The following is a 230,686-nucleotide window of genomic DNA, read 5'->3' as shown; positions in this document are numbered from 1 at the left end:
TGGTTTCTAAGAATTCATCGTAAATAATTTGCCAAAATTCACCAAATTCAGGGTCCTTACGCATGTAGGCTGTTAATGGGAAAAATGATTTTGCCAAGGACATCATACTATTTTCTAATAAGGTTTTGAAAAATAACGAATGATTGTACAAATCCTGAACTTTATGCCATTGTCCATTATCTTCAAAATGCTTCAAAGCAGAACCTACACCAAAGAATCCAGGCACATTTTGCTTCAATTGACTCCAAGAACCCACAAAAGGAATAGCTCTCAAATCATTAAAATCTAATTTCTCCGACTTACTTCTTTTAGAAGGTCGGCTTCCTATATTGGTTTTAGCGTAGTATTTCAACGTACTCATTTGCTCTAAATAAGGAATAAATTTTGGATGATTTTTGAAATCTAAATATTTCTCATATCCAATTTGAGCCAGTTGATCTAAAATAGAAGATTCCTCAACAGTTAATTCATTTCTTCCTTTATTGAACACTTGATTAGTTACCCCAGCACTCAATAAATTCTCTAAATTGTATCGACACGAATCCAAAGTTCCAAAATTAGAACTGATGGTTTGTCCTTGTACCGTAACTTGTATTTCACTGTTCTCAATATTTGGACCTAGAGAAGCGTAAAACTTATGTGTCTTTCCACCTCCACGTGCTGGTGGCCCTCCTCTTCCATCAAAAAATATGGCTTTGATTCCATATTTTCTAGAAATCGCTGTCAGTTGTTCTTTGGCTTTATAAATACTCCAATTTGCCATTAAATAACCACCATCTTTTGTTCCGTCAGAAAAGCCAAGCATAATGGTTTGTTTATTGTTTCTTTTAGCCAAATGTTGAGCATAAGTAGGATTGGTATATAATTTCTCCATTTCCTCATGCGCATTATGCAAATCGTCCACAGATTCAAAAAGCGGAACAATGTCAACCGTTGGGCTTTCCCAACCACTCAAACGGAATAAGGCGAAAGTTTCCATTACGTTGAGTGCACTTTCATTGTTGCTAATAATGTAACGATTAGAACCAAATTCGCCATTTCTCTCTTGAATATTTTTTATAGCATAAATGGACTCAATGGTTGATTTCGTCATTTCGTTTTCAAAATCATTAGGGTTTAAATTACCCTTACTTTTTGAGAGCACATCAAACTTTTCAGATTCAGATAAATCAAAATAATTTTCAGGAAAGTTATTAGAATTTAACTTCACATAATAATCTTTAATATCATGAAATACAGAATTATGTATTTTACTATTTTGACGAATATCTAATGTTGCAAAATGAAATCCAAACAGGTTTACTTTGATAAGAAGTGCTTCTAATTCGTCGATATAAAGAGACTGATGCTGCTCAATTATAATGGTTTTTATCTTATTCAGTTGCGTTATAAATTCCTCTAAAGTGATGTAGATTTCACCTCTAGAATAAAACACCGAGCGGTATAACTTTTGCTCTAATTCGGTAACTAAAACATCCACATTATCGAATGTTAACTTTCGTTTTAGATTTCTGATTTCAAAATAATAGCATTTTAAAATAGATGTTCTTAGACGTTCGGCAACTTTTAATGTTATTTCAGTAGTCACAAAAGGATTTCCATCTCGGTCTCCTCCTGGCCAAAATCCTAGCTGTATGAGTTGATTTTTTATTGGAACTCCATCAAAAATATTTTTCTCTAAATAATGAACAATATCTCCAGCTGTAGGATAAAAAACATTTTCCAAATACCACACCAAACTCACCGCTTCATCATAAGGATTTGGCTTAACGGTTTGAATGAATGGCGTTTTTCCTAACTGAGCCAATAACTGCTTGATTTCTAATAAATTATTTTTTCGAATTGCTTCTGTCAAGTCATTGATAATTCCTAAAACAGCGCCGGGATAAAACTGAGTAGGATGGGCAGTTAAAACTGTTCTGATGTTAAAATTTTCAAGAAAATCAATCAATTCAGCTTCCATATGTTTCGCTTCTGACTTCTCGTTTATATCTCTCAAAGTTCCTCTACCTTCCATATTATTAACAATAGGGAAAGCCGCATCTTCAATAGCATCAAACAGTACGATTTGACGTTCGATATACTGAATAAAACGAAACATCAAATCTATATTTTCGTTTTCAGAAGTGTTTTGTAAGTATTTTTGAGAAAAGAAATTGACAATTTCTTTTGGCGTTTCTTGCTTCTTAAATCCAGTATCACAAACATCTGTAAATAACGGCAATAAAACCCCTGTACTATCTATAGAATCGAAAGGCAGGGTAATAAAAACACTGTTGTATATGTGATATTTCGAAAGAACTTCTTGATTAAAGCGTTCGTTTTTAGGTAACGTGTACATAATTTAGTTGTTGTGTGAGTAGTTGCTTTTATGAAAAAACCTCAAGAATTACCTTGAGGTTATATCTAAAATAAATATAGCTTTCAAGAGAAATATTACATGTTCTTGAATATAGTATGCATCAATCGTTTTTTGTCATTGATACTTTCCTCAAGCGAAATCATTGTTTCGGTTCTGTAAACTCCATCAATGTCATCAATCATGAAAATAACTTCTTTAGCATGCTTAGTATCTTTTGCTCTTATTTTGCAGAAAATATTGAACTTACCAGTCGTTACAGAAGCTACGGTAATGAAAGGAATTTCATTAATACGCTCCAAAACAAATTTAGTTTGAGACGTATTGTTAAGAAAAACCCCTATGTATGCGATGAACGAATATCCTAACTTATCATAATCAAGTACTAGTGAAGACCCCATGATAATTCCTGCATCTTCCATTTTTTTTACCCTAACATGAACCGTACCAGCAGATATTAATAATTTTTTAGCGATATCGGTAAAAGGCACTCTGGTGTTATCAATCAGCATGTCTAAAATCTGATGGTCTACTTCGTCTAATCTGAACTTACTCATAAAAATAGTATTTAGTTGTTGTGTTTGTTTACAATATCATTACAATTGAAGAAATGTCATTTAAACTATCATTCCGTTGCTGATTTTTATAGTATCCAAATAAAAATCGGCTTTTTGATCCAGTTTCGGAGTTGTTCCTTCTGCATCAGAATAAGCTGCCTCAGCAGCATCATATACGAAATGTCCAAAATAACCCTCTAAATCTCCAATTTTTGCAATAAAAGCGTTAAAATTTACTTTATTATCTAATAACACTTCTTTAAATTGAATTGCAATATTCGTGATAATTTTATTACTATCATAATTTATTTTGACATTTTTATAAACAAAATCATAAAAAGAGACTTTATTTTGAGGAATATTCAGATAATCTTCGATTTTGTTATTAACTACATCGTTTTCGGAAAATTTAACAAATCCTGTTAATAAAGTAATAAAAATGTATTTTCTTGTTTGCTCTCTTTCGTAATCGTTTTGATAATGTCCCGCCTCGATGAGTATCGTAGGTACATTTAGCGATTGAAAAGTATCGCCAATACAATTAATATTGAATGAATCGTCAAAACGCCCCACTTGATTAGGTATATACTGTTGTAAAGTTTCATTCATAGCAACAATAAGCTGGATTGCTTTAGTTCTCACTTCATTAATTTCTCTCTCTTGGTTGTATGCTGGCGCTAAAAAAGAAACTGTTGCCGGTTTTCCCGTATCGTCAACCCCAAAGATAGTGCGTTGATCATGCAAATTATAGCAGTAGTCAGGTTGAAATGAATTAAAACATTGTCTCAAAACAACACTCTCTGGTTGTGTCAAATTTTGGGAATCTCTATTCAAATCTACTTTATTGGCATTCTCTCTAGTGTAATAGTAGGCTCCATCGGGATTAACCATAGGCAAACAATAAAAAGTAAAACTATCCAATAGTTGATGGGTGAGCTCGGATTCTTTTTGCAACAAACTTAAAAAATCAAAAAGCGCTTTTGTGGTAGTACTTTCGTTTCCATGCATTTGAGACCATAGAAATATCTTCGTCTTTCCAGTTCCAATTTGATACGAATAAATAGGTCTTTCCTCTACAGAATATCCTACGATATTTAATTGATTATCGGTATTCCATTTTTTTAAAATTGGTTCAATATCTTGCAAAGTGATATACCTACCGTGAAGAGATTTTACACTATTGTCCTGATGAAGCATTTCGAAGTCCATAGCTATTTTTTTTAATTTCACAAAAGTAAACATCTTTAAAATAACAATTGTAAACTCAAAAAACATCAGGTTTGTTTATTCTTGTAAACCAATTTCAATTGATTAATCCTCACTAAACCCTTCTTTTTTGAAAACAGATTATTAAATTTTATTTTACATATTTAAATAATTTAAAATCAGTTTTTTAAATTAATTTAATTCAACTAAAAAATTCAATATTTAAAGCGGTTTTTAAATTAAATTTCATACTAATAGGTTGCTTACTCAATTTTATTTACATTTGTAATACTTATTTTAACAGTTGATTATTTACAATGGTAAACTCGGAAGATTTCATCAAAAGATTAGAATTTATTCTTGATTATTACTCACTATCTGCCTCTGGATTTGCCGATAAAGTTGGCGTGCAACGCTCCAGTTTATCTCATCTCTTATCAGGAAGAAATAAACCAAGTCTTGATTTTATTTTAAAAATAGTTGAGTTTTTTCCTGAAATAGATTTGTATTGGATTTTGAATGGGCAGAACAGTTTTCTTAAAAATAAAACAGAAAAAAGCCTACCATCTCCTACTCCAAATGAAGAAGAAAAAATGGTAGAAAACACTCTTTCTATCGCTACTACTTTTGAAAAAAACACGAATCAAGAAGCAAAAAAAAGAATTCATTCAGAAGTTAATTCGATAGAATCTAATCATGACCGAATTGAAAAAATTGTGATTTTTTATACAAACGGAAAATTCAAAGAGTACAACCCTTAATACTTTTATCGTTTTACCTCAAAACTGTACTCTGATTTTTTACCTTTCACATCTATAAAATGAGTTAATAGAATTTCCATGTCGGTATTTATATTTCCAGTTGGGTAAAATGGTTTTCCTATATTTATCTCTTTTTTACCAAAATTAAAAGCAACTGGAATGATGGGCACATTTGCCTTTAGAGCTATATAATAAAATCCCGTTTTTAATTCTGTCACTTTTTTGCGAGTGCCTTCGGGAGCAATTGCCATTCTAAAAACAGTTCTCTGATTGAATATAGCAGCGATAGTATCTACCTTGTTTAGTCCACCTGTTCTATCTAGTGGCGTTCCTCCCATCCAACGAAAATACCAATGAAATGGAAATGCAAACAATTCCTTTTTGCCCACCCAATTCATCTCTAGCCCAATAATTCCTCTAGCAAAAATTCCAAGGTAAAAATCATGCCAACTGGTATGAGGAAGAACAATCATTATACATTTTTTAACCTCGTCATCTATAGTTCCAATGATTTTCCAGCACATTACTCGGAAGAAAAGTATTTTGTAGATATATTTTTTCATTAGAAACTATTTTACAGTAAATTTACTATTAATCTCCTATTTTTGATACAAAAAAATTATAATGCTGAAAAAACTCTTTAGCTACATTATTCCGATTACCGTTTTAAAACAAAAATCAGCTGTAAGTCAATCTATTGAGGTGACCTGGGCAAATGGAGAATTGGTTTTGGACAGTAAGAATACCAATTATTCTTACGGAAGTCTACAGCGAATTTTGAAAAAAGGGTTGCAAAAGATTGGTTTTGAAAGAATAAAATCAATGAATCATATTCTAGTTCTTGGAGTTGCTGGCGGTAGTGTGATAAAAACATTAGTAAATGAAGTTAAATTTAACGGTAAAATTACTGGTGTTGAAATTGATGCTGAGATAATTGCAATTGCTAAAAACTACTTTCAACTGAATGAAATTCAGAATCTAGAAATCATCATCGATGATGCATTTGAATTTGTATTGAAAACCAAAGAAAAATACGATTTGATTATCATAGATATCTTTCAGGATACAGTGATGCCTAATTTCTTATTTGAAGATTTTTTTACCGATCGTTTAAATGCGATTCTTGCACCAAATGGAGTTGTTCTTTTCAATACCATGATAACGCATCATACACACAATGAGCGAAATTTGAAATACATAGCAAAATTTGATTCCAAAAAATTCAAAGTAAAGTCAATTCCAAGAGTTGAAGAACACAATGAGTTGATTATTTTGGAGAAATTATCTTAAGCTATATTTTTTATAAAAATGATTTAGCTTATTAATTGATTAATTATCATAGATTTGCCTTTCGATTTTTTATTTTTATTACAAAATTAAATTCATGAAACTAAGACTGCTTTCAATAGTATTTCTACCGCTTTTTACATCATTTATTCCCATAAAAGAGGATAAAACTGTAAAGGCGGGTATGAAAATGCAAGATTTTGTAATTACTATCTCCAAGTATGCAAAAAGTTATGACCCTAATTTTGCCATAATTCCTCAAAATGGTTTGGATTTGGTCTACAATAAAATTGACCCAAGTGAAGGATTTTATGATAAATATCTTGATGCTATTGATGGGATTGGTGTAGAAGATTTGTTTTTTGATAAAACACTAAAAACCGATTCCTACAGGTATGCCATACTTAAAAACATAAAAGAAAAAAAGAAAATCATTGTTTCTGATTATATCACTAATGATTCTGATATCCCTACAGTTATTTCTAAAAATAAAGAAGAAGGTTTCATTTGCTTTCCCAGAGTGCACAATAATGATTCGTACAAAACCATTCCAAGTGACATTATCAACGAAAACAACAACGACATAAGGCTGTTCAATGAAGCACAGAATTTTTTATATCTCATCAATAGTATAGAATTCAAAACAAAATCAGATTACATAAAAGCCATTGCTGCAACTAATTATGATGTGGTCGCTATAGATCTCTTTTTTGAAGATACCCCTTTGACAAAAGCTGATGTTGAGCAATTAAAAACTAAATCAAATGGTGGTAAACGATTAGTAATTGCCTATATCAATATAGGTGCTGCTGAAAACTGGAGGTATTATTGGTATGGAAACTGGATACTAAATGATCCTGTTTGGATTAAAAAACAATATCCAGGATATGAAAATGAATTTTATGTGCAGTTTTGGCACGAAGACTGGCAAACTATAATTTTTGGGAATGATAATTCATATATGAAAAAAATCATTAATGCAGGATTTAACGGAGCTTATTTAGACAACACTGAAGCTTATTATTTTTTGTACAACAAATAAAAACATAAAAAGAATTTGCAAAAAAACAACCTAGCTCGGTGCAAAGCCCCAAAGGTATTCGAGAAACACACATTTCACAAATTTGAACAGAAAAATCTGTGTTAATTTGTGAAATCTGTGTCAAAAAATCGAAGCAAAGCCTCGAAGAATTAAACCTTAAGAGATTAAAATAATTTCCTTGCTTTCTCTAAATCTGAAGGTGTATCAATTCCAATTCCTATATGATTTGTTTCGACCAATTTAATACGTTTTCCGTATTCTAGGTAGCGTAATTGCTCCAATTTTTCTGAGGCTTCTAATGATTTCATAGGCAAACTAGAAAAGTCTAATAAGGCTTGCTTGCGGAAGGCATAAATTCCGATATGTTGAAAATAACGAACTCCAACATTTTTCTCACGCGGATACGGAATTACGGAACGTGAAAAATACAAAGCAAAACCGTTTTGGTCCACTACTACTTTGACATTATTCGGATTATTGATTTCAGATTCGTCTTTGATTTCACGCATTAAGGAAGCTAAATCGACTTGTCTGGCTGTATCGTTTCTAAAAACTTCAATTACCTTTGCTAAAGGTTCTGCATCTATAAAAGGTTCGTCTCCTTGCACGTTAATAACAATATCCACATCCAAATTTTGAACTGCTTCTGCAATTCTATCGCTACCACTTTCATGTTCTTTGATACTCATAATGGCTTTACCTCCATTAGACCGAATTTCATCGAAAATCAAATGGGAGTCGGTCACCACAAAAACATCATCAAATAATTTTGTTTGTAGAGCAGCTTCATACGTTCTTAAAATGACGGTTTTTCCTCCTAAATCCTGCATTAACTTTGCAGGAAATCGTGTAGAGGCATATCTCGCTGGAATTACTGCTATTATTTTCATTTAACTTTTACAAATATTAATTATCAAACAAAATTCTCATCCTTAAATCCTATCAAATACAACTTGTCTTTGGCTCTGGTAATTGCTGTGTACAACCAACGAATATAATCTCTATTGATTCCATCGGGTAAATACGGTTGCTCAATAAAAACGGTATTCCACTGCCCTCCTTGCGATTTGTGGCAGGTAATTGCATAGGAAAACTTGACTTGTAAGGCATTAAAATAGTCATTTTCTTTTACTTTTTGAAACTTCTTGTATTTAGTGGTTTCATTTTCATAATCTTTCATCACTTCTTCATACAATCGATTCGATTCTTCATAAGTCAACGATGGCGATTCGCTAGTCAAAGTGTTTAACAACAATACTGTTTCAAAAGGCTTTTGATTAGGATAATCTACCATTCTGATTTTCACATTGGCAAATTTAAATCCGTACAACTCTTTGATGTTGAATAGTTCCAAAACTTCAACAATATCGCCATTGGCTATAAAACCCGCTTCATCCGATTCTTTCAACCAAAAGTAATTATTTTTTACGACCATCAAATAGTCGCCAGTAGAAAGTTCGCTTTCTTTATCCAAAATTTTTGCGCGTATTTGCTGGTTATACTGATTGGCTCTTTTGTTAGAACGTACAATAAAAGCCGTATCTTCTATACTATAGTTATTGTAAGCCGAATTAATAGCATCTTGAATATCATAACCATCCGTAAGACGTACAATATCTCTAAATCCTTTTAAGTTGAACTGAAAACTATCTAAAAAATCCTCTTTCAGTAATTCACGCAATTCAGTGGCGTTGAATAAAATCCCTGAATTTTCTTCCTGACGCATGACTTCGTCTAACTCAATATGCTTGACATCTTTATCATAATTCATAGCTAAACTGTCAATATTCAAAGCTGGTGAAATATCTAAATTTACGGGTGGCAACTGAGCGGTATCTCCCAACAAAATCATCTTGCAATTGGTTCCTGAATAAATATAGGAAATCAAATCGTCTAAAACAGACCCATTTTCATAGAGTTTGCTTTCCGAGTTCACATCAGAAATCATCGAGGCCTCATCGACAATGAAAAAGGTATTTTTATGTTTGTTTTGTTGCAGGGTAAAACTCACACCTCCGCCCGAATTTTTCTTAGGAAAATAAATCTTCTTGTGAATGGTAAATGCAGGTTTGTGCGAATAATTGACAATTACTTTGGCAGCTCTACCTGTTGGCGCCAACAGAACATATTTCTTATTGATTTCAGCCAGATTATTGACAATAGTAGAGATAACCGTTGTTTTTCCGGTTCCAGCATAACCTTTTAGGACAAAAATTTCGTTGTTATTTGTATTCGTAATAAAATCTGCAATTTGCTGAAAGAATATATCCTGTTTTATCGTAGGCTGAAACGGAAAATTTCGAGATAAAATACTATAAAACAGACTGGAACTCATTTAGGATTTCATTTTGTGCAAAGTACGAGAAAATAGCAATGAGAATTTCAATAGCAATGAGAAATTATTAAATGTATTTTGACCTATATAAATTTATAGTCAATTAAAAAATTTGTAAGTTTGTCGGGTTCGCTATTTTTAGATTTTTGAATCCAAAGAAACCTTATGCTTGTCAATAACGCCAACATTACCGAAAAGAAATACAGAAAGCTTTCCATTCAAGTTTCCTTGACAGGATTTTCTTTTTGTTGTTTTGACACTCTAAACAATACTATTCTCTCTTTTAAAGATATTGTTTTTGATACTACTAATAAGTCGGCTACCATTGAATCGCTGTTTGTCAAAGCCCGAGATGAAAATCAAGAATTAAGTGACACCTATGACGAGATTACGGTTTTACATGACAACAATCTTTCTATATTTGTTCCAACGCCACTTTTTGACGACCAATTTTTAGGAAGCTATTTACAATACAACACCAAAGTATTTGAGACTGATTTCTTTGCTTTTGATGAGATGATTTCGTATCAAATGAACACGGTGTACATTCCTTATGTTAATATCAACAACTATTTTGTGGATGAATTTGGGTTCTTTACTTACAAACATGCCAATACCATTTTAGTTACCAAACTTTTAGATATTTCAAAAAATGTCGATGCAAAAAAGATGTTTGTACACATGGGTTCGGAGCATTTTCAAATCATCATTGTACAAAACCAACATTTACTTCTTTTCAATTCTTTTGAATACAAAACTCCAGAAGATTTAATTTACTATTTGCTATTCACTGCCGAACAGTTGAATATGAATCCCGAGAGTTTCAATTTGGAATTTCTTGGAGCAATTACTGAAGAGGATGCCTATTTTAAAATTGCTTATAAATACATTCGCAACGTTTCCTTGTTTGATGTTTCTGATTTACAGAAAAACAATTCCTTCTCTAAAGCAGAAAATTTAAAGCATTTTACCCTTTTTCAATCGTGAGAATCATATCTGGAAAATTCAAAGGCAGACGCATTTCTCCACCCAAAAATCTCCCTGTTCGCCCCACAACTGATATGAGTAAAGAAGCATTATTTAATGTTTTGAACAATCATTTCAATTTTGAAGAACTAAAAGTGTTGGACTTATTTGCTGGAACTGGGAATATCAGTTATGAATTTGCCTCCCGAGGAAGCAACAACATTACTTCCGTTGATGGTGATTTTAGTTGCGTGAAATTCATCAAACAAACTACCTCTGAGTTTGATTTTAACATTGCTGCTATCAAAAGTGATGTTTTGAAATTTATTGAAAAAAGTAATAGTACATACGATATTATCTTTGCTGACCCTCCTTATGCTTTTGACCAAAAAACTTTCGATGCTATCGTATTATCCGTATTTGCTAATAACTTGTTAGAGCAAGACGGCATGATGATTATAGAACACTCTAAATATACCAAACTCGATCATCTCACTCATTTTTCGTTTAAGAAAAGTTATGGAGGTTCTATCTTTAGTTTTTTTGAGATGAATACTGATAAATTAGATGATGTTGAAGAAGAAGATGATTCGGAAGAAGAATAAAAAATAGTATTAAAAACCCGTCACTTAGAGTATTTCAAAATTTATAATTTTGAAATGTATCAAGAGGTTATCTAATTCTCCCAGAATTTTCGTCAATACTTTTCTCCTTATATTCTTGATTTTTTATTTTCCCGAAGGAATATTTTATGGAGAAGGAAATCATATTCGAATCGGTATAATACACTTCTTTTGCCGAAACCTTATTGATGGTAAAATTTTCATAGTATTTTACTCGTCTGAAAATATCATTGTAACTTATGGTGCAATCAAAATGTTTTAAAAAAGTTTTGGATATGGCCAAATCTACTGTAAAAAAACCATTTCTTTCAAAAATGCCTTCTTCCCTATTGGTTAAACCCCAGCCTGTGAGCGATAATTCTATTTCTTTTGGAAGTTTAAAAATATGATTGGAATAATAATACAAATACGGTTTGGATGCATTTACTACTGATTGCTTATCTTCAATTTTATTTAAAATACAGCTTAAGGTATTTGTTGTCGTCCAAAATTTATGCTGAAACGGAAGTACCAATTCTACATTATAACCCGATTCTTTTTCAAAATTTGCGGTTTGAAAAGTGAGCAAATGTTGCGCTTCATCATAAGACGTTGCGTAATACACAGGATTTTTAATAGTAGTATAATTCAATGTAACTGATTTGTCTTTGTATTGGTATCCTAATGAAACAGCATCGGTAATGGTTGGGTTTAAATTGATATTATTTGACCAAACAAAATACGGATTGATATAAGCTGAAACCTGACTTGTAGCCGAAAAATTAGGTCTCGAAATACTTTTAGCATAATTAAAAGTAACAATGTTGGTGCTATCTATTGAAATTTCTATTTCCGTTTTAGGGAAAAGATTGATGTAATTTTTGTTGATTAGCAAACTACTATCTGATGAGTTTTTGCCTTTAGCAATAGTGTTTTCTGCTCTTAACCCAAAGGAATAATTTACTTTTTTGAAACTTCCCGAAAGATTGGAGTACCCCGCAATATTGGTTTCCTTATAGTTGTAATCTGAAAGTGTTATCGCACTCGGGTTTATAGTTTCTATATTAAAATCGGTTTTAGAATTCGCTTGAAGATAAAGTACTCCAAGTTCGAACTTCATTTTATTTTTAAATTCTTTTTCAAAATCGGCGCGCCCTGAATACACTTCGATGTCAATTTTCTGATTTCTATTTTGAGACCATTCAAAACTCGTGTCATTATAATTGTTAGAAATTACGCTCGCAATTTGTTGATTAAAGTTGGAATACTGAAAACCAGAAAACAGCTGTCCATCAATGCTTTTTATTTTATGATTGTAATTTAAAAATCCGTTAGTAAAATTTCTGTTTTCATCATTTGCATTCAAGGTGTTAATGAAATTACTGTCAGACTGTTCCTCATTATAAGTATCGGTCACAATATCAAAAATATCTTTTTGTACTCTTCGACTACAATTCACCGAGAAATAATCGTCTTCATTTATTTTGTAAAAAAGTCCGCCGCCAAAGACAAACTGTGGTCTTTTGGTAACAGCCGTGACCAGATAATTTGAAATAATAGCATAGTCGGGAATCGTGAAATTATTGCCATTGCTTTCCCAAACCTTAATTTGATTGTAATTGAAATTAGCTTTAAACTCCAGCTTATTCTTTTTTACACTAGAATTGATTCCGAAGTAATTATTAAAGTAGGTCTTGAACGAAGCATTTTCGGTAACATCCACTTTAAAACCTTCTTTCTTGCTTAACTTTCTGGTGATTAAAATTACAACTCGACCTTCAGCCTCATATTTAGAGGAAGGATTGTTGATAATTTCAATGGTTTTGATATCATCAACCGCTAGAGAATTCAAATCATTGATTTCCACTTTTTGATTGTCTATATAAAGTAACGGATTTCCTTTTCCGATGACCGTAATCGTTTCTTTGTCTGGACTCACTTGAATTTTCGGGAGTTTGGCGAGTAAATCCATCGTATTAGGAACTGAATTATAAATAGAATTAGAAACATCCACTTTAATGTTACCATTTTTAATAGTAAACGTTTTTGTTTCTTTTACAATTTTAACCTCGTCTAAGGTTTCTTGTTTTTCTTGAGCGAGCATTAATTGGCTAATGAAAAATACAATACAGAAAATCCCTTTTTGCATAAAATTAATTTTGGAACAAAAGTGACTTATTTTATGCTTACCGAAAGTTAATTGGAGGTTAATGCAAGGTTAAAAACAGCATTTACCAATAAATACCTTAATTTTGACAGACTGAAATCACATTGATGAAACAAAAAATTAATCTTTTAATCGGGTTTTCTACCTTAGTGTTGATAGGGCTTTCTGCCATACAATACTATTTGGTCAAAACCACTTACGATTATAAGGTAGAACAATTTCATGCTGAAGTAAAAGAAAAAATAGCCAAAATAACTAACGATTTCACTACTATTGATTCAACGATTTTCAATAAAAAAGACATCCTCTACAAGCGTTTGGCTCAAAATTACATTGATAACCGAAAGTTTAAATCTCGTTTCAAAAGAGAATTATTAGCAAATGAATACCGAGGAATCCTAACCGAGCAATTGCGAAAACAAATGGAACGTGAGTTTCAAAAAAATGAAATTGATTTTGCTGTTATCCTAAATAAGTTCATTATTTATGATAGCTCTCAAAAAACCGATACCCTATTCTCTGAAAAACCAGTTATCGAAAATGCTGTGTACGGAAACTTAACTTCCTTAGACCATGCTTTTTCTGTTAGAAATTATGTTGGAACTACTACAGGATTTAAAGATTCGAATTACAAATTACTGACCGAAGACACTTTATTTGTTTCTGTAAAAAATTGGGAAAAAATTATTTTAAAACGCATGGCGACCATCTTTATTCTAGCCGTTCTTTCGATGCTGATTTTAATTTCTCTTTTTGTCATTGCCATCAAAGCCTTGATTCAACAAAAGAAAGTGAGCGATGTCAAAACCGATTTTATCAATAATATTACTCACGAACTAAAAACACCGCTTACCACTTTATCGGTTACCACAAAAATATTAGAACGCAAAGAAGTCAAAGAAAATGATACCGTTTTTAACTCGCTCATAGAAACTATAAGGCGTCAAAATAGTCGTTTACAAAATATCATCGATCAGGTCATGACCAATTCATTGGGCTTTGAAGAAATTGAACTTCAAAAAGAAACCGTTAAAATCAAGTTGTTATTGCAAACTATTATTTCCGATTTCCATATTGCTTTCCCAAATGTGGTCATTGAATCCAATTACAACACTCAAGAAACGACTTTGTCATTAGACAAATTTCATTTAACGACCGCTTTGAATAATGTTTTAGAAAATGCTGTGAAATACGGTTGCCAAAATATAACTATTATTACTTCGGTTGAAAATGGTGTTTTTACTATTAGCATTAAAGACGATGGAATTGGAATTCCAAAAAACAAACAATCCCTACTTTTTGAAAAATTCTACCGGGTAGAACAGGGCAATTTGCACAATACCAAAGGGCTTGGACTTGGACTGTACTATGTAGACCAAATTATAAAAGCGCACCAAGGAACGATACAAGTCGTAAGCGATTTAGGAAAAGGAGCTTCGTTTACCATTAGGATTCCTTCAGCCTAATCGCTATGAAAAAAATTCTATTAGCCGAAGACGATTTTGATTTTGCCAATGTGCTAAAACAGTATTTAGAATTGCATCAGTATGCCGTAACTTGGGCAAAAGATGGTGAAGAAGCCCTGATGTTGTTCCAACAAACTCCCTTTCATATTTGTATGCTTGATGTCATGATGCCCAAAATGGACGGGTTTACCCTAGCCGAAAAAATCGTAACTATCAATCCTGAAATTCCCTTTGTTTTTCTCACCGCCCGAAAATTAAAAGACGACAAAATAAAAGGCTTGCAACTGGGTGCCGACGATTATATTGTAAAACCATTCGAGGCTGACGAACTCGTTTTGCGACTGAACAATATCCTAAAAAGAAGCGAACAAAAAACAACAACATCTTTTGCAAAAGAAAATCTCCAAATAGGCAATTATATTTTAGACCAGAGTCGGTTTCAGTTGCTTCACGAGAATAACATTCGCCAACTGACAGAAAAAGAAGTAGCCCTAATCCTGTTTTTACTCCAACATAAAAACCAAATCCTAAAACGCACCGACATCTTGCACGCAGTTTGGGGCAATGACGATTTCTTTTCCGGGCGAAGCATGGATGTTTTCATCAGCCGATTGCGAAAATATTTCAAAGACGATTCACAAATTACTATAGAAAGCATTCGCAATATTGGATTAGAATTTAAAATTTCCAACTAAACCTAACTCTGTTTTAAAAAAGGAATCTTTATATTTATGAAAATACACCAAGTTGCTCCTAGCATAGCTGTTTCATGAATAGGCTTGATTTTCTTGACTTATACTCTATTTTCACAATAATTTTTATCTTAGTAATCTGTTCGCAATTTGCTACATCATATCGATAGCAACAATTTTTTAGGTTAATAGCAACTTCAAATGAAAAGCATAGTTATGAAACAAAAAAAATTAATCCTTCTCTTTTTACTTCTTACAAGCTTATCCTTTGGTCAAAAATCAGAATGGATCCATTTTGATTGGCATGGAGAAACTATATTTGGCAAGTATTATGATAAAGTAGCCATAAGTCTGCCATTAAAAATAGAAAATCTGCCCTATCCTTTTTGTGGTCAATTTGATTTAGGCGCCACCCGAACCGTTTTATACGGAAATTCCTTGAAAAACTATTCAATCAACGCTATCCATCAAAAATTGGATAGTTTAGGGGAACCTTACTATCTCAACGGACACAAAGGAAACTTTATTAGGAATATCAATTTAAAAATCGACCAAAAAGATTTTCCAAAAACGGATGTCGCTTACATTTATGACTATGGAGATGAAATACCTAAAGATTCTATTCATTCTTTATCGCAACAGCTTATTGGAACTATTGCTCCCGATTTTTTTCAAAACAAATATTTAGTAATTGATTTCCCTAACCAAAAAATGCGAATTTATGACGAACTCCCAAATCAGTATAAAAAAGCTGACTTTGTAGACGTTTTAATGCGGAAAGGAAGAATAAAAATTCCTCTAACAATGGGTAATAAAACAGAATATGTGATTTTCGATACAGGAAATTGCTTGGGTGATTTATTATTAGATAAAGAAACTATTAATTCATTTACAAACCCAAATGAATCCGCAATTGAGTTGTTATCAGGAAAATCTTGGGGTCAGAATTACATCATTTATCAAAAAAACTTAGTAGCACCTATTTTCATTAAGAACAAAAAAATGTCAATTACTACCGCACAATTCACCAACTCGGACGATGATGTGCAATTCAATAAAGAAGAAAAAATTATTGGACTTATTGGACCTTTATTTTTTATTAATCAAACTGTAATTATTGATTATAAAAATCTAAAATTTGGAACACTAAAATAAAAAAATGACCGCTACTACCCATCTCAAAACACAATAAACATGAGAAAAGTAATTGCAGCAATTAATATGACACTCGATGGAGTTTGTGACCATACAGCTGGCATACCCGACCAAGATTTGCATCAACATTACACCGAACTATTGGACAGCGCTGGAGTCATACTATATGGACGAATAACCTACCAACTTATGCAATTCTGGCAAACACTGCTAAAAAATCCATCAGGAGAAAAATCAATGGACGACTTTGCAATAGCTATCGACAAAATACCCAAAACTGTTTTCTCTAAAACTCTCAAAAACACAGGATGGGATAGCGCCCAACTAGTAACAAATGATATTGAAAACGAAATTTTAGAACTCAAACAACAATCGGGCAAGGATATTTTAATTGGTAGTCGAAGTTTAATTATCCAACTACTAAATCATAACTTGATTGATGAGTTTCAACTTTGTATTCACCCAATGATAGAAGGAAAAGGTCTAAAGTTATTTGACAAAATAAACGACAGAATAATTTTTAGACTGTTAAAAACAAAAAACTTTAATTCAGGGGCAATCGTTCTTTACTATCAGCCAACACAAAAGTAAAAACAAACCGCTAACTATTTGCAATCCGTGTCCATAATCTTTAACCTAATAGCTCGTACTAGAGCAAGATTTTCTTAATTTCAAGTTCTATTAGAAATTTTTATCTTAGCAATTAATACGCTATTTGATCAGTGCCTAATTTAGAACTAGTAAGCCACTCGTTGCAAGTTAAACTAAAAAAACACTATGAAACAACTAATCCTATTTTTCGCTATTACAATTTGCTTGTCTTGCAAGAAAACCGAAACTGAAAATAATTCTGAATCAAATAAAACTCAATTTGATTGGCTCGTAGGAAAATGGAATAGAAAAAACGACAAGGATTCTAAGAAAACTTTTGAAAATTGGACTAAGAAAAGCAACACCGAATATCTGGGAGTAAGCTATACCTTACTAAACAGGGATACTGTTTGGAAAGAAACTGTTACCCTAACCAAAACAAAAAACACATGGCTGTTTGCTGTTAAAGAAAAAGAAGATCAACAACCTACACTATTCAAATTAGCTAAAGCTGATAATAGTTCATTTGTCTTTGAAAACAAAAACCACGAATTTCCAAAAGTTATTCAATACAAAAATAATGGCGATACCTTTAGCGCAATTGTTTCTGGAGGTGATATGACAATTCCTTTTGAATTTGAAAAACAAGAATAACATACAAATAGTTAGTGCCTATTAATTTGTGGCTTTCAGTTGCTTCCACTTTTTTTTCAGAAACATTTTTTATCTTAGTCGAGACAAAAAAGTAAAGCAACATTAAATCACACACATATTAATCTCTAAAAAACATAACGCTATGAACAGAATACTTGTTTTAATCACACTTTCAGACAGCGGAATAGAAACAATTAAGAGCACTCCAGAATTACCCATAAAGGAAATGGAGTTTGTTAATCGATGGAAACAAGAAAACATTTTAGAAAGCTTTTTCATTTCTGTTTCAAGAAAAGATGCTGTTTTACTGTTTCAAAATGTTGACGAAACTAAAACCAAGGAACTCATAGCAACTTTACCTTACTTTCCGTACATGTCAAAAATTGAATATCACAACCTGAACAAACAATTTTAGACAGTAATCAATGCTAAAAATTCACTACCGATTGTAATGTCTATCGTATAACCAACTAACAATCGAATGAAGATTTTTATTGATAAAAAAACTTTCTAGTAACTTTCCATAAAGAGACAATTAGTATATTTGCGCCATAAAAATTTATTCATACAATGCGTATCTCCTATAACTGGTTAAAACAATTTATTAAAATCGATTGGAAATCTGATGAAACGGCAGCCTTGCTTACCGATTTAGGTCTTGAGGTAGAAATAGTTGAAAAATACCAATCCGTAAAAGGCGGATTAGAAGGTATTGTTGTAGGCCATGTGCTAACCTGCGAACAGCATCCTAATGCGGACCGATTGAAAGTAACCACAGTCGATTTAGGTGATGGTACTCCCGTACAAATTGTGTGTGGTGCAAGCAATGTTGCCGCTGGACAAAAAGTTCCTGTAGCCACTATTGGAACGACTTTGTATGATAAAAATGGAACTCCTTTTCAAATAAAAAAAGGAAAAATTCGCGATCAAGAAAGCCACGGAATGATTTGCGCCGAAGACGAACTCGGTCTGGGAACCAGCCACGAGGGAATTATGGTTCTAGACAATTCTTTAAAACCAGGCACATCTGTAGCCAAAGTTTTTAAAATAGAAAACGACGAGATATTCGAAATTGGATTAACACCCAATCGTGCTGATGCCATGAGTCATTTGGGTACAGCAAGAGATTTAAGAGCTGGATTGATTCAAAGTGGTGTAAACGTAGAATTAATCACGCCATCAGTAAGTAATTTTAGAGTAGACAAAAGAACACTAAAAATTGATGTTAAAATTGACAATTCCAAGTTAGCGCCAAGATACTGTGGTGTAACCATTTCAGGAGTAAAAGTAAAACCTTCTCCAGACTGGCTTCAAAACCGATTAAAATCTATTGGTCTCACGCCTAAAAATAACATCGTTGACGTTACTAACTACGTTTTACATGAATTAGGACAACCTCTTCATGCTTTTGATGCTTCTACAATTAATGGAAAAATTTCAGTTAAAACATTACCCGCAGGAACTAATTTTACCACTTTAGATGATATTGAACGTAGCTTACACGAGGAAGATTTAATGATATGTGATGACAAAGGGCCTATGTGTATTGCAGGGGTTTTTGGAGGAAAAAATTCAGGAGTAACAGATAATACAATAAACCTCTTTTTAGAAAGTGCTTATTTTAATCCTGTTAGCATCCGAAAAACAGCAAAAAGACATGGTTTGAGCACCGATGCTTCCTTCCGATTTGAAAGAGGTGTCGACCCAACTATTACCGAATATGCATTAAAACGTGCCGCCTTATTAATTCAAGAAGTTGCTGGTGGAGAAATTACTTCTGATATTATTGATATTTATCCGAAACGAATTGAGGATTTCCCAGTTTTCCTAAACTATGCTAAGACTACAAAACTCATAGGTCAAGAATTACCAAAAGAGATTATTAAAAAAATATTAGCCTCACTTGATATTAAGGTAAATAGCTCTACTGATGCCGGTCTAGGACTTATTGTTCCTGCCTACAGAGTGGATGTGCAGCGAGAAATTGACGTTATTGAAGAGATACTTCGTGTGTATGGATACAACAATATCAATTTTACAAAAAAACTAAATGCGACGGTTTGTAATTCGCCCAGAACTGAAGATTATAAAATACAAAATATCATTGCCAATCAATTGAACGCTCTTGGGTTTCATGAAATGATGTCCAATTCATTGACCTCACCAGACTACATTGAATTATCTGAGAAACTGTTGAAGGAACACAATGTAATGATGCTGAATCCTTTGAGTAGTGATTTATCGGCGATGAGACAATCACTGTTATTCTCAGGATTAGAAACAGTTTCTTACAATAGTAACAGGAAAAACTCTGATTTAAAATTATTTGAATTCGGAAAATCCTACCATCATTTTTCTTCTGGTTATAATGAGCAAAAACACCTGAGTCTTATTGTTTCTGGAAATCGCGTTGCTGAAAGTTGGACAAACCCAGAAAAACCTAGTGATTTCTTCTTGTTCAAGGGATATGTTGAAGCTATTTTTTCTCGTTTAGGCATCAGTAAGGGTAGCTCAAAACCTGTTGAATCTGACGTTTTTGCTGAGGGAATAGCAATAGGAATTGGCGAAGAAACCCTAGTCGAATTTGGAACAATTAAAAAATCAATCCTCAAATACTTTGATATCAAACAAGAAGTATTGTATGCCGATTTTAATTGGGCATTGGTTTTAAAACTAATTTCAAACAAAATAAAGTTTGCCGATATTCCAAAGTATCCTGAAGTGAGAAGGGATTTGGCCTTGTTAATTGACGAAAATGTAACCTTTGATTCTATATATAAAATCGCACGACAAACAGAAAAATCTTTACTAAAAGACATCAATCTTTTTGATGTATATCAAGGTAAAAACTTACCCGAAGGCAAAAAATCCTATGCGGTAAGCTTTACTATTCAAGACAGTTCAAAAACATTGACTGATGAACAAATCGACAAAGTGATGTCTAAATTGCAGAAAAACTTAGCTACTGAACTAGGAGCAAGTTTGCGATAAATAAATTTTGATTTATTTACTGATTTTTTAATCTATTGTATTATTTTTATGTACATTTTTTAAAGAATCAGTAAACTTCATCAAAATGAACACAAAAGCGATATCATTACTACTGTTTGTTCTATGTATCAATACTATAACAGCACAATCTATTTTTGAAAAATGGCCAGAAATGAACGTTTTTCATAATGTCATGTCTCTAACATTTCATCCAACAGAAGAAAATAATTTGGAGCCATTGAAAACACGCTCTGAAGAGCTGATGAAAAAAGCAGAGAATTTGCTCAACTCAAATATTCCTGAAGAATACCGTACAAAGTCGATATTAAATGCTTTAGAAATCTTGCAAAGTAAAAGCGAAGCATTGAATAAATTAGTAGTTGCTAAAGCATCCGATGATGAATTGAAACAATCTATTGCCGACCTCCATACTCTTTTTCATGAGATTGTAGGTCTATGCAATGAAGAAAAGAAATAATTGCCTTCTAATTATAAAACAATCATAAAATTAAAACAACTTTGAAAAGTTTTGAAATGCTTTAATTACTTTTGATTTTCAAAGTATAAAAAATGAATTTCACTTTCCCTATTAAAGATAACATTCAATTTAGTACCTACCGAAAATTAATTATTGCTTCACTTTTAATTGGATTTTTAGCAACATTTTTAGCCATTTCGCTAAAACGAATGACGGAATATTACGAGAATATTTTCTTTGATGTGGCAAATAAACATCTTATTTATTTCCTTCTTTTTCCCTTTGTCGGATTATCCGTAATTTATTTTCTCCGACTTTACCTTTTTAACAACAATGAAAACAAGGGCATTAAAGAAATATTTGAATGTAGCAATTCAAAATCAAAAAATTTGCCATCCTATAAAATTCCTTCCCATTTTATTAATGGATTTCTAACCGTTATTTTTGGAGGTTCAACTGGTATTGAAGTGTCTACAGTTGTTGCATCAGCCACCATAGGTTCTGTGTGTCAACAAAAGGAAAACATATTCAAAAAATATAAAGTAGAATTGATATCCGCAGGAGTTGCAAGTGGAATTGCGGCATTATTTTGCAGTCCAATCGCTGGAATTTTATTTGCTGCAGAAGTCATCTCAAAAAAAGTAACCCAATCTTTTTTTATCATAACAATTCCTGCTATCACTATTTCTTCAGGATTACTATTTCTTTTAAACGAACAGCCTCTTTTTGCTTTAAAAATTTCTATTTGGAATAGTTATGCTATTCCGTATTTCTTACTTTTAGGAATTTTAGCAGGAATTCATTCTGTTTATCTTACCAAATGTGTTTTGTTTTTTAAAAGCCTATTTTTAAAAGTAAAAACTCAGTACACTAAAATTATTATTGGCACAGCCATACTGAGTATTTTTTTGTTCTTATTCCCAGAATTATATGGTGATGGTTACCACGCTATTCATTCTATTATCTTTTCCTCAAAAGAACATCTATTGACAATACCCTTTGCTTTAACGCTAATTGGGATTTTATTTTTAAAACCTATAGTAACCTCAGTGACTCTTTCTGCTGGAGGTGACGGAGGCGTATTTGCTCCTAGTTTATTTATGGGGGCTTTTTTAGGTTTACTAGTTGCAATGGTTTTGAATACTTTTTTTAACACCCATCTGATACTTGTAAATTTTATAATTATTGGCATGGCCGCCACGCTAAGTGCTAGTATTCACGCTCCATTTACAGCACTGTTCTTGGTCTGCGGAATTATTAATGATTACACTTTATTTTTGCCAATGCTTGCTATTTGTCTTATCTCCAAATACACAGCAAAGTTGATTTATCCTTTTACTGTATATTCATTTAGTCCAACCATACCAAAACTATAGATTCAATTGTTATGCCTATTAAGAAAATAAAACGAGGATATCGAAAAACCAGATACGTTCTATACAAAGAAACTTTGATAGATTATAAAGAACATTTTTGGGCATTTTTGGGCGCCTTTTTTGGAATAGGAATTATTGCTTATATGCAGTCCAAAACGTTTTTGCATAATGATGTTGTATTTTTAATTGGCTCATTCGGAGCTTCAAGCGTCTTGGTATATGGTATCATTCAAAGCCCTTTTTCGCAACCTAGAAATCTAATTGGAGGCCATTTAATTTCTGCTTTTATTGGGGTTACAGTTGCCAAATTTGTCCCTGATATTTTATGGATAACAGCCCCTTTATCAGTATCCGTCTCTATAGTTTTAATGCAAATTACAAAAACCTTACACCCACCTGGTGGAGCTACTGCTTTGATTGCTATAATAGGCTCTCCAAAAATTAAAGCATTGGGTTATTGGTACGTACTGTATCCTGTTTTGGTCGGCGCACTTATACTCTTTGTTGTGGCCTTAATTTTTAACAATAGTACAAAAAACCGACACTATCCGAATCGTAAAAGAAGCCATAAACTTAAAGGTTGAATACAAATCAGAGTAAAAAATAATTAGATTATTTTTTCATTTTGTTAATTACTTTTTTATCCAAAAACGGAATATAAATTTTACCTTTGGGCTTTTAAAACAAAACGATTATGGTTTATAAATTCAGGGTAATTCTCGATTCAGAAGACGATGTTTTTCGAGATATTGCTATACTTGAAGAGGATACTTTAGAAGATTTACACAATGCAATTGTAAATGCTTTTGGTTTTGACGGCTTAGAAATTGCTTCCTTCTACACCTGTGATAATCAATGGAATCAAGAGGATGAAATATCACTTTTTGACACAGGAGATGTTCCTGGTGAACAAAAAATAATGAGCGACTATCAGCTATCCGAAATTTTAAATAAAGAAAACACTAAGATTATCTATGTATATGATTTCTTAAACATGTGGACTTTCTTGGTAGAACTTGCCGCTATTGAAGACATTGTTGCTGGTGAAACCTATCCTGAAACTATCTTTTCTCATGGAGAAATGCCGATGGATGCTCCCGAAAAAGATTTTGAAGCCGATATGAAAGATGATATTTATGGTGATTTTGAAGATGATTTTGATGAAGAAGACTTAGACATGCTTGACGGAGGAGAAAACTTTGAAGACTACGGTTTTGAAGAAAATTGGAATTAGATTTTGAGTTTAATATTGTTTAAAAGTTTAAATAGTTTAAGATGTTTACTTGATGGCTACAATAAAAAGATTTGAGGATTTAGAAATTTGGCAAGAAGCTAGAAGACTATCAAAAGAAATTATTTTGATATCCAAAACCACCGAACTAAATAGGGATTTTAAACTTAAAGAACAAATTAAAGGCTCTTCAGGTTCAGTTATGGATAACATTGCCGAAGGATTTGAGAGAAACGGTAATAGTGAATTCAAACAATTTTTATCTATATCAAAGGGGTCTGCAGGAGAAACTCGTTCGCAACTGTACAGAATTTTCGATAATGAATACATCAATGAAACGCAATTAAATATCTTGATTGCAGAATATGAAAAATTAAGTATCAAAATCCATAATTTCATCACATATCTAAATAAAAAAGATTACAAAGGAACCAAGTTTACTCATTCCTAAACAAACTTAAACTATTAAACAACCTTAAACTTTAAACAATAGTAAGCTCTCAAACAAAATAACATTTTATACTACATAATGATAAACCTCTATAATACCCACATTGAAACACTTTCTATTCATCGTGTTGGGAACAAAAGTCGTAACGAAGCTATTTTTTTGTCTGAGCAACCCTATGCTCTAAATGATGAAATTACACCTCTACTAAAAGAATATTTCTTCAAGCCATTTCGTGAAAAAGAAGAAAATTATTTCCAATTTGCTCATGAAGTAGATTTAGAATATAACGATATGTACAAATTGGCTTCGGAACTATTTGAAAACCCAAGCAGTTTGCACGATGTTTCTAAAAAAATCACCAAACATCTATTTGAACAATCCAATCATCCGCACATTAAAAATGGGGAAGTATATATAGCCTATCTCACAAATCTTAACATTGATAATAATGTGGTGGATGCTATTGGTATTTTTAAAAGTGAATTACAATCTGATTTTCTTCAGTTTGAAGAAAAAGGAAAAAATCTAGAAATGATTCTGCAACACGGAATCAACCTCAACAAATTAGATAAAGGCTGTTTGATTTTTAATTTTAAAAAAGAAGAAGGCTATAAAATTCTCACAGTAGATAGTAATCGCTATGATGCACGATATTGGTTGGAACATTTCCTTTCTGTAGATGCCTTTGAGGATGAAAATTTTATCACCAAAAAATACTTGAAATTCTGTCAAGGATTTGCTAAAGATGTTGTTTTTCCAGCCGAAGATAAAAAAGAGGAAGTCATGTTCATGAATCGCTCTGTGAATTATTTTGCCAAAAACGATCAGTTTGAAGAAAGTAACTTTCTAAACGAAGTTTTAGATAACCCTGATTTGATTCCGGAATTTAAAAATTACAAAGTTGATAAAGGCGAAAAATACAGCATTGAAGATGTTACCACATTTCCCATAGCTAATGCTGCTGTCTCAGATGCTAGAAAGTCAATAAAAAACGTGATTAATTTAGATACACATATTCAAATAAAAATGGATTTTATCAATCCTGAAAGTGCCGAAAAGTATGTTGAAAAAGGCTGGGATGAGGAAAAACAGATGTACTATTATTTGGTGTATTTCAACAAAGAACAGAAAAGTTAATATGACAATAAAGCAAGCGTTTAGAAAATACTAAACGCTTTTTTTATCCTTTAAAAAAAGTCATAGTTATTTATTGACAAGAAACCACTATTTCCTAAATCATTGTAAAACAATCTTTTACAAAATTATTTATTTTGTAAGTATTTTAATATGATTATGTAAAAAACACGTACTTAATCGATTTAATTTGCTGTTTATCAATATATTGAATAGGTTTACCACTCAATATAAGCTTTCTAAGTATGTCTGATTCTAAAAACAAACACGTCACTTTTGGTGGAAAACTTTGGTGTTCCGTTTTTGGACATCGTTTCATCACTAGCAGAACTATTACCAATCATTTTAAAGAATATAAATGTTCTAAATGCAATTTGGAATTAACCAATGATGAAAAAGGGCATAAAATTTATCTAACTCCCGAATTAAAGGATATCACAACGAGACTTTGGTTCGTTTTTATCAAAAAAGACATCATTTGGTTTAAAATATATTTTTTATTTTTTAGGTAACAATTCCTTACCTTGTTCGTCCTATTTAAAATTAAAAAACGAACAGGTTGGAAACCATACTCTCAATACAAAATCTCAACAAACGCTTTGGAGCACTTCAAGCACTAAAAAACGTTTCGCTCGACATACACAAGGGTAATGTGTATGGTATTTTAGGTCCTAATGGAAGTGGGAAGTCAACTACACTTGGCATTGTCTTGAATGTGGTCAATAAAACTTCTGGAGAATACAGCTGGTTTGGTGGTTCTCTACCCACACATGAAGCACTTAAAAAAGTGGGAGCCATAATAGAACGACCCAACTTTTATCCTTACATGACTGCGAAAGAAAACTTAGAATTAGTCTGTAAAATAAAAGACATCAACTCAAGTAAGGTCGCTGAAAAATTAGAATTAGTAGGCTTATTAGACAGAATGAACAGCAAGTTCAGTACATTTTCACTTGGCATGAAACAACGATTGGCTATTGCCTCAGCCCTACTGAACGACCCTGAAATCTTAATCCTTGACGAACCTACAAATGGATTAGACCCTCAAGGAATTCATCAAATTAGAGATATTATTAAACTTATCGCTTCAAAAGGGACGACTATCCTACTTGCCTCCCATTTACTGGATGAAGTGGAAAAAGTGTGTACCCATGTTCTCGTTTTGCGTAAAGGGGAAATATTATATTCTGGTCGTGTGGATGAAATGACTGCTAATCAAGGCTTTTTTGAATTGCAATGCGATGATAATTCTTTGCTGAAAACCATTTTAAATAGCCATCCAGCAGTTGAAAAAGTAAATGAAGAGAATGGAAAAATAATTGTTCGTCTCAAATCATCTTTAGAAGCCGCTGATTTAAACCGTTATTTGTTTGAAAAAAGAATAGTCTTACATCATTTAGTTAAAAGAAAAAATAGCCTAGAAGAACAGTTTCTTGAACTGACTAAAAACAAATAATATTCATTGTTACATATACCGAAAATTCTAAAATAATGAAACGATTACTTTCAATAGAATTACAAAAAATATGGAAAAACAAAGCCAGTCGTGTACTGACTTTATCCTATTTCATTATACTTTCTTTTATTGCTTTGATAGCCTCTATCAAGTTTGATTTGGGCATTTTCAAATTTCATTTAGCCGAAATGGGTATTTTTAATTTCCCATTCATTTGGCATTTTAACACCTATATTGCTGCAATTTTAAAACTATTTTTAGCTATTGTCATCGTCTCAATGATGGCAAACGAATACAGTTATGGAACGTTAAAACAAAATCTCATCGATGGAATGAGCAAAAAAGAGTTCCTCCTTTCAAAATTTTTGACTGTAGTTCTTTTTGCAACTGCATCAACCGTTTTTGTATTTGTGATGTCATTAATTTTGGGATTGAGTTTTTCTTCCTACACAGAACTGCGCATTATTTTTTCTAATTTGGAATATTTAGTAGCTTATTTTGTAAAGCTTGTGGGCTTTTTCTCTTTTTGTTTATTTTTAGGGGTTTTAGTAAAACGTTCAGCATTTGCTCTAGGATTTCTTATGGTGTGGAATATTATTGAAGGAATTGCAAAAGGCGTTCTCACCTTTAAAATATTTCCTAATAGTACAATTTCTGATTCTATTTGTCAATTTTTTCCTTTAGAATCAATGTCTAATCTAATTGTAGAACCCTTCACAAGATTATCGGTCATACAAAGCATTGGAACACAAATGGGAGTAGAACATTTTAAAGATTATGGCGTTCATTGGTACAGCATTTTAATAGTTATTGCTTGGACTGTTATTTTTATGTTAATGTCACTTAAATTACTTGAAAAAAGAGATTTATAGTATCTTTGCGAATACTATGGCATTTTTCAAAAACATCTATATTATATTTATTTTTAGTTGCATTTCAACTAATTCTATTGCACAATATATAACCGTAACGGACAACTTTACCGCTAAAGAGCTTATTGAAAATGTATTAATCAATAGTCCTTGTGCCAGTGTTTCTAACTTTTCTGCAACGGGAGGAGATTTTGGTGGCCAAGAAAGTTTCGGCTATTTTTCTAATACGAACAACGACTTTCCATTTGCAAATGGAATCATTTTGAGTACAGGCAAAGCAGTTTCAGCCACTGGTCCTAATACCTCTATTCTGAGTGAAGGCGACACTTCATGGGCGGGAGATAATGATTTGCAACAAGCACTTGGAGTGAATAATACGATAAATGCCACCATTTTAGAATTTGATTTTGTTCCGCTAACCAATAAAATAAGTTTCGATTATATTTTTGCTTCAGAACAATACCTTTCTAATCCAAGCAGCAACCAATGTAATTATACAGATGGATTTGCTTTTTTGCTGAAAGACCTCACAAATTCAAGTGAGTATGAGAATTTGGCCGTAATCCCAAATACAAATATTCCTGTAAAAGTGAATACAGTTCGAGGTTCGGGTACCGTATGTCCTGCTGCTAACGAAAACTTTTTTGGTGGCTTTAATGGTACTGAGCATCCCACAAATTACAATGGACAGACAGCCGTAATGAAAGCGCAAGCTACTGTTATCCCTGGTAATCGCTATCACATAAAATTAGTCGTAGCCGATCAAGGAAATAATTTATACGACTCAGCAATTTTCTTGGGTGGAGGTAGTTTTAAATTTGAAAAGGATTTAGGGCCTAATCGACTGCTTGCAACCAACAACCCCATCTGTGAGGGAAACAATTATACTCTTGATGCTACAGAATCTGGAACAAACTCTTACAAATGGTTCAAAGATGATGTAGATACAGGAATAACTAGCCCTACATTTTTAGTTACTGAACCAGGAAAATATAAAACTGAAATCACCATAGGCACAACAACCTGTAAGGCAATTGGAGAAGTCACCATAGAATATGCAATGCTACCAACTCTTACCAACACGACAAGTGTACAATGTGATGAAGATAAAGACGGTTATGGTTTGTTTAATTTGTCTAAACTGGATAACATTATTAAAGGCAATAGCACTCCTGCTAATGTACTTTATTACGAAGATGTATCTGATGCCGAAAATCAAAATACTGCAAAAGCCATTACATCTTTCAACAACTACCTGAGCAAACCTAAAACCATCTATGCCAGCGTGAGTAATGCCTATGGATGTAATGCGGTTGCAAACGTACTTTTACAAATTTCAAACAACAAGGTTTCGAGTTTTCATGATTTAGAAAGTTGTGATTTAGATGACAAGATCGATGGTTTTTATACTTTTGATTTAAGTAAAGCAGACCCTAAAGTTCTGTCAGGATTGCCTTCAGGACTTATTGTAGAGTATTATGAAACCCTGAACGATGCCCTTTTGCAAAATAACATCCTCTCAAATAACTATAGAAACACCACTCGTTTTGAAATGACCATATATGCCAAAATTCTGAATGGTTCCGATTGCTATGGCATTATTCCTTTGCGATTGTTTGTGAACTCCAACTCTCCTAAAAATTTTGGTGATGAAACCGTGCAATTGTGTGAAGGAGGTTCCAAAAAATTGCAAGTCTCAACCAATTTTATAAATTATGATTGGAGCAATGGGGATAAAAATTATTACACTGAAATTAAAGAACCCGGAAATTACTCCGTTACAGTCGCTGATAGCAATACTTGTTTAGCAACAAAAAACTTTACAGTAGTACCTTCTGGCAAAGCTGTAATTACGGAAGTAGAAATCAATGATTTTAAAGAAAGTCAAAATTCAGTAGCGATATATTACACTGGAACAGGAGATTACGAATTTTCAATCGATGGTGCTTATTTTCAAGATAGTCCGTTTTTTAATGATGTTCCTGTTGGAGAATATACCGTTAGAGTAAGAGATAAAAATGGTTGTGGTGAAACCTCCAAGAAAATATATGTTCTAAATTATCCTAAATTTTTTACTCCAAATGGAGACAGTTACAATGATGTTTGGACTATTAAAAACATAGACCTTTACCCAAAATCTTTGATTAGTATTTTTGATAGATACGGAAAACTTATCTACCAATTTAAAGGAAATAAAAGAGGATGGGACGGAAAATTAAATTCAAAAGACTTACCCTCAACCGATTATTGGTTTGTTATCACTCTGGAAAATGACAAAATAGTAAAAGGACATTTTACACTTTTGAGATAGTGATTTCCCATTAATTTATTATTTTTATCGAATGAAAAAGAATCTACTAATTTGTTTTTTACTGTTCTCAATATCGTGTTTGGCTCAATTCAGCAAAACACATTACTTACCGCCTTTGTCTGGCTCTGAAAATATTTCCTCTAGTGCACAGGAACAATTTTTATACATTTCAACTCCTAATGCCAATCCAGTAAATTTCAAAATTATACAATTAGGAAGCACTACTATTCGTGGCACAGTTTCCAAAAGCAATCCCTATGTTATGGACATTGGTTATGGTGTAAATACACAACTAATGGTTAGAGAAAATCAAGTAAGTAAAATACTTTCAAACAAAGGTTTTATAATAGAGGCCGAAGATTTAATATACGTTTCTGTAAGAGTTATTGCTGGTAGCGGTAATCAATCTGGCGAAATCGTCTCAAAAGGATTAGCTGCTCTTGGAACTGAATTCAGAGTTGGTTCATTACTCAATACTAATGCAATACCATTTACAGATAATCATTTTACTTTCATTTCCATTTTAGCTACTGAGAACAACACTACTATTAGCTTCAAGGACATTAAACCCGGAGCATCGTTACTTAACAACGCACCGGCTTCAAATACACCAGCTCCAATAAGCTTAAATAGAGGAGAAAGCTATATCATGGCGGTACAAGGTCCATTAGATGCTAATCGCGATGCGTTGATTGGAGCTTTAGTATCGTCGGATAAACCAATTGTTGTGAATTGCGGTTCTTTTACTGGTTCCAATGCTAATCAAAATCTTGACCTCGGTTTTGACCAAATTGTGTCCTCTGAAAGAACAGGAAAAGAATATATTTTTATAAAAAGTACGGGAAGAGATGATGCCGAGGTAGTACTGCTGGTTGCCAACGAAAACAACACGGAAATATATCTAAATGGAAATCCATCTCCAGATTACACCATAAATGCTGGTGAATATGTTGCATTAAAAGGAAATAGCTATACCTCCAAAGGAAATCTTTACGTTAGAACCTCTAAAAATGTCTTTGCTTATCAAACTGTTGGATACCTGAATAATGACCCTGACAGATTGTATGCCAATCAAGAACTATTTTTTGTTCCACCTTTGAGTTGTGAAACACCTCATGTTATTGATAATATTCCCTTTGTTGAAAGAATTGGAACACGAATTTATGAAGGTCGTGTGACTTTAATAACGCAAGCGGGATCGAGTTTGACTTTTGAAATTAATGGAAACTCCTACACCACAACCACTCTAAATGCATTGCCTAATGTTAACGTCGTTGGTCCTACAGCCGTAACTGGAAATACTAATTATACTACCTACACCATAACGGGTTTAAAAGGAGATGTGGGAGTATTCTCGTCTGGGCAACTCTACTTAGCTGCCTATGGAACAGATGATGCTGCAACCTTTGGTGGCTTTTACTCCGGTTTTACATTCAAACCTGAAATTAGTTTTAGTTTGTTGGACATCACAAAATCTAATTGTATCCCAAATTCTAAACTATCAGTAAACTCATTAAGTCCATTTGATATTTTTCAATGGTATTACAACGATAATCCAATTGCAGGAGCCACTAAGGGAAGTTATACCCCTACCCAACCCGGATATTATTATGTCAAAGCAACTATTGGAGACTGTGGTACCGAGCTATTATCCGATAAAATTCCCGTGAGTTCATGCCCTACAGATTTTGACAATGACCTTGTTAATGATAACATCGATATTGATTATGATGGAGATGGCATTATAAATTGTTTTGAATCTCTAGGAAATAGGAATATCGACCTGAGTGACACAAGTGGAATTAGTATTACAACAAATGGAACGGCTTCTCCAACACCATTCATAGGGACAGCAACTGGAGATTTTGTAACCGAAACTGCTGTAAAAGAAGGAAGTAGTGTTACAGTTAAAAAAGTTTTTACAAATCCTACAAATGTCTCTGTAGAATATGTTACTACTGCAAATCCAAGTGATTTGTTAAACGACTCTGGTGAGTTCATTCTAAACTGCGATACAAACAAAACCATAACCATACTCAATCCAAACGATCAATTGCTGATTGATACCAATTATGATGGTATTTATGAGAGTGGTGTGAGTAACTTTTCCTCATTTGAAGTTCGATTTCGATTAAATAGTTCAGTACCTCTTGTTGCAGGTTCAGGATCATTCAAGTTCAAATGTTTTGGCACTTCAACGATTACTTTTACTCATAAAAATCTATCCGAAACTTCTGCTAATAAAGCAACTTTTAAAATAATTGAAACCTGTGCTCCTAAGGATTCTGATGGCGATGGAACTCCAGATTATTTGGATTTAGATACTGACAATGACGGAATTTTTGATAATATCGAAGCTCAAGGAAATAATTTTATTGCCAAATCAAATACCGATGTAGACCAAGATGGTTTAGATGATAGCTATGGAATCGGTTTAACTCTAATCGACTCAGATAAAGATGGCGTAGCTGACTATTTTGATTTAGATAGTGACAATGATGGAATTTATGACCTTGTAGAATCTGGATGTACAGCTATCGATGCAAATCTTGACGGAATCATCGATGGAATTCCTTCCGATTTTGGACAAAATGGTGTTTTAGATTCCATTGAAACCTTCAGAGATTCAGGAATTCTCAGCTACACTCTAACCGATACTGATAGCGATGGCAAAAAAAATTATTTAGAATTAGATAATGACAACGACGGTTGCTTTGATACTTTTGAAGCGGGTTTCCTTGACGGAAATAATGACGGATTGTTGGGAGACTCTACTCCTACTACCAATACTAATGGGCTTGTAACCAATGCGGTGGGCTATACATTGCCCAATCCAAATTACAACACCTATGCTACAATAACAATCATCAATCAACCTGTAATTGCTCCAACCTGCGAATTACAAAATGCTAAAGCTATTATTGAAACATCTCCCGTAAACTTCTACCAATGGCAGGTTTTTAGTGGTGGGACATGGAATGATATTGTTGATAATGCAGACTATTCAGGAAGTGCGACCAATATCTTGCAAATAAATGCTATCAAAGCTTCTATGAAAGGTAATCGCTACAGAGTAAGAATGCTCACCAATGGAAACTCTTGTGAGGTGTTATCAAATGAAGCTATTTTAACTATCTACGATTTACCAGTTTTAGCTCCAGTAACTTCATTGGTACAATGTGATGACGACACCATATCTGACGGATACACCGACATCAATTTGAGACAGAAAGAAAATGAAATTTCCACCAACTATCTTAATGAGACTTTCTCGTATTACAATTCAAAATTTGGTGCTCAAAATGCGGATATAAATTACAAGATTCTAAATCCTTTGCAGTACAACAACACTAATTCTACTATTTGGGTAAGAGTCGAAAACAAAAACTCTTGTTTTCAGGTTGCACAGCTCAACGTTACTGTTAGTGCTACGCAAATCCCAATAACATTTCAAAATAATTTTTATGAATGCGACGATTTTCTAGATGCAAACGGAAATAATACTGCCAATAATGATGACACTGATGGTATTGCTACCTTTGATTTTAGTAGCGTTACTGCCAAAATAATCAATTTACTTCCTACAACATCCACCTATTCTATCAAGTATTACAAAAATGTTACCGATGCATCAGCAGAGACAGATGCGCAAGGAAATTCTTTAGAAATATCTCAAAATCCTTTCAGTATCAATAGCATTTACAATTATAGAAACATAGGCTATCCCAATCAACAAGAAATTTGGGTAAGAGTAGAGAGTGATGCAGATAATGCTTGTTACGGATTAGGACCTTATATTAAATTAAACGTCGAAAAATTACCCGTACTACATCCCATAAATGGAACAAATATTGTCAAAAAATGTGATGACAATCAAGACGGGATTTTGGGATTTGATACCTCAAAATTTACTGCTACAATTTTAAACGATCAAACCAATATCACTTTAAAATATTTTGACGAAGACGGAACGCCATTATCGAGCCCTCTACCCAATCCGTTTACGGTAAAAAACACCAAAACAATTACGGTACAAGCAACAAATAATTCAACACTCACTGACGAAGGACCGTGCTCTCGTGAAGGCAAAATTCAATTTATCGTGGATACACTTCCACTTGCTTTCCCTATTCCTAGCAGTCAACTCAATATTTGTGACGATGAAGTAGACCCTAAAAATCAAAACGGGATTGTAGGATTTGATACCTCAGCATTTGAAAGCACCATTCTTAACGGACAAACAGGAATGAACGTTAGCTTTTTTGACGGAAAAGGAAATCCTTTGAGTAATCAATTGCCTAATCCTTATGTGACTGCTTCACAAAGTATTAAAGTAAAAATTGAAAACCCAATTAACCCAAGTTGTTTTGCCGAAAGAGTTTTACCACTCAAAGTTATTCCATTACCCAACATCGATTTGAATGAAGATGGTTCCTACAGCGAATTGGTGTGTACCAACATTCTTGGATATACCGTTACCTTAAATGCGGGAGTATTGGGTGGTTCCGCCTCAGCCTACAGTTACAAATGGTATCTTGATGGAGTTGAAATTCCTAACGAAACCAAATCAACTATTGTAGTAGGTAATCCTGGAGTGTACACTGTTGATGTTAGCAATAGCAATAACTGTTACAGAACACGAACCATTACCGTTACAACATCAGTAATAGCGACTATTGAAGACATTAAAATTTCCGATTTAATAGACAACAACACCGTTGAAGTTATAGTTAGCGGCAATGGAGACTATGTGTATAGCCTTGATCCAAAAAAAGGTTTTCAAAGTTCAAACATTTTTAACGATGTTCCTGGTGGAGTTCAAAAAGTATATGTAAAAGACCTAAATGGTTGCGGAACGGTTGGCCCCGTGGAAATTGCAGTTTTAGGAATTCCTGATTTTTTCACACCTAATGGAGACGGCTTCAATGATACCTGGAGTATTAAAGGAGTGAATGCTAATTTCAATACCAATACCCGCATAGAAATTTATGACCGATACGGAAAATTAATAAAACAAATTAACCCCATGGACAAAGGTTGGGATGGAACCTATAACGGCTACCAATTACCTTCAGACGATTATTGGTACACCGTTACCTTCCAAAATAATAAGGTGGTGAAAGGACATTTTAGTTTAAGACGTTAAGTATGAAAACACAAAAGTTAGTTTTCTTTTTTATTCTCATCAGTATGTTCACCAACGCACAATCCCATCGTCCCTTTGGAAAGATTCGGCATATTGAAAATTTCAAATCGAAGTATGTTGATGCCAGAAACATCGACATTTGGTTACCTGATGGATATTCTGATTCCGAAAAATATGCTGTGCTCTACATGCACGACGGACAAATGCTATTCGATCCAGAAACTACTTGGAACAAACAAGCTTGGGAAATAGATACGATAGCCAACCAGTTAATTGCCGAAAACAAAATTAGAAAATGCATTATAGTAGGCATTTGGAACAACGGACAAAAACGCCACCCAGAATATTTTCCGCAAAAGCCGTATTCTGAATTTTCAAATTCACAAAAAGAATTCATTTCTAATGATTTACTAAAAAAAGGAAAAATCAACAGCGTTTTTAGCCCAATATCAGACAACTATCTGAAATTTTTAGTAACCGAATTAAAGCCCTATATCGATGCAACCTTTTCTACCAAAAAAGACCAAGCCAATACCTTTATTGCGGGTTCGAGCATGGGCGGATTGATTTCGATGTATGCCATTTGTGAATACCCAAAAGTGTTTGGAGGAGCTGCCTGCCTATCGACACACTGGACTGGGATATACCAACTCCTAGACAATCCTATACCCGATGCACTTTTATCCTATTTCAAGAAGAACCTACCCAACCCCAAAAACCATAAATTGTACTTTGATTGTGGAGATAAAACACTCGACTCCTTGTATCCTACCCTACAAAAAAGAGCCGACATCATCTTGACGGAACAAGGCTATACGCCAAGCCATTGGAGCACGCAATACTTCCCTGGAAAAGACCATTCTGAAAAAGCGTGGCAAGAACGAGTACAGATACCTCTAGAATTTTTACTAAAAGAGTAAAACATAAGTTTGTACTGAATTATTTCTTTACATTTGAAAAGAGAAACGAAATAAACCTTTGCCAATCTACCCAAAAATGGGTGTATATACGAAGGTTTGTTTCGGGTATAAACGAGTTGTGAGCAATTCTGCAAAAAACCGCGAATTCAGTAACTTAACGAAAGAAATGAAAAGAATAATTAAATATTTAAATAGACACGGAATATTTGTAATCTTCCCATTCCTTATGTATTTGTTTTTTAGAGAATTCTTAATGAATGAAAGTACTGATTTAGAAAAAAATACTTTTAGATTTTTTTATTTCTTTTTTCTCATTTTTAGTAACTTTTATTTTGTTGTTTATCACACAGAAAAAATATATGAGCATAGAGAAAATAGTGAAGGACGATTTAGATTTTTAGCGCATACTTTAGGTATCATATTTTTTCTATCTTTAACTTTTGCGTCGTATTATTGGTGCTTGTTTGACTATAATAAATCAAATTTTACAAATGTTGCAGAAGATAATATATATTTAGATTTCTTGTATTACAGTTTTGGTGTTTTTCTAATGAATAATACAAGTGAAATTCAAACTAATAGTTTCTATGCTAAACTTTTTGTTGGAACTGAAATGTTAACAGCATTTATAACTTTAATTATGATACTGGCTAATTATAAAGATTTGAAGTCCAAAACAGAGTAAAAAAGAACTGCTCACAACCGCAGCCACGCGATCATCGCTGGTTTTTCCTGGCTTCACGCTTGGTTTTCACGATGAACTTTCTATCTTAGTGGAAAAAACTCGGTTCGCTTTTCCGCAACGCCGCGTGGCAGCAAACCGTTAGCGGTTATCTTAAAAACACTAAACCGAATAAAATAATGAATGAAATTAAATACTTTCCTAAAAGCACAAATTCAAGATATAGTTATCTGAAAGTTTTTGGTATTGTAATTATCATGCTTCAAATATTTCATGTTTTTGGTTTTGTAAAAAAACATAATCACTCAAGATGGAAAATTGAAGTAGCAATAGGATTAATTGTAATGATATATTTGAGCTTCGAAAGTATTACAACTAAAGTCATATTTAATTTTGAGAAAAAGCAATTGGAAGTTTTTTACGTAACATTATTCAAAAATTATAAAATAGAAATTCCTTTCAATAAACTTAGTATTGAGTTTAACAAAAGACGACATAGTTTATCTAGTTATTACGTGGCTTCACATATTTATGAAGATCAAAAAATATGAAGATCAAAAAATAAAATATAAAATCAAAGATGGATTGATGGATAATTTTTCGGAAGAAACACTTCGGCAGCTTTCTGCTCAAACTTTCCCGAAATAAAGACAACCGCTAACCGCACATGAAGCGCCATTGCTGGATTTTGTTGGCTTTATGCTTGGTTTTCACGTAAAAACTTTATCTTAGCGGAGCTTACGCTGTTCGCTATACCGCAACGCGCACCTAGCAAGAGAACGTTAACAAAATTTTATTCACGCACTGTGTAAAAACACTTCCGCAGGAATTCTAAAAAAGTCTTTTAGTTTCTGCGCCATCTTTAAAGTAATTTCTCTTTTGCCGGATAAAACAGCAGATACATGCCCTTTGCTACCAATAATTGGTTCCAAATCTTTTGCCTTCACTCCCATTTCTTCCATTTTATATTTTATTACTTCTAATGCATTTAATTCTGGAAGACGATACTGTTTTTCATCATAATCTTTTATTAACACAATAAGCAAATCTAATTCATCACTCTCAGGAGTATTGGGCTCTGCGTTGAATATTTCCATCATTCGTATTGAAGCTTTGTTATAATCATCTTCTGTTTTTAATACTTTCCAGTTCATAGTTAACTATTTTTGTTTGTTAAAATTGTTGTGTCAAAAGCGATAGTTTCGACATTTACTTTGTCATATTCTTTATGTGTACCAAACCAAATCACATAACAAGCCGATTGCAAAAAATTTACTGAAACAATCAATCTGAAATCGTTTCCTTTTATATTGAAAATAACGCGATTATTATTCACAATGCTTGCGTTACCATAAACATTTTTAAGTTCATTAAAATTAGAAAACTCATGCTTAGAAAATTCATTATACCAAATCAGTAACTGCGTTTGAGCTGTTGGATATTTTTTTATATAGTATAAAATCGTCTTCTTTACTAGAATCTTCATGCGACAAAGATAACGAAAGTTTTCATTTTGCAAACTATTTTTTCTATTTTAAACACTTTCGCTAACAACCGTTTAAAAAACAAAACCCTAAAAAAAAACCACCAATTCACATTGGTGGTTTTCTATATTTATATCTCTACAACTTAGATTTTAAATCGCTTTCTATCATTTTCATTCAAGTAAATTTTACGCAAACGCAACGACTTAGGCGTTACCTCTACATACTCGTCTTTTTGAATGTATTCTAGAGCTTCTTCTAGTGAGAACTTGATAGCAGGAATAATTCTCGCTTTATCATCCGCTCCAGAAGAACGCACGTTAGACAGTTTCTTTGTCTTGGTAACATTCACAGTCATATCATCGCTACGCGTGTTTTCACCAATAACCTGACCTTCATAGATATCCTCATTCGGGTCTACGAAGAATTTACCTCTATCTTGCAATTTGTCAATAGAATACGGTATCGCTTTTCCATTTTCCATAGAAATCAACGAACCATTATTTCTACCTGGAATTTCGCCTTTGTACGGCTCATATCCAATGAAACGGTGCGCCATGATAGCTTCTCCAGCAGTAGCAGTCAACAATTGATTACGCAATCCAATGATTCCACGTGATGGAATATTGAATTTGATAATCATACGCTCTCCTTTGCCTTCCATACTCAACATTTCACCTTTACGAATCGTTACAAATTCAACAGCTCTTCCTGACAAATGCTCCGGTAAGTCGATGGTTAATTCCTCAACAGGTTCGCATTTTACACCATCAACTTCTTTGATAATTACTTGCGGTTGACCAATTTGCAATTCGTATCCTTCTCTTCTCATGGTTTCAATCAAAACCGACAAGTGAAGTACACCACGACCAAAAACCATAAACTTATCCGCAGAATCAGTATCCCCTACTTTCAATGCTAGGTTTTTCTCCAATTCTTTTGCTAATCTATCTTTAATATGACGCGAGGTCACAAACTTTCCTTCTTTTCCAAAGAACGGTGAATCATTAATCGTGAACAACATACTCATTGTTGGCTCATCAATAGCAATGGTTTGCAAAGCCTCTGGATTTTCAAAATCAGCAATAGTATCACCAATTTCAAAACCTTCCACTCCAACAATGGCACAAATATCTCCAGCCACCACTTCTTGTACTTTTTTACGACCTAAGCCTTCAAAAGTATGAAGCTCTTTAATACGTGATTTGATAATTTTACCGTCTCTTTTTACTAAAGAAATTGGCATTCCTTCTTTTAAAACACCTCTTTCTAAACGACCTATAGCAATTCGTCCAGTAAATGAAGAGAAATCCAAAGAGGTAATCAACATTTGTGGTGTACCTTCAGAAACCTTTGGAGCAGGAACATTATTGATAACCATGTCTAATAGTGGTTCAATATTTTCCGTTTGATTTTTCCAATCATCAGACATCCAATTGTTTTTAGCCGAACCATAAACAGTTGGGAAATCCAATTGCCATTCTTCAGCACCCAATTCAAACATCAAGTCAAAAACTTTCTCATGAACTTCTTCAGGAGTACAGTTTTCTTTATCAACTTTGTTGATAACAACGCATGGTTTTAGACCTAAGTCAAGTGCTTTTTGCAATACAAAACGCGTTTGTGGCATAGGGCCTTCAAAGGCATCTACCAAAAGACAAACACCATCGGCCATGTTCAAAACACGTTCTACCTCTCCACCAAAATCCGCGTGACCTGGAGTATCGATAATATTGATTTTTGTACCTTTATATACTACAGAAACATTTTTTGAAGTTATTGTAATCCCTCTTTCACGCTCTAAATCGTTGTTGTCAAGAATTAAGTCACCTGTATTTTCATTTTCACGAAAAAGTTGACAATGGTACATAATTTTGTCAACCAAAGTAGTCTTACCGTGGTCAACGTGGGCAATAATTGCAATGTTTCTAATAGATTCCATCTGTAAATTTTAATGGGTGCAAAGGTACACTTTATTTCGATATAAAAAACCTTTGGGTTTATTAGTTGCAGTTTAGTAACTTATGCTGAAGATTTTGTTAATTAATTCAATAAGTTTAAACGTATCGTTTTAAAATGTACAATATTTTTTTATATTTGAGTAATGAAAAATAAATCGACCAAAATAACATTACTTTTTGTACTTTTTTACGCATCTCTTGCTATCGCAAGCTATTTACTTTTAAGCAAAGTCTTCCCTTCACAACCCGATTTAGTTTTTTACAGTTTCATGAAAGATATTGGTTTTATCTTTTTGGCTGGAATTATTTTTAAATATGTTCTCACAAAAAATGACCGTCACAACAACAAGATATTTGAATCACTCCAAAAAAGTAATGATGAAATTAGAGAATCTAACGAGCGTTATGATATAGTTGCAAAAGCTACGAGTGACACTATATGGGACTGGAAAATTCAAGAAGATGATTTTGTTTGGAATAAAGGAATTCAGGATGTTTTTGGCTACAATAGAGAAGATGTAGGAAAAACATCTAAATGGTGGTTCGATAGAATTCATCCAGAGGACAGTATCAAAATGTCGATAAAATTATATTCTTTTATCGAGCAAAAAACAGAAAAATGGCAGGATGAATACCGTTTTAAATGTGCAGACGGAACCTACAAATATGTTTTTGATAGAGGATTTTTAGTTAAAGACGAAAGCGGAAATGTCATTCGAATGATTGGAACCATTCAGGACGTTACCAAACAAAAAGAGGAAGAACAAAGACTTAAACTTCTTGAAACCGTTATTACACAAACTAAGGATGCTGTAATTATTACCGAATCTGAAAAATCACACCGAACAGTACCTAAAATAGTTTTCGTCAATCCCGCTTTTACCACGATGACGGGCTACAAATCGAGTGAAGTTATCGGTAAAACACCTACCGTTTTCATGGGTAGAAAATCGGTTGAAAATCAATTAAGTAATTTATCAAAGGCGCTCAAAGGAAAAGAAGAATTTAAATTTGAAACGCTAAATCATACTAAAAACGGTAAGGAATATTGGGTCAATTTTTCTATGATTCCAATTACCAACAAGGAAGGAGAACATTCGCATTGGATTTCCATACAAAGAGACATCACTGAAGAGAAAAAAAGAGAAAAAGAAAAAGAGCAACTCATTCGAGAGTTGACACAAAACAACAAGGATTTAAAACAGTTCTCCTACATAACTTCTCATAATTTAAGAGCTCCATTGTCTAATTTGACGGGATTATTAAACTTAATTGAAGAAATCCCTGTAGACAATCCAGAACTCAAAGAAATTTTGAATGGATTTTCTAAGTCAACCCATTTGTTGAATGAAACCATCAACGATTTAGTGAAAGTGGTTATTATAAAAGACAATCCATCCATTCAAAAAGAGGAAGTACTTATAAAAGATGTTTTTGAAAATGTATTCAACCAATTGAGCTTTTTAATTAGCTTGCACAAACCCATTTTAAAAATTGAGCTCGAAAAAGTAACCATATTAAACATTAACAAGGCATATCTTGAAAGTATTTTATTAAATTTGTTTACCAATGCTATAAAATACAGATCTCCTAAAAGAACGCTTCGTGTATTTGTTTCTTCAAAAGAGGTTGGCGAAAACATCGTCTTAGTATTCAAGGATAATGGTATTGGTATTGATTTAGAAAGAAATGGCGATAAAATTTTTGGACTTTATCAAAGATTTCATAACTATCCCGACAGTAAAGGCTTAGGTTTGTATTTGGTAAAATCGCAAGTAGAATCTATGGGAGGAACAATAAATGTAGAGAGCGAAGTAGATAAAGGAACCACCTTTACTATAACATTTAAAAAATAATAAAAATGCTGGACTTAATTTTATGTGTTGATGATGACCCAATTACTCTGATGCTTTGCAAAATGGTAATTGCTAAATCTTCTTTTGCTACTGAAATAATCACAGCTCAAAACGGAGAAGAGGCTTTAAATTATTTTGACGATTTAAAACTAAATAATTTAGGTGCCGAAATTAAAAAATATCCTTCGTTAGTATTCCTAGACTTGAATATGCCAGTCATGGATGGTTGGGAATTTTTAGATCATTTTTCAAAAGAAGAATATACCACCGCCTTCAAAAACACAAAGATTATAGTACTCTCATCAACTATTGATCCTAACGATATTCAAAAATCTAAAACATACCCTATGGTGCTTGATTTTCTTTCAAAACCCATTACAAAAGAAATAATAGAACATTTAAAAGAAAGGCTTTAAAACAAAAAACTCTCCGAATTGGAGAGTTTTTTAAGTATATAACTGATTGTAAAATTACAATTTAGCAACGTGTTTTGTTAATTTAGATTTCAAGTTAGAAGCTTTATTATCATGGATAATATTTTTCTTAGCTAATTTATCAATCATAGAAATTACGCTTGATAATTTGCTTGAAGCATCTGATTTGTCAGTAGCTAATCGTAACGCTTTAATTGCATTACGAGTAGTTTTATGTTGATAACGATTTAACACTCTTTTTTTCTCGTTACTTCTAATTCTCTTTAATGCCGACTTATGATTTGCCATTTTATTTTTTTTCTTATTTTATAATTTGTAGTCCGTAGGGGAATCGAACCCCTGTTACCAGGATGAAAACCTGGCGTCCTAACCCCTAGACGAACGGACCATTATTCTTCTAGTTGTTATAAAACTCAATATATATTGAGTTGTTGTAGCCCGTAGGGGAATCGAACCCCTCTTACCAGGATGAAAACCTGGCGTCCTAACCGATAGACGAACGGGCCATACTTCTGTAATGCGGATGCAAAAATACAACTATTTTTTATTCGTACAATAGTAGAAGTTATTTTTTTTATTTTTTTTTAATAGGCCTTTGCAAACAGCACTCTACCAGTAGATTTCGCTCCAGAAAAAACGCATTTTCCTTCTTCTTCTACCCTATTCAAAGGAATACAACGTATAGTTGCCTTGGTGAGTTCTTTAATTTTTTCTTCTGTTTCTGGAGTACCATCCCAATGCGCTGCAATAAATCCTGTTTTGTTTTCTAAAACATCTTTAAATTCATCAAAACTGTTTACTTCGGTAATATGAGCATCTCTATACTGGAGTGCTCGATTGAACAAATCGTTTTGAATTGTTTCCAATAAATCATTGATATAATTTACAATACCCTCTTTAGAAACAACTTCTTTTGACAATGTATCTCTTCGAGCCACTTCAAAAGTTCCGTTTTCTAAATCTTTTGGACCAACAGCTATTCTAACAGGAACTCCTTTTAATTCCCATTCAGCAAATTTGAATCCTGGTTTTTGAGTCGTTCTGTTATCAAACTTAACCGAGATTTTCAGTTTTTTAAATTGAAGCATCAAATCTTCTACTACTTTAGTAATTGTAGCTAGTTCATCTTCACTCTTGTATATAGGTACAATGACAACCTGTATTGGTGCTAAATTTGGAGGTAAAACTAAACCGTTATCATCTGAGTGAGTCATTACTAATGCTCCCATCAAACGGGTAGAAACTCCCCAAGAAGTTCCCCAAACGTGTTCTTGCTTTCCTTCTTGATTAGCAAATTTTACGTCAAATGCTTTAGCAAAATTCTGTCCTAAAAAATGCGAAGTTCCTGCCTGCAAAGCCTTCCCATCTTGCATCAAAGCTTCTATACAATAGGTTTCTTCTGCACCTGCAAAACGTTCTGTTTCTGTTTTCAAACCTTTGATAACTGGGATTGCCATAAAATTTTCGACAAAGTCAGCATATACATTCATCATCTTTTCAGACTCTTCTATAGCTTCGAGCTTGGAGGCATGAGCAGTATGTCCTTCTTGCCATAAAAATTCTGCCGTTCGAAGAAACAAACGAGTTCTCATTTCCCATCTAACAACATTTGCCCACTGATTAATTAGCAGAGGCAAATCTCTGTAGGATTGAACCCAACCTCTATAGGTACTCCATATAATAGCTTCACTTGTTGGCCTAACGATGAGTTCCTCTTCCAATTTGGCATTAGGATCAACCATTAATTTACCTGGCCTATCAGCATCGTTTTTCAATCTATAGTGAGTGACAATTGCACATTCTTTAGCAAAACCTTCTGCATTTTTTTCCTCTGCCTCAAACATACTTTTGGGAACAAAAAGTGGAAAATAAGCATTGCTGTGCCCAGTTTCTTTGAACATTCTATCTAACTCTGCTTGCATTTTTTCCCATATGGCATACCCGTATGGCTTAATCACCATACAGCCTCTAACACCAGAGTTTTCAGCAAGATCTGCTTTGACAACTAGCTCGTTATACCACTTTGAATAATCTTCTGATCTTGTAGTAAGGTTCTTACTCATATTATTAGTTTGGCACAAAAATTGTTTAACTTATTTTAACTAAATAGTTTGGCAAAACTAACTAATTTTGTAATGTCCGACAATAAAAATACCCTAGATATGAAAACTTATTATTTTTCTTTGAAAAAAAATTCCATATACTCATTATTGGGTTTTATGGCTATTGTTGCTAGTTCTTGTGGTTCCTATCAAAACAGTTCCTACTATGACAGAGATGGCGTATATGGTGACATCGATAAACCACAAAATGACAATCAAAATTCACAAACAAGCCCACAAAACAATCAGTATAAAGATTATTTTAGTTCTCTTCAAAACAATGACGAAACCATTGAAACATTTACAGATGTTGAAAGCTACAAATCAAATTATGACAATACGCAACAAAATAACAATTCAGAATATTCTGGGGGCTATTCAAGCTGGGGTAATAATTCTAGCAATGTAAACATCAATGTTTACGATGCCAATTGGGGATATAATTATTGGAACAACTACTGGAATTGGAATATTGGTTGGGGCTGGAATTCTTGGTATGGCCCTAGTTGGGGATGGGGTTGGAATTCTTGGTATGGTCCTAACTGGGGATGGGGTTGGAATAATTGGTACGGACCTAACTGGGGATGGAATGGTTGGTACGGAAATAATTGGAACAACTATTATCGTGCAAACGGAAGAAGAGACGGATTGTATGGAAGATACTCAAATGGTAGTTATTATTATAACTCTGGTAGAAATAATAGGAATACAAACTATAACATTGGCAACAGAAACTCCAACGGAAGTTACAACAGAAGTAGCAATTTTAACACTGTAAGAAATAGTAGCCGAGGCACAAACAGCAATGATGGTAGAATGAATAATTATGATAATTCTAGAAATCAAAATTCTCCTACTCGAACTACGACACCAAGTTATACACCAAACTCAACAAATAATCCTAGTAGAAATAATACTTACACTCCAAGAACTGAAAGCAATACCAATAGAAATTACAATAATTCACCTTCAAGGTCATACACCCCAAGTACCTCAGGTAGCGGTGGTGGATATAATGGCGGTGGTGGCGGACGTTCATCGGGTGGTGGTAGAAGGTAATCAATAACCGAATAAAAAAATACAAAATGAAAAAAATCATTGTTTTATTTTTAGCTGTGCTTTCTATTAGTTCAATTCGTTCTCAAGGCATTTCTGATGCGTTGCGTTTCTCACATAACGATTTAAATGGAACAGCTCGTTTTAGCGCTTTAAGTGGTGCTTTTGGAGCCCTTGGAGGAGATTTTTCTGCAATAAATGTTAACCCTGCTGGTTCGGTTATCTTTTCAAATAATCAGGTAGGCTTTACCTTAAACAATTTTTCTATCAGAAATAAATCTGATTATTTTGGAATAAAAAATGATGCTACGAATTCTAATTTCAATATTAGTCAAGCAGGAGGAGTATTAGTCTTTAATGATGCTAATCCAAAAAATGATTGGAAAAAAATTGCTTTTGGAGTGAATTATGAAAGCATCAATAATTTCGAAAATTCACTATATACTTCAGGATTTAATCCAACTAACTCTATCGACAAATATTTCTTGAGTTATGCAAATGCAAATCCGAGTATAGATCAAGGAGGCATTTATTTAAAAACTTTACAGAATTCGTATTACGAAAATCTAAATTATTCAGACCAACAAGCCTTTTTAGGATACAACGGTTATATCATCAATCCAGTTGATGCATCAAATCCAAATAACGACATGTATGTTACAAACGTACCCAATGGCGGAAATTATTATCAAGAAAATTACCTTGAATCAACAGGATATAATGGCAAATTGAATTTTAATTTTGCCGCTCAATACAAAGACCAACTGTACATTGGTGTGAACTTAAATTCACATTTTACCGATTACAGACACTCTACAAGTTTTTATGAATCCAACAATAATAGTTCCGACACTGGAGTTAGAAGCCTTAGATTTAACAATGATTTGCACACTTACGGAGACGGATTTTCTTTTCAACTTGGTACAATAGCGAAAATAACCAAAGAATTTAGATTGGGGCTAACCTACGATTCTCCAACTTGGTACAGATTGAATGATGAATTGAGACAAACGCTCTCAAGCAAAGGCTTTAATTATGGTAATCCTTCAAATCCCAACTTAACTACCACAACTGTCGATTCTGATTTTGTCATCATTTATGACCCTTATAACCTTCGCACTCCTGGGAAGTGGACGGGAAGTTTAGCGTATATTTTTGGAAAGTCTGGATTAATTAGCGTTGATTATGCATTGAAAGATTACAGCAATACTAAATTTACTCCTAGGAATGAATTTAAAAACACAAATTCAGATTTATCAAATCTACTGACAACAGCAGGTGAACTAAGAGTTGGTGCCGAGTATAGAATAAAACAATGGAGTTTAAGAGGGGGGTTCCGCAATGAACAAAGCCCTTACAAAAATGAAAAAACGATTGGTGATTTAACTAGTATGTCTGGAGGTATTGGATATAATTTTGGCAATACAAAACTTGATTTATCCTATTCAGCATCTAATAGAAATTCTCAAAATAGATTTTTCTCACAAGGGTTTACCGACAGTGCTTCAGTGAAAACAAAAAATAGTAACGTTAGTGTGACATTATTATTTGAACTATAAATACATAAAAAAATGAATTTAAAAGCCATTGACTTAATATCAATGGCTTTTTTATTTCAAAAATTAGTTCAGAGTCACTATTTGCAAATAATAATATTCTTAAACCATGATGTTTCTAAATAATAAAAAGCGTAATTTTGCACTCCAATTTTTAAGTCTATGAGAACCAAATCATTGAAGAAAAACAAAATCAATGTAATTACCCTGGGTTGTTCCAAAAACGTATATGACAGTGAAGTCCTAATGGGACAATTGAGAGCCAATGGAAAAGATGTTGAACACGAGGCTCCAGCTGAAAAAGAAGGAAATATTATAGTGATAAATACTTGTGGATTTATTGACAATGCCAAAGCCGAATCGGTAAACATGATTTTAGAGTATGCCGATAAAAAAGAACGTGGATTAGTCGACAAAGTATTCGTTACTGGCTGTTTATCAGAACGTTATAGACCCGATTTAGAAAAAGAAATTCCTAATGTCGATCAGTATTTTGGCACAACCGAATTACCTCAACTCCTAAAAGCATTAGGTGCCGATTACAAACATGAATTATTGGGCGAACGCTTGACAACAACACCTAAAAACTATGCTTATCTAAAAATAGCCGAGGGTTGCGACAGACCTTGTAGTTTTTGTGCTATACCTCTTATGCGTGGAAAACACGTATCACAACCTATCGAAAAATTAGTTAAAGAAGCTCAAGGATTAGCCAAAAATGGAGTAAAAGAACTTATTCTCATCGCTCAAGATTTAACCTATTATGGATTAGATATTTACAAAAAGAGAAATCTTGGAGAACTATTAGAAGCTCTAGTTAAGGTGGAAGGCATTGAATGGATTCGATTACATTATGCATTCCCTACAGGTTTCCCAATGGATGTTTTAGAAATCATGAAGCGTGAACCTAAGATTTGTAATTATATTGATATTCCTCTACAACACATCTCCGATTCTATTTTGAAATCGATGCGTCGAGGAACTACTCAAGAAAAAACAACTAAATTATTAAAAGACTTCCGCGAGGCTGTACCTGGCATGGCAATTCGAACCACTTTAATCGTTGGCTACCCTGGAGAAACTGAAGAAGATTTTGAAATTTTGAAAGATTTTGTTCAAGAAATGAAATTTGACAGAATGGGATGCTTTGCTTATTCACATGAAGAAAACACTCATGCCTACTTACTTGAAGATGATGTTCCTGAAGAGGTAAAACAAGCTCGAGCCAATGAAATTATGGAATTGCAATCTCAAATTTCTTGGGATTTAAATCAAGAGAAAATAGGAAAAACATTCAAATGTATTATTGATAGAAAAGAAGGTGGACATTTTGTAGGAAGAACTGAATTTGATAGCCCTGATGTTGACAATGAAGTATTAATCGATGCTTCAAAATATTATTTAAAAACAGGCGAATTTGCATCTATAAAAATTATTGAAGCCACTGAGTTTGACTTGTATGGTGAGCCATTGTAAAATTATTTTAAACAGAAAGTCCTAATTGAAATAAAAAACACCGTTCTAAAATTTTAGAACGGTGTTTTTATAATATTGATGTACTATTTATTAGAAAGAATAAGTAGTTCCTAATAACACGTAAGCATTTGTTTTTGTACCAAGAGCATCACTATCAGAAAAAACTTCTTCTGAAGCACTATCAAAACGAATCTCAGGGATAATTGTCAAATTACCTGTTTTGTAATTCAATGATAACGTGTTACCAAGTATGCTTATACCTCCATCAACTCCCGTTAAAGCTTCATCACGATTAAAATATTCTAATCTGTATGCAAGACTTAAATTTTCTTTAGCTGCATAAGTAGCATACCCAACTAATGAAAACCAATTTCCATCTAAGTCACTATCAAAATCATCAGTAAGCATTCTATAAGTTCCGTTGAAACCTAAGTTAAATTTATCGTTTACCTTTTTAGAAGCTACTACGTCGATTTGAGTGGCATTTGTTGAACTTCCACCTGCTTGCTCACCAAAACTAGGATTTGGATTAGCACTTCCTGAAGTTACATTAAAAAAAGCACTTCCTGTTTCTCCAGTATACCCAATTTGACCTATGAAAGTTTTTTGAGTAGAACCAGCTTCTACAGCTCTTTTAAAGTCAGTTGGATTTGTTACTCCGGCCATAAAACTGAATTTGCCAGAAGTATATTGTGCTTTAACCCCAGTATTAAAGAATGGGCCATTAGTAAAAGCATAAGACATGCTGTAATTTTTGTTGCCAATTGCATCAACAAGTTCGTATCCGATGTGTGTTGCAAATGAACCCGCTATTACTTTGAATTTATCAGATAAATCATAAGTAAAAGTCAATTGCTTAATCATAAAACTTGTTGCATCATCATTGTATGTGAATTCACTCGCTCTTGTTCCAAAACCTAAATCTACAAATACAGATCCTTTTCCAGATTTGTGTGATGCCTGAATAGTAGCCATACCAAGTTCAAAAGAATTATGGGAATTAGTAAAACTAGTTTGACCATTTCCTTGTTGATCTGAAAAATCGTATTTATAATACATATCTGCAGATCCTGCAAAAGTTGTAGCAGCTGGGGCCGCAGCCTCTTGTGCAAATGTTGCGCTTGTCGTTAGCGCTAAAGCTAAAATTAGTAACGTTTTTTTCATGTTTAATTTAATTTAGTTCATATTGTTTTTTTATTTTCTGAAAAACAAAATATTTTGTTAATCCTTGAGCAAACATAAATATTTTTATAATACCCCATTAATTTATATGGTATATTGATGTAATTTTTATGTTTTAAACAAAAATACCCTATCAAAATTAGGGTATTGTATTTTAAAAATAAAAAAAATAAAAAAATGACATCCAACAAAAAGTTCATTTTTGAACTAAATTGACTTTTTTGAACCAAAATTTCATCTATTTAAAACTTGATTTAACTTATTATTAACCTCATTAGGGTTGTAAAAAATGTCTTTAGTTTGTATTTTTGATATATGACAAGAGTAATAAAGTATATTTATTTAGCAATCATTTTCATGCTATCCGTAATATGGATATATGAAACATTCAGCACAATTCGTGATGGTGCTGAAAATACATCTTATGAAATGTCTGAGAATTTTGTAGAGAAAGAAACCAAAAATTTAATGGAACTTTTTCTGGAAGATTCAACCGAATTTCTCTTGTTAACGTCAATTTTTATTGTAACAACTCCCCTATTTACTTTCAATATTAAAGAAATTGAATCGGATGTCACTAATCCTCCACCAGAATTAATTATTAGAATACCTGTACAATTTTAAACAAACATTTCAATTATTCTAATAATAAAAACTCATGAAAAAGATATTAGTATTACTACTATTAACTATTAGCGGACCATTTTTTGGTCAAACAGATGCAATCATCAAACACAACGGCGAAAAGACCGATGTAAACCTTATAAAAATTGAAGATGATTTAGTTTACTATTCCTTACCTGGAAGCGAAGAAGAAAATAAGATTAGTAAATTCGCAATAGCCCAATTGGAAAATAAAGCTAAAAACAACGTTCAAACCATTTCTGAAAAAATTGAAATTTCTGGAAAATCTGATTCTAAAAAGATTGTGGTTTTGAAACCATCAGAAACCTTTGGACTAAAAAAAGCAGGCACCATTAGTCTTTTCCCAGCATTAGCAAAGGGACAACCTGCACCATTAGCAAAAGAATTGGCAGAAAGAAGATTGAAAGAAAAAGCGGCAGCCGATGGTTATTCATTTATTGTTATCGAAGCAAATAATCAAAATGAATTAAGAGCAACCGCATACACCTATTAGACAAACTTACTCTTGCTAATTATTAGTATTAAAACAAAAGGCAGTTATCTCATTGATAACTGCTTTTTGTTTTTAAGATAAATTTTATTCATAAGTCAACGTCAATCCAGCAACCAAAAACTGCTTTCCAAATGGCTCTAAATTATCCAAATCAGAAGCCGCATTGTAGGTATAATTTAACCAAACTGGCATTATAAAATGTTTTCCTAATTCAAAATCTCTAGATAATTTACATCCCAAATTCACAAATGAAGGTTTGTCATAATCGGCATAGGTATAGTACTTTGCCTTATTATTAATCACAAAACCAACCACTGGAGCCAATTGAGTCTTTAAAGGTGCTTCATAGGTGTATCCAAATTCAATGTAAGTGGTGAAATTTTGTTTGCCTTTTTCGTCATTTTCATCTTTATACCTAAAATCATTACCAGCTATTAATGTACTTAATGTAGTCCAAAACGGTAATTTTCTCTCAGAAAAATCAAATAAAAATTGTAAATCTACAGATTGAGAACCGTCGTTACCGAAATTAAAAAAATCATTCGAAACACCTTCTTGCTTGTCAGTTGATGGCCAGTAATAATCTTGTAATGAAACTGTTAAATAATCTGTAGGCGCATAATTGAGAACAAAATCCAACTCTTGATATCCTTTAGAAGCTCTATCTTTATCGTAATATTCTTTTTTAAAATTAGTCGTTGTCCAAAAACCCACAGAAAACTGCTCGCTTAGATTATAATTACCATACAATTGCAAAACAGGATAATCTCCTCCCCACGATTGCCCTCTCCAAATATATCTTGAAGCTAAATCAAGATTCATATCCCAAGTACCCTTGACCGATTCAGGAGAAATACTGTCTTTCGAAACCTCATTATCGAGAACTTGACCTGAAATTATACAAAATTTCAAAGCCATTATTACACTAAATAGTATTTTTCTCATGATTCTTGATTTATTGTTAGATAGTAACACTTGTTTAAAACTAGCGAATATAGCAAAACTATTATTGCATTTAATTTATAAAATTAACATTTCTTTTTTATATTAACTAAAAACATTGTTGCCGTTTTGTAAAATATCGTATATTTGACGTCTCAAAAAAAATATCAAAAATATGAAATTCGAAGAAGTAAAAAACTTTGTAAACGGATCTTTTAAACCAGGAAGTTCCGATAAAACTCATGCTGTAATATCACCACTTGACGGCGAAACATTATCAACATTCAAAGAGTCTACAATGGCTGACTTGAATGAAATTATAGAGCATGCGCAAAAAGCACAAAAAGCTTGGCAAAAAGTAACATTAAAAGAACGTGTTCAAGTATTCTACAGATACAAACAACTGTTAGAAAAAAACAATGTCGAACTAACAGAAATAATTTACCGCGAAAATGGAAAAATTCATGGTGAAGCAAAAGCAGAAATTGACAAAGCTATTGAACTTACTGAATTTGCATGTTCTCTTCCTCAATTTGTAAACGGAGAAAATATGGAAGTAAGTCGTGGAGTATATTGTTCCGCAACAAGACATCCTCTAGGAGTTGTGGCATCGATTGTTCCTTTTAATTTCCCAAGTATGGTTCCTCATTGGACAGTGGTAAATGCTATTGCTCTGGGTAATGCTATGATTCTAAAACCTTCAGAAGCTGTGCCAATTAGCAGTCAATACATAGCTCGTCTTTTGAAAGAAGCTGGTTTACCTGATGGTTTGTTTAATATTGTAAACGGGACTCAGTCAACTGTAGAAAATATTTGTGATCATCCAGATATTAAAGCGGTTACTTTTGTTGGTTCCACCAAAGTTGCCAAAATTGTGTACCAAAGAGCCAGTCATAACTTGAAACAAGTATTGGCTTTAGGTGGAGCAAAAAATCATATCATTTTATTACCTGATGCGCATCCAGATATGGCATCTTCTAATATTGTTGCATCAATGAGCGGATGTGCTGGTCAACGATGTATGGCTGCTGCCACATTACTTGCTGTAGGTGATTGTGATGCTATTTTAGATAAACTAATTGGTGATGCACTAAAAATTCAGTGTGGAACTACACTAGGAGCAGTAATTTCAAAAGCTGCTAAAGAAAGAATTGAAAGCTATATTACAGAAGCAGAACAACAAGGCGCAAAAATTATATTAGACGGTAGAAATACTGTAGTACCTGGAAAAGAAAATGGTTTTTATGTAGGTCCAACCATTATTGATTATGCTACTGCTGATATGCGAGTTGCCAGAGAAGAAATCTTTGGTCCTGTTCTTACTATTGTTCGCGTTAAAACTATCGATGAAGCTCTAGCTATTGAAAATGCAAATCCTTATGGAAACGCTTGTTCAGTATTTACACAAAGTGGTGGCTTAGCAAACTATGTTACCGAAAATGCTTCTGCAGGTATGTGTGGGGTAAATATTGGTGTACCAGTTCCTAGAGAGCCTTTTGGATTTGGTGGATGGAATGAATCTAGATTTGGTTCTGGAGACATTACAGGAAAGAGTTCTATTGGTTTCTTTACAAAAGAAAAGAAAACTACAACCAAATGGAATCCTGAAGCAGGTGTTAATTGGATGAGTTAATATACGTTATTTAAAAAATTATGATAGATACCTTAATTTCAAAGAAAGAGCAAATAATAAATGACAGTAAACAATTTAGTTTATTTTCATGGTCTGCTCAAGCAAGTGTTAACCCAATAGCTATAGAAAGAGCTGAAGGGGTTTATTTATATGACTATGATGGAAATAAAATTATCGACTTTTCTAGTGGATTAATGTCCGTTAATATAGGTCATGGTGATCAACGAGTAACTGATGCTGTTGTTGAACAAATGCAGAAAGTGAGTTTTGTAACTCCAACTTGTACTACAGAAATAAGAGCTAAATTGGCAAAAAAATTGGCTGAGATCTGCCCAGGAGATTTAAACAAGGCTTTCTTTACTTTGTGCGGAACTTCCTCTGTAGATAATGCTATAAAATTAGCTAGATTGTATACTGGAAGACACAAAATTATTGGGAGATACAGAGCATTCCACGGAGGTTCTATTGGTGGAATGTCCGTAGGTGGAGACCCGAGAAAATTAGCGAATGATTCTCAACAAATGCCTAATTCCATTCATTTGGATGATCCGTATTACTTTTTCGGAATGAAAAATTTAGATGAAGCTACAAAACTAAGTCTGAGTTTAGAATATGTTGAAAGAGTTATTCATTTTGAAGGTAAAACCAATATTGCTGCCTTTATTTTTGAAGGAGAAAGTGGTTCGTCAGGCTGTTTGCATTATCCAAAAGGATATTTAAAAGGCGTAAAAGCACTTTGTGAAAAATATGGAATATTGTTCATTGCCGATGAAGTAATGAGTGGTTTTTGTAGAACGGGAAAATGGTTTGGTTTTGAAAATCACGACATAATACCTGATATGGTATGTATGGCAAAAGGATTGACTTCCTCGTATTTACCTCTAGGTTGCTTAATGGTGTCTGATAAAATTGCTGAAAAATTTGAGAATACTCCAATGATGATTGGGCTAACTTATAATGCACATCCTGTAGCAATGGCAGCAGCTTTGGCAGTAATTAACATATACGAAAGCGACAATCTTTTAGAGAATGCCAGAAACATGGGAGCTTACATCGAAACTCGAATTGAAGAGATGAGAAAGCAGCACCCTAGTATGGGAACATTCAGGAACACCGGACTTTTAGGATGTTTAGATGTTTTGAAAAATAAAACAACAGGCGAACTAATTGCTCCCTATAATGCCGCAGGCGATGATTTAAAAGTAACAAATCTTATTGCTGCAAAAGTAAGAGCTTTAGGCTTATACACATTTGTACGTTGGGGTTACATATTTATTGCTCCTCCTTTGATTATCAATAAAGAACAAGTTGACGAGGGATTGGCTATAATTTCTCAAGCATTATGCATAGCTGATGAACATTTAATTCAATAAAAAAAGAGAGGTTAATTACCTCTCTTTTTTTATAACTACTTATTGTTTTTCTTCTGAAATACATCATCAATAATCTCAAATAATCTTTCTCGTTTGATAGGTTTAGTGATATAACCATAAAAACCAGCATTATATATCTTTTCTTCATCCTCACTCGAGGAATAGGCTGTTTGTGCAATTATAATCAATTCAGGACGAATAGCTTTAATTTTTTCTAAGGCTTCAAAACCATTCATAATTGGCATTTTTATATCCATCAGAACCAAATCTATACTTGGATTATTGATACAAATTTCTACTGCTTCAAGTCCATTAACCGCTCTAATAATTTTATAATTCTTAAGCTGCATTATTTTTTGAAACAATAAGAAATTAAGATTATCGTCTTCGGCTATTAATATAGTTCCATCTTCTTCGCCTTTTTTAGTTTTTACACTATTAATTGGCTGAACGATAATTCTTTGTACTTTATCATATTTAAGTGGAATAGAAAATGAAAACACAGAGCCTTTTTCTACTTTAGATTCTAAAGTAATTGTTCCTCCCATCATTTCAACATAAGCTTTTGAAATAGCGAGACCTAAACCTAGTCCTCCAACCTTTATAGACACATCACTTTCAACTCTCTTAAATCGGTCAAATATATGTTTGTGATTGTCTTCATCAATTCCTAGGCCTGTATCTTTGATTTTGAAAATTATTTTTTCATTCTTTTCATCAACTTCGTATCCAAAAGCTACATATCCTTTTTCAGTGAACTTAATTGCGTTATTGACTAGATTTACTAGAACTTGTTTTAATTTTACTTCATCAGTTATGATGTTGTAGGTTACAGGATTTTTAGTTTCTAATAATTTAAAATCAATTTTTTTTGTTTTGGGGATTGTTATTTTTATGGTTTCGAATAACTCGCTAATACAAGATTCTAAATTTATGGTTGCATAATTTGGTTTTATTTGATTAGAATCAATTTTTGACATTTCAATAAGATCGTCTATAATTGACACTAAGTTTCTACCGCTTTTATCAATAACTTTTAAATATTCTAATTTTTCTTCCTCTTTCATTTTAGTATTAATGAGCAAATCTGTAAACCCATTAATCGCGTTCATTGGAGTTCTAATTTCATGAGATAAATTGGCTAAAAAGGAGGCTTTCAACCTATCACCTTCTTCAGCTTTTAATTTGGCTTTTATCAATTCAATCTTTTGATTGTTATTTTCCTCAAAGAGATTTCCAATATAACTAAATTCACCTGTAGTGTGTTTTAATTCTTTTATAGCTTTTTTATTACCTGTTTCAAGAACTCTAGTGATAAGGTCTAGAGGGAAATAAAGCCATTTTCGTGTCAAAAATAAATTGATGACTAAATTGACAACAAAAGCTAAAATTATTAAGTATAAAATAGTAATAGTATTGTCGAAATAAACATCAAAATTTCGCTGGAAAATTAATTTTATTACAGGCTTGTTTTTGTAATCGTCTAAATCAATCGCCGCAAAAATCTTATGATTGCCAATTTCTGTTTCGCTGTAACTTGAGCTAAAATTAATTTCAGAACTGGTTAAATGCTCTAAATCTTTTAAAAAATCTTCGTCTAAAAGTCTTACAACAAAGAAATAACCAAAGGGTTTTGTTTTGTTTTTTAGAGGATCATCAGATGGGTGGATGGAGGCACCAATAACTTCAATTATACCCTCAGGAATTTTCATATAAAACCGTGAGAGCCCACCTTTACTGAGATTTGCAATTGCTTCTTTAGGGATAATATCAACTGATTTTATTTTGGGTGAAGCTGCTCTGATAATAAATTTTTTATCAACGCCATAAGCACCTAAATAATCAGCTTTATAGATATCTAACTCATTACCAATGGTTTCGTTATACCAAACTGTGTCTTTTGTTCTAATAAAATCAACAAACTCATCCCAATTTGTATCGTTGTTAATGGCAACTCGAATTGGTTTTGAATCTAAGACAAATAATTTGTTGACCTCATTATTGAACTGATTTTTAGAATTTGCATATACTTCTTTCTCCACTTTTATAGTATAATAGTAAAGTGCAAAATACAATCCGATGAAAAAAATACTTGAAGAAAAAATTAACAGCAATATTTTTGGATAGGTCTTCTTAATTACCATTTTTTCTGTGAGTCATTTAAAATAAAGTTAAACGAATATAGAATAAAATTTCTGAAAAGCAATAACTTAAAAGTCAATCTAAAAAATTAGAACTATTACAATTTAGAATTGCTATTTTGATTGATTATTTTTTTTGAAAATTTTTTCTAAAAGCTCAAAAATCTTATCCTTATCTAAGGGCTTAGTAATATAATCTGTAAAACCAGCCTGCATGACTCTTTCCTTATCTTCAGATGAAGAATGAGCCGTTTGTGCAACTACAGGAAGGTTTGGTAAAAATACTTTTATTTTTTCAAAAGCACTGTATCCATCCATAACTGGCATTTTAATATCCATGAAAACGAGGTCTATAGCTGGATTAGTAGAACAAATAGTTACCGCCTCTTGACCATTTACAGCCCGTATTGTTGTATAATTTTTTAGTTCGAGAATTTTTTTGAGTAATAAAAAATTGATATTATCATCTTCTGCAATCAAGATGACTTTGTCACTATTTAACTCAAAATCTTCTCGGATTTCCTCTTCAGTTTTCTCAACAACTTTCTCATCATATTGTAATGGAATTGTGAATACAAAGTTAGAACCAACACCAACGGTAGATTCAACTTGTATGGTGCCACCTAACATTTCGATGTATGCCTTGCAAATGGCTAATCCAAGTCCTAAACCACTTAATTCCGCTGAAAAATCATCTTCAATTCTTCTGAAACGATCAAAGATGATGCTGACATTCTTCTTGTCAATCCCAATACCTGAATCTTTTACTGTAAACTCTAAAACTTTCTCTTTATCATTAACCACATATCCAAAACCAACTTTACCATTCTCAGTATATTTTACAGCATTGGTTATTAAGTTTGTGATGATTTGTTTTAGTTTAATTTCATCCGAAAGAATATTACTAGTTGTCGGATTTGGATTATCCAATATATAAAAATCGATTTTCTTTTCTGGTGGAATTGTTACTTTTATAGTAGCATACAAATCTTGAATGCACTTGTTTAAATCAAAACTGACTAATTTAGGAGAAATCTGTTTGGCATCAATTTTAGACATTTCAAGTAAGTCTTCAATAATTGAAACTAGATTTGTTCCACTATTTCGTATGATTTTCAAATATTCTGACTTATCTTCCTCGCTAAGTTTTGAGTCATTCAACAAGTCACTAAAACCAATAATGGCGTTCATTGGAGTTCGTATCTCATGAGATAAATTAGCTAAAAAAGAAGATTTAAGTTTATCACTTTCTTCGGCTTTTTGTTTTGAAATTATTAATTGTTTTTTTTGATTGTTATTTTCTTCAAAAAGATTTCCTATGTAACCAAACTCTCCAGGGGCTTTCTTTAAATCATCAATTGAGTCCTCACTTCCTGTTTCAAGAATATTTGTAATCGTTTTAAGTGGTGAATACATCCATCTTTTAGCATAATGCAAATAGAGTATTAAATTAAATATAAAAGCAATTACAATTATTGATAATATCTTCTTTGTACTTTTAAAATCTAGATTAAATGGTCTCTCAAAAAGTAATTTTGAAACTACTTCCCCATTCCAGTTTTTTAAATTTAGTTCAGATGTTATAACCTCATCCTCATCAATTAAATCAGATTTGCTGTCATTTACTAATTTAATTTTGGAACTACTAATTTTCTGAAGATTGTGAAAATAGTTTTTGTCCAAAAGCCTTGCCATAATAAAATATCCTGAAGGCTTGAATTTATTTTTTTGAGGATCATCAGACGGATGAATTGTAGCTCCAAAAACTTCCACAACACCATCAGGAATCCTCATATAAAACCTTATGAATTTTGATTTGTATAGCTTACTAAATACTTGTCCAGGTATAAAATTAGACGAAGAGATTTCTGGAGTGGAAGTCTTTACAATAAATTGATTGTTAACATCATATACACTAACGTAATTAACTTCGTAGGATTTAAATTCTTCATTGATGAATTGGTTGTACCAACTAATATCTTTCGTTTTAGCAAAATTATATAACCCATCCCAGTATGTGACATCATTTATTGTTTCCGAATGTGTTTTTGAATTGAGTTCAAACAAAGTTGATATTTCGCTATCAAATTGCTCACTTGTAGTTATGTAAACTTCTTTTTCTTGTTGAATAGTGTATAAATAAAGGGATAGATATAATAAGAAAAAAAGCAAACTAGTTCCAATAATCAAAAATAACAGTTTGGAATATATTTTAAGATTGAAAGGTTTATTCATAAATTTGAGGTAGAATTCACAAAAAATTATAATTTGTCATAAATATAAAATAATTTTTCAATGAAATTATACTTTTTCATGAAAACAATGTACTATTTAGATTTATAGCACAACCAATAATCCAAAATCTCTTAAAGTAAATAGTGGTTTTGAATACCAAAAAATCTCAAAATCCTGAAAATCCTGCTCAAAATCCAATTTAATTTCTTGAAAGGTTACTTTTTTCGAATTGTAGACGGATACTTTTTCAAGTATTTTAACCAGCCATTCGCCTTCTTTTTTGGCTAACTGAATGTTAAAACTTTCTTTTTTATCATGAAAAACCAATTTTGTCATTTCCCAAGAGCTTCCCTTTTTGGATTTTGTAAAAAATTCAATAGTAGGCATTCCTCCTAACCAAACTATTTTTGCATTTGGCTTTATATTGAAACCTACTTCTTCTTGTAAAGCGTTATGAATAAAATCCTGAGGAATTTTCGTTTTCGGAATTTTAAAGTCAAACCAATCTTGCAATTCATAATCAAAACAAATCCCGTGCATGAAATTGAATAAAGATTTCTTTAATCCAAAACTAAACTTATCATGATTAATTCCTGTTTTATCCTTATAATTAATATCATTGTTAGCAAAAGTACCTATTGATTTTGTCTCTTTACTAACACCAAATTCCTCTGGATACATACCTACTGGACTGTGAGCCGTCATTGCAAATTGATGCCAAAAACCCGATTGTAAAATACCAATCTCAAACATTTGCCTTACCATTTCTAAACTATCAATAGTCTCCTGAATGGTTTGTGTGGGATATCCATACATCAAATAGGCATGAACCATAATTCCTGCTTCGGTAAAATTACGTGTTACTTTTGCTACTTGTTCAACGGTTACTCCCTTGTCTATTAATTTTAATAATCGATCAGAGGCGACTTCCAAACCTCCAGAAACAGCTATGCAACCTGATCTCTTTAGCAGTAAACATAAATCTTTAGAAAAACTTTTCTCAAATCGAATGTTCGTCCACCAAGTCACCACCACTTTTCTCCTAATAATTTCTAATGCTAGTTCACGCATCAAAGCTGGTGGAGCGGCTTCATCTACAAAATGAAATCCAGTTTCTCTAGTTTGAGTAATCAACTCCTCCATCCTATCGACCAAAAGCTTAGCCGCAATGGGTTCGTAGACTCTTATATAATCTAACGAAATATCACAAAACGTACATTTTCCCCAATAACAACCATGTGCCATAGTCAATTTATTCCAACGTCCATCACTCCACATGCGATGCATTGGATTGATAATTTCGATAACTGAAATGTATTGATCTAAAAGTAAATCCGAATAATCTGGGGTTCCTACTTCCGATTGTTTGTAATCTTTAGATGTTGAATTATCGATATATTGAACTTCATTATTGACTACAATAAAAGTGCGTTTCAAATTTTCTAACGAACGTTTTCCCTCCAAATGCTCCACTAAATGTTCTATTGGAGCTTCACCATCATCCAAAGTAATAAAATCAAAAAACTCAAAAACTCTAATCTCCGAAAGCGAACGCAATTCTGTATTAGGAAAACCCCCACCCATAGCAATTTTGATGTGAGGATAATGTCTCTTTACGTATTGAGCCGAACGAAAAGCACTATACAAATTTCCTGGAAAAGGAACGGATATCAAAAACAAATTGGGCTGAATTGTTTCTAATTTAGTTGCCAAAATAGTAAGCAACAACTCATCAATATAAGTTGGTTTACCTTGTAAGGCTTCATATAATTCGTCAAACGAATTAGCGCTCCTACCTAATCGCTCTGCATAGCGGCTAAAACCAAAATTTTCATCAATACATTCTACAATAAAATCGGAAATATCTTCAAGATATAAAGTCGCAAGATGTTTGGCCTTATCTTGCATTCCCATAGCGCCAAAAGCCCAATCCATTTCTTCCAATTGTTCAAATCGAGAAGCCTCTGGAAGAAAATCACCACTACAAATTTGAAGTGCCAGCGTTGGATTTTTTCCTTGCAAAAAAGCAATAACCGAATCGATAGTTTTGATATATTCGTTTTGTAAAGCAAAAATTCTATTTGAATTATCTGAAAGTACTTCAACATCTAACCTGAAACTTGAAACTTCAAACATTTTTATTAAACCTTCTTTCGAAAATAATTTCAAAATCACTTCAATACCCAAATCTGCCTGAACCGATTCTATATTTTTAGTGTTTAAAAACCCCTTGATATAGGCAGTCGCTGGATAAGGTGTATTCAGTTGGGTAAACGGAGGCGCTATTAGGAAGATTTTAGTTTTCAAAAGGAAATTGTTTGTATAAAAGTAAGATTATTTACTTTAACTGAATTTTATTAATATTACTAAAACTGATGTGTTTTTCTCGTAATTATTAAAAGTGATACAAAAGTCAATACCGCAGCTCCAGACAAATAGAACCCAATATAAGATATACCATAATTTTTAGCCAACCAAATAGCAATCATTGGAGCAAATGCAGCACCTATAATACCCGCTAAATTAAAGGTCATTGAAGCTCCAGTATATCGAACTTCAGTAGGGAATAATTCTGATAAAAAAGTGCCAAGAGGTCCATAAGTTAACCCCATTAATGTCATTCCTAAACATGAAAAAATAGTAATCAAACTAGCACTTTCTGAATTATAAAAGAAAGAAAAGAACAAACCAAAAACAATAATTGAAATAGATATCAACAATAATATCAATCTTCGTCCATAACGATCCGCTAATAGTGCCGAAACGGGTATGGCAATCATAAAAAACAAAACAGAAAAAAGCTGAATGATTAAAAAGTCTCTTCTGATAAAACCTAATTCAGTTGTAGCCCAACTTAATGTAAAAACGGTCATTAGATAAAACAATACAAACGTAGTTACTGCCGCCAAAGTTCCAAAAATAAGTTCTTTTTGATAGGATTTTAATACCGTAAGTAATGGTATTTTCATTTGTTTCTTAGTTTCCACAGATTCGACAAAAGAAGGCGTTTCGGTAATTTTTAACCGAATATAAAATCCTACTAGAACCAATATAGCACTGGATACAAAAGGAATTCTCCACCCAAAATCAAAAAAACTTTCTTCCGATAACGTATCGCTCAATACTAAGAAAGTTCCTCCAGATAATAGCAAACCTAATGGTGCTCCTAATTGAGGAAACATACCATACCAAGCTCTTTTATGAGGCGGTGCATTTTCGATGGCCAATAATACAGCTCCACCCCATTCTCCTCCTAATCCCAAGCCTTGTCCAAATCTAAATAGCATTAAAAATAAAGGTGCAATAACTCCAATGCTCGAATATGTAGGCAATAAACCAATACAAACTGTTGAAATTCCCATGGTTAACAGAGCCACAACCAAAGTGGCTTTCCTTCCAATCTTATCACCATAATGTCCAAAAAAAGCAGAACCTAATGGTCTTGCAAAAAAAGCAATTGAAAATGTAGCTAACGATTCTAATATAGAGGTGGTTGGGTCTGAACCAGGAAAAAACAATTGTGGAAAAACCAATACGGCTGCATTGGCGTAAATATAAAAATCAAAAAACTCAATGGTGGTTCCTATTAAACTGCCAAAAAGAACGTGTTTCAAAGAATTAACTTTATTTGTATTTGCTGATTCGTTCATTTTATCTTTGCTTTTTATTTTTGATAAAATTGAACTTATTTTTTGAAAATAACAAATTTTAGTAGGCTTTTGGAATATAGTAAAGAGAACCAACACATATTTCACAAATTTACACAGATAATTAAAATCCGATATAATTTTGAAAATCTGTGTTTGTATTTCTAGTTTAAATACAATTTCGCTAAAAAGTGAAACCTATCAGAGTTACGATGATTCGAACCAAATTTAAAGCGGAATATTTCCGTGTTTTCTGTTTGGAGTCGCCACAACTTTATTTTCTAACATGCTAAAAGCTTTTATTAATTTTTTACGAGTATCTTGAGGCAGTATTACCTCATCAATAAAGCCTCGCTGAGCGGCAGTATATGGATTGGCAAATAAATCGGAGTACACTGCTTCTTTTTCTAACAGTTTAGCTTCATGGTCTTCTGCTTCGCTAATTTCTTTTTTGAAGATAATCTCTGAAGCTCCCTTTGCTCCCATAACCGCAATTTCGGCAGTTGGCCAAGCAAAATTCATGTCGGCACCAATATGCTTAGAATTCATTACATCATAAGCACCTCCGTAGGCTTTACGAGTAATTACAGTTACTTTAGGAACGGTAGCTTCGCTTAAAGCATAGAGTAATTTGGCTCCATGAACAATAATTCCGTTCCATTCTTGGTCAGTTCCAGGTAGAAAGCCTGGAACATCAACTAACACTAATAATGGGATATTGAAACAATCACAAAAACGGGTAAATCGAGCAGCTTTTATCGAACTTTTTACATCTAAGCAACCTGCTAAAAACATGGGGTTATTGGCTACGACACCTATACTTCTACCTGCAATTCTAGCAAAACCAACGATAATGTTTTCAGCAAAATCCTTATGAATTTCAAAAAAGGAATCTTCGTCTATAATTCCTTTAATCACTTCGTGCATGTCATAGGGTTTATTGGTATTATCAGGAACAATATCTGATAATTGCTCTCTAATTTCATCGCCTAAAACATAAGGAACTTTTGGAGTCAATTCTTTATTATTCTGAGGGATATATGACAACAATCGTTTGATATCTTCCATGCACGCAACCCCGTTTGGAGAAGTGGTATGAGCAACCCCTGATTTAGTAGAATGTGTAACAGCTCCACCCAATTCCTCAGAGGTAACTTCTTCATTAGTTACTGTTTTTACGACATTGGGTCCCGTTACAAACATGTAACTATTATTTTCAACCATCATCGTAAAATCGGTCATGGCTGGGGAATATACCGCACCACCAGCACAAGGTCCCATAATTGCAGAAATTTGTGGTATGACACCACTAGCTTGAACATTTCTATAAAAAATATCAGCATAACCACCAAGTGAACGAACTCCTTCTTGAATTCGAGCTCCGCCAGAATCATTTAATCCAATCATGGGTGCGCCTACTTTTACTGCCATATCCATTACTTTACAGATTTTTTCAGCATGGGTTTCAGAAAGTGCTCCCCCAAAAACAGTAAAATCTTGAGCAAAAACATATACTAATCGACCGTTTATAGTTCCATAACCAGTAATTACTCCGTCACCGTAATAAATTTCTTTTTCCATACCAAAATCAGTTGTTCGATGTGTAACCAACATTCCAATCTCTTCAAAAGAGCCTTCATCCATTAGATATTCGATACGTTCTCTGGCGGTGAGTTTTTTCTTTTCGTGCTGTTTTTCAATACGTTTTTGACCTCCACCTAATTTGGCTGAGGCTATTTTATCATTTAATATTTTAATTTTAGATTCCATAACTTTATTGAATTGGTAATCGTACTATTTTTTGATCTTCAAAATATTGTTTTAATGCCACCAGAGCAGCTATTTCAGCTTCTTTCGCCATTTGAATTTTTAAAACGTCTGCATCATAATATTTTTTAACAAAATTGGTGTCAAATTTACCCGAACGGAAAGCTTCGTGTTCAAAAACAAACTTTCCAAAAGACAGGGTCGTCTTAACGCCTTCTATTTTATAGTCTTCAATTGCTTTGAGCATCACTTGAATGGCTTCTTCACGTGTTTTTCCATAAGTAATTAACTTGGCTAACATAGGGTCATAATAAATAGGAATGTCCATCCCTTGTTCAAAACCATTATCTACTCGAATTCCTTCTCCAACAGGCAACTGGTAAACGTCCAAATGTCCAACACTGGGTAAAAAATCATTCATTGGATCTTCCGCATACACACGCAATTCTACTGCATGTCCATTTATTTCCAAATCCTCTTGTTTAAAGGGTAATGCTTCTCCTCTAGCTACTCGTATTTGAAGTTCTACTAAATCAACTCCTGTTATCCATTCTGTTACAGGATGCTCAACTTGCAAACGGGTATTCATTTCGAGAAAATAAAAGTTATCATTTTCATCATATAAAAACTCTACTGTTCCCGCTCCTAGATAATCACAGGATTTTGCAACAAGAACTGCCGCTTCACCCATTTTTTTGCGAATTTCTGGAGTTAAAACTGAGGATGGTGCTTCTTCAACCACTTTTTGATGACGACGCTGAATACTGCATTCTCTTTCAAATAAATAGACTACATTTCCGTGACTATCGGCAATAATTTGAATTTCAATATGCCGTGAAGAAGCTACATATTTTTCAATGAAAACCGATCCATCTCCAAAAGCTGCAACCGCTTCACTGATAGCTCTATTCATCTGAGCTTCAAAATCTTTTTCATTTTCTACCACTCGCATTCCTTTTCCACCACCACCAGCCGATGCTTTAATTAAGATGGGAAACCCAATAGAAGTAGCCGTTTTCTTGGCTTCGTCAATATCAATAATGGCATGATCAACTCCAGGCACCATTGGGATATTGTAATGCATCACCGCTTCTTTTGCGGCTAACTTACTTCCCATGATTTCTATTGCTTTTGATTTTGGACCTATAAAAGTAATATTGTTTCTTTCGGCTTCTTCTGCAAATTCTGAATTTTCACTCAGAAATCCATAACCCGGATGGATAGCATCTACATTCAATACTTTGGCTACTTCAATAATTTTACTTCCTAATAAATAGGACTGACTTGATGGGGCTTCACCAATGCAAACGGCTTCATCAGCATATTTTACATGCAGAGCATTTCTATCGGCTGTGGAATAAACAGCTACCGTTTTAATCCCCATTTTTTTGGAGGTTTTCATTACCCGTATGGCTATTTCACCTCTATTGGCAACTAATATCTTTTTCATATATTATTCAAATTCAATTAACAAATGACCTTTAACTACAGCATCTCCAACAGCAACAGAAACCGATTTAATAGTACCATTACGTGGTGAAAGAAAACTATTTTCCATCTTCATTGCGCCAAGAATCAACAGGGTGTCATTTTCCTTAACAACCTGACCAACAGCCACAAAAATTTCAAGAATCAATCCCGGCATTGGAGCTTTTATGGAATTTATATGCTTTGTTGCACCTATCTCAAATCCCATTTCTTTAATAAGCCTATCCAATTCATTTGCAATAACTACTGAATAAGTGTTATTGTTAATAGTTACAGTATAGTTTTTGTGATTGAAATCCGAAGTTATAATTTCTGCCTGATAGGATTTATTTTCATGCAGAATATGAAATTTATTTTTTTCTACAGGTACTGCGTCTAGTTGAGCGGTATGGTTTTTATCTAAATCAAATTGAAAAGTAGAATTAACATTTACTCTATATTTTGTACTCATAAACCCATTTTTTAATTACTATCAAATTTAACAAAAAAAATCTGTTTTTTAACAATTTCAATCGATATAATTTCCAATTAAAGGATACCTTTTCCCATATAAAAATCATGATTTACTATCTTTTTGTTAATTCAAAAAAACATAACTTTACTTTTTGTTAATTTTACAAAAAATTAAGCCATTCCTAACCATGCCTACTGACTGCATAAGCTATCAAAATTCCGGATATTTTTCTGCTCTAATTAATGACTATTTAGACCAAAAGCCGAATTTAAAACCGCTATACAATCGTTTCCCTACTCTTGAAAATTTTAAGGCTCAAATAATCGAGAAAGAAGGTAATTTTAATCCAACACATAGAAAAGAACTGGTTGCTGTTTTACAGAATCAATATTCAGGTACAACTACTTCTGATAAAACGAAACAAAACATTAAATCACTTATACATTCAAATACCTTTACTATTACTACAGGACACCAATTGAATTTACTTACTGGACCATTATATTTTTTGTATAAAATAATTTCAACAATAAACCTAACAAAAGAACTTAAAGCAGCATATCCGAAGTATAATTTTGTACCTATATATTGGATGGCTACTGAAGACCATGATTTTGAAGAAATAAATTACTTCATTTTCAAAGGGAAAAAATTTCGTTGGAATACCGAAAGCAAAGGACCAGTTGGCAGATTATCAACAAAAGGCTTAGAGGAAGTTTTTGATGTTTTTTCTAAAGAAATAGGGACGAGTAACAATGCTAATGCGATAAAAAAGCTTTTTAAAGAAGCGTATCTCAACCACGCTAACTTAGCCGATGCCACACGCTTTCTAGCAAATGAGCTTTTTGGCGACCATGGACTTGTTATTCTTGATGCCGATACTCCAGATTTAAAAAGACAATTTATCCCTTTTATCAAAGACGAATTATGGAATCAAAGTTCCAATAAATTAGTTCTCGAAACTATAAAAAAATTAAAAGAATATACTGTTCAAGTAACTCCTCGTGAGATTAATTTATTTTACATAAATAATACTTTAAGAGAGCGAATTATTCTAGAAAATGGAGTTTACAAGGTGAACAATACCAAAATTCAATTTTCTAAAGCTGAAATTACTACTGAATTAGAAAAACATCCAGAGCGTTTTAGTCCAAATGTAATTTTGCGCCCTTTATACCAAGAAGTCATTTTACCCAATTTATGTTACATTGGCGGTGGAGGCGAAATTGCCTATTGGCTGGAATTGAAATCTATGTTTACTAATGCCAAAATAACTTTTCCAATACTTTTATTGCGAAATTCGGCTTTGTTGATTACTGAAAAACAAACCAAAAAAGCAGATAGATTAAATTTAACTTGGGAAAACCTATTCTCAAAACAAGAAGAGTTAGTAAATTTAAAAACAAAACAGTTTTCAGAATTTCCAATAGACCTTAGTATTCAAAAAGAAATTCTTAAAAAACAATTTGGGTATTTAAAAACTCTTGCTCATCAAACCGACACCTCTTTTATTGGAGCCGTAAAAGCTCAAGAAACTAAACAAATAAAAGGATTAGACAATCTTGAAAAACGACTACTAAAAGCTCAAAAACGAAAATATACTGACGAGTTAGAACGAATTATTGATTTGCAAAATCAATTATTCCCTCAAAAAAGTTTACAAGAACGTCAAGCTAATTTTTCAGAATTTTATTTGGAAAATGGAAATCTTCTATTTTCAAAATTAATTAATGAATTGAAACCTTTAGAAAATAAATTTAGTACTTTAAAAATCTAATAACCAACCAAATACGTTCAAATGTTTTACACCATTTCGGCTTTGAGTAAATGAGTCTGCTGTAAGTAGAAATTTCGGATAATTATCACTAATTTTTTCTAATGCTTTAAACTCTCTATCAATGGTGTTCTCGTTTGTCATTTGCCAAGCTATTTGGTAATATTCTATGTCGCCTTTCGGGGTTTTGCATACAAAATCTACTTCGCTGTTACGACTTGTTCCTGTCCAAATTTTATAACCTCTACGAAGTAATTCAAGATAAACAACGTTTTCTAAAATGTGTCCTCTGTCAGTAGTGCGATCTTTGCCAACTAAAATATCAAGTAGTCCTACATCTACTATATAATATTTTTCTTGAGTGGCTAACAACTTTTTGCCCTTAATATCAAAGCGGTTTACTTTGTAAAACACAAAACTTGCTACTAAGTATTCTAAATATTTTTCAACAGTTGCGTGATGTATGCTTTGTCCGTCTTGCTTTAATGTTTTGGAAATGTTGCTTGGCGAAAGTGCGTTACCAATATTTGATGCAACAAATTTTACAATGTTTCCAAAAGCTCGTTTGTCGTTAATTTGATGTCGTTGTGTGATGTCTTTTTCAACTATGGTTGCGTAAATCGCTTCTAAGTATTCGTAGATTTTATCAAAACCACTTTCACGCAATTCAATACCTTTCGGTAGCGATGTTTCATTTACATAGTCAAAAAACAACGCTTCATAATTAAGATATTTATTACCTATGTCTATACTACGCGCGGTGAGATATTCGTTGAATGAAAAAGGTAAAATAGAAATTTCAATATAGCGACCACTTAATAAAGTGGCTAATTCGCTACTCAACAAAAATGCGTTTGAACCCGTAATATAAACATCCACATTTTCGGTTGCAAAAAGTCCATCAACCAATTTTTCAAAAAGAGGAATATTCTGAACTTCATCTAAAAAAACATAGTTAAGTGCATCCACTTGTAGTTTTTTTTTGATTTCAAAATAAATGTTATCCCAGTTTTTGTTGAGATAGTTTTCGGGTAATTCAAAATTGTAAAACTGAATCTGGTGCCTTCCAACACCCAGTTTTAGTAATTGCTCTCGATACAATTCTAAAAGGGTTGATTTGCCCGACCTACGCAAACCACTTATTACTTTTATAAGGTCTTTGTCTTTGTAGGAGAGTATTTTTCTAATGTATTCTTTACGATTTGTATAATTTGCCATAAAGCAAAAATAGAAAATAAATTATCAAAACTTGCAATTTTTACAAGTTTTGATAATTTAAAATAACTGTCTCCTATTTGAATACCTTAAACGACTACTAAAAGCTCAAAAACGAAAAATATACTGACGAGTTAGAACGAATTATTGATTTGCAAAATCAATAATTCCCTCAAGAAAGTTTACAAGAACGTCAAGCTAATTTTTCAGAATTTTATTTAGAATATAGTGACATTTTAATTGAAAAGTTATTCACTAATTTAAACCCGCTAGAGCATCAATTCTGGCGCATCACATTCTAATAAATTAGAACAACTTCAAAATCGCATAAAATATTATCAACACGAAAACGTTTGCGTCTTTATATTTTTTTCATACGTGTTTTTTTAACGTATTTTTTCAGTACTTTTATAAAATATTAATTTAAACACAATTTTATTATGAAAAAAAGAGTACTTTATTTATTTGTTGTCGTATTCATGTTGAGTTTTGGCGCAAAAGCTGCTAACCCTGTGGTTTCCCTAACAGGAGCAGGTGTAGGCGGATGGGGAGTTGACACCGATTTAACTACTACAGATGGTATTACTTACACAATTAGCGGATTAGTTGTTGCTCCAACTGACGGTAGTACTGAAATAAAATTCCGTCAAGACCATGACTGGACTATTAACTGGGGAGCTGCTTCATGGCCTTCAGGAACAGGTACACAAGCAGGAGCAAACATTCCTGCAATTGCTGGAACGTATGATGTAACTTTTAACATTACCACAGGGGCCTATACCTTTGAAGGCGGACCAGTAATATCTGTTGTAAAATTAGTAGGAACTGCTACGGCAGCTGAAGGTATTACTATGGTTACTGGAGATGGTTCTATTTATAAAGTAACTTCAACATTTACAGAAGGCACACTTCAGTTTGATATTGATGGAGCTCTTGCTGGTGGAACAGGTTACCCTACAGGAAATGCAGATGCTGATACAAATTTCATTCCTGTACCTGCTGGAATATTTACTGTTACATTTGATTTGAATACTGGAGATTATAGTTTTGCGTTCCCTACTGTTAGCCTTACAGGTGCTGGTGTAGGTGGTTGGGGTGTTGATACCGATTTGACTACTGTTGATGGTGTTACCTATACTATTAATGGACTTGTTGTCGCTGCTTCTGGCGATCCTGCAAGTTCAGAGATAAAATTCCGTCAAGATCACGCTTGGACAGTTTCTTGGGGTGGTGCTGGTTGGCCAGCGGGAACAAATGATGGAATTAATAACATTCCTGCTGTAGATGGAACTTACAACGTTACTTTCAATATTATAACTGGAGAATATACATTTGACGATGGTTTATCAACAAAAGGATTTAGCTCTGCTAACTTTAAAGTATATCCAAACCCAACACAAAACGTTTGGAACTTTAATTCAACTAGCGAAAGAATAGAATCAGTTAGAATCGTTGATGTTTTAGGTAAAAATGTACTAACCGTTTCTCCTAAATCTAACAATGCTTCTGTAGATGCTACTATCTTAACAAAAGGAATCTATTTTGCTAAAATAGCTACTGCTAAAGCAACTGAAACTATTAAATTGATGAAAAACTAAAAACTAGTTTCTTTCAATTTTGAAAATCCCTTACTAGAAATAGTGAGGGATTTTTTTTGCAAAAAACTATTTGATTTTAAAAATCAATGAATAAACACTACTTTTGCACCCGAATTAAAAAACATAAAAATGGCTACAAATAGAACATTTACAATGATTAAACCTGATGCTGTTGAAAATGGACACATCGGAGGAATATTAAATATGATTACAGAAGCAGGCTTCAGAATTGTTTCTTTGAAATTAACACAACTTACCGTGGCTGATGCCAAAGCATTTTATGCTGTACACGCTGAAAGACCTTTTTATGGAGAGTTAGTACAATTTATGTCAAGAGGTCCAATTGTTGCCGCTATTTTAGAAAAAGAAAACGCTATTGAAGATTTCAGAACCTTAATTGGAGCGACTAACCCTGCTGAGGCTGCCGAAGGAACAATTCGTAAAAAATATGCTACCTCAATTGGAGAAAATGCCGTTCACGGTTCTGATAGCGATGAAAATGCAGCTATTGAAAGCGCTTTTCATTTTGCAGGAAGAGAACAATTCTAATTTAGGATTTATATCATTACTAAAAATCCCATTTTCCTTTTGATAAATGGGATTTTTTTATTCATATAACTAAACTGAATACTAAAAGCTGAACACTGACCACTCTCTATTATCTCAAAACAACAGCGGTAATAAGCTCACGCTTGAGTTCGTCATTGATCATTTTGATGATTTTGTCTTTTCCGTAACTCAATTCCTCACGTAAAACTGCCGAAGTTAGTTCAACATACAATGTGTTTCCTTTCAGTTGTATATTCTTAGTATAATTGTTCACCCCTTTACCCATTAAGGAAACCCAAGCTTCTTTAACCAAAACTTGATCCATTCCCGATTGCAGTTTATTTACTTGGATAATCTCTTTAAGAACATCACCAATGGAACTCTCGTTATTTAACCTCTTTGCCATTATCTGTTAAGTTTATTGGAGCTGTTTTTTTGTAATGATATTCATTTTTAGCATCATTTACCAGTATCAACTCATTGTCAGAAAGCAATCGCAGTTCTTCCTTCCACTTTGAGAAAGAGGTACTATAGTAAATAAAATATGTTTCTCCTGACTGTTTGATTTCTATCTTTTCAAAATCATTATTGACTAGAAATGTTCCATCTAGTTGAGGTGTTACTTTTTTACGAAATCCTTTATTGTTTTTTACTTCAAAATAATCAAATGTTTGATTTATAGTATAGTCTTTTTGCTTACCATCAGCAAAATTCACCTTTTCAATCTCCCAATAACCGTTAATTTTAGGAATATCTAATGATGTCACTTTCTTTGTACAAGAAAATGATTGTATGGAAATAAAGACAATTAGTACTATTTTTTTCATAAAAATAAACTGTTTAAAAAACGGTTTGGTCATTACGCAAAGACTATCAACGAGAATCAATACTCTATGTCAATGATTATTTTGAATTGAGGAATTTATAAATTCCAAAAACAATAATGGAAACACATAAAATTCCAAAAAAATCATAAAAAATAGAATCCGTATCTATAAATGTTTGTCCAATTATATAAAGTAATGCTGCTAAAAGATAAATATAAACAGACTTTACATTCTTTAATCTCTCTAACATAATTATTATTTAAAAAAGGAATCCACAAATTCGTATTTATTAAAAACCTGTAAATCTTCGATGCCTTCACCTACTCCAATATATTTTACAGGAATTTGAAATTGGTCTGAAATACCTATAACCACACCACCTTTAGCAGTTCCGTCAAGTTTGGTTACTGCTAATGAAGTTACTTCAGTTGCCGCGGTGAATTGTTTGGCTTGTTCAAAAGCATTTTGACCCGTAGAACCATCTAAAACTAATAACACATCGTGAGGCGCATCTGCTACCACTTTTTGCATTACTCGTTTTACCTTAGTTAATTCATTCATCAAATTAACTTTGTTGTGCAAACGTCCAGCAGTATCAATAATAACAATATCGGCATTTTGAGAAACCGCAGATTGTAACGTATCGAAAGCCACTGAAGCGGGATCACTACCCATTTGTTGTTTTACTAACGGAACGCCTACTCTATCTGCCCAAACTTGTAATTGATCAATTGCAGCCGCACGAAAAGTATCTGCAGCTCCAAGAACCACTTTATAGCCTTGCTTCTTAAACTGATGAGCTAATTTGCCTATAGTGGTTGTTTTACCCACTCCATTAACGCCAACAACCATCAAAACATAAGGTTTGGTATTTACTGGAATTACAAATTCTGTTGCTTCTCCTAAATTAGTTTCCGAAAGTAATCCCGAAATTTCATCACGAAGAATTTGATTGAGTTCCTCTGTTCCAAGATATTTATCTTCTGCAACTCGCTTTTCGATACGGGATATAATTTTAAGAGTTGTATTAACACCAACATCAGAAGATACAAGAACTTCCTCTAAATTATCGAGAACATCATCATCAACTTTTGATTTCCCAGCTACTGCTTTTGTCAGTTTAGAGAAAAAAGAAACTTTAGATTTCTCCAAACCTTTGTCTAAGGTTTGCTTATCTTGTTCGCTTAAGATAGGCTCTTTCTTTTCTGATGAAAATATTTTCTTAAAAAAACTCATTTGATTGTATCGTTAGATGTTTAAATCTTGTGATTATTGAAAAACTCTGCAAATATAAAAAATAAAAAAGCTACTTCGAAATGAAAGTAGCTTTTCTATGTATTGTATAAATTTATTTATTTCTTTTTCAAGAACTCATCAACTGCTTCAGGAGACATAATAGATTCAACGAATGTATATGCGCCTGTTTTAGGAGATTTTACCATTTTTATGGCTTTTGATAATCTTTTTGAAGCTGTTTGTAACGATGCTACGGTTTTCTTTGCCATGACTTAATTATTTAATTTCTTTATGAACAGTTACACGTTTCAAGATTGGATTGAATTTTTTAATCTCTAATCTATCTGGAGTATTTTTTTTGTTCTTAGTTGTTATGTATCTTGATGTACCTGCAACACCAGAAGTTTTGTGTTCAGTACATTCTAAAATTACTTGGATTCTATTACCTTTCTTTGCCATCTTGCTGTATATTTAATTAGGAATAATAGATTATTTAATAAATCCTTCAGTCTGTGCTTTTTTCAAAACAGCAGCTATTCCATTTTTATTGATTGTTTTTATTGTAGATGCAGCCACTCTAAGAGTAATCCATCTGTCTTCTTCTGGAAGATAAAAACGCTTTTTTACTAAGTTTACAGAAAACTTTCTCTTAGTTTTGTTCATAGCATGAGAAACGTTATTTCCCACCATCGCTCTTTTACCTGTAAGGTCACAAACTCTTGACATTATACTTATCTTTTATCGTTATTCAAAATCAGGGTGCAAAGAAACAAAAAATAAACCTATAATACAAAATTATTAAAGCAGATTTTTTAAAATTTCTTTCTGTACCATTTCGAGGCTTTTATTTACCGCTCTGTCAATTACTTTGTCTCTTGGCTGACCAAAATTAAACTCTTGAATAACAACATCTTGAGGTGTTGCAACAGCTATAAAAACAGTTCCGATTTCTGCTTTCGAATCTCCTTTTGAAGGCCCTGCATTGCCTGTAGTAGCAATGGCATAATCAGTTTTCATGATTTTTTTTACGTTGAGAGCCATTTCTTTTACTACTTCGGCACTCACAACTGAATGTTGATTGATTAAAGTTTCATCTATTCCCAAAAGATTAATTTTTACCTCAGTTGCATAGCAAACAATACTTCCTTTAAAGTAGCTAGAAGCACCAGCTACTGAAGTTAAAACTTCGGCTATTTTACCACCCGTACAACTTTCGGCGGTAGCAATAGTATTTTTGTATTGCTTTAACAATCTTCCTATAACTGTCTCAATGGTTTCATCGTCGTCAAATCCTACTATAACATCACTTATTATCTCAGTCAGAGACGCTACATTTTCTTCAATAGCTTTTTCTAAAATAGTTTTATCAGTGCCTCTTGCTGAGAGACGCAATCGGACTCTTCCAGGATTGGGTAAATAGGCCAATTTGATGAAAGTTGGCAAATTGTTTTCCCATTCCTCAATACGTTCCGCTAATTTGCTTTCGCCTTCTCCGTAGGTTAAAATGGTTTTATGAATAATGTAGGGACGCTCATATTCTTTAACTAATTTAGGGACAACTACATTTTCTATAAGATGTTTCATCTCATAAGGAACTCCAGGCAACGAAATAAAAACGGTATTTTCTTTCTTCATCCACATGCCAGGTGCAGTTCCCATTTGATTGTGCAAAACAACACATTTAGATGGAACCAAAGCTTGATCTTTATTGAGTTGAGTTATAGGACGTTTGTAAAATCCTTCAATCATTTGGGTTACATGAGCAAGAACCGATTCGTTTACCACCAACTTATCTCCAAAATATTCACAAAAAGTATGCTTGGTAATATCGTCTTTGGTAGGGCCTAAACCACCAGTTATAATGACTAAATCGACCTTGTTTTGTAGCTGAGAAAACGTATTTAAGATATGTTGCTTGTCATCTGAAATAGAAATCATTTCACAGGTTTCTATTCCTATCCTATCCAATGATTTGGCTATAAAACCCGAATTGGTATCGATTATTTGACCGATAAGAATTTCGTCGCCAATAGTAACTATGGTTGCTTTCATTTGTTAGTTTGGGATTTAAAAGGAGAACATAAGAGATTTACTTTTCAATTTTTTTATAGAAATATTTGATAAAGAATCTCTTCTTTTAATAACATCTGGATTAGTATAATCACATTCCTCTGGAATTGTGACATATTTATTAATCCTAGCATACTGCTTTAGTTTGTGGAAAAAGGAATATTTCTTCTTGTTAAAAGATAACAAAAACATCTCCTTAGGAATACCATTTGGAATATTTTTTTCCAATTTCCACTCTTCATAAGTTGTTGAGAATTCTAAAATAGGAAGATGAAAAGAAGTGTTTTTTTCAATAATAAAATGTTCAGTAGCGAGTTTTTTCCTTTTTTCTTTTTTTGGTTTATTTGATTTAAGAAAATAATGAGAATAATGTTGACCTTCAATTATCGTATCGGATTTATTTATGAAATCATAATTTTTAGTTTGATACTTATATGGATTGCTATATCCTGAAACAACTCCACAGTTTAGCGTTACAAACTCAGCTCTACTAAAACTTTTTTTATCAAGAATCGACTTAGAGTATATACCATTTTGATCGAAAAAATTAAGTACAAAATTCAGACTGTCTTTTTCGAATATTCTTAAAATATAGCTATTATCTTTTGAATTGGTAAGAATGTATTCTTTTCTAACCTTTGAAGTATCAGTATCTTTTAAATCATATTCCATCATATAGTCAAATAAATATTTCTTTTGACCAAATGATGGAATACCAATTAATACAATTAAAAACAGTATTATTTTATATTTCATATTTTGAGGTTGACTTGTTTCATTTACTGCCAACACACTTAAATACTACAAGTTAAAATCTTTTGAGATTTCTTTAACCGCTTTCTCAATTTGAGATTCAACGCTATCAAAAGTAGCTTTTATTTCTTTTCTTTTGCCCTCGGCTTTGGTCCAAGCTTCTATTTGAAGGATTTCTTCAAAAGCTACATTCATTCCTAATAAATCCAAAGAAGGTTTTATTTTATGAGCATAACTGTATGCTAATTTGTGGTCTTTGGTTTTAATCCCCAATTTTATCTGTATTAAATCGACCGGGACTTCCGTTACAAAAAGTGTGAGGATTTGGTTTACAAATTCAGGATCATTATCTGAAAGTGCATATACTTTTGCTAAGTTATAGTTTAGTGCCATTATTTTACTTGTATTCTAAATAGTTTATTATTTTCTAAAAATCCTTCTAAAACGTCGTTTGGTTTTATTGCTGCTACTCCATCAGGCGTTCCTGTAAAAATAATATCTCCAATTTTAAGTGTAAAAAATTGAGAAACATAGGATATAATCTCGTCAATTTTCCACAACATCAGACTGGAATTTCCTTTTTGAACCGTTTTTCCGTTATTTGTTAATTCAAAATTAAGACTTTCCAGCGAACTAAAAACTTTTTTCGACATAAAGTCACCTATTACCGCTGAACCGTCAAAAGCTTTAGACTTTTCCCAAGGCAAACCTTTAGCTATCAACTTTTCCTGTAAATCGCGAGCAGTAAAATCCAAACCAACACTTATTTCGTCATAATACTTGTGGGCAAATTTTGGTTCTATGTATTTTCCTACTTTATTAATTCTCACGATAAGTTCAATTTCATGATGCACTTCGTTTGAAAATTCAGGAATTACAAACGGATGTTGTTTTAACAAAACTGCCGAATCTGGCTTCAAAAAAACAACTGGTTCGTCAGGACGTTCACTGCTTAATTCTTCTATATGTTTGGTATAATTTCTACCTATGCAGATAATTTTCATTTTTTTAAGTAATTAGTAACTAGTGAATAGTAATTAGCGAGAAAACTATTCACCAATTACTATTCACTAATCACTCTATTTAGTATTCATTTTTCTTAATTTAATAGCGGTAAGAACTTTTTTAGTATACAAAGGAAAATCCGCATTTTGTAGCCATCCAAAATAACCTGGCTCTTCTTCAAGCACTTTGTCTACTTTTACCCCTTTATGTTTTCCGAAAGAGAAAACCTCATCACCATCTTTATCATACCCAATAAAACCTGCAAAATCAGCTGTTTTTTTTCTGGTTGTAAATTCGGCTAATGATTTCATATCATTCTCTAATTCTGGATACTTATCTAATTGAGCTTTGAGAATTTCGTAAGTTGCCATAGTATCAGCTTCGGCAGAATGCGCATTATCAAGGCTTTTGCCACAATAAAATTTCAAAGCTGCGCTCAAAGTTCGCTCTTCCATTTTATGAAAAATGGTCTGCACATCAACCGAAACGCGACTTTTCATGTCAAAGTCTACGCCGGCACGGAGTAACTCTTCTGCTAATAATGGAATATCAAATCTATCCGAATTAAATCCAGCCAAATCACTATCTTTAATCATATTATAGACTTGCGAAGCTAACTCTTTAAATGTTGGTTCATTTGCTACTTTCTCATTAGTAATCCCGTGAACCGCAATTACATTTGGCGGAATCACCATTTCTGGATTCACCAACCACGTTTTACTTTCTTTGTTTCCGTTGGGAAACACTTTTAATATAGAGATTTCTACAATTCGGTCTTTGGCTACTTCAATTCCAGTAGTTTCAAGGTCAAAAAAGCAGATGGGTTTCTTTAATTTGAGTTCCATTTTTGAATTTTAGGATTACAAATATAGAGTTTTGAAGCTACCGTTTATCGATTTTTTATAAAGTTTTTCTTAAAATTAAAAACCCGACAAACTTTAAAAATTTGTCGGGTTGAATAACTAAATTATATCGTATCAAATTGTTCTTTTCTCATCAAAAGCTTCTAAATATTCTGCAACACGTTTGATAAAACTTCCGCCTAGAGCGCCATCAACAACTCTATGATCATAACTGTGAGACAAAAACATTTTCTTGCGAATTCCTATAAAATCACCTTCGGGAGTTTCTATAACTGCAGGCACTTTACGAATAGCTCCTAAAGCTAAAATTCCAACTTGTGGTTGATTGATAATTGGTGTACCAAAAACACTACCGAAAGTTCCCACATTGGTTACTGTGTAGGTTCCGCCTTGAATATCGTCTGGTTTTAATTGATTATTTTTAGCTCGGAAAGACAAATCATTAACTGCTTTCGCCATTCCTAATAAATTCAACTGATCGGCATTTTTAATAACCGGAACAATTAAATTCCCATTAGGCAAAGCAGCTGCCATTCCAAGATTGATGTTTTTCTTTTTAATAATGTAATCACCTTCTACTGAAATATTCATCATTGGGAAATCTTTCAATGCTTTGGCGATGATTTCCATAAAAATGGGAGTGAACGTTAACTTTTCGCCTTCTCTTTTTTCAAAAGCATCCTTATGTTTTTCTCTCCAATCCCAAATTGTAGTTACATCAACCTCTATAAATGATTGCACATGAGCCGAAGTTTGAACAGACTGAATCATGTATCCAGAAATAAGCTTACGCATTCTGTCCATTTCTATGATTTCGTCTTGACCATTTACAGAAACTGGTGCTGCTTTCTGACTGGTTTGTTTTGCTGGTTCAGCAACTGGAGTTGCTGATTGAGTATTTGCAGTTGGTGCTATTTCAGGTTGAGGAATTACTTTCGGTGCTTCATGCTTCACCTCTTCAGTTACTACAGGAGCCTGTTGTTTTTCAGCTAGAATTTTATTTCTGTTGATTATATAATCTAAAATATCATTTTTAGTAACACGTCCTTCGTTCCCAGAGCCATTAATTTGCTCTAATTCAGAAACTGAAATTCCTTCTTCTCTAGCAATATTTCTAACCAAAGGTGAAAAGAATTTTTCGGAATGTGAAAAGTCTTGCTTTGAAGGGCTCGCTGGTGCAGCTACAAAATCTTTAGCTGCCTCGACAGTTTTGGCAACTTCTTGAACAGCAATTGGTTCAACGATTGTAGGAGCAGGAGCACTTTCAACTTTTGCAGGTTCAGGAATAGCACCACTACCCGTTTCAATAATAGCAATGGTTTGACCCACTTTTACCAAATCGTCTTTTTGAAAAAGTTTTTCAACTAAAACACCTGAAACTTCTGAAGGTACTTCGCTGTCTACCTTATCGGTAGCAATCTCAAGAACAGCTTCGTCCATTTCGATGCTGTCGCCTACTTCTTTCAACCAATTTGTTATAGTTGCTTCTGCAACACTTTCTCCCATTTTAGGAAGTTTCAATTCGAATTTTGCCATATTGCTATCCTAACGGTGCTTTTTACTTTCAGCTTGCGAAATTAACTATTCCTTTTTATTTTTTGTTAAGAATTATTGAATTTCCTAATTCTTTACTTACTAATTTTGATTACTTGACCTCTATCATTGCTGGTATTACTACCAATAATAAAATGTGTTTTCTGGGGCAAAATCTTAAAAGTGCGGTTCGTTTTTTTTAACTCTTCCATACTTTGAATAATCGATTTAAAACTCCAATAATTATTATCAAAGATAATTTCAACTCTTACATTACCGAGTGTAAGCGAATTTATAGTATTTTTCTTTGTAGAATCAACAAGCTCGACTTTATTTCCTAACAAGTTTTCAACTATTTCTCTCGTGTTTTCATCTTCTGATAACACTAGATATTCATCTGGTTTTTGAGAAATAGTACTCGCTTGATTTTTCTTAAACAATGTAAAAAAGAAGGCTCCTATTTTCAAAAAAACATCAAAAAAAACGGATACTCTAAAATGTTTTTGATAGAAAAAATGCATGGCTTGCTGAAACCGTTTCATGTAGACAGCATCTCTTACTGTGCTTTCACCTTTGTAGTGAATAACAGAAGTTTCATGGAAATAATAGTTTGATTTCCCTTTTTGTAAAACCATGTATGACAAATCGATATCGTCTGAATACATAAAACAATCTTCGTCAAAACCACCTACTTCAAGATACAATTCTCGTTTCATCACCATAAATGCTCCCACTAAAATATCCACTTTTCCCGTTTCGTTTTCGTTCAAATACTGGGCATAATATTTCCCGAAGATTTTAGATTTTGGAAACAACTTATACAGCCCTACTATTTTTGTAAATGCCACAAATGGAGTTGGCACACCGCGTTTACTTTCTGGGAGAAAATTTCCAGCACCATCTATTAATTTACAGCCTACAATTCCCAAATCAAGTTTTGTTTTTGCAAATGCTATTATCTTTTCAAAAGTATCTTCGGCAACAACAGTGTCTGGATTGAGTATGCAAATGTATTCGCCTTTGGCTTCTTTTACACCAATATTATTCCCTTTTGGAAACCCAAAATTGCCTTTATTCTCTATAAGCGTAACTGTTGGAAAACGTTGTTTCATCATGGCACAACTGTCATCAGACGAATTGTTATCGACAACAATAATTTCTGCATCCATGTTTTGTATAGCATTTTGAACGCTCAAAACACATAGCTCTAAGAAATAGCGTACATTATAATTGAGGATGATGACGGATAGTTGCATTTTTCAAAGATATATTTTAAGTTGTAGAATTGCAAAAAAACGAATTTTCAATGTTTGAAAACAAAAGACTATTTTTGCAAAAAATTACTCTCGTGAATTATCTTTCAGTCGAAAATATCTCTAAATCTTTTGGTGAACGCTCCTTATTTGAAAACATTTCTTTTGGCATAAACAAAGACCAAAAAATTGCTTTTATTGCCAAAAACGGTTCTGGAAAAACTACCATCATGAACATTATAAATGGTGAAGACGAACCTGACACTGGTAAAGTGGTTTTGAGAAAAGAAATTAAGATGGCTTTTTTATCTCAAGTTCCTAATTTACAAGACGAACTCACTATTGAAGAAAGCATTTTTGCATCGGATAACGAAACCCTAAAAGTTATTGAAGAATATGAGAAAGCGCTAGAAAATCCTCAAGATGAAGATGCCTATCAAAAAGCATTTGATAAAATGGATCAGCATAATGCTTGGGATTTTGAAACGCAATTCAAACAAATTTTGTTCAAATTAAAGCTGGAAGACTTTAAACTAAAAGTTAAAAACCTTTCCGGTGGACAGAAAAAAAGGTTATCTCTAGCTATTATTTTAATCAATCGTCCTGACTTATTAATTCTAGATGAACCAACGAATCATTTAGATTTGGAAATGATTGAATGGTTAGAAAGTTATTTTGCTAAAGAAAATATTACACTTTTCATGGTGACTCACGACCGCTTTTTTCTAGAGCGTGTTTGCAATGAAATTATTGAACTCGACAATGGAAAATTATACCAATATAAAGGGAATTATTCTTATTATCTAGCCAAAAAAGAAGAGCGAATTGCTTCTGAAAATGCAAGTATAGACAAAGCAAAAAATCTATTCGTAAAAGAATTGGAATGGATGCGTCGTCAGCCCAAGGCAAGAACAACAAAATCAAAATCACGTCAGGATGATTTTTATGTCATCAAACAAAAAGCCGAAAGTCGCCGAAAAGAAAATGTTGTTGAACTCGAAATCAACATGGAACGAATGGGAAGTAAGATTATCGAACTGCATAAGGTTTCTAAAAAGTTCAAAGACCGTGTTATTTTAGATAATTTTAGTTTTGATTTTCAACGTGGAGAGCGCATTGGAATTATTGGTAAAAACGGCACTGGAAAATCTACTTTCTTGAATTTAATTACAGGAACCATTCCTGTTGATAGTGGGAAAGTAGTAAAAGGCGATACCATAAAAGTAGGCTACTATACTCAAAGTGGCATAAATCCTAAACCAGGACAAAAAGTTATCGATATTATCAAGGAATATGGTGAATTTATTCCGCTAACAAAAGGAAAAATTATTTCTGCAGGACAACTATTAGAGCGTTTTCTTTTTGACAGAAAAAAACAACACGATTATGTGGAGAAACTCAGTGGTGGAGAATTGAAACGACTGTACTTGTGTACAGTTTTGATTCAAAATCCAAATTTCTTGATTCTGGATGAACCAACTAATGATTTGGATATTGTAACCTTGAATGTACTGGAAAGTTTTCTCTTGGATTATCCAGGTTGCTTGATAGTTGTTTCCCACGACCGTTATTTTATGGATAAAATTGTAGACCATTTATTTGTTTTTAGAGGTAATGGTGTGATTGAAGATTTTCCTGGTAATTATTCAGATTTCAGAGCGTATGAGGATTCTGCTGAACCCAAAAAATTAGATGCTGTTAATACTGAAAAGGGTGCTTCGAATCCTGCAAAAACATGGAAACAAAATAATCCTACTGGAAATTTAACTTTCAATGAGCAGAAAGAATTTCAAAAAATTGAACGCGAAATCAAAGATTTGGAATACCAAAAAAAGGAAATCGAACAATTGTTTTCTGACGGTAAAGTAGCCAACGTCGATATTGAAAAAAAAGCAAATGAATTGCAAAAAATCATTGCTAAAATTGAAGAAAAAGAAGAACGGTGGTTTGAACTTTCGGGTAAAATGGAAGAATAAGAGTGATTAGTAAAGAGTAACTAGTGAGTAGTTTTAATGCTCTATCTAATTACTTTTCACTAATCACTAATTACTAAAAAATGCTATACGTTTTAAAATCATACCTCAAATTCCTTTGGAACTCCAAGAACGAACATGGAGTGCATTCTCCATTTGTATTTGATTTGGTGACAAAATGTTTTTATGATACAACAAAAAAACCAGAATATTTAGGGTTAAAAAAGTATCGAAATTCCCTTCTGAAAAACAAAAATCATATTAATGTTATTGATTTTGGTGCTGGTTCTAAAGTTTTTAAAAGCAGCCAAAGACAAATATCTAAAATTGCTCGAACAGCAGGAATTAGTCAAAAAAGAGCTGAATTATTATTTAGAATTGTTCATTATTTTAAACCCAATTGTATTTTAGAATTAGGGACTTCATTAGGTTTAGCAACCTCAGCTATGTCTTTAGGAAATCCGAAAGCTAGAATTACAACATTAGAAGGTTGTCCTGAAACCTTAAAACAAGCTCAATTGCAATTGCAAAAATCAAACTTCAATACTATTGATTTTGTTAACACAGAATTTTCAAACTATCTCAAAAATCATCAATTATCAAATATTAATTATCAATTGATTTACTTTGACGGTAATCATTCTAAACAAGCCACTTTAGCCTATTTTGAACTTTTACTTCCAACTATAACCAACGAAACCGTGTGGATTTTTGATGATATTCATTGGTCTGTTGAAATGGAACAAGCTTGGAATATCATTAAGAAACATCCAAAAGTAACTGTAACTATTGATACTTTTCAATGGGGAATAGTATTCTTCAGAATGGAGCAAGAAAAAGAACATTTTACGATAAGAATTTAAAAGAATTCTGTAACAAATTTAAAATTTTTAGTACCTATAAACTTAATATTAAACCAATAGTATATGGAAACTAAAAACTACTTCAAATCAAAAAAACACAAAATTTTGTTACCAATTACAATAATCATAGGAATCATATCTATGACTAAAGCAGGCTATCATTTAGGCCAGTGGATTTATCAAGCAGTGAATTAAAACGTATCTTTGCCCCACAAAAAACTGAAACTCATCAATACTAAATTTGTCATTTTAGATGCATAATCCATTAATCAAAATAACCAATATCAAACGAGATTTTATTCTTGGCAACGAAACCGTTTATGTGTTGAAGGGAATAAATTTACAAATAAACAAAGGCGAATATGTAGCACTCATGGGACCTTCGGGTTCAGGAAAATCTACACTGATGAATATTTTGGGTTGTTTAGACACGCCAACTTCAGGAACCTATGTTTTGAATGGAAAAGACATAAGCGACATGCATGATGATGAATTAGCTGAAATTAGAAATAAGGAAATTGGCTTTGTTTTTCAAACCTTTAATCTAATGCCTAGAACAACTGCATTAAACAATGTAGCCTTGCCGATGATTTATGCTGGATATTCCAAATCGGAAAGAAACCAACGTGCCAAAGAAGTATTAGAACAAGTGAATTTAGCAGACAGAATGGATCATCAACCCAATCAACTATCAGGAGGACAACGACAGCGAGTAGCTATTGCCAGAGCGTTAGTTAACAAACCTTCTATTATTCTCGCCGACGAACCTACTGGAAATTTAGACAGTAAAACGTCTAATGAAATCATGAAATTATTTGACGATATTCACAAGCTTGGGAATACTGTGATTCTGGTGACGCATGAAGAAGAAATTGCAGCCTACGCCCATCGAGTGATTCGATTACGAGACGGAATAATTGAAAGTGATACTAAAAAATAAATTCGCAGTTTCCAAAACCATTTACCTCATCAAAATCTACTAAAATCCTTTTAATTATTTTCTATCTTTGAAAACTTAATTTGATTTTTGATTGCGGATAAAAATCCTAAATCCTAAATCCTAAATCCTAAATCAAAATGAAAATATATACAAAAACAGGAGATACAGGAACAACAGCACTATTTGGGGGAACAAGAGTTCCTAAAGACCACATTCGCATTGAAAGTTATGGAACTGTTGATGAACTAAATTCTCATATTGGATTATTACGCGATCAAGAGATAGAACCGCATCACAAGGAAATTCTTATCGAAATTCAAGATAGGCTATTCACCATCGGTGCTATCCTTGCCACTCCACCGGAAAAAGAAGTAAAAAAAAATGGAGAATTACGTTTGAAAAAACTTGGAATCATTGATAGTGATATCGAATTGTTAGAGAAAGAAATGGATGCCATGGAGGAAGCTTTGCCACAAATGACTCATTTTATTTTGCCAGGAGGACATACTACAGTGTCATATTGTCATATCGTCCGATGTGTTTGTCGCCGTGCTGAGCGATTAGCCGTTCACCTCGACCATAACGAACCAGTTGCTGAGAACGCAATTAAGTACCTCAACCGACTTTCTGACTATCTTTTTGTACTGGCACGAAAGTTGTCTCAAGATTTAAACGCTGTTGAAGTAAAGTGGATTCCACGAAAATAAATTCGTAGGTAAAGCTTTAATTTTTGTATACAAATCATAGATTATATTGCAAAATTAAGATTAAAACAGGGTATTAGTTATAAAAAAAATACGTTCTTAACTTTTTTTTAAAATAAATTAAATTTAACTTGACTTTTTGAGTAAAAAATTTATTTTTGCATAAATTAAAATCGAAATAAGATGTATTGGACATTAGAATTAGCATCCTATTTAAGCGATGCGCCTTGGCCAGCTAACAAAGATGAGCTTATCGACTACGCAATTAGAGCAGGAGCACCGCTAGAAGTAGTGGAAAACTTGCAATCTATAGAAGACGAAGGCGAGATATATGAATCAATGGAGGAAATTTGGCCCGACTATCCAACAGACGAAGATTATCTTTGGAATGAGGATGAATATTAAAAAAATGATAAAACCAATAAAAAGTCTCAGTTGAGGCTTTTTTTTTGCTTAAATTTGCACACTTTATAAATCAAGAAATTACACAAATAGTATGAGTTTCATAAATAGTATCCTGAAAATTTTTGTTGGAGATAAATCTGAGAAAGACGTTAAAGCACTACAAGGCAATGTCAATAAAATCAAAGCAATTGGAGTTTCCTTAGAAAGTTTATCAAATGATGATTTGAGAGCAAAAACGATTGCCTTCAAAGAAAAAATAAAAGAGGCGCGTGCTGAAAAAGATGTTAAAATAAGTGCACTTCAACTTGAAGTTGAATCTATCGAGGATATTGATAAAAGAGAGGATATTTACCTTGCAATTGATTCTCTTGAAAAAGAAGCCTACGAAATCTCTGAAAAAACACTAAACGAAATTCTTCCTGAAGCATTTGCTGTAATCAAAGAAACGGCAAGACGTTTTAAAGAAAATACAGAAATTGTTGTTACTGCTACGGCAAAGGATAGAGAACTTTCTGCTTCAAAATCATACATCACATTGGATGGAGACAAAGCTATTTGGGCTAACTCATGGAATGCTGCTGGTAAACAAATTACTTGGGACATGGTTCACTATGATGTTCAGTTGATTGGAGGTATGGTATTGCACTCAGGGAAGGTTGCAGAAATGCAAACAGGTGAAGGAAAAACTTTGGTGGCTACATTACCATTATATTTAAATGCCTTAACTGGAAACGGTGTACATTTGGTAACGGTTAATGATTATTTAGCCAAACGTGATAGTACTTGGAAAGCACCATTGTTTGAATTTCATGGTTTAACTGTGGATTGTATCGACAATCATCAACCGAATTCTGATGCCAGAAGAAAAGCATACGAAGCAGACATTACCTACGGAACCAATAACGAATTTGGTTTTGATTATCTGAGAGATAATATGGCGCATTCACCAGAAGATTTGGTTCAAAGAAAACACAATTTTGCTATTGTAGATGAGGTCGACTCTGTCTTGATTGATGATGCGCGTACTCCTTTGATTATTTCTGGTCCCGTACCACAAGGAGATCGTCATGAGTTTAATGAGTTGAAACCAAAAATCGAAAATTTGGTAACACTGCAAAGACAATTGGCTAACGGATTTTTAGCCGAAGCAAAACGTTTAGTTAAAGAAGGAAATACAAAAGATGGAGGATTTAATTTGTTGAGAGCTTACAGAGCCTTACCAAAAAACAAAGCTCTAATCAAATTTCTAAGCGAAGAAGGAATCAAACAATTGCTTCAAAAAACGGAAAATCAATACATGCAAGATAACAATCGTGACATGCATATTATTGATGAAGCGTTGTATTTTGTCATTGAAGAAAAAAACAATCAAGTAGAATTAACCGATAACGGAATCAAATTCTTGTCTACCGATACAGACGGCAACTTCTTTGTTCTTCCAGACATTGGAACTGAAATTGCCCGAATTGAGAAGTTAAATTTAGACAAAGATGCCGAAGCAGAACAAAAAGAAAAATTATTCCAAGACTTCTCCGTAAAAAGTGAACGAATTCATACACTGACACAATTACTAAAAGCCTATACCCTATTCGAAAAAGATGTTGAGTATGTTATCATCGACAATAAAATCCTTATTGTTGACGAACAAACAGGTCGTATCATGGATGGTCGACGGTATTCAGACGGTTTACACCAAGCTATTGAAGCTAAAGAAAATGTAAAAATTGAGGCTGCCACACAGACTTTTGCAACAATTACACTTCAAAATTATTTTAGAATGTATAGCAAATTAGCTGGTATGACTGGAACAGCCGTTACTGAAGCAGGTGAGCTTTGGGAAATCTACAAATTGGATGTGGTAGAAATCCCAACCAATCGACCTATGGCTAGAATTGATAAAGAAGATTTTATATACAAAACTACTCGTGAGAAATTCAATGCAGTTATTGAAGATGTTACCGAACTATCAAAGGCTGGAAGACCTGTTTTAATTGGAACAACTTCGGTAGAAATTTCAGAATTATTAAGCCGAATGTTGAAAATGCGGGGTATTACTCACAACGTATTGAATGCAAAAATGCACAAACAAGAAGCTCAAATCGTCGAAGAAGCCGGAAAATCTGGAGTGGTAACCATAGCAACTAACATGGCAGGTCGTGGAACAGATATTAAATTATCTCCAGAAGTAAAAGCCGCTGGTGGATTAGCTATCGTAGGAACAGAGCGTCATGATTCACGTCGTGTGGACCGTCAGTTGCGTGGTCGTGCTGGTCGTCAAGGTGATGTGGGAAGCTCTCAATTTTATGTTTCTTTAGAAGATAATTTGATGCGTTTATTCGGATCTGAAAGGGTTGCCAAGGTAATGGACAGAATGGGGTTAAAAGAAGGAGAAGTAATTCAGCACTCGATGATGACCAAATCGATAGAACGTGCTCAGAAAAAAGTAGAAGAAAACAATTTTGGTGTTCGTAAACGTTTATTAGAATATGATGATGTGATGAACGCACAACGTGAAGTAGTGTACAAACGTCGTCGTCACGCCTTGCACGGAGAACGTCTTAAAGTCGATATCGCCAACATGATGTATGATACTTGCGAGGTTATTGTTGAGGCTAACAAGCCAAGAAACGACTTTAAAAATTTTGAATTCGAATTAATTCGTTATTTCTCGATTACTTCTCCAGTTTCTGAAAGCGAATTTGAAAAAATGTCCGAATCAGAATTAACAGGCAAAGTATATAAAGCAACTTTAGAATTTTATACCGAAAAAACAGAACGTAGTGCCAGAGAAGCTTTTCCTATCATCAAAAATGTATTTGAGGATAAGAACAATCAATTCGAGCGCATAGTAGTTCCTTTTACTGACGGAATAAAATCATTGAATGTAGTTACTGATTTAAAGAAAGCTTACGAATCGCAAGGAAAACAATTGATAGCCGATTTTGAGAAAAACATCACTTTAGCGATCGTGGATGAAGCTTGGAAAAAGCATTTGCGTAAAATGGATGAGCTAAAACAATCCGTTCAATTAGCGGTTCACGAGCAAAAAGACCCATTGCTTATCTATAAATTTGAAGCCTTCAATTTGTTTAGTGCTATGTTGAATGGGGTAAACAAAGAAGTTATTTCATTTTTGTTTAAAGGCGATCTGCCACAACAAAATGTTCCAAGCATTCAAGAAGCGAAACAAGTTAAGGTAAAAGAAAATTATAAAACCAGTAAAGACGAAGTTCCAAACAGTGACACACTTGCTGAACAAAATCGTGAAGCTGGGCAAACCCAACAACGTCAAGTAACCGAAACGATTGTTAGAGAAATGCCAAAAATTAATCGTAACGATACGGTAACCATCAAACATGTATTAAGTGGGAAAACAGATACCCTAAAATACAAAAAAGCAGAAGGCATGATTAATTCTGGAGAATGGGTTATTGTGAATGACTAATTCCTTTTTTGTCATTTAGACAATGGAGAAACCTAAAATATCTATCCCCAACTGCGAGAGTAGTTGGGGATTTTTTTATATTTGAATAAATCAATTGTTATGAAAACAAAATTTATATTTTTATTTACGCTATTCAGTTCATTTTCTTTTTCACAATCTTTGGAAAAATTAAAGTTGGAAACCCAAAAAATCTACGACGCTAATTATACCATGGATTTTGATGTAATCGCAAAGCTTACTTATCCAAAAATTGTGGAGTCTATTGGAAATAAAGACAGCTTCCTAGAAAAACTAGATTTAGACTATCAAAACGAAGAATACCGCATGCGATTGGAACTCGTAACCCCAGTTTTTCAATATTCTGACATAAAAAAAATAGAAGGAAAAACATTTTGTGTTATTACTTATAGAAATCCAATACGCTATTTTTTTGAAAATAAACTCGACAATGCTACTGCTTTGAAAAAAGTTGATTGGCTGAAAGAAAACAACAATACTAAAGAGGTCTTTTTTGAACCCAAACGCAATAGCATTAATGTAAAACGAGTTTCTAAATTGATAGCTATTGCTGACGAAACTACAGGCAATGAATGGAAGTTTTTCAACTTTGATGATTCCTCACAAAGAGAAATTTTCAAAACTAGTTTTAATGAAAATATAAAAAAAGTATTAGGATTATAAAATACCTAAAATATATAACCTATCTTTACTTAAATAGATAACCTAAAAACTAATAGTATGTCTAAAAGTCAAGACGCAAAGAAAACTGTGAAAAAAGAACCTCTGAAAACAGCAAAGGAAAAAAAAGCGGAAAAAAGAGAAAAGAAAAATACACCTAAAAGAGATTAAAAAAGGGTTCATTGAGTGAACCCTTTTTTATAGATTATCAGGAAAAATTTTACCCGGATTTAATATTCCATTAGGATCAAAAATAGCTTTTATGCCTTTCATTAGTTGTAATTGGGTTTGACTGAAAGCAATATCCATATAGTTTTTTTGAACAAAACCTATACCGTGTTCACCTGATAAAGTTCCGTTTAAAGAAACTGTCAATTCAAAAATTTCGCGAATTCCTTTGGTTACTTCTGTTTTCCAATTTTCATCTGTCATATCTCCTTTAATAATATTTACATGGAGATTCCCATCACCTGCATGACCATAACAAACCGATTTAAAGCCATATTTATTCCCAATGGTTTTAATCCCATTCAATAATTTGGGTAATTCATATCTAGGCACTACGGTATCTTCTTCTTTATAAATAGAATTCGCTTTTACCGCTTCGGCTACACTTCTGCGCATCTTCCAGAGTGCATTTTTTTGATCTTCTGTATCAGCAAAAAGAACTTCGTCTATTTTGAATTGCTCTACGACATTCATTATTTTTTCGGCTTCTTGAAAAAGAATATCGGGATAGTTCCCATCCACTTCAATCAGCAAATGCGCCTGAATTTCATCGGATACTTGCACATTCAAACCTTCTACAAATTGTAAAACCCAATCAATGGCATCACGTTCCATAAATTCCAGAGCACTAGGAACAATTCCTGCTCTGAAAATCGCAGAAACTGCCTCACAGGCCTCATCAGCTTTATAAAATGGAACTAACATTAATACATTGTGAGTGCTTTTTGGTAATAATTTCATTACAATTTTAGTGATAATACCAAGGGTTCCCTCACTACCCACCATCAACTGAGTGAGATTATATCCTGTTGAATTTTTCAAAGTATTGGCACCAGTCCAAATGATTTCTCCATTGGGTAACACCACTTCTAAATTCAACACATAATCCTTAGTAACACCATATTTTACTGCTCTGGCACCACCAGCATTTTCCGCTACATTCCCTCCTATCCAGCAGCTTCCTTGGCTACTTGGATCGGGTGGATAAAAAAGATTTTTCTCAGCCACAGCCTCTCTCAAAACCTGGGTAATTACTGCCGGCTCTGTAATGACTTGCAGATTTTGTTTGTCTATTTGTAAAATGGTATTCAATCGTTCTGTAGACAAACCAATTCCTTTATGAATACTCAAAGCGCCACCACTTAAACCCGTTCTACCACCAATGGGTGTCACTGGAATTTTATATTCGTTTGCCAATTTCATGATTTCAGAAATCTCTTGAGAATTTGCTGGTTTTACTACCACACCAGGCGGAAAAACATAATCTTCAGTTTCATCGTGACCGTAATGATTTCGTGTTTCCTCATCAAGAAAAACATAAGAATCGCCTACAATTTGAATGAGTTGACGCTGTATTTCAGGAGTTATTTCAGTATTCATGGTGCTGTTTTAGAATGGCAAAATTAGTATTTTTTAGAGAGTGCCACAAGTTAATTTGAATACTAAAAAGTAGTCAAAATCCAATACCAAAACGCTACAGTAATAAAGGATAACGGTATGCCAATACCAATCATCATGCCACTCAATTTAGGTTTTAATCCATAGGTTGCTGCTAAAATACAGCCCGTGATCATAGGTGCCATAGCCGCTTCGGTTATAGAAACATCAACAGCAAGTCCTTTTCCATGAAGTACAACTTTATATAAAAGATAGAAAAGCGCGGGAGTAATCATCAGCTTGTAAAATAATCCCAATGTTAAAAATCCCCAATGCTGACTCTTTTTGTCAATAGTTATTTGTAATCCTACGGAAACTAAGGCTATGGGCGTAATGGTACTTCCTAATTTTTGAAAAACGGATTGCACATCCGTTGGAAAATATATCTCAAAAAGATTCATTACGATAGCAAATACAAAAGCAATGAATGGCGGAAAACTTATCATTTTTAAAATGATATATTTTAAACTTGGTTTTCCCTTAGAAAAAAGTGAGGCAGTTAAGATTCCGAAAGTAGTTAATACTGTGAATGTTCCTGGTTGATCGACAATAATGGCAGTTTTCAAACCTTCTTCTCCATATAAAGCATTGATGATGGGAAACCCTACAAAGGAGGTATTCCCCAAACCCGCTGTGAGAATAAGACAACCTATCAATTTGTTTGACCATCCTAATCTTCTTCCTAACAAAAAGAAAAAAAGAAACGCCATGACAAATCCCAACCAAGCAACCCCTAAAGGGTATAATAAGGAAGCATTAATTTCGATTTTAGGAATATAAAATAAGGTCAAGGCTGGAAGGGCAACGTAAATGATAAATTGATTTAAAGCAAGGTATCCGTTTTTAGGAAATGCTTTCACAAATTGCAATCCAAACCCTATGAATAAACATAGAAAGACCAAAATAATATTGTCCATAAAGTATACTATTTTTTTGCAAAGGAACATCAAAAAATCAGAATACAATAACTTGTTATCTCGATAGCTCCAGTAACCGAAATAAAATAACACAAAAATACTTACTCGAAATAGTAAGTAGTAATCATAGTTTAAAGATTTAGCCAAACTAGAAGTTGTACAATTCAAATCCTATAATTAATTGAATATAAACTTATATTTATTGTTTTTCAATAAATATTTATTATTTTTGTGATGTAATTTTAAATTTTAATCGTTATGTCAAAAACAAATAACTTCGTATTTAAAGTCTTAAAAATTGTTGCTTGGATACTATTTGTAGGCTTATGCATTGAAGCAGGTGGGTTACTAGTCAATTTTATTTTCAGTCTTTACAAACCTGAATTTATTTCAAATCTTTATCAAAAATTAGACTTGAGTGAAATGTATACCCGAAATAAGTGGGTTTTTTACGGTATGTACTCTTTTATCTTGTCCATATCTTTTTTAAAAGCCTATCTATTCTATATTGTCATTAAGCTTGTAACTAAAATTAATTTATCAAAACCATTTGATAATTATGTTTCTAACCACATCACACAAATTAGTTACTATACTTTTACTATTGGAATATTAAGTTACATTGCCCGACAAACTGCCAAGAATTTAGTACATCATGGTTACGTTACCGACAACTTAAACCCGTTTTGGGAAGACAGTCAGGCATTCATTTTGATGGCGGCAGTAATCTACATGATTGCTACTATTTTCAAAACAGGAATTGATATTCAAAACGAGAACGATTTAACAGTTTAAGTTATGGCAATCATTGTAAATTTAGACGTGATGATGGCAAAGAGAAAAATTTCTCTGAATGAACTTTCCGAAAAAGTTGATTTGACATTATCTAATCTTTCCATCTTAAAAACGGGAAAAGCAAAAGCAATTCGTTTTAGTACTTTAGACTCTATTTGCAGGGCACTCGAGTGCCAACCAGGTGATATCTTAGAATACGTTGAAGAAGAAAAAATCCCCACGAATCGCTAACATCTCATGGTTATTGTGACTAAGGTAATGCATCTTAAAAAACAAATTACACCCAAAGGTTTTTTTAGTAATTTTACAAAAATGTGATGTGAATTGAACTCTAAAAACAAAAATACTTCTGCGCTACACGAAAAATATGGAATTGCTCCACCCGAGATTGTCTGTCCTACTGCTGTAGCACATATTCAACAGCTTAGGAAAACGCAACCCAATTCTGAAGAGTTGATTGACGCACTTTTAAAAGGGGATATTACCGCTTTGAGTCGCGCCATAACTTTAGTGGAAAGTACCAACCCTACCCATTTGGCTCAAGCCAATGCTATTATTGCTGCCTGTTTGCTTCATGCCAATCAATCGGTGCGTGTAGGAATTACAGGAGTTCCAGGAGTAGGAAAAAGTACCTTTATAGAAGCCTTTGGAAAACATCTAACGGGTTTAGGCAAAAAAGTAGCTGTACTCACAATTGACCCGAGTAGTATCATTAGCCACGGAAGTATCCTTGGGGATAAAACCCGAATGGAAGAATTGGTAAAAGACAAGAATGCGTACATCCGTCCTTCTGCCTCAGGGGAAACTTTGGGTGGTGTTGCTAGAAAAACTCGAGAAACAATTACCCTTTGTGAAGCCGCTGGATTTGATACCATACTTATAGAAACTGTTGGTGTAGGACAAAGTGAAACTGCAGTGCATAGCATGGTCGATTTCTTTTTGCTATTAAAAATTGCTGGTGCTGGCGATGAACTGCAAGGTATCAAACGGGGTATCATGGAAATGGCAGATGCCATAATTATCAATAAAGCCGATGGCGATAATCTTAAAAAAGCGAATTTAGCCAAAACCGAATTTAATAGAGCACTTCATCTATTTCCAGCCAAAAAATCAGGATGGATTCCCAAAGTGTCCACTTGTAGCTCAATTACACGTGAGGGTATTCCAGAAGTTTGGGAAACCATTATTGACTATGTAGAACGTACCAAAGCCAATACCTATTTCTTTGAAAATCGGGCAGCACAAAACCAATATTGGATGCTGGAAACCATAAACGACCAATTGAAATTGCATTTTTATAAAGATGCTTCAATTCAACAACTACTCGAAGCCAATAAAAAAGCAGTGCAAAACGGTGAAATTTCTCCTTTTGTAGCGGCTCAATTGTTGTTGGAAAAGTATTTTAAATATTAAATAGATTAAGTCACAAAAATCTTTCCATTTTAGGATTGAAATCTAAAATCATAGATTCGCCTTAAAACGACATTTTTTGTCGTTTAACTTAATTACTTTTGACAGAAATTAAGATACATGGCAAAGAGAGAATACATACAACGGCATTTATTAATCATTCGAAAATTGAGAACTAGCCCTTCTTCGTTTGAGGAAATAAAAAAATACTTGGTTCGAAAACAAGAAATTAGTGGTGAAAATTTCGATATTTCACAACGCACCTTTCAACGTGATGTTAAGGAAATAACCACGATTTATGGTATTGATATAAAATACAATAAAAAAGAGGGCTGGTATGAGATTACAGAAGAATTAGAAGAAAAACCTTTCGAACGAATATTAGAAGCTTTTGAAACCCTGAGTGCTTTGAATTTTTCTGAACATGTTTCTGATAAATTAATACTGGAAAAAAGAGCTAGCAAAGGAACGGAATACATGCACGGCTTATTATATGCTATTGAAAACCATTTTGAAATTGTAATCCAACATAAAAGTTATTGGAAAGACAAACCTGAAATGAGAAGGCTACAACCTATTGCTGTCAAAGAATCTCAAAATCGTTGGTACTTAATTTGTTTCGATACCATTAAAAAAGATTTCCGAAATTTTGGTTTGGACCGAATTCAAACTTTAGAAATTCAAAAACAAAAATTCAAACCCATTGCTTTTGATACCAAAGCTCATTATCAAAATGCATTTGGCGTAGAAACCTATGAACCAGCAGTAAAGATTATATTGAATTTCAATGCCTATCAAGCGCAGTATATAAAATCATTACCCTTGCACTCATCACAAAAAATAATTTTTGAAGATAAAGATTGGTGGCGATTTGAATATTTTATGCACCCAACGAATGATTTTATCATGGAAATTATGAAATATGGTGAAAATGTAAAAGTGGAAGAACCTAAAGCTTTGAAGGAATCTGTAAAAAATAAAGTAATAAAAATGTTAGACTTATATACCTAGAAAAATGTATGGCAAAAAAAGACTTAAATTTGAAAATTGATAAAGATTTAAAAAAAATTGTTATCAAAAATAATGGAGCAGAAAATAAATTAATTATCACTTTCAAAAGGAAAAAGCGTAAAAAATTTCTTGAAAATTGGTATGAGAAACTTGATGAATTTGTTGAAGAAAATAATAAACTATAAACTGAATGGACAACATAAAAAATTTACTACAACAGGTATCAATCATTCAAAAAAAATACAATGACTTAGCAGAGAATTCAGGTGAACATTATAATATTTTTGACATTCTAGGAGTTCGTTCAGATGAGTTAAGCCATTCTGCTATATTGACAAACTTGCTTGATGTGAAAGGAAAACATAGACAGAAAGAATCGTTTTTACAGTTATTTTTAGATGAAGTTAAAAATAATTTTGAAGAAGAATCGGAAGCGAAAAAAATTTTAGAAAAGTTTGACATCGAAAAAAGTCGTGCTATAAAAGAACATTATACAGGTCGAGTTGATAATGATTCCGACCAAGGTGGTAGGATTGATATCATAATCAATGATGGTAAAAACAACATTATTATAGAGAATAAAATAAATGCAGGAGATCAGTCAAAACAATTGTTAAGATATAATGGGTATGATAAAAATGCCCCTATTTTATATTTAACTTTAAACGGAAAAGAACCATCAGAAAATTCAAAAGGAAATTTAATTTTAAATAAAGATTTTGTTTGCATTTCTTATTCTGCTACAATAAAAAACTGGTTGGAAAAGTGTATTGAAAAACTGGTTAACAAACCAATAATTAGAGAGACTTTAAATCAATATTTATTTTTAATTAAAAGTTTAACAAATCAGAGTTTAAGTGACAATATGGGAAATGAAATACAACAACTAATTTTAAAAGATTTTTTAGCAGCAAAAGAAATCTCTGATAATTTTAATAGAGCTATTTTAAATTTATCTAACAATATATTATTAGCTACAGTTAAAGAACTAGTGCCTTTAATCGAGAATGAAGATTGGATTATTGCAGAAAAAAATAAAAGTATAGATGATAAAGGTGGGCAAATTTATATCAAACCTAAAAATTGTGAGAAAAAAGATTGGTATATCGGCATCGAAGGATTTAATTCATTTAGATCCGGAAACAGCCTTTTGGGGTACAAGCTTTCTTTTGTTGTTTGGGGACAAAATGGAGCTATGGAGTACTTTAATAACTATTATACGAATGAGAGAAAAAATCAATGTGGCTGGTGGAATGATTATATTTTTTTAGATAATTATAATAATTTAGAAGCGAGTTTTAGAGATAGTAAATTGATAGAGTACTTACTCGAAAAAAATGAAAATCAAGAAAATTTTGTAAAACATATTATTACTAATTTTATGGAATACTTCTTAATCCATAAAAATCATTTTGAAAAAATGATAAATGAGCTTTCCTAAATATTTTTTTCTCAACGACATGCCTTGACCATTTGACATACTATTTTTGTTTACAATAAAAAGGGAAAGCTAAAAACCAAACAGAGTAAGCAAAACAATTAAATAATATTAGTATGGCTGGATATTTATGGCAAGTTACTGCGAAACAAAATAATGGCAAAGTAGTAAAAGGAATGTCTGTTGAGATATACAAAACAGGAACAAGTGCAAAACCAAATCTTAAAGAAATTAGCGAGGCGTTAAATAACAAATACAATACAAATGTTCACGAGAGTCACTGTGGAGCATCAATTTTTGATTTTAAGGCATTAAAATAAATATAACAATAAATATATTCCTAATGGAACTTACTTTTTGTTATTTGGAGATTTACAATAATGAAACTAACCAGTGGGAATGCATTTATGATGCTAATAAACCACCTAATTTATTACATGATTGTACTACATATGAAGTAGAACCTTTTTTTGAGAGGACTCACCTTTTTTATGTTTTAAATAAAATTGAGTGTAATAGCCCACTAACATTATTTCCTATGTGTAAAGGTTTACCTAAAGATAGTTCCCACCCTATTGTTTGTGAATATTATTTTTGGTTTAACAAAATGGAAATATGCCACAGTGCCTCTTATATCGACTTAAAAGAATTAATAGATTTTGATTACAGTAAAATTTTTAATTTAAAAGAGATACATATTAATGTCTTAAAAGATTACTATCCCGAATTAGTAGAAAAAGAAAAGTTTTTGATTTCCTATAAAGAATGGCTTGGTCAGGATTATTTCACCGAATTGCAAAAATTAAAACATCTTTATGAAAATGAGAAATCTAGGTTAATTTATTTTGTTTTTAATCATGATGACGAAATGTATGGAGATTGTGCAGAGAATTCTGATTCTATATAATAATTACCAGACAAACTATAAAAATATTTTTTATTGTTTTTCAAATAATAAATAACAATTATTATCAAACTAAAAATCAATCTTTTTGGTGAAGCATGGAAGCTAAAAAAAATAGTTCTAGAAAAAGAACAAGAGAATCATTGGGAAAAAATTGCAAAAAAACTCAATAAATCAATTGCAGAAGCATTAATTGATCCTTTCTTTTATCATTATCTCAACGACAAAAAAATTAAATCTATTGATGTCTTGCCATGTATTGAAATTGAGGGACTAGTTAATAATTCGAAAAATCAAATTGAGATTTGGTATCAGGGAAAAAAAGTACAAAAATTAAAAATCAATGACCTAAACAATGACTTTTTACTTTTTCCTCTTTACAATGTATCAACATTAAAAATAGATAACAATCTAACTCCAGGTATTTATTTGGAACAAAAAGAGATCGGTCTTTTTGGAAGTTATTATATAAATAATGCTCCTAATTTTAATCTTGAAAATTTGCAGTTTGAAGTACTGAAATATAGAGATAAAGTATTGGTTAGTAAAATTCTCTATAAAAATCAACCCATTCCATTAAATAAAAAAGAGACTAGCATCAATTATCAATTTGGTTTTACAGTAGAATAAAATTAAATTTTCTTCATTCAGAGGAATAAAAAAAAACAGTGCAAAATGGTGAAATTTCTCCTTTTGCAGCTGCTCAATTGTTGTTGGAAAAATATTTTAAATCTGAACTCAAATAATCAAAAAACTTGTTGATTGTAACATTTTTTTTAAAATAAAAATTTTGTTGCAAGAGTTGCAACAATTTTAAAAAAAAAGATTTTTTTGTTACGTAAAAAATTTGAGGCTTTAAATTTATTCGGGATTTACTAGAATTTAAAATTACTAATTACTCACGAATAGTCTTACTCTTTCAAATAAATAATCGTCTGAATATCTTTTGAAATACTATCAGGTATTTTTATAATTTCAAATTTATAATCCTTTATATTTTTAATTTTTGCTAGGGTGTCACTTGAAAAGAATTTCCCATTATAGTACACATAAATTGTAGCATTATACTTCTCACTGGCTAGTATGCTTTTTATTTGTTCGTTGGATATGGTACTATATATGAGCGAACCATAGTCAATCTCCTTTTTTATAATTTTTGAACTGTTCTTTTCTTGACAATACATCAAGTTTAAAAACAGAAAAAAAATAAGAATATAGAAATTTTGCAATTTCATAATTACTCTTCGTAGCGTTGCACTTCCCTATCATAAAACTCATTAGCAAGAACGATTAGTCCCTCCATTTCAGCGTTTAATTCAGCTTCGTCAAGGTCTTCGGCTTCCTCCATAAACTCAACCTCATCATCTTTTAGATTGATGATAAATCGTGGATAATCAAGATGTATGATGAAGATATCATCAGGAAAATCAGTATTGTCGCCTAGTAAAAATTTTGGTAATTCCATTAGTGTGAATGTTTTTAATCGTTGGTTGAAAAATAAGTTTTGAGTTTATTCTTTTGCATTTTCTATGACTAATCTTTTGGTTAATCTCGCAAAGCGAATGTACAAAAATAAAGCCGCCGATGATAATCCCGCCAAAAGTCCTATCCAAATCCCTATGGCTTTCAAATCGGTATATTTTCCTAAATAAAGAGATATTGGAAATCCTATAACCCAATAGGCTATAAAAGTAATATACATAGGAATTTTTACGTCTTGTAAACCTCTCAAAGCTCCCAAAACCACTACCTGTATCCCATCAAATAGTTGAAAAACAGCAGCAACCAAAAGCAATTTTGAAGCTATCCAAATGATTTCGTTGTTATCCACCATTTGGGTAACATCGGTCATATTTAAAAATAAATGAGGCAAAAAATTATGAAATATCAGAAATAATAGCGCAAAAACAGATTCAATAATTATAGTCAACAAAAATAAAGATCGAGCAATAATAATTAAATCTTTATAGTTATTCAATCCCTTAGCATATCCCACTCTAATCATCGAAGCTACACTCAAACCCATAGCTACCATAAAAGTTGATGAGGCTAAAATCAAGGCTATTTGGTTAGCCGCTTGACTATTCTTTCCTAACGAACCTGAAAGCCATATTGCTGTTGTGAATAAAGCTACCTCAAACAACATTTGCATAGCCGATGGAAAACCTAAGTCAATTATTTTTTTGAGCATCGATTTTCGAATTTCTTTAAAACTGAATTTATTGAAGTATTTCTTTAAAAGTTCATTATTTTTCAAAAGAAAATGCATAAAAACGACCATCATAATCCTAGAAATAACTGTTCCCAATGCGGCTCCTATAATACCTAACTTAGGAAAAATCCAAACACCATAAATTAATACATAATTAAAAAAAATATGAACCACATTAGCCATAAAAATCGCATACATCGAGTATTTTGTTTGAGACAAACCATCTGCAAATTGCTTATACCCTTGATAAACAATCACTGGAATTAAAGAAAAAGCCACCCAATCGATATAAGGAGAAGCCAAGTCAACCACTTCTTTAGGCTGATGCATGAAGTACATTATTTGCTTAGACAATACAGTCAAAATAAATAATGTAACTCCTAAAACCATACACAAAAACAGCCCATGATGAAAGGTAGAACGAAGCTTCTTTTCGTTCTTTTCAGCATCTGCTTCTGCCGTTAGTGGAGTAATAGCCGTAGAAAAACCGATTCCTACTGACATCGCTATAAAGATAAAGCTATTGCCAAGTGAAACCGCCGCTAATTCTGTTGAACCTAAGTTTCCCACCATGAAATTATCTACAATTCCAATGAGGGTATGACCTAACATTCCTAAAATTACAGGATAGGCTAATTTTAAATTATAGGAAAACTCTTTGGTGTACTGCGATAAACTCACTTTGCATTTTTTAAGGTTGCAAAGATAGCTTAATCAATGGCAATGACAAAAAGCAAATTCAAAAAGCAAATTCAAAGGTCAAGTTCAAAAATCAATTGCAAATGATGATAACCGCAAATTCACAAATTGAATTTTTATTTTAACAACACAACATCCTCTCAACTAAATTTGATTAAAATTTAATATTAACTTTTGAACTTGTTTTTGAATTTGAGGTTGTTTTTTGAAATTGAAGTTGACTTTTGAAATTGAAATTGTTTTTTGACATTATTTTTTCAATTGCTCTTTATACAAATCAATATTTGCCTTCACCTTTGGGTCTAATTCTGGTTCATTGATATCCGTTAGTTTCTGCATTTCCTCCCAAATAATTTTGGCTACAATATAGCGAGCTACACCTTTATCATCGGCGGGAATAATGTACCAAGGCGCATAAGAAGTTGCTGTTTTATTAATTGCTTCTTCGTAATACTTCATGTAATCGTCCCAGCGTTCCCGTTCTTTTAAATCTCCTGTCGAGAATTTCCAATTATCCTCTGGAGTCTCTAGTCGATTCAACAATCGCTTGCGTTGCTCCTCTTTGCTCATGTGAAAATAAAACTTTAAAACCCTAGTTCCATTTTGAGCAATATGTTTTTCAAAATTATTGATTTGCTCCATTCTGTTTTCCCAAAACTGAGGCGTGATATCCTCAACTTTTTCTATTCCTGGAAGGTTTTCAAACAGAATGTATTCTGGATGCACGCGAGTAACCAACACATTTTCATAGTGCGTTCTGTTGAAAACTGCAAACTTTCCTTTTTCTGGCAATGCCAAGTAATGTCTCCACAAATAATCGTGTTCCAATTCGGTAGAATTAGGTGTCTTAAAACTATGCACTACTACCCCACGTGGATTGAATTCTTTGAAAACTTCGCGAATTAAGCTGTCTTTTCCGCTAGTATCCATCCCCTGCAAACAGATGAGAAAGGCATGCCGATTGTGTGCATACATAGCATCTTGCTTCTTACTCAACTTTTGCTGTATTTTATCAAGTGCTATTGCCTCTTGCTCTTTGCTGGAATCGATATCTAATTTTGTTGGAATAGTGGCTAATCGTATTGTAGTAGTTACTTTAAAATCGTTGGGATTGATACTTTCCATCTTTTAAGTATTTATATTTGTAAACTTATGGAAAAATTTCAACTTTCACTACTGTTCAAAATAACAGGAATTGGTTCTGCTTCGGGATTGGTTTATCTCGAGGACAAGCTGTATCTTATCTCTGACAGCAGTACCTATTTGTATGAATATCTGATGATAAATAAAATGTTAACAAAGATTCCATTAGTCAAAAATGCTCAGGAAAACATTGCAAAAAAAGACAAACCCGATTTTGAAGCCATTACCAAAAAAGGCGACAAATTACTTATTCTAGGTTCTGGTTCAACTGCAACTAGAAACGCAATGATTGCATTTGATTTACAATCAAAAGAAATAACTGTTCAAAGTCTTGATGAAATTTACTCTTTACTTAAATCTGAACACTCTTTTGAAGATAACGAATTAAATATTGAAGGATGTATTGTCGACAATGAAGCCGTTTATTATTTTCAACGAGGGAATGGCGGTTTGAATAAAAACGGAATTTTCTTCACTGATGGCAGAACTGAAAAACCCAAATATACATTTATACCTTTTGAGTTACCAAAAATCAATAGTGTTTCAAGCACATTTACTGATGCTATTTTAGTGGATAAAACTATTTATTTTTTGGCAACAGCCGAAGACACCGATTCCACTTATTCAGATGGTGACGTTTTAGGAAGTTGTATTGGAAGCATTGACTTGAGAGCAATGACGCTTAAAAGTTGTATTCAAATCAGTGATACACACAAATTTGAAGGATTGACAATATACAAAAAAACAGCAACTCATATCGAATTGCTGCTTTGTGAAGATAATGATACTGAAGAATTGGTATCCTCTATTTATAAACTCATTCTTGAGCGCTAGCTATTTCTCAATCTCTCGTAAACTTTCCATTTTTTTGTGTGCTAAGAACCCTGCAATATCTTCAAAATGTTCTTTGACACGCTTGTTTCCAAACTCAAAAACTTTGGTTGCCAATCCATCCAAAAAATCTCTATCGTGAGAAACCAAGATTAAAGTACCATCAAAATCGCGCAGAGCATCTTTAATAATATCTTTGGTTTTCATATCCAAATGATTCGATGGCTCATCAAGAATCAATAAATTAACTGGTTCTAATAATAATTTAATCATGGCTAAACGGGTTTTCTCGCCACCAGAAAGCACTTTCACTTTTTTGGTAATATCATCACCTTGAAACATAAAAGCGCCTAAAATATTTTTTATCTGTGTTCTAATTTCGCCCACAGCTATACCATCTATGGTCTCAAAAATAGTAGCATTTTCATCCAAAAGCGAAGCTTGATTTTGAGCAAAATAACCAATTTGAGCATTGTGCCCAATCTCAACACTTCCGCTATCAATTGCAATTTCTTTCATAATTGCTTTAATCATAGTCGATTTTCCTTCACCATTTTTTCCAACAAAAGCTACTTTTTGTCCACGTTCGATAACAATATTAGCATCCTTAAAAACAACATGATCGCCATACGATTTTGCTAAATCTTTAACTACAACTGGATATTGTCCTGAACGAACTGAGGGAGGAAACTTCAATCGCAAAGCTGATGTATCAATTTCGTCAATTTCTACAGGGACTAATTTTTCGAGCATTTTAACTCTAGATTGCACTTGCAAAGTTTTAGAATAAGTTCCTTTGAATCGCTCTATGAATTCCATGTTTTCGGCTATCATCTTTTGTTGCTCGTCGTATGCCTTTTGCTGATGCACTCGCCTATCTTTTCTTAATTCTAAGTAATGCGTATATTTTGCTTTGTAATCATAGATTCTTCCCATAGTCACTTCTATGGTGCGATTGGTAATATTATCGACAAAAGCTCTATCGTGAGAAATTACCACAACCGCTTTGGCTGAATTGATTAAGAAGTCTTCTAACCATTGAATACTTTCAATATCCATGTGATTGGTTGGCTCATCAAGCAAAATTAAATCTGGTTTTTTTAGTAAAATTTTAGCTAACTCAATTCGCATTCTCCAGCCACCAGAAAACTCTGATGTCTGTCTCGTAAAATCTTCACGAACAAATCCTAAACCGATGAGAATTTTTTCGACCTCAGCTTCATAATTCACTTCTTCGATGGCATAAAATTTCTCACTTAGGTCAGAAACCCTTTCGATTAATTTCATGTAGTCATCGCTTTCATAATCGGTGCGAATAGTCAATTGTTCGTTGATTTGGTCAATTTCTGCTTTCATCTTAAAAATTTCACCAAAAGCTTTCGACGCCTCTTCAACTACAGTAGCGCCATCGGTGGTCAATAAATGCTGAGGCAAATAGGCTATAATTGCCTCTTTTGGAGCTGAAATAGATCCTGTTGATGGTTTTGCTTCGCCAGCGATTATCTTTAAAAGAGTGGATTTTCCTGCGCCATTTTTACCCATTAAGGCTATTTTATCATTTTCATTAATAGCAAAAGAAACATCGCTAAATAAAGTAGTTCCGCCAAATTGCACGGAGATATCATTGACTGTAATCATTTTTATAAAGTTGGAAGTTAGAAGATGAAAGTAAGAAGCTTCAATCTACTTATTTTTTTGAAAGTGCAAATATAGATTAATTGAAGTATTTTATGACAATACCTATATACTCATTCGAAATTCTTCAATAATAGGATTTGCCTTTGAAAAATCGATTTCTTGTATAAAAACCTCCACGGCTTTTTTATTCTGAAGATTGGGTTGAACATTCGTTTGATTATTACTTCTAATGACAACTTCTATACCATTAGCTTCAATTTTTTGCTGTAGTGCTTGTGCCAAAATCTCGCTTCCCGAGAATACTTTCATTAAACCCATTCTGTCGTTTATTGTTTGTTATTAATAGTTTGTTGTTGTATTTCAGACAGATTATACTTCTTCAAAATCATCTTCCTCTTCTTCATTTTCTTCGATTTCAAATAAAAAGGGTTCTACCATGATTTTATCTGCTAGAGCTTCTATTCGTTCAGTAAGTTGTTCGGAGAAAATAATGCGTTGGGTTTTAGAAATACTATTAGAAATGCGTACAATTTTAGTATCGTGTCGTAACTTTAATAGTGTATCTGTATCATCTATAATGAACATTTTTAGCCTATTAACATTATAACCCGCTGTGGTAAACATTTCATTCAGTCGATTTGGAGTTCCAATTAAGACATCGATTCCTGTTGAAATATAGTTTTTGTCGTATTCTATATCGCCTTTATCATGGACACCATAGACTCTCAAATTAGTTTCGCAACCTAAATTTTCAAATAAAGTTTCCATTTCAAGTACTTTGGTTTTATCCTCAACAACAATCAATGCTCTTGGAGATTCTTCTCCAGCTGCAACTAATTGCTGAATGACATTGATAACAATTGTAGTAGATTTACCCGAACCTTTTGGAGCGATAATAATACAATCGGCACCACTTTTTAAGGTAGAAAAAGTTTCCTGCTGCAACTCATTTGCTTCAGTAAGTCCATTTTCTATAAGCGCTTTTTGTAACGCACTGTTTATTTTCTTTAGTTTCATTTATACTATTGAAAGATTAAAAAATTAAATGATTGAAATATTACTCTTTAAATTTTTCAATCATTAAATCTTTAAATTTATTTAGAAGCAAATAAGCTAACATCTGTCTCGGAAATTTCGTTACCTCCAAGAATAATTAAACGCTCAACAACATTTCGCAATTCACGAATATTACCAGTCCAATCGTATTCTTGCAACAACTTAACTGCTTGATTTGAAAAGGATTTTGTTGCTATTCCTTGTTCAGAAGAAATCTTTTCTGCAAAATGCTCTATCAACAAGGGGATATCATCTCTTCTATCATTTAAAGCTGGAACTTTAATTAAGATAACTGCTAGTCTATGATATAAATCTTCTCGAAAACGACCTTCCTCAATTTCTTTTTTCAAGTCTTTATTGGTTGCTGCAACAACACGAACATTGACTTTAATATCCTTATCTGCTCCTACTCTAGTTACTATATTTTCTTGTAAAGCTCTCAACACTTTTGCCTGAGCCGAAAGACTCATATCGCCAATTTCATCCAGAAAAATCGTCCCTCCATCGGCTGCTTCAAATTTTCCAGCTCTATCTTTAACCGCCGAAGTAAAAGCACCTTTCACATGTCCAAACAATTCACTTTCTATCAACTCACTTGGAATGGCAGCACAATTTACTTCAATTAGAGGAGCGTTGGCTCTTTCGCTTTTTTCATGTAATTGATGGGCAACAAGTTCTTTCCCTGTTCCATTTGGTCCAGTGATTAAAACTCTAGCTTCGGTTTTAGCGACTTTTTCAATCATCAATTTGATATGATTGATAGCTTCACTTTCACCTATTATCTCATAATTCTTACTGACTTTTTTCTTAAGAATTTTATTTTCGACCACCAATTGTTTTTTATCTAAAGCATTTCGAACCGTATTCAATAATCGATTCAAATCGGGTGGTTTTGAAATATAATCGAAAGCACCAAGTCGCATGGTTTGAATGGCGGTTTCCATATCACCATGACCCGAAATCATGACCATTGGGATTTCTGGTTTTATTTTTTTTACCGCTTCCAATAATTCGACACCATCCATTTTTGGCATTTTGATATCGCACAAAACAAGGTCGTAATCGTTATTTTTAATTTTTTCGAGACCTTGAATACCGTCCTCTACATCTTCTACACTGTATGTTTCGCTTTCCTCAGAAAGTATTTTTGTCAATACTCTTCGAATGGCTGCTTCGTCTTCTATAATTAGTATTTTACTCATTTGATTCTTCGATTATTAATATTTCAACCATCTGTACAATTCCCTCCATGTCGGCTTTTTGCCATACATTAATATTCCTACTCTGTATATTTTTGAAGCAAACCACACCACTAAAAAGAATGTTCCAAATAAAATTGCTATAGAAAGTACCAACTGCCACCACGTAACACCGAAAGGAATTCGCATAAGCATCACAATTGGTGACGTCAGTGGAATTATCGAAAATACCGTTGCTACAGTTCCATGTGGGTTATTCATAACGGTAAAAAAACCAATATAAACACCCAAAACCAAAGGCATAATAATGGGCAAAAGAAACTGTTGCGAATCGGTTTCATTATCAACAGCAGCACCTATAGCGGCATAGAAAGAACTATACAGAAAATATCCTCCTATGAAATAAATGATAAAGCTGAACAATAAAGTAGCGATAGGTAAATTCCAAAGTTCTTTAATATACATTTGAATATCACTACTGGTGGCTTCTTGGGCTGTTTTTAATGCTTCTTGAGTTTGTACTGCCGATGTGGCTCCCATTTGAACTCCAAAAACCGAGGAAATGATAAACATTGCTGATACTCCAAGAATAGCCCAAATTATAAACTGCAAAACTCCCGCTAACGACGTTCCTATAATTTTTCCCATCATCAATTGAAAAGGTTTTACCGACGAAATAATAATCTCAATAATGCGGTTGGTTTTTTCCTCGATGACACTTCGCATGACCATATTGCCATAAATAATAATAAACATCATAATAAGATACCCAAAAGCACCACCAATAGCAATTTTTATTTCATTCAATCCTTTTAGACCCGCTTCTCCAGAGGATTTTGTCAAAGTAATATCAACATGAGCTTCTGCCTCTTTTATAGCTAAAGTATCTAGTTTGGCATTTTCAAAATTAATCTTAGTTAACTTTTTGGCAATGACATCTTCAGTCGCTTCTAAGAAACCAAGACTAGGACTATTATTCGAAATGTATTGGATTTTATTTTCTAAAGCTTTACTGCTTGATGTTTTTGGGATGTATAATAACCCTTCATAACTATCATTAAAAATACTATCCTTTAGGACTTTGAAATCAATTAAAGTTAAATTCAAATACTTATATTCATCCGTATTTTTAAATTCATTGACAAAAATACCCGATTCATCATGTATGGCTATCGTTTTTACATCTGCTTTCATAGAGGTTAGATAGCCAATAAAAACTGCTATTCCAACAAAGAGTAACGGACTCAAAAAAGTCATAACAATAAAGGATTTGTTGCGAACTTTGGCAATAAATTCTCTTTTTATAATTAAGGATAGAATGCTCATTTTCTAATTTTAGATTTTAAATTTAGGATTTTAGATTTTTTAAATCCATCTAATTTTCGCTCACCGTTTGAATAAAAATATCATTGACACTCGGAATTTTTTCAACAAAATGAGTTACTTGTCCGCGTTGTGTGAGAAGATGCAACAATTCATTGGGCAGATTATCTCCCAATTGAATTTCAAGTTTTATTTCGTCATTGAGTGATTTAAAATTAGTTTGAGCTACAGTAAATTTTTGAGTAATATCATACATTAAACCTTCAACATTATCCGATAAAATACCTACTTCAAAATTATTTGTTCTGTACTGGCGTTTTACATCATCTAATTTGCCTTCAATCAATTTATTCGATTTGTGAATTAATGCAATGTGGTCACACATTTCTTCAACGCTTTCCATTCTGTGAGTTGAGAAGATTACGGAAGTACCTTTTCTATTTAATTCGATAATTTCATCTTTAATCAAATTAGCATTTACAGGATCAAAACCAGAAAAAGGTTCATCGAGAATGAGTAATTTTGGCTGATGCAAAACGGTAACTACAAACTGTATTTTCTGAGCCATCCCTTTTGACAATTCTTGAATTTTTTTGTTCCACCAACCTTGAATTTCTAGACGGTCAAACCAATAATCGAGTTGTTTTTTGGCTTCAGCTTTTGAAAGACCTTTCATCTGAGCTAAATACAAGCATTGTTCCCCTACTTTCATTGTTTTGTACAAACCTCTCTCTTCTGGCAAATAACCAATATATTGAACGTGTTTCGGTTGCAATCTTTCTCCATCAAAAATAACTTCTCCACTATCGGGTAAAGTAATTTGATTGATAATTCTAATTAAGGAAGTTTTCCCAGCACCATTTGGTCCTAAAAGTCCATAAATACTGCCCTTTGGAACCGTTAGTGAGACTTCATTAAGCGCTGTATAATCTCCGTATTGTTTGAGAACTTTATTTACTTCAAGTATATTACTCATACTTATTTTAATTTATTGAATCAGATTGCCTATACATTGTTAGGCGTGTAAAAATACACAATTTAGTAGTGAATGGAATGATTATGTTACAAAAAACCCATCCCTAATTTTAATTTCAAGGATGGGTTTTTATTTTAATATCGTAAGTAAACTTATGAGAACATATCTTTTACCTTTTCAAAAAAAGACTTATCTGTTTTCTCAGGATGAGGGATGAAATTCTCGTCGGTACTATTTTTCTCGAAAAACTGTCGTTGTTCTTTATTTAATATTTTTGGTGTCCAAACATTAACATGAACCAATAGGTCGCCAGTACCATAACCATTTATACTTGGAATACCTTTTCCTTTTAATCGTAAAATTTTACCTGATTGAATTCCTTCTTCGAGTTTGATTCTTACCTTTCCATTTACAGCTTCAATATCTTTTGAAACTCCTAAAACAGCTTCAGAGAAACTAATATATAAATCATAGTGTAAATTCTCGCCTTCTCTCTTTAAAAACTCGTGCTCTAGCTCTTCAATAGCCACGATTAAATCTCCAGGCACACCATTCCCCGGAGCATCATTTCCTTTATTGGACACTTTCAATTGCATTCCGTCTACCACTCCGGCTGGGATTTTGATAGAAACTGTTTCGTCTTCAACAATCATCCCTTGAGAATCGGCATTAGTTGGCTTTCTGTCAAGAATTTGACCTGAACCACCACAAGTTGGACAGGTTGAAGCAGATTGCATTCTTCCCAAAATGGTATTGGTAACTCGCATCACTTGACCCTGACCATTACAAGTTGAGCAAGTTTTATAAGTAACACCTTGAGCCTGAACTTTACGCTTAACTTTTACTTTTTTCTCGACACCATTAGCGATTTCTTCTAATGTCAATTTAACTTTTATTCGAAGATTACTTCCTTTCATTCTGCGTTGACCTCCGCCGCCGCCAAATCCTCCTCCGAAAGCGCCTCCAAATATATCTCCAAATTGACTAAAAATGTCATCCATGTTCATTCCTCCATGGCCTCCACCAAAACCTCCACTACCATCAAAAGCTTGATGCCCGTATTGATCGTACTTGGCTCTCTTATTTGGGTCACTCAATACTTCGTAAGCCTCAGCCGCTTTCTTGAAGTTTTCTTCGGCAACAGCATCACCAGGATTTTTGTCAGGATGAAATTCTATAGCTTTTTTTCTATATGCTTTTTTAATTTCAGCCTCTGTTGCGTTTTTTGAAATGCCTAATATTTCGTAAAAATCTTTTTTCATCTTTTATACAATAAAATGAACAAATTATATTTTGCTCTTATAAATGGACTATTGTCCAATTACTACTTTTGGAAACCGAATAATTTTATCTCCAAGCTTGTATCCTTTTTCTAAAATATCAACTATTTTACCTTTTAAATTAGGAGATGGAGCTGGAATTTGAGTTATTGCTTCAGCAAAATCAGCATTAAAAATATCACCAACTTTTACTTCCACTTCTTCTAAACCTTTTGAGTTTAGTGTGTTTTTTAATTTTTCATGAATAAGCTCTACTCCTTTTAGTAAAACATCGTCATCCGATTTTTTAATCTCATTCAATGCTCTATCAAAATCATCAAGTACTGGCAACATGGCTTGCAATACTTCCTGATTGGCAGTTTTAAATAAATCCAATCGCTCTTTGGCAGTTCTCCTTTTATAATTTTCAAATTCGGCAAAAAGTCTTAAAAACTTGTCTTTTTCTTTTGCTAAATCTTGTGCTAATTGTTCCTCTAGTGGTAATTCTTCCACAATTAGTTGTTCACCGTTAGCATTCTTCTCTAATGTAACATCATCCAATTCCTGATCTTGTTCTGTATTTTCAGTGGTCATTTTGCTTTTATTTTTGAATATTTTTTTGAATTTCATTTTTTCCTAGTATCAAAATTACTGCCATTTCTAACAAAATGTCAAATTGTCATTGTTTTTTTTGTTTTTTGTTGCAAGTGATTTAATTACAAATATTGAAATGAAAATGAAAAATGAATGCTATAAAAATTAATAAAATTTTAAGACTATTTCGTTTTCGTTTTTAGTAAGTTTGTTCTAGTAAATAATATTACTAATAAATGAATCTTAAGGTTAGCGTTAAGCTTCTAAAATATTATTAATTCAAATTGTTATATAAAAAAGCTCCTGAAAAGGAGCTTTTTTTATGTTAAGATATCTTTTAAAGCTTTTTCTGAAGTGAGATATTGAAATACAAAACCTGAGTTGATTACTTTTTGAGCACTGATTCTCTTGTCTTCAAATAAAAGTTCATGCATATCGCCAAGAATTAATTTCATAACAATCTTAGGAATATTGGGCATAAAAAGAGGTTTGTTAAGAATAGTAGCAATACTTTTTGTTAATTCACCATTAGAAACAGGATGCGGAGCTACAGCATTATAAACGCCTTCCAAAGAATTCTGAACAGCAAATAAATATAGGGAAACTAAATCGTGTATGTGTATCCAAGATTGTACCTGTTTACCATCGCCAAATGAAGCACCAAGACCGAGTTTAATAGGTCTGGCAATCTCTATCAAAGCTCCGCCTTTGTTTGAAAACACTACTCCAGTTCTTAATTTACAAACTTTGATATTTAAAGTTTGAAATTTATCGACACTTTCCTCCCATTTTAAAACAACATTGGATAGGAAATTATCCGAAATCATTTTTGATTCTTCAGTGTAAACTGCCGTAGAACTATTCGGATAAATTGCTGTTCCCGAAGCAGAAATTATTTGTTTGACTTGATTTGGATACTCTTTCAGTACCTTAAATAGTAGATTAGAAGAAAATATTCTGCTTTCAATGATTTCTTGCTTGTAGGCTTTTGTCCATCTTTTAGAAATTGATGCTCCCGCGAGATGAATTATAGCATCTACACCCATCAAACAATTTTCATCAATCATACCAAGCTTTGGATTCCAATAAAAACCTTTGTAGTTGGGTTGGTTTTCAATTTTTTTCTTGGAAGTAGTTAAATAATGAACCGAGATGCCATTTTGCAACAAAAGTAAAACCAATTCAGAACCTATTAATCCCGTGGCGCCTGTTATTAGAATTCTCATTTTTATTTCAAAGTTAGTCATCATCTATTGGATTGAGAACTAAATTAGGTTGGATTTAACGATTGTTTATAAAAAATTAACTTTTAATTTTGATGCTCCACTCAAAATCCATCTCTGTAACAACAACCCCATTTTGATTGGTTCCTACTGATTTCATCCAAAATGTCTGTCCTTCTCCAGTTTGAAGTGCTTGTTGAATTGCTGTATCTACCAAATGGCCATCCTTGCATTCAAAAAGAATTCTACCTGTTGCTTTTTTTGAAAAGGTCGACCGATTGTTTGCTACGAGCATTGAAATTCGTTTACCGCTTTTTTCAATCTTTTTCATCACAAGAGCACCAGTAGAAAGTTCTGCTGCCATTGCTAAAACAGCAAAATATATCGAATTAAATGGGTTTTGATTTATCCATCTGTACTTCACGGCAACTACACATCGTAGTTCGTTAATTTTTTTTACTCTTACCCCACAAAAGAAAGCTGATGGTAATTTTAAAAGCAGAAATGTGTTGATTTTTCTAACTTCAGAACTCATAAATATATTTTTTTTAAATATACTCATTTTTTTATTTACTACTTTAGTAAGATGTAAATTAATACACTATTTACAACTAAATAACTGATTTTCAATATATTTAATTGCCATTTTCCGTCAGCATTAGAATTTTTATTTTGTTAATATTTTGTTAATTTTTACTACTATGTGATACAAGATACTGTCTTTTAGATATATATTTGCATAAGAAATTACTATATGCTTTTACACATGGAAACAAATTCAAATAAAACAACAGCTACACTACTACATCTAAGTGCGCTAACACAATATTGTATTCCTTTTGGAAACTTTATTATCCCAATCGTGATTTGGAGTTCAACAAAAGAGAAATCAGCATACTTGAATGATCAAGGAAAAAACGTAATCAATTTTCAATTGAGTATGTTTATTTACAGCTTACTACTTTGTTTAATTGCCATTCCCATACTTTTAATAACGATTCTAAAAAATAGCAACATTCATGAAATTTCTGATCATCATAATTTCATATTCCATAATCTAAATTTTGAAAATAGTGGCAGTATTGTGGTAGTTGCAATTACAGCAATTGTACTTTTTATAGGTCTTAAAGTCTTGGAATTTGTCCTAATCATCTTAGCCGCTCTAAAAGCATCAAATAATGAAAGTTATAATTATCCCCTTTCAATAAAGTTCTTAAAATAAATCATTAAAAATCAAATCATTCATCAATCAAAAAAACGAAATCATGTTAAAAATTATCACAACGCTAAGTCTATTCCTAATTGGGATGCTAGCAAAAGGTCAAGAAGTAGAAAATAGAACATTATCTTCATTTTCTAAAGTTGAAGTAAAGAACGGTATCGAACTCATTTACAATGAAAACAAGACACCCTCTTTGAGAGTCGAAGCAGAAAATTCATCTGTTTTAAAAAATGTAATCACGGAAGTAAAAGGAAAAACATTAAAAATCTATTTACTAAAAAAAGGAAATCAAAATGAGGTAACAAAAAACATCAAGGTATATTTATCCTCAGAAAAAATTACTTCATTTGCTGCAAATTCAAAAGCAAAGATTACTGTAATAGATCCTATTTCAGCTGAAAATTTAGCTATCAATTTAAAATCTGAAGGACAATTCTCTGGAATAATTATTACTAAAGGTAAAACTACATTAATTGCTAATTCTGGAACTATTTTTAACGGTCGTGTAGAAACAACATCATTCGTTGGAAATTTTGAAAACAATTCAAAAATCAATTTGTCTGGTAAAACAGAAAAGGCAATTATCAATGCATCAGATTCTAGCCTACTTGAAGCTAAAAACTTTGTTGCTGCCAATATCGTCTTGAATGCTAGCGGAAAATCATTAGCACTAATATATGTTGAAAAAGCTATCGCTGTAACAGTAGCCGATGAAGCCAAAGTTTCTTACACAGGATATCCTGAAAAAATTAACTTGAACGACGAAGCAGAATCTTTTCAAAAAAATAGTACCAACAAACAATTAGTAACATTTAACTACTAAAACAATGCTATCGAAAAGAATAAAAAAATCCCCATTAACACAATGAAATCATGAATATAGAAAATACAAAAGCTCAAATGCGAAAAGGCGTTCTCGAGTTTTGCATCCTATCAGTTCTAAAGGAAAAAGATGCTTACACATCAGAAATATTAGATACTCTGAAAAACGCTAAACTACTTGTTGTAGAGGGTACCGTTTATCCGCTATTAACAAGGCTAAAAAACGATGGATTGCTCAACTATCGTTGGGAAGAATCCACCTCTGGGCCTCCACGAAAATACTATGGCCTAACCGAAATTGGAAAAACATTTTTAAACGAATTAAATAGCACTTGGACTGAACTTTCAGATGCTGTAAACATAATAACCAATCAAAAATAAAAGTCATGAATAAAACTGTAAATATAAATCTAGGAGGTATGTTTTTTCACATAGATGAAGACGCTTACCAAAAATTATCTCGCTATTTTGATGCTATAAAGCGTTCTTTATCAGACTCTAATGGTCAAGACGAAATAATTAAAGACATTGAAATGCGTATTGCAGAATTAGTTTCGGAAAAACATACCAATGACAAACAAGTCATTAATTTGAGAGAATTAGACGAAATTATTGCTGTAATGGGGCAACCTGAAGATTACAGAATTGATCCCGATGGTGACGAGCCTCAAAAAAACAATTTCAATACTACAAATAGAGTCCATAAAAAATTATACAGAGACAAAGACAAAGGTTCCATTGCAGGAGTTTGTACCGGTTTAGGTCACTACTTTGGTATAGATGCTGTTTGGATTAAAATTTTGTTCTTGATTTTAGCTTCAACTAGCTTCGGAATTATAGCCTATATCATTCTGTGGATTGTAATGCCCGAGGCGGTTACCACCTCTGAAAAACTAGAAATGACTGGTGAACCCATAACCATTTCTAATATTGAGAAAAAAGTTAGAGAAGAATTTGAGAACGTTTCAGATAAGTTCAAAAATGCAAATTATGACAAAATGGGAAACCAAGTTAAAACTGGTTTTGGAAAATTTGCTGGAGAAATTGGCGAAGTGTTTTTAAGTATTTTTAAAATTTTCACAAAAATATTAGGTGTGATTTTAATAATGGCTAGTCTTGCCATACTTGTAATCCTTTTCATAGGAGTATTTACTCTAGGTTCAAGTGCATTCATAGATTTGCCTTGGCAAGATTTTATAAATGCTGGTAATTTTTCTGATTATCCAATATGGGCATTTGGGGTTTTAATGTTTTTAGCAATCGGAATTCCATTCTTCTTTTTACTGCTTCTAGGCTTCAAATTATTGTCTCCAAGTATGAAATCTATAGGAAATATTGCAAAATATACACTACTAGCATTATGGTTAATCACAATTGGAATCTTAATCAGTATTGGTATTGAACAAGCCAGCGAATTTGCAGTCAACGGAAGAGTAGTTAAAAAAGAAACTATCACAATGCAAGCCACTGATACATTGTTCATTAAATTTAGACACAACGATTATTTTGCCAAAGATGTTCATGACTACAATAATTTTATGATTACCGAAGATTCATTGGGCACTAATGTCATTTACTCAAATCAAGTGCGCTTGAATGTTCTAAAAACAGATGAAAAACTACCTTACCTACAAATTGAAAAAGAAGCCAAAGGAAAATCATTGTCTGATGCAAGAAAAACAGCTGAAAAAATACGATACGGATACAGCATTATTGGTAATAAAATCGTTTTAGACAATTACTTGATAACAGATTTTAAAAATAAATACCGAGATCAAGAAGTAGAATTATCATTATACCTACCAGAAGGTACGCTTTTAAAACCAGATAGCAGTGTTCAAGAATACGACAATTCAGATGATTCTTTTTTTAATTTACACTTCAGTTCTGACGATTACATCTACAAAGTGGGGAATTCTCAAGTTAAATGTTTGAATTGTCCTCCAGAAGAAAATGAATGGAATGATGTAGAAAATACAGATGCCGACTCAACATCAACAAGTGTCACATTGAATGAAAAGGGAATTCTTATTAAAGAACAAAACAAAGAAGAAGTTGATAAAGAAGTTAAAAGTGTCAAAATAAATAAAGATGGAATAACCATTAAAACTGAATAAGCATGTTGAAAGCTTCCAAAATAATAATCACAAAGACTATACTCCTAGCAATTTTAAGTATATTCTCTATTTCATGTCAATTTAAAGGCATTGAAGGTAGCGGCAATGTTACAACTGAAAACCGCTCAATCAATTCTAGTTTTAAAAACATTGAAGTAGAAAAAGCCCTAGAAGTTGTTGTTGAACAAAGTGATATTACTAGCATAACTGTCATTGCCGATGATAATTTACAAAAGCATATTATTACAAAAGTCACAAATGGAATTCTACACATTAGCTCAGATATCAACAATTATCACAATGTAAAATCTAAAAAAGTAATCGTCAAAATGCCTATTATTGAGGGAATTCAAGTAAGTAGCGCTGCTTATTTACAATCTAGAAATACTCTTAAAAGTAACACCATTTCGATTAACAGTAGTAGTGGTGCTAAAGTAGAAGTTTCCGTTGAAGCTGATAAAGCCTATTGTGAATCGTCTAGCGGGAGCCAAATTATAGTGAAAGGAAAAGCTATTAGCCTAGAAACAACTTCCTCAAGCGGAAGTTCTATCGATGCTAAAGAATTGTTGTCAAATGATATTCAGGCAGATGCTTCAAGCGGAAGTTCTATTAATGTTTATCCGCTAAGAAGTTTAAAGGCAGAAGCTTCAAGTGGCGCAAACATAATCTATTTCAACACTCCAAAAAAATTAGATAAAAAAACAAGTTCGGGTGGGAATATCGACAAAGAGTAAACAATATCTTTAAATTTTAAAATCATCCTCAAAAGGGATGATTTTTTTTTATATTTGAAGCAAATATAGTAACATGAAAAATTCAATACTCATTATATTCTTACTTTTATTCAACCTTACTGTTCTAGGCCAAGAAAAAGAAAAAATAAAAGGCACTAAAATAGTAACTGTTGAACAAAAGGAAGTTAAACCGTTTGAGAATCTTGAAGTAGAGGACAATCTTGAAATATTTTTGATAAAAGGGGATAAATGTAGTGTTGAAATTGAAGCCGATGACAATCTTCACGATATAATTGATATTAATGTTAACGGTAGCGTACTCCAACTATCAAGCACTAAAGAAGTAATTAGTTCAAAAAAATTCAGTGTTCGTGTGACTTATACGGACAATTTTAAAATGATAATTGCCAAAGACAAATCGAATATTACTGCACTTGCAGAGATAAATTTGAACGATTTTACTTTTAAAAGTTTTGATGAATCTAAAATCTTTGCCTATGTAAAAACAAAAGATTTTACCTTAATGGCCAATGATAAATCAAAAATAGAGCTCAATCTAAAATCAGATCAAGCTACTGTTGAATTGAGTAAAAACTCGCGCTTAAAAGCCTTAATTTCATCCTCACAATTAACTTTCGACATGTATCAAAAAACAAATGCAGTAATTGAAGGAGATGCAATAAATTTAAAACTACGATTAGACAATAATGCTGAATTTTCAGGGAAAAACTTAAACTCAAAAAATGCTGAAATTACAACAGAAGGATATGCTAATTGTAGCATTCAAGTCAATACAAAAGCAATTATAGATGCTTCGGGAAAATCTGAAATACAACTATTTGGTACTCAAAAAATCGACCTTCGAAATTTTGTAGACAGCGCCACTTTGTACAAAAAACCACTGAATAAATAAAAGTATACTCTAAATAACATCAAAAAAAATAGCCCAAAATAATTTGGGCTACTTTATTTATCAATAAACTGAAAATAATTATAAAGCCGCTAAATACCTTTCTGCATCTAAAGCTGCCATACATCCAGTACCAGCAGCAGTAATAGCTTGACGATATACATGGTCAGCTGCATCACCTGCTACAAAAACTCCAGCTACATTCGTTTTAGAAGTCCCAGGTATATTAACAATATAACCTGTTTCATCTAGAGTAAGATAATCCGCAAAAATATCCGTATTAGGTTTATGACCAATAGCTACAAAGAAACCAGTCGCAGGAATTTCTACGACTTGATTCAGTGTTTTATTTAGAGCTTTCACAGCAGTTACTACCTGTCCATCACCTACAACTTCAACGGTATCGTGATTCATTAATATGGTTATATTCTCGGTTTTTCTCACACGTTCTTCCATTATCTTCGAAGCTCTGAATTTTTCACTACGTACTAACATAGTTACTTTTTTGCATAACTTCGATAAGTAATGTGCTTCTTCACAAGCCGAATCTCCTGCACCAACAATAACTACTTCCTGATTTCTGTAGAAAAAACCGTCGCAAACGGCACAGGCAGAAACCCCTCCTCCCATTTTTAAATAATGCTGTTCTGACGGAAGTCCTAAATATTTAGCTGATGCTCCTGTCGAAATAATTACCGTTTCACAATGCACTTCTTTTGTATCATTGATCCATACTTTATGAATTGGTCCAGAAAAATCAACTTTTGTTGCCCAACCATCTCGTACATCAGTTCCAAAACGTTCTGCTTGTTTTTGTAGCTGAATCATCATCTCAGGACCAGTAACACCATCAACATATCCCGGGAAATTTTCAACTTCATTAGTAGTGGTGAGCTGACCTCCAGGTTGAGTTCCTTGGTACAACACAGGATTCATATTTGCTCTGGCGGCATAAATGGCAGCCGTATAACCCGCTGGACCAGAACCTATAATTAAACATTTTATTTTTTCAATTGTATCAGACATAATTGTATTTTTTTAATGCGTTGCAAAGTTAACTTTTTAAACGATTTATTTATCACTGATTAAAATAGTAATTAACAATGAAGTTATAAAACATGACTATTTATAATGGCTCGTAAATAAATTATTATATTTGAAAAACAAAATTTTGCAACCAGTAAATAGTTAACTACTAGATATTTCAAATGAGAAAAAATATAACTCTATTTAGTTTACTTATTATAATCTTTTTGTTCATGAATTGTTCGAATGACTCAGATTCTGGAGATGATTTATTTAAAAGTATACAGGGAAAATGGAAATTAGTAGAATATTTTTCGGACGTCATCCAACAAGATGAAAATGGTAACCCAATAAAACTAACCGTTGACAATGGTTACGAACTAGAATTAAAAAGCAACAAAACCTTTATTTCCAATGAAATTGAAGGGTATGCTGGTGGTACTTATACCATAATTAGAAAGCCTGGTAAAAATTTAAAATTAGAATATAAAAACGGTTCGAATAAAATAACAAAGTACAAATGCATCATTGGTACAAATGAAAATTATATGTATTTATTTTTTTCAAACAACTCTCCTTTGAACGATGAATCAGGTTTCTATGGGGGAGAAATTTTAGCTCGTATACCTTAAGATTTATCAATAAAAACAAAAAAAGACTATCATATGATAGTCTTTTTGTCGGGGTGGCAGGATTCGAACCTGCGGCCTCCTGCTCCCAAAGCAGGCGCGATAACCGGGCTACGCTACACCCCGAAATTCAGGTTGCAAATATACTACTATATATGGGTATTCAAAATATTTTTAGAATTTGTTTTCTGCTTTTGAAAAAAATATTTTCAAAGAAAAACAAAATTCACTCTAAATTAAATTCCTATTTTTGTAACAACTTAACATAACACAACTATTGTATGCTAATTATTGGAATTGCTGGAGGAACAGGTAGCGGAAAAACTACCGTTGTTCACCAAATAATGAATGAATTACCCCAGACTGAAGTAGGAATAATATCTCAAGATTCGTATTATAAAGAAACCCATAATTTGAGTTTTGATGAACGAGCACTTATCAATTTTGATCATCCTCGAGCTATTGATTTTGAATTGTTGGTTTCGCATCTTAGAGAATTAAAAGCAGGAAATACAATCAACCAACCTGTTTATTCCTTTTTAAAGCATAACAGAACCGATGACACCGTAGTTACACATCCCAGAAAAGTAATGATTGTCGAAGGGATTTTAATATTAGCCAATCCCGAATTAAGAGACCTTTTTGATGTAAAAATATTTGTCCATGCTGATTCAGACGAAAGACTTATTCGTCGTTTAAAACGAGATATTGCTGAGCGAGGTCGCGACATGAACGAAGTATTGAATCGATACCAAACAACACTAAAACCAATGCATCAGCAGTTTATTGAACCTACAAAAGCTTTTGCTGACATCATTATTCCAAACGACAAATACAACACCGTTGCCATTGATGTAGTTCGCGCTGTAATTAATCAAAGAATATCGTAATTTTTTCTTATTTTTATACTAATCTAAATTCAAATGGCAAATCCGTATAAAGATGCTTCTTGGTTCAAATTTTTAAGCAATAAATACATGTGGGTCTTGCTGTTTTTTTCTGTTTGGATGCTGTTCTTAGACAACTATTCTTATTTTGATCACAGAATTTTGAACAAAGAAATTGAAGAATTAGAGGATAATAAAAAATACTATCAAGAAGAAATTAAAAAAGACCAAGAAAACATCAAACTACTTAGAAATCCAACTCAAATAGAAAAATATGCTCGAGAAAAATATTTCATGAAAAAAGATAGTGAAGATATTTACATTATAGAATTTGAAGGAGACACTGTAAAAAAACGGCAAAACTGATTTGTTAACACATTAAGGTAATGGCAAAAAATTTATTCGAAGAATTTGACGGAATTTCATCCAAACAATGGAAACAGCAAATACAATTTGAACTGAAAGGAGCCGACTATAATGATACTTTAATTTGGAATTCTCCTGAAGATATTAAAGTAAAACCTTTTTATCATGTCGATGAATTTAATAGTGCATATAATTCGAACAGAGAAAACCATTCATTCAAAATTTGTCAAAATATTTTTGTACACGATCTTGATAAATCAATTGCAAGAGGCAATAAAAGTATTGAACGTGGTGCAGAAAGCATTCGATTTACGATTCATAATGAAAAAATCGATGTAAGAAAACTACTTGAAAACCTTCCTCTAGAGAAAGCAACAATTTATTTCGATTTATCTTTTCTTTCAATCGATTTCGTAAAAAAAATTGATAGTATAGCCAAAGAAAAACAAGCATCTATTTTCTGTAATCTTGACCCAATAGGACAACTTGCCAAAGAAGGAAATTGGTTTCTAACTAATGAAAAAGATAATTTTGAGACCTTAAATCTTCTTTCTAACCAAATTAGTACTAGTGCCCTTTTGAGTATCAACAGCAGCTTGTACCAAAATGCAGGAGCCAACATGGTGCAGCAAATAGCTTATAGTTTGTCTCATGCTAACGAGTATTTTAATCGAATTAAAACCATCAATCAGCCTATTGTTTTTCAGTTATCAGTTGGTGGCAATTACTTTTTTGAAATTGCCAAACTTAGAGCTTTACGATTGTTATTTAATTTGGTAGCAAAAGAATACAATCACCATTTAGATTGTCATTTTTTAGTATCTCCAACCAAACGCAACAAGACACTATACGATTACAATGTAAATTTACTACGAACCACAACGGAATGCATGTCGGCAATACTAGGAGGTGCAGACGCTATAGCCAATTTGCCTTATGATTCATTATATCATAAAGACAATGAATTTGGCGATCGTATTGCCCGAAATCAATTGTTAGTTTTAAAACACGAAAGCTATTTCGATAAGGTTACTAATCCAGCTGATGGTAGTTATTATATTGAAAGTTTAACCCAACAATTAGCGGAAAAATCTTTGACATTATTCAAAGAAATTGAGGCAAATGGCGGTTTCTTGAAACAACTCAATGAGGGAATTATCAAAAGAAAAATTCAGGAAAGTGCAGATAAGGAACAAGAATTATTCGATTCAGGAAAAGAAATCCTATTAGGCACTAACAAATATCCTAATAAAGACGACAAAATGAAGCATGATTTAGAACTGTTTCCTTTTGTAAAAAACAAACCAAGAAAAACACTAATTAGCCCTATTGTAGAGAAAAGATTGTCAGAAAAACTAGAACAAGAACGGTTGGAAAAAGAATAATTCAAAAAAAATGAGAAAAAATCTCCAACATATAACGTTAAAATCCGAAAGTAAAGATCCGAGTAGAGAAGTCTCAAAAAGAGAAACCTTTATGACGGCTGAAAATATTGAGCTACAAACAACCTATTCCAAACAAGATATTGAACATCTTGGACATCTTAACTTCGGGGCAGGTTTTGCACCCTACCTTAGAGGTCCTTATGCCACGATGTACGTTCGCAGACCTTGGACCATACGCCAATATGCAGGATTTTCAACTGCTGAAGACAGTAATGCCTTTTATAGACGTAATCTTGCGGCAGGACAAAAAGGACTTTCAATTGCGTTTGATTTACCAACCCATCGTGGCTATGATTCAGACCACGAACGAGTGGTGGGCGATGTAGGAAAAGCTGGAGTTGCCATTGACACCGTTGAAGATATGAAAATATTATTCGACCAAATTCCACTTGATGAAATGTCAGTTTCAATGACTATGAATGGTGCAGTTCTACCCATCATGGCTTTTTATATAGTGGCTGCAGAGGAACAAGGCGTTTCACCAGAACAACTATCAGGAACAATTCAAAACGATATTCTGAAAGAGTTTATGGTGCGTAATACCTATATCTATCCTCCTACTCCATCCATGAAAATCATTGCTGATATTTTTGAATATACTAGCAAAAAAATGCCAAAATTCAATTCCATTTCTATCTCAGGCTATCACATGCAAGAAGCGGGTGCTACCGCCGATATTGAACTGGCTTATACCCTAGCCGATGGATTAGAATACATACGAACTGGATTAGCAACTGGAATGAAAATTGATGAATTTGCACCACGTTTATCCTTTTTCTGGGCTATTGGCATGAACCATTTTATGGAAATTGCAAAGATGCGTGCGGCTAGAATGATATGGGCAAAATTAGTAAAACAATTCAACCCAAAAGATGAAAAATCTTTAGCATTGCGAACACATTGTCAAACCTCTGGTTGGAGTTTAACAGAGCAAGATCCCTTCAATAACGTTTCGCGAACTTGTATTGAAGCTGCTGCTGCTGCCTTTGGAGGTACACAATCGTTGCACACCAATGCACTTGATGAAGCTATTGCCTTACCTACAGATTTTTCTGCAAGAATCGCTCGAAATACGCAACTTTTCTTACAAGAAGAAACCAAAATAACCAAAACTGTAGATCCTTGGGCTGGAAGCTATTATGTTGAAATTTTAACCCATGAAATCGCTCAAAAGGCTTGGAAACTTATTGAAGAAGTAGAAGAGTTAGGTGGAATGACCAAAGCCATTGAAGCGGGCATTCCAAAACTTCGAATAGAAGAGGCTGCCGCAAGAAAACAGGCTAGAATCGACAGTGGTCAGGACATCATTGTTGGAGTTAACAAATACCGTTTAGAAAAAGAGGATCCTTTGCATATTCTTGATGTGGACAATCAAATGGTTCGAAAACAACAAATCAAAGAATTAGAACGAATCAAATCATCTAGAGATACTGAAAAAGTAAATAATTCACTAAAAAAAATAACCCTTTGTGCACAAAATAATGAAGGCAATTTGCTAGAATTAGCAGTCGATGCCGCAAGAAATAGAGCAACTCTTGGCGAAATCAGTGCTGCTTTAGAAGTAGTTTTTGGAAGATACAAAGCACAAATTAAAACCTTTAGCGGTGTGTATAGTAAAGAAATTAAAGACGATAAAAGTTTCGAAAAAGCAAAACAATTGGCCAATGAGTTTGCTCAAAAAGAAGGTAGACGACCAAGAATAATGATTGCCAAAATGGGACAAGACGGTCACGATCGAGGTGCTAAAGTTGTAGCTACTGGCTACGCAGATGTAGGATTTGATGTAGATATTGGTCCTTTATTTCAAACACCTGCCGAAGTGGCAAAACAAGCTGTAGAAAACGACGTACACATTTTGGGAATTTCATCTTTAGCTGCTGGACACAAAACATTAGTTCCTCAAGTTATAGAAGAACTCAAAAAATACAATCGTCAAGATATTATGGTTATTGTTGGTGGAGTTATTCCTCATCAAGATTATCAGTTTTTATTCGATGCGGGAGCAGTTGCAATCTTTGGTCCTGGAACAAAAATTAGCAACGCAGCTATTACAATTTTAGAGATATTAAATAAGTAGAAGAAATTAATCATAAAAAAAAGATTGAACTTATTTGATTTATTTTCTTACTTTAGTTGTCCCATATCCTAGTAAACTTATAAATCTCAAGATATAATGCCTTAGCATTGTCTATAGATTAGCTTTATTTAAAATTATTTTTAATGAGGTTAGTAGGGTATATCAAACAAACAAAAGAAAATTCTTTCCGAATTCCTGTTTATTCCAATCAGGAAAATGACTATTATTTTCATCATTTAGATGATACCTATGCCATTACTAGCTTCTCTAAAACGGATCTAAATACAATCTCATTTCAAAAAGTATATCTATCAAAAAAATTTGATATTGGTTCTAAAGCTGCACTTATTTTTGTAGGAATGGACGGATACATTAAATATGATGATGCTGAAAATGCCATTGAAGAAATCATAAATTATTTGAACGATACTACTACTGAAAATACTGATTATGAATCAATCTTAAATGAAGCTCTTGATTTAAAAAGTAAAATTATATCAGACAATTATATAATAAATAATTTTGAAGTAGATATTAATCAAAAAAAAGAACAATTTATATTGACTTTTGATTTTCCTTCACCAAAAAAAGCAAATACAATTACTAGCACCAAGTCAGATGAAGTATCTTCAACTACCTCTAATAAAACAGATTTAAAACCCGTAAAACAGGATTCTCAAATCAACCCAACATATACTCCAATTTATGAGTATCTAACAAGAGTTGGTATGAACATCGAAGTTACCCTAAAATTAAGGGCAAACGAAAGGAGAAGTACATTAAAAAAATCAAACTATCAATTCAAAATAAGCAAAAAGAAAAACAGAGATTAACTCTTTATCTACTTATCCTATCTAAAAAATAATATCCATTTTTTTGAGACAAAACTACTAAAATTCAACATATTATACTTAACTTTAGTCTTCCTAAATCTTGTGTTTTAACCTGATTAATTAATTTTTAACACACACTTTATGAAAAGCAAGATATTAAAAGGAATTTTATCATGTTGGGTATTACTATTTGTTATTGCCTGTAATCCCAAAAAAATGGATTTACTTTCTGACTCAAAGGTCGATTCAGAAAAAATCAAAGCAGAAATTGAAGCTATAGAGGCTAAAATGGCAGAAATGTACAACCTTAGAAGTGCTGCTTCAGAAGAATATTATGCAGAAGATGCTGTTAGTTTTTCTCAAAACAGACCGCCATTAGTTGGAAAATTTGCCATAGACAAATCATTAAAAGACGACTTGACCTCTTTCAACAAAGGAGATAAAATTTCATTTTCTGCAAATGAAATTTTTCCATCTAACGATGGTGAACAAGTAGTTGAAATAGGGAGTTACAAAGTTGTAGATTCTACTAACAATACTATTTTTAGAGGGAATTATATGAGCCTTTTCGTAAAAAGAGAGGGCAAATATGTTTGCATTAGAGACATGGGAGCTTCTGATATGCCCGAACCAACCAAAAAATAATATCTGAATTTTTATAATTTAAGCACTGCAAATTTGCGGTGCTTTTTTTTGCCTATCAAGTAAAAAATGTATCTTTAGATTTCTAAAGAAAGTCTATGTCAAAACTCCCAAATACAGGTACAAGTATCTTCACCACTATGTCGCAATTGGCAAACAAACACCAAGCCATAAATTTGTCTCAAGGATTTCCTAATTTTCCTGTTGATCAAAAATTAAAAAACATAGTTACCCAATGGACAGGAAAAGAAATACATCAGTATCTCCCTATGTCAGGCTATTCCCCTTTATTAGAAAAAATTGCTCTTCTTACTGAGAATTCATACCAACGAAAAGTAAATTCTAGCACCGAAATTTTAATTACAGCTGGAGCTACTCAAGGGATTTTTGCAACCATCCAGGCTTTAATTCATCCTCATGATGAAGTGATTATTTTAGACCCTAGTTTTGATAGTTACGAACCCACCGTTTTGTTATGTCAGGGTAAACCCATTCGTTTGGAACTAAACGATGATTTTTCACCAAATTGGGAAGCAATTGCTGCAGCAATGAACAGCAATACCAAAATGATTATTACTAACAATCCTCACAATCCTACAGGGAAAATTTGGACTGAAAATGATTTTAATCAATTAGAACTACTTCTAGATTTGTATCCAAATGTGATATTGCTTTCAGATGAAGTATATGAGTACATAACTTTCGAAAACAAACATATCTCGGTACATCATAGACCAAAATTTTGGAACAGAAGTGTATGTCTTTCCTCTTTTGGGAAATCCTTGCATATTACCGGTTGGAGAATTGGGTATGTTGTTGCTCCCGAATCTTTAATGATAGAAATTAAAAAAGTGCATCAGTTCCTTATTTTCAGCATAAATAGCATTGCCCAATATGCCATTAACGATTATATTGATGTCGTGAAAGTTTCGGAACTTGGAAATTTTTACCAACAAAAAAGAGATTTCTTCAGGAATCTCATGGAAAATACCAAGTTTGAATTGTACCCCTGCGAAGGCACTTATTTTCAAGTGGCTTCCTATGAAAATATATCTAAAGAACATGATTTAGATTTTGTTAAAAGATTGGTAACCGATTATGGAGTAGCTACTATTCCGCTTTCTCCATTCTATGCTGGAGGCAGAGACGTAAAATGCATTCGGTTTTGTTTCGCAAAAGACGATGAAACATTAATTAAGGCGGTAGAAAGAATATCAAAAATATAGCTCTTTATTATGCGTGCATACTAACTATTTTCTATCTTTACGTTTAAATTAAAATAAAACTATGGACTTTTCAGCAAAAATGCTTCGTGATGATGCCTTAAAAGGCAAGGTAATAGTAGTAACAGGTGGTGGAAGCGGTTTAGGCAAAGCCATGACCAAGTACTTTCTTGAGCTAGGCGCTAAAGTTGCCATCACATCAAGAGATATAGAAAAACTCAAAAATACTGCTCTCGAACTTGAAAAAGACACGAGGCAAAGCCGAACTGGGCATAGCCAAACCAGTGGAAAATGTCTTCCGATTCAATGCGACGTTCGTCATTATGATCAAGTAGAAAACATGCTTCACGAAGTTCTAAAAACATTCGGAAAAGTTGATGTTTTGCTCAATAATGCGGCAGGAAATTTTATTTCTCCTACCGAAAGATTGTCTTCTAATGCCTTCGATACCGTAATTGATATTGTGCTTAAAGGTTCTAAAAACTGCACTCTAGCTTTTGGAAAACATTGGATTGACACTAAACAAGAGTCAGCGACAATCTTAAATATTGTAACGACTTATGCCTTTACAGGTTCTGCCTATGTGGTGCCAAGTGCTACCGCAAAAGCAGGAGTTCTTGCCATGACAAAAAGTTTAGCGGTAGAATGGGCAAAATATGGTATTCGTTCCAATGCCATTGCTCCAGGCCCATTTCCAACCAAAGGAGCCTGGGACAGATTATTGCCTGGAGACTTAGCCGAAAAATTTGATATGTCCAAAAAAGTCCCTCTGAAACGTATGGGCGACCATCAAGAATTAGCGAATCTAGCTGCCTATTTAGTATCTGATTTTTCAGCTTATATCAATGGTGAAGTAGTAGTAATAGATGGTGGCGAATGGTTGAAAGGTGCGGGACAGTTTAATTTATTGGAACAAATTCCTGAAGAAATGTGGGACATGTTAGAAATGATGATTAAGGCAAAAAAGAATAAATAATTTCAAATATTAAAAAGGAGAACTTCGTTGAGTTCTCTTTTTTTTTGCAATAAAACATAGAAAAACTATTTTAAAATCAAGAAAAAAGTTAGAAAAACTAAGAATGTTTCAATATTAACTTTTGTTAACAAATAAGCCTTGAAAAAACCATAAAAAATTGTATTTTTACGGCTCAAAATTATAAAGATTAAATGGGCAAAATCATTGCTATAGCCAATCAAAAAGGAGGCGTTGGTAAAACAACAACCTCGGTAAACTTGGCAGCATCTCTGGGAGTTTTAGAAAAGAAAGTTTTACTTATCGATGCCGACCCACAAGCCAATGCAAGCTCAGGTCTTGGGATTGATATTGAAAATGTTACCGTTGGAACGTATCAAATCGTTGAACACAGTAATCGTCCCGAAGAAGCAATCATTAAGTCGTCAGCTCCAAATGTTGATGTCATTGCTGCTCATATTGATTTGGTAGCCATCGAAATAGAATTGGTCGACAAAGAAAGTAGAGAATATATGCTAAAACAAGCACTAGAAAACATTAAAGATAATTATGATTATATTTTAATTGACTGTGCGCCATCTTTAGGATTATTAACTTTAAATGCATTGACAGCTGCCAATTCAGTTATAATACCTATTCAATGCGAATATTACGCCTTAGAAGGTCTTGGGAAATTATTGAACACCATAAAAAGTGTACAAAAAATTCACAATCCAGAATTAGATATCGAAGGTTTGTTACTAACGATGTTCGATTCAAGATTGCGATTATCCAATCAAGTTGTTGAGGAAGTTCAAAAACATTTCAACGATATGGTTTTTAACACTATAATTCAAAGAAATGTTAAGCTGAGTGAAGCACCAAGCTACGGAGAAAGTATCATTAATTATGATGCTACGAGTAAAGGAGCTACAAATTATTTACTTCTAGCTCAAGAAATTATACAAAAAAACAGTTAAGTAGGTTTGCATGACACAAATAGTAAAGAAACAAGCATTAGGTAGAGGATTATCCGCATTATTGAAAGACCCTGAAAACAATATTCAGTCGGTTGAAGACAAAAATGCAGATAAGGTTGTAGGAAACATCATTGAGCTTGATATAGATTCCATTGAAATTAATCCGTTTCAACCTAGAAGCAATTTCAATGAAGAATCGTTAAGAGAATTAGCCACGTCTATTCGTGAATTAGGGGTTATCCAACCCATTACTGTCAGAAAAATTGATTTCAATAAATACCAATTAATCTCTGGTGAACGAAGACTTCGTGCTTCAAAAATGTCTGGATTAGCTGTAATTCCTGCTTACATCAGAATTGCAAATGATAACGAATCCTTAATCATGGCATTGGTTGAAAACATTCAACGACACGATTTGGACCCAATTGAAATTGCGCTTTCCTACCAACGATTGATTGAGGAAATTCAATTAACACAAGAGCAGATGAGTGAACGAGTAGGAAAAAAACGTTCTACAATTGCCAATTATTTACGTCTTTTAAAACTTGACCCAATTATTCAAACCGGAATTCGTGACGGATTTATAAGCATGGGACACGGTCGAGCAATCATAAACATTGAAGATCAAGACGTTCAAACTGATATTTATCAAAAAATTGTAAGTCAAAATTTATCGGTTCGTGAAACAGAAGCTCTGGTAAAAACCTATCAAGAAAGTTTAAAACCTGTTCCTGCAAAAACGCCAAAAGGAAGTTCGTTCGAAATTGCTGAAAACCAAAAGAAAACTATTTCAAGCTATTTTGGAACAAAAGTAGATATTAAAGTTGCTGGAAATGGCAAAGGAAAAATAACTATTCCTTTTCACTCTGAAGAAGATTTTAATAGAATTATTAAATTGATAAAAGGTTAGTGCACAAATATATAACCATACTATTACTGCTGTTCTTTGGAAACGTCTTGATTTTTGCACAAGCAAAATCTGAAACCGGACTTGTGGCAAAAGACACTGTGAAAAGTCAAGAAATTAATCCATTATCCCCAGCCAAGGCTGCATTTTATTCAGCCGTATTACCCGGTTTGGGTCAAGCCTACAACAAGAAATATTGGAAAATTCCTTTAGTGTACGGTGCAATGGGAACGAGTTTGTATTATTATACTTGGAACAACAGAAAGTACAATCAATATCGAGATGCCTACAAAAATAGATTAGCAGGCTACAATAACGATAAATTCCAATATTTAGATAATGCTCGACTGATTCAAGCTCAACGCTTTCATCAAAGAAATAGAGATATTTCGCTATTATTGACAGTTGGTTTTTATATTCTAAATATTGTCGATGCCAATGTTGATGCCCATTTACTTCAATTCAACGTTAATGATAACTTGTCATTACATCCAAAAATAGATCAAAACGATATCAACTACAAGACTAACCTTGGTCTTGCATTAAACTACACTTTCTGATGAAAATAGCACTTTTAGGATACGGAAAAATGGGGCAAGCCATTGAGAAAATTGCCTTAGAAAGAGGTCACGAAATTGTCTTACGAAAAGATGAATTCAATACTTATGAAGGGCTATCAAATGCTGATGTAGCCATAGATTTTAGTATTCCAGCTGTTGCTGTAAGTAATATTTCGAGTTGTTTTTATGAAAATGTTCCTGTAATTTCTGGAACTACTGGTTGGTTAGAACATTATGATGAAATGGTTTCGCTATGCAAAGAAAAAAATGGTGCTTTTATTTCTAGTTCCAATTTTAGTTTGGGTGTAAATTTATTCTTTGAACTCAACGAACTTTTAGCAAAAATGATGTCAAAATTTGACACCTACAAGGTAACAATGGAAGAAATTCATCATACCCAAAAGCTAGATGCTCCAAGTGGAACTGCAATTTCATTGGCAAAAGGTGTAATTGCAAATAGTGCCTACACAAAATGGACATTAGAAGAGCCCAACTCTAACGAAATACATATTGAAGCCAAAAGAATTGGTACTGTACCAGGAACACATACAGTTACTTACAATTCACCTATTGACGCCATTGAGATAAAGCATACTGCACACAATAGAGACGGATTTGCTCTAGGTGCTGTTATCGCAGCCGAATGGATTGTTGACAAAAAAGGTGTTTTTACCATGAAGGATGTATTGAATTTCAATAATTTAGTATAAAGTTAAAATTCAGTTAATAGAACAAAACATTTGTAACAAAAAATATTTTTTTATTCTTATCTAAAAACGACTTTTTATGACACTTTATCAATGGTTATTATTTTTCCTGATTGTGCAAGTAATTCACTTTATGGGAACTTGGAAATTATATGAAGCTACTGGAAGAAAACGCTGGGAAGCTTTGGTCCCTGTTTACAATGCAATTGTTTTGATGAAAATTATCAATCGCCCTACTTGGTGGACTATTTTGCTATTTCTTCCTATCATAAATCTTATTATGTTTCCAGTGATTTGGGTGGAAACCTTGAGAAGTTTTGGAAAAAATTCAACACTAGATACCATTTTAGGGGTTGCGACTCTTGGATTTTATATTTACTATATCAACTACACCCAAGAACTCAATTATATTTCTGATAGAAGTTTAATTCCAACCAACAAAACTGCTGATACCATTAGCTCCTTATTATTTGCAATTATTGTAGCAACATTGGTTCACACTTATGTGATGCAACCCTACACTATTCCAACATCATCCTTGGAAAAATCATTATTGGTGGGCGATTTCTTGTTTGTAAGCAAATACAATTATGGTGCTCGAGTACCTATGACAACGGTGGCTTTACCAATGGTGCACGATACGATTCCTTTATTACACAAAAGATCGTATCTCAAATGGCCACAACTTCCCTATTTCAGATTACCAGGTCTACAAGATATAAAACGAAATGATATTGTAGTTTTTAACTGGCCAGTAGATACCGTTTATAAATTCTTCGATACATCAAAAAGAAAAGCGGATAAACCTATCGATAAAAAATCAAATTACGTTAAACGCTGTCAAGGAATTCCTGGAGATACTCTTCAAATAAAAAATGGCATTGTTTTCATAAATGGCAAACAATTAATCCTTCCTGAAAGAGCAAAGCCTCAATATTCCTATACTATTACGACAAACGGTCAAGCTTTTGACCCAACTTATCTTGTAAACGAATTGAACATTACTGATGGTATATATCAAACTGCCGCAAACACGTTTCTTTTTACTGCATTAACAGATGTAGCAGCAAATAGATTGAAAAACAATCCAATAGTTACAAATGTTACCAGAAATGTTTCTAATGTTCCTGAACCAAATGTATTCCCACAAATACAAAACAAATGGAATAAAGATAATTATGGTCCTATATACATTCCTCAACAAGGTAAAAAAATATCCTTGACTATTGAAAATTTGCCTTTTTACAAAAGAATTATTACCGAATATGAAGGCAATGATTTAAAAGTAAATGGGCAAGAGATAAGAATCAATGGACAAGTGGCGAACTCCTATACCTTCAAGCAAGACTATTTTTGGATGATGGGAGACAATCGTCACAACTCTGAAGACAGTCGTTATTGGGGATATGTTCCAGAAAATCATATTGTTGGGAAACCAGTTTTCATTTGGATGAGTTTAGATTCAAATGGAAAAGGACTAAATAAAGTAAGATGGGATCGTGTATTCACAACTGTTGGTGGTGAAGGGCAGCCTTACTCCTATTTTAAATTTTTCTTGATTGGTCTTGCCGCTTATTTTGGTATTTCTTTTTACATGAATAAGAAAAAAGAAAACGCTCAATAAGACTTATATTTGAACCAAGCGAAGATGAATGTATTAGTATATCCAACCTACTTTCCATCCATAAGCCATTATGTGGCAATGGTGCAATCGGATACTATTACTTTTGAAACTGAGGATAACTTTCAGAAACAAACCAATAGAAATAGGACGTATATTTATAGTCCTAATGGGATACAATTGCTAAATATTCCTATAAAACATACGAAAGAAAAACATCAGAAAACGAAAGAAGTACAACTAGAAACTTCTTTCGATTGGCAAAAGCAACATTTTAAATCCTTGGAAGCCGCCTATAGAACGTCTCCTTTTTTCGAATTTTTTGAAGATGAATTAGCTCCAATATTCAATAAAAAGCATACTTTTTTGATGGACTTAAATTTCGAGACTATGGAAATTGTTTCAAAGTGTTTGAGAATTCCTTTTGACTTTAAAAAGACCGAAGAATATTTCCACGAAGTTCCTGAATACAGCGATTTTAGATTTTTAGCTAACGGAAAAAAAGACGCTTCTAGATTTGAAAACTACACTCAAGTCTTTGAAGATAAGCACGGTTACATCAATAATTTAAGCATTCTAGACCTACTATTTAACGAAGGTAAATACGCTTTGGATTATTTGAAAAATCAAAAAATATAAAAAATCATTCCATTGACAATCGCGCCATTAATGGATAATGGTCAGAGTTTTCAAATTCTGGAAAATTTTGAAAATTCTTAACCTTCATCTTTGCATCAGCAAAAATATAATCAATACGAACTGGATAATACTTAAAATTATAGGTTTTCCCAAATCCTTTGCCAGCTTCTTCAAAAGTATCTTTCAGATTCCCTTTGATGTTTCGATATACATACGAAAAGGCACTGTTGTTCATATCTCCACAAATAATAATAGGATACTCACAATCTTTTTTATGATTTTTGATAATCTCTGCTTGCTGTTGTTGCTTCTTGAAGGCGACACTAATTCTGTTTATTACCATCTGTGATTTCTGCTGATTGATACCATCAATATTTTCAGAAATCTCGTTTACATCTGGAGAAATTTTAATAGATTGTAATTGCATATTATACACCCTAATAATGTCTTTCCCCTTTTTAATATCGGCAAAAATTACATTATTATTCGAATCTGGAAATACTAGATTTCCTTCATCAATTATTGGAAATTTAGAAAAAATAGCTTGACCCGTTTTTATCTTATTGCCTTGCATGAAAATATAGCGATGAGGATAGACTTTCAAATCAATATTTGCAGCAGTAGAAAATTCTTGAATACATATAATATCTGGATTCTTATCATTTATAAAAGTTTGAATTTCAGGCGTTACATCCTTAGACATCCAATCAAACAAATTAAAAAGTCTTACGTTATAACTCATAACAATGAAATCACTTTCGCTTTCTGGTAAATCCTTTTCCGAAAATTTGTAGAACTTATTGATAAATGTAATTCCCATCAACAACACCAATCCTGATAGAAACATCCGCTTTTTGAATTGTATCAACCAAAATAAAAAGAATAAACTATTTAGTATGAGAAAAAAAGGTAATATAAGCGTCAAAACAGATAAAAAAGGAAACACTTTTGGGGCTAAAAATGGTAAAACATAAGCAATGAATGTCAGTATAGTTAAAACTATATTGAAAAAAAACATCACTTTATTGAACCACGAAAGTCGCTTCATGTATCTATGTTTATTATTTACCTACTTTGAACAGGAATTCTTTTTCTTCTTTGGTTAAACTGTCATAGCCCGATTGACTAATTTTATCCAATATCTCATCAATTTGTTGTTGAGACTTATCTTTTAAAACAATCTTAGGTGTCTTTTTTTCTGTTGGAGAATGATAATTTCGATGCACTTTTTTAAATGGAGTAGACTTTTTAGTGCTAAATAAATTGGTCGAAAAATCCAAAACAATTGTCACGCCTCTACTTAAGTCTATCCCTTTTTGCAATAATTTGATGAAGATAAAACCAAAAAAAGCCCCAGCCAAGTGAGCAATATGTCCCCCAGTGTTTTCTGCAAAAATCTGTATAAAATCCAATAACAATATCACAGAAGCAAATTGCCAAAGCCTCACATTACCTATCAATAGCAGTCTCAAATTCATAAATGGTGCATAGGTAGCTGTTGCCACTAGTATCGCCATTATAGCTCCCGAAGCGCCAACAATTGAAGTATTTTGACCTAGTAAAAAATAAATTGCGTCAAAAACAATTCCCGCAAAAATAGCGCTCAACAAATACAATCCTAAAAACTGTTTTTGAGAAAAGAATGTGAGAAAAATTCGCCCAGAAAAATTTAAAACCACCATATTGAAAAATAGATGAAAAAATCCGGCATGAAAAAAAGAATAGGAAAGCAATGTCCAAGGCGTAAATAAAACTGTTTCCCAACTAGAAGACAAAGCAATCCATGTTGGGAAATCAAAAAATCCTAACTTGAATTGATAAAAAAACACAATCGAAATTAAAAAAGCGCCAATATTCCAGTAGATGACTTTTTGCTCAAAACCACCCATACGATATTGTAATTTCAAATCTTCTAAAATATTCATACTCAATTTTATCTTTCTCTTAAAACTAATCCCAACGGTTATTTCTAAACTGGTCTTTCTTCCAATACCACATCATTAAAAAACCAGTTAAGGCACCACCAATATGTGCAAAATGGGCAATTCCTGTACTTCCTGCTCCAAAAATTGATTGTCCTTTGAATCCTAAAAATAAATCGATTGCCAATATACCAGGCACAAAATATTTTGCTTTAATTGGTATGGGAATAAATAGTAAAGCGAGTTCAGCATTAGGAAACATATAGGCAAAAGCAACTAACAAACCATATATAGCACCCGAAGCTCCAACAATAGTTCCAAAATAAGAACTGGTAAAATTTTCAAAATCAGTGGCTGACATTAACTCTTGCCAAGTTGTATCTATTTTTCCTTGATTTAATATTTCTAAAATTTTAGTTTTAGTAAAACCATTTGAATTAAGTATACTCATACCTTCTTGAAAGAAATAATAATTCACTCCTGTATGCAATAATGCAGCTCCCAATCCACAGGAAATGTAAAAAAACAAAAACTTTTTTCCACCCCAAAAATGTTCTAATGCAGACCCAAAAGAATACAACGCAAACATATTGAATAGAATGTGCATAATATTTGGAAAAGGTGCATGCATGAACATGTGTGTAATTAATTGCCATCCTTTGAATTTATCACTTTCTGGATAGTAAAGAGCAAATAAATCATAAGATGTTGGTACTATTTGAGAACCAATAAAAAATAAAATATTAATTATCAATAACTGCTTAACAGTGGGTGTGATAGTCATCATACTGCAAATTTTTTATCTAAATCTTCCACACGCATGGTGATGAAAGTAGGTTTTTGAAAAGGGGAAACATTGGGTTCTTTACAAGCAAAAAGTCCGTTCACCAAATTCTCTTGTTCTTTTTCTGTAAGTGGCACACCTGTCTTTACGGCCAAACTTCGTGCCAATGACTTAGCAATACTATCATTTTGGCTAAAACTATTTTCTGGAATACCATTGTGTAAATCGCTTAAAAGTTGTTCTAAAACCACCGAAACTTCACTTTGAGAAACATGTGTAGGCAATCCTAAAATGAGTACGCTTTCTCCATCGTCATCTCCAAAAACAAAGCCCGTATTGCTCAACGCCTCTTTTAACTCAGCGATTAAAACCATTTCATTTTTGGAAAAATGCAACTGCAGAGGAAACAACAATTGCTGACTTGATGCCTGATGCACCGTCATATTGGTTAAAAATTGCTCGTATAAAATACGTTGGTGCGCGCGATGTTGATCTACAATCAGCATGCCCGATTTAATTGGGTTAACAATGTATTTTTTATGAATTTGATAGGTCTTATTCACTACTTTTTCCACCTCATCTTCATCAAATAAGGAAGCTGTTACTTCGTCACTTTCCAAATGAAATGTATCATTTTCAACTAGTGCCTGTTGTGTCAATTCGCCTTCAAGACTTGAGTCAATATCCGATTTTAAACCTACGTACAACCCTTCCCAACTTCCTATTTGCTTTGAAAAATCGCTATTAGCCATCTTTTTATTGGGATAGGAACTGTCTGATTTAAAGCTTTTTTTAGGCAAATCTTCTGAAAACGGATTATAATTCCCATCTACTTGAATAGTAGGAACTGCTCCTGCCAAATCCTTATAGTGATAGGGTGTATCTAAATTGGCATCCCTATCAAAATCCAAAACTGGCGCAATATTAAATTGCCCCAAACTGTGTTTCACCGCCGAACGCAAAATAGCATACAAGGCGTGCTCATCGTCAAACTTAATTTCAGTTTTCGTAGGATGAATATTAATATCTATTGTATTGGGCGGCACCTGTAAGTATAAAAAATAACTTGGTTGAGCACCATCTTTCAGTAAGCCTTCATAAGCAGCCATGATAGCATGGTGCAAATAACCACTTTTTATAAAACGGTCATTCACAAAGAAGAATTGTTCTCCTCTGCTCTTTTTAGCAAATTCAGGTTTACTTACAAATCCTTTTATCGATACAATTTCGGTTTCTTCTTGCACAGGAACGAGTTTTTCATTGGTTTTACCCGAAAAAATAGTGACAATCCGCTGTCTGAAATTCGATGGAGACAAATTAAACATTTCACTTCCATTGTGATAAAAAGTAAAATGAATATTGGCATGCGCCAAAGCTACTCTCTGAAATTCATCAACAATATGGCGGTACTCCACCACTTCCGACTTCAAAAAATTGCGTCGCGCTGGAATATTGAAAAACAAATTCTTAACCGCAAATGAAGTTCCTTTTGGCAAAACCGCTACTTCTTGAGAGATAAATTTACTCCCTTCAATGATAATGTGTGTGCCTAATTCCTCTTGATCTTGCTTGGTTTTCATCTCTATATGAGCAATAGCAGCTATCGATGCCAATGCTTCACCTCGAAAACCCTTAGTATGTAATGAAAACAAATCTTCAGCCTGACGAATCTTGGAGGTGGCATGGCGTTCAAAACACAGTCGTGCATCTGTGACACCCATCCCAACTCCGTTGTCAATAACCTGAATTAACGATTTCCCACCGTCTTTGATAATCAATTTAATGTCGGTAGCCTTGGCGTCAACAGCATTCTCTAGCAGTTCTTTCACCACCGATGCAGGACGTTGCACTACTTCACCCGCAGCAATCTGGTTGGCAACATGATCAGGAAGTAATTGAATAATACTCGACATTAGTTTTGTTTGTTGGTCATTGCGAGGGACGAAGCAATCTCTTTTTCCCAAGGTCACAAATTTAAGTAATTTCTATTGGGTTTTATAGTCAAAGTAATCATAAAAAAGAAAAATCCATACTATCTGATTACAAATAGTATAGATTTAATACTAATTGGTATTGCTTACTCCTTCAATTCCAAAGGGGAACCTTCATCAATTTGTAAAGCACCTGAATTTAATAATTGTCTTCTATCAAAATGATGTCCAATGGAAGCTTGTTGTCTTAGGTATGCCATTTTAATTGCAGCAATAGCGGCTTCGGTACCTTTATTGCCATGAGCTCCTCCACTTCTATCTATAGATTGCTGCTCTGAATTATCGGTCAGCAAGCAAAATATTACTGGAACATCTGAAAGTACGTTTAAATCTTTTATGCCTTGAGTAACCCCTTCGCAGACAAATTCGAAATGTTGCGTTTCTCCTTTTATAACACAACCTATGGTAATAACAACATCGGGTTTTTGAGTTTCAATCATTTTCTTGGAACCATAAACCAACTCAAAACTTCCTGGCACATTCCACCTGATGATATTTTTGTGGAGAGCTCCACAGTCTGTTAAAGCTTCTACTGCTCCTTTGTACAAGCCTTCGGTGATGTGTTCGTTCCACTCTGAAACAACAATCCCAAACCGAAAATTTTTCGCATTTGGGATAGTATCTTTATTGTAATCCGATAAATTTTTGTTAGCGGTAGCCATTTGTATTTGAGATTTTAGAATTAAAATTCAGGATTTAAATGCATAAATCAAAGGTATGAAATTCTAAATTCAGAAATCCGAAATCTAAACTGTTTTTACTGCGCCAATCCTATTAAAGCATCGATATCTGAAGCCTCTGGAGTACTTTCAAATTTTTCTTTAATTTCAGTAAAATAGTTTAAAGCATCTGCTTTATTCCCTAAAGCTAAACTAGTTTGACCTGCTTTCAAAAGAAAACGTGGTGTAGTAAAATCGTTTTTATTCATTTCAGATGCCTTGATGTAGTTTTCCAAAGCTTCTTTCAATTGATTTTTCTGAGAATAAGCATCTCCTATAGCTCCAACAGCTAAAACGCTCAATATAGCATCATCCGATTTGAATTTCTCTAAATAGGTAATTGCATCATCATATTTGCCAGTATTTAAAGAGGCGATTCCCGCATAGTAATTAGCTAAATTTCCTGCTGCTGTTCCTGAATATTTTTCAGCAATATCCTTAAAACCATATTTCCCCTCTGAACCTTTTAAAGAAAGAGCAAATAAAGAGTCACTTTTAGTTCCATCTACTGCTTTTTGAAAATTTTGTTGTGCTTCGAACATCTCGGTTGCTGCAGCTTCTTCGTTAGGTTGTGCAACAAATTTTTGATACAACAAGTAACAAACTGTCACAACAGCAATTGCTGTAACAATTCCAAAAATATATTTTTGATTTCTTGCAACCCACTCTTCAGTTTTTGATGCTGTTTGGTCTAAAGAATTAAAAACGCCTGCAGTTGTACTGTCTTTTTCATCAACATTTACATCTTCAATAAAATTAGTATCTAATTTTTCTTCTTTTTCTTTTGGAGCTTTATAACCTCTTTTATTATACGTTGCCATTTATTTTAAATTAGTGAGTGGCAAAAATAAAATTTTTATTGATATTTGAAAGCCATTTTTATCGATATTTTTCAATAATTTGCAGTCCCTTAAAAAACATTTGGTAAAATTTTCAAAGTTCTCACTATCAGCAAGCGTTGTAGATGTATTTAAAAGCTATTTCATTATTTAATTATAAAAATTTTTCAGAAGCTAATTTCGAATTCGACACTAAAATTAATTGTTTCGTAGGCAAAAATGGCGTAGGCAAAACAAATGTTCTCGATGCCATTTATCACCTGTCCTATGGAAAAAGTTACTTTAATCCTTTGGCGATACAAAACATTAAACATGGAGAAGATTTTTTTGTGATTGATGGTGCTTTTGAAAAAAATGAAAGAATAGAGCAAATTGTTTGCAGTCTCAAAAAAAACCAAAAGAAAATCCTGAAGCGCAACGGAAAACAATATGAAAAATTTTCAGACCACATTGGGTTTATACCACTAGTTATTATTTCGCCAGCTGACAGAGATTTAATTATTGAAGGAAGCGAAACGAGACGAAAGTTTATCGACAGTGTGATTTCACAACTAGATTCTAACTATTTACAAGAACTGATTCAGTATCAAAAAATCCTAACACAACGCAATGCACTACTGAAATATTTTGCATTAAATCATGTTTTTGAAAACGACACCTTATCCATTTATAATGAGCAATTAGATAATTTAGGACACCGAATTTTTGAAAAAAGAAACCAATTTTTAGAAGATTTCATTCCTATTTTCAACAAACATCATCAAGCCATAACAGGTTCAGAAGAACAAGTACAATTAGTCTATGAAAGTCAATTGTTTGAAAAAAAATTATTGACGCTTCTAGAAGAAAATAGTACTAGAGACAGAGCTTTACATTTTACTTCTGTTGGTATACATAAAGATGATTTGTCTTTTGAAATCGATCATCATCCGATAAAAAAATTCGGTTCACAAGGACAACAAAAATCCTTCTTAATCGCCTTAAAATTAGCTCAATTTGAATTTGTAAAAAAGCAATCTGGGGTAAAACCCATCCTATTATTTGATGATGTTTTCGACAAATTAGATGAAACACGAGTTAGTAAAATTGTAGAAATGGTCAACAATGACATTTTTGGACAACTATTCATTTCTGACACTCATGCTGATAGAACAGAAAACATTGTTAAAACAACTCATCAAAGTTATAAAATGTTTAACCTATAATTTCCTTTTGAATTTGTAATTTAGCTTCTCACAAAATACCACAAATGAAAGTATCAACTGTTTTCGTATCCTTAATTTATTTTCTTACACTCAGTTGTAAGGGGCAGCAGTCTGAAAGCTTAGAAACTGTTCCTGCAAACATCTTTGCAGAAAAAATAAATGCTACTCCTAATGCCCAAATTCTCGATGTAAGAACTCCTGAAGAGTTTAAAAATCAACACATTGACCATGCTATAAATGTGGATTGGAAAAATGACAATTTTGTAGAAAAAGCAAATACATTCAACAAAGAAAAACCTGTTTTTGTATATTGTTTGGCTGGAAGCAGAAGTCAACAAGCGGCCAATAAATTATCAGAATTAGGCTTTAAAAAAATTTACAATCTACAAGGTGGAATTTTAAAGTGGAATTCTGCTGGAATAGATTCACCAAGCGATAAAATCATTGGGATTTGCCCACAAGAATATCAAGACGCAATAAAGTCAGATAAAAAAGTATTGGTTAATTTTTATGCAGAATGGTGTGCCCCTTGTAAAAAAATGACTCCTTATCTCCTAAAAATGCAAACAGAAATGGCTGACAAAATCGTATTATTACGATTCAATGCCGATGAAAACAAAACCATTCTTAAAGAACTCAAAATTGACGAACTTCCTACACTGATTCTCTATGAAAATAATGAAATCAAGTGGAAACACTCAGGATTTATTAGTGAAGAAGATTTAAAAAAACAATTAAATTAATTTTATGCTTTCAAAAAAAACGCTACAATTTCTTGAAGATTTAAAATCCAATAACAACAGAGAATGGTTTTTAGCAAATAAAAAACGTTACGAGGAATACAAAAAAGAGTATCATGAATTGATTGGTTCGTTTCTCGAAATGATGAAACCTAAGGATGCTTCACTAGAAATGCTAGAAATTAAAAATTGTACTTTTCGTATTAATCGCGACATTCGTTTTTCTAAAGATAAATCGCCCTACAAAACCCATATGGGTATATGGATGAACACCAATTTAAGTGGTGTAAATGCCCCTGGGTACTACATTCACATCGAAAAAGGTAAGAGTTTCATAGCCGGGGGATTCTACTCACCAGAGGCTGCTGATTTAAAAAAAATTCGTAAAGAAATAGCTTTCTTCTACGAGGATTTAGAAGAAATTGTCAATGACGCTACCTTTAAAAAATACTACAAGGGATTAGATCGAAACGAAACCAATTCGCTGAAAAGTGCACCAAAAGATTATGAAAAAGACCATCCAGCTATTGAATTTTTAAGGCTAAAAAGTTTCACCGTTTCAATGCCAATAGAAGACTCAATGCTCTTTGAACAAAATTTTGTAAAGTCTACTTCAGAGAGGCTTTTAGTCTTAAAACCCTTGATTGACTTTTTAAATCGAGGTTTAGCATCTGACTAATGTCGTTTTGGCAACTATGAAAAAAAAGAAAATACTTTTTTTAGGAGAAACCTACAGGCAAGACGCAATAACTTGGATAAATGGATTAAAAGAATTTGGCGACTTCGAAATTCTAACATGGGAATTGAAAACTCCTAGCAATGGAGTTCTAAATCGCATGAAAAGAATTCTGGAATATTTTGGCTCTTTTTTCGAAATTAGAAAAATGAAACGACAATATGCACCCGATTTGGTTATTGGAGAAAGAACAACAAGCTATGGTTTTTTGGCTGCATTAACTGGAATTAGACCATTGGTCATTGCCCAGCAAGGCATCACCGATTTGTGGCCTGCAAACTCTATTTTATTGCCCTTAAAGAGAAAAATTCAAAATTATGCATTCAAAAAAGCGGATCTGATTCACGCTTGGGGACCAGCAATGACGATTGCTATGAAAAAAGCCAATGTAGATATGAATAAGGTTATGGTGTTGCCAAAAGGTATTGATTTATCCGTTTTTGAAAATAAAAACACCGCAGAATCAAACCGTATTAAGGCTATTGTAACCCGTTCTTTATCTGCAGAATACAGCCATGAAGTTATTTTGAAATCATTTGCAATTCTTCACAACAAAAGATTTGATTTTCAACTTACTATTGTTGGAGACGGGGCACAATTGCAATCCTTAAAAGAACTGTCTCTAAAACTAAAGATAGAAACAAAAGTTATTTTTACTAGAACAATTTCCAATTCACAGTTAGCTCAACTACTGCAACAATCCAATTTCTACATCAGTATGCCTATTACCGAAGGGGTATCGTCCTCTCTGTTTGAAGCTATGGCCACAAACTGCTATCCGATAGTAACCGATATTCCAGGAAATCAGAGTTGGATTCAACATCGCAAAAACGGACAATTGATTGCTGTTGATAATTATGAAATGTTAGCATCAGAACTCATTTGGGCTGTTGAAAATCCAACCTACAGAGAACAGGCAGTCATAAACAATAGAAAATATGTTGAAGAAAAAGCGAATTATAAAGTGAATATGAAGAAAATCGCTGACCGGTATCATGAATTAATTTACACTACAAAAAAATAATGCTGTATGTGTGGAATTAATGGAATCTTACATTTGCAATCGCAAAAAAAAGTCGATGAACAAGTGCTCACCAAAATGCGTGACGCCTTAGAGCATCGCGGACCAGACGACAAAGGTTTATTCATAGAAAACAGTATTGGTTTAGGGCACAGAAGACTTTCTGTGTTAGATGTTACTTCGGCTGGGCATCAGCCTTTTCTTTCTGAGGATGGAAGATATGTAATGGTATATAATGGTGAAATCTACAATTTCAAAGATTTCTATTCTGAACTCAAAAGTCATGGATTTGATATAAAAACCAACTCTGATACAGAGATTTTAATGAAACTTTTCCAACTGTACGGTCTAGAAATGTTGAATCGACTCAACGGAATGTTCGCGTTTGCTGTGTGGGACAAAAAAGAAAGAAAACTAGTTTTGGTTCGCGACCGAATGGGTGTTAAACCATTGTATTATTCTTTTTATAATGAAACACTGTATTTTGCCTCAGAACAAAAGGCGTTGTTTGCGGCGGGAGTCCCTCTAAAAATAGCCCAAGATGGATTAGGAGAATATATTTTTAATCGGTTTGTAGCTGGCGAAAACACCTTATATGAAAACATAAAAAAAGTGTTACCTGGGGATAGCATCACCATTTATGAAAATGGTAAAATACACACAGAAAAGTGGTGGGATTTACAAATCGAAATTAATAATCACAGTGAGATAGACAATCCTCTAGAATGGTTTTCCAACACTTTTGATGATGCCGTACGTTTACGAATGGTGAGTGATGTGCCTGTTGGTGTGTTATTAAGTGGTGGACTGGATTCTTCTTCCATCCTCGCCTCTTTATACCAACAAAAATTCAAAAAATTACAAACTTTCAATGTTGGTTTTAAAGAAGAAGAGCATGATGAATCGCATTTGGCAAAAATGTTATCAAAAAAATTCCATTACGGCTTTCATAGCATGCAATTAGAAAATGATTTACTCTACGAAAAATTAATTACCTCTACCTATTATCAGGACGAACCCATAATGCATTTGAGTGAACCTCATCTTTTGGCACTTTCTCAAATGGCAAAACCCTCCGTAAAAGTATTACTCTCAGGTGAAGGAGCTGATGAAATGATGGGAGGCTATGTGAGATACAAAGCTTTAAAACATCCTTCGTTATTACAGTCAATTGCCACAATTGGAACTATAGATATGTTTTCAAAAAAACCGAGATATGAAAAATTAATTCGGTATTCACAATTCAAAAACGAACAAGATTTGGTTCTCTTTAATAGCTGTAACATCTTTAAAAATGATATCAAAAAGAATTTCGGAATTAGCAGTATCCCCAAAAACGAATACCGAAAAGAAATTTACGAAGACGCAAAAACACTGTATCCTAATAATTTAAAAAGACAAGCTCTTTACTTCGACCAACATACCTATTTGTGCTCACTTTTAGACAGAAATGATCGCTGTACCATGGGAGCATCTATCGAGTGCAGAGAACCCTTTTTAGACCCAAGATTAATTGTGGGCTTAGGCTCACTCGATGACGAATGGCTCTTTACTGGAAAAAAAGGAAAATTCATCCTCAAAACTGCTATGGAAAATCGATTACCAAAGGAAATTCTAAATTTCAGAAAGGTGGGATTGAGTGTTCCTTGGGGTGATTACATTATTAAAAGCCCCGCATTTAAAGACGAAATGGAATCTTTTGCAAAAAGTTCGATGTTTCAAATGCCTTATTTTGAAAACATTAAAATCAATAAGTTAATTGGCAATTTGCAAAAAGGAGACCGAAAAATGATTCCTTATATTATGCCTTTATTCATGATGCACATTTGGATTAAAAATTACACAGAAAAATTTTCTAATGTTTTGAAATTAGAATCCTAATAGATTCCAAAATATTACTTTAAATTTGAACCGTCAACAGCAATCATTATATGGAACTCCACGAAAATTTTTCTCTCAAAAACTTCAATACTTTTGGAATAGAGGCCAAAGCCAAAAAATTTGTAGCAGTACATTCTGTTGCTGATTTGAGAAGTATCTTAGAGCAATATCCTAATGATGAAAAATTTATTTTAGGTGGAGGAAGCAACATGCTTTTGACAAAAGACATCGATGCTTTAGTTATTCATATCGATTTGAAAGGTAAAAAAATCATCAAAGAAGACGAAAATTATGTTTGGGTTGAAAGTCAAGCAGGAGAAAATTGGCATGAATTTGTGCTTTGGACCATTGATCAAAACTTTGGCGGATTAGAAAACATGTCGCTCATTCCGGGAAATGTAGGTACTACTCCTGTTCAAAATATTGGCGCTTATGGCACTGAAATAAAAGACACTTTTGTTTCCTGTGATGCAATGAAAATTTCCAATCAAGAAATGAAAACATTCTCAAAAGAGGATTGCCATTTCGGATATAGAGAAAGTGTTTTTAAAAATGAGGTCAAAAACCAATACATCATTACCTCAGTCATTTTTAAGTTAACCAAACAACATCATAAAATCAATATTTCCTATGGAGATATATCACTACAACTTTCAAATAGAAACATCCAAAATCCAACTCTTAAAGATGTTTCTGATGCAGTAATTGCAATCCGACAAAGTAAATTACCAGACCCAAAAGAATTGGGAAACAGCGGTAGTTTTTTTAAAAATCCAATTATCTTAAAAACTGATTTTGAGAAAATTCACCAGAAATTCCCAGAAATGAAATACTATGAAGTTTCTGATACCGAAGTCAAAGTGCCTGCTGGATGGCTCATTGAACAAGCAGGTTTCAAGGGAAAACGTTTTGGCGATGCTGGAATTCACAAAAATCAAGCCTTGGTTTTAGTCAATTATGGCAAAGCTACTGGTCAAGAAATTCTAGATGTGGCTAAAACTATTCAAGCTTCTATTTTAGAGACATTTGGCATCCATATTGAAGCAGAAGTAAACATAATTTAGACTTCAAATTCGCAACAAATAATTCACAATTTATAGTTCTTAATTCGGGATTGAATTTGTACCTTTGCACACGATTTTAAAAGACAATACGATTATATGTTGACTATTACTTTTTACCTGTTTATTCTTGTCGTTGCCATACAACTCTTTTACTATCTGATTGTTTTTGGGAAGTTTGCATTTACAAAAACACAAAAGAGTACTCTTAAAAAAATTCCTATTTCAGTTATTGTTTGCGCAAAAAATGAAGCTGAAAATGTAACAAAATTCGTTCCGCTGCTAGCTGAACAAGAGTATCCAGACTTCGAGATTGTTCTGATTGATGATGCTTCAAGTGACGAAACCTTAGAAATTTTTGAAGGATTCGAAAAACAATATTCTAATGTTCGCTTAGTAAAAGTGATCAATAATGAAGCTTTTTGGGGCAATAAAAAATTTGCTTTAACTCTAGGAATTAAAGCCGCCAAAAAAGAATATCTCTTGTTTACTGATGCAGATTGCTACCCTACTTCAAAAAACTGGATTGCGGCAATGAGCTCTCACTTTACCCAACAAAAAACCATCGTTTTAGGATATGGTGCCTACGAAAAAATTCCAGGTTCCTTTCTAAATAAATTAATCCGATTTGAAACGATGCTGACTGCTGTTCAATACTTTTCTTGGGCTAAAATGGGACATCCATATATGGGAGTAGGTCGAAATTTAGCTTACAAAAAAGAAGAATTTTTCAATGTAAACGGATTTATTGAACATATGAAAATCCGTTCTGGCGATGATGACTTGTTTATTAATCAAGCTGCTAGAGGAAAAAATACAACCGTTTGTTATACACCTGAAAGTTTTACCTACTCACAACCTAAAACAACATTCAAAGAATGGTTTGACCAAAAACGCAGACATGTCTCAACGGCCAAATTTTACAAATTTTTCGATAGAGCACATCTATCTCTGTTTTATGTGTCGCAGTTGTTGTTCATTTTACTTCCCATACTTTTACTAGCCTTTCAATTCCAGTGGATTATTGTTCTGAGTTTGATAGGATTTCGTTATCTATTTACATGGATTACTCTTGGGTTTTCATCAGGAAAATTAAAAGAAAAAGACGTAATGTATTGGTTCCCAATTATTGAAATAGTACTTATCTTTACCCAACTCAATATCTTTTTCAAAAATATTTTTTCAAAACCAGTACATTGGAAATAAAAAAAAACATAGAAAAAGCAAAAAAAGGAGACCAAGTAGCCTTTACTTTTCTATTGGATTTCTATTGGAGTGAAGTGTACAGTTTTATGTTAAAACGAACAGAAAATGAAACGGATGCCGAAGATATTACTATAGAAACCTTCTCTAAAGCCTTTGACAAAATTGCCACTTACAATCCTGAATTTCAATTCAATACTTGGCTAATTGCCATTGCTAAAAATGTTCATATTGACTTACTTCGCAAAAAGAAATCTTCTCTTTTTATCGACATCACTGATGAAGACGACAACCAAGCCTATAATGTTGCCGACTCTACTCCATCGGCAGAAGATGAACTAATCACAGAACAAAATTTATCGCAATTACTTCAGTATATCAAAGAATTAAAACCTCATTATCAAGAAGTAATTCAACTGCGCTATTTTCAAGAAATGAGTTACCAAGAAATCGCCGACCAACTTGGCGAACCATTGAATAACGTTAAGATTAAATTACTACGCGCCAAAAAATTATTGGCAGAAATCATCGAGAACAAACGTTAAGTAAACCTTCTCAATTGCGCTAAAAAATTAAGTCCACAATAAAACAGAAAATTGTAACGTTATCTGTTAAAACAATTTTTGCCTATGACTAATTGATACTTAACCTCTAAACCATTTAATTATGTCAAAATTAAGTATCACCGAAAGCAATTGGATTAATATTGTTTTCGAAGGCAAAAACAAAGAATATGGCGCTTATCAATTGAGAAAAGACAGTGATAAAACCACCTTATTGGCTCTTTTCATGGGAGTAGTAATTGTTACGAGCCTTGTTAGTATTTCTGCACTAATCAACCTTATTACAACACCCGAAAAAATTAAGATTGAAACTCCCGATTTTATTGACACGCACATTATATTGAGTGATATTCATCCTATTGTCCCTAAAAAAAAACAGTTCGTTCTCCCTGTAGCAAAAAAACAAATTGCGGATGATATCAAAAAAGAACAACTCATCAATCCAGTAGTGGTTAAACCTACAGAGGCAAATCAAAATATTGCCAAGAATACTGAAACTCCTACCAATACAAATACCGATGCAACGGCAACAGTTGGAACAAGTGCAACTACTTCAAATTCAACGGAGACTGGTGGAGTAGCTCCTACAACTGGCACAGAGAGTTTAATCAATACTACAGCTACATTAGACAAACTACCAGAATTTCCAGGAGGAATTAGTAAATTTTACAACTATGTTGGGAACCATTTTGAAAAGCCTGAACTTAATGAGGAAAAAACGGTTCGAGTTTATGTGTACTTTGTTATTGAACGAGATGGCAGTATGACTGATATCCATGTAAAAAATAATCCTGGCTATGGTTTAGACAAGGAGGCAATTCGAGTATTAAAATCACTAAAGACAAAATGGTCTCCAGGCATGATTAGCGGCAAACCTGTTCGTACTTCCTACAACCTGCCCATAACGGTTATAATGGAATAAATTGTCTCGAAGAAAATAAAAGGATTTGTAATTTTATTTATATTTGGGAATAATACGAAACATGACTTCGTGTATATCTTTCTGAATAGATTGGCAAGTTTTGTTTATAAAATAGTTAGCTGATCTCCTTTTCAAACATACTAAACAATGAAAACATGCGAAAAATCTAGTCAAGAAATTATTGAACAACTAACTAAAATTGCAGATAATTTCGATTCAACTAAAGAAAATTATCTTCTGTCCTATCCACACTTCTTGAATTATTTCAAAAACCTTAAAACAATAAATTTGGAAAACTTAATTATCGGAATAAGTTTTACGTATTCATGGATGCCAACAATTTTAAAATCAATTAAAATCGAAAATCCCGAAAAATTACTTTCGATTTTAAACAAAGTAAAAAATGGACAAAAAATAAATGAAGAGCAGCTTGCAACTTTGAAAAGAGCATTTAACAATTCTCTTGTCGGAACATCAAAACTATTACACTTCATTAACCCAAAACAATACGCAATTTGGGACAGCAGAGTTTTTCGATTTTTAAACAATGAAGAACCTCATAAATATAAACTTGAAAAAACAAATGTTTATCTTGACTACATTGAATTAATCGAAAAATTAAAAACTGAAAAAACCTTCGAAACTTTTTACCAACTAATGAACCAAAAAGTTGGCTATGAAATTACTGAAAACAGAGCTTTAGAACTTGCATTTTTTAAAGGCAAGTAATTATGAATCTGACTTATAGAGAACAAATAATTGAAAAAATAAACAACTTAATTGAAGCCAGAGAAATCGTCTTTGAGCAAATAATAAATCTTGCAATGTCAAATGAATTTAGTCATTTAAAAGATACATTTGACCTAAACGATGTTTATTCATTTTCATTAAAGCATTTTGAGAATGTAGAGGATATAAACGTTCAAAAAATGGTAAAACTTTGTAAAAAAACGGAAGAAACTATTTTTACAATTATGGACTTGAACGGAATAAACAAAAACGAAATAAATCTAACCGAAGAATAATTCCCACTATTACGCGAAAACCATTGCTTAGCATTATCAATCAAAATAGTTTTAAAACAAATCGTCTTATTCATTTTTTTTAAAAATCCAAAATAAGCACAGTAAACCCAAAAAGAAAGCTCTACTAACTCTAACTTGAAATTAACAAAAAACCAATTCCAATTCTCATTCCATTGCGTATCTTTGCGTTTCAATAATTGTTACTATGGAAACCGTTTTAGACAATACATTACCTGTAGCTAAACCAAAATGGCTCAAAGTAAAACTGCCTATTGGTCAGAAATATACTGAGCTTCGTGGCCTAGTTGATAAATACAGCCTAAACACGATTTGTACCTCTGGAAGTTGCCCAAACATGGGTGAATGTTGGGGAGAAGGTACAGCTACGTTTATGATATTAGGAAACATTTGTACGCGCTCTTGTGGTTTTTGTGGTGTTAAAACAGGTCGTCCAGAGACGGTAGATTGGGATGAACCCGAAAAAGTAGCTCGCTCTATTAAAATCATGAACATCAAACATGCGGTGATTACAAGTGTAGATAGAGACGATTTGAAAGACGGAGGTTCCATTATTTGGATAGAAACCGTAAAAGCCATTCGCAGAATGAATCCCACAACAACTTTAGAAACCCTAATTCCTGATTTTCAAGGAATAGAAAGAAATATTGACCGTATTGTCGAAGCCAATCCAGAAGTAGTTTCACATAATGTAGAAACTGTTCGAAGATTGACTCGTGAAGTTCGTATTCAAGCCAAGTACGATAGAAGCTTAGAAGTATTGCGCTACCTGAAAGAAAAAGGAATCAACAGAACCAAATCAGGCATCATGTTAGGTTTAGGAGAAACTGAGGAAGAAGTAATTCAAACACTACACGACTTACGCAAAGCCAACGTAGATGTAGTTACCATTGGTCAATACCTACAACCGAGCAAAAAACATTTACCAGTAAAAGAATACATTACTCCTGATCAATTTGCAAAATATGAAAAAATTGGGCTTGAACTAGGCTTTAGACATGTTGAAAGTGGCGCTCTAGTTCGTTCCTCTTACAAAGCAGCAAAACATATACTGTAAAACCTTGAAAACAAGAATCGCAATCAATGGATTTGGAAGAATTGGACGCAATCTTTTCCGATTACTTTTGAATCATCCAACTATTGAAGTTATTGCCATTAACGACATTGCCGATAACCGAACCATGTCGCATTTAATCAAATACGACAGTATTCATGGTGTTTTGTCAGAGGAATGTTCCTATGACGAAACTTCTATCTGGGTTGGAGGCAAACAATACTTGTTTTTTCATGAAAAAAACATTCCAAATCTAAATTGGAAATCCTTGAATATTGACCTTGTTGTAGAATCTACAGGTAAATACAAAACTTTTGATGAAATCAACGCTCATATTTTGGCTGGAGCCAAAAAAGTAATTCTTTCCGCACCATCAGAAGTGGATACCATAAAAACGGTTGTTCTAGGCGTAAATGATTCGATACTTGACGGAACAGAAACTATTGTATCCAATGCCAGTTGTACCACAAACAATGCCGCTCCAATGATTAAAATCATTAGTGAATTGTGCGGAATTGAACAAGCCTACATCACCACTGTTCACTCCTACACTACTGATCAAAGTCTTCACGACCAACCTCATAAAGATTTGCGTAGAGCTAGAGGCGCAAGCCAGTCTATAGTTCCAACTACGACCGGAGCTGCAAAAGCCTTAACAAAAATCTTTCCCGAATTTGAAGGGAAATTTGGAGGTAGTGGTATTCGTGTTCCAGTTCCCGATGGCTCATTGACCGACATTACTTGCTATGTAAAACGACAGGTTTCTATCGAAGAAATTAATACTGCCTTTAAAAAAGCATCCGAAAACGAGCTCAAGGGTATTTTAGCTTACACTCAAGACCCAATTGTTTCTGTGGATATACTCGGAAATACTAACTCTTGTCTTTTTGATTCCCAATTAACCTCAGTAATCGATAAAATGGTTAAAGTCGTAGGCTGGTATGATAACGAAATTGGATATTCTTCACGAATTATTGACTTAATAAGTTTAATGATTAAAAAATAATTTATTATATTTAAACCCTTGAACAACAAATTATAAGTAATTCATGAGGTCTATTTTTTTCTTTTGCATCCTTTTAAGTTCATTTGCATTTGCACAAAGGCAAAAGAAAAATACTGTTAAGATAGATAGTATAAATTACTATATTGAACTTTCTAACTTTAACATCAAAACCAACAATTATAAATTTTCCCTTTCTTTTGCCCAAAAAGCGATTGATTATGCTAAAAAAACAAAAAACAAAAAAGCTGAAGCTAGAGGATTTTCTCTTCTTGGATCACTATATTTTGATTTAAAAAAATACGACGATGCCATAGAGTCCTACTACAAAAGTATTGCTCAGTACAATACTTTTAGTCCATCTAGTCAACAAGCGTACGCCTATTATAAACTAGGTTTGTGCTTTATGGAAAAGGGTGAATTTTCAAAAGCAGATACTTATTTTGATAAGGCAAAAACAATTTATTCTTCGATCAAGATTACAAGTGCTATTGAATTGTTGAATCTTCAAAAAGCAATTGTTTACAAAGCCAAAGGGCAATACAAACTAGCAGTTCCAATTTTTAATCAAATTATAGCTAAGCCCGATTCACAAGATATTTTCAAAACTAAAGCTGAGGCTCTGTATCAAATTGGGAAAATAGAATTAGAAAATAACCGAAAAAATTTGGCGCTCAACTATTTAACACGAGCCTACGATCTCAATGCTTTGGATAAAAATATGGAGCAAAAATCGAAAATTTTATTTTCATTGAGTATGGTTTATGAAAAATTACTCAACATAGATAAAGCCCATAAATATCTCAAAGAATATATTCAGTTAAAAGACAGCATATCAGCATTGAACACTAAAAAATTAGGTTCAGAAGACTATGCTGAATTTAAAGATGGCGAAAGAATGAAAACCATCGAACAAATGGATAGAGAAAATAAAGAACAACAAAAAGCGAATAAAGTAGCCAAGTTAATCAGTATTCTTGCCATTGCTTTGATTTCTATATTATCTCTTTTGAGCTTGTCGTTGTACAAGAATAATATTATCCGAAACAAATCCAACTTACTGTTAAAAGAAAAAAATAACGAACTCCAATTAGCAAAAGAAAAAGCCGAAAAAGCCTCAAAAGCTAGGGCAGAATTTCTTTCGACTGTGAGTCATGAATTGAGGACTCCTTTGAACGCTATAAACGGAATTACCCACTTACTATTGGAAGAAGACCCGAAAGAATCACAGATGAATTACCTGACTTCATTAAAGTTTTCGGGAAATTATTTACTTACTTTCATCAATGAAATTCTTGAAATAAACCGAATTGAATCGAGCGCAATTGAAACAGAAAACATCAATTTTAATTTAAAATTACTATTGGGCAACATTCAAAATTCTCTAAAAGAGCTTGCCTCAATAAACAACAATGCTTTCACTATTGACATTGACCAGAGCATACCCGATTTTCTCATTGGCGACCCAACTAAGTTATCTCAAATTTTCTTAAATCTTGTAAATAACGCTTTGAAATTCACAAAAAATGGCGAAGTAAAAGTAATCTTAAAAACAACTGAATTAAACGAAGAATTTACAGCCATTCATTTTGAGGTACTCGATACTGGTATTGGAATTCCAGAGGAAAAATTAGAATCTGTTTTTGATAGTTTCTCCCAAGGCTCTATAGAAATTAATCGTAAATACGGCGGAACAGGTCTGGGTTTAACTATTGTTAAGAAGTTAGTAGACATTCTTGGAGGAAAAATCGAAGTAGAGAGTATTGTAGGGAAAGGTTCTTCTTTCAAATTTGATTTAAGTTTTAAAATTGGTAAAAACGAAATCATTACTGAAAAAGCAGTAGATTATGACGATATCATTCTTAAAGACAAAAAGGTACTTTTGATTGAAGATAACAAAATCAATCAAATGATTACCAAGAAAATGGTAGAAAACAAAGGAATGATTTGTGAGGTTATTGATAACGGAGAAGATGCCATTGAAGCCGTTAAAAACAATAAGTATGACGTTGTTTTAATGGATGTTCATTTACCCGGAATAAATGGAACTATTGCAACCCAAACTATTCGAACATTTGACAAAAAGACAAAAATAATAGCATTAACTGCTATATCATTAAATGAAAATAGAGAAATGCTATTATCTTACGGAATGAATGACGTGATTACAAAACCATTCAAACCAGATGAGTTCTATAAGGCTGTTGCTCAAAACTTAGCAACCTAATTAATACTGCTTAATCAATTCTTTTATTAGGTTTCTAACGTGTGGTTCTGCTTTTTTGGCGGCCTCCAAAACTTCGTCATGGCTAACAGTATCAATGCTATCTTCATTACCCATATCAGTAATTACAGATATTCCAAATGTCTCCATTTCCATATGGCACGCTACAATTACCTCTGGAACTGTTGACATTCCGACGCAATCAGCACCTAAAATTTTGACCATTTTATATTCTGCAAGAGTTTCAAAAGTTGGCCCTTGTAAACCTAAATAAATTCCATCATGAACTGTAATTCCAAGATCTTTAGCCAAATCTTTAGCCTTCAAAAGCATTTTTCTACTGTAAGGCTCACTCATATTAACAAATCGAGGTCCAAAACGCTCTTCATTTTTTCCGCGTAATGGGTGCTCAGGCATCATATTAATGTGGTCTTTTATCAATACAATTGAACCTACCTCATAATTGTTGTTTACACCTCCAGATGCATTAGATACGATTAACTTTTCAACTCCTAAATATTTCATAACTCTAACAGGAAAAGTTACTTCTTTCATGTCATAGCCTTCATAGAAATGAAATCTTCCTTGCATTGCCATTACTTTTTTGTCGCCAATAGTTCCAAAAACTAATGCTCCTTTATGACCTTGCACCGTAGAAACAGGAAAATTTGGAATATCGCTGTAGGGAAGTGTATGCTCAATAGTGATATCACCTGTAAATCCACCAAGACCTGACCCCAAGATTACCCCATATTCTGGTTTGAAATTAGTTTTAGCTTGTATATAACTAACTGTTTCTTGTACTTTTTCCCACATAATTTAAAATTGTTTTATCAAAATCATTACCACCGAAAACAAAAAATGTTTTAATTGGCAGATAAAAAAGTTGTTCTTTTGAGATACTTGTATTTAGCCTCACGAAATCTTTTTCAGTTGTAATAATTAAATTGTTTTTAGCTTTCTTTTTTATGTTAACAATATCATCTTCACTAAAATGATGATGATCCGAAAATTTCATTACTATATCGTTTTCATTCTGCAAATATGCAAAAAAGGATTTAGGTTTTGCAATTCCAGCCAAAAGTAATTTAGTAAGAGTTTTTATTTCACTTACTTTCAGAGAATTACCAAGAGAATAAACAGAATCTTCATAAGCAATAGAACTAAAAAAAATGGGTTTGTCAATTCCTATTTTACGCATAATTCTCTCTTGATCCTGTTGTGAAATTGTTTCTGGACATTTTGTTACAATAACTACATCAGCTCTTTTGGCTCCGATTCTACCCTCGCGCAAATTCCCCGTTGGCAAAATAAAATCATCGCAAAATAAATCATCATAAGATGTCAACAGAATGTAAAAACCAGCCTTCACTTTTCTATGCTGAAAAGCGTCATCAAGTAAAATAACTTCCGGTTTTTTTGGTAACGAAAGTAATTGTTCAATTCCGTTCTTTCTATCGGCATCAACAGCGACATCAATATTTGGAAACTTTTTAAAAAACTGATAAGGTTCGTCACCAAGTTGCGATGCCGTAGAAGTTGCATTGGCTAATATAAAGCCTTTAGATTGTCTTTTGTAGCCTCGACTTAATGTAGCTACTTTGTACTTATCTGAAAGTAATCGGATTAAATATTCTATTTGAGGTGTTTTTCCAGTGCCGCCCACACTCAAATTTCCAACAGCAATAATCGGGACATCAAAAGTATACGATTTGAAAATACCTCTATCATAAAGGAAATTCCTAAATTGTGTAATCCATCCATACAAAACTGCAAACGGAAACAGTATTTTTCTCAAAAATATCATTCTACGAATGTATAATATTTTATCTTTGAAAGAAAAAATAATTTAAATTTCTATCCTTGAAACCATCGCTAAAGATTAGTCTAAAAGGCATTAATTTGTGCATTATTTGCCTCTTTTTTCAATGGTCATTTGGTCAAGAAAATCAAAATCAATTGATTTTAAAAACCATTTTAGAAAACTATTACAAAAATGAAAAACCAGTCTATAAAGGACGAAGTCAATTGCTTTATTTATACTGCAATCAACCCAAAAACAATGAAGAATTAATTGAAGCCGTAAAAGGAAAAAAGTTACCAAAAGATTTCCTTTCAGAAATTCAAATCAAAATTAACGATAATGGTCCCGAGAAAGATTGGTCAAATGAACTAGAACAAATCTTTACCTCTGATAAAAATCAATTAAAATCAAAAGTTAATAGCTGTTTGAGTCTTGAAAAATACCAAGAAATTTCAAAGCGTTTGAATCTCAATAATCAACGATTAATGATAGTTAACAAGCCTATTTATTACTCAAAGGGCACAATCGCTTTAGTCAAAGTTGTCTTTTTTAGAAACATAGAACACAATAGTGGAACTGTACTTTTGATGGAGAAGGTAAATGAAACATGGACTATCAAAGAATATCTTAATTCATGGTCAACATAATTTAAAAAATTAAAAAAACTCTAAAAGTGAGCACAATAAAAGAAATCACATCCCTACTCGAGACGCTTGCGCCAACAGCTTATGCAGAAGATTTTGATAATGTTGGATTGCTAGTAGGAAATCCAGAAACTGAAATAACAGGAATTTTAGTTGGTCACGATGCACTAGAAAATGTTATAGATGAAGCAATTTCAAAAAAATGCAATCTTGTTGTTTGTTTTCACCCTATACTTTTTTCAAGTTTAAAAAAAATTACAGGTAAAAATTATGTGGAGCGGGCAGTCATCAAAGCAATTAAAAATGATATTGCCATTTATGCTCTTCACACTGCACTTGATAATCATCAGAATGGTGTAAACAAACTATTTTGTGATGCTTTGGGAATTATCAAACCTAAATTTTTAATTCCTAAGCAAAACTACATCCGAAAATTGGTAACCTATACCCTACCAGAAAATGCTGAAGAAGTCAGAAATGCTTTGTTTAATGAAGGAGCTGGAACCATTGGAAACTATGAAAATTGTAGCTTCAATTCGCAAGGCATAGGAACCTATATGGGAAATGAACGTAGTAACCCAGAAATTGGAGAACGCTTCGAATTTGTTGAGAATAAAGAAATCAAAATTGAAGTCACTTTCGAAAAACATTTAGAGCAAAAGATTCTGAAAGCACTTTTCAACGCGCACTCTTATGAAGAAGTTGCTTACGAAATTTATTCATTAGAAAATACGCATCAAAACATTGGTCTTGGCATGATTGGACAACTTGAAAAACCCATGAATGAGAAAGACTTTTTGTTATTTGTTAAAGAAAAAATGCAAGCACAAAGCATAAGACATTCTGAATTCACAGGAAAATCAATTCAAAAAGTAGCTGTTCTTGGTGGTTCTGGAAGCTTTGCCATAAAAAATGCAATTGCTGCTGGAGCAGATGCTTTTTTAACAGCTGATTTAAAGTATCACAATTTTTATGAAGCTGAAAATCAGCTGCTTTTAGCTGATATTGGCCATTTTGAAAGTGAACGCTACACAAAAAATTATATTGTTGATTTTCTTAGAAAAAAAATTCTTAATTTTGCACCCGTCTCGCCTGTGGGCGGAATCATTTTATCAGAAGAAAATACCAATCCTGTTAAGTACTTATAAATATTATGGCGAATACAAAAGAATTAAGCGTTGAAGAAAAGTTAAGAGCATTGTATGATTTACAATTGATTGACACAAGAATTGACGAAATTAGAAATGTGAGAGGTGAACTTCCTCTAGAAGTAGAAGATTTGGAAGATGAAGTTGCAGGTTTAAGTACTCGCACCGAAAAACTAAAACAAGATTTGGAGCATATTGAAGAGCAAATCAAATTAAAAAAGAATGCTATTGAGGAGCACCAAGCGACTATAAAAAGATATACTAAACAACAAGATAGTGTTCGCAACAACAGAGAATTCAACTCTTTAACAAAAGAAATTGAATTTCAAGAACTTGAAATTCAATTAGCTGAAAAGCAAATTAAAGAAATGAGAGCTTCAATGGAACACAAAAAACAAGTGATAGCTGAATCTAAAGAAAAATTAGAAGCAAAATCAAATCACTTGAAGCACAAAAAAGCAGAATTAAGCGATATTATGGCCGAAACAGAAAAAGAAGAAGCTTTCTTATCTGAAAAATCAGCTGAATATGAAGCTTTAATTGAAGAGCGTTTGCTTGCTGCCTACAAAAGAATTCGTTCAAGTGTTCGTAATGGCTTAGCGGTCGTTTCAATTGAAAGAGGAGCATCTGCTGGTTCATTCTTTACGATTCCACCACAAACTCAAGTAGAAATTGCAGGAAGAAAAAGAATTATAATTGATGAACATTCAGGAAGAATCCTAGTAGATACCTCGCTCGCTGAAGAGGAAAAAGAAAAAATGGAAAAATTATTTTCAAAGTTTTAAACTAATTGAAGTCCCGATTGCATCGGGACTTTTTTTAATATGAAAAATGTGTACCTCTTTCTACTGACCAAGTCTATTGGGTTATACATTAACGTATTGAGTTTCGTATTACCAAGAAAGTCATCGCAATTAGCGTATGCCTTTTTTAGTGAACCAAGAAGCGGGAAATTGATTTTAAATAAACTTCCCAAAATATTAAAAGAAACTCATATTGAGACTTTTCAATACAAGAAGGATTACTTTAAAGCTTATATTTGGTCAGGAAATGAAACCAAAATACTACTAATCCACGGTTGGGAAAGTAACTCTTCACGATGGGAAAATCTATTACCTCATCTAAAAAAATCAGGAAGTACAATAATTGCCATTGATGGACCTGCTCATGGTTTGTCTAGCGGAAAAGAATTTACCATACCTGATTATGCAGAATACATCAATATAGTGGTTACAAAATACCAACCTCAATATCTCATAGGGCATTCTATAGGTGGTAAAACTTGTTTGTATTTTCAATCACGCTATCAAAATTCAGGAATTAAAAAGATGGTCATCCTAGGGAGCCCGAGTGATTTTAAAATCCTACTCCAGAATTATATTAAGTTATTAAGCTTGAATTCGAAAATTGCTAAAGAGCTTGAAAATCATTATTTAAATCATTTTAAACTCAAAATAGAGGAGTTTTCTAGTCATCTATTTGCTTCAAAACTAGATACTAAGGGCTTAATTGCGCATGATTATAACGACACTGTAGTTTCTTTCGAAGAAGCAAAAAAAATAGCCAGTTTATGGAAAAATGCAGATTTTATTGAAACAAAAGGTTTAGGACACAGTATGCACGATGATGAATTGTATAAAAAAGTAACTCAATTTTTATTTGATACTCCGTGAACTTCGTTTGTTTGAATTAAAATTCTTGTATCACTATTTTAGATTGAATACTAAAAAGTAAATTACTTATTTTTACCAAATGGAAGAAAATCTAAAACGTCTCAATAAATTTATAGGAGAAGCAGGCTATTGCTCTCGACGTGAAGCTGACAAACTCATTGAAGAAGGCAGGGTTACTATAAATGGAGTTGTCCCTGAAATGGGGACAAAAGTTAGTCCAAATGACGAGGTTCGAATAGATGGAAAATTAATTCGAGACAATAGCGAAAAACTTGTATATCTTGCTTTCAACAAACCCGTTGGTGTTGAATGTACAACAAATCTTGAAGTTCGAAATAATATTGTAGATTACATTAATTATCCCAAACGTATTTTCCCGATTGGCAGATTAGACAAAGCCAGTGAGGGTCTCATTTTTATGACCAATGATGGAGATATTGTCAATAAAATTTTACGAGCACGTAATAATCACGAAAAAGAATATACTGTAACGGTAAACAAACCTATAACCGATCGATTCATAGAACGTATGGGAAATGGGATTCCTATATTAGACACTGTTACGCGAAAATGTAAAGTGGAACAAATTAACAAATACACCTTCAAAATCATTCTCACCCAGGGATTAAACAGACAAATTCGTCGAATGTGCGAATATCTAGGCTATGAAGTTAATACATTAAAACGCATTCGAATTATTAACATATCACTGGATATACCTGTTGGTCGCTACCGTGATTTGACCGATGCCGAAATCAAAGAACTCAATCAACTCATTGAACCTTCAAGCAAAACAGAAGAAGCGAGTCTACCTAAAACTAAACCTGCAAATAGACGAACGGAATTCATCAAAAGAGATGATCCTAGATTTAAGAGAAAAGGAGATTATTAAAATCAAAGACGCTGTTTCAAAAATTTGAAACAGCGTCTTTTCTATCTATTTGGGATGAATAAATTCATAATACAAAGCTTTCGATAAAAAACTATCTTTTTGTCTTTGAGAAATTCGTTCTTCTCTCGAAATTTCTGTATACTGTCCGTCTAATTTTTTTAGTGCAAAATAATTTCTACGGGTTTGATCGTTAAAATTCAAACTACTTAAGTACATTGGTTCTACACCTTTGTTTACAAAAATATTGTAATTCGTAATTAGATTTCCCCAATTTATAAAACTGCACAAAAGTATTGTCCCGTAAAAATACCATACCATTTGATTAAAAAGATAAGCATTAGTTTTTTGCTTTGTAATTTTTACAAAAGCAAAGAACAAACCGATGATAGCTAATAACAAAAACGCATAAACACCTAATCTCTTATAAGTTAACCCAAAGAAAGCAACATATTCTGAGTTTTTAATAATAGTGCTCAGAATCAAAATCCCATTTAATAGAATCCAAATTTTAGACAACTTCTTCAAGTATTTAGATTTTTCATCAAAATTGAAGCTTCCTTTAAAGTAAAATAGAATAACACCAACAGCCATAATAATTGAAAAGATAACTGCATTAACTCTTTCATGTGTTGCGTCACTTAATGTTGATGTTTTAATAGCTTCAAAAAATTGCTCATAATTAAAGGTGACTATAAAAACTAAAAGCAAAATATTTAGCAGTATCAAAGTTATCTCTCCACTTCTCCTCTCAAAATCAATATCGAGAAACGAAAATGTCATTTGATTAGAAACTCTATTCTCGTTACTAAAATCATTCTCCAATTTTGAATTAAAATCATGACTGAAATTTGGTATCCAATAATTCCAAAAAGTGAATGAAATATAGAAACCTAATAAAGTAATTAGAATAACTTCAAAAAGATTTAAATCTAAAGTATAATTCGTAAATAAAGATGAAAAATGTTTGCTTCCGAATGCATATACGATGAAAAATAATATAACAAATACAGCAGGTATAATGAAATAGGCAATTAATTTTTTAGCAAAATCATTTTTAAATTTCCTTTTAGGAAGCCATTGACTAAACATCAATATACGACCTAGAGAAGTAATTCCGTTTAAAAATATAAGTGGAAAAACTAATATCATTTTTAGCTTTTCTTCCTGAACTTTAAATTGTAAAAAAATAACAGATAATGCTAAGGCTAAAAAAGAAACGAAATCACCGTACCAAGCAAAAGCAAGGCATGAAAGTACTGACATGATTACTAAAACCAAGTGTGACCTAGTTGTAAAACGTTCTTGAAAGAAGTAACTAATTATTCCTGTTAGTAATAATCCAAAAATAGCCAAGTTCACTCCTACTGACTCATTGTAAAAAAGCAGTGTAAAAATCAAACTGCTAACAAAAATTAAATGGTGTTTTTTCATAGTTAAAAAAATTTAAAAGTACTTTGTTTTTCAAAGTAAAAAGTTAAAAAAAAGAGTTATTTAGATTTGAATAATTTTTCCAAGGTGTTTAGATGTGAGACAAAAGATTCTCTTCCTAAATTTGTAATTCTATATGATGTTTTTGGCTTTTTTCCCACAAATTCTTTCTTTATTTCAATGTATGCACCCTTTTCCAATGCTGAAGAATGACTAGCTAAATTTCCATCTGTAATATCCAAAAGTGTTTTCATTTCAGTAAAATCAACCCAATCATTTACCATCAAAATAGACATAATACCTAATCTGACACGACTTTCAAAATCTTTATTCAATTTATCAATGATTCCCATCTGAAAGGTTTATTTATATTTTTTGAACATTATTAATCCATAAAAAATATGCAAAATACCAAATCCTAAAATCCAAAAGATTAAACCATATCCGAGAAAGAAAAGAGAAATACATCCTAAAAACAGTTCACAAAAACCTAAATATTTAACATCTGAAAAGGTATATTTCTCAGCGTTAATTAATGCCAATCCATAAAACAGTAAAGTTGCTGGAGCAATTAAACCAAATATTTGATAATAAATAAGAGCAAAACAAAAAATACCACCAACAATCAAAGGAATTGCAAGATTAAAAATCATTTTTTTCGTTGCTGTTGTCCATATCGGTAAATTATACTTCTTGCTTTTTCTCAACGTAAAAAATATTCCAAAGGTAAAAGCTGAAAGCAAAACAACTAAGGCAGTAACTAGCAGTTTGCGAACTAGATCAATGTTTACGGAATGTGAATTCCCATCTAAATAATTGATTCCATTTTCATTAAATAATTGATATGCATACAAACCACCTATCAAAGCTGATAAACCAGCAAATACTCCTGAGAGTCCACTTAATGAAATAAATCTTGAAGAACGCTCCATCATAGAGCGAATGTGAGATAAATCTTCTTGATGCTTTTGATTCATAATAAAGTACTTTGAATTACAAAGTTATATATTATTTTGATTCAACAAAATTTAATTACTTTTTTTTCAAAAAAATATTCCTGTAGGAATTCGGAACTAAAAAAAACGAATAATTAAAGTTATTCTTTTCTATACTTTTTTGTTTCTTCAAAAACATGTTCCAAAATTCGGGCTTCTTTCTCGTCAAAATCTACGTGGCGTCTTGACATAACAATTCGCGCCGTTTCAAAAGCTTTTTTAGTGATATAAGTTGTAAATCCTGAAGCCCCACCCCATGAAAAACTTGGCACAAAGTTTCGAGGAAAACCACTTCCAAATATGTTGGCACTAACTCCCACGACCGTTCCAGTATTGAACATCGTATTGATTCCGCATTTACTGTGATCACCCATCATTAAACCACAAAACTGCAAACCCGTTTTCTTGAATCCTTCAGTTTCATAACTCCACAATTTTACTTCCTCGTAATTATTCTTGAGGTTGGAGTTATTGCTATCGGCACCAATATTACACCATTCACCAAGAACAGAATTGCCTAAAAAACCATCATGCCCTTTATTAGAATAACCAAACAACACCGAATTATTTACTTCGCCTCCTATTCTGCAATGAGGACCCACTGTAGTTGCTCCATATACTTTTGTAGCTAGTTTTACTTGAGCCTCTTCGCATAAAGCAAAAGGACCACGAATTACAGAACCTTCCATTATTTCAGAATTTTTACCAATATAAATAGGACCAGTTGAAGCATTTAGAGTTACAAATTCCATCTTAGCTCCTTCTTCAATAAAAATATTTTCAGGTGAAATTACGTTTACACTTTTGGGTATGGGCTGAGATTTTCTGTCCTCTGTTAGGAGTTCAAAATCTTCTCGTAAAGCGGCATCATTTTTAGAAAAAATATCCCAAGGATTGGCTATAAAAAGACAATCATCAGTATATTCAATAATTTCATAGGAATCAAAATTTACTTCTTCTTGAGACTCTTGCGTAAAAAATGCAATTACTTCTTCTCCTTTAAAAATAGCTTGATTGGATTCTAAATTACTTACCAATTCGGCCAAGACTGGATTAGGCAAATAAGATGCATTAATCATCACATTTTCATCCATTTCTACCATAGGATATTTTTCAGACAGGTATTCCTCAGTCAAAGTCGTAGTGGTTGTACCTAAATATTTTTCCCATTTTTCTCTTATGGTCAAAATACCAATACGGATATCAGCTACAGGACGTGTAAAAGTAAATGGAAGTAGAGCGGTTCTAACCGTTCCATCAAAAAGTATGTAATTCATCTCTAAAATTTCAATAGTTACAAAAAACCAAAGTTACAAAGTTTTCAATGAGATAAAAACAAAAAAGCCTTTCAAATTGAAAGGCTTTCGTATGTAAATAAAACGTGTTATTATTTAACGTGTTTTGCGTATTTGTTTTTAAATTTATCGATACGACCAGCAGTATCAATAAGTTTAGATTTACCAGTGTAAAAAGGATGAGAAGTTCTTGAAATCTCCATCTTCACTACAGGATATTCAATTCCTTCATGAACGATTGTTTCTCTTGTTTCTGCAGTAGATTTAGTAATAAATACATCTTCATTCGACATATCTTTGAAAGCAACTAATCTGTAATTTTCTGGGTGAACTCCTTTTTTCATTTTGTGAATCTTTATTATTTAATGATTATTCTCGTTTTGATGCTTTTCTTTCTCTAAGATAAAGGTATCAACGAAAAACAACCTTTTGTTTTTACTTTATTATTTTTGAGTGTGCAAATTTACAATTATTTTTTAATAATCAAATCTTATACTCACTTTTTTTAAAGAATATCCAACGAGGAAATATTTCACTCATTCAATAGAGAATTGTTATATTTGTAAGTTCATTATAACCAACTATTCTTCAAATGGAAAACTTGAGAAAAATTTCACTAAATATAGGAATATTTCTAGGATTGTTCTTAGTTTTAGTAACAACACTTATCTATTCTATTGATATCAGTTTATTTACCAGTTCATGGATTGGAATTGTAAATGTGATTGCGATAACAGGATTTGGAGTTTTTTCTACACTAAAATACAAAAAAAGTATTGGCGGATTTATATCATTTAAAGAAACCTTCAGCTGTTTTTTTATCACAGTAGTTGTTGGATTTTTTATTTCAACTATATTTAGTATACTTCTATTTAATGTTATTGATACAGACGCCAAAACCATCATCACTGAAAACATCATCAAATATACCGTTGAAATGATGGAAAAATTTGGCGCAAAACCTTCAGACATCAATAAAATGGTGGAAGAAATGCAAAAATCAGATTCTTTTGGAACAGCTGGTCAATTAAAAGGGTTTATCTTTAATTTAATTATATATAGTATCATTGGACTAATTAGTGCTTTAATTATCAAAAAAGAAAGACCTCAAAGCCTGTAATTAATGAATTTATCTATCGTAATCCCACTTCTCAATGAAGAAGAATCATTACAAGAACTCCATAATTGGATAGTCTCTGTGATGAAAAACAACAATTACTCGTATGAAATTATCTTTATTGATGATGGAAGTACAGATAATTCTTGGTCTATTATTGAACAATTATCTAACGAAAATCAAAATGTAAAAGGAATTCGTTTTCTGAAAAATTTCGGAAAATCTCAAGCCTTACATGCAGGTTTTGACAGGGCGCAAGGTGATGTAATTATCACTATGGATGCTGACTTACAGGACAATCCAAATGAAATTCCTGAATTATATGAGTTGATTACCAGTCAAAATTTTGATTTGGTTTCTGGGTGGAAAAAGAAACGATACGATTCTGTTTTTGCCAAAAATATTCCTTCCAAATTATTCAATTGGGCTGCTAGAAAAACATCTGGTGTTCAACTGAACGATTTTAATTGTGGCTTGAAAGCGTATAAAAATGTCGTTGTGAAAAATATTGAGGTTTCTGGAGAAATGCATCGCTACATTCCAGTTCTAGCAAAAAATGCTGGATTTGGAAAAATTGGAGAAAAAGTAGTACAACACCAAGCCCGAAAGTATGGTCAAACCAAATTTGGAATGGATCGTTTCATCAATGGATTTTTGGATTTAATTACCATTTGGTTTTTATCTAGTTTTGGAAAAAGGCCTATGCATTTATTTGGCGCTTTGGGTTCTTTGATGTTTATCATCGGATTTCTCTCTTCAGGTTTTATCGGATTTATGAAGCTATATAAATTGTATCACGATTTACCTTATGATTTAGTAACTAATAATCCTTGGTTTTATATTTCATTGACAACAATGATTATTGGAACTCAACTTTTCTTGGCAGGATTTTTAGGGGAAATTATTCTCCGAACCAAAAACAATGAAGAACGTTATAAAATTTCTACCGAAGTCAATTTTAAATGATTTTCAAAATTAAATGATGGAATTAGAAGTTATAAAAAATAAAATACACGAAATAAGAGGGCACAAAGTAATGCTAGATTTTGATTTAGCTTTGATGTATACTGTTGAGAATAGAATTTTGAAACAAGCTGTTCGAAGAAACATAAATCGATTTCCTGAAGATTTTATGTTTGTTTTATCAGAAAATGAGATAAATCAATTGGTGTCACAATTTGTGATACCATCTAAAAGTTTTCTTGGTGGATCGCAACCCTTTGCCTTTACAGAACAAGGAATAGCAATGCTTTCAAGTGTTTTAAATAGTGAAAAAGCAATAGCAATAAACATTTCAATTATTCGTGCATTTGTAACAATGCGACAATTCACTTTGTCCTACAGCGAATTGAAAGAAAGAATAATAGCTATAGAAAGCCAATTCCCTGACATCTACAAAGCATTAAACTTTTTAGTTGATAAAGATAATAACTCAAATAATAAAACAGAAAGACCAAAATTGGTTATAAAAAATAGAATTATGGATATTAAACAAAGCATTTTAGACAAAGTAAACGAGTGGTTAACACCCGTATTTGACAACGACACACAAGAAGCTATCAAAGAGATGATGACTTCATCACCAAAGAATTTAGAAGAAAGTTTCTATAAAAATCTCGAATTTGGAACTGGCGGTATGCGAGGTATTATGGGGGTGGGAACCAATAGAATTAACAAATATACGTTGGGGAAAAATACCCAAGGACTTTCCAATTACATGAAACAAGTTTTTCCTGGAAAACAATTAAAGGTAGCAATTGCATTTGATTGTCGTCATAATAGTCAAACTTTAGCCAAAGTAGTTGCAGATGTTTTTTCTGCTAACGGGATTAAAGTGTATTTATTTTCAGATATGAGACCTACTCCTGAATTGAGCTTTACTTTGAAATATTTAGGTTGTCAGGCTGGAATTGTATTGACTGCTTCTCACAATCCACCGGAATATAATGGTTACAAAGTATACTGGGAAGATGGTGGACAAATTGTACCTCCGCAAGATGCTGATATTATTAAAGTTATAGAAAATTTAAAATACGATGATATCAAATTTGAATCTAATAGCGATTTGATAGAATATATAGATACTGCAATTGATCAGGCTTTCATCAAATCAACAATTGAAAATGCAAGTTTTAATACTCCAACTGCTGCCAAAGAAAATCTGAATATTGTTTTCACTTCATTACACGGTACTTCTATCAAAGCTATTCCTGAAACTTTGAGTAAAGCAGGATATACTAATGTAAATATTGTTCCTGAACAAGCTACACCAAATGGTGATTTCCCTACGGTGGTATCACCAAACCCAGAAGAACCAGAGGCATTAACAATGGCATTAGCATTAGCAGATAAACTAAATGCAGACATCGTTATAGGAACAGATCCCGATTGTGACCGATTAGGAGTAGCGGTTAGAAACAACGAAGGAAAAATGATTCTATTAAATGGTAATCAAACCATGGTTTTGATGACGGCTTTCTTATTAGAACAATGGAAAAAAGCAGGAAAAATAGATGGAAAACAATTCATTGGTTCCACTATAGTTTCTACTCCTATGATGATGGAACTTGCTACAGCCTATAATGTTGAATGTAAAATTGGATTAACAGGCTTTAAATGGATTGCTAAAATGATTAAAGATTTTCCAAAACAAAAATTCATTGGTGGTGGAGAAGAAAGTTTTGGATTCATGGTGGGTGATGCAGTTCGTGACAAAGATGCAGTTGCAGCTACCTTATTAGTTTGTGAAATTGCAGCTCAGGCTAAAGCCAAAGGAAGTTCAGTATACAATTCGCTACTACAATTGTATGTCGATTTTGGTTTCTATAAAGAACATTTAGTGGCTATGACCAAAAAAGGAATTGAAGGTCTAGCAGAAATAAATCAAATGATGGTAGATATGCGCCAAAATCCTGTGAAAGAAATCAACGGACAAAGAGCCGTAATGCTTGAAGATTACAAAAATTCTACTGCTAAAAACTTACTTACTGGAGAAGTAGAAACCTTGAATGTTCCAAAATCTGATGTTTTAATATATTATACCGAAGACGGATCAAAAATTGCAGCTAGACCAAGTGGAACAGAACCAAAAATCAAATTCTACGTGAGTGTAAATGCAACTTTAGATGCTGTGGAAAATGCTCCAAAAGTTGAAGCGTATCTTGATGAAAAAATAAAAAATATCTTACAGGATTTAAAAATCATTTAATGAACAATTTCAAAAAGCTTTTTCCTTTTATTGTACCGTATAAAAAGTATGGGTATTTAAACATTTTTTTTAATGTTTTGTACGCCTTATTCAGTACACTTTCATTCATGGCATTGATACCTATGATTCAAGTGTTATTTGATCAGACTAAAAGGAATACTACCATGCCTGTTTGGGAAGGAATAATTCATGTGAAAGGCTTTTTAGAAAATTATCTAAGTTACTTTATTACCATTTCAACTGATAACTATGGAGTTGGTTACACCCTATCCATCATGGTTTTTGTAATCATCTCCATTTTCTTGTTGAAGAATTTATCCGATTACCTCGCCATGTTTTTCATCACTTTTTTACGAAATGGAGTTTTGAGAGACATGCGAAATGCGATGTACAAAAAAACATTAGACTTGCCTCTCGCCTTCTTCTCAGAAAAGAGAAAAGGCGATACTATTTCTAGAATTGCAGGTGATGTCAATGAAGTACAAGCCTCTTTCCTTTCTATACTTGAACTTATCGTAAAGGAGCCACTGACAATCGTTTTTACCATAATCATGATGTTTACCATAAGTACTAAACTAACCCTTTTTGTATTTATTTTTATTCCAGTTTCGGGTTACATTATTTCATTAATAGGAAAACGATTAAAAAAACAATCTACTCGCGCCCAACAAGAGCAAGGAACCTTTCTTTCGACTATTGAAGAAACCTTAGGCGGATTGAAAGTGGTAAAAGGATACAATGCTGAGAACTATTTCAACAAAGTATTTCAAGATTCAACAGCTCGTTTTTTTGGCTTATCCAACAGTATTGGAAATCGTCAAAATTTAGCCTCGCCCGTGAGTGAATTCATGGGAATCATGGTTATTGCTATTTTACTTTGGTACGGCGGACACATGGTATTAATCGAAAAATCTCTGAACGGCGCTTCGTTTATAGCCTATATGGGTTTGGCTTACAACATTCTTACTCCTGCTAAATCCATTTCTAAAGCTTCATACAATATAAAAAAAGGTAATGCCGCTGCTGAGCGTGTTTTGGAAATTTTGGAACAAGAAAATCCAATTACAAGTAAAATCGATGCCATTAAAAAAGAATCGTTCACATCCTCGATTTCCATCAAAAACATCGATTTTAAATATGAAGAAGAAGCTGTTTTAAAAGATTTTTCTCTTGAAGTTAAAAAAGGACAAACCGTTGCTCTTGTGGGGCAATCTGGAAGTGGAAAAAGTACGATAGCTAATTTGTTAACCCGTTTTTATGATGTTAATCAAGGGCAAATCACTATTGACGGAACTGATATTAAAGACATCCATTTGAAATCACTAAGAGGATTAATGGGATTGGTTACACAAGATAGCATTCTCTTTAATGATACAATCAAAGCCAATATTTCTCTGGGTAAACTAGATGCAACAGATGAAGAAATTATTGAAGCTTTGAAAATTGCTAATGCGTATGAATTTGTACAAAATTTGCCGAATGGAATTTATACCAATATTGGTGATAGTGGCAACAAATTATCAGGTGGACAAAAACAGCGATTGAGTATTGCACGTGCGGTTTTAAAAAATCCTCCAATCATGATTTTGGATGAAGCCACTTCTGCTTTAGATACCGAAAGTGAGAAACTGGTTCAGTTGGCTTTAGAAAATATGATGCAAAACCGAACTTCTGTTGTGATTGCCCATCGCCTTTCGACCATTCAAAAAGCAGATGTGATTGTAGTTATGGAAAAAGGCAGAATTGTAGAACAAGGCAGTCACGAACAACTCATTACTTTAAACGGAACGTATAACAAATTAGTTACTATGCAGTCGTTTGAGTAACAAACTCAAATTTACTAGAAAGCGCTGACTAAAAGTTCGCTCATTCTCACAGATTAATTTGTGTAATCTGTGTAAAAATCGAGGTTAAGTATAATTTGAATTTTCAAATTCTTATGTACATCAATGACAAATCCATCAAGCAGCCTCAAGACCCAAACACTATTGTTTGGAAATACCTAGACTTGTCCAAATTTGTCGATTTGTTATTGTACAAAAAATTATTCATGTCGCGGTCGGATAAATTTGAAGATCAATACGAAGGCACTTTTAGCGAACCTACTTTTGAAGAAATCCGAAAACTCTCCATTGACAATCCTGACTTTTTAGATTATTATAAAACCCACCGCAAAAATGTAGTAATTAGCAGTTGGCACATCAACGAATATGAATCCTTTGCGATGTGGCAAATTTTTACTCAAAAAAGTGAAGGTCTAGCCATTCAATCCACCTTAGGAAGGCTGCAAGAAGCTTTAAGTCCTGAAAAAACTTATGCGCAACACATTGGAGAGGTGAATTATATTGATTACAAAAAAGAATATATTCCTTTTGACAATACCTTTTTTCCGTTTTTGTTCAAACGAAAAAGTTTTCAATACGAACGTGAAATCCGAATTATTTCTGATGTGACTTCACACAACTTAACGATAGACAACGGATTGAAAATTGATGTCGATATTAACCAACTCATCGAAAAAATCTATATCCATCCCAAGTCTGAAAACTGGTATAAAAATTTGGTGATTGAGCTGGTAAAACGATTGGGTTTTGATTTCAGTATTGAAAAATCAGATTTGGAAAGCGAGATTTTGATTTAGGGGGTTTTTATAACTGTTGTGATACTGTTGTAGTACGGAAAATATTTATATATTATTTGATATTGTTAGTGAAAGATCTAATTTTTTAAATTTATTCAATTTCATCTAAAAGATTTTTCTTGTCATTTGAAATAAACAAAACAGTTTTGCTATTCTTTGTATATTCCAAAGTTAATGGAAGCTTCAAATTTATTAACTGTATTATTTTTTTATCAATTTCAATTTTCAATTTAGGTTCTTGACTTAATATAAAAGCAGATTTTTTGTTTTCAATTATTTCATATGAATTAAATTGAGTTTTAATTTTTTTACCCTTTTTTAAGTCAATGTATTTTAAAGTAGTTGTGAAATTGAGCAAAATATAAAGCACAAAAAAAATCAAAAATATCGACAGTATTCTTAAACCAAAACCTTCTGTTGGTTTAAAAAAGAAAGCAACAATTCCAGCAATTAATGATAAAATTAAAATTATTACACCGAAAAAAATTGTAGATAGAATTAGAAAAAATTTAATATCTAATTTGATTCTTTTTTTGTCTAATTCATCTAATTTCATATTTTATGTAAGATTTTAAGTTACCAATAAATAGCATACATCTACATTCTAAATCGGATTATAATCAAAAACCTTCCACTCTTTATTAGACAAATCCAAATAATGATAATGAATCACATCATTTTTATCAAATTGACCGTTTTTATTGGTATCTTCAATGGTTCTAAAATAGAGACGTTTTTTAGATTCGATTAAATTCCAATCGATTAATTCTTGAAAATCAGTAGAAATTTTAGTAAATCTATTTCCTGAAATTTCACTGATATAAAGTGATTTGATGTCATTGGTATCTAATTTTCCATCTTTATTCGTATCCATATCTGCTAAGGAATACACCAAAACTTGTTGATTTGTCTTATCTGAAACCGATTTTAAATACGTAGCCGTTTGAATCAGAATAGGTTTATCTGTTAATGCTTTTATAGAATCGGAACCAATTTCCTGAAACTTTAAATTGCGCAAGTAACCCGTAATTTCACCTTCGCCATAATTTGATATCTTAAAACTAAGGCCACCCACGCTCGAAGACGAATCGTATTTTGATTTTGAATTTCCGCTATTGAGATTTAAAGAGGCAACAGGATGAATTAAATAATTGGTTCCTTCCATCTGCAATGGCAAATCAGCTACTTCAACCTGAGTGGTATCTTCAGTAGGTTGTTCTTTAGCATTCGATGCTTTTTCATAAATTACCTTTGGCTTCTTTGGCTCTTCTTTGCAACTTATAAAAATGATTAGCAGAACTAGTAATAGATATTTTGAGCTATTTTTCATTTTGAAAAAAATTAAATCATTAAACTTACAATCGCATCGATACTTTTACATTAAACACGCGTGTTGTCAAATAATTAGGTATCGCATATTGATTTTTAGTATACACATCTCTAACCCAAGTATTGGTTATTGCATTTTGATTGTTAAACATATTAAAAATTTCAAAACCAATAGACAAATCTTTGAAATTTCTCAACCAATGCTCTTGAGGTCTGGAGGCATTTTTCTCTGTAAATACATACGAAAATCCTACATCGGCTCGACGATAATCTCTCAATCGATTTTGATAATCATAAGGATCAGCATACGAAGGCGAACCACCTGGAAGTCCTGTATTGTAAACCAAATTTAGATATACTTTTACACTAGGAATATTCGGCATATAGTCTTGAAATAAGATTCCAAACTTTAGCCTTTGATCGGTTGGTCTAGCGATATAGCCTCTATTGTCTGTGTTTTCTTCTGTCTTCAAATAGCCAAAACTAAACCAAGATTCAGTTCCAGGAACAAACTCACCATTCAATCGCAAATCAAATCCTTGTGCAAATGCCTTCGCATTATTACTGGCTGCATAACGAATTCTCACATTGTCTATAGTGTAGGGATTGACATCGGTTAGTGTTTTGTAATAGGCTTCGGTAACCATTTTGAAAGGTCGATTCCACATTTTGAAACTAAAATCATTGGCTACAACAAAATGTACAGACTGCTGTGCTTTTACGTTTGGATTGACAGTTCCTGAAAAATCACGCAACTCTCTATAAAATGGCGGTTGATGATAAAATCCTCCAGAAATCCTGAAAACCATATCTTTATCCCAGTCAGGTTTTATGGCAAATTGCGCTCTAGGACTAAAAGTCGTTTGACTTTTTCCATTCAAATCATCACCCGAAACCTGCCATTGATGCATTCTAACTCCGGCATTGTACCAAACATCACTAGAACCTATTTTGTCTTTCAAACTCCACTGAGCATAGCCAGAAAAGCGATTTATAGTGACATAATTTTTAGCCCTTATGTTATTGTAAGGTGCTAAAGGGCCTACAAAAGGTTGATAGGGTTGGTCTTTGATTGGCAAAATTTTAGGATTATTTAATGAAAATCCAGCAGAGTCAATAACTTCCCATTCGATGATTCGGTCACGAATATCTTCTCTAGTATATTTAACTCCCCACTCTATTTGATTCTTTTTGATAGTATGAAATCCTTTTACTTCAGTATTCACAATTAGAGCATCCAAATCATTTCTGGCATGGCTCAACTGACTTCCAATGGCTCGACTGTAAGTTACATTTCCGAAATTTTCCGAACCTATGTTACTGTCTACTTCTCCTAAAGCGTAAGCAGCATCTATATCAAAATATTCTTGTTCGATGGTGTGATAAGCTGAACCTATGAACTTTAAATTGAAATTTTCATTGACGGTAAAAGTCGATTTTAAAGCTCCAAAATAGGTGCCGTATTTGTCCTTCTCTTGTCCGTTATAAAATACTTGGAGTGCTATTGGTTCGTCAATTGTACCGAAATTAGTTTGACGTGTAAAAGGCTTATAGTCATACTTGTTTTGAGAAATATTCCCTAAAAAACTCCACTGCCATTTAGTAGAGGCATTGTAGGTAATATTAGTTTGAAAATCAATAAAGGAAGGTCTAAAATTGGTTTCCGTCTCTTGGCTCTTCACCAAAAGACTATTGTTTCTGTATCTAGCTCCTGTAATTGCTGACCATTTTTGATTTTTAGAAACGGCATCAACCGATACATTGGCACCAAGAAAACTGGCATCAGCGGTAGCTCCAAATTTTGTTGGTCGTCTGTATGTAATATCTAAAACTGATGATAATTTATCCCCATACTTCGCTTGAAAACCACCCGCAGAAAAATCGACATTTTGAACTAAATCGGTATTGGTAAAACTCAAACCTTCCTGTTGCCCAGAACGAATCAAAAAAGGACGATAGACTTCGATATCATTTACGTATACCAAATTCTCGTCATAATTTCCTCCACGAACAGCATATTGGGTACTCAATTCATTATTGGAGTAAACTCCAGGAAGTGTTTTTAAAATATTTTCAACTCCAGCATTCGCTCCAGGAATTTTTCTTATGACTTCTGGTTCTAAATTGGTGATACCCTGAACACGCTTTCTACTATTTACAATGACAACCTCGCCCATCTGCTCCGCCTTATCATTCATAACCACATTGAACTCAAAATCTTCATTGGGCTTCAATTGCAATGAAGTGGTAATTTTCATTAGCGAAATATGACTAAAAACCAATATCACTTTTTGATTGGCAGGAATAGTCAACTCATAATAGCCATTAGCATTTGAATTTGTAGACTTGTTGTTACAAGTTATGTTTACGTTTTCTACAGGTTCTTTATTTTCATTAAGAATGATTCCCTTAATTCTCGCCGTTTGAGCATAGAAATGCATTCCTATGAAGAAAAAAAGAAGTGCAATACAATTGTTTTTTGTTTTCAAATGGTCCCTTTTTATTTTTTTTGACTTCTAAAAAATTGTGTTTCAAAGATAGTAGAATTTCCTACATTATCTGTAACCACAACTTTTAAATCGTTTTTACCTTCTGCTACTATTCCATCATCGAAATAGTGAGTTATGGTATTCGTTTTATTTTCATATTCGAATAAAACCCATTGTCCGTTTAGGAAACCATTGTAGGATTTTATCCCAGACAAGGCATCATTTATGGTTAATTGAATTGTTTTTTGATTCGATAACCATTTTCCTTCTATTGGTTTTGCAATACTTATTTTTGGTGCAATGGTATCTTTAGCTAAAATAAATTGCCCTAATTTTTTAGTATAAGTAGTAAACGTATTTTCTTTCCTTTTAGTAGAATTGTAACTCAATTTATTTTCTTTTAGTGATGCAATAAAAGTTCTTTCGTCATTATTTGTTGCTGAACTATCAACGATGGTAACCTGAAAAGCATTATTAACAGCTACCAAATCATTATGAACGGTCATAATTGAATCTTTCACGTCAAAATTCAAATAAAAGTCATCATAAAAGGTTCCCGCTGGAAAAAAAACAGACCAATTGTCTTTTTCGTAATTAGCATCGGTTTTAGATTTTAAAAAATATGGAGTTTTTACAATTTCTTCGGTAATTTTTGGCTCATCAATAGCATATTGAATAGGCACAGAAACAACAGTTGTATTCCCATAGAAATCAGAAACTTCTATTCGATAAAGATTGGTAAAATTTGATGCGACTTCTACAATACCATTAGCTAAATCAGTACGAATAATACTCAGTGGATACGGATTTCGCATAAATAGTTTTTGGGTTCTCTGCTTCGTTTTTTTGTATTTATAAAAATCTATAAAAGCGTTAATGTACTTTGTTTCATCAAATGAGAAAGTGTCTAATTGATACCCAAAAGAAGGGCTTCCGTTTAGAAAAGTCTGAACTTTAAAAAGACCATATTTATCATACGAAAAATCAAAAACGTCGTAGGATTGTATTCCAAAACCTATCTTGCCTTTAGCTAAAACTGTTTGAGAAAGATAACTTCCTTCAGCCATCAATGACAAGTTGAGATTAACTGGTCTTCGTGACTGATTGACAACACTATTCTCCTCGATTGGATAAACAACTAAACTAGCTATTTGGGGCTTTTTAGTATCCTTCATGAAACTATCATACCCAAAAAAATAGGGATTAATCACCTTTTCAGTTTGTGTATCTCTGAACTCAAAATGCAAATGAGGCCCTTCAGAACCACCTGTATTTCCAGAAAGCGCAATTACATCTCCTTTTTTAACTAGTAAATCTTGTGGATTTGGAAATAGTTCAATCTCATAGGCCTGTTCTTTGTAATGTGCTTTCTTGATGTACTCCTCTATTTTACCTAAACTCCTTTGCAAATGTGCATAGACTGAAGTATATCCATTGGGATGGTTAATATAAATTGTTTTTCCATTTCCAAAAGTTGAAATTTTAATTCTTGACACATAACCATCTGCAACAGCATACACATTCAAACCTTCCTTTTGCATTGTTCTGAAGTCAAAACCAGCATGAAAATGATTGGGTCTAAGTTCTCCAAAGTTTCCTGATAATTGCATCGGAATATCTAATGGTGACCTAAAATAATCTTTCGGATAAGTAGTCTGTGCGACTGTTGTAAAGGCGTAAAAAAACAAAACGGAATAGATAATTTTCATCAAAAAGCTTTTTGCTAATGTAAAAAAAAGCACTTATATTTTAGGAGTATTTGTAAAATTATAACGTATTAAAATTCAAAATATTAGAAGAAATTATTTTAACAAAACTAAAATATTAGCAAAAGTATTGGTTTAATTGAATAGGAATGTTAACTTTGTTGAGACAAGTAATGAACTTAGAACTATAATGAGTGAAATTGTAGAAATTATTGATATTCTAGAAAGTAAGCTTAAAAAACTATTGTTAAAAATAGAGCATTTGGAGCAAACGAATTTAGAATTAAATCAGGAATTACAAAAATCTACAGTAGTCATACAAAATCAATCCAAAGAAATTGACGCCTTGAAAAAGGATTGTGAAACACTCAAAATAGCCAATTCATTACTAGGCAGTGACGAAAACAAAAGAGATACCAAGCTTAAAATAAATTCATTAATTCGTGAAATTGATTACTGTATAGCACAGCTATCTGATTAGTAAAACATATGGACGAAAAGCTTAAAATTAAATTATCAATTGCAGATAGAGTCTATCCACTAACCGTGGAAATGTCTCAGGAAGAAGGGCTAAGAAGCGCTTCAAAAAAGATTGATATAATGATTAAGCAATTTGAAGAAAATTATGCTGTTCGTGATAAACAAGATGTATTAGCCATGTGTGCTTTACAATTTGCCTCACAACTCGAACAAAAACAAATTGATAATTCTATTGATGGAAAAGAAACCATTGAACGAATAAAAAAAATTAATGATTTATTAAATCGTTATCTCGACAAATAATACGTTCTTTAACATAGACTAAAATACTGCCTACATTAGTTCATATTTGGTAAACTCAACACTAACAAATTAGAATGAGCGAATCATCACTACTAAAGCATGCCCCGCCTTGGCGAGGAAACTTGAACAGTGAGTTAGCTCAAAACTTGTCTTTTCGAGTTTATTCATTCACCTAATGTAGGCTTTTTTATACATAAATTTTAACAAACAATGGACAGTACATTATTAATAATTATTGCAGGAATAGTTGGAGTAGCTGGAGGTTTTGCTATTTCCAAATTTATAGAAAAAAGCAATGTTTCTAATTTAATTAAGAACGCAAAAAAAGAAGCCGCATCAATATTGAAAGATGCACATCTTGAAGCAGAAAACACCAAAAAAGATAAAATTCTTCAAGCTAAAGAAAAGTTTATCGAACTAAAAGCCGAACACGAACAGGTTATTCTGGCTCGTGACAAAAAAATTGCAGAAGTTGAAAAAAGAATAAGAGACAAGGAATCAATGGTTTCTAATGAATTAGCTAAGGCTAAAAGAATTAACGATGATTTTGAGGCGAAAACAAATGAATACAATGCTAAGATTGAGATTTTAGAGAGAAAGCAACACGAAGTTGAGAAAATGCACAAAAGCCAGTTGAATCAATTGGAAGTGCTTTCTGGACTATCTGCTGAAGAAGCCAAAGAACAACTGATGGAAGGCCTAAAAGCTGAGGCTAAAACCAAAGCTATGGCGCACATTCAGGAAACTATTGAAGAAGCTAAAATTACTGCTCAACAAGAAGCGAAGAAAATTATTATCAATACCATTCAACGTGTGGGTACTGAAGAAGCGGTTGAGAATTGCGTATCAGTATTCAACATTGAATCTGATGATGTAAAAGGAAGAATCATTGGTAGAGAAGGAAGAAACATCCGTGCTCTTGAAGCAGCAACTGGTGTTGAGATAATTGTAGATGATACCCCAGAGGCAATTATTTTATCTTGCTTTGATCCTGTTCGTAGAGAAATTGCTCGTTTGTCGTTACATAAATTAGTTACAGATGGCCGAATTCACCCTGCCAGAATTGAAGAAGTTGTTGCTAAAACAGCAAAACAAATTGACGATGAAATCATTGAAGTAGGAAAACGTACGGTAATTGATTTAGGTATTCACGCACTACATCCAGAACTTATCAAGGTTGTAGGAAGAATGAAATACCGTTCTTCTTATGGTCAAAATTTACTACAACACTCAAGAGAGGTTTCTAAATTATGTGGAATTATGGCCGCCGAGTTAGGATTGAATGTGAAGCTAGCAAAAAGAGCTGGTTTACTTCATGATATTGGTAAAGTACCCGATACTGAAAGTGATTTACCACACGCTTTATTAGGAATGCAATGGGCTGAAAAATATGGCGAAAAGGAAGAAGTTTGTAATGCCATAGGAGCTCACCATGACGAAATCGAAATGAAATCATTATTGTCACCAATTGTACAAGTTTGTGATGCTATTTCTGGTGCAAGACCTGGTGCAAGACGTCAAGTCTTAGATTCATACATTCAACGTCTAAAAGATTTAGAGGAAGTTGCTTATGGATTTAGCGGTGTAAAAAATGCCTATGCCATTCAAGCAGGAAGAGAATTGCGTGTTATCGTAGAAAGCGAAAAAGTTTCTGATGACAATGCTGCTAGTTTATCATTTGAAATTTCTCAAAAAATTCAAACCGAAATGACCTATCCAGGACAAGTAAAAGTTACTGTTATTAGAGAAACTAGAGCAGTAAATATTGCTAAATAAAATGAATTAAATTCTAATAAAAAAACCACTCCAATGAGTGGTTTTTTTATTAGAATATTTTTTTCAAATCTTCTATGGTCATCGGCTTAAAAAAATAATCTTTAATCTGATCTTGATATTCTTTTGCTTTATTAATATCCGAAATACTATCAGAAGAACTTACTAAATAGATGGTGGTTCTTTCGCCTTGAGTGACTATTCTAGTTTTTCTAAACTCGTCTAAAAATTGCCATCCATCCATAATCGGCATATTAATATCTAATAAAATCAAATCAGGTAAGGTGTTCCCTGTATTAATTTTTTCTTTAATTTCTTCAATAGCATCCAATCCATTGAAGTAGAATGAAGGGCTTATGTCGATATTATTTTTTGAAAATAATTTCTTAATGATAAAGTGAAACACTTTATCATCGTCAATCACAAATACATCTTTAAACTTACTCATTAAAATATATTTTAAACGTGGTTCCTACTCCTACTTCACTAGACACTTGAACACTTCCACCCATGGCTTCAATTTGATTTTTGGTAATAAATAAACCTATGCCTCTTGAATCTCTGTGCTTGTGAAATGTTTTGTACATTCCGAAAAGTTTTTTCCCATACTTCTCTAAATTAATACCTAAACCATTATCTGTTATCTTCAAAACTTTTCTCTCTTTATCGGTAGAAATAGAATAACTAATAATAGGTGTCCTATCTGGATGAGAATAGCGTATTGCATTGGTTGTAAAATTAAGCAAAATACTTTCCAAATAGGCAGGATTATAAGTTATAGTTTCTTCTTTGTTTATTAAATTCTTTATTTTAACCTTGTTCTTAGAAATTTCTTCTGCTAATATCTCTAGTGTTTTGGCTAAAAATTCGTTTAAATTTAAATTCTCTTTTTTGTGAATCAATTCGGTTTGTATTTCTACCAATTCCTTCAAATGATCGATTGTTTGACTTAATGCCTTTGATGAAGAACGCAAATACGAATAACTTTCTGATATGAACTCTTGGCCTTGTTCTTCCTCAATTATATTCAGTAACATTTCGATATTTCCAGAATGGGAACGAAGATTATGAGAAACTATATGAGCAAAATTTAACAATCTACTATTTTGTTCCTCTACAATCTGAAGCGTTTTTATTAGGTTAGCCTCTTTCTCTTTCTGAATCGAAATATCCGTATGAGTTCCTATTATTCTCAAAGGATTGTTTTTTTCATCCCTTTCTATAATTTTTCCTCTACTCAAAATCCATTTATATTCGTTGGATTTAGTCAATACCCGTTGAGCGTTCTCATAGTACGGTGTTTTGTTATCTATATGTAATTGGATATCTGTTAAGTATTTTTGCTTGTCATCAGGATGAACCCTATCATCCCACTTATCTATAAAGTCAATTGTATCTTCTGCAGCAAATCCTAACATTTTCATGGATTGAGAAGAATAAAATACTTTTTTTGTAGATACATCTAAGTCCCAAATTCCTTCAGATGAAGCTTCCAACGCAAACAGGTAACGCTCCTCTGAAAGTTTCAATTGCAATTCCTGCTCTTTATAAACTGTAATATCCGTAATTTTACCAAAAAAATTCACATCTCCATTTTCCTCTGTTTCTATGGTAGCAATTCCCTTGTACCAACGTAAGCCTCGAGTTGGAAGAATAGCTCTGAATTCATGCTCCCAAGATTTCTTTTCTTTTTTAGCTTGGTGAATTGTTAGCATAAAAAGAGTAAAATCCTCGGGAATAATCTTATTCTTTAAAATTTCAAATGCGGGTTGATTCTTTTCCTCTGGTGTCAAATCAAAGTGAGTAATGACTGATTTACTCAGAAAAGGAAAGAATATGGCTCCTTCTTTGGTTAAAGTAAATTGAAATATTAAATCTGGAGATTGAAACAATAATTTTTTATAAAAATTATTTTTTTCTTCTAACGATTTTAAATCTGAGTAGGCATAAGTTTCCATATAATGTACTACAAATTAGTTGGGGCAAAATTTGATATACTAATCACTATCAATCTTCAATAGCGAATTCAAACATAATAATATAATCGACAAAATGCAATTTTATCGGACAAAATACATGTTTTTTATTAAATTTAACATATTTTGTAAGATTTATATATATAAATTAAACATTCATTTCCTTGGATGAAAAGAATTCATAATTTGAGTTAAATGTTTTCTATCCAAATGCACATAAATTTCTGTTGTAGTAATTGACTCATGGCCTAACATTAATTGAATGGATCGCAAATCGGCACCATTTTCTAAAAGATGCGTAGCGAAAGAATGTCTTAAAGTGTGTGGACTTATATTTTTGTTAAGTCCAATTTTATTAGCTAGATCCTTAATAATAGTAAAAATCATAGCCCTAGTTAATTGCTTTCCTCTTCTGTTTAAAAATAGAGTATCTTCGTACCCCTTTTGAATAGTTAAATGAGAGCGAATTGAATTTTGATAGATTAAAATAAATTTTTGAGTTACATTTCCAATGGGTACAAATCGTTGTTTATTCCCTTTTCCTGTAATCTTGATGAAACCCTCGTCAAAAAATAAATCCGAAATTTTGAGCGAAACCAACTCCGAGACTCTAAGTCCACAACCATAGAGAGTTTCTAAAATAGCTCTATTACGCTCACCCTCAGGAGCACTTAAATCAATTGCTCCTATTAAATCATCAATTTCTTTTACACTTAAAGTATCTGGCAACTTTCTTCCTACTCTTGGAGATTCAATTAATTCTAATGGATTGTCATTCCGAAAATCTTCGAAAATAAGATAAGAAAAAAAACTTTTTAAGCCTGAAATAATTCTAGCTTGAGATCTAGCATTTACTTCTTTAGAGACGCTGTAAATAAATTGTTGTAGCGTTTCTTCAGTAATTTTTGCAGGAGAAACTTGAATATGATTAGTCTCTAAAAAAAGGCAAAGGCGCACGATATCAAAAGTATAATTTTCGATAGTATTCTTCGATAAACCGCGTTCAATCTTAAGATACGATTGATAACTTTTAATATAGGTTTGCCAATTCATAGTACAAAGTAAAGCTATTTTTGGGCACAAAAAAACCACGCATTAAGCGTGGTTTTTATGAAAATAAAAAATCTTAGTTTAATTTATACAATAAACCGAATGTTGGAGTATCGAAGAAATTTTTAAATACATTAACATTTGCTCCAAATGAAGATTGTCCATCATCACCATCTGCTTTAGTTTTAGATGATTGGTAGCTCAAAACATTGCTTAATCCAAATGAAATAGCCATTTTAGGAGTTACGAAATAATTCATACCAAGACCAGCACCAACACTAAGTCCATTTGATTTTTGATAATCCTCATCTCCTTGTTTATTTGATGTAATATCAAATCCAAACTCAGTATAAGTTTTAAATCTTTCTCCTAAATCTAAGAAGTAATATCTACCAAAAGCTCCAACATTAAAGTTGCTTGTCTTGATATCATCCTCATTAGGTTCAGTAGTTTTTCCAGAACCAATACCTAAATTGATACCAACAGCAAATTTATCACTGATAAAATAACCAACTTTAGGATTGAAAGAAAGATTACTTGTTTTTACTTCGCTATTTTTGTCATTTGTACTGCTATAAGATAAGTTTCCTTCAAGGAAAACATTTCCTTCAGAAAAACCAAATCCTTTAGCTTCTTTTTCTTGAGCATTGGCAAACGTCATAGCGAATACCGCAGCAACTGTTAAAATAATTTTTTTCATAATAAATTTTGTTTAAAGTTTATAAACCAAAAATAGAAATTATACTATTTTTAAATTTTAACTAAATTTTGAGTTATCAACAAGTTTATTAACAAAAAAATATTTTAGCGTTAATAAAGTAGCAAATATGAAATATAACCCTTTCAAATTACGATTACTACAATTTTTAACATTTAACGACATCTAAATTCATTATCACAAACAAAATCAAATATCAGATTAATACTAATTCCATTTTGTTTTTCCTATTTTTACAAAAAAAACAAGCATGAAAATCATTATTATCAACGGTCCTAATCTCAATTTATTAGGAAAACGAGAGCCTGAAGTGTATGGAAATCAAACTTTTGAAGATTATTTTGAGACTTTAAAAAATAAATTTCCTCAAATAGAACTACACTACTTTCAAAGTAACATTGAAGGCGAATTGATAACTAAAATACAAGATGTTGGTTTCTCTTATGATGGAATTGTATTAAATGCTGGGGCTTATACACACACTTCTATTGGTATTGGTGATGCAATAAAAGCTATTACAACTCCCGTAGTAGAAGTACACATTTCAAATACGTTTTCAAGAGAATCGTTCAGACATCAATCTTATATTTCTCCAAACTCAAAAGGAATTATAATTGGATTTGGCCTTAAAAGCTATGATTTAGGTCTTCAATCATTTTTGTAGAAGAACATCTTCTTTCTGATGTTTTTCATAAGGCTCAACATGAATCAATACATGACCAAGTTCAGGTATATGCATTCGCAGAGTATCTTTTAAATTATGAGCTAATTCGTGACCATCTCTAACAGAGATATCTGCATTGACAATAGCGTGTAAATCTACATGAAATTTCATACCTGCTTTACGTATAAAACACTTTTCGGTATCAACAATACCATCAACTTGAAGTGACACTTTTCTGATTTCATCAACCAAATCGTCATAAAGATGTTCATCCATTATTTCCCCAAGTGCAGGTCTAAAAATCAAATAGCTGTTATAAAAAATAAATCCCGAAGCAAAAAGTGCCGCCCAATCATCGGCCGATTCATATCCTTTACCAAAAAATAATGCTATTGATATTCCTATAAAAGCTGCTATTGACGTGATTGCATCGCTCCTATGGTGCCAAGCATCTGCTTTTAGCGAAGAACTATTACTTTCTTTACTTTTTTTCATAACTACTCTAAAAGAATATTCTTTCCAAATAATTATTAGTCCTAAAACAACAAGTGTCCAAGACTTTGGTAAATTGTGTGGAGTTCTAATATTACTTATACTTTCATAAGCAATCACAGTAGCTGATGTTATTAAAAATCCAACTACTAAAAAAGTAATTAAAGGCTCAGCCCTACCATGACCATAAGGATGATTTTCATCTGCGGGTCTGTTGGAGTATTTTATTCCAAAAAGTACTAATAATGAGGAAAAAATATCTGTAGTAGATTCTATGGCATCAGCAATCAAGGCATATGAATTTCCAAAAAAACCAGCTAGCCCCTTAATTATTGACAAACAAACATTACCAATAATACTAAAATAAGTAGCCTTTAGAGCAGTTTGTTCGTTTGTCATAAGAAAATTTATATACTACTAAAATTATACTCTTACAATATTGGCACCTATAGCTCTCAATCGTTCATCGATTCTCTCGTAGCCTCTATCAATTTGTTCAATGTTTTGAATTGTACTTGTTCCCTTTGCTGATAAAGCTGCAATCAATAGTGAAATTCCAGCACGTATATCTGGCGAGGACATAGTTGTAGCTTTTAACTGAGATTTAAAATCATGACCAATTACAACCGCTCTATGAGGGTCACATAAAATGATTTTTGCGCCCATATCTATCAACTTATCAACAAAGAACAATCTACTCTCAAACATTTTTTGATGAATCAATACATCCCCTTTTGCCTGAGTGGCAACTACCAATACGATACTTAATAAATCTGGCGTAAATCCGGGCCATGGGGCGTCTGCAATTGTAAGAATTGAGCCGTCAATATCTGTTTTTATCTCATATCCTCTTTCATGAGATGGAATAAAAATATCATCCTCTCTCCTTTCTATGGTAATCCCTAATTTTCTAAAAACATTAGGAATAAGACCAAGATTCTCCCAACTAACATTTTTAATAGTAATTTCAGACTTGGTCATAGCTGCTAATCCTATCCAAGAACCTATTTCAACCATGTCGGGTAAAATGGTATGAGTACAACCTTGCAATTTTTCAACGCCTTCAATGGTCAACAAGTTAGAACCTACTCCTGAAATGTTTGCTCCCATGGAATTCAACATTTTACACAACTGCTGTAAATAAGGCTCACAAGCAGCGTTATAGACCGTAGTTTTTCCTTTTGCCAAAACTGCTGCCATTAAAATATTGGCTGTACCTGTGACTGAAGCTTCATCTAAAAGCATATCAGTTCCTATCAATCCATTGGTAGCCTCTACACCATAAAAATGGTCTTCCTTATTATAACGAAACTTTGCTCCAAGGTTAATAAATCCTTCAAAATGAGTATCCAACCGTCTTCTTCCTATTTTATCACCGCCAGGTTTTGGAATATATCCCTTACCGTAACGAGCTAAAAGTGGCCCTACAATCATAATAGAACCTCTAAGAGAACCACCTTCTTTCTTGAACGCTTCAGTTTCTAAATAGCCTACGTTTACCTCATCTGATTGAAAAGTGATAGAACTTTGACCATTCTTCTGAATCTTTACACCCAAATTGCCCAATAATGTAATTAACTTATTAACATCCACAATATCAGGGATATTATTTATTGTTACTTTTTCAGGAGTTAAAAGAACTGCACATAAAATCTGTAATGCTTCATTTTTTGCTCCTTGTGGTGTAATCTCGCCTTTAAGACGAATACCTCCTTCAATTTTGAAAGTTCCCATATTTTGACTTTAGGATTTAGGATTTAGGATTTTGATTTCCTAAAACCAATTTTACAAAGGTTTTCTATTTTGATTTTTATGATTTTGATTGTTTTGTTTCCCATTTTTGGAATTTTTAGGTTTCATTCCTCCTGATGGTACTATTTTGTTTGATAAACGTTTGTTGGTTCGCATCAAATCTGTAGTATTCAAAAGTTCCTCTGAACTTTGAGTTAAATTGATTTTTCCTCCTGAAAGCTCCAGTAAATGCTCAAAAATAACATCATCCTTAACCGTGTCTTTATTCCAACTTAGAAAAGATTTTTTCATGTGATTGGCGATTACTTTCACCAATGCATTTTTCATTTCCCCTTCCTCCCATTTGTTGGCAACATCAATCATGTATTTGATGTTATTGCCATAAAATCGATATTTAGGATAATTCTGAGGATACTTTAAAACATCTGGTTTTAATTGTAAAACTTCACGAGAAGGTATTGGATAAGGAGATTCCGCATCAAGTTTGAAATCAGACATTATGAAAAGCTGATCCCATAGTTTGTGCTGAAAATCTGGAACGTCTCTTAAATGAGGATTCAGACTTCCCATTACTTGAATGATGTATTTTGCTGCCTTATTGCGTTCTTCCTTATCTTCAATGGCTGTTGCCTGATCAATCAACTTTTGTAAATGACGACCATACTCAGGAATGATTAAATGTTTTCTTTCTGAATTATATTCTAAATTAAAAACAACATCATTAGCGTTTTCTTTGATATATTTTGAATTCATATTTAAAGGGAAATAATACCTTCAACTGTGGAAACTTCCTGGTATTTATCAATAATTTCTTGAGAATCTTTCATTTGTACATCAATAGATATACTGGTAAATTTACCTGTTTTAGATTTTGTTGTTTTAATTACAGCCCCCATACAATCAAAAGCGTCTTCCACTTTTTGAATTTTAGTTGCATCTGTTGGAACTATGAACTTGAATAAGTACTCTGCTGGCCATGTATTGCTCATATCCAACTCAACTTTTAATCTTTCATAGAATTCTTCCGTGTTCTTATCCATTCTTAGCTTAAAATAAGAGCAAATATACAGTTTCAAATGTGAATTATGAATTATGAATTATGAATTTTTATTAAATACTCTATTTTTAACCGCAATCATTTTTTAAAATCCCAATAAGTTTAAGTAAGTTTGCCCCATATTTGGATAAAGTGCGAAAAGAAATCATAGTTATTATTGGTGGTCCAGGCACAGGCAAGACCACAATCATAGATGGATTGATAGATAGAGGATACTGTTGTTATCCTGAAATTTCTCGCGAAGTAACTCTAGAGGCCAAAAAACAAGGGATTGAACAACTCTTTCTCGAAAACCCACTTTTATTTAGCGAATTACTTTTAGAGGGCAGAAAAAAACAATATCAAAATGCCTTACAAGAACCCCATGAAATTGTTTTTTTAGACAGAGGAATTCCTGATATATTGGCATACATGCATTATATAGGTGATAGTTATCCAGCTTTTTTTGATGCAGCTTGTAGAGAGCATAAATATTCTAAAATATTTATTTTACCTCCCTGGGAAGAAATTTATGTAAGCGACGATGCTCGTTATGAAAACTACGAACAAGCCAAACTAATCTACAATCACCTCACTGAAACATATGAAAGTTATGGCTATGAACTTATAGAAGTTCCAAAAGATAGTGTGGATAACCGAATTATTTTTATCTTAGATAAAATTTCTAATTCTAGTCAAGTTCGATTAGAATTTTAATGCAATTCTAAAATTGGATTCTTACTTTTTATGAAAAGTAGGAAACAAATCTGAACCTTATGCAGACTGCAATACAAATTCTTCAAAAATATTGGAATCATGACTCCTTTAGGTCGCCACAAAGCGAAATAATTGATTCCGTTTTAAAGGGAAACGACACCTTTGCATTGATGCCTACAGGTGGCGGAAAATCGATATGTTTTCAGGTTCCTGCAATGATGAAGGAGGGAATTTGTTTGGTAATTTCTCCGTTAGTAGCTTTAATGAGGGATCAGGTTGCTAATCTTCAAAAACGAAATATAAAAGCCATTGCTCTAACAGGCGGAATAGCATCAAACGAACTTATTGAACTTTTAGACAATTGTGAATTCGGAAACTATAAATTCGTTTATTTGTCTCCAGAACGTTTACAATCAGACTGGGTTGTAGAGAGAATAAAAAATCTACCTATTAATCTTATCGCAATTGACGAAGCGCATTGTGTTTCGCAATGGGGACATGATTTTCGTCCAGCTTACCTAAAAATTTCAAAACTAAAATCACATTTCCCAAAAATTCCTTTTATAGCCTTAACTGCATCGGCAACTCCAAAAGTAAAGGAGGAGATTATAAAAGAATTAGGATTAATCAATCCTGAAGTTTTCCAAAAATCATTCGAAAGACAAAACATTGCTTACATGACCTTTGAGGCCGAGGATAAATTGTTTCGAATTGAGCAAATTTTAAAAAAAAATCCTCAACCTTCCATTCTATACGTTAGAAATAGAAAATCCTGTTTGGATATTTCGTCCCAACTAAATGCATTGGGAATTAAAGCCACTTTTTATCATGGCGGACTTTCTACAAAGGAAAAAAATAAAAACATGCAATTATGGATCAATGAAAACGTTCAAGTTATCGTTGCCACAAATGCTTTTGGAATGGGTATCGACAAATCGAATGTAAAAACTGTGATTCATGTTCAACTTCCTGAAAATCTTGAAAACTATTACCAAGAAGCTGGAAGAGCTGGAAGAAATGGCGAAAAAGCCTATGCCATACTACTAACAAATCCTTCAGATATAATTCAAGCCGAAAATCAATTTATTCATGTGCTATTGGATAAAAAATTTCTAAATGAAATGTACATAAAATTGTGCAATTATTTCCAAATTGCATATGGTGAAGGCATCAACGAGCAATTCACTTTCAACTTGAATCACTTTTGTGTAAAATATGGCTTCCCAACATTAAAAACCTACAACGGACTGCTGTTTTTGGATAGACAAGGCATTATCAGTTTATCCCAAGAATTTTCAGAGAGAATTACTCTACAATTTATCATTCCCTCTAAGGAAGTTATTCGCTATGTAAGTCTAAATCCTAATGATGAAGAAATTATTTTAACGGTTTTAAGAACATATCCAGGCATTTATGAGCTACAAACTGCTTTTAATGTTCAATTAATTGCTAAAAAATCGAATCACTCTGAGGAAGAAATAATTAGCCTATTACAAAAATTAAAAGAGAGAGAAATAGTCGAATTCCAAACTAAAAATAATGATGCGACTCTTATTTTTAATGAAATTCGTGACGATGAACGTACCATTAATAGAGTTGCAAAATATTTAGAAAGTCAAAACAATTTAAAAAAAGAACAATTCAAATCGGTATTGCAGTATGTTCAAGATAAAAAAACATGTAAAAGCCGTTTGATTCTGAACTATTTCGGAGAAAATGCAACAGCTGATTGCGGAAGTTGCTCTAACTGCATAAATAAAAAAGTAAAAAAAGTAGTAGATAATAGTTTGGCTAATGAAATTCTTAAACTTTTAAAATCCGAAAATTTAAATTCAAGAGAAATAGAATTTAAAACCAAAAAAACATCTGATGAGATTATCTTTGTTTTACAACAATTATTAGAAATGAACAAAATAGCTATACAATCAAATAACAAATATACCTTACTATCATAATGGAAAAACTACGTATTGTCTTTATGGGAACTCCTGAATTTGCTGTTGGAATTCTAGATAGCATACTTAAAAACAACTACGAAGTGGTGGGAGTAGTTACTGCTGCTGACAAACCAGCTGGACGTGGTCAAAAAATAAAATATTCAGAAGTAAAAGAATATGCTATGACACATCATTTACGTTTACTACAACCAACGAATCTCAAGGAAGAGTCCTTTTTAGCAGAATTAAAAAGTCTTAATGTAAATCTACAAGTCGTAGTGGCTTTCAGAATGTTACCCGAAGTCGTGTGGCGTATGCCAAAGTTGGGCACATTTAACCTACACGCTTCCCTCTTACCAAATTACCGTGGAGCAGCTCCTATTAATTGGGCAATTATAAATGGAGAAACTAAAACTGGAGTTACAACCTTTTTTATTGACGACAAGATCGATACAGGAGCAATGATTTTAAGTTCAGAAATAGAAATAGGAGCCAATGAAAATGCAGGACAATTACACGACCGATTAATGCAGTTGGGAAGCAAAACAGTTCTAGAAACACTCGTTCTAATTGAAAAAGGCAATGTAGTTACAACCATTCAAGAAGATAAAAATCCCTTAAAAACAGCTCACAAATTAGATAAGGAAAATTGCAAAATAGATTGGTCAAAATCAGGAGCAGAAATTTATAACCTTATTAGAGGGCTTTCGCCTTACCCTTCAGCATGGTGTTCTTTCAGTGATGGAAATCAAGAATGGAATATTAAAATATATGAAGCTGAATTTGAAAAAGAAAAACAAACCTTGACTGTTGGTGAAATAGTTTCGACAAAAAAAGAATTAAAAATTGCTGTAAAAGATGGTTTTATAAAAATTCTTAACCTTCAATTCCCAGGAAAAAAGAGAATGGACAGTAAAGAATTACTAAATGGTATGGATTTTTCTAAAATAACAAATGCCCTCTAGCCTCTTAAACACTATGAATTAAGGAAATTTGAGACAAAAACGCCTCTCTTTATCAACAAAACATTCGAGTTATCAACAAATCTACTAAAAACACTCTAAATCTCTTGTGTAGTAAGGAATTCCTACTAAATTTGTTATAGTAAAAATATGTTTAACCAACAATTAATAAATTTATTATGAACAAATCAGAATTAATCGATGCTATTGCTGCTGATGCAGGAATTACAAAAGCAGCTGCAAAATTAGCTTTAGAGTCATTTTTAGGAAATGTAGGTGGTACCTTGAAAAAAGGTGGAAGAGTATCTTTAGTAGGTTTTGGATCTTGGTCAGTTTCTAAAAGAGCTGCTAGAGACGGAAGAAATCCTCAAACAGGAAAAACAATTAAAATTGCTGCTAAAAATGTAGTTAAATTTAAGGCTGGAGCAGAATTAGAAGGTTCAGTAAACTAGTAAAAAGTTTATTTCACAATACATTAAAGTCTTCCAAATTGGAAGACTTTTTTATTTTTTACAGAATTTATTTGCACAATTAAAAAAAAATGTGTTAAATTTATTAAAAATTACACTAAAATGATTTCAGAAAAATTAAAAAAAGGGCAATTACTCGTTGCAGAACCTTCTATAATTGGCGATATATCATTTAACCGCTCTGTCATATTATTGGCCGAACACAACAAAGAAGGCTCTGTAGGATTTATTCTAAACAAACCTTTAAAATACACTATTAAAGATCTAGTTCCAGATATAGATGCGAACTTCAAAATTTATAATGGTGGTCCAGTGGAACAAGACAATCTTTACTTCATTCACAATGTTCCCGAATTAATTACCAACAGCATCGAAATTTCTAGTGGAATTTTTTGGGGAGGTGATTTTGAATTGACCAGAAATTTAATAAATGAAGGAAAAATAAAGAAAGATAATGTTCGTTTCTTTCTTGGTTATACAGGTTGGGAAACCATGCAATTAGAAAATGAAATGGAAACAAACTCATGGATCATTGCAGAAAATCTATATCAAAATAAAATCATAGGGAAATCTACCACCGATTTTTGGAAAGAAAAAATTTTAGAATTAGGTGGAGACTATATTATATGGTCTAACGCACCTGAAAATCCACTATTGAATTAAAGTATTCAATTCAACCAAAAGCTTGTTGGAAAAATCCGTTTTATACACAGTCTTTCTGTATTTAGTTATTGACTGTATTCCCTTAATAACATTGGTTATAAATAGTTCATCCGCTTTTTGAAGATCAAATGGGGAAATTGGTTCTTCAATTATACTTAAACCTTCCATTCTTTTCGCTAAACTTATAATCTGTTTACGCATAATACCATTCAAACATCCCTCAGAGACTGGCGGAGTAATTAGTCTGTCGCCTATAAGCATAAATAAATTTCCTTGTAATGCTTCAATTACATTCTTAGTATCATTAATAAGTAAACAATTATCCAAGCCGTTTTCTTTTGCGAAAATACTTGCAGTTACATTTATAATTTTATTCGTAGTTTTTATTGATGAAAGTAATTGTTTAGCAACATAATAATCTTTGTATAAATCTACCTCATAATAGTTATTCTCAATAAAATAGTATTTATTTTGCAATTCAGTCGCAGAAATTAAATACGAAACAGAATTGGTTTCTGGTAAGTAATTACCTCCATCTTCTCTAAAAACGGTTATTCTGGCTCTTGCAGAATCGGAGTAATTCAAAGTTTTTACAAGCAATAGAATTTGCTCTTCTATATATTCCATTGTGAAATTCATCGGAATTTCCATCCTCACAATCCGCATTGCAGACATCAGCCTAAAATAATGATCTTCAAGAAAAAGAATCTTGTTGTTAACTATTTTTACTGTCTCAAAAACAGCATCACCATATAGAAATCCGCGATTAGAATTTGATAAAACAGTTTCAGAAGAAAATAGTTGTCCGTTGTAATTAATCATAAAAAAATCCCGTCTCATTTTTAGAATAAGACGGGACAAATATAAGTTTAAAAAAAGTAATTTCTATACAGAACCTATAACATGTTTCAGATCTGATATCTGATTTTCCCATAATAATTTAGCCTCCTCCAACTCATCTTCTTGAGCAAAATCGACTACCAGCAACGATACATCTTTAGTTATCTCATCCTCAAGTATTTTGAGCTCAAAGTAATAATCTGTATCTTTTTTATTTTCGTCAATCCATCGAAACTTAATTTTCTCACCAGTTTTTTTTGATGATAATCTTGCATTCTCTTCAGAATCATTCCATATAAAAGTAAAGTATTCTCCTCTTGAATTTACATTGTCAGCAAACCATTCAGACAATCCCGAAGGTGTTGATATATACTGATATAGCAATTGTGGTGAAGAATTAATTGGGAATTCCAATTCGTATCTTGATTTAAGGTTCATTTTGTTATTTTATTTTTGTGAAATATATAAATATTAAATCAAAAAAAAAGCATTTTTAAAATTATTTTTTTTCTCTTACTATTTGTTCCCTATGATATATATTCTATATTTGCACCCGCATTAAAGGATGCGCCGACAAAATGGCGAGGTAGCTCAGTCGGTTAGAGCGCAGGATTCATAACCCTGAGGTCGGGAGTTCAAATCTCCCTCTCGCTACTAAAATCAAATCTTTGAAAACAAACGGTTTAGACTATCTAAACCGTTTTTTTTATGTCTTCTTTTCTACCAACATTACACAAAGTATACGATTTAGTATACGATTCAGTATACGGTTTTGAACAAAATTTCTTTTATATTGCAGAGTATTTTAATCACTTTTCAAAGCAAAAAATCATGTCAAAACCTAATTTTTCATTTCCAAAGATATATACTGGCGGTGTTGACGTAACTAAATGGAAGCTTTATAGTGTATCAGACCAAAACAAAGCATTAAAAAAGGAATGGTATATATATTATAGTTTTAGATGTCCCGAAACAGGATTATTAAAACGTCAAACTCCCATAAAAGGTTATGCTAATTCTTATAAAACCAAAAGAGAGAGATTAATTTATTTAACCACAATGAGAGACGCCCTCGAATTACTTTTAAAAAATGGTGCTAATCCTTATTCGAGTAATGATTTCAGCTATTTGGATGAACTCCTTAGTAATCCAAAAACAACAAAAAATAAAGAAACAACACCAGTTCAAATCATTGAAAATGAAAAGACTAGTCTTACCCCAACTGTAAATTCAAAACAAACAACTATCGGAGAAGCCTTTGAATTAACTCTGAAATTAAAACAAAACGTAATGAATAAGACATCGTTTGGTAATTATCAATTACGAATCAAGAGATTTATGGATTTTTTACCCGACAAATCATTACCAATAACTTCAATAACAAAAAAAGATGTTATTGATTTTTTAAATGAAGTTCTACAAAAAACAAGTCCAAGAAATAGAAATAATTACAGAACAGACCTGAACTCATTTTTCAATGAACTTGAAAATAACGAATACATTGAAAATAATTTCATAGCTAAAATCAAGGTATTAAAATCAATTCCCGAGAGAAACAAAACATTTAGTGATTCAATTCAAGAGAATATATACAAGTATCTTGAAACAAATGACAAGCAACTATTGCTATTCATTAAATTTATTTCATACGGCTTTCTTAGACCAATTGAAGTTTGTAGACTACAAATAAAAGATGTTGATATTAAGGAACGTAGATTATATGTAAGGGCAAAAAACAAGCCTATAAAAGTCAAAATAATACCAGAAATATTAGTTAATGATTTACCTGATTTAAAAATATATGATCCTGAAACTTATTTATTTACTCCAGATGGATTTGGAATGAATTGGGAAGCAGAAGAAAATAATAGAAGAGATTATTTTTCAAAACGTTTTAATGAAGTAGTCAAAAAAGAGTTTAACTTAAACAAAGACTACGGATTATACAGTTTTAGACACACATTTATTACAAGACTATATAGAAAACTGAGAGAAACAAGCTCGCAACAAGTTACTAAAAGTGATTTAATGCTTATTACAGGTCATTCAACATTTGTTGCTTTGGAAAAATATCTTCGTGACATAGATGCAGAATTGCCTGAAGACTATTCGAACTTGCTTAAATAATTTAGTGCAATTTTAAGTAAAACATTGTCCAAAAAATATCAAAAAAAACAATTTTAAGCCTTGTAAATAAGGAAAGTCTAAACAAAAAAATTTTAGGAATAGCAAAAAAAATAAAAAAATTAAGCTTACTCCCTTAAAAGATTTACTTACTTTAAAAATTTAGGTCACAAACAAAATTACTGATGGTGTTTGTTTTTATATTGCCTCCGCTGTATAGCAAAACCTAAAAAAATTAGGAAACAAACAAAAGCGTTGATGGTGTTTGTTTTACATTGCCTCCACTGTATGGCAAAACCTAAAAAATTTATCCAAATAAATTATAATCGATTTGAATATATCATTTATTTGTAAAAGAAAAATTTGAAATTCTTTTTGCAAATTTAGTTATTTATCTAATTCATCATAAATTTTTCATTTATTTCCATACTAAAAGTAATGTTAAAAAAAAATAAAATCAATTATTTGAAATTTAAATTATAATCTTTTTCTAATTATATTTACACTTAACCTTCAAACAATCTCCCTTAATGGAATTTAAGTTAGAAAACCTTAACTATCAAGATATAGCAATCCAATCGGCTGTGAAAATTTTTGATGGTACTGATAAAAATAATTTCGACAATTCTTGTATTGAGGGCATTCGTTCAAACACTACTAAACTTACTACTGTTGATATTAAAAATAACATTAAAAATGTACTACTAGAAAACGGTATTTCAGAGGAAATTGCAAAGCTTTCAAATGATAGAGATATTTGCGTTGAAATGGAAACTGGAACAGGTAAAACACTTGTTTACATCAAAACTATTTTTGAACTTTTCAAAGAATACGGTTTTACAAAGTTTATAATTTTAGTTCCATCAGTTGCAATTCGTCAAAATATCATTGGAACATTTAAAGCTTTTGAAAGGCAACTCGAAAGCATTTATGGTTTTAAACCTGATGCTTTTGAATATGACAGCAAAAAACTTCAAAAAGTTAGTCAGTTCATCGAGGAACAATATCCCCAAGTAATGATAATGACTTTGGCTTCTTTCAATTCAGAAGATAAAATTTTGAACCAAGCACAAAGGGAAGATTTATTTAACAATATTCCTTTTATTGAAGCCATTGGCAAAACCAATCCAATAATTATAATGGACGAACCACAAGAGGGAATGGATACCGACAATTCCATAACTCAAATTGCAAAGCTCAATCCATTATATAAAATTCGTTATTCGGCAACACATAAAGTCGTTAAGAATTTGATTTATAGATTAACCCCTTACGACAGCTACAAAGAGGGTTTGGTTAAGAAAATTGAAGTACTAACAGTAACCGAAAAAAATGACGAAGCAACTTTAAAAATTGAATTGGCTGACATACAATTTGGAAAGGGAGACCCAAAAGTAAAATTGAAAGCATGGCATTTAAGTAAAACATCTAACAAAATCGAATTTAAAGTTAGTGGTTGGCTTTGCAATGGAGATAATTTGGGAGAAAAAACAAATAACCCTAGTTATTTGAATTATACAATTTCCAACATCAACAAAAGTTTAAAAACTGGAAAATGGACTGTTACTTTTTCTAATGGTGCAGAAATTTTAGAAAAACAAATTTCAGGAACTTTAGAAAATATTTGGGCGTTGCAAATAGAGTGGTTAATTCACAGACATTTTGCAAAATCACAAAAATTAGCTCCCAAAGAAATAAAATGTTTGTCGCTTATATTCATTGACCGAGTGGCAAACTACATTGGAGAAACACCAATTATCAAAAATCTTTTTGTAGAAAAATATAAAGCGATTTATCCTGAATATCATAATGGAAACACTCCAACTGATGAACATATACAAAGTGTTCAAGGTTATTATTTCGCACAAAAATCAAGTGGCGAATTTGCAGACAATGAGGGTGGTGTAAAAGAGCAAGCCAAAATTTATGAATTGATATTAAAAGGAAAAGAGGAATTATTAACCTTGTCTAATCCTGTTCAATTTGTATTTTCACACTCGGCTCTAGGAGTTGGTTGGGATAATCCAAATGTCTTCAACATTGCAACACTTAACAATTCGTATTCAGAAACCAAAAAACGTCAGGAAATTGGTAGAGGTTTGCGTATTTGTGTTAATCAAAAAGGTCAAAGAGTTTACGATGCAATTGATGTTGATGATAGTGAGCGTATAAACCAACTAACGGTTATTCCTAATGAAACTTATGAAACATTTGTAACCCAGTATCAAGAAGAAATTAAATCAGTTTATGGCACTACTAATGCAGGTGCAGGAATGACACACAACCATAAAGGGATTCAAACTGATGAAGTAAAATTTAAACGAAATACAAATGAAAATATTGACAAAGCTTTCAGAAAATATTGGAGTGCTTTAGCCAAAAAAACAGAATACACAGTCAATTTTGATGAAGAGCGTTTGATTGAAAGTGCCGTTGAGGAAATCAATAAAATTACAATTCCTGATTTTGTCATTGAAGCATCTAGTTTTTTGATTGATTCAATCAATGAAGAGGGAAAACAAGATACTTTTCAAGGTTCGGAAAATGTAAAACAAAAAACAAATTTCACTCCACTAGATTTAATTGAAGAGTTAAGTGAAAATACAGGATTAAGTTATGCTTCAATGTTCAAAATATTTGAGCAATTGACTAATCTTAAAGAAGTGGTTAAAAATCCACCTAAATTCATTCACGAAGCTTCCGCAATCATTCGTAACGCTGAACTAGATGAAATGATTAGAGGATTAAACTATGAATTAACCGGAGAAAGTTTCCCTTTTGAGTTTAATGATTTTGTCAAAAACATTTCCGACAAAGGGTACGTTGCAACCCCTAATAAAGGCGTTTTCGATAAAATGCTTATTGATAGTGATGTAGAAAAAAAGTTTTCATTGGATGCTGATAAAGATGTAGAAGTAGTTTGTTTTTTGAAACTGCCAAGTTGGTATAAAATCAAAACACCTATTGGAGACTATGAACCCGATTTTGGTTTAGTAATGAAACGCAAAAACCTAAAAGAAGGCAATGAAAACGAGTTTTATTTTGTGATTGAAACCAAAGGAACTAATGACATCAATGACAAAAAAGCTTTAAAAGAAAGTGAGATTTACAAAATAAGATGTGCTATTAAGCATTTTGAAAAATTGGGATTAGAAGTACAATACAAAGCTCCAGTAAAAGAATATAGTTTCTTTAAAACCGAAGCAGATAAAACAATAAATACGCTCATATAACCATTTTCCCAACGTCAGGAAAATGGTAGTGATTTATCACTTTGCTGATGTTAGCAAACTGATAAAATCAGTAGAAATTTTCAAGAAAACAAGATGTACGATAACAACGTACACCTAACATTAAAACAATTATGGAAAAACAAACAAGTATAAAACTATTCGAGACCCAAAAAGTTCGGTCTGTTTGGAATGATGATGAAGAAAAATGGTATTTCTCCATAATTGATGTTATGGCAGTTTTAACCGAAAGCGTTGATGCTCCTGCCTACTGGAGAAAACTAAAACAACGACTTAAAGCAGAGGGAAATGAAACCGTGACGAATTGTCACGCTTTGAAAATGCAAGCTCCTGACGGAAAAATGAGAATGACCGATGTAGCTGATACCGAGCAACTTTTTCGTTTAATTCAATCCGTTCCCTCACCCAAAGCAGAACCCTTTAAACTTTGGTTAGCCAAAATGGGGCGTGAAAGAATTGATGAAATTGAAGACCCTGAAATTGGTATTGACCGCTTAATGGAAACCTATCTCAAAAAAGGATATTCTAAAGAATGGATAAACCAACGTTTAAAAAGTATTGAAGTTCGCAAGGAACTAACGGATGAATGGGATAAAAGAGGGGTTAAAAAAGGGCAAGAATATGCCATACTTACTGATGAAATTACAAAGGCTTGGACTGGCATTACCACCAAACAGTACAAGCAGTTAAAAGACCTCAAAAAAGAGAACCTGCGAGACCACATGACCAATCTTGAATTGGTACTTAATATGTTGGCAGAAGCAACAACAACCGAAATTTCTAAAAAGAAACAGCCAAAAACATTTAACGAAAGTAAAATAATTGCCAAGCAAGGCGGAACCATTGCAGGCAATACCCGAAAAGAAATTGAAGCCAAAACTGGCGACAAAATTGTAACAGGCAAAAATGCCAAAGGTTTGACCAACAAAAAAAATAAGGATTTACAATGATGGAAAGCATAAACGACTTCATGCCAAACAGCAACGATTGGAACAACGAACGTTTGCAAACCTTAAAACAACTATACCCTGATTGGTTTACCAATGAGGGTAATTTGAATATTGATGAAATTAAAAAAGCGGTTAATCCTGAATTGGTTAATGAGACCGAACGTTATGAATTTCGTTGGTTTGGCAAAAGCCAAGCCAAGCGCAATGCTTTCACGCCTAGCAATGCAACGTTAGTTTTTGACGAAGACCGAAGCGTTAATCCAAACAATAGTGAAAACCTTATCATTGAGGGCGAAAACCTTGAAGTCTTAAAACTATTAAGTCAAAGTTACCGTGAGAAAATAAAGTGCATTTACATTGACCCACCATATAACAAGGATAAGGACTTTGTATATTCTGATATATTCTCACAAGATAAAAAAAGTTATTGGGAAGATTCCCAGTATATGGAAAATGGAGTAATAATTGATACAAATTCTGAAACAGATGGTAGATTTCATAGTAATTGGCTGAATATGATGTATAGCCGTTTACTCATTAGTCGGCAACTATTAAAAAATGATGGAGTAATATTTATTTCCCTTGACAATAGCGAGATACATCACTTGAGAAAATTATGTGATGAAGTTTTTGGAGAAGAAAATTTCATAGAATGTATAACTTGGAATAAAAGAGTTCCAAAAAACGATAAAGGTATTGGTAATATCCACGAATATATCTTAATCTATGTAAAAGATGCTTTGATAAAGCATGAATTTACTATGCGAAAAGGAGGTTTAGATGATGTGACAAATCTAGTTTCAAAATTGAAAAAGCAAAAGATTTCAATTCCTGATGCAGAAAGTCAAATAAAGAAACTTTATAAAAAAAATGATTTTGATAGAGGTATAACTTTATATAATTCGCTTGATGATAATTATAGATTGTGGGGTAAAATAAATATGAGTTGGCCAAACGCCGATACTTTTGGTCCTAGATATGATGTTATACATCCAAAAACAGGAATGGTTGTAAAAGTGCCTGATAGAGGTTGGAGATGGAAAAAGGAAACATTTGATGAAGCAGCAAAATTTAAAGATGGAAAATATCAAAATATAGTTGAATTACATGATGGTAGTTATATGTGTGGTAAAATTTGGTTTAGTAAAGACGAAAATACACAACCAAGTTCAGTAACATATTTTGATGAAGTAGAGAGTTTTTTATTGAGGTCAATAATTTCAATGAAAAGTGATGGAGGGATTGAACTAGAAAAAATATTCGATGGGAAAAGCTACTTTTCTTACCCCAAACCTAGTTCTTTAATACAGCTATTACTTGGTTCTATTAAATCTGATGATAATGATATTTTTCTTGATTATTTTGGAGGTTCAGGAACTACAGGTCATGCAATTTTTAAATTAAATTCTGAAGAGAACTCTAATAGAAAATTTATTTTGATCCAAATGCCTGAAGCAACCTCCGAAAAAAGTGAGGCATATAAAGCAGGCTATAAAAAAATAAGTGATATTACTATTGAGCGCAACAAAAGAGTTATTGAAAATATCATAAAAGAAAAAGAAAGTAAACAGCCTGATTTATTTACTGGCAATAAAAAAGAAGATGCCTTGCAAGGATTAGGGTTTAAAGTGTTCAAATTGCAAAAGTCAAATTTCCCTAGAGTAGATTTTGCTCCTGACCCTGAAAAAACCGAAGCAGAGAACGTTGCAACCCTACAACAATACATTGCAACGAAAGAAGCACAGTTAGTCAATGCGTTCAACAAATCAGAACTGTTAACCGAGATATTACTGAAAAACAGTTATAATCTTAACTACAAACTAGGTTTGCAAACCCAGTTTGCAAGCAATGAAGTACAACTTGCAAGTGATGGCGAAAAAGAAACTTTGATTTGTCTTGATGTAGTAATTAATGCCGATACAGTAGATTATTTCAAAACCAATACAGATAAGAAGTTCATTTGTTTAGAAAGAGCATTAGATACTACCAAAAAGTATAACTTGAAACATTATTTAGGGGATAAATTTAATGCGTTTTAATTCCTTGATTAAAGAATAATCATGAAAAGAGAACTTGTTCAAATAGAAGATATTTCAGTTGAAGAATTAACTGAAATCATTGCTGAAAAATTAGTTGACAAACTAGAAAAAAGGATTGCAACTTTAATTTCTAATCAAAATGATGACGAATTATTAACTAGAACAGAAACCGCAAAATTTCTAAAAGTTGAATTAACGACCTTATGGAGTTGGACTAAGAAAGGAAAGATTACAGCCTACGGTATAGGAAATCGTGTTTATTACAAAAGAGGTGAAATAATGAAATCGTTAATTATTCTTAATCGTTGATTAACAAAACAAAAATAAATATTACAATTAAATGGCAGATTTTTTTACTGGGAAAGCATTAGATGAAAAGCTAACAGATATTATATGGAAAGCTAACAAAGAACTAATAATACTATCCCCTTTCATAAGATTGGATGAATATTGCAAAAAGATTTTTAGCAAACTTAAAAACAGTCCCGAACTGGAGATAATAATTGTCTTTGGCAAAAATGAGGGAGAAACACAAAGAAGCTTAAATCAAGATGATTTGGAGTTTTTCAAAGACTTTGAAAACATCGTTATTATCTATTGCAATAATCTTCATGCAAAGTATTATTCAAACGAAAACGAAGCTTTATTGACTTCGCTAAACTTGTTAGGCAAATCAATGACTGGCAACGTTGAATATGGTATTTCATTTCCTAATTCAAAATTAACCATAGATAAATTATATACGGATTCCATGAACTCAACAAATGAGGTCATAAAAAGTAATCCTTGTGTTTTTGTTAAGCGACCTTTTTACAAAAAAACCAATTTAGGACTTTCAAAAAAACATCTCGGTCATGTAATATTATTTGACCAAACAAACGCATTATATCGAAACAGAAGCTTTGAACAAAAATTTTACAATGATTTTGAATATGAGTTATTTCAAACCGATGTAAAACCAACAAGAGAAGAATTTCAAACCGTTAATGAGCCGAAAACTAGAAACCAAAATTATAATAGAAATAATAATCAAGAGTTAGGGTATTGCATTAGAACTGGAGTAAGAATCCCGTTTGACCCATCGAGACCATTTAGTTATGAAGCTTATCAGTCATGGGTTATTTATGAAAATTGGAATTATCCTGAAAAATATTGTCATAGAACTGGGAAATTTTCTAACGGTAGAACATCAATGTCTAATCCTATTTTATAACTAAAATGTCTGACTTAAATTCAAAATGCAACGAATTAATACTTGAAATATTTAATAATTTTATTTTTTTTATTCCAACGACAATATTTGAAAATGACTTTTTAATTGATTTAGAAATAAATGATTACATAGATATTTATTTAGATAAGATAATATTGATAGATAACAATTCAAATTTGATAATTGCACCAAACGAATTAAAAATAGAAGATTTTATAATTAAGAGAAATAAACTAACAAAAAATTGTTTTGAAGTCATTGAATTAAAAAATTCAGAAAATATTGACGCTTTTAAATTCTTTTGTGACAAATATTTAGAACAATTAAGATTCTATAAAAAATGTTCAGATCTCTTAGTCCAACATTTTGAGACTAATTCTCCTATTAAAGATTCAATAACAAAGTCGATTTTTTTAATCCAGAATCAATCTTTATGCACGCATTTAACTGATATTGAAAAATTAATAGATATTAAACCAATAATATTAACTCAAACTGAAATTATCAATGATATTTTAAATTCTGAAATTTTAAAAAAGTACACATCAAAAAAAGCAAACTCTAACAAAACTAATACTGAAATAAAACCTTTTAAAGATTTTATAAGACGTGGTAACAAAGACGAAATAGAAACAAAAATAAAAACTCATTTTTCAAACTTGAAAGGGGTTTCTTTGAGGTATTTGATTCAATATTTAGAAGATGAGGCTATCTTAATATTAAATCATGGTGACTATCAAAAAATTTATGATAGTTTGAAAGAATTATTTGGTGGAAAAGATATTGCACATTATAATTCAATTTTTAGTATTCCAAATTTTTCTAATAAAGACAAAAATTATTTATTGAAGAGAAAATCTTTTGAATTAGTCTTTGAAAAGATGATAAATAATCAATAAAAAATAATTTCTCCCTGACTAAGCCTGAAAATACCTGAATACATGGAGTTTCAGGCTCACTTTTTTATTCTCTATCCTGTTTTTATAAACATTTGTCAAAATAATTTAAAAAATTAATTATGACAACTGATAAACTAAAAACAGATGTAAAAATGGAAATGGAACAAAAGCATTCTATTTTTAAAACAATGTCAACCAACAGTTGGATTGACTTTGCAAAGAACAATCCAATACCAAAAAAACTATTTGGAGAATTATGGTTTGAAAAAGAATTTTGTATTCTCTTTTCGGACACTAATCTTGGAAAATCAATCCTTAGTGTACAAATTGCGAATAGCATTAGCAAAGGCATATCAACAGCTAATCTAGTAAATGAGTGTAGCCCTCAAAAAGTCCTCTATTTAGATTTTGAATTAACTGCTAAACAATTTGAAAATCGTTATTCAGAAGAGTTTACCAACCACTACATTTTTGATGAAAACTTTCTTCGTTCTGAATTAGATTTAGAAAAACTTCGTAATAGCAACACTGACTTTGAAGAGGAGTTATTATTATCCTTAGAATCCGAAATTAAATTCCATCAATCGGAAGTCGTTATTGTCGATAACATTACCTACCTAAAAAACGAAACAGAAAAAGCTAAGGATGCTTTGCGTTTAATGAAAATATTAAATATTCTGAAAAAGAAACAGGATGTTTCAATATTAGTCTTGGCACATACACCCAAAAGAGAACCTAGTAAGCCTATTTCAAAAAACGATGTTTCAGGGAGCAAAAACATCATGAACTTTTGTGATAGTAGTTTTGCAATAGGGGAAAGTTTCCTAAATAATGAACTTCGATATATCAAACAGATTAAAGAAAGAAATGTTTCTAAAGTTTATCATTCTGAAAATATTTTAATATATCGAATTATAAAAATCAATAGTTTCCTTCAGTTTGAATTTATTGAGTATAGTGTTGAACAGGAACATTTGTTGCCAAAAACAAAGACAGATATTGTTGAGCGCAATAATAAAATTATTGAACTAAACAAAGTTGGATTGAACAACTGCGAAATTGGACGTCAGTTATATATATCAGAGGGTACAGTCCGTAACGTTCTGGAGCAAAATAAATAATCTGTTTTGACAGCTAATAACCTCATATCTTTTTTTGATGTTCTTCCAAAAGAAGAGCAACATAAATTTATGGAATTAGCTGGAAAAAGATTAGAAGTAAAAAAAATCAATAAATCAAAAACAAAAAAAAGTATTTTATCAAAAGAAGAAGCTATTCAATATTTGATAAAGAATGTTTTCAAAAATTAAACTCGTAAAACTCGTAATATTCGTAAAGAAAAAAAAATTACGAAAGCTACGAGTTTTACGAATAAAAAAAATATGAAATATCATTTAGATAAATCCAGCAAAAAATTTATTTGTCCAAGTTGTAACAAAAAAAGATTTGTATGTTTTATAGAAATTGAGACAGGTATGTACTTAAATAAAATATATGGAAGATGTGATAGAGAAACAAGTTGCGGTTATTATAAAAAACCAATAATTGATAATGACACAAAAAAAAATGTACAACAAAAATTTTTTTTTGTTACAAAATCAATAAAGAATACTAGTTATCATCCTTTAGATATACTACAAAAATCGTTGCAACAATATCACAAAAATAATTTTTTTGTTTATCTAAATCTTTTTTTTGAGGAGAATCAAATCAAAACTATTTTTAATAAATACAAAATCGGAACATCAAAAGCATGGGAAGGATCAACTGTTTTTTGGCAAATTGATAATTGCAACAAAATCAGGGCTGGAAAAATTATCTTATTTGATAAAGAAACATGCAAAAGAGTAAGAGAACCGTTTCCTCATATTACATGGGTACACTCAATTCTAAAACAAAATGAATTTAACTTAAAGCAATGTTTATTTGGTTTACACTTAGTGAAAGAATCTAATAGAATTGCTATAACTGAATCTGAAAAGACAGCAATATTGATGAGTTTATTTCTACCTGAATATGTTTGGCTCGCTACTGGTAGCAAACAAAACTTGAAAGAAGAACTTTTATTGCCGATAAAAAATAAAGAAATAATTGCTTTTCCTGATAAAAGTGAATATGAAGACTGGCAACAAAAAGCAGATGAATTAAATAAGATAGGCTACAACATTAAAGTTAGCAATTATATAGAAAATATAGATTGTAATTCAGGTACTGATTTGGCAGATATATACCTCTCTACTGTAAATAACAGAACAAGCATTGAAGAGTTATCAAAAGATGAAAAAGAAGTGGTAAAACTCTCAAAAATAAACTCCAATTTATTACTGTTGATTGAAACTTTCGGTCTTTGTGATTCATTTGACAATCAATTTAATCTTGAAAAACTTAAGAAATATGTATAAAATAATACTTATATTTGTTCAATAATCAAGTCTAAACAATTTATAAAACAGTATACGGTTTAGTATACGTTTTAATTCAAAACTGATATAAAATAGCGTAAATACAGGGATTTAACGCAATTCATAACCCTGAGGTCGGGAGTTCAAATCTCCCTCTCGCTACAAAATTAAATCTCTAGACAATTTGTTGTTTAGAGATTTTTTTTTACATATCCTAAACAATCTTCAAATTCTAGAAAACACCATTTTCTAAACTAAAAGCAACCTCAACTATTTGATTATGAATTTATTTTTACTATTAAGTAGGTAAATTCTTACTTATTTCTTTTTTACTATACTAATTCAGAAAAAAAATAATACCGATAAAAGTTATTTTATGTATCTTTTTACTTACTTTTTTACATATTTTATGTATTTCATCGATATTTTATGCATTTAATCGATAAAAAATTTTGTAGTTTCATTTATCCGTTATATTTTTGAATGGTTAAAAAGAAAAAAAACTAATACCATTTTTCGGGGAGGAAAAAAGATATGAAAACAATTACTTTAACATACAGAAACTTAATTCTACTAATAGGACTCTATTTATGTTCTACTTTAGGGTTCACACAAAGTTCACAAACCTTTAGTTCATCAGGTACTTGGACATGTCCAGCCGGTGTTACTACCATAACAGTAGAAGCTTGGGGTGCAGGTGGTGCAGGTGGAGGAAACGCATCAAACCGTGATGGTGGTGGTGGTGGTGGTGGTGGTGCTTACAGCAAATCAACTACAATTTCTGTTACACCTGGTGTTACCTACACTGTTAATGTTGGAACTGGAGGAACAGGTTCGACTGGTAATGGAACTGCAGGAGGAGATTCATGGTTTGATAGCACAACCGTATTACTTGCAAAAGGTGGTGCTGGAGGAATTTCAGGAACTCTAGTTTCTGGTGCTGCAGGTGGTAATGGTGGTGCTGCAGGAAGTGGTGTTGGAACAACAAAATTTTCTGGTGGACGAGGTGGTGCTGGAAGAAATAATAGTACTGGACGAGGTGGCCCTGGTGGATCTTCTGCTGGTACTGCTGCAAACGGAACATCCGGTGCTGCAACTTGGTCAACTATAACAGCTGGTGCTGCTCCTGCTGGAGGAGGAATGGGCGGAAATGGTGGAAATAGTACGTTAGATGGAAACTCTGGATCAATTCCTGGTGGTGGTGGTGGTGGTGCCGGAGAAAGAGTGTCAAGTACAATATTCACCAATGGTGGTGACGGCGCTGATGGACAAGTGATTATTTCTTGGTCTTGTGGATCTACAAATACTATTACTCTCTCCTCAAGTGTTGGTACAAATGCTCAAACCAGATGTATCAATACTGCAATTACAAATATTACTTATGCTACAACAGGGGCTACAGGTGCGACATTTAGCGGACTTCCTGCTGGGGTTAGTGGTACTTGGGTTTCCAATGTAGTGACCATTAGTGGAACTCCTACTGCTTCTGGAACTTTTAACTATACGGTGACTCTTACTGGAGGTTGCGGTGCTGTTACAGCTTCTGGAACTATAACAGTGACTCCTGCAAATACTATAGCCCTTACTTCTGCTGTTGGAACTAATGCTCAAACCAGATGTATCAACACTGGAATTACTAACATAACCTATGCTACAACCAGGGCTACTGGGGCTACATTTAGCGGACTTCCTGCTGGGGTTAATGGTAACTGGGCTTCTAATGTAGTGACCATTAGCGGAACACCAACTGCATCTGGAACTTTTAATTATACAGTGACTCTTACTGGTGGGTGCGGTGCTGTTACAGCTACTGGAACGATAACTGTTACTCCTGCAAATACTGCTACACTTACTTCTGCTGTTGGGACTAATGCTCAATCCAGCTGTATCAATACTGCTATTACTAACATAACCTATGCTACAACTGGTGCAACTGGTGCAACATTTAGCGGACTTCCTACTGGAGTTAGTGGTACTTGGGCCTCGAACGCAGCAACGATTACTGGAACTCCAACTGTATCTGGAACTTTTAACTACACGGTGACTCTCACTGGAGGTTGCGGTGCTGTTACAGCTACTGGAACTATAACTGTAAACAATTTTCCAACAGTAACTGGAACTACACCTAGAACTAGAACTGGAGCAGGAAGTGTTACCCTTGGAGCAACAGCTTCAATTGGAACATTAAATTGGTATGATTCATTGACTGGTGGTACATTGTTAGGTTCAGGAACAAGCTTTGTAACACCTGTAATCTCAACGACTACTACTTTCTATGTTGAGGCTGTTAATGGCGTTTGTTCTTCTTCTCCTAGAACTGCTGTTGTAGCAACAATTAATTATCCTGAAATAGACATACAAGGAAATGCAACCTCAATAACGAGTGGGGATGTTACTCCATCTACATCGGATTGGACTGATTTTGGTACAAACGTGATAAGAACATTTACCATTAGAAATATTGGTAGTGCTTTACTTACACTTGGACCAATTACAATCTCTGGGGCAGATGCTGGTGACTTTGTAGTTACCACTGAAACTAGTGGAAGCGTTGCAATTGGTTCAAATACAACATTTGTGATCACTTTCAATCCTTCAAGTGTTGGATTAAAAACAGCAACTGTATCTATCGACAATAATGATACTGATGAAAATCCTTACACTTTTGATATTCAAGGAACTGGAGTTGCACAAGAAATAGACATCCAAGGTAATTCAATTTCAATTAATAGTGGAGATAACTCCCCTTCTACATCAGATTGGACTGATTTTAGTACCGTTGCAGGAACAAGAACTTTCACAATTCGTAATACTGGAAATATAACTTTAAACATTGGCAGTATCACATTAACCGGTGCTAATGCTTCTGAATTTACTGTTACAACTCCTCCAAGCTCTACAGTTGGTGCATACGGAACAACTACTTTTACAGTAACATTCGCTCCAACAGCTATTAATACTAGAACAGCTACTATAAATATTGCAAATAACGACAGTAATGAAAATCCTTATACTTTTGCTCTACAAGGATTTGGAGTAATACCTGAAATTGACATTCAGGGTAATGCAACTTCAATAGTTGATGGTGATATTACACCTTCAACTTCTGATTGGACTGATTTTGGTTCTACCAATGCAACCAGAACATTCACCATCAATAACAATGGAAACATTACCCTTACTCTAGGAGCAATCACTATTGGTGGAACTAATGCTTCCGAATTTACTGTATTAACAGCACCAGCAGCAACAGTTCCAGCATTTGGTAGTACAACACTTACTATTAGATTTATACCAACAGCAGTAGGAACAAGATCTGCAACTTTTGCGATAGTTAATAATGATACTAACGAAAATCCATACAATTTTAATATTCAAGGAACAGGAACGCCAAGAGAAATAGATGTTCAAGGACTTAGCCTTTCAATTGCAAATGGAGATATGGTAGCTTCAGTTTCTGATGGAACAGATTTTGGCCCAGCAGATATTAACCTGGCGACTGTTACTCGTACTTTTACTATACTTAACACAGGATCGCTTTCTTTAACTATTTCAAACCCAACAATTACTGGGGTTAATGCTTCTGAATTTAGTATATCTGCAAATCCAGCTACCCTAACAATTGGTGCTGGTTCTAGTACAACATTTTCAGTAACTTTTAATCCAAGTGCAGTATTTACAAGATCTGCAACAATCAATATTGTAAATAATGATAGTGACGAAAACCCATACACTTTTAGGATACAAGGTACAGGTTTACTAGATAATGACGGTGACGGAATAGAAAACAACGCCGACCAAGATGATGATAATGATGGGATTATAGATACTGTAGAATGCGGAACTTGTGTGAGTGACCCATTTGTTAATGGAAGTTTTGAGTTACCAGTAATACCAGCAACATCCTATAGAATTCTTCCCACCTCAGATGTAACAGGTTGGCAAACAAGTGCTGAAGACTTTATTGAAATATGGAGTACTGGTTTTAATGGCGTTCCAGCAGCAGCTGGAAATCAATTCGCTGAATTAAATGCTAATATCCCTGGAACTTTATACCAGACATTTTGTTTGAACGGAGCAGGAGGAACTATCAACTGGGCTATTAAACACCGTGGAAGATCTGGTACTGATACTGCAGCTGTTCGATTTGGTGCTACTCTTGCAACTGTAGCAACTGTAGCAACAATGACTGATGGAAATACTGCATGGGGTTCTTATTCAGGTACTTTCGCTATTCCAGTTGGTCAAACTCAAATCGTCTTGGCATTTTCAGCCGTTTCATCAACGGGAGGATTATCGTATGGTAACTTTATTGATGACATACAAATTATCATAAACCAAAACTGCGTAGACACAGATGGTGATGCAATTGCTGACATTGTTGATATTGATAGTGATAACGATGGTATTCCAGATATTGAAGAAGGTGGATTTAAACAATACAGCAACAACACAGCTACTATGGATAAAACTAATGTAGCAAATTGGAAAGATACTAATGCAAACGGTATTAATGATTACATAGATTCTATGATTTCTGCAAGTACTTACGTAATTCCTGATACTGATGGAGATGGTATTTACAATCATTTAGATTTAGATAGTGATAACGATTCATTATGGGATGTTAATGAGGCTGGTCTTATAAATGGTGATGGAGATATCAATGATGATGGTAAAGGTGATGGTCTAGACGCAGAAGGTGATGGTTTACTAAATCTATTTGACAACTCAGCTGCATTTGGGTCTGCTTTCAGAGCTTACGCGCAAGATAGCGATGGTAATGGAATATCAGATTATTTACAATTGGATTCAAATGATGATGGTGTCAATGATATTCAAACAGGATTATATGGAAGTTTTGACGCTGATGGAGACGGAAAAATTGATGGCTCTGGAGATGTTGATAGAGATGGTATTACTGATACATTTGACACCGATGATGCTCTAAGAGGATCCCCTAGAGATCTAGATAGAAAATTATTCTTAGATTTTGATGGAAGAAATGATTATGCAGAAAATACTGCTATACTTGGCGGATTGGCTAATGCATCATTAATGGCTTGGATCGATTTAAATAGTGGATTTAATAGTGCAGGAACTATTGTGGGACAAGACAAATTCCACATTAAAATTTCAAGCACTAGATTACTACAAGCGGTGGTGAATGGTACAACACTAACTTTTGGAACTGCATTAAATAGATCTCAATGGTATCATGTTGCAGCAACTTTCGGTGATGGTAGTTTGAAACTTTACTTAAATGGAAAATTAGTCGCTACACAGGCAATTGCTGGAAGTATAGCTGCTGATGCTAGTAAACTAACATTAGGTAAAAATCCATTGACAAATACTAATTATTTCAAAGGTAAAATTGATGAAGTTAGAGTTTTCAACGTCACCCTAACAAACACTCAAGTAGAGAGAATGGTGTATCAAGAAATTCAAAATACAGCTTCACAAGTGAGAGGTGCAATTGTTCCTAAAGATATTGGTTCATTACCTTTTGCAAACGTATTGAGATATTACAGAATGGATACTTATAAAGATGATATAGTTGACGATTTAACAACAGCATCTGTCGATACAGGTACTGGAATGAAATTGTATAACCATAAAGTAATTAATTACCAACAAGCTCCTATGCCATTTACAACCATAAGAACTGGAACATTTTCAACTGCAGTTCATGATGCTACAAAAGACATCAGAGGTCTAGATGTTTTGGATTTTGATTATTCAATTATCCAAGTAAAACACAATATTACTGAGACTGCTAATAGTACTGATTTGGCTATGTTTGTTGATTCTGGAGTAACGGTTAAAATGACTAATGATACTAAACTTCAAAATGATTGGTATCTAGACTTAGATGGTAAAATTGATTTAGTTGGTAAATCACAATTGGTTCAAACAATCAATTCAGATTTAGAAGTAACTAGCGCAGGTTCGATTGAAAGAGACCAAAGTGGTCAATCTAACAAGTTCAACTATAACTATTGGTCATCACCTGTAGGAGCTTTGAGTACTACAAGCAACAACAATCCTTACACAGTTGATAGTGTAATGAAAGATGGTACTGACCCAAATAATATTAAAAACATCACATGGGTTCCAACCTATGATGGAGCTGCAACAAGTCCTATCACTCTAAGTAGCTATTGGATTTTTAAATTCCAAAATGTGAGTCCTGTATATGCAAACTGGGCGAAAATTGGACAAACAGGAAGCTTGTTAGCAGGTCAAGGATTTACGTTGAAAGGTAGCGCAGCTGCTACGGCAACTCAAAACTATACTTTCGTAGGAAAACCTAACAATGGTTCGATTACGAGTCCTATTGCGGCTAATAATTCTAATCTTAGTGGTAATCCATATCCAAGTGCTTTAGATGCTAATGCATTCATTAATGATAACTTAGCATCAACAACTGGTACACTTTATTTCTGGGAACATTACAGTACAAACAGTTCTCACATATTAGTACAGTACCAAGGTGGATATGCAACAAGAAACCTTGTTGGAGGAACTGCTCCAGTAGCTCCAGCTGGAATTAGCACATCGGGCTCAAGTTCAAGAGTTCCTGGAAGATATATCCCAGTTGGTCAAGGATTCTTTGTAAACGGAAGTGCAACAGGTGGAACAATTACCTTTAACAATAACCAAAGAGCATTTATCAAAGAAAATGACGCTGTAAACTCTAATCCTTTATTCAGACAAGCAGCTAGCTCAATTGTTGATAATCAATTTAATAATAAGCAAGATGCGGTTCCATCTGAAACTGAATTTACTAAAATTAGACTAGGATTCATTTCTGCGAATGATTTCCACAGACAATTACTAATTGGATTCATGAATGAAAATGCTACTAGCGGAATCGATGCAGGATATGATGCAACATTGCTTGATGTTCAACCAAACGATATGTATTTCTTAAATACTAATACCAAATTGGTAATTCAAGGAGACAGCTATTTTGATACTTCAAAAGTATATCCTTTAGGAGTTAAAACAGCAATTGAAGGTAAAGTGAAATTCAACTTAGATGCAACTGAAAAACTTGATTCGAATCAAAATGTTTATATCTACGATAACTTGACTAGCACTTACCACGACATTCGTAATCAAGCGTTTGAAGTAAATCTTCCAGCAGGTACAATTTCAGATCGCTTCTCATTGAGATTCAAAAATGATTCAGCATTAGGTGTTACTAATTTTGATGAAAATAAGGCTGTGGAGGTGTTATTTACGACTAACAACAACTCAATTATTATCAAAAATGACACATTAGATAGAACTGTAAAAACAGCTACTCTATACAACATACTAGGTCAGTCAATTCGCACTTGGGATGTTAAAAATGAGAATCAAACTAAAATTGAAATCCCAGTAACCAACTTAAGTACTGGAACATATATTGTAAAAGTTCATACAACTAAAGGTGATGTCAATAAAAAGATCATCATCAAATAAACCCTTTTTTCCCCAAATCAAAGGTAAAAAAAGCTTCTCTGTCGAGAAGCTTTTTTATTTTTGTTCAATTTAAGATTATGACAATCTATTTTTTAATTCTTCAAAATCAACTAAGACTTGTTCTCCCGAAACTAAATTTTTCAGAGCAAACTTTCCTTCATTCATTTCAGTTTCTCCAACAATTACAGCAAAAGGAATTTGGCGTTTATCAGCATACATAAATTGTTTGCCAACTTTAATATTATCAGGATACAGTTCTACCTTAACATTCGAAACTCGCAATTTTTGAATAGCTTGTAAAGCATAAAAAGCCTCTTTTTCACCATAGTTAATGAATAAGGCTTTGGAAGTTGCTGCGACTGTTTCAGGAAATAAATTCAATTCTTCGATAACCAAATATATTCTATCCAACCCAAATGAAATCCCGACACCGCTCACATCTTTCAATCCAAAGATGCCTGTCAAATCATCATATCTTCCGCCACCGCCAATAGAACCCATGGCAACAGACTTTGGTGGAGTAACTTCAAAAATAGCTCCTGTATAATAATTCAAACCGCGGGCTAGAGTAACATCCAAGTCTAAAATAGATTCTTTCAATCCTAATTTTATCACGTTATCACAAATAAATTGTAACTCCGCAACTCCTTTCATTCCTTCATCTGAAGAAGCTAGTAAATTTGAAAGTTGGTTGATTTTATCTGAAATGCTTCCCGTAAAATTAAAGAGTGGTTGAACTTTTTCGATAGCATTTTCGGAAATTCCTTTCTCTATCATCTCTTTTTTAACGCCGTTCTCTCCTATTTTATCAAGTTTATCTAGAGCAACCGTAAAATCGATTAATTTATTTTTAGCACCAATGACTTCGGCAATTCCAGATAGAATTTTCCGGTTGTTGATTTTGATGGTAACGCCTTTTAAACCTAAATCACTAAAAACAGCATCATATAATTGTACCAACTCCACTTCTTGCCATAATGATTTGGAACCTACCACATCGGCATCGCATTGATAAAATTCTCTAAAACGCCCCTTTTGTGGACGGTCTGCACGCCAAACAGGCTGTATTTGATATCTTTTAAATGGAAACTCAATTTCATTTTGATGTTGAACTACATATCTTGCAAAAGGTACAGTTAAATCATAACGAAGTGCTTTTTCGGAGATTTTTGAAGTTAATGGTTTGTAGTTTATCGTTTGTAGTTCCTCTTGAGATACTTTATCTAAATAATCCCCAGAATTCAGTATTTTGAAAATAAGCCTATCTCCTTCTTCACCATATTTTCCCATCAAGGTATCAGAATTTTCAAAGCTTGGTGTTTCTATCGGTTGAAAACCATATTTCTCGAAATTGTTCTTTATAATCGATATGATATACTGTCTTTTTGCCACCTCAACGGGCGAAAAATCTCTAGTGCCTTTTGGAATACTTGGTTTTGATGCCATTTTTTAAAGTTAGAAGTTAGAAGTTGGAAGTTAGAAGCTTAAAATTTCAAATTGTACTACTTCTGATTTCTAATCTCTAACTTCCTATTTCGTTTTGCAAATATCTTATTTTTAAAATAAATAATACTTGCTTCTAAAACAAACTTGTAACAAATAATGTAATTTCGTGTCAAATTACTATGATGCTGAATTTATTCAAAGAAAATGTCCGAATTGCTCTTGGCTCTATCAAAACGCAATTGTTGCGCACCATTCTTACTGTTTTAATTATCGCTATTGGGATTACAGCTTTAGTATGTATTTTGACTGTTGTTGCTGCTCTGGAAAACACAATATCAAGCAATTTTGCCTCCATGGGTTCCAACACGTTCAATATAGAACAATATGATATTTCAGAAAGAATTGGACGTAGAAATGAGCACAAAATTGACAATCCTATCATTTCTTATCCGGAAGCTACTGCCTTCAAACAAAAATACAACTACCCACTCACGAACACTTCGCTTTCATTTACGGCAACCTCAAATGCTGAAGTACGATTCGAATCTAAAAAAACCGATCCTGAAATTACCATAGTAGGTGTTGATGAATATTTTCTTCCTAACTCTGGTTTGGAAACCACACAAGGAAGAAATTTTACCAATTTTGATATTGCTAACAATACCTATTCTTGTATACTAGGTTCCGATTTTGAGAAAGGATTATTCAAAGACACCAATCCTATAGACAAAACACTTTCTATTCGTGGTGCTAAATTTAAAGTCATTGGCGTTTTAAAAGAAAAAGGCTCGACTTTTGGCAACAGTCAAGATTTAAGAGTTTTGATTCCCATTCAGGTGGCACGTTCTTTATTTACGGCACCCGACATTAACTATAAAATTAGTGTTATGGTGGATAAAAAAGAAGTATTAGACCAAGCTACTGACGAAGCCTACACTATGATGCGTAGAGTGAGAAAATTAAGCCCTGTAAAAGACAATAATTTTGGAATTTCTAGAAGCGATGATTTGATAAATAGAATCCTGAGTATTACACAATACCTAGGCGTTTCAGCTTGGGTTATCGGAATCATTACCATTTTTGGTTCCTCAATTGCCCTAATGAATATTATGTTGGTTTCAGTTACCGAAAGAACACGAGAAATTGGCATCCGAAAAGCTCTTGGAGCCAAGCGAGGCACTATTGCTTTACAGTTTTTTATGGAAACTTTAGTAATAGGACAGCTGGGTGGTTTACTGGGAATTATTTTAGGAATTCTCTCAGGCTACGGTATTGCGACCGCTATGAATTTTATTTTTGTGATTCCGTGGGCAGCCATTAGTGCAGCGTTTATAACTACCTTTGTCGTAGCTGTTGTTTCTGGTTCGTATCCTGCTTTAAAGGCTTCTAGATTGGACCCAATTGAGGCGTTGCGGTATGAGTAGATTGAGAAAAATGGAAAACTTCCTACTTCTAACCTCTTACTTCTCACTTCGAATCATCCTATCATTACCATAAATATCTTTTCTCAATTCAATATTTTGGAATCCTAAGTTCTCAAGCAATTCCAACGTTTCTTTTCCTAAATATTGATTGATTTCAAAATACAATTGTCCCTTTTCAGATAGACTTTTTTTAGCCAATTGCGCTATTTTTCGATAAAAAACAAGAGCATCATCATCGTCTACAAACAAAGCCAAATGCGGTTCGTTGTCCAAAACATTTTTTTTAATTTCCATCTTTTCTAAATTCCGAACATAAGGCGGATTGGAAACAATAATGTCATATTTAGTTGGAAGTTGGAAGTCGGAAGTTGGAAGTTGCTCTAAATCAGTAATTTTTAAAATATCTGTTTTGACAAAATGAATTGAAACATTATTATTTTTAACATTTATTTCGGCTGTAGCCAATGCCTTTTCAGAAACATCAATGGCAAAAACTTCAGCATTAGGAAGATTTTTTGCTAAAGAAATAGCTATGCAACCACTGCCGGTTCCAATGTCTAAAACTTTCAAATTTTCAATTGCAACTTCTGACTTCTGACTTCTAACTTCCGACTTCTGACTTTCTATAATCCAATCTACCAACTCCTCCGTTTCAGGACGCGGTATAAGGACATTTTCATTCACCTCAAATTTTAAACCATAAAAATTGGTGCTTCCTAAAATATATTGAATCGGAATTTCAAGTTGTAATTGTTTTAGAATCGCATTCCAAATTTGAATCTCCGATTCCGAAAATGCTAAATCTATTTGCAATGCCAAATCAATTCTTCTCAACTGATGCTTCTCCTCTAAAATCAAAAAAAAGAAACTCTCTGCTTCTCTTTCATCATAAAGAGGCGAAAGTTGCTTGATAAATTCGGATTTGTATTGTTTGATTAGCACTTTTTAATTTTTATAATTCTTTCAGCATCCACACGGGACACGAAGTATGACCAGTTGCTCCCAGCGGTTCACAAAGATATTCAAAACCTGCTTTCTGATACAATTTTTGGGCGGCTAACATCGTAGGAAGTGTTTCCAAATAACATTTTTTATATCCAAAATCTTTTGCTGCCTTCAAACATCGTTCCATCATTTGAGTTCCTAATCCCATCCCACGAGCCTCTGGCAAGAAATACATCTTTTGCAATTCGCAAATTGAATTCTCTTCATTTTCAAGTGGTCCTATTCCTGCTCCGCCAATAATCTTTTCATTATTTTCAATAACAAAATACATTGATTTTGGTTCAGAATACGTTTCAAATAAAAAATCCAAATGTGGGTCGGCGTAGGCTGTTCCTACTTTTGGCGCACCCATTTCCATTAAAACCGTTCTTACTATTGCCGCAATTGCTGGATTATCTCGCTTTTGGATTTCTCTAATAACTATATGATTCATTCTAAAAGTAAAATCTTATTTTTGTGAAGTGAAGATACATCAAAAATACATGCAACGTTGCATTGAACTCGCCAAAAATGGCTTGGCTTCTGCTATGCCCAATCCTTCTGTAGGCGCTGTAATCGTTCATGAAAACAAAATTATTGGCGAAGGATATACATCTGCATACGGTGGTGCTCATGCCGAAGTAAATGCTATTCGTGCTGTAAAAAACAAATCTTTGTTAGGAGAATCAACTCTTTATGTGAGTTTAGAACCCTGCAGTCATCATGGAAAAACACCACCTTGTTGTGATTTAATTGTAGATCATAAAATCCCAAATGCGGTGATAGGAACTGTCGACTCTAATGAAAAAGTTGCTGGAAATGGAATTAAAAAACTAATCGAAGCGGGCGTAAATGTAACTTTTGGAATTCTTGAAAAAGAGTGCAGAGCATCCAATATTCGGTTTTTTACTTTTCATGAAAAAAAACGGCCTTATATCATCCTAAAATGGGCTGAAAGTCAAGATGGATATATCGCCCCAAAAACAAAGCAGGAACAAAAACCCGTTTGGATTACCAATGTATTTTCACGGCAAATAGTTCACAAATGGCGAAGCGAAGAACAGGCTATTCTTGTTGGTACCCAAACAGTCATTGACGACAATCCAAAATTAAATGTTCGGGATTGGGTTGGTAAAAATCCAGTTCGATTTGTTTTAGACCAAAACAACAGAATTCCCAAAGAAAGTCATATCTTTGATAATCAAGCAAGAACCATCGTTTTTTCTTCTGCTGAAATTGATTTTAGTAGAAACATAGCCATTCAAATTGCAGATTTTTTATTCAAAAACAATATTCAATCTGTACTCATTGAAGGTGGAAAACAAACTATACAAACCTTTATTGATGCAAATCTTTGGGATGAAGCTCGCGTTTTTAAAGGAAAATTATTTTTTGAAAACGGAACAAAAGCGCCCATTTTACAATCAGAATGGACGGAAAGACAATTCATTTTAGAGGATGAACTTTTAATTTTTAAGAATTATGATTAACACTATTATTTTCGATTTTGGAGATATCTTTATCAATCTAGACAAAGAAGGTTCAGTTAATGAATTCAAAAAATTAGGTTTAGAAAGCCCTAATCAAGTACTTTTAGAAAAAAATGATTTGTTCGAAAAGGGGAAAATTTCCGAATTAGAGTTTATTGAGAGTTTTCAAAAATTCATCCCTAATGCTAGTATCGACGATATTAGAAAGGCTTGGAACAAAATTATTGGTGATTTTCCACTATATCGATTGGAGTTTTTGCAAATGCTTGTGGGCAAATATCGCCTTTTTTTATTGACCAATACTGATTCTATTCACATTGAACATTTTGAACATAAAGTAGGACAATCTTTTTCTAGAGATTTTTATCAATGCTTCGAAAAAGTACATTACTCCTATGAAATGGGTATGAGAAAACCAGATGAAGCTATCTTTAATTATCTTATAAAACATCACGATTTGTCACCCAAACGCACTTTGTTTATCGATGACAAAAAAGAGAATACTGATGCCGCGGAAAGATTAGGAATACAAGTTTGGAATTTACAAGTAGGTCAAGAAGATGTGGTAGATTTGTTTGAAAAAAAGATTTTATAACCTTTGGATTCGATTGATAGTTACAAAACCATAGCAGCGCCATCAGAAGAAATTCTTTATAAAGAAAAGAATAGCAAATTCTACGGATATGCATTTCCTATTAACTCAGAGGACGAAGTTAAAACACTTATCGAACCATTGAAGAAAAAGCATTTTAATGCTGTCCATTTCTGTTATGCGTATCAAACGGGTACCAATCCAATATATTTTCGTGCTAATGATGATGGCGAGCCCAGTAATAGTGCTGGAATGCCCATTTATGGACAGATACAATCTTTTGGTGTTACCAATGTTTTAGTAGTTATTGTTCGCTATTTTGGCGGAACAAAATTGGGTGTTGGTGGTCTGATTTCTGCCTACAGAACTGCGGCGCAAATGACATTAGAAGTTGCATCAATCGTGAGCAAAACAATCAATGTCCATTTTCTTGTTACTTTCGACTATAAAAACATCAACAAAATCATGAGAGTAATTAAAGAAAAAAACATAGAAATTATAGCTCAAAAAATGGAACTAAATTGCGAAATAGAAATCGCTACTCGAAAGAAAAATGCTGAAGCGATTTTCAATACCTTCAATTCTATGTTCGAAATTGAAATTAAAAATAAGGAATGAATTATTTACTCTTGAAATTCTTCTAAAAGTAATTTAACATTATCAGGAGGTGTTACTGGTCTACCCGTTTTTAAATCAACAAAAACCAAAATAAATTCTGCAGTTGTTAATAACTCATTTTCTTCACTCCAAATTTCACAGTCAAATTCTATCTTAACCGAACTATGTTTTCTGAAATTGGTTTTAACAGTCAACAAATCATCATAACGTGCTGGCTTTTTGTAGTTTAATGTCATCGAAACTATGGGAAGTGCAATTCCATTTTCTTCAAGGCTTTTGTAAGAAATCCCTTTGTCTCTAAGCCATTCAACCCTTCCTATCTCAAAATAAGGAATATAATTACCGTGATAGACCACTCCCATTTGGTCTGTTTCTGAATAACGAACTCGAACTTGAATTTGATGACTTTTCATATTTTTCTTAACATTTTTATGGTATCTTTACTGTCGAAAAAAAATCGCCTTACGACAATATTTTTAAAAAATCAACCTGTTTTTTATTTTTTTTTAACGATTTTTGTTCACATATTTGTTACCCCAAATAAGAGATAAATCCTAGCTATTTTTCTTTGTAAGATAACCTTTAATAAAAATACAAATTTAACAAAAAATATGAGCAAAACTGCGCAATCAGTATGGGAAAATTGTCTTTCGTTTATTAAAGATAATATCCAAGACCAAGCTTACAAAACTTGGTTTGAACCGATTAAGTCTGTTGAGCTTACCGATAATGCTCTATACATCCAAGTTCCTAGTAAATTTTTCTACGAATGGTTGGAAGAACATTACGTAAAATTGTTAAAAGTAGCCCTTACAAAAGAGCTTGGAAAAAACGCCAAGTTACTCTACAAAATCAAAATGGAAAATACCTATGGTAACAAACAACCTTTCATGGAACAGTTACCTAGTGCGCACAGAAGTTCAATGAAACCTCAAGAGGTTGATGCTCCTTTTAAAAATTTAAGTCCTGAGTTAAAAAATCCTTTTGTAATTCCAGGAATTAGAAATTTAAAAATAGAATCTCAACTGAATGCCAATTACAGTTTTGATAATTTCCTTGAAGGTGATTCAAATCGATTGGCACGTTCAGCAGGTATGGCTGTGGCTAACAAACCTGGCGGAACTTCATTCAATCCGTTGCTTATTTTTGGTGGTGTTGGTTTGGGTAAAACCCATTTAGCACATGCTATAGGTGTCGAAATCAAAGATAAATACCCAGAAAAAACTGTTTTATATATTTCAGCTGAAATCTTTACGCAACAGTATATTGATTCTGTAAAGAAAAATAATAGAAATGACTTTATTCACTTCTATCAATTAATTGACGTGTTAATCATTGATGATGTTCAATTTCTATCAGGAAAATCGGGAACTCAAGATGTGTTTTTCCATATCTTTAATTATTTGCACCAAAACGGGAAACAAGTTATCCTTACTTCAGACAAGGCTCCCGTTGATATGCAAGATATTGAACAACGATTGCTTTCTCGTTTCAAATGGGGATTGTCTGCAGAATTACACCAGCCTGATTATGAGACACGAATTTCTATCTTGAAAAATATTCTGTACCGTGATGGTGTAGATATGCCTGAAGAAATCATCGAATATGTTGCTAGAAATATCAAATCGAATGTAAGAGAATTGGAAGGCGCAATTATTTCTTTGATTGCTCAATCTTCTTTTAACAAGAAAGAAGTTACTATAGAATTAGCAAAACATGTTGTTGAGAAATTTGTCAAAAATGTAAAGAGAGAAATCTCTATCGATTATATACAAAAAATTGTCTCCGACTATTTCCAATTGGATTTAGAAACATTACAATCTAAAACTAGAAAACGCCACGTAGTTCAAGCAAGACAACTAGCCATGTTCTTTGCTAAAAAATTCACCAAAGCTTCATTAGCTAACATTGGTTCACAAATTGGAGATCGCGACCACGCAACTGTGCTTCACGCATGCAAAACTGTCGACAATTTAGTATCTACTGACAAACAATTCAAAAAATTTGTTGACGACATCAACAAAAAATTAACGCTATAAATGCCAGTTAAAATTTTAATGGTTTGCCTTGGTAACATCTGTCGATCGCCATTGGCAGAAGGATTATTGGCATCTAAATTACCCAAAGAAACTTTTATAGTAGATTCTGCTGGCACAGGAAATTGGCATGTAGGTAAACAACCTGATGAGCGATCTATTGCTGTTGCCAAAAAAAACAAAATTGATATTTCTCATCAAAAAGGAAGACAATTTAAAGCGACCGATTTTGATACTTTTGATTACATCTATGTCATGGATAATTCCAATTATAATGATGTAATTAAACTAGCTAAGAACGAGGAACAAAGAAATAAAGTACAACTCATTTTAAACGAGCTCTTTCCTGGCGAAAATGTAGACGTTCCAGATCCTTACTACGGATTACAAAATGGTTTCGACTCAGTATTTTCCATGCTAGAAAAATCATGCGAGGCTATTGCTGAAAAATTGATGGCAAAACACTCTAAATCGGAACCATCAAAAAAGAGTTTTACCTGTGGAAAATTATATCTTATTCCGACTACTCTAGGCGAAAGTGAACCCTTAGATGTTTTACCACATACCGTTAAAAGGACTATTGAACTCATTGACGATTACATCGTTGAAAATGAAAAAACAGCTCGTAAATTTATCAAAAGTATTTACCCTGAAAAAGTCCAATCTTCGCTTAGATTAAGTGCGTTGAACAAACATACCGAAGTGACCGAGTATACCAAAATGATACAACCTTGTCTCGAAGGGAAAAATATTGGTTTAATGTCCGAGGCTGGATGTCCTGGTGTTGCAGATCCTGGGGCAATAATTGTAAAATTGGCTCATGAAAAAAACATTCAAGTAGTACCATTAGTGGGTCCGTCCTCAATTCTTTTAGCTATGATGGCTTCTGGTATGAATGGTCAAAATTTTGCGTTTAATGGATATCTGCCCATTGATAAAGCAGAAAAAAAGACAATTTTAAAAAATTTAGAAAAAGTATCTCAAGATAAAAATCAGTCTCAAATTTTTATAGAAACGCCTTATAGAAATAACAAAATGCTTGAGGACATTGTACAAGCTCTTCAACCTAACACTTACCTCTGTGTGGCTGCTGATATTACTCTACCTACTGAATATATAAAAACAATGAGAGTTTCTGACTGGAAAAAAACAAAAATAGAATTACACAATCGACCCGCAATTTTCATAATTCACAAAACATAAAAAAACCGCTCAAAGCGGTTTTTTTCATATTGTGTAACTTCAAGAAATCAATGTACTCTTGCATCATTTTCGGCAATAATTCCTGTGGTTTCATAACCTCCGAAATCTCTCATGTATGTCTTAACTGAAGTTCCGTATTCATCCTTACATTTCAAAGAACCATTGCTATTTAAAAACCGTTTTACAGAACCTACTCCTCCTAAATGGGCTGCAGCTAAAATTCCCGATTCGGTAACTTTTACGCCTCCAACAATTTTTCCAGAAAATTTTTCTATTTCATCTTTCAGTTCCCACTTATTTTTAGAGAGAAGTGTCACAAATGCTTTCTCTTGTAGTTTTGGGCTGTTTAAAAAAGCTAAACTGTCATTAATACCAATTGTTTTTAAAGTTTCAGAACCAAATTGGTATTTTCCCATATACCCTAACGAATTGATTTTATGGTACTTTCCTTGAGATTCTTTGAAAGCAATAGCTTCTTTGAATCCGATAAAGAACTTTCCAGTAAAAGGGACATTTAAATTGGTGTAATCTTTTTGTTCTAAAGAGGGAAATAAATAAGACAATTCATCTTTTTCATTTACCTGAAACCAGTTGTGGTTATTCAATTCGAAAGGTTTAAAACCTGAACTTAAGTAGGCGATTATTAAAATAAGACTCGTGTAAAAAGACCATTTTTTTATCATGTTTTGTTTTTCTTCATGACCTGTCACATCAAGAAATTTCTACGGTGCAAATATACAATAAAAAATAGAAAACTGAAAATCAATCAGTTAAAGTTTTCTAAAAGTAGAAGTAATATAATTTTGGTTTTCCTTTACCATTGATTTCAAACGTTGGAGCGGGGATTTTGATGGTATTAAAAATGGAAAAAAAAGTTTTTAAAAAGTGTGATTTTGTATCAATTTTAGTCAAATCGGCATCGAAACTGAGATAAAATTGACGGAATCTTTTCGATTCTGGGAGAAAAATAGTATTAACTAAAGTCGCTTCTCCAGTAATCATTCCCTGAGCGCCGTATCCAAAAGCTAAATTCAACCACTTAGGGATTTTTGCTTCTTTTATAAAAGAACTACAATTAACTGATAACCAATAGGTTTGCCCGTTGTAATCTTTAATAATTTGTTCGTTTAGTGAACTTCCCAAAACATTTGGTCGAACAGCAGCATAGGCTGTTGTATGAAACGAGAATTTTGGTACGATACGTTGCTCTTTCCACAATAATTCTTGTGAGACATAAAGAGCTGTTCCAGAAGCATTGGCTACAACATCACCCATAGAAGCACCCCAATTGGAAGAATATCCATCCATGATTTCCACAGCTGTTAGAAAAGCAAATCCAAAGGTTGAACCGTAAAGTAATTGATTCTTCCTACTCGCTCCACTCCATTGAAAAGCATCTTTGCTGAAACGACCCAATTGATAGGATGAAAAAACATGTCCTGCCTTATCCATTTGGAGCCATTCGGCATTATCGTTTATGAAATGAAAATTTGATTTTGGATAATCAGCATACCAAAGTTGATTCAGTCCAATTAAAACGCCTGCAGAAAGTACAGATTCTGAAATAATCACCATATTTCTTCTCTGAACATTCAGAGAATCTGATGGTTTTAAAAATAGATTTAATTTATTTTGAGAAAGTACTGAAAATGAAAATAGAAATAAGATGAAATAAAGTGGATTATTTACTTTCAAAATCTACCTTTTTATTCCTTGCTGATTTACCCATGCAACGTACTTCTGACGATTCACCTCATGCTGAGCAGGTGTAACCGCAAACTCATGATACCCAAAACGAGTTACACTGGCACAAAAATAAATATAGTTATGCTTTTCTGGATTTAAAACGGCATCTAGAGCAGTAATGTCGGGCATGGCAATTGGCCCTGGTGGTAATCCCGGGTACATATAAGTATTGTAAGGAGAATCAGTAACCAAATCTTTATTCAAAACTCTTTTGATTACTTGATTAAAATCACCTGATTTCAACTTAACCGCATAGATAACTGTTGGATCTGCTTCGAGCTTAATTCCTCTCTCTAAACGATTCAGATAAACTCCAGCTACTTTTGGTCGTTCATCTCTTTTTACTGTCTCTTTATGAACAATAGAAGCTAAGATGGAAACTTGAATAGGAGTTAAATTCAGTTGCTTTGCTTTTTCTAAACGCGCATCGGTCCAAAATTTACGGTATTCCTTAGCCATCTTATCGCGGAATTTGGTTGCATTCGTATTCCAGAAAAACTCATAGGAATTTGGAATAAACATGCTTAAAACATTCTCTTCTGTAAATCCATTTTCTTCTAAGAATTTTTTATCTCTAAAAGCGGTCAATAAACTAAGGCTGTCGGCTTCAATTTGTGAACCTATTCTTCCGGCAAAATTTTCCAATCGTTCTTGGTTGTTAAAAGCTAAATTTACAGGAACGTTCAATCGCAAGGAATTTACAATTTCGTTGCTATTCATTCCTTTTTTTAATAAAAAACGCCCCGATTTATCAGATCGATCTGGGTAGGATTTCTTATTGGCTACCATTTCAAAACGATTCATATCCTCAATATAAGGTGAAACTATTTTCTTAACCTCATCGTAGGTAGCATCAGTTGGAATATAAATATAAATTTCACTCTCATTGAATTTAGTATTGGCACCGAAAATGTCTCGGTACAAAATATATCCATAAACAATTAGACCTGTAATTAGAATAACTGAAAGTATGCCGACGATTTTCTTAAAGTTCAAAATAGATTGTTTTAGAATAGATTATTAATTAATTGAAATAGTGCTTCGTCCTTATAACGACCATTAATCAAATTCCATTGTTTTTTAACACCAATGTTCTGAAATCCAAAATTAGTAAAAAGAGCTAAACTTACTTCATTTTCTAAATCAATATTAGCGTATAATTGATGTAAATTTAATTTGGTAAAAGAATATCGTATCAACAAGTCTAATGCTTCTGTCCCTATTCCTGAATTCCTATTCCCTGAATCTTTTATAAGAATACCTACTCCTGCTCTATTATTTCTAGGATCAAAATCGAATAAATCGATTAATCCAATGGCTTCAAAATCATGATTTTTGCAAATTGCCAAACGCAATTGCTTGGCTTCATAAATATCTTGATGGGCATTTTCTAAATATTGACGAATCAAAAATCGGCTGTAAGGAGTTTGTGTATTGCTCACTTCCCAAATAGATTCGTCATTTTCTATAGCATAAATAAACTCTAAATCTTCCGGTTCTAGTGCTCGCAAATAGATATTTTCACCTTTTAGGGTTACCATGTAATCGTTCCTTTAAAAACAAACTCGGCTGGACCTTTTAAAAAGACATTGGTAAACTTCCCTTCATTTTTTTCAAATGAAACTTCCAATTTTCCTCCTTGAACATGGAGTTGCACATTATTGGAATGTGTTTTTCCTAAACTGTTCATAGCAATTGCTGCTGCCGTTGCACCTGTTCCACAAGACAAGGTCTCGTCTTCCACTCCTCTTTCATAGGTTCTAATCGCAAAAGTGTTTTCAGAGATTTGTTCTACAAAATTTACGTTACTTCCTACTTTTCCGTACAAATCACTATAACGGATTTTCGCTCCTGTATCTTTTACATTAAAGTTTGCCAAATCGGATACAAGTTCAACATGGTGAGGCGAACCAGTATCTAAAAACACATATTCTGGTGTTATTTTTACAGCATCCACTGACTTCATCTGAAGAGAGATGATTCCGTCATTAGCTATTGTGGCTTGATGCAAACCGTCTGTTGCTATAAAAACCGTTTGATTTTCAATAACCTTTAACTCTTTGGCGAAAGCTACTAAACATCTGCCTCCATTGCCACACATCGAACTTTGATTCCCATCGGAATTGTAATATACCATTCTGAAATCTGTTTCAGTGTCATTTTCTAAAAGAATTAATCCATCAGCTCCTATACCAAAACGTCTATCGCACAAGCGTTCAATCAATTTGACATTATCTTTTGGAAAAAAATTGGTTCGATTGTCAATCATCACGAAATCATTCCCTGTGCCTTGGTATTTGTAAAATTCTGTTTGCATTTTCTTAATTGTAATACCACAAAAGTACAACTATTAATTAAAAGTTAATCATTGTTAAACGTGCGTTAAAGCCTGTTTTTCGAAAAAATATTTTTTTAATTTTACTTCAAATAATATAAAAACGATTAACAATGAAAAGATTTGGAAATTTATTTTTAGTCTCTTTATTAAGCGGGGTAACTACTCTGGGTGCCTATAAGTTGCTGTTTGAAAGTGATTTGATGCAAAGAAAATCGGTTGTAACAGTTGCGCCAGAAAATTATTCAAGAAATGTGGGATTAGGAGCTGAAGCAATAGATTTTACCGAAGCGGCTGACAAAACAGTTCATACGGTTGTTCACGTAAAGAATGTTTCTTACAGAACTACTACAAATCCAATGTTAGAATTTTTCTTTGGTTTTAATGGCGGTCAGCAACAGCAGCAACAACAAATTGGAACTGGTTCGGGAGTAATTATCTCAGAGGATGGTTATATCGTAACCAATAATCACGTGATTAAAGATGCTTCAGAAATAGAGATTACACTTAATAATAAGAAAACCTACAAAGCAAAACTAATTGGCACTGATGCTAAAATGGATATTGCCGTATTAAAAATTGATGCGGACGAGAAATTACCCTATACCGTTTTTGCCGATTCTGATAATGTAAAAGTTGGCGAATGGGTTTTGGCTGTTGGAAATCCTTACAATCTTACTTCTACAGTTACTGCAGGAATTGTCTCAGCTAAGGCAAGAAATTTAGATACTAATGGCATTCAATCTTTCATACAAACCGATGCGGCCGTAAATCCAGGAAATAGTGGTGGTGCGTTGGTGAATACCCATGGCGAATTAGTAGGTATCAATACTATGATTTCCTCACAAACAGGGTCTTATGTAGGCTATTCATTTGCGGTTCCTTCCAATATTACTCGTAAAATTATCCAAGATATCATGGAATATGGTAACGTGCAAAGAGGTGTTCTAGGTGTGGAAGGAGCTGAATTGAATGGAGCAGCTTCAAAAGAATTGGGTATCAAGCAAACGCAAGGATTTTATATTAAAAAGACAACCAAAAATTCAGGTGCTGAAAAATCAGGTTTGACAACTGGAGATGTTATCATAAAATTAGACAATCAAAACATTTCCACATTTGCAGAATTATCAGGATATATCAATACGAAAAGACCTGATGATAAAGTAATTGTTACATTTATCCGCAAAGACAAAACAATGACGGTTCCAGTAACCTTATCTAAAATTGATATTGCTAGCACCGAATTTAAAGGACTTGAACTTGAGAATATTACGCCTACTGACAAGAAAAAATTCAGAATAGATTATGGTGTAAAAATAAAAGACCTTAACAATGACCGCTTGAATGCTTACGCTAATGATTTAAAAGGAGGAATTATTTTAAGTATCGGTAATTCTAAAGTCACTGATATAGAATCAGCATCGAAAATCCTTTCTAATATCGATGAGCAACAAACCGTGCAAATAGAAATGATTACTGCAGGGGGGCAAGTTATTCGATTAATCCTATAAACTATTTTCTTACTTAATTTTTATACTAAAAAGCCATCTTAAAATTAAGGTGGCTTTTTTATTATCGCATTTTTATATTGGCAAAACAGTTGTGCCCTTAACCTCAGATAGTATAAAAAAACTATTGATTAAAGAAACTTCAGGTAAAACTGAGAGTTTTTTTTGATGAAAATCATGATAGCTTTCCATATCTGGCAGAACAATCTTCAGCATATAATCAAAATTTCCAGACACAAAATTGCATTCAACAACTTCAGGTAAATTTAAAATTGACTTATTGAATGATTCTGAGATATCATACGTTTGTTTGACCAAAGTTACTTGACAATAAACTGTCAGATGTATACCTACTTTTTTCTTATTCAAAACAGTAGCATACTTCTCAATTATTCCTTCTTTTTCAAGACGCTTCACTCGATCATGAACAGGTGTCAAAGAAAGATTGATTTGATTTGCAATATCTTTCAGTGTCAAGTGCGCATTTTCTTGCAAAAGACGTAAGATTTTTTTGTCAGTTTCATCTATATTCATAATGAAAAGATTAAATTTTCAGTGCTATTTTTCAGTTATTTTTTCTCTTACAGATTAAAAAAAGGATTTTAAAAAGATATATTTTCTTTTAAAATTTAAATTTTAAAAAATTATTTCTTATTTTAAAAACAAAAATACTAATTTTTTCTTTTTAATTTATTTTTATGGTTTCCTAAATAACTAACCCAAAAAGATATCAAAATGATAATTGGAATCCCTAAAGAAATTAAAAACAACGAAAATCGTGTAGGGCTAACCCCTGCTGGAGTTGCTGAAATGAAAAAATACGGGCATAAAGTATATGTTCAAACAAATGCAGGAGAAGGAAGTGGCTTCAGCAATGACGAATACAGCGATGCTGGCGCACAAATCCTTCCATCAATTGAAGACATCTATGGTATCGCTGAAATGATAATTAAGGTGAAAGAGCCTATAGCATCAGAATACAAACTAATCAAAAAGGATCAATTATTATTTACTTATTTCCATTTTGCATCATCAGAACCTCTAACTCATGCTATGATAGAAAGTGGTGCTATTTGTCTAGCCTACGAAACTGTTGAAAAATCAGACAGAAGCTTACCGTTGCTAATACCAATGTCAGAAGTTGCTGGTCGCATGGCAATTCAACAAGGTGCTAAATATTTAGAAAAACCTCAAAAAGGAAAAGGTGTTTTATTAGGCGGTGTTCCTGGCGTTCTTCCTGCTAAAGTACTAATTTTAGGTGGTGGAATTGTAGGAACTCAAGCCGCTAAAATGGCTGCTGGCCTAGGAGCAAGAGTGGTAATTATGGATGTAAATTTGCAACGTTTACGCCATTTATCTGATATCATGCCTCAGAATGTGACTACAATTATGTCAAACCATTATAACATCCGTGAAGCGATAGTTCAGGCTGACCTTGTAGTTGGTGCGGTGCTAATTCCTGGTGCTAAAGCCCCACATCTAATCACTCGTGACATGCTTAAATTAATGCGCCCAGGAACTGTTGTTGTAGATGTGGCTGTAGACCAAGGTGGCTGTATAGAAACATGTACACCAACTACTCATGAAAATCCAACATTCATCATTGACGATATTGTTCATTATTGTGTTGCCAATATGCCTGGCGCCGTACCTTACACATCTACACTTGCTTTAACTAATGCAACTTTGCCTTATGCATTGCAATTAGCCAACAGAGGTTGGAAAACTGCTTGTATGGAAAATGAAGAATTGAG

At 32.8% G+C, this 230,686-nt stretch carries 217 protein-coding genes, 4 tRNA genes, 1 other RNA gene and 3 pseudogenes (2 of these 225 running past the window's edge); 133 read left to right on the top strand and 92 right to left on the bottom strand.

Annotation, left to right across the window (positions count from 1 at the left end; all coding sequences use genetic code 11):
- The 3 genes from AC23L6_RS04270 to AC23L6_RS04260 form a co-directional block, all read right to left on the bottom strand.
- Positions 1-2,341, bottom strand: the 5' portion of a protein-coding gene (locus tag AC23L6_RS04270; protein WP_487562152.1) for a phosphoenolpyruvate carboxylase. It extends 245 nt beyond the left edge of the window; only the first 2,341 of its 2,586 coding nucleotides appear in the window; its start codon is at positions 2,339-2,341; its stop codon lies off the left edge, out of view.
- A 95-nt stretch (positions 2,342-2,436) separates the two neighbouring features.
- Complete coding sequence (locus AC23L6_RS04265; protein ID WP_151106251.1) at positions 2,437-2,916, bottom strand: Lrp/AsnC family transcriptional regulator; 480 nt, start codon at positions 2,914-2,916, stop codon at positions 2,437-2,439.
- Positions 2,917-2,976: 60 nt separating this feature from the next.
- Complete coding sequence (locus AC23L6_RS04260) at positions 2,977-4,125, bottom strand: M14 family metallopeptidase (protein WP_487562153.1); 1,149 nt, start codon at positions 4,123-4,125, stop codon at positions 2,977-2,979.
- Positions 4,126-4,439: 314 nt separating this feature from the next.
- On the opposite strand from AC23L6_RS04260, the gene AC23L6_RS04255 reads away from it, so the two are divergent.
- Positions 4,440-4,883: a helix-turn-helix domain-containing protein gene (locus AC23L6_RS04255; protein ID WP_487562154.1), complete on the top strand. Its 444-nt coding sequence runs from the start codon at positions 4,440-4,442 to the stop codon at positions 4,881-4,883.
- Positions 4,884-4,888: 5 nt separating this feature from the next.
- Here AC23L6_RS04255 and AC23L6_RS04250 read toward each other — a convergent pair whose 3' ends face one another.
- Entirely contained in the window at positions 4,889-5,446 is a 558-nt protein-coding gene (locus tag AC23L6_RS04250) for a 1-acyl-sn-glycerol-3-phosphate acyltransferase (protein WP_487562155.1), read from the bottom strand.
- A gap of 61 nt (positions 5,447-5,507) precedes the next feature.
- Here AC23L6_RS04250 and AC23L6_RS04245 point away from each other — a divergent pair, with 61 nt between their 5' ends.
- Positions 5,508-6,173 carry a spermidine synthase gene (locus tag AC23L6_RS04245; RefSeq protein ID WP_487562156.1) on the top strand — a complete coding sequence of 222 codons (666 nt, stop codon included), beginning with the start codon at positions 5,508-5,510 and terminating at the stop codon, positions 6,171-6,173.
- Positions 6,174-6,267: 94 nt separating this feature from the next.
- Positions 6,268-7,212, top strand: coding sequence for an endo alpha-1,4 polygalactosaminidase (locus AC23L6_RS04240; protein ID WP_487562157.1), 945 nt, complete (start codon positions 6,268-6,270; stop codon positions 7,210-7,212).
- 164 nt (positions 7,213-7,376) lie between these two features.
- Here the strand turns inward: AC23L6_RS04240 and kdsB are convergent, their stop codons facing one another.
- Both kdsB and AC23L6_RS04230 read right to left on the bottom strand, forming a co-directional pair.
- Positions 7,377-8,102 (bottom strand): 3-deoxy-manno-octulosonate cytidylyltransferase, encoded by a 726-nt coding sequence (kdsB, locus tag AC23L6_RS04235; RefSeq protein WP_487562158.1) that lies wholly within the window; start codon positions 8,100-8,102, stop codon positions 7,377-7,379.
- Between the two features lie 23 nt (positions 8,103-8,125).
- Positions 8,126-9,547, bottom strand: coding sequence for an ATP-dependent DNA helicase (locus AC23L6_RS04230; protein ID WP_487562159.1), 1,422 nt, complete (start codon positions 9,545-9,547; stop codon positions 8,126-8,128).
- Positions 9,548-9,712: 165 nt separating this feature from the next.
- Between AC23L6_RS04230 and AC23L6_RS04225 the strand changes: the two genes are divergently transcribed.
- Together AC23L6_RS04225 and AC23L6_RS04220 are read left to right on the top strand one after the other, a co-directional pair.
- A complete protein-coding gene (locus AC23L6_RS04225) occupies positions 9,713-10,534 on the top strand; it encodes a DUF3822 family protein (RefSeq protein ID WP_487562160.1) in 822 nt (273 codons plus the stop codon).
- On the top strand, positions 10,531-11,118 hold the full coding sequence (locus tag AC23L6_RS04220; RefSeq protein ID WP_487562161.1) for an RsmD family RNA methyltransferase: 588 nt from the start codon (positions 10,531-10,533) through the stop codon (positions 11,116-11,118). The genes AC23L6_RS04225 and AC23L6_RS04220 overlap by 4 nt, the downstream gene beginning before the upstream one ends.
- A 67-nt stretch (positions 11,119-11,185) precedes the next feature.
- Here AC23L6_RS04220 and AC23L6_RS04215 read toward each other — a convergent pair whose 3' ends face one another.
- A complete protein-coding gene (locus tag AC23L6_RS04215) occupies positions 11,186-13,264 on the bottom strand; it encodes an outer membrane beta-barrel protein (RefSeq protein ID WP_487562162.1) in 2,079 nt (692 codons plus the stop codon).
- Positions 13,265-13,389: 125 nt separating this feature from the next.
- On the opposite strand from AC23L6_RS04215, the gene AC23L6_RS04210 reads away from it, so the two are divergent.
- The 21 genes from AC23L6_RS04210 to AC23L6_RS04110 all read left to right on the top strand — a co-directional run bounded on the left by AC23L6_RS04210 (position 13,390) and on the right by AC23L6_RS04110 (position 37,439).
- Positions 13,390-14,748, top strand: coding sequence for a sensor histidine kinase (locus tag AC23L6_RS04210; protein WP_487562164.1), 1,359 nt, complete (start codon positions 13,390-13,392; stop codon positions 14,746-14,748).
- Between the two features lie 5 nt (positions 14,749-14,753).
- Entirely contained in the window at positions 14,754-15,443 is a 690-nt protein-coding gene (locus AC23L6_RS04205; protein WP_487562165.1) for a response regulator transcription factor, read from the top strand.
- A gap of 213 nt (positions 15,444-15,656) precedes the next feature.
- Positions 15,657-16,595, top strand: coding sequence for a hypothetical protein (locus AC23L6_RS04200; protein ID WP_487562166.1), 939 nt, complete (start codon positions 15,657-15,659; stop codon positions 16,593-16,595).
- Between the two features lie 39 nt (positions 16,596-16,634).
- Positions 16,635-17,186 carry a dihydrofolate reductase family protein gene (locus AC23L6_RS04195; protein ID WP_487562168.1) on the top strand — a complete coding sequence of 184 codons (552 nt, stop codon included), beginning with the start codon at positions 16,635-16,637 and terminating at the stop codon, positions 17,184-17,186.
- 186 nt (positions 17,187-17,372) lie between these two features.
- Positions 17,373-17,840 carry a DUF6265 family protein gene (locus AC23L6_RS04190; protein WP_487562169.1) on the top strand — a complete coding sequence of 156 codons (468 nt, stop codon included), beginning with the start codon at positions 17,373-17,375 and terminating at the stop codon, positions 17,838-17,840.
- 142 nt (positions 17,841-17,982) lie between these two features.
- The gene (locus AC23L6_RS04185; RefSeq protein ID WP_487562170.1) at positions 17,983-18,255 is read left to right on the top strand and encodes a hypothetical protein; all 273 of its coding nucleotides are present in this window, start codon (positions 17,983-17,985) and stop codon (positions 18,253-18,255) included.
- A gap of 155 nt (positions 18,256-18,410) precedes the next feature.
- Positions 18,411-20,831, top strand: coding sequence for a phenylalanine--tRNA ligase subunit beta (gene pheT / locus AC23L6_RS04180; protein ID WP_487562171.1), 2,421 nt, complete (start codon positions 18,411-18,413; stop codon positions 20,829-20,831).
- Between the two features lie 85 nt (positions 20,832-20,916).
- Entirely contained in the window at positions 20,917-21,309 is a 393-nt protein-coding gene (locus tag AC23L6_RS04175; RefSeq protein WP_487562172.1) for a hypothetical protein, read from the top strand.
- Between the two features lie 92 nt (positions 21,310-21,401).
- Complete coding sequence (locus AC23L6_RS04170; protein WP_487562173.1) at positions 21,402-22,685, top strand: chloride channel protein; 1,284 nt, start codon at positions 21,402-21,404, stop codon at positions 22,683-22,685.
- 11 nt (positions 22,686-22,696) lie between these two features.
- Positions 22,697-23,269: an HPP family protein gene (locus AC23L6_RS04165; RefSeq protein ID WP_487562174.1), complete on the top strand. Its 573-nt coding sequence runs from the start codon at positions 22,697-22,699 to the stop codon at positions 23,267-23,269.
- A 110-nt stretch (positions 23,270-23,379) separates the two neighbouring features.
- Complete coding sequence (locus AC23L6_RS04160; protein WP_487562176.1) at positions 23,380-23,919, top strand: IS1096 element passenger TnpR family protein; 540 nt, start codon at positions 23,380-23,382, stop codon at positions 23,917-23,919.
- 52 nt (positions 23,920-23,971) lie between these two features.
- Positions 23,972-24,367 (top strand): four helix bundle protein, encoded by a 396-nt coding sequence (locus AC23L6_RS04155; protein WP_487562177.1) that lies wholly within the window; start codon positions 23,972-23,974, stop codon positions 24,365-24,367.
- A 78-nt stretch (positions 24,368-24,445) separates the two neighbouring features.
- Positions 24,446-25,504 (top strand): nucleoid-associated protein, encoded by a 1,059-nt coding sequence (locus AC23L6_RS04150; protein WP_487562178.1) that lies wholly within the window; start codon positions 24,446-24,448, stop codon positions 25,502-25,504.
- Between the two features lie 242 nt (positions 25,505-25,746).
- Positions 25,747-26,013, top strand: a complete 267-nt coding sequence (locus AC23L6_RS04145) for a DUF1660 family phage protein (protein ID WP_487562179.1) — start codon at positions 25,747-25,749, stop codon at positions 26,011-26,013.
- A gap of 47 nt (positions 26,014-26,060) precedes the next feature.
- A complete protein-coding gene (locus AC23L6_RS04140; RefSeq protein WP_487562180.1) occupies positions 26,061-26,957 on the top strand; it encodes an ABC transporter ATP-binding protein in 897 nt (298 codons plus the stop codon).
- 35 nt (positions 26,958-26,992) lie between these two features.
- On the top strand, positions 26,993-27,829 hold the full coding sequence (locus tag AC23L6_RS04135) for an ABC transporter permease (RefSeq protein ID WP_487562181.1): 837 nt from the start codon (positions 26,993-26,995) through the stop codon (positions 27,827-27,829).
- Positions 27,810-30,140, top strand: a complete 2,331-nt coding sequence (locus tag AC23L6_RS04130) for a T9SS type B sorting domain-containing protein (RefSeq protein ID WP_487570227.1) — start codon at positions 27,810-27,812, stop codon at positions 30,138-30,140. The genes AC23L6_RS04135 and AC23L6_RS04130 overlap by 20 nt, the downstream gene beginning before the upstream one ends.
- 79 nt (positions 30,141-30,219) lie before the next feature.
- Positions 30,220-35,286 (top strand): T9SS type B sorting domain-containing protein, encoded by a 5,067-nt coding sequence (locus tag AC23L6_RS04125; protein WP_487562183.1) that lies wholly within the window; start codon positions 30,220-30,222, stop codon positions 35,284-35,286.
- Positions 35,287-35,288: 2 nt separating this feature from the next.
- Positions 35,289-36,206: an alpha/beta hydrolase gene (locus AC23L6_RS04120; RefSeq protein WP_487562184.1), complete on the top strand. Its 918-nt coding sequence runs from the start codon at positions 35,289-35,291 to the stop codon at positions 36,204-36,206.
- A 166-nt stretch (positions 36,207-36,372) separates the two neighbouring features.
- Positions 36,373-36,891: a hypothetical protein gene (locus tag AC23L6_RS04115; RefSeq protein ID WP_487562185.1), complete on the top strand. Its 519-nt coding sequence runs from the start codon at positions 36,373-36,375 to the stop codon at positions 36,889-36,891.
- A 176-nt stretch (positions 36,892-37,067) separates the two neighbouring features.
- Positions 37,068-37,439, top strand: coding sequence for a hypothetical protein (locus AC23L6_RS04110; RefSeq protein ID WP_487562186.1), 372 nt, complete (start codon positions 37,068-37,070; stop codon positions 37,437-37,439).
- A 246-nt stretch (positions 37,440-37,685) separates the two neighbouring features.
- Here AC23L6_RS04110 and AC23L6_RS04105 read toward each other — a convergent pair whose 3' ends face one another.
- From AC23L6_RS04105 to typA, 3 genes are all read right to left on the bottom strand, one after another.
- A complete protein-coding gene (locus AC23L6_RS04105; protein ID WP_487562187.1) occupies positions 37,686-38,042 on the bottom strand; it encodes a helix-turn-helix domain-containing protein in 357 nt (118 codons plus the stop codon).
- A gap of 2 nt (positions 38,043-38,044) precedes the next feature.
- Positions 38,045-38,374 carry a type II toxin-antitoxin system HigB family toxin gene (locus AC23L6_RS04100; protein WP_487562188.1) on the bottom strand — a complete coding sequence of 110 codons (330 nt, stop codon included), beginning with the start codon at positions 38,372-38,374 and terminating at the stop codon, positions 38,045-38,047.
- A 143-nt stretch (positions 38,375-38,517) separates the two neighbouring features.
- Positions 38,518-40,314, bottom strand: coding sequence for a translational GTPase TypA (gene typA, locus AC23L6_RS04095; protein ID WP_487562189.1), 1,797 nt, complete (start codon positions 40,312-40,314; stop codon positions 38,518-38,520).
- 162 nt (positions 40,315-40,476) lie between these two features.
- On the opposite strand from typA, the gene AC23L6_RS04090 reads away from it, so the two are divergent.
- Positions 40,477-42,189, top strand: coding sequence for a PAS domain-containing sensor histidine kinase (locus AC23L6_RS04090; RefSeq protein ID WP_487562190.1), 1,713 nt, complete (start codon positions 40,477-40,479; stop codon positions 42,187-42,189).
- A gap of 5 nt (positions 42,190-42,194) precedes the next feature.
- On the top strand, positions 42,195-42,605 hold the full coding sequence (locus tag AC23L6_RS04085; RefSeq protein WP_487562191.1) for a response regulator: 411 nt from the start codon (positions 42,195-42,197) through the stop codon (positions 42,603-42,605).
- 54 nt (positions 42,606-42,659) lie between these two features.
- Here the strand turns inward: AC23L6_RS04085 and rpsT are convergent, their stop codons facing one another.
- The 4 genes from rpsT to proS all read right to left on the bottom strand — a co-directional run bounded on the left by rpsT (position 42,660) and on the right by proS (position 44,686).
- Complete coding sequence (rpsT, locus tag AC23L6_RS04080) at positions 42,660-42,911, bottom strand: 30S ribosomal protein S20 (RefSeq protein ID WP_487562192.1); 252 nt, start codon at positions 42,909-42,911, stop codon at positions 42,660-42,662.
- Between the two features lie 28 nt (positions 42,912-42,939).
- Positions 42,940-43,011, bottom strand: a tRNA-Glu gene (locus AC23L6_RS04075).
- Positions 43,012-43,057: 46 nt separating this feature from the next.
- Positions 43,058-43,129: transfer RNA gene (locus tag AC23L6_RS04070), tRNA-Glu, on the bottom strand.
- Between the two features lie 78 nt (positions 43,130-43,207).
- Entirely contained in the window at positions 43,208-44,686 is a 1,479-nt protein-coding gene (gene proS, locus AC23L6_RS04065; RefSeq protein ID WP_487562193.1) for a proline--tRNA ligase, read from the bottom strand.
- Positions 44,687-44,785: 99 nt separating this feature from the next.
- Between proS and AC23L6_RS04060 the strand changes: the two genes are divergently transcribed.
- The 3 genes from AC23L6_RS04060 (at position 44,786) to rimO (ending at position 48,813) form a co-directional block, all read left to right on the top strand.
- Complete coding sequence (locus AC23L6_RS04060; protein ID WP_487562194.1) at positions 44,786-45,784, top strand: hypothetical protein; 999 nt, start codon at positions 44,786-44,788, stop codon at positions 45,782-45,784.
- 26 nt (positions 45,785-45,810) lie between these two features.
- The gene (locus AC23L6_RS04055; protein WP_487562195.1) at positions 45,811-47,340 is read left to right on the top strand and encodes an OmpP1/FadL family transporter; all 1,530 of its coding nucleotides are present in this window, start codon (positions 45,811-45,813) and stop codon (positions 47,338-47,340) included.
- 159 nt (positions 47,341-47,499) lie between these two features.
- Complete coding sequence (gene rimO, locus AC23L6_RS04050) at positions 47,500-48,813, top strand: 30S ribosomal protein S12 methylthiotransferase RimO (RefSeq protein ID WP_487562197.1); 1,314 nt, start codon at positions 47,500-47,502, stop codon at positions 48,811-48,813.
- A 90-nt stretch (positions 48,814-48,903) separates the two neighbouring features.
- On the opposite strand, the gene AC23L6_RS04045 is transcribed toward rimO, so the two are convergent.
- A complete protein-coding gene (locus AC23L6_RS04045) occupies positions 48,904-49,977 on the bottom strand; it encodes an outer membrane beta-barrel protein (RefSeq protein WP_487562198.1) in 1,074 nt (357 codons plus the stop codon).
- 375 nt (positions 49,978-50,352) lie between these two features.
- On the opposite strand from AC23L6_RS04045, the gene AC23L6_RS04040 reads away from it, so the two are divergent.
- A complete protein-coding gene (locus AC23L6_RS04040; protein WP_487570226.1) occupies positions 50,353-50,619 on the top strand; it encodes a hypothetical protein in 267 nt (88 codons plus the stop codon).
- 34 nt (positions 50,620-50,653) lie between these two features.
- Positions 50,654-51,133, top strand: a complete 480-nt coding sequence (locus AC23L6_RS04035) for a hypothetical protein (RefSeq protein ID WP_487562201.1) — start codon at positions 50,654-50,656, stop codon at positions 51,131-51,133.
- 84 nt (positions 51,134-51,217) lie between these two features.
- On the opposite strand, the gene AC23L6_RS04030 is transcribed toward AC23L6_RS04035, so the two are convergent.
- Positions 51,218-52,078 (bottom strand): hypothetical protein, encoded by an 861-nt coding sequence (locus AC23L6_RS04030; protein ID WP_487562202.1) that lies wholly within the window; start codon positions 52,076-52,078, stop codon positions 51,218-51,220.
- Between the two features lie 172 nt (positions 52,079-52,250).
- Between AC23L6_RS04030 and AC23L6_RS04025 the strand changes: the two genes are divergently transcribed.
- Together AC23L6_RS04025 and AC23L6_RS04020 are read left to right on the top strand one after the other, a co-directional pair.
- Positions 52,251-53,708: a CoA-acylating methylmalonate-semialdehyde dehydrogenase gene (locus AC23L6_RS04025; RefSeq protein WP_487562203.1), complete on the top strand. Its 1,458-nt coding sequence runs from the start codon at positions 52,251-52,253 to the stop codon at positions 53,706-53,708.
- A 20-nt stretch (positions 53,709-53,728) separates the two neighbouring features.
- Entirely contained in the window at positions 53,729-55,081 is a 1,353-nt protein-coding gene (locus AC23L6_RS04020) for an aminotransferase class III-fold pyridoxal phosphate-dependent enzyme (RefSeq protein WP_487562204.1), read from the top strand.
- A 35-nt stretch (positions 55,082-55,116) separates the two neighbouring features.
- On the opposite strand, the gene AC23L6_RS04015 is transcribed toward AC23L6_RS04020, so the two are convergent.
- From AC23L6_RS04015 to AC23L6_RS03985, 7 genes are all read right to left on the bottom strand, one after another.
- Positions 55,117-57,225 carry an ATP-binding protein gene (locus tag AC23L6_RS04015; RefSeq protein WP_487562206.1) on the bottom strand — a complete coding sequence of 703 codons (2,109 nt, stop codon included), beginning with the start codon at positions 57,223-57,225 and terminating at the stop codon, positions 55,117-55,119.
- Between the two features lie 111 nt (positions 57,226-57,336).
- Positions 57,337-59,457 carry an ATP-binding protein gene (locus AC23L6_RS04010; RefSeq protein ID WP_487562207.1) on the bottom strand — a complete coding sequence of 707 codons (2,121 nt, stop codon included), beginning with the start codon at positions 59,455-59,457 and terminating at the stop codon, positions 57,337-57,339.
- 102 nt (positions 59,458-59,559) lie between these two features.
- Positions 59,560-61,764 (bottom strand): B12-binding domain-containing radical SAM protein, encoded by a 2,205-nt coding sequence (locus AC23L6_RS04005; RefSeq protein WP_487562209.1) that lies wholly within the window; start codon positions 61,762-61,764, stop codon positions 59,560-59,562.
- Between the two features lie 59 nt (positions 61,765-61,823).
- Positions 61,824-63,107, bottom strand: a complete 1,284-nt coding sequence (locus AC23L6_RS04000; RefSeq protein ID WP_487562210.1) for an MFS transporter — start codon at positions 63,105-63,107, stop codon at positions 61,824-61,826.
- Between the two features lie 225 nt (positions 63,108-63,332).
- Positions 63,333-64,874 (bottom strand): acyl-CoA carboxylase subunit beta, encoded by a 1,542-nt coding sequence (locus AC23L6_RS03995; protein WP_487562211.1) that lies wholly within the window; start codon positions 64,872-64,874, stop codon positions 63,333-63,335.
- Positions 64,875-64,878: 4 nt separating this feature from the next.
- On the bottom strand, positions 64,879-66,321 hold the full coding sequence (gene accC / locus AC23L6_RS03990; RefSeq protein WP_487562212.1) for an acetyl-CoA carboxylase biotin carboxylase subunit: 1,443 nt from the start codon (positions 66,319-66,321) through the stop codon (positions 64,879-64,881).
- Between the two features lie 3 nt (positions 66,322-66,324).
- Complete coding sequence (locus tag AC23L6_RS03985) at positions 66,325-66,810, bottom strand: acyl-CoA carboxylase biotin carboxyl carrier protein subunit (protein WP_487562214.1); 486 nt, start codon at positions 66,808-66,810, stop codon at positions 66,325-66,327.
- Between the two features lie 190 nt (positions 66,811-67,000).
- On the opposite strand from AC23L6_RS03985, the gene bshC reads away from it, so the two are divergent.
- Positions 67,001-68,590, top strand: coding sequence for a bacillithiol biosynthesis cysteine-adding enzyme BshC (gene bshC, locus AC23L6_RS03980; RefSeq protein WP_487562215.1), 1,590 nt, complete (start codon positions 67,001-67,003; stop codon positions 68,588-68,590).
- Here bshC and AC23L6_RS03975 read toward each other — a convergent pair.
- Positions 68,579-69,805 carry an ATP-binding protein gene (locus tag AC23L6_RS03975; protein WP_487562216.1) on the bottom strand — a complete coding sequence of 409 codons (1,227 nt, stop codon included), beginning with the start codon at positions 69,803-69,805 and terminating at the stop codon, positions 68,579-68,581. The genes bshC and AC23L6_RS03975 overlap by 12 nt on opposite strands.
- Positions 69,806-70,029: 224 nt before the next feature.
- Between AC23L6_RS03975 and AC23L6_RS03970 the strand changes: the two are divergent.
- From AC23L6_RS03970 to AC23L6_RS03960, 3 genes and pseudogenes are all read left to right on the top strand, one after another.
- Positions 70,030-70,104 (top strand): annotated as a pseudogene (locus AC23L6_RS03970) (hypothetical protein); the annotation flags it as partial.
- Positions 70,105-70,242: 138 nt separating this feature from the next.
- Positions 70,243-71,400 (top strand): T9SS type A sorting domain-containing protein, encoded by a 1,158-nt coding sequence (locus tag AC23L6_RS03965; protein WP_487562218.1) that lies wholly within the window; start codon positions 70,243-70,245, stop codon positions 71,398-71,400.
- A 129-nt stretch (positions 71,401-71,529) separates the two neighbouring features.
- Positions 71,530-71,949, top strand: coding sequence for a nucleoside-diphosphate kinase (locus tag AC23L6_RS03960; RefSeq protein ID WP_487562219.1), 420 nt, complete (start codon positions 71,530-71,532; stop codon positions 71,947-71,949).
- Between the two features lie 109 nt (positions 71,950-72,058).
- Here AC23L6_RS03960 and AC23L6_RS03955 read toward each other — a convergent pair whose 3' ends face one another.
- From AC23L6_RS03955 to AC23L6_RS03895, 13 genes are all read right to left on the bottom strand, one after another.
- Positions 72,059-72,355: a DciA family protein gene (locus AC23L6_RS03955; protein ID WP_487562220.1), complete on the bottom strand. Its 297-nt coding sequence runs from the start codon at positions 72,353-72,355 to the stop codon at positions 72,059-72,061.
- Positions 72,336-72,776, bottom strand: coding sequence for a hypothetical protein (locus tag AC23L6_RS03950; RefSeq protein ID WP_487562221.1), 441 nt, complete (start codon positions 72,774-72,776; stop codon positions 72,336-72,338). The genes AC23L6_RS03955 and AC23L6_RS03950 overlap by 20 nt, the downstream gene beginning before the upstream one ends.
- A 255-nt stretch (positions 72,777-73,031) precedes the next feature.
- Positions 73,032-74,012 carry a signal recognition particle-docking protein FtsY gene (gene ftsY / locus AC23L6_RS03945; protein ID WP_487562222.1) on the bottom strand — a complete coding sequence of 327 codons (981 nt, stop codon included), beginning with the start codon at positions 74,010-74,012 and terminating at the stop codon, positions 73,032-73,034.
- Positions 74,013-74,128: 116 nt separating this feature from the next.
- Positions 74,129-74,281, bottom strand: coding sequence for a DUF4295 domain-containing protein (locus tag AC23L6_RS03940; protein ID WP_487562223.1), 153 nt, complete (start codon positions 74,279-74,281; stop codon positions 74,129-74,131).
- 7 nt (positions 74,282-74,288) lie between these two features.
- On the bottom strand, positions 74,289-74,471 hold the full coding sequence (gene rpmG, locus AC23L6_RS03935) for a 50S ribosomal protein L33 (protein ID WP_017495179.1): 183 nt from the start codon (positions 74,469-74,471) through the stop codon (positions 74,289-74,291).
- 30 nt (positions 74,472-74,501) lie between these two features.
- The gene (rpmB, locus tag AC23L6_RS03930) at positions 74,502-74,738 is read right to left on the bottom strand and encodes a 50S ribosomal protein L28 (protein WP_144265613.1); all 237 of its coding nucleotides are present in this window, start codon (positions 74,736-74,738) and stop codon (positions 74,502-74,504) included.
- 72 nt (positions 74,739-74,810) lie between these two features.
- The gene (locus AC23L6_RS03925; RefSeq protein WP_487562224.1) at positions 74,811-76,064 is read right to left on the bottom strand and encodes a competence/damage-inducible protein A; all 1,254 of its coding nucleotides are present in this window, start codon (positions 76,062-76,064) and stop codon (positions 74,811-74,813) included.
- A gap of 15 nt (positions 76,065-76,079) precedes the next feature.
- Positions 76,080-76,838: a hypothetical protein gene (locus tag AC23L6_RS03920; RefSeq protein ID WP_487562225.1), complete on the bottom strand. Its 759-nt coding sequence runs from the start codon at positions 76,836-76,838 to the stop codon at positions 76,080-76,082.
- A gap of 45 nt (positions 76,839-76,883) precedes the next feature.
- Positions 76,884-77,228 carry an Hpt domain-containing protein gene (locus tag AC23L6_RS03915; protein ID WP_487562226.1) on the bottom strand — a complete coding sequence of 115 codons (345 nt, stop codon included), beginning with the start codon at positions 77,226-77,228 and terminating at the stop codon, positions 76,884-76,886.
- A complete protein-coding gene (locus tag AC23L6_RS03910) occupies positions 77,228-77,839 on the bottom strand; it encodes a fumarylacetoacetate hydrolase family protein (RefSeq protein WP_487562227.1) in 612 nt (203 codons plus the stop codon). The genes AC23L6_RS03915 and AC23L6_RS03910 overlap by 1 nt, the downstream gene beginning before the upstream one ends.
- Positions 77,840-77,914: 75 nt before the next feature.
- Positions 77,915-78,685 (bottom strand): exonuclease domain-containing protein, encoded by a 771-nt coding sequence (locus tag AC23L6_RS03905; protein WP_487562228.1) that lies wholly within the window; start codon positions 78,683-78,685, stop codon positions 77,915-77,917.
- A gap of 132 nt (positions 78,686-78,817) precedes the next feature.
- Positions 78,818-80,239 carry a dihydrolipoamide acetyltransferase family protein gene (locus AC23L6_RS03900; RefSeq protein ID WP_487562230.1) on the bottom strand — a complete coding sequence of 474 codons (1,422 nt, stop codon included), beginning with the start codon at positions 80,237-80,239 and terminating at the stop codon, positions 78,818-78,820.
- A gap of 92 nt (positions 80,240-80,331) precedes the next feature.
- On the bottom strand, positions 80,332-81,492 hold the full coding sequence (locus AC23L6_RS03895; protein ID WP_487562231.1) for a glycosyltransferase family 2 protein: 1,161 nt from the start codon (positions 81,490-81,492) through the stop codon (positions 80,332-80,334).
- Between the two features lie 92 nt (positions 81,493-81,584).
- Here AC23L6_RS03895 and AC23L6_RS03890 point away from each other — a divergent pair, with 92 nt between their 5' ends.
- From AC23L6_RS03890 to AC23L6_RS03860, 7 genes are all read left to right on the top strand, one after another.
- Positions 81,585-83,465 carry an ABC-F family ATP-binding cassette domain-containing protein gene (locus AC23L6_RS03890; protein ID WP_487562352.1) on the top strand — a complete coding sequence of 627 codons (1,881 nt, stop codon included), beginning with the start codon at positions 81,585-81,587 and terminating at the stop codon, positions 83,463-83,465.
- A gap of 80 nt (positions 83,466-83,545) precedes the next feature.
- Complete coding sequence (locus AC23L6_RS03885) at positions 83,546-84,325, top strand: O-methyltransferase (RefSeq protein ID WP_487562232.1); 780 nt, start codon at positions 83,546-83,548, stop codon at positions 84,323-84,325.
- 253 nt (positions 84,326-84,578) lie between these two features.
- The gene (locus AC23L6_RS03880; RefSeq protein WP_487562233.1) at positions 84,579-85,265 is read left to right on the top strand and encodes an ABC transporter ATP-binding protein; all 687 of its coding nucleotides are present in this window, start codon (positions 84,579-84,581) and stop codon (positions 85,263-85,265) included.
- 137 nt (positions 85,266-85,402) lie between these two features.
- Positions 85,403-85,972 carry a cob(I)yrinic acid a,c-diamide adenosyltransferase gene (locus AC23L6_RS03875; RefSeq protein WP_487562234.1) on the top strand — a complete coding sequence of 190 codons (570 nt, stop codon included), beginning with the start codon at positions 85,403-85,405 and terminating at the stop codon, positions 85,970-85,972.
- A gap of 180 nt (positions 85,973-86,152) precedes the next feature.
- Positions 86,153-86,374 (top strand): DUF2795 domain-containing protein, encoded by a 222-nt coding sequence (locus tag AC23L6_RS03870; protein WP_007138072.1) that lies wholly within the window; start codon positions 86,153-86,155, stop codon positions 86,372-86,374.
- Positions 86,375-86,465: 91 nt separating this feature from the next.
- On the top strand, positions 86,466-89,819 hold the full coding sequence (gene secA, locus AC23L6_RS03865) for a preprotein translocase subunit SecA (protein ID WP_487562236.1): 3,354 nt from the start codon (positions 86,466-86,468) through the stop codon (positions 89,817-89,819).
- A 99-nt stretch (positions 89,820-89,918) separates the two neighbouring features.
- Entirely contained in the window at positions 89,919-90,500 is a 582-nt protein-coding gene (locus AC23L6_RS03860; RefSeq protein WP_487562237.1) for a hypothetical protein, read from the top strand.
- Between the two features lie 195 nt (positions 90,501-90,695).
- Here AC23L6_RS03860 and AC23L6_RS03855 read toward each other — a convergent pair whose 3' ends face one another.
- Complete coding sequence (locus AC23L6_RS03855) at positions 90,696-92,105, bottom strand: FAD-binding oxidoreductase (protein ID WP_487562238.1); 1,410 nt, start codon at positions 92,103-92,105, stop codon at positions 90,696-90,698.
- Positions 92,106-92,167: 62 nt separating this feature from the next.
- A complete protein-coding gene (locus AC23L6_RS03850) occupies positions 92,168-93,079 on the bottom strand; it encodes an AEC family transporter (protein ID WP_487562239.1) in 912 nt (303 codons plus the stop codon).
- 258 nt (positions 93,080-93,337) lie between these two features.
- Between AC23L6_RS03850 and AC23L6_RS03845 the strand changes: the two genes are divergently transcribed.
- The 9 genes from AC23L6_RS03845 to AC23L6_RS03805 all read left to right on the top strand — a co-directional run bounded on the left by AC23L6_RS03845 (position 93,338) and on the right by AC23L6_RS03805 (position 99,267).
- Positions 93,338-93,874, top strand: a complete 537-nt coding sequence (locus tag AC23L6_RS03845; protein ID WP_487562240.1) for a DUF2975 domain-containing protein — start codon at positions 93,338-93,340, stop codon at positions 93,872-93,874.
- 3 nt (positions 93,875-93,877) lie between these two features.
- Positions 93,878-94,105, top strand: coding sequence for a helix-turn-helix domain-containing protein (locus tag AC23L6_RS03840; protein ID WP_487562241.1), 228 nt, complete (start codon positions 93,878-93,880; stop codon positions 94,103-94,105).
- Between the two features lie 93 nt (positions 94,106-94,198).
- Positions 94,199-95,287: a methylmalonyl Co-A mutase-associated GTPase MeaB gene (meaB, locus tag AC23L6_RS03835; RefSeq protein ID WP_487562242.1), complete on the top strand. Its 1,089-nt coding sequence runs from the start codon at positions 94,199-94,201 to the stop codon at positions 95,285-95,287.
- Between the two features lie 117 nt (positions 95,288-95,404).
- Positions 95,405-96,295, top strand: a complete 891-nt coding sequence (locus AC23L6_RS03830; protein WP_487562243.1) for a helix-turn-helix transcriptional regulator — start codon at positions 95,405-95,407, stop codon at positions 96,293-96,295.
- A gap of 8 nt (positions 96,296-96,303) precedes the next feature.
- Positions 96,304-96,480 (top strand): hypothetical protein, encoded by a 177-nt coding sequence (locus AC23L6_RS03825; protein ID WP_487562244.1) that lies wholly within the window; start codon positions 96,304-96,306, stop codon positions 96,478-96,480.
- 5 nt (positions 96,481-96,485) lie between these two features.
- Positions 96,486-97,736 (top strand): PDDEXK-like family protein, encoded by a 1,251-nt coding sequence (locus tag AC23L6_RS03820; protein WP_487562245.1) that lies wholly within the window; start codon positions 96,486-96,488, stop codon positions 97,734-97,736.
- 113 nt (positions 97,737-97,849) lie between these two features.
- A complete protein-coding gene (locus tag AC23L6_RS03815) occupies positions 97,850-98,053 on the top strand; it encodes a DUF6140 family protein (RefSeq protein WP_487562246.1) in 204 nt (67 codons plus the stop codon).
- A gap of 23 nt (positions 98,054-98,076) precedes the next feature.
- A complete protein-coding gene (locus AC23L6_RS03810) occupies positions 98,077-98,640 on the top strand; it encodes a hypothetical protein (RefSeq protein ID WP_487562247.1) in 564 nt (187 codons plus the stop codon).
- Positions 98,641-98,886: 246 nt separating this feature from the next.
- Positions 98,887-99,267, top strand: a complete 381-nt coding sequence (locus AC23L6_RS03805; protein WP_487562248.1) for a hypothetical protein — start codon at positions 98,887-98,889, stop codon at positions 99,265-99,267.
- Positions 99,268-99,548: 281 nt separating this feature from the next.
- Here the strand turns inward: AC23L6_RS03805 and AC23L6_RS03800 are convergent, their stop codons facing one another.
- The 4 genes from AC23L6_RS03800 to AC23L6_RS03785 form a co-directional block, all read right to left on the bottom strand.
- Complete coding sequence (locus tag AC23L6_RS03800; RefSeq protein ID WP_487562249.1) at positions 99,549-99,821, bottom strand: hypothetical protein; 273 nt, start codon at positions 99,819-99,821, stop codon at positions 99,549-99,551.
- A 53-nt stretch (positions 99,822-99,874) separates the two neighbouring features.
- A complete protein-coding gene (locus tag AC23L6_RS03795; RefSeq protein ID WP_487562251.1) occupies positions 99,875-100,102 on the bottom strand; it encodes a hypothetical protein in 228 nt (75 codons plus the stop codon).
- Positions 100,103-100,147: 45 nt separating this feature from the next.
- Positions 100,148-101,530, bottom strand: a complete 1,383-nt coding sequence (locus AC23L6_RS03790; protein ID WP_487562252.1) for an MATE family efflux transporter — start codon at positions 101,528-101,530, stop codon at positions 100,148-100,150.
- Between the two features lie 267 nt (positions 101,531-101,797).
- Positions 101,798-102,673 (bottom strand): PPK2 family polyphosphate kinase, encoded by an 876-nt coding sequence (locus tag AC23L6_RS03785; protein WP_487562253.1) that lies wholly within the window; start codon positions 102,671-102,673, stop codon positions 101,798-101,800.
- 27 nt (positions 102,674-102,700) lie between these two features.
- Here AC23L6_RS03785 and AC23L6_RS03780 point away from each other — a divergent pair, with 27 nt between their 5' ends.
- Positions 102,701-103,525, top strand: coding sequence for a DUF6929 family protein (locus tag AC23L6_RS03780; protein ID WP_487562254.1), 825 nt, complete (start codon positions 102,701-102,703; stop codon positions 103,523-103,525).
- Here AC23L6_RS03780 and AC23L6_RS03775 read toward each other — a convergent pair whose 3' ends face one another.
- The 10 genes from AC23L6_RS03775 to AC23L6_RS03730 all read right to left on the bottom strand — a co-directional run bounded on the left by AC23L6_RS03775 (position 103,526) and on the right by AC23L6_RS03730 (position 113,325).
- Positions 103,526-105,160 (bottom strand): ABC-F family ATP-binding cassette domain-containing protein, encoded by a 1,635-nt coding sequence (locus AC23L6_RS03775; RefSeq protein ID WP_487562255.1) that lies wholly within the window; start codon positions 105,158-105,160, stop codon positions 103,526-103,528.
- A gap of 102 nt (positions 105,161-105,262) precedes the next feature.
- Positions 105,263-105,478 carry a putative signal transducing protein gene (locus AC23L6_RS03770; protein WP_487562256.1) on the bottom strand — a complete coding sequence of 72 codons (216 nt, stop codon included), beginning with the start codon at positions 105,476-105,478 and terminating at the stop codon, positions 105,263-105,265.
- 51 nt (positions 105,479-105,529) lie between these two features.
- The gene (locus AC23L6_RS03765) at positions 105,530-106,177 is read right to left on the bottom strand and encodes a DEAD/DEAH box helicase (RefSeq protein ID WP_487562257.1); all 648 of its coding nucleotides are present in this window, start codon (positions 106,175-106,177) and stop codon (positions 105,530-105,532) included.
- A 77-nt stretch (positions 106,178-106,254) separates the two neighbouring features.
- The gene (locus AC23L6_RS03760; RefSeq protein ID WP_487562258.1) at positions 106,255-107,418 is read right to left on the bottom strand and encodes a sigma-54-dependent transcriptional regulator; all 1,164 of its coding nucleotides are present in this window, start codon (positions 107,416-107,418) and stop codon (positions 106,255-106,257) included.
- A 15-nt stretch (positions 107,419-107,433) separates the two neighbouring features.
- Positions 107,434-108,741: an ABC transporter permease gene (locus AC23L6_RS03755; RefSeq protein ID WP_487562259.1), complete on the bottom strand. Its 1,308-nt coding sequence runs from the start codon at positions 108,739-108,741 to the stop codon at positions 107,434-107,436.
- 49 nt (positions 108,742-108,790) lie between these two features.
- Positions 108,791-109,714, bottom strand: coding sequence for an ABC transporter ATP-binding protein (locus AC23L6_RS03750; RefSeq protein WP_487562260.1), 924 nt, complete (start codon positions 109,712-109,714; stop codon positions 108,791-108,793).
- Positions 109,715-109,866: 152 nt separating this feature from the next.
- Positions 109,867-110,976, bottom strand: coding sequence for a molecular chaperone DnaJ (gene dnaJ / locus AC23L6_RS03745; protein ID WP_487562261.1), 1,110 nt, complete (start codon positions 110,974-110,976; stop codon positions 109,867-109,869).
- Positions 110,977-111,024: 48 nt separating this feature from the next.
- Positions 111,025-111,603 carry a nucleotide exchange factor GrpE gene (locus AC23L6_RS03740; protein ID WP_487562263.1) on the bottom strand — a complete coding sequence of 193 codons (579 nt, stop codon included), beginning with the start codon at positions 111,601-111,603 and terminating at the stop codon, positions 111,025-111,027.
- 284 nt (positions 111,604-111,887) lie between these two features.
- Positions 111,888-112,793, bottom strand: a complete 906-nt coding sequence (locus AC23L6_RS03735) for a TIGR01777 family oxidoreductase (RefSeq protein WP_487562264.1) — start codon at positions 112,791-112,793, stop codon at positions 111,888-111,890.
- A 76-nt stretch (positions 112,794-112,869) separates the two neighbouring features.
- Positions 112,870-113,325, bottom strand: coding sequence for a DUF4442 domain-containing protein (locus AC23L6_RS03730; RefSeq protein ID WP_487562266.1), 456 nt, complete (start codon positions 113,323-113,325; stop codon positions 112,870-112,872).
- Between the two features lie 231 nt (positions 113,326-113,556).
- Here AC23L6_RS03730 and AC23L6_RS03725 point away from each other — a divergent pair, with 231 nt between their 5' ends.
- The 6 genes from AC23L6_RS03725 (at position 113,557) to AC23L6_RS03700 (ending at position 118,598) form a co-directional block, all read left to right on the top strand.
- Positions 113,557-114,012: a DUF4870 domain-containing protein gene (locus tag AC23L6_RS03725; protein ID WP_487562267.1), complete on the top strand. Its 456-nt coding sequence runs from the start codon at positions 113,557-113,559 to the stop codon at positions 114,010-114,012.
- A gap of 43 nt (positions 114,013-114,055) precedes the next feature.
- On the top strand, positions 114,056-114,835 hold the full coding sequence (locus AC23L6_RS03720; protein WP_487562268.1) for a GIN domain-containing protein: 780 nt from the start codon (positions 114,056-114,058) through the stop codon (positions 114,833-114,835).
- A gap of 50 nt (positions 114,836-114,885) precedes the next feature.
- Positions 114,886-115,215: a PadR family transcriptional regulator gene (locus AC23L6_RS03715; protein WP_487562269.1), complete on the top strand. Its 330-nt coding sequence runs from the start codon at positions 114,886-114,888 to the stop codon at positions 115,213-115,215.
- A gap of 5 nt (positions 115,216-115,220) precedes the next feature.
- The gene (locus tag AC23L6_RS03710; RefSeq protein WP_487562270.1) at positions 115,221-116,951 is read left to right on the top strand and encodes a PspC domain-containing protein; all 1,731 of its coding nucleotides are present in this window, start codon (positions 115,221-115,223) and stop codon (positions 116,949-116,951) included.
- A 2-nt stretch (positions 116,952-116,953) separates the two neighbouring features.
- Positions 116,954-117,685: a head GIN domain-containing protein gene (locus AC23L6_RS03705; RefSeq protein ID WP_487562271.1), complete on the top strand. Its 732-nt coding sequence runs from the start codon at positions 116,954-116,956 to the stop codon at positions 117,683-117,685.
- 73 nt (positions 117,686-117,758) lie between these two features.
- Positions 117,759-118,598, top strand: coding sequence for a GIN domain-containing protein (locus tag AC23L6_RS03700; protein ID WP_487562272.1), 840 nt, complete (start codon positions 117,759-117,761; stop codon positions 118,596-118,598).
- A 78-nt stretch (positions 118,599-118,676) separates the two neighbouring features.
- Here AC23L6_RS03700 and trxB read toward each other — a convergent pair whose 3' ends face one another.
- Positions 118,677-119,621: a thioredoxin-disulfide reductase gene (gene trxB, locus AC23L6_RS03695; RefSeq protein WP_487562274.1), complete on the bottom strand. Its 945-nt coding sequence runs from the start codon at positions 119,619-119,621 to the stop codon at positions 118,677-118,679.
- Between the two features lie 233 nt (positions 119,622-119,854).
- Here trxB and AC23L6_RS03690 point away from each other — a divergent pair, with 233 nt between their 5' ends.
- A complete protein-coding gene (locus AC23L6_RS03690; protein WP_487562275.1) occupies positions 119,855-120,253 on the top strand; it encodes a hypothetical protein in 399 nt (132 codons plus the stop codon).
- A gap of 48 nt (positions 120,254-120,301) precedes the next feature.
- On the opposite strand, the gene AC23L6_RS03685 is transcribed toward AC23L6_RS03690, so the two are convergent.
- Positions 120,302-120,376 (bottom strand) — tRNA-Pro (locus AC23L6_RS03685).
- Positions 120,377-120,531: 155 nt separating this feature from the next.
- Here AC23L6_RS03685 and udk point away from each other — a divergent pair.
- From udk to AC23L6_RS03615, 14 genes are all read left to right on the top strand, one after another.
- On the top strand, positions 120,532-121,140 hold the full coding sequence (gene udk, locus AC23L6_RS03680) for a uridine kinase (protein ID WP_487562276.1): 609 nt from the start codon (positions 120,532-120,534) through the stop codon (positions 121,138-121,140).
- 33 nt (positions 121,141-121,173) lie between these two features.
- Positions 121,174-121,503, top strand: a complete 330-nt coding sequence (locus AC23L6_RS03675) for an FtsB family cell division protein (protein WP_487562277.1) — start codon at positions 121,174-121,176, stop codon at positions 121,501-121,503.
- 20 nt (positions 121,504-121,523) lie between these two features.
- Complete coding sequence (locus AC23L6_RS03670) at positions 121,524-122,888, top strand: methylmalonyl-CoA mutase subunit beta (RefSeq protein ID WP_487562279.1); 1,365 nt, start codon at positions 121,524-121,526, stop codon at positions 122,886-122,888.
- Positions 122,889-122,898: 10 nt separating this feature from the next.
- Positions 122,899-125,025, top strand: a complete 2,127-nt coding sequence (scpA, locus tag AC23L6_RS03665; protein WP_487562280.1) for a methylmalonyl-CoA mutase — start codon at positions 122,899-122,901, stop codon at positions 125,023-125,025.
- A gap of 143 nt (positions 125,026-125,168) precedes the next feature.
- Positions 125,169-125,858: a hypothetical protein gene (locus AC23L6_RS03660; RefSeq protein WP_487562281.1), complete on the top strand. Its 690-nt coding sequence runs from the start codon at positions 125,169-125,171 to the stop codon at positions 125,856-125,858.
- Between the two features lie 141 nt (positions 125,859-125,999).
- Positions 126,000-126,503: a YybH family protein gene (locus tag AC23L6_RS03655; protein WP_487562282.1), complete on the top strand. Its 504-nt coding sequence runs from the start codon at positions 126,000-126,002 to the stop codon at positions 126,501-126,503.
- 95 nt (positions 126,504-126,598) lie between these two features.
- Positions 126,599-127,726, top strand: coding sequence for a methionine aminotransferase (locus AC23L6_RS03650; RefSeq protein WP_487562283.1), 1,128 nt, complete (start codon positions 126,599-126,601; stop codon positions 127,724-127,726).
- 61 nt (positions 127,727-127,787) lie between these two features.
- On the top strand, positions 127,788-128,699 hold the full coding sequence (locus AC23L6_RS03645) for an SDR family oxidoreductase (protein ID WP_487562284.1): 912 nt from the start codon (positions 127,788-127,790) through the stop codon (positions 128,697-128,699).
- A 191-nt stretch (positions 128,700-128,890) separates the two neighbouring features.
- Positions 128,891-129,655, top strand: coding sequence for a ParA family protein (locus AC23L6_RS03640; protein WP_487562285.1), 765 nt, complete (start codon positions 128,891-128,893; stop codon positions 129,653-129,655).
- A 10-nt stretch (positions 129,656-129,665) separates the two neighbouring features.
- On the top strand, positions 129,666-130,565 hold the full coding sequence (locus tag AC23L6_RS03635) for a ParB/RepB/Spo0J family partition protein (protein ID WP_487562286.1): 900 nt from the start codon (positions 129,666-129,668) through the stop codon (positions 130,563-130,565).
- On the top strand, positions 130,565-131,122 hold the full coding sequence (locus tag AC23L6_RS03630) for a DUF5683 domain-containing protein (RefSeq protein ID WP_487562287.1): 558 nt from the start codon (positions 130,565-130,567) through the stop codon (positions 131,120-131,122). Before AC23L6_RS03635 ends, AC23L6_RS03630 begins: the two co-directional genes overlap by 1 nt.
- On the top strand, positions 131,122-131,832 hold the full coding sequence (gene dapB / locus AC23L6_RS03625) for a 4-hydroxy-tetrahydrodipicolinate reductase (protein ID WP_487562289.1): 711 nt from the start codon (positions 131,122-131,124) through the stop codon (positions 131,830-131,832). Before AC23L6_RS03630 ends, dapB begins: the two co-directional genes overlap by 1 nt.
- 76 nt (positions 131,833-131,908) lie before the next feature.
- Positions 131,909-133,453 (top strand): signal peptidase I, encoded by a 1,545-nt coding sequence (gene lepB, locus AC23L6_RS03620; protein WP_487562290.1) that lies wholly within the window; start codon positions 131,909-131,911, stop codon positions 133,451-133,453.
- A gap of 24 nt (positions 133,454-133,477) precedes the next feature.
- Entirely contained in the window at positions 133,478-134,089 is a 612-nt protein-coding gene (locus AC23L6_RS03615) for a WbqC family protein (RefSeq protein ID WP_487562291.1), read from the top strand.
- 4 nt (positions 134,090-134,093) lie between these two features.
- Here the strand turns inward: AC23L6_RS03615 and AC23L6_RS03610 are convergent, their stop codons facing one another.
- The 6 genes from AC23L6_RS03610 to AC23L6_RS03585 form a co-directional block, all read right to left on the bottom strand.
- On the bottom strand, positions 134,094-135,137 hold the full coding sequence (locus AC23L6_RS03610; protein ID WP_487562292.1) for an endonuclease/exonuclease/phosphatase family protein: 1,044 nt from the start codon (positions 135,135-135,137) through the stop codon (positions 134,094-134,096).
- 13 nt (positions 135,138-135,150) lie between these two features.
- Positions 135,151-136,014 carry a rhomboid family intramembrane serine protease gene (locus AC23L6_RS03605; RefSeq protein WP_487562293.1) on the bottom strand — a complete coding sequence of 288 codons (864 nt, stop codon included), beginning with the start codon at positions 136,012-136,014 and terminating at the stop codon, positions 135,151-135,153.
- A gap of 25 nt (positions 136,015-136,039) precedes the next feature.
- Positions 136,040-136,798, bottom strand: a complete 759-nt coding sequence (locus AC23L6_RS03600) for a rhomboid family intramembrane serine protease (protein ID WP_487562294.1) — start codon at positions 136,796-136,798, stop codon at positions 136,040-136,042.
- Positions 136,795-138,708 (bottom strand): DNA mismatch repair endonuclease MutL, encoded by a 1,914-nt coding sequence (gene mutL, locus AC23L6_RS03595; protein ID WP_487562295.1) that lies wholly within the window; start codon positions 138,706-138,708, stop codon positions 136,795-136,797. The genes AC23L6_RS03600 and mutL overlap by 4 nt, the downstream gene beginning before the upstream one ends.
- 164 nt (positions 138,709-138,872) lie before the next feature.
- Positions 138,873-139,448, bottom strand: a complete 576-nt coding sequence (gene ribH / locus AC23L6_RS03590; RefSeq protein ID WP_487562296.1) for a 6,7-dimethyl-8-ribityllumazine synthase — start codon at positions 139,446-139,448, stop codon at positions 138,873-138,875.
- A gap of 95 nt (positions 139,449-139,543) precedes the next feature.
- Positions 139,544-140,326 (bottom strand): tetratricopeptide repeat protein, encoded by a 783-nt coding sequence (locus AC23L6_RS03585; protein WP_487562298.1) that lies wholly within the window; start codon positions 140,324-140,326, stop codon positions 139,544-139,546.
- A 143-nt stretch (positions 140,327-140,469) separates the two neighbouring features.
- On the opposite strand from AC23L6_RS03585, the gene recF reads away from it, so the two are divergent.
- The 14 genes from recF (at position 140,470) to AC23L6_RS03515 (ending at position 155,003) form a co-directional block, all read left to right on the top strand.
- Positions 140,470-141,549, top strand: a complete 1,080-nt coding sequence (gene recF, locus AC23L6_RS03580) for a DNA replication/repair protein RecF (protein WP_487562299.1) — start codon at positions 140,470-140,472, stop codon at positions 141,547-141,549.
- A gap of 44 nt (positions 141,550-141,593) precedes the next feature.
- Positions 141,594-142,292: a thioredoxin domain-containing protein gene (locus AC23L6_RS03575; protein ID WP_487562300.1), complete on the top strand. Its 699-nt coding sequence runs from the start codon at positions 141,594-141,596 to the stop codon at positions 142,290-142,292.
- A gap of 4 nt (positions 142,293-142,296) precedes the next feature.
- A complete protein-coding gene (locus AC23L6_RS03570) occupies positions 142,297-142,968 on the top strand; it encodes a DUF2461 domain-containing protein (protein WP_487562301.1) in 672 nt (223 codons plus the stop codon).
- A 16-nt stretch (positions 142,969-142,984) separates the two neighbouring features.
- On the top strand, positions 142,985-144,049 hold the full coding sequence (locus AC23L6_RS03565; RefSeq protein ID WP_487562302.1) for a glycosyltransferase family 4 protein: 1,065 nt from the start codon (positions 142,985-142,987) through the stop codon (positions 144,047-144,049).
- A 6-nt stretch (positions 144,050-144,055) separates the two neighbouring features.
- Positions 144,056-145,927: an asparagine synthase (glutamine-hydrolyzing) gene (gene asnB / locus AC23L6_RS03560; RefSeq protein ID WP_487562303.1), complete on the top strand. Its 1,872-nt coding sequence runs from the start codon at positions 144,056-144,058 to the stop codon at positions 145,925-145,927.
- A gap of 50 nt (positions 145,928-145,977) precedes the next feature.
- On the top strand, positions 145,978-146,991 hold the full coding sequence (murB, locus tag AC23L6_RS03555) for a UDP-N-acetylmuramate dehydrogenase (protein WP_487562304.1): 1,014 nt from the start codon (positions 145,978-145,980) through the stop codon (positions 146,989-146,991).
- A 96-nt stretch (positions 146,992-147,087) separates the two neighbouring features.
- Positions 147,088-148,194 (top strand): glycosyltransferase, encoded by a 1,107-nt coding sequence (locus AC23L6_RS03550; RefSeq protein WP_487562305.1) that lies wholly within the window; start codon positions 147,088-147,090, stop codon positions 148,192-148,194.
- On the top strand, positions 148,185-148,736 hold the full coding sequence (locus AC23L6_RS03545) for an RNA polymerase sigma factor (protein WP_487562306.1): 552 nt from the start codon (positions 148,185-148,187) through the stop codon (positions 148,734-148,736). Before AC23L6_RS03550 ends, AC23L6_RS03545 begins: the two co-directional genes overlap by 10 nt.
- Before the next feature lie 121 nt (positions 148,737-148,857).
- Positions 148,858-149,676 carry an energy transducer TonB gene (locus AC23L6_RS03540; RefSeq protein WP_487562307.1) on the top strand — a complete coding sequence of 273 codons (819 nt, stop codon included), beginning with the start codon at positions 148,858-148,860 and terminating at the stop codon, positions 149,674-149,676.
- Between the two features lie 147 nt (positions 149,677-149,823).
- A complete protein-coding gene (locus AC23L6_RS03535) occupies positions 149,824-150,405 on the top strand; it encodes a hypothetical protein (protein WP_487562308.1) in 582 nt (193 codons plus the stop codon).
- A gap of 2 nt (positions 150,406-150,407) precedes the next feature.
- Positions 150,408-150,701: a hypothetical protein gene (locus tag AC23L6_RS03530; protein WP_487562309.1), complete on the top strand. Its 294-nt coding sequence runs from the start codon at positions 150,408-150,410 to the stop codon at positions 150,699-150,701.
- 205 nt (positions 150,702-150,906) lie between these two features.
- Positions 150,907-151,776 (top strand): lipoyl synthase, encoded by an 870-nt coding sequence (gene lipA / locus AC23L6_RS03525; RefSeq protein ID WP_487562310.1) that lies wholly within the window; start codon positions 150,907-150,909, stop codon positions 151,774-151,776.
- Positions 151,777-151,780: 4 nt separating this feature from the next.
- Positions 151,781-152,779: a type I glyceraldehyde-3-phosphate dehydrogenase gene (gap, locus tag AC23L6_RS03520; RefSeq protein WP_487562311.1), complete on the top strand. Its 999-nt coding sequence runs from the start codon at positions 151,781-151,783 to the stop codon at positions 152,777-152,779.
- Between the two features lie 43 nt (positions 152,780-152,822).
- The gene (locus AC23L6_RS03515) at positions 152,823-155,003 is read left to right on the top strand and encodes a tetratricopeptide repeat-containing hybrid sensor histidine kinase/response regulator (protein WP_487562312.1); all 2,181 of its coding nucleotides are present in this window, start codon (positions 152,823-152,825) and stop codon (positions 155,001-155,003) included.
- On the opposite strand, the gene AC23L6_RS03510 is transcribed toward AC23L6_RS03515, so the two are convergent.
- A complete protein-coding gene (locus AC23L6_RS03510; protein WP_487562313.1) occupies positions 155,004-155,816 on the bottom strand; it encodes a purine-nucleoside phosphorylase in 813 nt (270 codons plus the stop codon).
- The gene (lpxK, locus tag AC23L6_RS03505) at positions 155,788-156,807 is read right to left on the bottom strand and encodes a tetraacyldisaccharide 4'-kinase (RefSeq protein ID WP_487562314.1); all 1,020 of its coding nucleotides are present in this window, start codon (positions 156,805-156,807) and stop codon (positions 155,788-155,790) included. The genes AC23L6_RS03510 and lpxK overlap by 29 nt, the downstream gene beginning before the upstream one ends.
- Positions 156,808-156,863: 56 nt before the next feature.
- Here lpxK and AC23L6_RS03500 point away from each other — a divergent pair, with 56 nt between their 5' ends.
- From AC23L6_RS03500 to rluF, 5 genes are all read left to right on the top strand, one after another.
- Positions 156,864-157,451: a hypothetical protein gene (locus AC23L6_RS03500; RefSeq protein WP_487562315.1), complete on the top strand. Its 588-nt coding sequence runs from the start codon at positions 156,864-156,866 to the stop codon at positions 157,449-157,451.
- Between the two features lie 26 nt (positions 157,452-157,477).
- Positions 157,478-158,596 carry a Nif3-like dinuclear metal center hexameric protein gene (locus AC23L6_RS03495; RefSeq protein WP_487562316.1) on the top strand — a complete coding sequence of 373 codons (1,119 nt, stop codon included), beginning with the start codon at positions 157,478-157,480 and terminating at the stop codon, positions 158,594-158,596.
- Between the two features lie 5 nt (positions 158,597-158,601).
- Complete coding sequence (locus AC23L6_RS03490; RefSeq protein ID WP_487562317.1) at positions 158,602-159,381, top strand: zinc ribbon domain-containing protein; 780 nt, start codon at positions 158,602-158,604, stop codon at positions 159,379-159,381.
- A gap of 39 nt (positions 159,382-159,420) precedes the next feature.
- Positions 159,421-160,269, top strand: a complete 849-nt coding sequence (locus AC23L6_RS03485) for an alpha/beta fold hydrolase (protein WP_487562318.1) — start codon at positions 159,421-159,423, stop codon at positions 160,267-160,269.
- A gap of 79 nt (positions 160,270-160,348) precedes the next feature.
- A complete protein-coding gene (gene rluF, locus AC23L6_RS03480; RefSeq protein ID WP_487562319.1) occupies positions 160,349-161,161 on the top strand; it encodes a 23S rRNA pseudouridine(2604) synthase RluF in 813 nt (270 codons plus the stop codon).
- A 45-nt stretch (positions 161,162-161,206) separates the two neighbouring features.
- On the opposite strand, the gene AC23L6_RS03475 is transcribed toward rluF, so the two are convergent.
- The 5 genes from AC23L6_RS03475 to AC23L6_RS03455 all read right to left on the bottom strand — a co-directional run bounded on the left by AC23L6_RS03475 (position 161,207) and on the right by AC23L6_RS03455 (position 165,223).
- A complete protein-coding gene (locus tag AC23L6_RS03475) occupies positions 161,207-162,592 on the bottom strand; it encodes a DUF4153 domain-containing protein (protein ID WP_487562320.1) in 1,386 nt (461 codons plus the stop codon).
- A 56-nt stretch (positions 162,593-162,648) separates the two neighbouring features.
- Positions 162,649-162,942 carry a winged helix-turn-helix domain-containing protein gene (locus tag AC23L6_RS03470; RefSeq protein ID WP_487562322.1) on the bottom strand — a complete coding sequence of 98 codons (294 nt, stop codon included), beginning with the start codon at positions 162,940-162,942 and terminating at the stop codon, positions 162,649-162,651.
- A 9-nt stretch (positions 162,943-162,951) separates the two neighbouring features.
- Complete coding sequence (locus AC23L6_RS03465) at positions 162,952-163,566, bottom strand: hypothetical protein (protein WP_487562324.1); 615 nt, start codon at positions 163,564-163,566, stop codon at positions 162,952-162,954.
- A gap of 119 nt (positions 163,567-163,685) precedes the next feature.
- The gene (locus tag AC23L6_RS03460) at positions 163,686-164,861 is read right to left on the bottom strand and encodes a GlmU family protein (RefSeq protein WP_487562325.1); all 1,176 of its coding nucleotides are present in this window, start codon (positions 164,859-164,861) and stop codon (positions 163,686-163,688) included.
- 110 nt (positions 164,862-164,971) lie between these two features.
- Positions 164,972-165,223: a type B 50S ribosomal protein L31 gene (locus tag AC23L6_RS03455; protein WP_487562326.1), complete on the bottom strand. Its 252-nt coding sequence runs from the start codon at positions 165,221-165,223 to the stop codon at positions 164,972-164,974.
- A 248-nt stretch (positions 165,224-165,471) separates the two neighbouring features.
- Here AC23L6_RS03455 and AC23L6_RS03450 point away from each other — a divergent pair, with 248 nt between their 5' ends.
- The 6 genes and pseudogenes from AC23L6_RS03450 to AC23L6_RS03425 all read left to right on the top strand — a co-directional run bounded on the left by AC23L6_RS03450 (position 165,472) and on the right by AC23L6_RS03425 (position 171,845).
- Positions 165,472-165,999, top strand: a complete 528-nt coding sequence (locus tag AC23L6_RS03450) for a DUF4199 domain-containing protein (protein ID WP_487562327.1) — start codon at positions 165,472-165,474, stop codon at positions 165,997-165,999.
- Positions 166,000-166,002: 3 nt separating this feature from the next.
- A complete protein-coding gene (locus AC23L6_RS03445) occupies positions 166,003-166,962 on the top strand; it encodes a glycosyltransferase family 2 protein (RefSeq protein ID WP_487562328.1) in 960 nt (319 codons plus the stop codon).
- A gap of 13 nt (positions 166,963-166,975) precedes the next feature.
- Positions 166,976-167,245 (top strand): annotated as a pseudogene (locus AC23L6_RS03440) (ORF6N domain-containing protein); the annotation flags it as partial.
- A gap of 231 nt (positions 167,246-167,476) precedes the next feature.
- A complete protein-coding gene (locus AC23L6_RS03435) occupies positions 167,477-169,204 on the top strand; it encodes a phospho-sugar mutase (protein ID WP_487562353.1) in 1,728 nt (575 codons plus the stop codon).
- Complete coding sequence (locus tag AC23L6_RS03430) at positions 169,204-171,030, top strand: ABC transporter ATP-binding protein (protein WP_487562329.1); 1,827 nt, start codon at positions 169,204-169,206, stop codon at positions 171,028-171,030. Before AC23L6_RS03435 ends, AC23L6_RS03430 begins: the two co-directional genes overlap by 1 nt.
- Positions 171,031-171,143: 113 nt before the next feature.
- On the top strand, positions 171,144-171,845 hold the full coding sequence (locus AC23L6_RS03425; protein ID WP_487562330.1) for a hypothetical protein: 702 nt from the start codon (positions 171,144-171,146) through the stop codon (positions 171,843-171,845).
- Positions 171,846-171,936: 91 nt separating this feature from the next.
- On the opposite strand, the gene AC23L6_RS03420 is transcribed toward AC23L6_RS03425, so the two are convergent.
- Genes AC23L6_RS03420 through AC23L6_RS03405 form a run of 4 tightly spaced genes read right to left on the bottom strand, consistent with a single transcriptional unit; the run spans position 171,937 to position 177,372 of the window.
- The gene (locus AC23L6_RS03420) at positions 171,937-172,401 is read right to left on the bottom strand and encodes a hypothetical protein (protein ID WP_487562331.1); all 465 of its coding nucleotides are present in this window, start codon (positions 172,399-172,401) and stop codon (positions 171,937-171,939) included.
- 48 nt (positions 172,402-172,449) lie between these two features.
- Positions 172,450-173,175 carry a hypothetical protein gene (locus tag AC23L6_RS03415; RefSeq protein WP_487562332.1) on the bottom strand — a complete coding sequence of 242 codons (726 nt, stop codon included), beginning with the start codon at positions 173,173-173,175 and terminating at the stop codon, positions 172,450-172,452.
- 25 nt (positions 173,176-173,200) lie between these two features.
- A complete protein-coding gene (locus tag AC23L6_RS03410; RefSeq protein ID WP_487562354.1) occupies positions 173,201-175,615 on the bottom strand; it encodes a TonB-dependent receptor in 2,415 nt (804 codons plus the stop codon).
- A gap of 59 nt (positions 175,616-175,674) precedes the next feature.
- Positions 175,675-177,372 carry a M23 family metallopeptidase gene (locus AC23L6_RS03405; RefSeq protein ID WP_487562333.1) on the bottom strand — a complete coding sequence of 566 codons (1,698 nt, stop codon included), beginning with the start codon at positions 177,370-177,372 and terminating at the stop codon, positions 175,675-175,677.
- A 187-nt stretch (positions 177,373-177,559) separates the two neighbouring features.
- On the opposite strand from AC23L6_RS03405, the gene AC23L6_RS03400 reads away from it, so the two are divergent.
- The 4 genes from AC23L6_RS03400 to rny all read left to right on the top strand — a co-directional run bounded on the left by AC23L6_RS03400 (position 177,560) and on the right by rny (position 179,928).
- Complete coding sequence (locus tag AC23L6_RS03400; protein ID WP_487562334.1) at positions 177,560-177,850, top strand: hypothetical protein; 291 nt, start codon at positions 177,560-177,562, stop codon at positions 177,848-177,850.
- Between the two features lie 8 nt (positions 177,851-177,858).
- On the top strand, positions 177,859-178,152 hold the full coding sequence (locus AC23L6_RS03395) for a cell division protein ZapA (RefSeq protein ID WP_487562335.1): 294 nt from the start codon (positions 177,859-177,861) through the stop codon (positions 178,150-178,152).
- A 53-nt stretch (positions 178,153-178,205) separates the two neighbouring features.
- Positions 178,206-178,314: non-coding RNA, 6S RNA (ssrS, locus tag AC23L6_RS03390), on the top strand.
- A 48-nt stretch (positions 178,315-178,362) separates the two neighbouring features.
- On the top strand, positions 178,363-179,928 hold the full coding sequence (gene rny, locus AC23L6_RS03385) for a ribonuclease Y (protein ID WP_487562336.1): 1,566 nt from the start codon (positions 178,363-178,365) through the stop codon (positions 179,926-179,928).
- Positions 179,929-179,977: 49 nt separating this feature from the next.
- On the opposite strand, the gene AC23L6_RS03380 is transcribed toward rny, so the two are convergent.
- From AC23L6_RS03380 to AC23L6_RS03365, 4 genes are all read right to left on the bottom strand, one after another.
- A complete protein-coding gene (locus tag AC23L6_RS03380) occupies positions 179,978-180,373 on the bottom strand; it encodes a response regulator (RefSeq protein WP_487562337.1) in 396 nt (131 codons plus the stop codon).
- On the bottom strand, positions 180,366-181,883 hold the full coding sequence (locus tag AC23L6_RS03375) for a PAS domain-containing sensor histidine kinase (RefSeq protein ID WP_487562338.1): 1,518 nt from the start codon (positions 181,881-181,883) through the stop codon (positions 180,366-180,368). Before AC23L6_RS03375 ends, AC23L6_RS03380 begins: the two co-directional genes overlap by 8 nt.
- A gap of 174 nt (positions 181,884-182,057) precedes the next feature.
- Positions 182,058-182,954: a site-specific tyrosine recombinase XerD gene (gene xerD, locus AC23L6_RS03370; RefSeq protein WP_487562339.1), complete on the bottom strand. Its 897-nt coding sequence runs from the start codon at positions 182,952-182,954 to the stop codon at positions 182,058-182,060.
- A gap of 73 nt (positions 182,955-183,027) precedes the next feature.
- Positions 183,028-183,651 carry an outer membrane beta-barrel protein gene (locus AC23L6_RS03365; RefSeq protein ID WP_487562341.1) on the bottom strand — a complete coding sequence of 208 codons (624 nt, stop codon included), beginning with the start codon at positions 183,649-183,651 and terminating at the stop codon, positions 183,028-183,030.
- A 268-nt stretch (positions 183,652-183,919) separates the two neighbouring features.
- Between AC23L6_RS03365 and aroQ the strand changes: the two genes are divergently transcribed.
- Positions 183,920-184,333 (top strand): type II 3-dehydroquinate dehydratase, encoded by a 414-nt coding sequence (gene aroQ, locus AC23L6_RS03360; protein WP_487562342.1) that lies wholly within the window; start codon positions 183,920-183,922, stop codon positions 184,331-184,333.
- Here the strand turns inward: aroQ and AC23L6_RS03355 are convergent.
- From AC23L6_RS03355 to AC23L6_RS03340, 4 genes are read right to left on the bottom strand one after another with little or no spacing between them, the layout of a single operon-like run.
- On the bottom strand, positions 184,322-185,224 hold the full coding sequence (locus AC23L6_RS03355; RefSeq protein ID WP_487562343.1) for a cation diffusion facilitator family transporter: 903 nt from the start codon (positions 185,222-185,224) through the stop codon (positions 184,322-184,324). The genes aroQ and AC23L6_RS03355 overlap by 12 nt on opposite strands.
- A gap of 24 nt (positions 185,225-185,248) precedes the next feature.
- The gene (gene murA / locus AC23L6_RS03350) at positions 185,249-186,559 is read right to left on the bottom strand and encodes a UDP-N-acetylglucosamine 1-carboxyvinyltransferase (protein WP_487562344.1); all 1,311 of its coding nucleotides are present in this window, start codon (positions 186,557-186,559) and stop codon (positions 185,249-185,251) included.
- Positions 186,560-186,610: 51 nt separating this feature from the next.
- Positions 186,611-187,330 (bottom strand): DUF4290 domain-containing protein, encoded by a 720-nt coding sequence (locus AC23L6_RS03345; protein ID WP_487562345.1) that lies wholly within the window; start codon positions 187,328-187,330, stop codon positions 186,611-186,613.
- A 2-nt stretch (positions 187,331-187,332) separates the two neighbouring features.
- The gene (locus AC23L6_RS03340) at positions 187,333-187,617 is read right to left on the bottom strand and encodes a DUF493 family protein (protein WP_487562346.1); all 285 of its coding nucleotides are present in this window, start codon (positions 187,615-187,617) and stop codon (positions 187,333-187,335) included.
- 149 nt (positions 187,618-187,766) lie between these two features.
- On the opposite strand from AC23L6_RS03340, the gene AC23L6_RS03335 reads away from it, so the two are divergent.
- The 5 genes from AC23L6_RS03335 (at position 187,767) to AC23L6_RS03315 (ending at position 192,362) form a co-directional block, all read left to right on the top strand.
- Positions 187,767-188,330, top strand: a complete 564-nt coding sequence (locus AC23L6_RS03335) for an AAA family ATPase (protein ID WP_487562347.1) — start codon at positions 187,767-187,769, stop codon at positions 188,328-188,330.
- 59 nt (positions 188,331-188,389) lie between these two features.
- The gene (locus AC23L6_RS03330) at positions 188,390-190,285 is read left to right on the top strand and encodes a RecQ family ATP-dependent DNA helicase (protein ID WP_487562348.1); all 1,896 of its coding nucleotides are present in this window, start codon (positions 188,390-188,392) and stop codon (positions 190,283-190,285) included.
- The gene (gene fmt / locus AC23L6_RS03325; RefSeq protein WP_487562349.1) at positions 190,285-191,232 is read left to right on the top strand and encodes a methionyl-tRNA formyltransferase; all 948 of its coding nucleotides are present in this window, start codon (positions 190,285-190,287) and stop codon (positions 191,230-191,232) included. The genes AC23L6_RS03330 and fmt overlap by 1 nt, the downstream gene beginning before the upstream one ends.
- Positions 191,233-191,408: 176 nt before the next feature.
- Positions 191,409-191,681 carry an HU family DNA-binding protein gene (locus AC23L6_RS03320; RefSeq protein ID WP_396175753.1) on the top strand — a complete coding sequence of 91 codons (273 nt, stop codon included), beginning with the start codon at positions 191,409-191,411 and terminating at the stop codon, positions 191,679-191,681.
- A gap of 120 nt (positions 191,682-191,801) precedes the next feature.
- Positions 191,802-192,362, top strand: coding sequence for a YqgE/AlgH family protein (locus AC23L6_RS03315; protein WP_487562350.1), 561 nt, complete (start codon positions 191,802-191,804; stop codon positions 192,360-192,362).
- Here AC23L6_RS03315 and AC23L6_RS03310 read toward each other — a convergent pair.
- Entirely contained in the window at positions 192,351-193,184 is an 834-nt protein-coding gene (locus tag AC23L6_RS03310) for an aminotransferase class IV (protein WP_487562355.1), read from the bottom strand. The genes AC23L6_RS03315 and AC23L6_RS03310 overlap by 12 nt on opposite strands.
- A 63-nt stretch (positions 193,185-193,247) precedes the next feature.
- Positions 193,248-193,640 carry an START-like domain-containing protein gene (locus AC23L6_RS03305; RefSeq protein ID WP_487562351.1) on the bottom strand — a complete coding sequence of 131 codons (393 nt, stop codon included), beginning with the start codon at positions 193,638-193,640 and terminating at the stop codon, positions 193,248-193,250.
- A gap of 142 nt (positions 193,641-193,782) precedes the next feature.
- Here AC23L6_RS03305 and AC23L6_RS03300 point away from each other — a divergent pair.
- The 12 genes from AC23L6_RS03300 (at position 193,783) to AC23L6_RS03245 (ending at position 213,550) form a co-directional block, all read left to right on the top strand.
- A tRNA-Met gene (locus tag AC23L6_RS03300) sits at positions 193,783-193,856 on the top strand.
- A 54-nt stretch (positions 193,857-193,910) separates the two neighbouring features.
- The gene (locus AC23L6_RS03295) at positions 193,911-195,329 is read left to right on the top strand and encodes a tyrosine-type recombinase/integrase (protein WP_487560873.1); all 1,419 of its coding nucleotides are present in this window, start codon (positions 193,911-193,913) and stop codon (positions 195,327-195,329) included.
- A gap of 527 nt (positions 195,330-195,856) precedes the next feature.
- Entirely contained in the window at positions 195,857-198,559 is a 2,703-nt protein-coding gene (locus tag AC23L6_RS03290) for a restriction endonuclease (protein ID WP_487560872.1), read from the top strand.
- A 131-nt stretch (positions 198,560-198,690) separates the two neighbouring features.
- Positions 198,691-199,527, top strand: coding sequence for a BRO-N domain-containing protein (locus AC23L6_RS03285; RefSeq protein ID WP_487560871.1), 837 nt, complete (start codon positions 198,691-198,693; stop codon positions 199,525-199,527).
- Positions 199,524-201,566, top strand: a complete 2,043-nt coding sequence (locus AC23L6_RS03280; RefSeq protein ID WP_487560870.1) for a site-specific DNA-methyltransferase — start codon at positions 199,524-199,526, stop codon at positions 201,564-201,566. The genes AC23L6_RS03285 and AC23L6_RS03280 overlap by 4 nt, the downstream gene beginning before the upstream one ends.
- A 21-nt stretch (positions 201,567-201,587) precedes the next feature.
- Positions 201,588-201,875, top strand: coding sequence for a helix-turn-helix domain-containing protein (locus AC23L6_RS03275; protein ID WP_487560869.1), 288 nt, complete (start codon positions 201,588-201,590; stop codon positions 201,873-201,875).
- A gap of 31 nt (positions 201,876-201,906) precedes the next feature.
- Positions 201,907-202,779 carry a phospholipase D-like domain-containing protein gene (locus tag AC23L6_RS03270; protein ID WP_487560868.1) on the top strand — a complete coding sequence of 291 codons (873 nt, stop codon included), beginning with the start codon at positions 201,907-201,909 and terminating at the stop codon, positions 202,777-202,779.
- A gap of 5 nt (positions 202,780-202,784) precedes the next feature.
- A complete protein-coding gene (locus AC23L6_RS03265) occupies positions 202,785-203,678 on the top strand; it encodes a hypothetical protein (RefSeq protein WP_487560867.1) in 894 nt (297 codons plus the stop codon).
- 152 nt (positions 203,679-203,830) lie between these two features.
- Positions 203,831-204,799, top strand: coding sequence for an AAA family ATPase (locus tag AC23L6_RS03260; protein WP_487560866.1), 969 nt, complete (start codon positions 203,831-203,833; stop codon positions 204,797-204,799).
- Positions 204,800-204,805: 6 nt separating this feature from the next.
- Entirely contained in the window at positions 204,806-204,988 is a 183-nt protein-coding gene (locus tag AC23L6_RS03255; protein WP_487560865.1) for a hypothetical protein, read from the top strand.
- Positions 204,989-205,060: 72 nt separating this feature from the next.
- On the top strand, positions 205,061-206,080 hold the full coding sequence (locus AC23L6_RS03250; protein ID WP_487560864.1) for a DUF6371 domain-containing protein: 1,020 nt from the start codon (positions 205,061-205,063) through the stop codon (positions 206,078-206,080).
- Positions 206,081-206,614: 534 nt separating this feature from the next.
- Positions 206,615-213,550: a choice-of-anchor D domain-containing protein gene (locus tag AC23L6_RS03245; RefSeq protein ID WP_487560863.1), complete on the top strand. Its 6,936-nt coding sequence runs from the start codon at positions 206,615-206,617 to the stop codon at positions 213,548-213,550.
- A gap of 75 nt (positions 213,551-213,625) precedes the next feature.
- Here the strand turns inward: AC23L6_RS03245 and hisS are convergent, their stop codons facing one another.
- Positions 213,626-214,996, bottom strand: coding sequence for a histidine--tRNA ligase (gene hisS / locus AC23L6_RS03240; protein WP_487560862.1), 1,371 nt, complete (start codon positions 214,994-214,996; stop codon positions 213,626-213,628).
- A gap of 179 nt (positions 214,997-215,175) precedes the next feature.
- Here hisS and AC23L6_RS03235 point away from each other — a divergent pair, with 179 nt between their 5' ends.
- Positions 215,176-216,420 (top strand): ABC transporter permease, encoded by a 1,245-nt coding sequence (locus tag AC23L6_RS03235; protein ID WP_487560861.1) that lies wholly within the window; start codon positions 215,176-215,178, stop codon positions 216,418-216,420.
- Between the two features lie 36 nt (positions 216,421-216,456).
- On the opposite strand, the gene prmC is transcribed toward AC23L6_RS03235, so the two are convergent.
- A complete protein-coding gene (gene prmC, locus AC23L6_RS03230; RefSeq protein ID WP_487560860.1) occupies positions 216,457-217,362 on the bottom strand; it encodes a peptide chain release factor N(5)-glutamine methyltransferase in 906 nt (301 codons plus the stop codon).
- 10 nt (positions 217,363-217,372) lie between these two features.
- Positions 217,373-217,858 (bottom strand): GNAT family N-acetyltransferase, encoded by a 486-nt coding sequence (locus AC23L6_RS03225; protein ID WP_487560859.1) that lies wholly within the window; start codon positions 217,856-217,858, stop codon positions 217,373-217,375.
- A 28-nt stretch (positions 217,859-217,886) separates the two neighbouring features.
- Between AC23L6_RS03225 and ribD the strand changes: the two genes are divergently transcribed.
- From ribD to AC23L6_RS03210, 3 genes are read left to right on the top strand one after another with little or no spacing between them, the layout of a single operon-like run.
- Entirely contained in the window at positions 217,887-218,894 is a 1,008-nt protein-coding gene (gene ribD / locus AC23L6_RS03220; RefSeq protein ID WP_487560858.1) for a bifunctional diaminohydroxyphosphoribosylaminopyrimidine deaminase/5-amino-6-(5-phosphoribosylamino)uracil reductase RibD, read from the top strand.
- Complete coding sequence (locus AC23L6_RS03215) at positions 218,887-219,489, top strand: HAD family hydrolase (protein ID WP_487560857.1); 603 nt, start codon at positions 218,887-218,889, stop codon at positions 219,487-219,489. The genes ribD and AC23L6_RS03215 overlap by 8 nt, the downstream gene beginning before the upstream one ends.
- A gap of 3 nt (positions 219,490-219,492) precedes the next feature.
- The gene (locus AC23L6_RS03210; RefSeq protein WP_487560856.1) at positions 219,493-220,104 is read left to right on the top strand and encodes an IMPACT family protein; all 612 of its coding nucleotides are present in this window, start codon (positions 219,493-219,495) and stop codon (positions 220,102-220,104) included.
- 5 nt (positions 220,105-220,109) lie between these two features.
- Here AC23L6_RS03210 and AC23L6_RS03205 read toward each other — a convergent pair whose 3' ends face one another.
- Entirely contained in the window at positions 220,110-220,517 is a 408-nt protein-coding gene (locus tag AC23L6_RS03205; protein WP_487560855.1) for an acyl-CoA thioesterase, read from the bottom strand.
- 198 nt (positions 220,518-220,715) lie between these two features.
- Between AC23L6_RS03205 and dnaA the strand changes: the two genes are divergently transcribed.
- From dnaA to AC23L6_RS03190, 3 genes and pseudogenes are all read left to right on the top strand, one after another.
- On the top strand, positions 220,716-222,143 hold the full coding sequence (gene dnaA / locus AC23L6_RS03200; protein WP_487560854.1) for a chromosomal replication initiator protein DnaA: 1,428 nt from the start codon (positions 220,716-220,718) through the stop codon (positions 222,141-222,143).
- Positions 222,144-222,590, top strand: a pseudogene (locus AC23L6_RS03195) (low molecular weight protein-tyrosine-phosphatase); the annotation flags it as partial.
- A 3-nt stretch (positions 222,591-222,593) separates the two neighbouring features.
- Positions 222,594-223,343, top strand: coding sequence for an SAM-dependent methyltransferase (locus tag AC23L6_RS03190; RefSeq protein ID WP_487560892.1), 750 nt, complete (start codon positions 222,594-222,596; stop codon positions 223,341-223,343).
- A 47-nt stretch (positions 223,344-223,390) separates the two neighbouring features.
- Here the strand turns inward: AC23L6_RS03190 and AC23L6_RS03185 are convergent, their stop codons facing one another.
- The 5 genes from AC23L6_RS03185 to dapF form a co-directional block, all read right to left on the bottom strand.
- Positions 223,391-223,948, bottom strand: a complete 558-nt coding sequence (locus tag AC23L6_RS03185; RefSeq protein ID WP_487560852.1) for a peptidoglycan-binding protein LysM — start codon at positions 223,946-223,948, stop codon at positions 223,391-223,393.
- A 175-nt stretch (positions 223,949-224,123) separates the two neighbouring features.
- A complete protein-coding gene (locus tag AC23L6_RS03180; protein ID WP_487560851.1) occupies positions 224,124-225,038 on the bottom strand; it encodes a DUF2279 domain-containing protein in 915 nt (304 codons plus the stop codon).
- A 3-nt stretch (positions 225,039-225,041) separates the two neighbouring features.
- Positions 225,042-226,085 carry an endolytic transglycosylase MltG gene (mltG, locus tag AC23L6_RS03175; RefSeq protein WP_487560850.1) on the bottom strand — a complete coding sequence of 348 codons (1,044 nt, stop codon included), beginning with the start codon at positions 226,083-226,085 and terminating at the stop codon, positions 225,042-225,044.
- 11 nt (positions 226,086-226,096) lie between these two features.
- A complete protein-coding gene (locus AC23L6_RS03170; protein ID WP_487560849.1) occupies positions 226,097-226,630 on the bottom strand; it encodes a GNAT family N-acetyltransferase in 534 nt (177 codons plus the stop codon).
- Positions 226,624-227,406, bottom strand: coding sequence for a diaminopimelate epimerase (gene dapF / locus AC23L6_RS03165; RefSeq protein ID WP_487560848.1), 783 nt, complete (start codon positions 227,404-227,406; stop codon positions 226,624-226,626). Before dapF ends, AC23L6_RS03170 begins: the two co-directional genes overlap by 7 nt.
- 131 nt (positions 227,407-227,537) lie before the next feature.
- Here dapF and AC23L6_RS03160 point away from each other — a divergent pair, with 131 nt between their 5' ends.
- Positions 227,538-228,935 carry a Do family serine endopeptidase gene (locus AC23L6_RS03160; protein WP_487560847.1) on the top strand — a complete coding sequence of 466 codons (1,398 nt, stop codon included), beginning with the start codon at positions 227,538-227,540 and terminating at the stop codon, positions 228,933-228,935.
- 72 nt (positions 228,936-229,007) lie between these two features.
- On the opposite strand, the gene AC23L6_RS03155 is transcribed toward AC23L6_RS03160, so the two are convergent.
- Entirely contained in the window at positions 229,008-229,466 is a 459-nt protein-coding gene (locus tag AC23L6_RS03155) for an Lrp/AsnC family transcriptional regulator (protein WP_487560846.1), read from the bottom strand.
- Between the two features lie 201 nt (positions 229,467-229,667).
- Between AC23L6_RS03155 and ald the strand changes: the two genes are divergently transcribed.
- Positions 229,668-230,686, top strand: the 5' portion of a protein-coding gene (ald, locus tag AC23L6_RS03150) for an alanine dehydrogenase (RefSeq protein ID WP_487560845.1). 94 nt of this gene lie beyond the right edge of the window; 1,019 of the gene's 1,113 nt are visible here — the first part of the coding sequence; it begins with the start codon at positions 229,668-229,670; its stop codon lies off the right edge, out of view.

It is taken from the genome of Flavobacterium sp. R1_16, assembly GCF_057652095.1.
The sequence above is the reverse complement of the archived record's forward strand: the minus strand, read 5'-3'. Positions and strand labels throughout refer to the sequence as shown.

Bases quoted from the DNA above. Each gene is read 5' to 3' on its own strand.
- xerD (WP_487562339.1), bottom strand. From the start codon at position 182,954: ATGAATTGGCAAACCTATATTAAAAGTTATCAATCGTATCTTAAGATT.
- AC23L6_RS03605 (WP_487562293.1), bottom strand. From the start codon at position 136,014: ATGAATATTTTAGAAGATTTGAAATTACAATATCGTATGGGTGGTTTT.
- scpA (WP_487562280.1), top strand. From the start codon at position 122,899: ATGAGAAAAAATCTCCAACATATAACGTTAAAATCCGAAAGTAAAGAT.
- murB (WP_487562304.1), top strand. From the start codon at position 145,978: ATGGAACTCCACGAAAATTTTTCTCTCAAAAACTTCAATACTTTTGGA.
- AC23L6_RS03600 (WP_487562294.1), bottom strand. From the start codon at position 136,798: ATGATGACTATCACACCCACTGTTAAGCAGTTATTGATAATTAATATT.
- AC23L6_RS03450 (WP_487562327.1), top strand. From the start codon at position 165,472: ATGGAAAACTTGAGAAAAATTTCACTAAATATAGGAATATTTCTAGGA.
- AC23L6_RS03735 (WP_487562264.1), bottom strand. From the start codon at position 112,793: ATGAGAATTCTAATAACAGGCGCCACGGGATTAATAGGTTCTGAATTG.
- AC23L6_RS03205 (WP_487560855.1), bottom strand. From the start codon at position 220,517: ATGAAAAGTCATCAAATTCAAGTTCGAGTTCGTTATTCAGAAACAGAC.
- dapF (WP_487560848.1), bottom strand. From the start codon at position 227,406: ATGCAAACAGAATTTTACAAATACCAAGGCACAGGGAATGATTTCGTG.
- AC23L6_RS03455 (WP_487562326.1), bottom strand. From the start codon at position 165,223: ATGAAAAAAGGAGTTCACCCAGAAAATTACAGATTAGTTGCTTTCAAA.
- AC23L6_RS03515 (WP_487562312.1), top strand. From the start codon at position 152,823: ATGAGGTCTATTTTTTTCTTTTGCATCCTTTTAAGTTCATTTGCATTT.
- ribH (WP_487562296.1), bottom strand. From the start codon at position 139,448: ATGGCTACCGCTAACAAAAATTTATCGGATTACAATAAAGATACTATC.
- AC23L6_RS03900 (WP_487562230.1), bottom strand. From the start codon at position 80,239: ATGGCAAAATTCGAATTGAAACTTCCTAAAATGGGAGAAAGTGTTGCA.
- AC23L6_RS04210 (WP_487562164.1), top strand. From the start codon at position 13,390: ATGAAACAAAAAATTAATCTTTTAATCGGGTTTTCTACCTTAGTGTTG.
- AC23L6_RS03925 (WP_487562224.1), bottom strand. From the start codon at position 76,064: ATGAAAGCAACCATAGTTACTATTGGCGACGAAATTCTTATCGGTCAA.
- AC23L6_RS04030 (WP_487562202.1), bottom strand. From the start codon at position 52,078: ATGAGAAAAATACTATTTAGTGTAATAATGGCTTTGAAATTTTGTATA.
- AC23L6_RS03760 (WP_487562258.1), bottom strand. From the start codon at position 107,418: ATGAGTAAAATACTAATTATAGAAGACGAAGCAGCCATTCGAAGAGTA.
- AC23L6_RS03750 (WP_487562260.1), bottom strand. From the start codon at position 109,714: ATGAGTAATATACTTGAAGTAAATAAAGTTCTCAAACAATACGGAGAT.
- AC23L6_RS04175 (WP_487562172.1), top strand. From the start codon at position 20,917: ATGAACACAAAAGCGATATCATTACTACTGTTTGTTCTATGTATCAAT.
- lepB (WP_487562290.1), top strand. From the start codon at position 131,909: ATGACACTTTATCAATGGTTATTATTTTTCCTGATTGTGCAAGTAATT.
- AC23L6_RS04255 (WP_487562154.1), top strand. From the start codon at position 4,440: ATGGTAAACTCGGAAGATTTCATCAAAAGATTAGAATTTATTCTTGAT.
- AC23L6_RS03340 (WP_487562346.1), bottom strand. From the start codon at position 187,617: ATGGATAAGAACACGGAAGAATTCTATGAAAGATTAAAAGTTGAGTTG.
- AC23L6_RS03410 (WP_487562354.1), bottom strand. From the start codon at position 175,615: ATGCATTTCTATGCTCAAACGGCGAGAATTAAGGGAATCATTCTTAAT.
- AC23L6_RS03535 (WP_487562308.1), top strand. From the start codon at position 149,824: ATGAAAACATGCGAAAAATCTAGTCAAGAAATTATTGAACAACTAACT.
- fmt (WP_487562349.1), top strand. From the start codon at position 190,285: ATGGAAAAACTACGTATTGTCTTTATGGGAACTCCTGAATTTGCTGTT.
- AC23L6_RS03985 (WP_487562214.1), bottom strand. From the start codon at position 66,810: ATGAGTACAAAATATAGAGTAAATGTTAATTCTACTTTTCAATTTGAT.
- AC23L6_RS03550 (WP_487562305.1), top strand. From the start codon at position 147,088: ATGTTGACTATTACTTTTTACCTGTTTATTCTTGTCGTTGCCATACAA.
- AC23L6_RS03215 (WP_487560857.1), top strand. From the start codon at position 218,887: ATGATTAACACTATTATTTTCGATTTTGGAGATATCTTTATCAATCTA.
- AC23L6_RS03800 (WP_487562249.1), bottom strand. From the start codon at position 99,821: ATGTATTGTCAAGAAAAGAACAGTTCAAAAATTATAAAAAAGGAGATT.
- asnB (WP_487562303.1), top strand. From the start codon at position 144,056: ATGTGTGGAATTAATGGAATCTTACATTTGCAATCGCAAAAAAAAGTC.
- AC23L6_RS03290 (WP_487560872.1), top strand. From the start codon at position 195,857: ATGGAATTTAAGTTAGAAAACCTTAACTATCAAGATATAGCAATCCAA.
- rimO (WP_487562197.1), top strand. From the start codon at position 47,500: ATGAGAACCAAATCATTGAAGAAAAACAAAATCAATGTAATTACCCTG.
- AC23L6_RS03430 (WP_487562329.1), top strand. From the start codon at position 169,204: ATGAACAATTTCAAAAAGCTTTTTCCTTTTATTGTACCGTATAAAAAG.
- AC23L6_RS03645 (WP_487562284.1), top strand. From the start codon at position 127,788: ATGGACTTTTCAGCAAAAATGCTTCGTGATGATGCCTTAAAAGGCAAG.
- AC23L6_RS03610 (WP_487562292.1), bottom strand. From the start codon at position 135,137: ATGAAGCGACTTTCGTGGTTCAATAAAGTGATGTTTTTTTTCAATATA.
- AC23L6_RS03310 (WP_487562355.1), bottom strand. From the start codon at position 193,184: ATGATTAATTACAACGGACAACTATTTTCTTCTGAAACTGTTTTATCA.
- AC23L6_RS03810 (WP_487562247.1), top strand. From the start codon at position 98,077: ATGGAACTTACTTTTTGTTATTTGGAGATTTACAATAATGAAACTAAC.
- AC23L6_RS03715 (WP_487562269.1), top strand. From the start codon at position 114,886: ATGAATATAGAAAATACAAAAGCTCAAATGCGAAAAGGCGTTCTCGAG.
- AC23L6_RS03955 (WP_487562220.1), bottom strand. From the start codon at position 72,355: ATGGCAAAGAGGTTAAATAACGAGAGTTCCATTGGTGATGTTCTTAAA.
- AC23L6_RS03720 (WP_487562268.1), top strand. From the start codon at position 114,056: ATGTTAAAAATTATCACAACGCTAAGTCTATTCCTAATTGGGATGCTA.
- ftsY (WP_487562222.1), bottom strand. From the start codon at position 74,012: ATGAGTTTTTTTAAGAAAATATTTTCATCAGAAAAGAAAGAGCCTATC.
- AC23L6_RS03160 (WP_487560847.1), top strand. From the start codon at position 227,538: ATGAAAAGATTTGGAAATTTATTTTTAGTCTCTTTATTAAGCGGGGTA.
- udk (WP_487562276.1), top strand. From the start codon at position 120,532: ATGCTAATTATTGGAATTGCTGGAGGAACAGGTAGCGGAAAAACTACC.
- AC23L6_RS03730 (WP_487562266.1), bottom strand. From the start codon at position 113,325: ATGAGTTCTGAAGTTAGAAAAATCAACACATTTCTGCTTTTAAAATTA.
- AC23L6_RS03225 (WP_487560859.1), bottom strand. From the start codon at position 217,858: ATGAATCATATAGTTATTAGAGAAATCCAAAAGCGAGATAATCCAGCA.
- AC23L6_RS04185 (WP_487562170.1), top strand. From the start codon at position 17,983: ATGAACAGAATACTTGTTTTAATCACACTTTCAGACAGCGGAATAGAA.
- AC23L6_RS03395 (WP_487562335.1), top strand. From the start codon at position 177,859: ATGGACGAAAAGCTTAAAATTAAATTATCAATTGCAGATAGAGTCTAT.
- AC23L6_RS03960 (WP_487562219.1), top strand. From the start codon at position 71,530: ATGGCTACAAATAGAACATTTACAATGATTAAACCTGATGCTGTTGAA.
- AC23L6_RS03785 (WP_487562253.1), bottom strand. From the start codon at position 102,673: ATGGAAAGTATCAATCCCAACGATTTTAAAGTAACTACTACAATACGA.
- AC23L6_RS04040 (WP_487570226.1), top strand. From the start codon at position 50,353: ATGCTATCCGTAATATGGATATATGAAACATTCAGCACAATTCGTGAT.
- AC23L6_RS03640 (WP_487562285.1), top strand. From the start codon at position 128,891: ATGGGCAAAATCATTGCTATAGCCAATCAAAAAGGAGGCGTTGGTAAA.
- AC23L6_RS03950 (WP_487562221.1), bottom strand. From the start codon at position 72,776: ATGAAAAAAATAGTACTAATTGTCTTTATTTCCATACAATCATTTTCT.
- AC23L6_RS03585 (WP_487562298.1), bottom strand. From the start codon at position 140,326: ATGGCAACGTATAATAAAAGAGGTTATAAAGCTCCAAAAGAAAAAGAA.
- AC23L6_RS03415 (WP_487562332.1), bottom strand. From the start codon at position 173,175: ATGAAAAATAGCTCAAAATATCTATTACTAGTTCTGCTAATCATTTTT.
- AC23L6_RS03840 (WP_487562241.1), top strand. From the start codon at position 93,878: ATGGCAATCATTGTAAATTTAGACGTGATGATGGCAAAGAGAAAAATT.
- dnaJ (WP_487562261.1), bottom strand. From the start codon at position 110,976: ATGAAAAAAGATTTTTACGAAATATTAGGCATTTCAAAAAACGCAACA.
- AC23L6_RS03320 (WP_396175753.1), top strand. From the start codon at position 191,409: ATGAACAAATCAGAATTAATCGATGCTATTGCTGCTGATGCAGGAATT.
- AC23L6_RS03660 (WP_487562281.1), top strand. From the start codon at position 125,169: ATGAGGTTAGTAGGGTATATCAAACAAACAAAAGAAAATTCTTTCCGA.
- AC23L6_RS04250 (WP_487562155.1), bottom strand. From the start codon at position 5,446: ATGAAAAAATATATCTACAAAATACTTTTCTTCCGAGTAATGTGCTGG.
- AC23L6_RS03675 (WP_487562277.1), top strand. From the start codon at position 121,174: ATGGCAAATCCGTATAAAGATGCTTCTTGGTTCAAATTTTTAAGCAAT.
- AC23L6_RS03820 (WP_487562245.1), top strand. From the start codon at position 96,486: ATGGACAACATAAAAAATTTACTACAACAGGTATCAATCATTCAAAAA.
- AC23L6_RS03355 (WP_487562343.1), bottom strand. From the start codon at position 185,224: ATGACAAACGAACAAACTGCTCTAAAGGCTACTTATTTTAGTATTATT.
- aroQ (WP_487562342.1), top strand. From the start codon at position 183,920: ATGAAAATCATTATTATCAACGGTCCTAATCTCAATTTATTAGGAAAA.
- AC23L6_RS03825 (WP_487562244.1), top strand. From the start codon at position 96,304: ATGGCAAAAAAAGACTTAAATTTGAAAATTGATAAAGATTTAAAAAAA.
- AC23L6_RS03380 (WP_487562337.1), bottom strand. From the start codon at position 180,373: ATGAGTAAGTTTAAAGATGTATTTGTGATTGACGATGATAAAGTGTTT.
- AC23L6_RS03915 (WP_487562226.1), bottom strand. From the start codon at position 77,228: ATGGCACTAAACTATAACTTAGCAAAAGTATATGCACTTTCAGATAAT.
- AC23L6_RS03615 (WP_487562291.1), top strand. From the start codon at position 133,478: ATGAATGTATTAGTATATCCAACCTACTTTCCATCCATAAGCCATTAT.
- AC23L6_RS03375 (WP_487562338.1), bottom strand. From the start codon at position 181,883: ATGGAAACTTATGCCTACTCAGATTTAAAATCGTTAGAAGAAAAAAAT.
- AC23L6_RS03530 (WP_487562309.1), top strand. From the start codon at position 150,408: ATGAATCTGACTTATAGAGAACAAATAATTGAAAAAATAAACAACTTA.
- rny (WP_487562336.1), top strand. From the start codon at position 178,363: ATGGACAGTACATTATTAATAATTATTGCAGGAATAGTTGGAGTAGCT.
- AC23L6_RS03465 (WP_487562324.1), bottom strand. From the start codon at position 163,566: ATGAATCAAAAGCATCAAGAAGATTTATCTCACATTCGCTCTATGATG.
- AC23L6_RS03920 (WP_487562225.1), bottom strand. From the start codon at position 76,838: ATGAAATATAAAATAATACTGTTTTTAATTGTATTAATTGGTATTCCA.
- AC23L6_RS04170 (WP_487562173.1), top strand. From the start codon at position 21,402: ATGAATTTCACTTTCCCTATTAAAGATAACATTCAATTTAGTACCTAC.
- AC23L6_RS03405 (WP_487562333.1), bottom strand. From the start codon at position 177,372: ATGAAAATTATCTATTCCGTTTTGTTTTTTTACGCCTTTACAACAGTC.
- AC23L6_RS04265 (WP_151106251.1), bottom strand. From the start codon at position 2,916: ATGAGTAAGTTCAGATTAGACGAAGTAGACCATCAGATTTTAGACATG.
- AC23L6_RS03570 (WP_487562301.1), top strand. From the start codon at position 142,297: ATGCTTTCAAAAAAAACGCTACAATTTCTTGAAGATTTAAAATCCAAT.
- AC23L6_RS03995 (WP_487562211.1), bottom strand. From the start codon at position 64,874: ATGGAATCTAAAATTAAAATATTAAATGATAAAATAGCCTCAGCCAAA.
- AC23L6_RS04165 (WP_487562174.1), top strand. From the start codon at position 22,697: ATGCCTATTAAGAAAATAAAACGAGGATATCGAAAAACCAGATACGTT.
- AC23L6_RS03565 (WP_487562302.1), top strand. From the start codon at position 142,985: ATGAAAAAAAAGAAAATACTTTTTTTAGGAGAAACCTACAGGCAAGAC.
- AC23L6_RS04110 (WP_487562186.1), top strand. From the start codon at position 37,068: ATGAATGAAATTAAATACTTTCCTAAAAGCACAAATTCAAGATATAGT.
- AC23L6_RS03860 (WP_487562237.1), top strand. From the start codon at position 89,919: ATGAAAACAAAATTTATATTTTTATTTACGCTATTCAGTTCATTTTCT.
- AC23L6_RS04025 (WP_487562203.1), top strand. From the start codon at position 52,251: ATGAAATTCGAAGAAGTAAAAAACTTTGTAAACGGATCTTTTAAACCA.
- murA (WP_487562344.1), bottom strand. From the start codon at position 186,559: ATGGGAACTTTCAAAATTGAAGGAGGTATTCGTCTTAAAGGCGAGATT.
- AC23L6_RS03700 (WP_487562272.1), top strand. From the start codon at position 117,759: ATGAAAAATTCAATACTCATTATATTCTTACTTTTATTCAACCTTACT.
- AC23L6_RS04245 (WP_487562156.1), top strand. From the start codon at position 5,508: ATGCTGAAAAAACTCTTTAGCTACATTATTCCGATTACCGTTTTAAAA.
- AC23L6_RS03280 (WP_487560870.1), top strand. From the start codon at position 199,524: ATGATGGAAAGCATAAACGACTTCATGCCAAACAGCAACGATTGGAAC.
- AC23L6_RS03470 (WP_487562322.1), bottom strand. From the start codon at position 162,942: ATGGGAATCATTGATAAATTGAATAAAGATTTTGAAAGTCGTGTCAGA.
- AC23L6_RS04195 (WP_487562168.1), top strand. From the start codon at position 16,635: ATGAGAAAAGTAATTGCAGCAATTAATATGACACTCGATGGAGTTTGT.
- AC23L6_RS03725 (WP_487562267.1), top strand. From the start codon at position 113,557: ATGGAAACAAATTCAAATAAAACAACAGCTACACTACTACATCTAAGT.
- AC23L6_RS03330 (WP_487562348.1), top strand. From the start codon at position 188,390: ATGCAGACTGCAATACAAATTCTTCAAAAATATTGGAATCATGACTCC.
- recF (WP_487562299.1), top strand. From the start codon at position 140,470: ATGTATTTAAAAGCTATTTCATTATTTAATTATAAAAATTTTTCAGAA.
- AC23L6_RS03490 (WP_487562317.1), top strand. From the start codon at position 158,602: ATGGCGAATACAAAAGAATTAAGCGTTGAAGAAAAGTTAAGAGCATTG.
- AC23L6_RS03270 (WP_487560868.1), top strand. From the start codon at position 201,907: ATGGCAGATTTTTTTACTGGGAAAGCATTAGATGAAAAGCTAACAGAT.
- AC23L6_RS03775 (WP_487562255.1), bottom strand. From the start codon at position 105,160: ATGATTACAGTCAATGATATCTCCGTGCAATTTGGCGGAACTACTTTA.
- AC23L6_RS03870 (WP_007138072.1), top strand. From the start codon at position 86,153: ATGTATTGGACATTAGAATTAGCATCCTATTTAAGCGATGCGCCTTGG.
- AC23L6_RS04015 (WP_487562206.1), bottom strand. From the start codon at position 57,225: ATGGTAATTAAGAAGACCTATCCAAAAATATTGCTGTTAATTTTTTCT.
- AC23L6_RS04135 (WP_487562181.1), top strand. From the start codon at position 26,993: ATGAAACGATTACTTTCAATAGAATTACAAAAAATATGGAAAAACAAA.
- AC23L6_RS03540 (WP_487562307.1), top strand. From the start codon at position 148,858: ATGTCAAAATTAAGTATCACCGAAAGCAATTGGATTAATATTGTTTTC.
- AC23L6_RS03305 (WP_487562351.1), bottom strand. From the start codon at position 193,640: ATGAACCTTAAATCAAGATACGAATTGGAATTCCCAATTAATTCTTCA.
- AC23L6_RS03740 (WP_487562263.1), bottom strand. From the start codon at position 111,603: ATGAAATTCAAAAAAATATTCAAAAATAAAAGCAAAATGACCACTGAA.
- AC23L6_RS03485 (WP_487562318.1), top strand. From the start codon at position 159,421: ATGAAAAATGTGTACCTCTTTCTACTGACCAAGTCTATTGGGTTATAC.
- AC23L6_RS04085 (WP_487562191.1), top strand. From the start codon at position 42,195: ATGCTGGACTTAATTTTATGTGTTGATGATGACCCAATTACTCTGATG.
- rpmB (WP_144265613.1), bottom strand. From the start codon at position 74,738: ATGTCAAGAGTTTGTGACCTTACAGGTAAAAGAGCGATGGTGGGAAAT.
- proS (WP_487562193.1), bottom strand. From the start codon at position 44,686: ATGAGTAAGAACCTTACTACAAGATCAGAAGATTATTCAAAGTGGTAT.
- bshC (WP_487562215.1), top strand. From the start codon at position 67,001: ATGCCTACTGACTGCATAAGCTATCAAAATTCCGGATATTTTTCTGCT.
- AC23L6_RS03635 (WP_487562286.1), top strand. From the start codon at position 129,666: ATGACACAAATAGTAAAGAAACAAGCATTAGGTAGAGGATTATCCGCA.
- AC23L6_RS03155 (WP_487560846.1), bottom strand. From the start codon at position 229,466: ATGAATATAGATGAAACTGACAAAAAAATCTTACGTCTTTTGCAAGAA.
- AC23L6_RS03460 (WP_487562325.1), bottom strand. From the start codon at position 164,861: ATGAATTACATACTTTTTGATGGAACGGTTAGAACCGCTCTACTTCCA.
- AC23L6_RS03885 (WP_487562232.1), top strand. From the start codon at position 83,546: ATGCTATACGTTTTAAAATCATACCTCAAATTCCTTTGGAACTCCAAG.
- AC23L6_RS03650 (WP_487562283.1), top strand. From the start codon at position 126,599: ATGTCAAAACTCCCAAATACAGGTACAAGTATCTTCACCACTATGTCG.
- AC23L6_RS03705 (WP_487562271.1), top strand. From the start codon at position 116,954: ATGTTGAAAGCTTCCAAAATAATAATCACAAAGACTATACTCCTAGCA.
- AC23L6_RS03780 (WP_487562254.1), top strand. From the start codon at position 102,701: ATGGAAAAATTTCAACTTTCACTACTGTTCAAAATAACAGGAATTGGT.
- AC23L6_RS04240 (WP_487562157.1), top strand. From the start codon at position 6,268: ATGAAACTAAGACTGCTTTCAATAGTATTTCTACCGCTTTTTACATCA.
- typA (WP_487562189.1), bottom strand. From the start codon at position 40,314: ATGGAATCTATTAGAAACATTGCAATTATTGCCCACGTTGACCACGGT.
- AC23L6_RS03855 (WP_487562238.1), bottom strand. From the start codon at position 92,105: ATGAATACTGAAATAACTCCTGAAATACAGCGTCAACTCATTCAAATT.
- AC23L6_RS03815 (WP_487562246.1), top strand. From the start codon at position 97,850: ATGGCTGGATATTTATGGCAAGTTACTGCGAAACAAAATAATGGCAAA.
- AC23L6_RS03770 (WP_487562256.1), bottom strand. From the start codon at position 105,478: ATGGGTTTAATGAAAGTATTCTCGGGAAGCGAGATTTTGGCACAAGCA.
- AC23L6_RS03445 (WP_487562328.1), top strand. From the start codon at position 166,003: ATGAATTTATCTATCGTAATCCCACTTCTCAATGAAGAAGAATCATTA.
- AC23L6_RS04120 (WP_487562184.1), top strand. From the start codon at position 35,289: ATGAAAACACAAAAGTTAGTTTTCTTTTTTATTCTCATCAGTATGTTC.
- AC23L6_RS03655 (WP_487562282.1), top strand. From the start codon at position 126,000: ATGAAAAGCAAGATATTAAAAGGAATTTTATCATGTTGGGTATTACTA.
- AC23L6_RS03250 (WP_487560864.1), top strand. From the start codon at position 205,061: ATGAAATATCATTTAGATAAATCCAGCAAAAAATTTATTTGTCCAAGT.
- mutL (WP_487562295.1), bottom strand. From the start codon at position 138,708: ATGTCGAGTATTATTCAATTACTTCCTGATCATGTTGCCAACCAGATT.
- AC23L6_RS04215 (WP_487562162.1), bottom strand. From the start codon at position 13,264: ATGCAAAAAGGGATTTTCTGTATTGTATTTTTCATTAGCCAATTAATG.
- AC23L6_RS04020 (WP_487562204.1), top strand. From the start codon at position 53,729: ATGATAGATACCTTAATTTCAAAGAAAGAGCAAATAATAAATGACAGT.
- AC23L6_RS04055 (WP_487562195.1), top strand. From the start codon at position 45,811: ATGAAAAAAATCATTGTTTTATTTTTAGCTGTGCTTTCTATTAGTTCA.
- AC23L6_RS04190 (WP_487562169.1), top strand. From the start codon at position 17,373: ATGAAACAACTAATCCTATTTTTCGCTATTACAATTTGCTTGTCTTGC.
- AC23L6_RS04000 (WP_487562210.1), bottom strand. From the start codon at position 63,107: ATGAACGAATCAGCAAATACAAATAAAGTTAATTCTTTGAAACACGTT.
- AC23L6_RS03765 (WP_487562257.1), bottom strand. From the start codon at position 106,177: ATGAAACTAAAGAAAATAAACAGTGCGTTACAAAAAGCGCTTATAGAA.
- accC (WP_487562212.1), bottom strand. From the start codon at position 66,321: ATGAAAAAGATATTAGTTGCCAATAGAGGTGAAATAGCCATACGGGTA.
- AC23L6_RS03265 (WP_487560867.1), top strand. From the start codon at position 202,785: ATGTCTGACTTAAATTCAAAATGCAACGAATTAATACTTGAAATATTT.
- AC23L6_RS04145 (WP_487562179.1), top strand. From the start codon at position 25,747: ATGTCTGATTCTAAAAACAAACACGTCACTTTTGGTGGAAAACTTTGG.
- AC23L6_RS04160 (WP_487562176.1), top strand. From the start codon at position 23,380: ATGGTTTATAAATTCAGGGTAATTCTCGATTCAGAAGACGATGTTTTT.
- AC23L6_RS03260 (WP_487560866.1), top strand. From the start codon at position 203,831: ATGGAAATGGAACAAAAGCATTCTATTTTTAAAACAATGTCAACCAAC.
- AC23L6_RS03575 (WP_487562300.1), top strand. From the start codon at position 141,594: ATGAAAGTATCAACTGTTTTCGTATCCTTAATTTATTTTCTTACACTC.
- AC23L6_RS03420 (WP_487562331.1), bottom strand. From the start codon at position 172,401: ATGAAATTAGATGAATTAGACAAAAAAAGAATCAAATTAGATATTAAA.
- AC23L6_RS04045 (WP_487562198.1), bottom strand. From the start codon at position 49,977: ATGAAAAAAACGTTACTAATTTTAGCTTTAGCGCTAACGACAAGCGCA.
- AC23L6_RS03670 (WP_487562279.1), top strand. From the start codon at position 121,524: ATGGCAAAAAATTTATTCGAAGAATTTGACGGAATTTCATCCAAACAA.
- AC23L6_RS04205 (WP_487562165.1), top strand. From the start codon at position 14,754: ATGAAAAAAATTCTATTAGCCGAAGACGATTTTGATTTTGCCAATGTG.
- AC23L6_RS03510 (WP_487562313.1), bottom strand. From the start codon at position 155,816: ATGTGGGAAAAAGTACAAGAAACAGTTAGTTATATACAAGCTAAAACT.
- AC23L6_RS03875 (WP_487562234.1), top strand. From the start codon at position 85,403: ATGAAAATATATACAAAAACAGGAGATACAGGAACAACAGCACTATTT.
- AC23L6_RS03880 (WP_487562233.1), top strand. From the start codon at position 84,579: ATGCATAATCCATTAATCAAAATAACCAATATCAAACGAGATTTTATT.
- AC23L6_RS03965 (WP_487562218.1), top strand. From the start codon at position 70,243: ATGAAAAAAAGAGTACTTTATTTATTTGTTGTCGTATTCATGTTGAGT.
- AC23L6_RS03710 (WP_487562270.1), top strand. From the start codon at position 115,221: ATGAATAAAACTGTAAATATAAATCTAGGAGGTATGTTTTTTCACATA.
- AC23L6_RS03400 (WP_487562334.1), top strand. From the start codon at position 177,560: ATGAGTGAAATTGTAGAAATTATTGATATTCTAGAAAGTAAGCTTAAA.
- AC23L6_RS04200 (WP_487562166.1), top strand. From the start codon at position 15,657: ATGAAACAAAAAAAATTAATCCTTCTCTTTTTACTTCTTACAAGCTTA.
- AC23L6_RS03295 (WP_487560873.1), top strand. From the start codon at position 193,911: ATGTCTTCTTTTCTACCAACATTACACAAAGTATACGATTTAGTATAC.
- AC23L6_RS03170 (WP_487560849.1), bottom strand. From the start codon at position 226,630: ATGGTAACCCTAAAAGGTGAAAATATCTATTTGCGAGCACTAGAACCG.
- rpmG (WP_017495179.1), bottom strand. From the start codon at position 74,471: ATGGCAAAGAAAGGTAATAGAATCCAAGTAATTTTAGAATGTACTGAA.
- AC23L6_RS03975 (WP_487562216.1), bottom strand. From the start codon at position 69,805: ATGGCAAATTATACAAATCGTAAAGAATACATTAGAAAAATACTCTCC.
- AC23L6_RS03285 (WP_487560871.1), top strand. From the start codon at position 198,691: ATGGAAAAACAAACAAGTATAAAACTATTCGAGACCCAAAAAGTTCGG.
- AC23L6_RS03190 (WP_487560892.1), top strand. From the start codon at position 222,594: ATGGCAAAACACTCTAAATCGGAACCATCAAAAAAGAGTTTTACCTGT.
- kdsB (WP_487562158.1), bottom strand. From the start codon at position 8,102: ATGAAAATAATAGCAGTAATTCCAGCGAGATATGCCTCTACACGATTT.
- AC23L6_RS03795 (WP_487562251.1), bottom strand. From the start codon at position 100,102: ATGGAATTACCAAAATTTTTACTAGGCGACAATACTGATTTTCCTGAT.
- dnaA (WP_487560854.1), top strand. From the start codon at position 220,716: ATGAGCAAAACTGCGCAATCAGTATGGGAAAATTGTCTTTCGTTTATT.
- AC23L6_RS03475 (WP_487562320.1), bottom strand. From the start codon at position 162,592: ATGAAAAAACACCATTTAATTTTTGTTAGCAGTTTGATTTTTACACTG.
- AC23L6_RS04035 (WP_487562201.1), top strand. From the start codon at position 50,654: ATGAAAAAGATATTAGTATTACTACTATTAACTATTAGCGGACCATTT.
- hisS (WP_487560862.1), bottom strand. From the start codon at position 214,996: ATGGCATCAAAACCAAGTATTCCAAAAGGCACTAGAGATTTTTCGCCC.
- AC23L6_RS03425 (WP_487562330.1), top strand. From the start codon at position 171,144: ATGTACATCAATGACAAATCCATCAAGCAGCCTCAAGACCCAAACACT.
- AC23L6_RS04230 (WP_487562159.1), bottom strand. From the start codon at position 9,547: ATGAGTTCCAGTCTGTTTTATAGTATTTTATCTCGAAATTTTCCGTTT.
- AC23L6_RS04260 (WP_487562153.1), bottom strand. From the start codon at position 4,125: ATGGACTTCGAAATGCTTCATCAGGACAATAGTGTAAAATCTCTTCAC.
- AC23L6_RS03235 (WP_487560861.1), top strand. From the start codon at position 215,176: ATGATGCTGAATTTATTCAAAGAAAATGTCCGAATTGCTCTTGGCTCT.
- AC23L6_RS03830 (WP_487562243.1), top strand. From the start codon at position 95,405: ATGGCAAAGAGAGAATACATACAACGGCATTTATTAATCATTCGAAAA.
- AC23L6_RS03275 (WP_487560869.1), top strand. From the start codon at position 201,588: ATGAAAAGAGAACTTGTTCAAATAGAAGATATTTCAGTTGAAGAATTA.
- lpxK (WP_487562314.1), bottom strand. From the start codon at position 156,807: ATGATATTTTTGAGAAAAATACTGTTTCCGTTTGCAGTTTTGTATGGA.
- AC23L6_RS04150 (WP_487562178.1), top strand. From the start codon at position 24,446: ATGATAAACCTCTATAATACCCACATTGAAACACTTTCTATTCATCGT.
- AC23L6_RS03905 (WP_487562228.1), bottom strand. From the start codon at position 78,685: ATGGAACTCAAATTAAAGAAACCCATCTGCTTTTTTGACCTTGAAACT.
- AC23L6_RS04090 (WP_487562190.1), top strand. From the start codon at position 40,477: ATGAAAAATAAATCGACCAAAATAACATTACTTTTTGTACTTTTTTAC.
- AC23L6_RS03345 (WP_487562345.1), bottom strand. From the start codon at position 187,330: ATGAATTCAAAATATATCAAAGAAAACGCTAATGATGTTGTTTTTAAT.
- AC23L6_RS03845 (WP_487562240.1), top strand. From the start codon at position 93,338: ATGTCAAAAACAAATAACTTCGTATTTAAAGTCTTAAAAATTGTTGCT.
- AC23L6_RS03940 (WP_487562223.1), bottom strand. From the start codon at position 74,281: ATGGCAAAGAAAACCGTAGCATCGTTACAAACAGCTTCAAAAAGATTA.
- pheT (WP_487562171.1), top strand. From the start codon at position 18,411: ATGCGTATCTCCTATAACTGGTTAAAACAATTTATTAAAATCGATTGG.
- AC23L6_RS03365 (WP_487562341.1), bottom strand. From the start codon at position 183,651: ATGAAAAAAATTATTTTAACAGTTGCTGCGGTATTCGCTATGACGTTT.
- AC23L6_RS04115 (WP_487562185.1), top strand. From the start codon at position 36,373: ATGAAAAGAATAATTAAATATTTAAATAGACACGGAATATTTGTAATC.
- AC23L6_RS04225 (WP_487562160.1), top strand. From the start codon at position 9,713: ATGCTTGTCAATAACGCCAACATTACCGAAAAGAAATACAGAAAGCTT.
- rluF (WP_487562319.1), top strand. From the start codon at position 160,349: ATGGAAGAAAATCTAAAACGTCTCAATAAATTTATAGGAGAAGCAGGC.
- AC23L6_RS03910 (WP_487562227.1), bottom strand. From the start codon at position 77,839: ATGAAAATTATCTGCATAGGTAGAAATTATACCAAACATATAGAAGAA.
- AC23L6_RS04105 (WP_487562187.1), bottom strand. From the start codon at position 38,042: ATGAACTGGAAAGTATTAAAAACAGAAGATGATTATAACAAAGCTTCA.
- dapB (WP_487562289.1), top strand. From the start codon at position 131,122: ATGAAAATAGCACTTTTAGGATACGGAAAAATGGGGCAAGCCATTGAG.
- AC23L6_RS03895 (WP_487562231.1), bottom strand. From the start codon at position 81,492: ATGCAACTATCCGTCATCATCCTCAATTATAATGTACGCTATTTCTTA.
- rpsT (WP_487562192.1), bottom strand. From the start codon at position 42,911: ATGGCAAATCATAAGTCGGCATTAAAGAGAATTAGAAGTAACGAGAAA.
- trxB (WP_487562274.1), bottom strand. From the start codon at position 119,621: ATGTCTGATACAATTGAAAAAATAAAATGTTTAATTATAGGTTCTGGT.
- AC23L6_RS03315 (WP_487562350.1), top strand. From the start codon at position 191,802: ATGATTTCAGAAAAATTAAAAAAAGGGCAATTACTCGTTGCAGAACCT.
- AC23L6_RS03850 (WP_487562239.1), bottom strand. From the start codon at position 93,079: ATGGACAATATTATTTTGGTCTTTCTATGTTTATTCATAGGGTTTGGA.
- AC23L6_RS04100 (WP_487562188.1), bottom strand. From the start codon at position 38,374: ATGAAGATTCTAGTAAAGAAGACGATTTTATACTATATAAAAAAATAT.
- secA (WP_487562236.1), top strand. From the start codon at position 86,466: ATGAGTTTCATAAATAGTATCCTGAAAATTTTTGTTGGAGATAAATCT.
- AC23L6_RS03690 (WP_487562275.1), top strand. From the start codon at position 119,855: ATGAATTGTTCGAATGACTCAGATTCTGGAGATGATTTATTTAAAAGT.
- AC23L6_RS04155 (WP_487562177.1), top strand. From the start codon at position 23,972: ATGGCTACAATAAAAAGATTTGAGGATTTAGAAATTTGGCAAGAAGCT.
- AC23L6_RS04060 (WP_487562194.1), top strand. From the start codon at position 44,786: ATGAAAACTTATTATTTTTCTTTGAAAAAAAATTCCATATACTCATTA.
- AC23L6_RS03435 (WP_487562353.1), top strand. From the start codon at position 167,477: ATGGATATTAAACAAAGCATTTTAGACAAAGTAAACGAGTGGTTAACA.
- AC23L6_RS04010 (WP_487562207.1), bottom strand. From the start codon at position 59,457: ATGAATAAACCTTTCAATCTTAAAATATATTCCAAACTGTTATTTTTG.
- lipA (WP_487562310.1), top strand. From the start codon at position 150,907: ATGGAAACCGTTTTAGACAATACATTACCTGTAGCTAAACCAAAATGG.
- AC23L6_RS03755 (WP_487562259.1), bottom strand. From the start codon at position 108,741: ATGAGCATTCTATCCTTAATTATAAAAAGAGAATTTATTGCCAAAGTT.
- AC23L6_RS03245 (WP_487560863.1), top strand. From the start codon at position 206,615: ATGAAAACAATTACTTTAACATACAGAAACTTAATTCTACTAATAGGA.